Raw genomic sequence first — 219443 nt, 5'->3', positions numbered from 1 at the left:
GTAAGCGTTGTGAGGCGTTGAGCTAACCAGTACTAATTGCCCGTGTGGCTTGGCCATATAACCCAGTGATCTGGGACACGTTGACGAATGAACGTGAGATGTTGTGATGACGACAACGAACTGAAGACGATCCAGAATTTAGGTAAACCTGCGGTCACAGCGTGACATAAGACAGAGAGACCTGAACCGAATTGCTTGGCGACCATAGCGAGTTGGAACCACCTGATTCCATCCCGAACTCAGAAGTGAAACGACTCAGCGCCGATGGTAGTGTGGGGTTTCCCCATGTGAGAGTAGGTCATCGCCAAGCGCCTAATATGCTCATGTAGCTCAGTTGGTAGAGCACACCCTTGGTAAGGGTGAGGTCGGCAGTTCAAGTCTGCTCATGAGCTCCATATGAAAGCCCTTCTGTTTATACAGAAGGGCTTTTTTCATTTTCGTCTATACTGTGAGTGTGTACTTCAAGGAGGCGATATGTCTAAGTCTCGTTGGTTTGACATTATTCTCAGTGTACTAGCTGCAGCTTTTGGCGTCCAAAGCGAACGCAATAGAAGGCGTGATTTTCAGTCACACTCTTTTTGGCCATACATCATTGCAGGCGTGCTCTTCTTGATAGTGTTTTGTGCTCTCTTGCTTAGCGTGGCAATTTGGGTGATCCCATCTGAATAATTTTTGTCCGTGATTGGACAAGATTTGTTCACTGTCTATACTCGACTTAAGTCTGCACTTGATCTGTATCAATGCATTCTGGCGGACTCTGGATTGGTGTCTGTCAATAAAAATAACAAAGACAGTAGGTGAGATATGCACTATAGCATCAAGCTTGGTGTGCCTTTGCGCATACTGGTCGTACCGTTGTTTTTGCTTTTCCTTCCTTCTGCTTATGCTGACTGGGCATTAAATATGCCTGTTGGGGTGACAGAAATTAGTCGCAATGTATATGGCTTGCACATGACCATATTTTGGATCTGTGTTGCTATAGCTGTGATTGTTTTCGGGGTCATGTTCTGGTCAATTCTCCATCATCGAAAGTCTAGAGGAGCTATTCCAGCACAGTTTCACGAAAGCACATTAGTAGAGATTATCTGGACGCTTATACCACTGTTAATTTTGATCGCTATGGCAGTTCCTGCGACGGCAACTTTGATAAAGATGTATGACGCATCAGATGCTGAAGTTGACGTTCAGATTACAGGTTATCAATGGAAATGGCGTTATCAGTACCTTAATGAAGATGTGGATTTTTTCTCTAATCTGAACACCCCTCAGGAACAAATTCAGAATGAAGCACCGAAAGGTGAACACTATCTCTTAGAGGTTGATGAGCCCTTAGTGCTGCCTGTGGGTAAAAAAGTGCGCTTTTTGATTACTGCCAATGATGTTATTCACTCATGGTGGGTGCCAGATTTAGCGGTCAAAAAAGATGCGATACCTGGGTTTATTAATGAAGCTTGGGTCAAGATAGAAGAGCCAGGTATTTACCGTGGTCAGTGTGCGGAACTCTGTGGTAAGGATCATGGTTTTATGCCAGTGGTGGTTGTAGCCAAATCCGAAAAAGACTATCAGGAATGGTTGGTAGAAAAGCAGGCTGAAAAAGCAGCTTTAGCAAATTCAGCTAATCGTGAATGGTCATTAGAAGAGTTAATGGAGCGAGGAGAAAAGGTATATGCAGCAAGTTGTGCTGCATGTCATCAGCCTAATGGTATGGGTATCCCACCCGCATTCCCTGCTCTCAATGGCAACACAATTGTTACGCAAGATATAGATAAGCATATTGATGTGGTTTTGAAAGGGGTGACAGGGACCGCGATGCAAGCCTTTGCTGCCCAGCTTAATGATGTAGATCTTGCTGCTGTAATTACTTATGAACGGAATGCCTGGGATAACAAGACGGGTGATGTTGTTTCTCCACAGATGATCAAAGAAAAACGATAACGAGGAGAGCACTATGAGTGTGGCTACAAGTAATGTGACCCATGATCACCACGGCCCCTCCTCTGGAATTGGACGTTGGATGTTCACCACTAATCATAAAGATATTGGTACGCTTTATTTATGGTTTTCTCTAATCATGTTTCTGATTGGTGGAACCATGGCGCTGATTATTCGGTTGGAGCTATTTCAGCCGGGCTTGCAGGTGGTAGATCCAGGTTTTTTTAATCAAATGACCACTATGCATGGTTTAATAATGGTGTTTGGTGCCGTTATGCCTGCTTTTGTTGGTTTAGCTAACTGGCTGATTCCCATGATGATTGGTGCGCCAGATATGGCGTTGCCAAGAATGAATAATTTAAGCTTCTGGATTTTGCCGTTTTCGTTTTCGTTGTTGTTATCAACCTTATTGATGGAGGGGGGTGGTCCAAATTTTGGTTGGACTTTTTATGCTCCTTTATCGACTACCTATGCCCCACCTAGCGTGACTTTTTTTATCTTTGCGATGCATATGGCCGGTATATCATCGATCATGGGAGCGATTAATGTTATTGCAACAATTTTAAATATGCGTGCCCCAGGCATGACCTTTATGAAAATGCCGCTCTTTGTATGGACTTGGCTGATTACAGCATTTCTACTCATTGCGGTCATGCCTGTTTTAGCTGGCGTGATCACTATGATGTTAATGGACGTGCATTTTGGTACTAGCTTTTTCTCTGCTGCAGGTGGTGGGGATCCAGTCTTATTTCAGCATTTGTTTTGGTTTTTTGGACATCCTGAAGTGTATATTATGATATTGCCTGCCTTTGGGATTGTTTCTCATATTATTCCAGCTTTTAGCCGGAAAAAACTTTTTGGCTATGCATCTATGGTGTATGCCACTTCCTCTATTGCATTCTTGTCCTTTATTGTTTGGGCGCATCACATGTTTACGGTCGGGCTGCCATTGGTAGCAGAGCTGTTTTTTATGTATGCCACTATGTTGATAGCGGTACCCACTGGGGTGAAAGTGTTTAATTGGGTTAGTACGATGTATCGTGGTGCGCTGACATTTGAGACACCTATGCTCTTTTCAATTGCATTTATTGTGCTTTTCACGATCGGTGGTCTTTCAGGATTGATGCTAGCAATTTCTCCTGCTGACTTTCAGTATCATGATACCTACTTTGTAGTAGCCCACTTTCATTATGTACTGGTACCTGGTGCAATTTTCGGCATCATGGCGGCTGTGTATTTTTGGTTACCCAAGTGGTGTGGCAAGATGTACAACGAAACTTTGGGTAAAATTCATTTTTGGTGGTCATTTATCGGCTTAAACCTTACTTTCTTCCCTATGCACTTTGTTGGCTTGGCTGGTATGCCACGACGTATTCCTGACTATGCTTTGCAATTTGCTGATTTCAATATGGTATCAAGTATCGGCGGCTTTGTTTTTGGCACAGCCCAAGTCTTTTTTGCCTATGTCATTATAAAAGCTATTCGTGAGGGAGAGCCTGCGGCAGCAAATCCTTGGGAAGGGGCTGAGGGGCTAGAGTGGACGATACCTTCACCGGCACCCTATCACTCTTTTTCTACGCCACCTGAAGTAAAGTAAGGAGAAGGAGATGAGCGTCAGCGCTATTCGTCGTCAAGTGATAACGCTAGTGCTGGCTTCATTGGCAATGTTTGCGTTCGGTTTTGCACTAGTGCCATTGTATGAGGTGTTTTGTCAAATTACAGGTTTAAATGGCAAAACATCTACTCAAGCTTATAGTCAATCTCATTTGACGACAGTGGATACTTCTAGACTAGTGAAAGTACAACTATTGACCATTGCCAATGAGCAAACGCCTATTGCGTTTAAAGCTGAGTCCAGTCAGATGCAGTCCCACCCAGGACAAACTTATGAGGCTTGGTTTGTTATGGAGAATCCTACAACTCAGTCGGTTGTTATCCAGGCTGTACCAAGTGTCAGTCCAGCATTAGCAGCGCAACATTTTAAGAAAGTGCAATGTTTTTGCTTTGATCAACAGACCCTGTTGCCTGGACAAAAAATGCGTGTTCCGGTTGTGTTTATGTTGAGTCCAGAACTTGACCAAGATGTTCATACTCTGAGCTTGGCTTATACCTTGTTTGATATTACTAAATCCGTATCGACGGCGATGAAATAATAATAAGGAGAACTTTATGAGTGGGTCTTATTATGTGCCGGCAGAAAGTAAGTGGCCATTAGTTGCTTCTATAGGTTTGTTCTTTTGTGCATTAGGTGGTGGGCTGTTTATTTTGCAGGGAGTGCCCTGGCTCTTCCTGTTGGGGTTGTTGATTATTTTTTATATGTTTTATGGCTGGTTTTCTAATGTAGTGAGTGAAAGTCGGGCTGGACTATATGATGCGCAAATGGATCGATCATTTCGCTGGGGGATGAGCTGGTTTATTTTTTCTGAGGTCATGTTTTTTGCCGCATTTTTTGGTGCGCTTTTTTATGTTCGACAGTTTGCAGTACCTTGGTTAGCCGGAGAGGGCGATAAAGGGCTAGCGCACATGCTATGGCCAGAGTTTACGGCGAAATGGCCTGTTATGACACCTCCTGATGCTGAGCAGTTCCAGGGCCCAAATCGCTTAGTGGATCCATGGCATTTGCCGTTGCTTAATACTATTTTGCTTGTTTCATCAAGCTTCACCTTAACTTGGGCTCATCATGCACTGAAAAAAGCACAGCGGGGAGGAGTGTTGCTGTGGATGCTTGTCACGATCGCGTTAGGTTTGGCTTTTTTATACGTTCAGGCATATGAGTATTACGAAGCTTATACAGAATTAGGACTAACGCTACATGCTGGAATTTATGGAGCGACTTTTTTCATTCTGACTGGATTTCATGGTTTACATGTGACACTGGGGACTCTGATATTAATAGTTATCTTTGTTAGGGTTCTGAAAGGCCACTTTTCTGAAGATAAACACTTTGGCTTTGAAGCTTCTGCCTGGTACTGGCATTTTGTTGATGTGGTTTGGTTGGGATTGTTTATATTTGTGTATGTGGTCTAATTTCCTAACTGTCCATTGGCTAGGCCGTAACTGATCAAAATTAAGATGAGTATGGCTAAACTGATACGTAGTTTTAACGAAGTAAGAAGACGAATATTTTGACTGTTATCCTTGTTAAGGAAGTAAAAGCCACAAGCTAGACTCAGCAGCATGCCTACAAAGAGTATGATAATGATTGATTTGATTAACATTTTTGGTGCTCCTATCGATGATTGTTAAAGTGCTGAAGCAGTATTTATTGTTAGCTTTGGCTTGTCTAGGTTTGTTTTTAGGATTTTGGCAATGGGAACGCGCTAATGATAAACGTATTCTAGAACAGGCCTCAGGGAAACAGTTTACTTTACAGGAGTTGTCTACAATGTCGACTCCGCCATGGGGAGCTGAGTTAGAGTTAGAAGGACGGTGGTTAAACAATTGGACGGGATTCCTCGATAATCAGTTGGTAGATAATGTAGCAGGAGTTGACGTATATCGAATACTTCAGCTACCTACTTCAAGCTTGGTCTTGGTTAATCTTGGTTGGTTGCCATGGAATGATCGTAGCCTACTCCCTGAGATACGCTCTATAGCAGCGACGCTTAAAGCTCGCGTTAAAGTTTTTCCTTATGCACAGCCAGCCTTGAAGTTGGGTAGTTTTCCCACAGTTTCAGAAGATAAGCAGTTAATTCCTTGGGTTGAAAAAGGCCTTATTGAGGAAAGGTTTGCGATTAAGTTACCTGATTATGAGTTACGAGTCGTTGATAATACGACTGGATTTATATCGCATTGGCAGCTAAATACTATTTCAGCAGAGAAACACCTTGGCTATGCTGTTCAATGGTGGTTGTTAGCTTCTCTTAGTATGGGGTATTGGATATGGTTGCGCAGAGCTTAAGAGGTGGAAGCATTCGCTGGTCTCTATGGGCAGTATTGGCGATTAGTTTGGTACCCATTGTTTTGGCTCAGATACTCTATTTTAGCGGCTGGAAGCCGGAAGCCACAAAAGAGCATGGCCATTTCTTTAATCCTGTTATTGATTATAGTCAGTGGCTAGAGGGTGATACTGAGCTTAATAAAGCATGGCTAGGGCGTTGGAGCCTTTATCTCAGTGTCGCGGGTAGTTGTGATAAACGTTGTCTGACAAGAGTAGAGGAGGTGACACAGTTACATTTAGCCTTGGGAAGAGAAGCGCCTAGGGTTATGAGGGTCTGGGCAGATGCAAGTATGGCGGCTGTGGAGGGCGATCCCTTTGCCAGGATAGAGCGAGTTAACTTTATTGATCAACAAGTGCCAGAGTTGTCGCTGACGGTGATCGATCCACACGGCAACATTGTCATAAATTATCCATTGAATACAGAAGCCCGTTGGATCCTGAAAGATCTTCAACGTTTACTCAAACTTTCCAATATTGGTTAATAAACCAGCATAGATAGTGAATTACCAACACTGCTAATAACAATAAAAGGTGTGCTATGGGTGTCAGAACAGCGTATCGATTAGCCATATTAGGCTGTTTACTAGCTTTTGTTGTGGTAACTCTTGGTGCCTTAACTCGTTTACTTGATGCAGGACTTGGCTGTCCGGACTGGCCTGGCTGTTATGGCTTTTTAACGGTACCAGTGGCCGACCATCATGTCGCTATCGCGGAAGCGCGATATCCTGATTTTCCGGTTGACCACACTAAAGGTTGGGCGGAAATGATTCACCGTTATGCAGCGGGCATGCTAGGGCTATTAATACTGGCCTTAGCTTGGGGGGCTATGCGTCAATCACCTGGATATCCGAAAGGATTAAGTTACACCCTGCTTGTTGTTGTCGTAGTGCAGGCAATGTTTGGTATGTGGACGGTGACACTAAAGCTTTGGCCTCAAGTGGTAACTCTACATCTACTGGGCGGTTTTACGACGCTGCTACTACTGTGCTTATTAATTCTCAGGATAAGGGCATTATCACCGAATATTAAGCCACTGTTATCAGGCTCCCAATCTAGACAGCGGAGGCGAGGCTTGTTAGCGAGCCTGGGTTTGGGGTTAGTGATTGTGCAGATTGTGCTGGGGGGATGGACAAGCTCCAACTACGCTGCTTTTGCTTGCCCAGACTTTCCTCGTTGTCAGGCTCAGTGGGTGCCTGAACCAATGAACTTCCAGGAAGGTTTTAATATTGCGCAAGAAGTAGGACCGAATTATCTGGGAGGACAGTTAAATGGAGAGGCTAGGGTAGCCATTCACTGGACTCATCGCGTTGGTGCGGTTTTGGTGACAGTGGTGAGCTTATTGGTCGCGTTGGCGTTGTGGCGTCAGCATTTGCGCAAACAAGCTTTATTACTGCTGATTACTTTAGGTGTTCAGCTTTCCATTGGAATTGCTAATGTTCTATTGCAGTTGCCACTTTCGTTGGCGCTGGCACATAACACTGGGGCTCTGGCGTTGCTGTTGGCATACGTCTGGGCGGTGCATTCGCTGTGGCAGCCACAAGCAAAGTGGCAGGGAGGATTGCTATGAACTGGCGTACGCTGACAGTCCGTACCCTAGGGTATGAGCAAATCCAAGCTTATTACGCCCTCACTAAACCGAGGGTTGTTGCAGTCATGTTGTTAACTGCTGTGGTTGGGATGTTGCTAGCTGATGAGTCGTTACCCTGGCGAGCTTTGTTTTGGGGAACACTGGGGATTGCTTTGTCAGCAGGGTCTGCTGCAGCTATTAATCAGTTAGTCGACTCTAAGCTGGATGCATTAATGGCCCGCACTCATCGTCGTCCGTTGCCGCAGGGGCAAGTGAGCCAGCAACAGGCTCTGATATTTGCCGGTTGTATCGGCACTGCGGGAATTACGATTTTGGCTTTGCAGGTCAATCCATTGACGGCTTGGCTGACATTGGCTTCTCTGATTGGGTATGCCGTGATTTACACGGCTTTTCTCAAGCGTGCTACACCACAAAATATCACCATTGGTGGTTTAGCTGGGGCAGCGCCTCCGCTGTTAGGTTGGACTGCAGTGACTGGCGAGGTGGCAGCCGAGAGCTTATTGTTGGTCTTAATTATCTTTGCTTGGACACCGCCACATTTTTGGGCGCTGGCGCTGCATAAGAAAGAAGAATATGCCCGTGCAGGAGTGCCGATGCTGCCAGTCACCCATGGTGAAGCCTTCACCCGCTTACATATCGTCCTCTATACCTGCCTGTTGTTTGCCGTCACGATGTTTCCATTCCTGACAGGTATGAGCGGTTGGCTATACTTAGTGGGCATGTGTGGCTTGAATATTCGCTTTGCACAATGGACTTGGCGAGTATGGAAAGCAGAGGATCAGCAAGCGCCGATGGCGATGTTCTGGTTTTCGATAAAGTACATCATGGCAGTCTTTGCTGTGCTCTTGATAGATCATTACTTAACCCTATGAATACAGGAGGAGTCAGGTGTAAGCGTGGGTGTGATAACGACAATAATCGGAGGAAGCAACTATGTTCTTTCAGCATATCTGGGGACTGGTGTACCACCCAAAGCAAGAGTGGGACTCCATCCGTGAAGAGCAATACAGTATTAGCTATCTATATACGCATCACCTCTGTTGGCTAGCGGCTATACCAGCACTGTCTATGTTTATTGGAACAACACAGATGGGCTGGAGTATCTCCGGTGGCGACTACGTCAAACTCTCTGTTGAAAGTGCCTTACCTATTGCCATTGCTTTTTATTTCGCTTTGCTAGTTGGAGTAGGGGCGATGGCTTACAGCGTTTACTGGATGGAAAAGACCTACGGCTCAGATGCTAGCTTAGATCGCTGTATGGTACTGACCACCTTTACCGCAACACCTTTGTTTATGTCAGGGTTGGCGGCCCTGTTGCCTATTCTCTGGTTTGATGTTTTTGTTGGAATGGGGGCGGTCGCTTATACGGTGTACCTGCTATATGTGGGGGTGCCCATTGTGATGCGGATTCCGGAAGAGCGTGGTTTTCTCTTCTCTACTTCGGTATTAACAGTTGGACTGTGTGTGTTAGTCGGCATGTTAGCTACCACGGCTATTCTGTGGGGCTCAGGCTTGACGCCGGTTTTCATTCGTTAGCATCTTTTGTTATGCAGCACCCGGCCTTGGTCGGGTGTTTGCGTTTAAGGGGCACTTAACTGTCCTGGTGGTACTCCCAACACTCGTTTAAACGCGCGTCGAAAGGCCGCTTCGCTTTGATAGCCAAGCTCCTCAGCCAGGATAGCAATGGCTGGGGCTTCGCTCTGTAGGCGCAATTGCGCTAAACGCATGCGCCAACGAATAAGGTAATCGCCGGGAGGCATACCGACCTTGGCTTTGAACTGTTGTACAAAGGCACTTCTCGACATGCCAGCAAGCTTGCTCAGTTCAAGCAGATGCCAGGGATGGCCGGGTTGTTGGTGGATAGCAATAAGCGCTTTAGCAAGTTTGCTATCTGCCAGTGCAGCAAGAATCCCTGTCTCAATCACCTGATTTGCCAGCAAGTAGCGCAGGATGTGGATGAAGAGCACTTCACAAAGTCGATGAATAACTTGCTGATGACCACAACGTGGCTGTGTTAACTCGCTCTCGATCAGTTGCTGCAAGGCTTGAATTTCAACCTGCTCTGCGGGCGGTAAGCTCAGCATGGGCGGGAGAGCATCCAGCAATGGATTGAGCTGTGCTCGGCCAAAGTCCAGTTTGCAGGCAATGCAGCGGATGTTTGGATCAATGGAGTGCCAGCGGTGCTGGCCTTGCTCCGGTAGCCACAAGAGTACGGGAGCCTCAATATCATATTGATGGCTTTGATGGACTAACTGTGCCTGGCCCTGGTAAAGCCAGTAAAGATAACTTTGCCCTTCGATGGTTTGATTTAAGCCATCTTTATCCAACAGGGTGGCAGTCACAACATGAGGTTGAAAGAGTCTAAGTAAGTCTGTTAAACGATCCATTTGTACTATCTGCAATAATTAATGCCATATAAGGTTGCCATAAGTTCTGATGTGGCGTCTATGCTATAGACCTATCACTCGGGTAGGAGAGGAGAAATCACATGGCATTAATTCCACGTCAGCAAGTCCCATCTTTAGCCTTATCAACTTTGCAAGGTCCTTGGCAGCTAACCCCGGGACACCAGGGGCCATTTACGATGCTGGTGTTTTATCGTGGCCTGCATTGCCCAATTTGTCGTAATTATTTGCAGGAGTTGAATAAACTGGCGGCAGAGTTTGCCGAGCGAGGCATCCAGATTTTGGTCGCTAGTAGTGATAGCCAAGAGCGTGCACAGCAAGCCCAGGTAGAGTGGGGATTAGATCAGTTGGCCATTGGCTACGGAGTTACAGAACAGCAAGCACGAGCCTGGGGGCTGTATATGTCGGCAGGGCGCGGCAAAACCTCGATTGGCATTGAAGAGCCGGCACGCTTTAGTGAGCCAGGGCTGTTTTTGGTGCGCCCCGATTTAAGCCTGTATTGGGGCAATATCAGCACAATGCCTTTTGCACGTCCGCACTTTCGCGAGATTTTGGGGGCGATTGATTTTGTTGTGAAAAATGATTATCCCGCTCGCGGCGAGTTGTAATTGGCTTTGCTAGGCGGTGTTTGTTACACCGCCTAGACGTTTTTCTAAAGGTTAGGGTCAACCACCACCCGGCCTTTCACCCTGCCTGACACGATGGCTTCAGCTTTGCTCACCACCTCTTCCAGCCCAACCACTTCAATGCCTTGTTGGTACAGTTGCGGGGGGACTAGCGCTGCCAGACGTTGCCATGCCTGTTCACGCAGGGGGCGAGGGCACATGACTGAATCCACTCCCTGTAAACGCACATTACGTAAGATAAATGGCATGACGGTGGTGGGCAGTTTAAAACCTGCTGCTAAGCCACAGGCAGCCACGGTCGCGCCGTACTGGCATTGGGCCAATGCCTTTGCCAGGATTTGATCACCGACTGTATCAATTACCCCAGCCCAGCGTTGGCTCTCAAGGGGCTTAGCCGGTTGTTGTAATTCGCTACGGTCAATTATCTGTTCGGCGCCCAAGTGACGTAAGTAATCATGGGTTTCTGTCCGTCCAGTAAGGGCATGTACCTCATAGCCCAGTGCTGCCAAGAGAGCGACAGCAAAGGAGCCAACGCCACCTGCAGCCCCTGTTACTAATACGGGCGCACCGGCAGCCACTTGGCCTTGTTCGAGCGCCATGACGCAGAGCATAGCGGTGAGTCCTGCGGTACCGATAGACATGGCTTCTAGTGCGCTTAGTGATGACGGGCAGGGTACTAGCCATTCACCCTTTACCCGCATCTGCTGAGCGTAACCACCCCAGTAGCGTTCACCGACTCCCCAACCGGTTAGAATGACTTGATCGCCGGCTTGCCAGTGCGGATCAGCCGACTGCAGGATACGCCCCGCTAAATCAATCCCTGGCACCATCGGGTATTGATGCACAATCTTGCCGTTACCGGTAACCGCGAGGCCATCCTTGTAATTAAGAGAGGAGTAGGCGACTTCAACCAGAATCGGCTCATCGGGTAAATCCTTAGTGGAGAGCCGTTCTATCTGAGCACAGAGGCCTGTCTCTTGCTGCTTCAAAACGAGCGCGTTAAACATGCTGCAATCCTACTCTACGCCAACAAAGAATGGCTTAACTATAGAGCAGGGGAGCGCCCTGGAAAGTACGACGTTTGTCGTAACAGTTGCGTTTATCGCTATATGAGCAGTTATCTGAGGCCTTGTTCGCGCAGACGTTTATACAGTGTATTGCGTGAGACACCTAACTTACGGGCGACTTGAGACAGGTTGCCATCACAGTGTTGTAAAAGCTGTTCCAAGTCTTCTTCCTCTTCCACTGCGGTTAGACCGACTGAGGGCATCGTATCCTTGTGATGACTGACTCTAGGCTGTAAGTCCGTATAAAAATCATCAGGTAGATGTTCAGGGCTGATGGGCTCTTGGTCTGCCATGGCCAGGGCAATCTGCAAGACGCTGACGAGCTGACGGATATTGCCGGGCCAAGGATGAGAGAGTAATAGCGTTAGCGTATCAGCGCGAATGCCCGCCACCTGATCACTTTCGCGATAACGTTGCCAGATGCTCTGAATCAGCGCTTCTTTATCTACCCGTTCACGCAATGGTGGCAATTCCAGGTTAAGGCCACTCACCCGGTAATACAGATCCTGGCGGAAAAGTCCCTCCGCTACATCTTGTTTGAGAGGGCGGTTGGTGGCGGATACCAGGCGGATATCGACCGGATAGGACTCAGTGCTGCCCAGGGGGGTGACTCTACGCTCTTGCAAGACTCTTAGTAAACGAGCCTGAACTTTTAAGGGCATGTCACCGATCTCGTCGAGAAAGAGTGTGCCCTTATGGGCTTTGCGGATCAGGCCAATACTGCCTTTGCTACTGGCGCCGGTGAAAGCCCCTTTTTCGTATCCGAACAACTCAGACTCGACCAGCTCACTGGGAATAGCGGCACAGTTAACCGCGACCAGCGGGTAATTGGCCCGACTACTGGAGTGGTGCAGTGCCTTAACGAATACCTCTTTGCCCACGCCCGTTTCACCATGAATCAACACGGGAATATCTTTATCTTGCAAGCGCTCGGCCTGGCGTACGGCTTTATCAATACGGGGATCGCCCAGGTTAATCGATTCGAGGGTGAATTCTGCGTGATTGCTGTTTTTGCTTGGCATGGGAATGACCGGCGCTGGGCTTGTCTGACGAAAATCCCGCGCTTTGATGCGGGTGATCAGGGGGCGCTTCAGCATCCCGTAGAAGCGGTACTTACCAAAAGCGGTAAGAGGAAAGGGGGTGTTTTCCGGGTGATTGATCAGTTGACGCAGTGGAATATCAAACAGGCTTTCAATGTTCACCAAGGACAACTCCAAGCCCAGCAACATGTCTGCCCGGCGATTGGCAGAAATCACAGCGCCCTGCTCGGTAAAGATCAGCATGCCTGACCACTGGGAGTCGAGGTTGTCCAGGTTGGTGTTAAAGGTTAACGAAAAGTGTTCATCCTTGAACAGGTTAATGATCAACCTGTTCTCCACCGACTGAGTCATCATCTTGACCATGCCCAGGGTGTGGGTCTGGGGCAGATAAGCATCACTGGAAACATCCAGCACCCCGATCAGCTCTCGATTGGCGTCGTAAATCGGCGCAGCGCTGCCGGTCATAAAACGATTGGCCTTCAGGAAGTGTTCATCCCGCTGAATTTGTACCGCTTGCCCACATGCCAGGGCCGTACCAATCGCATTGGTGCCGGTGTACCGCTCAATCCAACTGGTACCGGGCTCAAAACCGCAGACTTGCATGGGTTCTAAAAAGCGTTGATCCCCCCAGGATTGCAACACCTGGCCTGTACCATCTGCTAATAAAATCAAACAGTTGGAGTTAGACAGGATGTGTTCATAGTAGGGCAGCACTTCGTGATGAGTGGTTTGCACTAAAAAGTGATTACCCTCCAGCAGGGTGTGTACTTCACCCTGGGGGGGTTTATGCAGCTCTGGGGTGGAGTGATGGCTGAGGCCAAAGCGGCGGCAGCGATCCCAAGAGTCGCGTATCACCTGCTCATGGGGGAGCAGGGAAGGAGATTTGGTTAAAGGCATGGCCCTGACCCCAGATTGTTATTGTTCACGAGTGTTCAGGTTGAACAGATTCTGTTGTCAGTCCCTGTGTAAAGTCAACAGTTTGTACTGTTCATTTTCGCTAGCGAACATTTTGGAAAGAGCAGGATTTTATTTTAAATAGTTGATTTATAAAGGATAAAGTGTTTTTTCAGGCTGTGTTGATGAAGCTGGCATGATTCTGGCTTTTCGTATTGCTACATGTGACCGCTGACCAACCCAGCGGTCGGGTGCAATAACAACAATTAAGGACACAGCATGTCTTTGACGCTAGAACATGTCACTCGCGTCGTCGATAAACAGCTTTATATCGATGATGCCAGTCTGACTTTCGAGCCAGGGTCCTTCAACGTTCTCCTCGGGAGGACACTGGCCGGAAAAACTACACTGATGCGATTGATGGCAGGGTTAGATCAACCTACCTCTGGCCGTATTCTAATGAATGGAGCCGATGTCACCGGCGTGCCGGTGCGCCAACGCAACGTCTCCATGGTGTATCAGCAATTCATTAACTATCCCAACCTGAGCGTGTTTGAAAACATCGCTTCACCTCTGCGATTAGCTGGAGAGAGTGCGGCGGTCATCGACCGTAAGGTGCGGGAAACCGCTGAGATGCTGCACATCGAGGCCTATTTGCATCGCCTGCCGCTGGAACTATCCGGTGGTCAGCAACAGCGTACTGCGATGGCGCGGGCGTTGGTGAAGGATGCCGATTTGGTGCTATTCGATGAACCCCTGGTGAACCTCGATTACAAACTGCGCGAAGAGCTGCGCCAGGAAATGCGCGAGCTGTTCAAATCCCGCAATACCATCGCGATTTATGCCACTACTGAGCCTAACGAGGCCCTGGCATTAGGTGGTACGACAACCATCATCCATGAAGGCCGCATTATTCAGTCGGGGAAAACGGCTGAGGTCTATCACCGTCCTAATTCGGTTATCGCCGCAGAGCTGTTCTCTGAACCGCCGATTAACTTGCTGGATGGCAAGGTGACCGAATCTGAGGTGACCTTCGATGACTATGTGCACTTCCCCCTTAATCAGGACCTGAGCGGCATTAAAGCGGGTAATTATCGCTTTGGTGTGCGCCCTAGCCATGTTGGTTTGGTGCCTTGCAATGATGACGACCTTGAACTGTCTGTCACCGTGGATCTGGCCGAAATCAGCGGTTCAGAAACCTTCCTGCATGTGAAAAACGATCACTTCTCCCTCGTTCTGCATCTGTCCGGTGTACACGAGTATGACGTGGATGAGCCCATTCGAGTCTATGTGCCCACCCACAAGTTGTTCGTCTTTGACCTGCATGGTGGGCTGATTCAAGCCCCCAGCCGACGTATCTAGGAGGAAGCATGGCTGAAATACGTTTACAGGGGCTGGCGCACAGTTATAGCCGCCAGCCAAGCGGCCCGCAGGATTATGCTATTCGGCAGATGGATCATGTCTGGGAGCAGGGTGGTGCCTATGCACTGCTGGGTCCATCCGGCTGCGGCAAGAGTACGCTGCTGAATATTATCTCCGGCTTATTAGTGCCCTCAGAGGGTAAGGTGCTGTTCGACCAGAAAGAGGTGAACCGCCTGGCGCCGGAGCAACGCAACATTGCCCAGGTGTTTCAGTTCCCGGTGGTGTACGACACCATGACGGTGTTTGACAACCTGGCTTTCCCCTTGCGTAACCAAGGGCTGTCAGAGTCCAAAGTGCGCTCTAAGGTGAATGAGATCGCCGAGGTGCTGGAGTTACATCCGGTGCTTAACAAGAAGGCGAAAAATCTAACCGCTGATGAAAAGCAGAAGGTCTCCATGGGGCGCGGCCTGGTGCGGGACGATGTATCGGCGATTCTGTTCGATGAGCCGCTAACGGTGATCGATCCACATTTGAAGTGGAAGCTACGGCGCAAGCTCAAGCAGATCCATGAGCAGTTCAATATCACCATGGTCTACGTCACCCATGATCAGCTGGAGGCTTCCACCTTCGCGGACAAGATTGCGGTGATGTATGGCGGCCAGATTGTGCAGTTTGGTACCCCGCGGGAACTGTTTGAGAAACCGGCTCACACCTTTGTTGGCTTCTTTATCGGCAGCCCCGGTATGAACCTGGTGGAGGTGATGCGCTGCGAGGGTGGCGTGCAGTTTGACACCATCAAGGTGCCGCTGCCGGAGCGGATCAACAAGCTGCTGGCCGAGGTGCCAAGCAACAATATCAAAATTGGTATTCGTCCAGAGTTTATCCACGTCTGGGACACTCCCTATGAGGAGGCCTATGAGTGCGATGTGTTGCACACCGAGGACTTGGGTACCTACAAGATTCTGACCCTGCGTCTGGGTAATCACCAGTTCAAGGTGCGCCTGCAGGAAGATCAGAAAGTTCCCCAGAAGCATACCCGTATCAGCTTCCCTGAGCAGTGGCTGAAAGTGTATGTGGACGAGTATCTGGTGGAGTAATAACCATGAACAAGATTGAAAATAATAAAGCCTGGTTCCTGGTCTTACCGGTGTTCTTGCTGGTGGCCTTCAGCGCCATCATTCCGATGATGACGGTGGTGAACTACTCGGTACAGGACATCTTTGATCAAAGCACCCGCTACTTTGTCGGCACCGACTGGTACCGCGATGTGCTGCAAGATCCGCGTTTGCATGACTCTTTGCTGCGTCAATTTATCTTCTCAGCCTGCGTGCTGTTGATTGAAATTCCGTTGGGGATTGCGGTGGCGTTGGCGATGCCAACCAAGGGTAAGTGGGCATCCTTGACTCTGATCGTCTTGGCAATTCCCTTGCTGATTCCCTGGAACGTGGTCGGGACGATTTGGCAGATTTTTGGCCGTGCGGATATCGGGCTGATGGGCTGGGCGCTTGCCAGTCTTGGGGTGGATTACAACTATGCCTCCAATGCAGGAGATGCCTGGGCCACGGTACTGTTGATGGATGTTTGGCACTGGACCTCACTGGTGGCGCTGCTGTGCTACTCCGGCCTGCGTGCCATCCCGGATGTGTACTATCAAGCAGCACGTATTGACCGTGCTTCGAATTGGGCAATCTTCTGGCACATCCAGTTGCCGAAAATGAAAAGTGTGCTGCTGATCGGTGTGATGCTGCGCTTCATGGACTCTTTCATGATCTACACCGAGCCCTTTGTACTGACCGGCGGCGGCCCGGGTAATTCCACCACCTTCCTCAGTCAGACCCTGACCAAGATGGCAGTGGGACAGTTTGATCTGGGGCCGGCGGCTGCCTTCTCGTTGATTTACTTCCTCATCATTCTGCTGGTGTCCTGGGTGTTCTACACCGCCATGACCCACAGCGACAAACAAGGCTGAGGAGCGCGCTATGCAAACACGTAAACTCATTGTCCTCCTGGCTTATGTGTTCTTCCTGCTGGTACCGATTTACTGGCTGCTGAACATGTCTTTTAAGAGCAATACTGAAATCCTCGGCGGCCTGACGCTGTTCCCGCAGGATTTCACCCTGGCCAACTATAAGGTGATTTTTACCGATCCGAGTTGGTATATGGGTTATCTCAACTCCCTGTACTACGTGGCGATGAATACCACCATCTCCCTACTGGTGGCGCTGCCTGCGGCCTATGCTTTTTCCCGATATAAGTTCCTGGGGGATAAGCATCTGTTCTTCTGGTTGTTGACCAACCGGATGGCACCGCCTGCGGTATTCCTGTTGCCGTTCTTCCAGCTGTATTCCTCGGTTGGGCTGTTTGATACCCATATTGCCGTTGCTTTGGCGCACTGCCTGTTCAACGTGCCTCTAGCGGTTTGGATTCTGGAAGGCTTTATGTCCGGCGTTCCCAAGGAAATCGATGAAACCGCTTATATCGATGGTTACAGCTTTCCAAAGTTCTTCGTCAAGATCTTTATCCCCATGATTCGCTCCGGCATCGGTGTGACGGCCTTCTTCTGCTTCATGTTCTCTTGGGTAGAACTACTGCTGGCGCGCACTCTGACCTCGGTGGATGCCAAACCCATCGCGGCGGTGATGACGCGTACGGTCTCGGCGTCGGGGATTGATTGGGGCGTGCTGGCCGCAGCAGGGGTACTGACAATCCTGCCTGGCATGCTGGTGATCTGGTTTGTGCGTAACCATGTGGCCAAGGGCTTTGCCCTGGGTCGAGTGTAAGGAGGGCTGAAGATGGAATGGATGGCTTGGACGGTTCCGACCGCCACCTTTTTTAGCGTGATTGCCTGCATTCTGGTGGTGATGACGGTGGCGGAAATCCGCTCCCCCTGTGTTGAGCGCAAGGGCTTCTTGCCGATCAGCACTACCCGTGGTGATCGCTTGTTTATCGGCTTACTGGGAAGCGCCTATCTCCACCTGCTGGTGGTAGGTGCCACTGACTGGAGCATCTGGGTGGCCTTCGCTATTGCCCTGGTGTGGATGTTTATCGTGATGAAATGGGGGTGACGACGACTCGAAGGGACGACTTAACAGCAGTGCCGAATAGAAATCATTCATCGACCTAAATAAGAGGTACTTATGTACAACAATAACAACAAACTGAAAAAGGCAGTGGCGCTGAGCGCGCTGCTGGCGATGTCCGGTATCAGCTGGGAAGCTCTGGCTGATCAGTACCAAGATGCGGCTAAAAAATGGGTAGATTCTGAATTTGATGTTTCTACTCTGACTAAAGAGCAGCAGTTGGAAGAGATGCAGTGGTTTATTGACGCCGCCAAAGAGTTCCGTGGAATGGAAATCAACGTCGCGTCGGAAACGATCACTACGCACGAGTACGAGTCTAAAGTACTGGCAAAAGCCTTCTATGAAATCACCGGTATCAAGATTAACCACGACCTGATTCAAGAAGGGGACGTGGTCGAAAAACTGCAGACACAAATGCAGTCTGATAAGAACATCTATGATGCTTACATCAACGACTCTGACCTGATTGGTACTCACTTCCGTTATGGCAAGGTGGTGCCCATCAGCGACATGATCGAAGGGGATGGCATGGAATACACCCTGCCCACCTTGGATCTGCAAGATTTTATCGGTCTGTCTTTCACCACAGGGCCTGATGGCAAAATCTATCAGCTGCCTGACCAGCAATTTGCCAACCTGTACTGGTTCCGTGCAGATTGGTTTGAGCGTCCTGAACTGAAGAGTAAGTTCAAGGAAATCTACGGCTATGAGCTCGGGGTTCCCAAGAACTGGTCTGCTTATGAAGATATTGCTGAGTTCTTCAGTGTGCACGTGAAAGAAATTGATGGTCAGCGTGTGTATGGCCACATGGACTACGGTAAGAAAGACCCATCCCTTGGATGGCGTTTCACCGATGCCTGGTTCTCCATGGCCGGTGCTGGCGACAAAGGTATTCCTAACGGCCTGCCGGTAGATGAGTGGGGCATCCGTGTCGATGGCTGTCGTCCAGTGGGCTCCAGTGTTGCCCGTGGTGGTGCCACCAATGGCCCAGCTGCGGTCTATGCGACTACCAAGTATGTGGACTGGCTGCGCCAGTACGCGCCGCCTGAAGCGCAAGGCATGACCTTCTCTGAGGCTGGCCCTGTACCTGCCCAGGGTAATATTGCCCAGCAGATCTTCTGGTACACCGCCTTTACTGCCGATATGACCAAGCAAGGTCTGCCGGTGGTCAATGAGGACGGTACTCCCAAATGGCGGATGGCTCCCTCTCCCAAGGGTCCTTACTGGGAAGAAGGCCAGAAACTGGGTTATCAGGACGCCGGTTCCTGGACCTTTATGGCCTCTACACCTAAAGAGCGTCGTTTAGCTGCATGGTTGTATGCTCAGTTTGTGGTGTCAAAGTCCGTCTCCCTGAAGAAGACTCTGGTGGGTCTGACTCCGATTCGTGAATCTGACATTAACTCTGAAGCCATGACTCAGGCAGCGCCCAAGCTGGGTGGTTTGGTTGAGTTCTACCGTAGCCCTGCGCGTGTGCAGTGGACTCCCACTGGTACCAACGTACCTGACTATCCCAAGCTGGCTCAGCTGTGGTGGCAGTACATTGCAGAAGCCGCTAACGGTGAAAAAACTCCCCAGGAAGCACTGGATGGTCTGGCTGCTGCCCAGGACAAAGTTCTGGAGCGTCTTGAGCGTGCCGGTGTCCAGGGTGGTTGTGGTCCCAAGCTGAACGAGCCACAGGATCCGTCCTACTGGCTGAACAAGCCTGGCTCACCTAAGGCCAAGCTGGCTAACGAGAAGCCGCAAGGGGAAACCGTTCCCTATGCGGAACTGCTGAAGTCCTGGGAAGATGCCCGTAAGTAAGCATCGGTAACAGGCAGAAAATCGGGGCCCAGCGCCCCGATTTTTTTTGCATCCCTATTTGGCTGGCATAGACTCAGGCTAGCAATCAGGAGGGATGAATGAGCTACCGCGATCTTCTGCAACAGCAGCCGCAGTTATTAGCAGTGGGGTTATTGGCTGTGTTGAGCAGTCAGCTGGGACAAAGCTTCTTCTTTGGCCTGTTTTTGCAGCCGATTCAGCAACAAGTGCAACTCGATAGTGCTGGTTTCGGTAGTTTCTATTCTGCCATTACGCTCTGTAGTGCGTTTTTGGTGATGCGTTTAGGCGGGGCCCTGGACTGGATGTCGCCTGGGCGCTTTTTATGGTTGACCTTGTTGGGCTTAAGTCTGGGAGTCGGGCTGTTAACGCTTGCGCCCTGGGCGGGGCTCGCCATGTTGGGGGTGGCGCTACTACGTTTTTGTGGGCAGGGGTTGTTAACCCATTGGGCTAGCACCCTGGTTGGGCGTCAGGCAGGCACTTATCGCGGTCGGGCTTTGGCATTAATTGGCCTGGGTTTTCCTCTGGCGGAGGCATTGCTGCCGCCTTTGGTGGTGATGGCCCTGGCCTTGATTAGTTGGCAGCAGTTTTGGTGGTTAGCTTGGGCATTGATAGCTGCCGCCTGGCTGCTAGTGTGGCCCTGTCAAACTTTGCGCCGTCCGGCAGCCTCTGTGCGGGGGAGTCAGGCGGCGGTGCGGCTTCCCTCTCCCTGGAGAGATTCACGCTTTCTTTGCCTAGTGCCGCTGTTTTGCCTGTTACCTGCCTGTCTGACCGGGATCTTTATCTACCAGGGGCGTTTCAATGCTGACTTGGGTAGCTCCAGTACCAGCTATGCCCTGGCGATGTTGCTGCTTGGCTTGGTAAAGATTCCCGGAGCATTATTTGGCGGGGCGGCGGTGGACCGGTTGGGCGCTGCCCGGGTCGCACTAGTCTTTGTGTTGCCGTTTGCGCTGGGCCTATTGCTGGGATGGCAGCTGCAGGGCGGGCTAGGCGTTGCCTTAATCCTACTAGGTGGCGGTATCTGCATGGGCATGCAGGAGGCCATGGCAGTCAGCTTGCTGGTACAGCTTTGGGGAGCAGAGGCACTGGGCTATTACCGCGCCCGCTATGGCGCCTTGGTGGTGTTTGCCTCGGGCTTATCTCCGGCGCTATTTGGTAGCTTGCTAGATTGGGGTTGGCAGTTTCAGCAATTACTGCAAATGATGCTGGTGGTGACTGTTATAGCCTGGTTGATTGCCGCGTTGCCGTTATCGCAGCTAATGCACCAGTCTGCCCAACAGCAGGGTTAATCCCGTTGATTATCAAAAGAAAAAAGCCCTCACAAGGAGGGCAACGGAAGCCACCAGGAGTGGTGTCAGGAATGATTAACGGCTTTGGGCCAAGCGGGGCGATGACCAGCTAGGTAGTCGCCTAATTGTTGCTGTTGCTCAGTGCTGAGGAACAGGCCCAGTTTGGAGCGGCGCCAGAGGATATCTTCACTATTCTGCGCCCACTCATATTGTGTCAGGTAATCCACCTCGGCCTGGTACAGGGTGTCGCCAAAGTGTTGGCCTAGCTGGCTCAGACTTTGACTGTTACCGAGAATATCGAGACTCAGGGTGCCGTAACTGCGTACTAAGCGCTTATTCAGTCGGTCCGGTAGCCAGGGGTAGCGTTGTTGCAAGTACTGCTCCAGGCTGCTGTGGTCAGCAAAACCGCCACCAGGCAGAGGACTTTGCGCAGTCCAGGGCGCACGCATATGGGGGAAGTAAGGGGCTAGTTTGTCGACTGCCGCTTCCGCCAGCTTACGATAGGTGGTGATTTTGCCGCCAAAGACAGAAATCAATGGCAGTTTGCCTTGCTGATCTTCCAGCTCCAGGGTGTAGTCACGGGTTACGGCGGAGGGGTTGTCAGCCTCGTCATCCAGAAGCGGGCGAACGCCTGCATAGGTCCACTGCACTTGGTCACGGGTGGTTTGGGTAACGAAGTGGGCATTAATGACCTGTAACAGGTAATCGATTTCCCCTTCGGTCATTGTGACTTTGGCAGGATCGCCCTGGTATTCCAGGTCGGTGGTACCCACCAGCGAGAACTCGTCCTGGTAAGGGATGACAAAGACGATGCGCTTATCGTCATTCTGCAAAATGTAGGCTTGGCGCTCATTATGCAGACGGGGCACCACCATGTGACTGCCTTGGACTAACCGAATCTGCTTAGGCGCTCGGCGCTCCAACGCGGTATCGAAGAAGGAGGCTACCCAGGGGCCGGCAGCATTGACTACGGCGCGTGCCTGCACATGGCGCTTCTCGCCACTTTCGCTGTGTTCCAGGGTTAAATGCCAGAGTTGTCCTGTTTGCCGAGTGGCATGGACGCAGCGGGTGCGCGTGACGATTTCTGCACCGAGACTACGTGCCTGCATCGCATTCAGCACCACCATTCGGGCGTCATCTACCCAGCAGTCAGAATATTCGAAGCCCTGATGAATGTGGCTTTGTAAGGCGCTACCGGCTTTAAAACGAATGCGCTCGGAAGCGGGCAGAGTTACGCGCTTGCCCAGGTGGTCATATAGAAACAAACCAGCCTGAATCATCCACGCGGGGCGCAGATGAGGGCGGTGAGGCAGACGAAAGCGTAATGGCCAGACAATATGAGGAGCCTTGCGTAGCAGCACTTCGCGCTCTTGTAAGGCCTCTTTAACCAAGCGGAATTCATAGTATTCCAGGTAGCGTAAGCCGCCATGAATCAACTTAGAGCTGGCTGAGGAGGTGGCGCTGGCTAAGTCTGCTTGCTCACACAGCAGCACGCGTAGTCCGCGGCCTGCTGCATCGTTAGCAATACCCACGCCATTGATGCCGCCACCGATGACGACCAGGTCGAAGGGAAGTTGGGCTGATTCGCTCATAAGCTACCTGCGTAAATTCGAAAATCAACATAAACGAACATTTTCGAAAGTTTAGGCGGCTCAAAAAATAAACGCAAGCGCAAATTTGCTAAAGCGAAAATGCAAAGCTGTTTCTGCTCCGGTTGTCGGCAGAAACAGCGTAGGCAGAAGCAGCGTCTAGAAAACGTCGGGGGTGAGGAGGCTCAGTGATCGGCGACGATCAGTTCGACCTGGTGCAGGGCAAGTAGCTGCTGGATGTGCTTGGGAGGGGGTTGATCAGTCACTAGGGTGTGTACTTGGCTAAGATTGCCTAGACGCACCATGGCGCTGCGACCAAACTTGGAGTGGTCGGCCGCCAGAAAGACTTGCTTGGAATTCTGGATAATGGACTGGGCAATGCGCACTTCGCGGTAGTCAAAGTCTAGCAAGGAGCCGTCTTCATCAATGCCGCTGATGCCGATGATGCCGTAATCCATGCGGAACTGGTGAATAAAGTCACGGGTGGCTTCACCGACAATGCCGCCATCACGGCTGCGCACTTCGCCGCCAGCGATGATGACGGAAAAGTCCTCCTTGGCGCTGAGTATGGAAGCGACATGAATGTTGTTGGTGACGATGCGCAGGTCACGGTGTTGTAGCAGGGCGTGGGCTACGGTTTCCGTGGTGGTGCCGATATTGATAAAGACCGAGGCGCCATCTGGAATCTGTGCCGCCAGGCATTGTGCGATGCGCTCTTTCTCGCCATGGTTGAGGATTTTTCGGGTGGCATAGGCGGTATTGACGGTGCTGGATTCGAGCGCCGCGCCCCCGTGGTGACGGCGAATTTTGTTGGCGTCAGCCAGTTGGTTCAGGTCGCGGCGGATGGTTTGAGGGGTAACGTTGAATAACTGCACCAGCTCATCAATGCTGACAAAGCCCTGCTGGCGTAACAGTTCAAGAATTTCATCTTGGCGACGGTGTTGACTCATGCGGTCCATCTCCCTGGGGTGGCGTGCCCATTGTAACTCCTTGATGCGCGGTGGAAAGTGACAATGCAGTTGATTGAATTCGAAAAATTTGTTGCAAGATTGGATGTTGGTGACAGAATACGAAAAAAATCGAAAATAAAAAGGTAAGGCGTCATGGCTAATTATTTGCTCGCCCTGGATCAGGGTACAACCAGCTCCCGCGCTATTGTTTTTGACCGTGCCGGCCATGTGATCAGTATGGTTCAGCAGGAGTTTTCCCAGCATTTTCCAAAGGATGGATGGGTGGAGCATGATCCGGAAGATATTTGGAGCTCCATTCTGACCACGGCTCAGCAGGCGCTGAAAAAGGCGGGTCTAAGTGCCACTGAGATAGCGGCCATTGGCATTACCAATCAGCGTGAAACAACGATGGTGTGGGATCGTCAGACAGGTAAGCCGGTTTACGCCGCGATTGTGTGGCAGGATCGTCGCACCAGTGAGTATTGTCGTGAGCTGAAGCAGGCTGGACTGGAGGAAAAGGTTCAGGCAAAAACCGGTTTGTTGCTTGATCCGTATTTCTCGGCGACCAAATTACGCTGGATTCTTAATGAAGTGCCGGGGGTGCGTGAGCGGGCGGAGCGGGGTGAGCTGGCATTTGGCACCGTCGATACTTTCTTATTGTGGCGTTTAACGGGGGGTAAGAGCCATGCCACCGACGCCACCAATGCCTCACGCACGCTGCTGTTTAATATTCATGAGCAATGTTGGGATAAGGAACTGTTGGAGTTGTTTGCTATCCCGGCCAGCTTATTGCCAGAAGTAAAAGACAGCTCTGCTGATTTTGGTTGTACGGATCCCGCTTTACTGGGGGGCGAAATTCAGGTGGCGGGGATTGCGGGTGATCAGCAAGCAGCTCTGTTTGGCCAAGCCTGTTTTACCCCAGGGATGGCGAAGAGCACCTATGGCACCGGCTGTTTCTTAATCCTCAACACTGGCGAGCAGGCCCTGAGTTCACAGAACCGCTTGCTGACTACGGTGGGTTATCGCTTGAACGGCAAGGTCAGCTATGCCTTGGAAGGCAGTATTTTTGTTGCCGGGGCAGCGGTGCAGTGGTTGCGTGATGGTTTGCGCCTGATTGCGCAGGCAGGTGAAACCGAAGCGCTGGCGGCTAAAACCCGGCTAGATCATGGTGTATACCTGGTACCGGCATTTACCGGTTTGGGGGCACCTTACTGGGACCCGGAGGCGCGGGGCGCTTTGTTGGGCTTGACCCGGGATACTGGAATTGCCGAGGTGGTGACGGCGGGCCTGCAGTCGGTGTGTTTTCAGACGCAGGATTTATTGCAGGCAATGGCGAAAGATGGCGTGGATATCCGCACGCTACGGGTAGATGGCGGTATGGTGGCCAATAACTGGCTGCTGCAGCATCTGGCGGACATCTTGCGGGTGGAGGTGGATCGCCCTCAGGTGACGGAAACAACGGCGCTTGGGGTGGCCTATTTGGCTGGCTTGCAGGTGGGGTTGTATGAGTCGTTAGAGGATATCGCCAAGCAGTGGCGTTGTGAGCGGCACTGTCAACCAGTGATGGCGGAAGCTCAGGCGGTTAGCCTTTATCAAGGTTGGTGCACGGCAGTGGAGCGGGTGCGTAGCCATTAATCGCTACTTGGTTAAGAGAGTCGCTACCTGAACGGAAGTGCGATATTGGCTCAACTAGGTGAACGGCATAAGCCACGATCAGGATCGTGGCTTATTGCTTAAAGGGAGAGTGAAGTAGACAGCATGCTTACTCGTTAACCGCCGGCACATTGAGAGGGCGTTCGGCGGCTTGCAATGCCTGCTCTTTGCGAATTTCAAAATAGCGAATCAGTTCTATGCCGGCTTGCACCACCTGAGACTGGGGGCGACTGCTGCAATAGCGGCCGAGATAATCCAGTAGATTGCCTCGTTGTACCATTTCGCTCAGTGACCAATTGGGCAGATCCAATGCTGCGGCGCTGATATAGCCTTCCATCCAGGTTTGATAGAGAACAACGGCTTTGGTACGGGTGTCAGGATTGGCGATGTGTTGCATAAATTCCATACAGCCATAGGTGCCGGCGCCGAGCAGCGTGCTCATATTAGACTCGCTGGTATGGCTGCTCTGCCACTCCAACAAACCATGCATCGCATCTACCAGCCATTTGTTAGGTTGGCATTGACTCTGCAGCTCTAATAGTAAAGCGGTATGCCTGGCCTCATCGACGTTATAGGCTAGTCCTTTGATAAAGGCATGCCCCGAGAGGTATCCCTGGGTCCAGGATTGTGATGCTAACACTTCTGCTGGGCTGCTAAAGGCTTGCTCACAGTTCTGGTCGCCTTGACCATAAAGCTGGTATTGCAGGAAGTCCTGCGAGGCCCAGAGGTTGTTTGCGAAACTAATGAGCCCGGTCAGTGCGAGTGTGATGAAAGTCTTCATAATCACCTCCAGAAGCTGGTCAGGGGTGCGACTCTCCGTTTAGGGCTAATCCATATATTGCTATTGGAGGGGGCGCTACAGCTTCACAAGGGCAGGCTGCAAAGGGTTACGCTTTGTCACTAAAAGGTGAGTTGCACTTGACCCTCCAGTAGGGGGAGGGTTCAGATTGGCAAAACTAGATACAGCCGAATTCGATAAGTGAGGTACAGCATGAAAAGCAAACTTACCCTGGCATTAGGTGCATGGTTGTTGGCTTCGGGAGCTTGGGCCGCTCCCGATTGGAGTGCGGATGTATCGGCACAATCCCATGAGATTAAAGTTTTTCGTAGTCCTACTTGTGGTTGCTGCAAGGCTTGGGTGAGCCACCTGCGTGAGCATAACTTTCAGGTACAGGATATTGAAACGGATAATATGGCCAGTGTGAAACAAGCATTGGGCGTGCCTGCGGCGCTGGGTTCCTGTCATACCGCGCAGGTGGATGGCAAGGTGATTGAAGGGCATGTGCCAGCTAATGCTATTAAAGCGTTTTTGGCGAAAGGAGAGATGGCGGGAGCGGGGTTGTCTGCCCCTGGTATGCCTGCTAACTCACCGGGTATGGAGCAACCTGGCAGCACGGCGATGGACTTTGAGGTATTAGAGTTCAATGGTATGGGCAAGGTTGAGGTGTTTGAGCGCTTTCAGTCGCAATAGATGAGTAAGTTGCTCATGGCTAAACCTGAGCATGTCAGATGAGGCAGGCAAAACGCCTGCCTAAATGCTTTCCACGCCAGTAGATGGCGTGGGACGGAGCGGTTAAAGCTCGTAGCAAAGGGTGTGCTAGTTTTGCTGGGAAACAGGTTGTCGGGCACGACGCGGTCGGCGTAAGGCGACAATACGGCTGCGGCAGGCTTCGGCATAGAAGCTGACAGCCCTGCAGTGTGGGCAGACGATCAGGTCATCCGCCTTTTTATTGGTCAGACTACCATAGATGCCACCATGGCATTGAGGGCAGTTAATGAACTGTTCCGGCATGGTAATCGCTCCCTGTTATGATTATGGGTGAGCTTGGAGTGCCAAGAATCACGGTTATATGTCTATAACCTAGTAGCCTAAGTGGGGATAAACAAGGGAGAATTTTTCATGCTGCGCTGCAAAGAAGCGACCCTCTCCGTTTGATGGGGAACGGAGAAGGTGCTGCCGCAGCGACTTCTAGTGGAAGTCGGTGGGGTTACTGCTGGCTAGCGTAATAGGCTGCCAAGTCGGCAATATCTTGGTCGGACAGAGCGCCAACCATCGAGTACATGACCGCCGCTTGGCCGCCTTTGCGCTCTTGGGATTTGTAGGTTTTGATCGCGGACTCTAAATAAGCAGCATTTTGACCTGCTAGTTTGGGGTAGCTATCCATAATAGGCTTTTTGCCCCCTTCGCCATGGCAGCTGGCGCATACGGCGGCTTTGGCTGCGCCGGCGGCTGCATCACCACCAGCATAAGCAGTGGTTGCCAGGAGAGTCATGGCTGTGATCGCGATGAGTTTTTTCATGGTTTTCCCTTCTCTATCTCACGGTTATAGGCCAGCAGGCTTGAACGACTGGTCTAGGGCCGATTCAAGCATGCCAGATGTCAGCACTAAGGCATTGATAGATATCAATACTGTTGTGCTGATAGTTCTTCTTGGTTGAGGTCGCGGGCTACACGAAAGCCCCAGTTGTTATCACTCGCATTGGGTTGGTGGCGATAGCGGCTGGCGGAGCGCAACAGGCGCGGAATATCGAACCAGGAGCCACCACGCAGAACTCTGAAGCCACAGTTAGGGCTATCAATGGCTGCACCATTATCGGGTGCATCCTGATAGTTAATCTGATAACAGTCTTGCACCCATTCATATACGTTGCCGTTCATGTCGTGTAGTCCCCAAGGGTTGGCGGGAAATGAGCCAACAGGGGCGGTGCGAACACCGTCCCATTCACTACCGCAACTGTCACAGACGGCACGACCCTGACCCAGAGTGCCTCCCCACCAGTAGGCTGTACTGGTGTTGGCGCGTGCAGCATATTCCCATTCGGCTTCACTAGGTAAGCGGTAAGCCTTGCCAGTTTTTTCGCTTAACCATTGGGTGTAGGCCTGGGCATCGCGCCAGCTGACGTTTACAACGGGTCGTCGCCCTCTCCCCCAGCCTTGATCGTCAGGTAAGCGGCGATTAGTGGCTTTGGCAAAGAGGTCATACTCTTCAAAGGTTACTTCATGTTTACTTAAGGCAAAGGGGGTTCGGATCACCACAAAGTGCACGGGGAGTTCGTTATCGTCCCCTTGGCCGTCTTGGTCTCCCATATAGTTGGAGCCAGCAGGGATGACGACCATATTGGGGCCGCGCCGTCCGTCTGTCATGGGGTCCGAGAAAATGTCGCCGACCTGTAAGCGAGGCGGAGGGACGGGGGGGGAGGACTGGGGTTGATAGAGTGTCACAGCGCTGGGGTCTGGTTCAGGTGGAAGGTTACGTAGCTCTGGATGCTTGAGCTTCATAAAGAAGGCAGTGATATTTTCATCCAATTTGCGGTTTTTGACTTCGGGGTGATTGACCACCAGGGTGCGCAACTCGGTGAGTTGTTCGTCTAGCTGTTGGCGCTGCGCATCGCTGGTGATGTCCTCACTCAGACTTTGTTCCAGTTGTTCAACCAAGTTGTCCACCCGCTCTTGGGGTGTAGGCTGCATCCACCAAAATAGTCCCAGATTGATGGCTGCCAGAGCGGCTAAGCCGATTGCTCCGCCCAGCATTAGCTTGCGTGATGGAATGTCACTGAGCCTGTCGAGCAAGCCTTGGGGCTGTAGGCGCTGTAGTTGCTCTTTCCAATTAAACTTTAATCCTGGGGCAGCAGCGGGGTTGATTACTGTCTCTTGGTTGGCGTCAGTGGGTGAGGGTGCCGAGCTGTTGCTGGGGGCGGGTTCTGCTTTAGGTTCAGGAGCAGGCTTGGGTGTGAAAATTTCCTCAATATAACGTTCGGTGTCCTGGTAGGGACGCTTGCGAGGGTCGGCATTTAATAGCTGCAACAGTGCTTGCCACTGATTATCTTCCAGCCAGCCCAGGCGCGTTGGGTGCCCACGTTCATTGCTTGCATAGGCTTGTTGGCCGCTAAGCATTTCGTAGGCCAGGCAGCCGAGGGCAAAAATATCTGCCGCAGGTTGAGGAGTGGGTTTGCGACTGAGTAGTTCCGGGGCGTAATAAGGCTGCGCGGGGGTCGGAATGCCCAGCTCTTCTAATGCACGGTAGAGGGGCCAGTTGTAACCGACATTCAGTACTTTGAGCTGATGCTCTTTGGTAATGAATAGACTGTGAGCGCCAAGATCAAGATGGAGCAGTTTTTGTTTGTGTAAGTTCTCTAATACGGCGAAAAGCTTTTTAAGCAGAAGTTTGGCAGTCTCCGCTTTCAGGCTGCGCTTGTTCAGGGTGGCGCTGAGACTGGCCCCCTCGAAAGCTTCCAGAATAATAAACTGCCAACCGCTGGAGGGGGTGGCTACATCCCATACCCGGGCAAGGGAAGGGTGTTGTAGCTTGCGCTGGCGTAGCGCCTGTTCACGCATGGCTGCCATTGCGCTGTCATGAACATAGAGGACAGGGTTAATAATTTTAAGGGCGACCGTCCGGCGACGGCCGCTCTCGCGCGCATGCCAAAGGGCGGAGACAGGGGAGCTGCTGACCTCCTTTAACAGGCGAAATTGATATTCGCCATGTTGAAGTAGTTGGCCTTCCTGCAGCTGAACTAACGAGAGTGCACCATCCTTCATGCCGCCTCCACCAAAACATTAGTCGGTAGCAATGTCGTTAAAGCTTTTTACCAGATTATCCAAGTCCTTGATCTGGCGGAGGAAGGGCTCAAGCTTATCCAAGCGCAGGGCTGAGGGGCCGTCGCATTTGGCTTGGTTAGGGTCTGGATGTGTTTCCAGGAAGAGGCTGGAGAGTCCCTGTGACATACCAGCCAAGGCAAGTTGGCGTACCAGTTGGCGACGACCATCGGCAGAGTCACTGCGTCCTCCCGGCATTTGCAGGGCATGGGTGACATCAAACATAACCGGGTAGCCGAAGCTTTTCAGGGTGCTAAAGCCCAGCATGTCCACCACCAGATTGTTATAACCAAACATGCTGCCACGCTCACACAGCATGAGTTGGTGGTTGCCAGCTTCTTCGCACTTACGCAGGATGTGGCCCATTTCATGGGGGGCTAGAAATTGCGCTTTCTTAATGTTGATCGGCTTACCGGTTTGGGCAATGGCGACCACCAGGTCAGTTTGCCGTGACAGGAAGGCAGGTAACTGCAGCACATCCGCCACTTCAGCCACTGGAGCGGCTTGCCAGGGTTCGTGTACATCGGTGATAACGGGGATGTTAAAGGTGTCTTTGACCTTTTGCAGCAGACGCATGCCCTCTTCCAGGCCTGGGCCGCGGAAGGAGTTAATCGAGGAGCGGTTGGCTTTATCAAAGGATGCTTTAAACACGTAGGGAATGCCCAGGCGCTCGGTGACCTGGACAAAGTGTTCGGCAGTACGCAGGGTCAGATCTTGGTTTTCCAGTACATTCAAACCACCAAACAGGGTGAAAGGACGTTGGTTGGAAAGGTCAATCTGGCCCACGCGAACGGTTTTCTCAGTCATGAATCCTGCATCCTATCAAAAAGTTTCAAGGCAAAGCGGAGGTTCCCTAGCAGTCTAGCTCAACTCCTGGGAATTGAGCGGCATGCTGATGAATCCACTCCTGGGCGGCTTGTTCGGTGCTTAAACGTAAGCCACGTCGCTGGCATTGCTGCTGATAGGCGAGAATATGGCAAACCTGCTCTAGCATCCGTATCCGTTGTGCTTGGAGAGGATCAGGAAACTGGATCAGGATTGTAAAACGGTTTCGTCCCCGTTGGCGACAGGCCTGTACCCATCCCTGTACTTGTAGTTCGGCAGCAAGGCTAGGGACATGGATGGCAACGTTCAATCCTGTGCCTAAGTGGATATTGCTATAAAAACGGACGCATAGCCCTTGCCTGGGTTGGGGGGCGGTTGGCCGGGGCAGGGGAGCAAAGTGAACAGGAATGCTGCGTGGATGGGCGATGGTGGGGGAGCTATGGGGCATGTTACATCCTCCGGAAAGAGGTGTTGTGTGTTTTTTATCCAGTTTCAAGCAAGGATGGGGCCAAGTTTTAATCTGGTTTGCATGCCAGGAAGGATGCTGGTAGAGTACGCGCACCTTCAGACGTGCACATACGTCGACTTGTCGTGGTGGTCCTGCCGGTCCCCCCGCAACAATAAACCGTGAACCCGGTCAGGCCCGGAAGGGAGCAGCCGCAGCGGTGGACTTGGGTGCCGGGGTCGGGCTGGTGGGATCACCTCCATCTCCCTCCCTTCTTATGCTAAGGTGCCCAGACAGCCTTATTACCTACGAGGGCAGCGATGAGTTATCAGGTCTTGGCGCGCAAATGGCGCCCGCGTAACTTCCATGAAATGGTCGGCCAGGAGCATGTACTGCGTGCTTTGATCAACGCATTAGACCAGGACCGCCTCCATCACGCTTATTTGTTTACTGGTACCCGAGGGGTAGGTAAAACCACCATCGCTCGTATTCTGGCTCGTTGCTTGAACTGCGAAACCGGGGTGACCTCCAACCCCTGCGGTACATGCAGTGCCTGTACGGAAATCAATGAAGGGCGCTTTGTTGACCTGATTGAGGTGGATGCTGCCTCGCGTACCAAGGTAGAGGATACGCGCGAGCTACTGGAAAACGTGCAGTATGCACCCAGCCGTGGTCGTTATAAGGTCTACCTGATCGACGAAGTGCATATGCTGTCAGGGCATAGTTTTAATGCCTTGCTGAAAACCCTGGAAGAACCTCCTCCCCATGTAAAATTTTTGTTGGCTACCACAGACCCGCAAAAGCTGCCGATTACCATCCTCTCTCGTTGCTTGCAGTTCAGTCTCAAAAATATGAGCCCTGAGCGCATTGTTGATCATCTGCAATATGTGTTGGGGGAGGAGCAGATTAGCTTTGAAGAACCAGCATTATGGCAGTTGGCTCGCGCGGCTCAGGGCAGTATGCGGGATGCGATGAGTTTGACTGATCAGGCGATTGCCTTTGGTCAGGGGAAAATCCAGGCGGCGGATGTAGGGGCCATGCTGGGCACCCTGGAGCAACACTGGGCGCTGGGGTTGATACAAGCGTTAGCGGCAGAAGATGTTGCCGCCATGCTGCAACAGGTTGCCGCTTTAGCCGAGCAATCGCCGGACTATCCTAGTTTATTGAGTGATATTTTGGAGGTGCTGCATCGCTTGGCTTTGGCCCAGGCCTGGCCGCAAGGAGTGGATAATAGCCGCGGTGATCGCGAGGATATCCTGGCCTTGGCGGCGAAGCTCAGTGCAGAACAAGTGCAGCTCTATTACCAGTTTGCGTTACAGGGCCGTAAAGATCTGGCTCTGGCGGCAGATGGTCGTCAGGGTATCGAAATGCTGTTGCTACGAATGCTGGCGTTTCGCCCGCGTGGGGTGCCTGTTGCCCCGCAGGGAGTGGAAGTCCGTGCCCAGGCAGCATTGCCTGCCGTCAACACTCAGGCAGCGCAGGACTCCGCAGTGGCGCCAGCACAGCAAACGCCATCCCCCTCTAGTGTAGCGGCGACTGCCCCTGTTAGTCCGCCGCAGGTAAGCGTAGCCTCTCCTGAGCCTGAGCCTGAGCCTGAGCCTGAGCCTGAGCCTGAGCCTGAGCCTGAGCCTGAGCCTGAGCCTGAGCCTGAGCCTGAGCCTGAGCCTGAACCCACCGAAAAGGCACCGCTGGAACCTTTGCCGCATCCCAGTACCATCCAGGTGCAGAGCGATGTACCTGTCGTAACCGCAGACGCTGCATTATCTTCTGCACCTGCACCTGCACCTGCACCTGCACCTGCACCTGCACCTGCACCTGCACCATCTGGCTTGATGGCAGGGCAGGATGAGGCGCCACCGTTAAGTGCTTATGCCGACGAAGACTATGCAGGCTATGACGAGGCCGACGAGGATGCTGGCCCGGCCACCAGTTGGCAGCAGGAGCAGGCAGAAACTCTGGTTAGTCAAATTGTCACCGAAGTAACGGTTGAGCCTGTGGTGGAAGAAGCAGCGACGCTTGAGTTGCCGCCCGAGGAGCCTGTGCTGGCTGTTGAACACCCGTGCTTGGCCTTGGATCAACTCAATACTGACACCTGGGAACAGGTAGTCGCCGGGCTGGAGGTTCACTCTATGCTACGGGCTTTGACGGAGCATCTGGAGTTTCGTCAGTATCAACAAGGAGTGCTGGAGTTTTGGTGCGAAGAACAACAGCAGGTATTCTTGCAGGATAAACAAAAGCAGGCGTTGGAAGCAGCCCTTAGTGCTTATTTTCAACAGCCACTGCGGTTACAATGCCAACCCCGTGCTGGGTTGAGCGCCAGCCCCGCTGCCTTTAAAGCAGCGCGACGTGCAGCGCGTCAGCAACAGGCGGAGCAGGCTATGCTGCAGGATGCCGGGCTGGCCCTGTTGCAGGAGGCGTTTGCCGCTATTATTCAACCCGGCTCGATTAAGCCCGTGGAATCATAAGAGGTACAGCATGTTAAAAGGTGGAATGGGTAACCTGCTCAAGCAAGCGCAGAAGATGCAGGAGCAGATGCAGAAGGCACAGGAAGAGCTGGCCAATGCAGAAACCACAGGCGAAGCAGGGGCTGGCCTAGTTAAAGTGGTTATGAATGGTCGTCATGATGTGAAGCGTGTCAGCATTGATGACAGCTTGATGTCTGAAGATAAAGAGATGCTGGAAGACTTGCTGGCGGCAGCGGTGAATGACGCTGTGCGTAAAATTGAAGCGATCAGCAAAGATCGTATGTCTGGCCTGACCTCTGGTATGGGTCTGCCTCCTGGCTTCAAAATGCCGTTCTAAACATGAAGCATTTCAGTCCGCTGATTGATAGCTTGATTGAGGCCCTGCGCTGCCTACCTGGAGTGGGGCCGAAATCTGCCCAGCGCATGGCGCTGCATCTGTTGGAGCGCGATCGACTGGGGGCTGAGCGTTTGGCTGAGCGCCTGCTGCAAGCGGTTGAGCAGGTTGGGCATTGTCGCCGCTGCCGCAACCTGAGCGAAGATGAGCTTTGCCGTCTGTGTGCCAGTGACCAGCGCGACGATGCTTTGCTCTGCATAGTAGAGATGCCTGCGGATGTCCTGGCGATTGAGCAAACAGGCAGCTATCGCGGACGTTACTTTGTGTTGATGGGGCATCTGTCCCCTATCGAAGGAATAGGTCCTGAGCAGTTGGGAATTAAACAGCTGTTAGAGCTGGTGGCTGAAGGGCAGGTGGAAGAAGTGATTCTGGCCACTAACCCTACCGTGGAAGGTGAAGCGACTGCTCATTACATCACCGAACACTTGCAGCCGCATCCCGTGAAAGTGAGCCGCATTGCCCATGGTATTCCTCTTGGTGGCGAGCTCGAATATGTGGATGGCGGTACGCTGATGCATGCGCTCAGTGGGCGCCGTGCGTTGCGTGACTGAAACGGAAAGCCCTATGAGCATGCCTTCCCCGATCTGGATCGAGCAAGATCAAGCCCTGGCGGCCTGCTGTCAGCGCTGGCTGACCTTGCCGATCCTGGCGTTGGATACCGAGTTTGAACGTACCCATACCTATTATCCTCGTCCAGGATTAATCCAGGTCTATGATGGCGAAGGAATTTACCTGCTAGACCCGCTGGCCTTAACCGATATGACCCCCTTTAACGAAGTGTTAGAGCGGGCAGATATCGTCAAGGTGCTGCACTCCGGCTCGGAAGATATTGAACTGTTTATTTTCCGTTTAGGTGCTAGTCCCCAGGGTATTTTTGATACCCAGGTGGCGGCAGCCTATGCTGGCTTGGATACCGGTATGGGTTATCAGCGCCTGCTGGAGCAGTTGCTTAATGTCAGCCCTGCCAAAGAAGAAACGCGCTCCGATTGGCTGCAACGTCCTCTGACTGAAGCGCAGTGCCATTATGCGGCGGAGGATGTGTATTGGCTCTATCAGGTCTATCAAATTCTGCAGCAACAGTTGGCCGACAAGCAGCGCCTGCACTGGGTGCTGGAGGATGGCGCTAGCCTGGTTAGTCAGATCGCCGATAGTTTTGCCCCGGATCATTATTACAGTCGGATCAAGCAAGCTTGGCAATTGAATCCCCGAGAGCTGGCGATTTTGCGTGACCTGGCGAGTTGGCGCGAGCGTGAAGCGCGCCAGCGTGATGTTGCCCGTAATCAGGTGATGTCAGACATTGTGCTGTGGCAGGTGGCGCGTACCAAGCCCCGTAGTACAGCGGCGCTGAGTCAGGTGGAGGGGATGCGTCCTCATTGGCTGAAAAAAGCCACACCCTACGTGCTGGCAATTATTGAAGCAGCCCTGGAGTTGCCGCCGGAGGCCTTGCCGGCGCGCTTGCCTAAGCCGCTTTCCCGGGCGGCGCAGGGGCGTTTGCGCCAGTTGCGCACTGTGATTAATCGTGTTGCCAGTGAGCAGCAGGTACCTGCTGAATTACTGGCACGCAAAAAAGATTTGGAATGGTTGATCCGTCATCCTCAGGCATTAGCTGATTTAGCGGCCTGGCCTGGCGGACTCCATGGCTGGCGCCAAGTCATGTTGGCGCCAGCTATCACCTCGCTTGAATTTAACTAAACAGGTAATGCTATGAAGCCTTTGCTGTGCAGCATTTTTAAAAGCAGCCGCAAGGATGAGACTTATCTCTACGTCAGTAAGCCAGAGAAGCTCAGTCGGGTACCGGAGGCTCTACTTGAGCAATTCGGTAAGCCTGTGCATGTGATGGATATGTTGCTCAAGCCGGACCGGCAACTGGCGAGAGCCAAAGGTGAGGATGTCATTAACCGCATTATGCAGCAGGGCTTTTATTTGCAACTGCCCCCACCACGTGAAGAGTACATGCTGGATCTGTACAAGGCTCCAACGGAAGGCCGTTATTAATGCTACGTGCTGATTTTTGGCACAAGCTGTCGCTTGAGGAGCTGACGCCAGCCGAGTGGGAGGCTCTTTGCGATGGCTGTGGGAAGTGCTGCCTACACAAGCTGGAAGACGAGGAAACCGGAGAGGTACATCAAACCCGTATTGCCTGTCGTGAACTGGACATCAAAAAAGGTGGCTGTTTGCATTACCAGGATCGATTTAAGCGGGTGCCGGGTTGTACCCAGCTGACGCCTGCTATTGCGCGGGAGGCGAGCTGGCTACCGCCAAGTTGTGCCTACCGGTTGCGTGCAGAAGGCAAGCCTTTGCCGTCCTGGCACCCATTAGTGGCCGGTCATGACAAGCTGGCTCGTCAAGCCAGGGCGCGAGTGCGTCAATTGGCGATTAGCGAACGGGTTGTCGAGGAGCATGATTGGGAGCTGTTTCTGGTTGATATCAGTGAGTTAGATCCTTAAGCAAAGGTTACACAGGTAAAGGTAAGATTTAGCACTTGAGTGCCAAGTCAGTTTCTAATAAAGTTTCGGCAACAATTTTGCATCAAGAGTAGGGCTGACGTCCTCGCCAACCTGCCTAACCTGGGCAAGGTGGACTCCGTTTGGAGATGCGGTCACTGGCAAGTGGCAACCAAACAGGTAATAACGTCAGCTCTCATAAACCCTATGGGAGCGTATATTCATCATGCTGACTACATCATCTATCCCTATCGACCTTCTCTCTGCTGCTGCCACTGAATTAAGCCTGGTCAGTCCTCCCAGCCTGAATGGGCAGAGTGTGCTGTGGCTGAGCCATCCTCTATCCGGCGGCATGGTGCGTGTTTGGCTAGCGCAAGGTAAGCGCAAAGATGGCGCGGGTTTGCCGCAGCTAACCTACTTCCTCTATGTCGAATATTGCACTCTCAGTGGCGAACATGCTTATCGTTGTTGCGAGTTTGCCAGCTTGGAGCAGGCGCAATCATGGTTGCGTCAAAGCCTGCCCAGCTTGCCCTTACCTAAGCTGTGTCCGAAACGTAGCCGCGACTGGTGTCAGCGTGAAGGCTTGATCGCTTAATTGATCTTTACCTTGGCTAGATGCGGCTGCTACTAGGCGCTTTGTCCCTTCTTTGCTATAAGTTAGGCCTTCTTATGCCTTGATTTATAAGGGGGGACTGTGGGAATGCGAGGACGATTGCAGGCGTGGCTAGCGGTGTTGCTGCTCAGCCTGGCTTGGGGAGTAGCTCAGGCTTCATCGGATGTGCGTCTGCTGCTCGATATTTCTGGCAGCATGAAAAATAACGATCCCAATAACCTGCGTGTTCCAGCCACCCGTCTACTCGCTCAGTTAGTGCCAGCAGGTAGCCAGGCCGGGGTGTGGGTATTTGGCAATCAACCAGGGGTGTTGGTGCCCCATCAGCCAGTAAACGATGCATGGCGGCAAACAGCCCAACAGAGCGCGGCGCGGATCAGTAGCAGTGATCAGTGGACTGATATTGGTGCCGCATTAGAGCAGGCATCCCGGGCGGCGAGCCAGGGCGAGTTACCTAAGCATCTGATTTTGCTCTCCGACGGCATGGTGGACATTGCCCAGGATGCTACTGCGAATGCCGCTGCCCGCCGTCAGGTGCTGGAGCAGACCCTGCCTAAGTTAAGTGCCGCTAATTTTAAGGTCCACACCATTGCGCTAGCGGATCAGGCTGATAAAGAGTTGTTGTCACGCCTGGCGAAGGAAACGAGTGGAGTCTATGCCCAGGCACGTAGTGCTGATGACTTGGCCCGCATTTTTGCCCAGATTTTACAAACTGCGGCTCCAGCAGAGCAGCTGCCATTAGAAGGGAATACCTTTTTAGTAGATCGAACGGTCAAAGAGTTTACGCTGTTGGTCTTCCGCTTGCCGAATTCCCCTGCGCTGGAACTCTACAGTCCTGATAAACAAACCTATAACGCCAATAACTATGGGCCACATATGCGTTGGTTCCAGGATGATAAATATGACCTGGTAACGGTACGCCGCCCTCAACCAGGTGAATGGCGGATTAAAGCAGAGGTCGATCCACAAAACCGTGTCACCATCGTCAGTGATTTCAATCTCTATGTGAAACCACTGCCGGGCTCAGCCTTCTTAGGTGAAAAGTTGGAGTTGGAGTTTGCCTTCCAGGAAAAGGGTAAAAACATCACCATTCCGGCTTTCCATGAAATTATGGAAAACTCCGCCCGGGTATTGTTTCCAGATGGCAAGCTTGAAATCTACCCAGTAGGCACTGAACAGTTGGATGCTGGCAGTGGATTGTATCGCCGTCCGCTGGATATGTTGAGCCAGGCTGGTCAGCATGAGGTGAAGGTGGTAGTGGATGGCAAAACCTTCCGTCGTCTAGCAACAATGCCGATCACCCTGCATGCCCCGGTAGAAATTAAAGGTCGGATTGCTGAACAAGATGGTCAGGCAAAGGTATTGGTGGAGGCGACTCCGGATCGCCCCGAGTTACTACCAGAGTCCAGCACCATTAAGCTCGAGTTACAGGGTAAAGATGGCAGTACCCAACAGGCTGACATGGTGTGGATGCCGGAAGAAAAGCGCTGGCAGGCATACCTGAGTCCGGCCAGTCAGGGCACTGTCATTATTAAGGGGCAGGTAGAGGCAAAACTGGAGGATGGTAAGTCAGTCAGCTTCAATACCCCGGAAGTGCAGTTAGATTTCTCCCCCGCGCCGGATGCGCCTGTACTCCAGCAGGGTGACATTTTGCAGGATGTGAATGCCGGTATGGGCTTGGGGGGAGAAGGGATTCAAGCAGAAACCGTTGATGCTTCGGGGGCTACGATTAAAGTAGTGGGAGAACCGATGGAGGAAGCGCCTGCGCCAGCCGAGCCTGCTGCTGAAGCGGCTGCAGAGGCAGAAGTCACTCCGCCGGAACCTGCTGCTGACGAGGCTGCTCCAGCGCCCGCCGCCGAGCCTGAACCGGCGCAGGAAGAGGAAAGCAACCTGTTACTCTATGCCAGTATAGTGGCGTTGAATCTGCTGATCGTTGGTGGTCTGATCTTCCTGTTCTGGCGCTATATGCGCCGTCGTAAAGTGAAAGATGAAGTGGAAGACAGTGCCGTGGGAGGAAGCCGTTAATGTGCGAATTGTTGGGCATGAGCGCTAATGTGCCCACCGACATCTGCTTTAGCTTTACCGGCTTGATGCAGCGCGGTGGGGGCACGGGCCCACACCGCGATGGCTGGGGCATTGCCTTTTACGAGGGAAGGGGCTGTCGTAGCTTCCATGATCCCAGTCCCAGTGTGGAGTCGGAAATCGCCAGACTGGTACAGCGTTATCCGATTAAGTCGCATATTGTGATCAGTCATATCCGCCAGGCCAATGTCGGCAAGGTCTGTCTGGAGAATACTCACCCCTTTAGTCGTGAGCTCTGGGGACGGATCTGGACCTATGCCCACAATGGGCAGTTGGATGGGCAGTTGAAGAGTTGGCCACTAGGAGACTATCAGCCAGTTGGGGATACCGACTCGGAATATGCCTTTTGCTGGCTATTAGGTGAAATCAGGCGGGCTTACCCGCAGCCTCCTGGTGCTGAGCAGCAGGCGGAGTTAGCAGCGTTTATTCATCAGCGTTGTGAACAGCTAAGGGCGCTGGGGGTATTTAACATGCTGCTGGCGGATGCCAGTACTCTCTATACCTATTGCACCACCAAACTGCATTGGATTACCCGGCGCGCACCCTTTGGTGAGGCACATTTGGCGGATGCGGATGTGCGAGTCGACTTCGCCAAGGAAACCACCCCTAAAGATGTAGTGACGGTGATTGCAACCTTGCCGCTGACGGATAATGAGGCCTGGACGGCATTACAGGTGGGGGAGCTGGTGGCTTTCCGTGATGGAGAAGTGGTGCAGCAGCACAGGACGCTAATGAGCAGTTAGCTGAACAGCCAGGGCAGCGACTGAGCTATTCAGTCTGAGAACAGGGCAGCATGGGGCTGCCCTGTTTTCGTTTGGCCTTATTGCACCAGTTCTTGTTCGCTGAAGATGCCTTCAAACAGAGGGGAGGAGAGGTAGCGCTCGCCAGAGTCAGGCAGTACGACTACGATTTTCTTGTCGGCAAACTCCGGCTGCTGGGCCAGGCGCACGGCAACTGCCATGGCGGCACCGCAGGAAATACCGGCCAGAATACCTTCTTCCTGCATCAGGCGGCGGGCCATGGCAATGGCTTCGTCATTGCTGACTTGCTCTACCCGATCCACGACGCTGAGATCCAGGTTCTTTGGCACAAAGCCGGCACCAATGCCCTGAATTTTATGGGGGGCGGGCTTCACTTCCTGATTGGCCAGAGTTTGGCTGATTACCGGCGAATCAACTGGTTCGACCGCAACGGTCAGCACATTTTTACGTGCTTTGAGGTAACGACCTGTACCTGAAATGGTGCCCCCTGTACCGACCCCAGCTACCAGCACATCCACTTCACCATCGGTGTCTTGCCAGATTTCCGGTCCAGTGGTTTCTTCATGGATTTTGGGGTTGGCCGGGTTTTCAAACTGCTGCAGCATCACCCGAGTGGTGGGGGCTGCTTCGACCAGCTCTTTCGCTTTTTCAATGGCGCCCTTCATGCCTTTGGCGGGCTCGGTCAGCACCAGGTTGGCTCCTAACGCTTTCAGCACTTTGCGGCGCTCCAGGCTCATGGAGGCGGGCATGGTCAGAGTCAATTTATAACCGCGGCTGGCGGCAACAAATGCCAGCGCGATGCCGGTGTTACCGCTGGTGGGTTCGACCAGCTCCATACCGGGTTTTAGAATACCGGCTTTTTCTGCTTCCCAAATCATGCTGGCACCAATGCGGCATTTGACTGAGCCCGCTGGATTGCGGCTTTCCAGCTTAGCGTAAATGGTGCCCTTATCGCTTAAGCGGTTGATTTTAACCAGAGGGGTTTGGCCGATGGTTAAAGAGTTATCCGTGTATATGCGGCCCATAGCGATTTCCTGTCTTTATATATGTCTGATTGGAATAAAAGAAGGCTATTTTTTCTAGATCTGAATATATAGACCTCTGGCGCAGAGAAAGCAATCTCTCGTGCGTGTCTTTACTTGAATTGCAGCCTAATTAAGGGTTTTCCCTAGCATGGGTAGGGGGTAAGATCAGGCGATTAAACCGGCGTAGGCCGTTACCTTTATCCGTTTGCAGGAGCCCAAGATGTCCCAGTTTCAAGGCAGTGACCGTTATATAGCTACCGAAGACTTACAGATGGCCGTTAATGCGGCTGTGTGCCTGCAGCGCCCGTTGTTGGTCAAAGGTGAACCGGGCACAGGTAAGACGCAGTTGGCTGAGGAGGTGGCCAGGGCTCTGGGTAAACCGCTGCTGACTTGGCATATCAAGTCCACCACCAAAGCTCAGCAGGGGCTCTATGAGTATGATGCGGTTTCCCGCCTGCGTGACTCTCAGCTGGGTGATCCACGGGTACAGGACATTAGTCATTACATCGTGAAGGGGAAGCTGTGGGAAGCCTTTACTGCGCCAGAGCAGGTGGTGCTGCTGATCGATGAAATCGATAAGGCTGACATCGAATTCCCCAATGATTTGCTGCAGGAACTCGATCGCATGGAGTTTTATGTTTATGAAACCCAGCAGACCATTAAAGCCCAGCAGCGACCAATCGTGATCATCACCAGTAATAATGAAAAAGAGCTACCCGATGCGTTTTTGCGGCGCTGTTTTTTCCATTACATCAGCTTTCCTTCACGGGAAACCCTGCAGCAGATCGTGCAGGTACATTATCCCCAGGTGGAGCAGCGCTTGGTGGAGCGGGCGTTGGATGTATTTTTCGAGATTCGTACACTCAATGGTCTGAAGAAAAAGCCCAGTACTTCCGAACTGATCGATTGGTTGAAACTGCTGATGGCGGATCAGCTCAGCCGCGATGCCTTGCTGCATAAACAAGGTGCGCAGGCGATTCCACCCTTGGCCGGCGCTCTGCTGAAAACCGAGCAGGATGTGCAGTTGCTGGAGCGTTTGGCGTTTATGCACCGACGTCAGCAGGGCTAGGTTATGTTGATCGACTTTTTTAGCGAAGTGCGCCGAGCGGGGGTGCCTTGCAGCCCGCGTGAATGGCTGGATCTGGTAGGAGCACTGGAGGCGAATCTGGCTGCACTCGATATTCAGGCGTTCTATTACCTGGCTCGAGCCTGCTTGGTGAAGGATGAACGGCACTATGATCGCTTTGACCGTGCTTTTGCACACTACTTTAAAGGGATAGAGGCGTTGCCCAGTGAGCTAACCGGGTTGATTCCTGCGGAGTGGTTGCAGAAGAACTGGGAGCGTCTCCTGAGTGCTGAAGAACGCGCGCAACTGCCTACTCAGTCTAGCCTGGAGGAGCTGCTGGAACTGTTGCAAAAGCGTTTGGCCGAACAGGAAAAGCGTCATGCCGGTGGTAATAAGTGGATTGGTACCGGTGGTACCTCCCCCTTTGGCGCCTATGGCGATCATCCTCAGGGAATTCGCATTGGCCAACAGGGCAACCGGCGTAACAGTGCGGTAAAGGTGTGGGATAAGCGCGAATTTCGGGATTTGGATTCCTCCATCACCCTGGGCATTCGCCAAATTCAGGTGGCGCTGCGTAAGCTGCGTACCTTTGCCCGCCAGGGGGCGGCGGATGAACTGGATCTGGATGCCACCATCAGTCACACCGCCAAGCAAGGTGGTTGGTTGGACATTCAGATGCGGCCTGAGCGGCACAATGCGGTGAAGGTCTTGCTGTTTTTGGATGTGGGCGGCTCGATGGACCCCTATATCCGCCTCTGTGAGGAGTTATTTTCCGCCTGTCGTAGTGAATTCAAGCATCTGGAGTATTTCTACTTTCATAACTGTGTATATGAAAGTGTATGGCGCAATAACCTCAGACGTAACAGCGAGCGGACTCCATTGGAGGAGGTGTGGCGCACCTATGGGCCAGAGTACAAACTGATTTTTATCGGTGACGCGGCCATGGCACCCTGGGAGATCTCCCACCCGGGTGGCAGTGTTGAACACTGGAACGAAGAGGCCGGACAGGTGTGGCTGCAACGGTTATTAAGCCATTATCCCAAGCGCATCTGGCTTAACCCCATGCAGCAGAGTCATTGGGGCTACACCCAGTCCATTCAGATGATAAGTAGCCTGCTTGAACAGCAGATGTATCCCCTGACCTTGGATGGTCTGGAGCAGGGGATTCGCACACTCAGTCGTTAGGCATTATCCCTGCGGCAGTTAAACACTGCCGCCTTTTTCGACAAAATGCACCACCACTTCCTTAACTAGAAAGGCAAATAGCCCCAGCCCTAAGGAGAGGAAGAGAATCAGGGTGCCAAACTTGCCGGCCTTCGATTTCTTGGCCAGGTCATAGATGATAAAAAAGACAAAACCAGCAAAAACGGTAATGCCGACCGTTAACATAATGCTTTCAATTTCAGCCAAACGCACAGTACATCCTCCGCAAACAGGCCGCTATTTTAGGCGGCGAAGCGGGCGGGGGCAATCAAGACTCTACTCGCCAGGCCAGGAAGTATTGCAGCACCAGACGTGCCAGGGGAGTCCACTGGTAGTTGTCCTGCTGTAATGCTTGGGCCAGTTGGCTAAGGGGCAGGGTCACCAGGCTGCCTTCGTCATCGAAGCCACTATGCGGTGGTTGATTCAGACAACGCACCTGTAAAGCATTGAGCTGTACTGCGCCGTAGTTCACCTCTTGGGTCAGCAACCAGGGGGTGCTGGGGCCAAGGTGGCCATAGAGGCCGCTTTCTTCCTGCAGCTCACGCAGCATGGCCTGTGCCGGTTGGGCGCGATCCTGCAGCGGGGAGATGCCACCACCAAATAGGGACAGATAGCCGGGATAGAGGTGATTGCGCTGGCTGCGGCGTTGCAGATAGAGCTGGGTGCAAGAGGCATCGACAGCAACACAGGTGGCGGCAACCAACCTAGGGCGCTGACCCTGTGCGCGCAGAGCCATCACACTGGCATAATCGCTGGTATAGGCGGCCAAGGGGGAGTGGAGTGACTCCAGGGTTAATAAACAGACACTTTCATTATGCTGTAGTTGTGTCAGTGCTTGTTGATAGGCCTCTTGGCTGAGGTCAAGGGAAGCTTCACCTTGGAGCAAAAGATCGGGGGTATCGGGGTACACCGCCAGCAGGCGGATATGCTCCGGATCTTGCTGATTAAGCTGCTGAATCAATTCCGGGCCGGGTAGTGCGGGGCTGTGCCATTCGGTAGGGTGCATAGCGATCTCATGCAGAAAAACAGCAGGGAGGGGCAAGCATAGCGAATTCACCACTCTGCTGTCATGGTTCCATGCTGCCTGGGGCGGATGCATCGCAATGTCATTACGGAAGTGATGACTGATGTATTGGCGTGAAATTTTTCCTCACCTTAGCCATCCGCTCACCTTGCTTGCTGCAATGTTTTCGTTGCAGGTGAAGGCTAAAAAAGCAAAGCCTCTGCAGAGGCTTTGCTGTGAGGTTATTCCACTGGCTTGGATCGTCGCCGCCGAATTTCATACACAATGGATAACACCAGGGTCACGGCAATAAAGATGACCCCCAGGGCATTAATCTCCGGAGTGAGGCCCATTTTTACCCGGCTGGCGATGTTGGTGGTCAGGGTGTAGTCCGAACCTATCGCAAACAGGGTGGTGTTGTAGTTCTCAAAGGATTGCAGGAAGGCAATCACTCCGCCACTGAGAATGGCAGGCTTGAGGAAGGGCAGGGTGATTTTGTAGAACACCTGACGGTGGCTGGCACCGAGATCCAGCGCGGCTTCCTCAAGTGCTGGATCAAAGCGTTGCAAGCGGGCTAAAAACAGCAGCATGCAATAGGCAGAGATAAAGGTGCTCTGGGCCACAACCGTGAGGAAGAGGCCGCCGGGGACGCCAAAGTTGTTCCAGAAGATCAGGGTGGAGATACCCAGAATAATCCCCGGGGTCAGCAGGGGGGAGACCAGGATGGCGTAAAACAGGGTGTTGGCACGGGAGTGCAGGCGCGACAGTAACAATGCACCTGCCAGGCCAAAGGTGAGGGACATCACCACCACCCCGGCACCGATAACCAGACTGTTTAGTACCGCCTGCCACATCCGCTCATTTTGAAATAACACCTCGAACCAGTGCAGGGTGGTACCCTGCCATTCGGTCACGCTGGGAATGCGGTTTTCGTTAAAGGCCGCTACCACCATGATCATCAGGGGGACAAACAGATAGAGCAGGAAGAAACCAAGATAGGCGTTCATGCTCCAATGCATAAAGCGGTCGGCCTGAAAGGTGCCGGGGCGAATGCGTCGGCGGCCATGGCTGGTGGCATTGGTTGAGGTCAGGGTCTGGCTACTCATTTGGCAATATCCTCCAGGCTGACTTTAAACACCCGCATCATCAGCTGAATAAAGCAGACGCAGAGTACCAGCAATACCATGGCGTAGGCGGCACCCTGGTTCCAATTACCGCCGTTAAAGAACCAGTCATAGATGATTTGGGTAAACCACAGGGAGTTAGTGCCGCCCAGCAGCTGGGGTACGGCATAGGAGCCGGCGGTCAGCATAAAGGTCATAATGCAGCCCACGGCGATACCGGGCTTGGCATGGGGGATCACAATACGCCAGTGGATGCGCCACCAGGAGGCGCCTAAGTCGCGGGCGGCTTCCAGCTGGTTTTTGTCCAGGGTCTCAATGGTGTTGTACATGGGGAATACCATGAACAGGATGTAGGCATAGGTCATCCCCAACATGACGCCGGTATTACCCTGCATAAACAGAATGGGTTCGCTGATAAGTCCTAGCCAACTCAGTACCGAGTTCGCAAAGCCTTGGTAGGAGAGAATCATCAACCAGGCCAGGGTGCGCAATAGTTCATTGACCCAGTAAGGAATCAGCAAGGCTACCATCAGCATGGCGGCGCGCTCTTTAGGGGCCAGCTGGGCCAGATAAAATGCCGTGGGGTAGCACACTAGCAGGGCGACCAGGGTCACCAGGGCGCTGGACCATAGGGTTTTGATAAAGATCGAGCGGTGCAGTTCGTTATCGGCCAGGGTCTGGTAGTTATGTAAACCATAGACCTTTTCCGGTTGTTGCAGTTTTTGTTCTAGCTCGGTGATCTGGGCGTAGAGCTGATCACGTTGCTCGACAGCCGTATCAATATCCCCCTGCAATAACTCGGTTTTGCCGGTATCCCCCTGGGTGGCATCCAATTCACGCTTGAGGCGGCGTAGGCGGCTGTCCAGCTGTTGTACATCGACATAGCGATCCTCTATCTGGCGGTCGATGACTTCGCTCTGGCTACGATCCAGATGCCAGAAGGAGTGCTCTACCATCTGTAACTGCGGCAGGATGATCAAGCCCAGCATCCAGATGGTGCAGGCACAGACCACATAGAGGCTCATAAACCAGCCATAACGGCGGATGTAGTTATTCATGGGCCAACTCCCCACTGGGCAGGATCAGGGTATGCTCGGCATGGCTGCCAAAGTCGACCTGTTGTCCCTGGCTCAGTTGCACACTGCCGTTGTTGGGAGCGGAGATGACCCAGTCACGGCCATCCTGACGTTGCACGAATAAGTTCAGATAGGCGCCTTCCAGATCGATACGCTTCAGGGTACCACTGAGGTGATTGCTGAAGCTGCCTGCCGGGCCAAACTGGAACTGCTCAGGGCGAATAAAGGCAATAGCATCGCTGCCTACTGGTAGGTCATGCTGGCAGCGGCCCTGAATCATTCCTTGGGGAGTCTGCAGGGTAACGCGACCTTGCTCATTGCTGCTGACTTTGCCAAAGATGGCGTTGTTTTCCCCCACAAAGGTAGCGGCAAAGGCGGTGGCGGGATTGTTGTAAATCGCTTGCGGGGTATCGACCTGATTGACGACACCGTGGTTCATTACCGCCACCCGATCTGACATGGTTAAGGCTTCGCCCTGGTCATGGGTAATGTAGATAAAGGTGACGCCGGTACGCTGTTGGATTTCCCGTAGTTCGGCGCGCATATGCTGACGCAGTTTTAAATCCAGTGCGGAGAGAGGCTCATCCAGGAGCAGCACGGAAGGGTTGACCGCCAGGGCGCGGGCAATGGCGACCCGTTGGCGTTGACCACCAGAAAGCTCGCTGACCAGTTTGTCTCCTTGACCATTCAAGGCAATCAGGTCGAGTAGTTCATCGGCACGCTTGCGTCGTGCGGCTTTGCTGACTCCCCGTACTTCCAGGCCAAAGGCGATATTTTCCCAGACTTTCATTAAGGGAAACAGCGCAAGGTTTTGGAAGATCAGCGCAGTAGGGCGTTTGTTAGCACCGATGCCGGTCATATCTTCATCACCGATATAGACGGCACCTGCGGTTGGGTCCATAAAGCCGGACACCATCCGCAAGATTGTGGTCTTACCGCAACCGGATGGGCCGAGAATACTGAAAAATTCGCCTGCGCGAATGTGCAGATTAGCGTTTTTAACGGCCATAAACTGACCAAACTGCATACTGACTTCGCGCAGCTCTACGGCTTTACCGTCCATTCGCTTTCCTCTTTTATTGCTATCTCAGTGGCGTGCTGGCATTGCTTAGGGCTGGCACGGGCTGAGGTGTTGTAATGACCCTGGATGTGGCTAGGTATTGTTATCGTTATTATGGTTATCGTTATTATGGTTATCGTTGTTATGGCTATATAAGGAAACGGGCCTTGCTGGCCCGTTCCTTGCGCTACGAGAGGGTGACTTAGGCCGCGACAAAGCGGTCTACGTGCTTCTGCCAAGCGGTGTTCAGCCAGGTCGGCTCGGTCATCCACCACCACAGGCCAGCGACGGCTTCGGCGGGGTAGGCGGCCTGGAGGGCGGCTTTAACATCTGGCTTGATGTATTCCTCTGCACCGATGACCGAGGCGTTATAGCCGGACTGGTTCATGTGCATGGCTGCCACTTCAGGCTTGAGCATGTGGTTGATGAAGGCATAGGCCTGTTCCACGTTGGCTGCACCTGAGGGAATACCCATGGTGTCCATCCAGGCCAGACCGCCTTCTTTGGGCATCATGTAGCGGAACTGGTTGTTGGACTCGCGTTGCAGGGTCAGGCCAGGGCCGTCCCAGGTCTGGCCGATCACGCAGCCATTTTGCTTAAAGGCAGCGGTGGTTTCGGAGGAGTTGCTCCAGAACAGACGCACCTTGGATTTGTTGGCGATGGCGAATTCTACGGCTTTATCCATTGCCGCATTGAACTGTTCTTCGCTGGCGTAAATGTCGGCCAGGCGGTTGGTGCTGATCTCGCCACGGCTTTCCATCAACAGCAACAGGGAAATCAGTGCTGACTTAGGACGCATGGTAACCATGCCGGCGTTTTCTTCGCTCCACAGATCCGCATAGGACAGCTGGCCAAACTCGTAGTTACGTTTGCTGCTATCGAAGGTAACGGCTTCGGTACCCCAGTTAAAGGGCAGCAGGAAGCGCTCACCACGACGGGTTGCGCCCAGGCTGATGGAAGACTCATAGACGGATGGGATCACCGCATCCACATTCAACTTGCTCTCATCCAAGGCTTGCAGCAGGTTGAAGGGGTAGTAGTTGTTGCCGTTGGTCACGGTGGGGAAGATAACATCGAAGCCGGTGCCGTTAGAGGCTTTGAGCTTGTTGAAGGCTTCGGCGTTGGTTCCGTAAGTGCTGAGATTGATCTTGATGCCGGTGGCTTTTTCAAAGCTTTCCATCATGTCCGGCCAAATGTAGTCGGACCAGCTGAATACGTTGACCTCACCTGAGGAAGCCAGCACACGCGAGCTGATAAAGGCAGGGGCGACCCCACCGAAGATGGCTGCTGCGGTACTGGTGGCGGCAGCGGTTTTCAGAAAGCTACGACGGCTTTGATTAATTACCGAATTTTCCTGATTGGAAAAATCCTGCTTCTTTGACATGACTGCAAACTCCCTCTGGATCGTTTTTTATTAACGGGAATGCTTATATATCAATTACTTATGACATTTTTATGGCGGTGATCAAAGATTGATCTAGGTCAGTGCTAGGTCAGAGTGCTAAACAAACTGGACTCTGTATAGCACCACTTAGCAAGATGTTATATAACCACTTTGTAAATTCTGCCCGCACTAAAGTGAGAGCAGACGCCGCCTGGGAAAGATTAACCCCAGGCTGAGGTGGCCGAACGAAGTTCAGTATAGAAGGAGTTGCGTGATGCGTCGTGCGGGTGGAGTAATGTTGTCCCAACTGGCCTTGGACCGTGAGCAGAGTACGCCTTTGTATCGTCAACTGTACTTACAGTTGCGTCAGTTGATCCTGAATGGCGTATTGCCGCCGGGTTGTCGTCTACCCTCGACCCGTACTCTGGCTAAAGAGCTGGATGTTTCCCGCATTACCGTGATTTCGGTGTTTGATCAGTTACTGGCGGAAGGCTTTCTGATCAGCCAGGCGGGCTCTGGTACCTATGTCAATGCCGAAGTGCAGCATCAGGTGCAACAGATACCGTCCAATCGTAATCCGATACCGCGAGTATCGGGCTGGAGTTTGGCGATGTCACGCCGCAGTCAGCGCTATACCAAGATTGGCAAAAAGACCTGGTATGACTACCCCAACTGCTTTGTTCCTAGCTCACCGGCATTTGACCAGTTTCCTCGACAGGTTTGGAACAAACTGCATAACCGTTATCTGCACCACCCTGGTATTGAACTGTTGAGCTATGGCGATAGCCGTGGGTATGAGCCCCTGCGTGAAGCCTTGGTGGATTACCTGCGGGATGTGCGTGGCTTAGTCTGCCGTAAAGAGAACATTGTGGTGGTGACGGGGGCGACCCAGGCGATCAACTACCTGGGCTGGTTGCTGTTGGATGCCGGGGATGTGGTGTGGATGGAGGATCCGGGTCATGTGGCGGCCCGGTTGGCCTTTTCCGGCACCGGGGCGCGGGTGTTGCCGGTGCCGATTGATTCCCAGGGTATCGATGTGGGGTATGCCGAGACGGTACTGCCCCAGGCCAAGCTGCTGTTTAGTACGCCCTCCCGCCAGCATCCGCTCTGCATCACCATGCCAATGCAGCGCCGCCTGGAATTGTTGCAGTGGGCTGCCAGGGCGGATGCCTGGGTGATTGAAGATGATTGTGAGAGTGAGCTGTATTTTCATGGTCGGCCACCCAATGCGCTCTATACCCTCGACCCTAACTCGCGGGTGATCTATGTCGGCACCCTGAGTAAGGTGATGTTTCCAGGTTTGCGCCTGGGTTATGTGGTGATGCCGGAGGAGCTGGTGGAGGCCTGGTGTGCGCTCTGCACGGTAATGGATCGACCGCCGCCCAATTTTACCCAGGCGGTGGTGGCGGACTTTATGGCGGAGGGGCACCTGATCAGCCACATTCGGCGCATGCGTGAGCTGTACGCTGGGCGTCAGCAGCGTTTGGTAGCGTTATTGCAACAGCACTGTGGTGATTTCTTTGAGTTGCAGCAGGCACAGGCTGGCTTGCAGCTGCTGGCCTGGCTGCCGCCTGGGCTGGATGATCGTCAGGTGTCTGAGGCTATTTTGCAGGAGGGGGTGGATGCTTATCCCCTTAGTCACTGGTCGGTGAATCCCAATCCGCGAGGTGCGCTGTTATTAGGTTTTGCTGGGGTGCCTGAAGCGGAAATGCAACGCGGGGTGAAAGCCATGGCCCGTGCGCTGCGCCGCCAGGGCTGGCTCAGTTAAGGATGAAAGCGGTCTTAAAGTTGTCATAAAAGTGGTTATAGGGACATGCCGCCTGAGCGAGTAGGGTCGTTGGCACCCTTACTGGCTCAGGCGATCTCTCATTGGCTTGGTTCCACTTCAAACACGCGGAAAATTTGTTGCAGCTTGGCCTGCCGTTCCTGATTGGCAAAGCGCCCCAAGCCCTCACCGTTGCCAGGGCGCCAGGCCGGGCTTTGCTCCATCAGTGCCTGCTCCAGTTGCCAACGATAGCTAAAGCGTCGTCCTGCCAGTTGACTCAGTGCCTGCCACTGGGCTTGGCTGTACCAGTTCAGGTCAAGATTGCCGACCTTGTGTGCGTTGAGATAAAACACCCCTTCGTAGCTGGCATAGAGCAATTGGCGGCGTTGTTCGTCGTTCAGGGGTTGCAGGCGCTCCACCTGTTCTACCAGGCGCTGGCTGCTATTAAAGGGTACTTCGCTCAGACGCTGCAGGGGCTCCGTCTGCCAGCCCTGTTGGCTCAGGTAGTGCAGGGTTTGGCGATTCAGTACGTAGCGTTCCTGACGGGCAATATCCTGATGAAACAGGTTTTGCAGCAGGAACAGGCCGATAATGGCCAGCAAGCAGGCGACCAGAGGGGTCAAGGCCCAGCTGCTGCCCAGGCGACCCAGCAGGCGCCAGTTCAACCCTCGTCCACCACGCAACAGACCAATGCCGACCACGGCGCCGATAATGGCCTGGGTGCTGCTGACCGGCACCAGCGGCAACGCCGGCAGATGCAGGCCGATCAGCCATTTTTGCAGGGTCTGGGAGGAAAACAGAAACAACACCAGCGAGTGGGCACACACCACCACCCAAGCCAGGGCAGGGGAGAGCTGCATCAGGCCGTTGCCAACGGTCATCATCACTTTTTTCGAGTAGGTAAAAACGCCGACACCAATGGCGATGCTACCGAGCAGAAACAGTTGCTGGGTGGCACTAAAGTGAAAGCCTTCGTAGAACTTATCCTGAAAGGGCGACACCAGGCTGAATACCCCCATCACATTGGCGATGTTATTGGCACCCAGGGCATAGGCACCAAAGGCGCCGGTAACCAGCAAGGCCAGTCGGGTATAGGCGTCCAGACGCAGCAGATGGGGCTGGCAGTAATCGAGCCAGCTTTGCGTCAGCTTATACAGAATCACTGCCAGTACGCCGGCCAGCAAGGGGCAGAGAATCCAGGTGGAGACCACCTGCAGCAACAGAGTGGTATCAATTACTCGGCCGTTGTACAGGCTCCAACCTACCACAGCACCAATAATGGCCTGGCTGGTGGAGGCGGTCAGACCCGAGCGCAGCAGGCTGAAGACCGCCAGGGCGGCAGCCAGGGCCACCATAAAAGCACCAGCAATGCGATCCACCCCCCCCAGTGCACCCAGGGTATGGGCCGCACCGGAGCCGCTAATCACCGCGCCGAGCAGAACAAAAATGGCACAGAGAATGGCTGCCGTACGAAATTGCACCATGCGGGTGGCGACTGCGGTGCCAAAGATATTAGCGGCATCATTAGCACCCAGCGACCAGCCCAAAAACAGGCCGCTGGAAACGAAAAACCAAAAACTCAAATCCATGGTGCGGGTCCGTTAGAAGCGACGTTTGATGGCGTAAATCGCCACACGATCGCTGATGCTTTCGGCGCAGTTGGCCAGTTCATCAATACGCTCGACGAAGTAGCGCAGATGGATCTTGTTGGCCAGTGGCAAGGGTTCCTGGAACAGCGCCTGCAGCAGTTCAGTGCTTTGTTTGTCCGCTTCCCCCTCCAGCCAGTGCACCTTGGTGGCGTAATCCCGCACCGCGCGCAGGTCTCGGAAAAAGGCGCGAACACTCTGAATCACTTCGGCTACGCAGGCGCAAACCGTGTCGAGCAAGCGCTCCAGAGCAGCATGCTGGTGAGGGGGGAAGTCTGGGCGCTCTATTTGAAATTTAAACAGGGTGGACTCATGGAGGTTGATCAGGCGATCGACATCTTCCATCAGTTCCAGCACATCACCACGCAGATCCGGAATCAGGGTGCGCAGGTACAGTTCGCTTTCAATAGTGCGGCGCAATGCATCGCTATCGCTTTCCAGCGCTTCTACCTGGTGCAGCAGCTGCTGAAAACCAGGACTGACCCCTTCGCGCAAATACAGGCTCATGGCTTGACGAAACAGCTGGCCAGAGTCTTCTACCTTGCGCAGGTAGTCGTCAATTTGCAGTTCAATCTGGGTGGCAGAGCCAAAAACAGCAGGCAGTTTCAGTTTCATCAATTTATATCCCCAGCGGATAGACAAGGGCGGCACCCAGGGCCGTCATCTTGGCAAAGACAGCAAGTAGGACTCAAATGAGCATTGATAAGCCGGTAACAAAAAAAATTCATGGCTGGTCTCGTCATCTGCCTCCTCTTAATGCACTCAAGGCTTTTGAAGCTGCGGCGCGTCACCTGAGTTTCACCCGTGCCGCCCTGGAGTTGAATGTGACCCAGGCGGCGATTAGTCACCAGGTGCGGATGCTGGAGGCTTATTTGGATCAGCCGTTATTTATTCGTCAGCATCAGGGCTTGGTGTTAACCGAGGCGGCTCAGCTGTGGCTGCCTAGTCTTGAGCAAGCATTTGATCTTATTGATAAAAGTAGCAGGAAAATTCGACGGCAACAGGCCCAGCGTTGGCGTGTCGCGGCGGATGTATGGAGCTTTGGGGTGTGGTTGCAGCCCTGCTTGGGGGCGCTGCTGCAAGCATTTCCGCAGTTGGATTGGGTCAGCGATCAGCAGAGAGAAGTGGATGCTTGTCTACAAACCGTGTTGTTGACGGATACTCAGGATTCTCAGTGTTGGGGAGAGCAAAGTTGTTGGCTGGTGGGAAAGGCGGGGCTGTTGCAAACGGCAGGGGAACGCATTTTGCACTGGGGGGAGGATCATGCGCTCTGGGCTGCATGGCAGCCGCAGCTTGAACCGCTGCAAGAGTGTCAGGTGCTGGACCGATTGGCGCTATGCCAAGCGCTGCAAGCGGGTATCGGAGTGGCGTTATTACCCGCCAGTGTCGCCAGCGAGCTCTTGCAACAAACATCGCTGCAGGGGCGGCCAACGGAGCTACGTGTGGCCTGGCAATGGGGTACCGAGACTGATTGGCCTTGGTTGCATGAGCTACAGCAGTGGTTGGATGGGCAGAAGCAATATGAACGGCAACAGGAGCTGGCTTTGAAGTCAGCTTGAGTGAGATAGCAAGGTGATAACAGGATCATTAATGGTGGTGGGGGGTGGATTCGAACCACCGAAGCTCGCGCGTCAGATTTACAGTCTGATCCCTTTGGCCACTCGGGAACCCCACCAGGGGCAAGTGCTGAAATAATACAGCAGCCAGATAATTGAACTTGGCGGGGTGTAAATGGTGGTGGGGGGTGGATTCGAACCACCGAAGCTCGCGCGTCAGATTTACAGTCTGATCCCTTTGGCCACTCGGGAACCCCACCGCGCCAAGTGGGTGCGTATACTATTGATCTCCTTAGTTAATGTAAAGCCCGTAAAACATTTTTTTAGCGGTTGGTTAAGTACTAGGCAGCTTAAGAAAGTGACTTTTTCGATTACACAATTTTACAAAAAGCCAAGCTGGCGTTTTATAAGGCTTTGCTGGAAATGGGGCTTGGAGTAGTCGGCTTTAACAAAAAATCAAGACTTGAAGTAGAAGGGGGGGGCTCCTATAGTTGCTGCCTAAATCACGGCTCGCTACTAGATATTGTGTTGTCTCTTGTTGGGATGCACTAAATAAGGTGAGAGTGAAATAAGGGCTGCACAAGAAAGGCTGAGGACGGAAGAGCATCTATGCAAAACATCCAGGTGACGAAGCGCGATGGGCGCACTGAGGCGATTGACCTAGAAAAGATTCATCGAGTGGTGACCTGGGCCGCTGAGGGCCTTGAGAATGTATCCGTATCCCAGGTGGAGTTAAAGGCTCATCTGCAATTTTTTGATGGCATCCGTACTCAGGATATCCACGAGACGCTGATTAAAGCTGCGGCGGATTTGATCTCTGAAGATGCGCCGGATTATCAGTATCTGGCTGCGCGTTTGGCTATTTTTCACCTACGTAAAAAAGCCTTTGGTCAGTTCGAACCGCCACGTCTCTATGATCATGTGGTGAAGCTGGTTGAGTCCAAGCGTTATGATCAGCATCTGCTGCTGGACTATAGCGAAGCAGAGTTTGATGCGTTGGATCAGCACCTGGATCACTGGCGGGATATGAACTTCAGCTATGCGGCGGTGAAGCAGCTGGAAGGTAAATACCTGGTGCAAAACCGGGTGACTGGTGCAATTTACGAAAGTCCCCAGCAGCTCTATATGCTGGTTGCGGCGTGCTTGTTTGCCAACTATCCGAAAGCGACCCGTTTGGATTATGTGAAGCGTTTCTATGATGCATGCTCATTATTTAAACTGTCGCTGCCAACGCCGATTATGTCAGGGGTGCGGACGCCTACCCGTCAGTTCAGCTCCTGTGTATTGATTGAGTGTGATGACTCCCTTGACTCTATTAATGCCACCGCCGGCGCTATTGTGAAGTATGTGAGTCAGCGTGCCGGGATCGGCGTCAATATGGGTAATATCCGTGCCCTGGGTAGTCCTATTCGCGGTGGTGAAGCCTTCCACACCGGTATGATTCCCTTTGTGAAGCACATTCAAACGGCAGTGAAGTCCTGTTCCCAGGGTGGGGTGCGCGGTGGAGCAGCCACGGTCTTCTATCCCATTTGGCACCTTGAGGTCGAGTCTTTACTGGTGCTGAAGAACAACCGTGGGGTAGAGGAAAACCGTGCCCGTCACGTGGATCATGCTTTCCAGTTTAACCGTTTGATGTACCAGCGCCTGATTAAAGGGGAAAACATTACCCTATTCAGCCCCTCGGATGTGCCTGGTCTATATACCGCCTTCTTCGCTGATCAGGAAGAGTTTGAGCGTCTTTATGTGAAGTACGAGCAGGACTCTTCAATCCGCAAGAAAACCCTGAAGGCGGTGGATTTGTTCTCTATGTTTGCTCAGGAACGTGCGCAAACAGGCCGAATTTACCTACAGAACGTTGATCACTGTAATACTCGCAGCGCCTTTAACCCGGCTAAAGCGCCGGTACGTCAGAGTAACCTCTGTATGGAGATCACTCTGCCGACTAAACCGTTACAGGATATTCGTGATGAGCAGGCGGAGATTGCACTCTGCACCCTGTCAGCCTTTAACCTGGGAGCGCTGGAAAGCCTGGATGAGCTGGAAGGTTTGGCGCAGCTGATTGTGCGTGCACTCGACAGCCTGCTGGATTATCAGGACTATCCGCTGCCAGCGGCTGAAATTGCCTCCAAGCGCCGTCGTACGTTGGGAGTTGGGGTGACTAACTTTGCTTACTATCTTGCTAAGCATGGCGTGCGCTATTCGGATGGTTCGGCCAATGGACTGACTCACCGCACCTTTGAGGCCATTCAATACTATCTGTTGAAGGCTTCGAATGAGTTGGCGCGTGAGCAGGGAGCCTGTGAGGCTTTTGCTGATACTTATTACGCCGAAGGTTTGTTGCCTATCGATACCTATAAGAAGGATATCGATGGCGTGTGTGCAGAGCCTCTGCAACTGGACTGGGACGGTCTGCGTCAGGCGATTCTGACCCACGGTCTGCGTAACAGTACTCTGACGGCTATTATGCCCTGTGAGACCTCCTCGCAGATCACCAACTCCACTAATGGTATTGAGCCGCCCCGTGGTTTTGTCAGTGTGAAGGCGAGCAAGGATGGTATTCTCAAGCAGGTCGTGCCGGAGTATGAGCGCTTAAAGCATCAGTATGAGCTGTTATGGCGAATTCCGAGTAATGATGGCTACTTACAATTAGTCGGCATCATGCAGAAGTTTGTCGATCAGTCGATCTCTGCCAACACCAACTATGATCCCGCTCGCTATGAGGGGGAGAAGGTGCCGATGAAGCTGCTGCTGAAAGACTTGCTGACGGCTTATAAACTCGGGGTCAAAACTCTGTATTACCACAACACCCGTGATGGTGCGAAGGATGATCAGGGCGAGGATATGGGGGGCTGCGAAGGCGGCGCCTGCAAGCTCTAAATCAGCGAAATGGCAGCGGGGTGATCATCACCCCGCTGCTACGAAAAGCCAAAGGGGTCTGGGTGGCCTCTCGCAGCGGTGGTTCAGGCCGCTGCATGACTGTTTGAAAGTGACAGCTTAGCGCCTGTCACTGCGTGTGGAGATGCAAAAAGCACTATGGCTTATTCAACCTTTAACCCCAATCAATACGATCACTTAAAGCAGCCGATGTTCTTTGGTGAGAACGTCAACGTGGCGCGCTACGACCAGCAGAAGCACCCGATTTTTGAGCGCTTGATTGAAAAGCAGCTGTCTTTCTTCTGGCGTCCTGAAGAAGTGGATCTGTCTTCGGATCGTTCGGATTTTGCTGAGCTGCCTGCCCATGAACAGCATATTTTTTTAAGTAATCTGAAATATCAAACTCTGCTGGACTCGGTGCAGGGGCGTTCGCCTAATGTGGCCTTTCTGCCGGTGGTTTCCCTGCCTGAGTTGGAGACCTGGTTAGAAACTTGGTCATTCAGTGAGACTATCCATAGCCGTAGTTACACCCACATCATTCGTAATATCGTCACCGACCCCGCTAAGGTGTTTGACGACATTATCGTCAATACCGAGATTACCAAGCGAGCGGTGTCGGTGACCAAGTACTACGATGACTTTATCGAATACTCCAGCCTTTACGTGCAGTTTGGTGCCGGTAGTCACGAGATAAATGGGCGTAAGGTTGAGGTCAACATGCGTGACTTGAAACGCAAGTTATACCTCACGCTGGCCTCAGTGAATGTGCTGGAGGCGATTCGCTTCTATGTCAGCTTTGCCTGCTCTTTTGCTTTTGCTGAGCGCGCTCTAATGGAGGGCAATGCCAAAATCATCAAGTTCATTGCTCGGGATGAGGCGCTACATCTGTCCGGTACTCAACAGATGCTGAATATCATGGCGTCCGGAGGGGATGATCCGGAAATGGTGGAAGTTGCCAAAGAGTGCCGCGAGGAAGTCGTGCGTATCTTTAGTGAAGCGGCAGAGCAAGAAAAACAGTGGGCCCATTATCTATTTAAAGATGGTTCCATGATTGGTTTGAATGCCACTATTTTGTGTCAGTACGTTGAGTACATCACTAATGTACGAATGCGTGCATTGGGGCTGGAGCCGTTATTCCAGGTGAGCTCCAATCCTTTGCCTTGGATGAATGCTTGGTTGGTTAGTGACAACGTACAGGTGGCACCCCAGGAGTCGGAGATCAGCTCTTATCTAGTGGGGGCGATTGACAGCAGCGTGGACTCGTCTGATTTCGATGACTTCGACCTTTGATCCGGCTGCCGCCAAGCTCAGAGTGTGGGTACAGGGGCGTCATGAGTTTCATTACAGTGGCGCCCCGACCTTATTGGATGCGCTAGAGCAGCAACAATTACCAGTACGTTATAACTGTCGTGGTGGCTACTGTGGTTGTTGTCGGGTGCGGTTGCAACAGGGGCAGGTGCGTTGGTTACAAGAAAGCCTGGTTGAGTTGGCGGAGAATGAAATTCTCAGTTGCTGTTGTGTACCCCTGGGGCCGATTAAAATCGAGTTGCCAGAGTAGCAGTCAGGCTAGAGGAGGGCGGTTCGCTCCATGCGTATGGAAATATTCTGGATTCTAGCAGCGCTAATCATTGGCTTGGGGGTATGGCATGGGCTGAATACCCGTCAGCAGGTGGCTAAGCTGGAACTAGAGGGTTTTCAGGTAGATGAGCGTTTGTTGAGCTCACCCTCTTTGGCGTTGGATGATAGCCAGCAGATGTTGGCTGTGGTTTATGCGGATCGAGCCGAACGCTATCCCTATAGCAGTATTCGGGGTTGGCGTACCCATGTTCGCGAGCGTAAGCGTAATGAAGAAACCAGCTATCGTTGGCAGTTGGATGTCTTTTGGCAAGACTCACAACGGACATTAAGCATTACCACGGATAAAGAAGTGGAGTGGCAGCGTTGGGCGGGTGTATTGCGGCAGCGTTGGCCAGAGGAGCCTGCGACACAATCACCTTGGTGATTGCTAAAGACGTTGCAGATGACGTAAAAACGGCGCTTTGAGCGCCGTTTTTGTGAGTGTTCACCAGAGGAGTGGTTAACGCCGTGCCTCTTTCAGGCTTTCCGAAATTAGGAATGCCAACTCTAAGGCCTGGTCAGCGTTAAGGCGCGGGTCGCAGAAGGTATGGTAACGATCCCCCAGTTGCTGCTCAGTGATCTGGTAGGCACCGCCAATACACTCAGTGACGTTTTTCCCTGTCATTTCAAAGTGTACGCCGCCTGCATAGGTGCCTTCCGCTTTATGAATTTGGAAGAAGGCTTTGACCTCCTGCAGAATGCGCTCTACCGCGCGGGTTTTAAAGCCGCTACTGGCTTTGACGGTGTTGCCGTGCATAGGGTCGGAAGACCAGAGCACTTTGCGCCCTTCGCGTTTGATTGCTTGCAACAGGCCAGGTAAGTGGTCGGCAACCTTGTCTGCCCCCATGCGGACGATCACATTGATGCGTCCTGCTTCGTTATCAGGGTTCAGGATGTCTAACAGGCGCAAGAGCTCGTTCGGGTCTGTGCTGGGGCCGGCCTTGATACCGATAGGGTTATGTACGCCCCGTAAAAATTCGACATGGGCGCCATCAGGCTGGCGAGTGCGGTCGCCAATCCAGAGCATATGGGCAGAGCAGTCGTACCAGTTGCCGGTCAGGCTATCCTGGCGGGTAAGAGCCTCCTCATAGGGCAGTAGTAGGGCCTCATGCGAAGTATAGAAAGCGGTTTCTTTCAGCTGGGGTACGGAGGAAACCTCCAAACCGCAGGCTGCCATAAAGGCTAGGGTTTCGTCGATACGATTAGCCAGATGCTGGTAACGCTCACCCAAAGGGCTTTGCTCAACGAAGTTGAGATTCCACTGATGGACTTTGTGCAGATCTGCTAAGCCCCCCGTGGCAAAAGCGCGCACGAGGTTAAGGGTGGCTGCAGACTGATGGTAGGCCATCAGCATCCGCTCTGGATCGGGGGTGCGTGACTCGGCGGTAAAGTCGTTACCGTTAATAATGTCTCCCCGATAGCTGGGCAGTTCAATGCCATCCAGTACTTCTGTGTCAGCTGAACGTGGCTTGGCAAATTGTCCAGCCATGCGACCAACTTTGACGACTGGGCAGCCGCCAGCAAAGGTAAGCACTACTGCCATTTGCAGGAGTACCTTAAAGGTGTCACGAATATTGTTGGCGCTAAACTCAGCAAAGCTTTCGGCGCAGTCACCTCCTTGTAAAAGGAAGGCTTTACCTTCAGTCACCAAACTAAACTGACGACGTAGTTCACGAGCTTCACCGGCAAAAACTAGCGGCGGATATTTGGCTAGCTGGGTTTCTGCCTGGTTAAGTTTTGCGCTATCGGGATAGGTTGGTACTTGACGGATTGGGCAATTACGCCAGCTGCTGGGCGTCCAAGGTTTCATGGGGGTTCCTTAACTGCGTCCCTTAATAAATAGGAGTAAGGGGGCAATATACGCACACTCGGGCGTCAGCGGCAAGGTTATTTTTAACTCTGGTCTTGCCATGGTGAGCTTTAGGCTATAGTTGTTGGCAGACGCCTAATCTTTCACTTTGTTTTGCTGCTAACGCTCTAAATTGCTTTGGTATCTTTTTGTGAATAGGGCGGCTTTGGTTATAATGGCCAACTTTGGGGCTAAGCCTCATCAGTTAGATGTTAGATATTGGAGCAGCGACCCTGAGCCGGCTTTGTCCGGTAGTGGATTTAGGCTCGCCTTACTTTCGACCGACTTGCTGGACAGCACGGATACAAATGGAAGCGCAAGATAGTCATGTATTAATCGTCGAAGACGATGAACGCTTAGCGACACTCACCAAAGAGTATCTGGAAAATAATGGGCTGCGTGTCACTCTGGAATCTAACGGGGCTAAAGCGATTGAGCTGATCAAAAAACATAGCCCTGATTTGGTGGTATTAGATTTAATGCTGCCAGGCGAAGATGGACTGAGCGTGTGTCGACAAGTTCGTCCTTTCTTCAAAAATCCGATTCTGATGTTAACGGCCCGTAATGACGACCTTGACCAGGTGTTGGGGTTGGAGATGGGGGCGGATGACTATGTCACCAAGCCTGTGCGGCCACGAGTGCTACTGGCGCGTATTAAAGCATTGTTGCGTCGAGTGCAGGTGGTGAAGGAAGTCGTGGCCCAGGCCAGTGCTCCTATTACGGTCACAGAGTCGACTCGATTCGAGTTTGGCGATTTGGCGTTGGACAGTGGTAAGCGTGAAGCCTGGTTAAATGGTGAGAGTGTTGATCTCACTAGTGCAGAGTTTGACTTACTTTGGTTGTTGGCCAGTAATGCCGGTCGCGTGTTAACCCGTGAAGAGATTTTCTCATCGTTGCGTGGCATCGCCTATGATGGCCAGGACCGTTCAATTGATGTACGCATTTCCCGTATTCGTCCCAAGATTGGTGATGATCCTATTCATCCTCGCCGGATTAAAACAGTTCGCAGCCGGGGATACCTCTTCGTCAAGGACGCGTAACAAAAGCGATGTACCTAAGGTGATGACGCTTCGACGCTTCTGGCTAGCAGTGGCGCTTACACTGCTGGCCTTGCCTGGCTGGGCGCAACAGGAAACCCGTGCAAAGGTATTTGGGGTTTACCTGGACGAAGTGGATCGCGACCAGATTTACCAAGTCATTACTCAGGCGGGTGGAGAACGGCTCTATCGTCGCACGGGTTCGGATGTATATTCATTGCAAGCGGTGTTGCCTGAGGCGGTAAATTGCCGGGTTGTGTTTGATGGAGAGGAGCAGGTGGTTGAGGTTATTTTTAACTTTAATCCCCACTCTCTGAGTAAGGAACAATTGCTGCAGCTGGTCACTGAACGCTATGGGCCAGCACAGCAGGAAGATAAGCAGCCTCATCAACATATCTTCCTATGGCAATTGGAAGGATCGGGAATTCGTCTACGTTATGACCCGATCTCGACTTCGGAATTACAATACTATCGACGCTAGCTAAACCTCTCTAGTTAAAGCTGTTGTCTATGTGAACTTTAACCTGCTTTGAGAGCGTCAGGGCTCCGAATGCCTTGCAGCGTTTGGAATGACATATCCTGCGCAGTACGAATAAAGTCCTGAATATACTCCGCATCTTTTTGCTCTTCCCGTACGGCAGCATACAGGGTTGACCATACACCTTTATTGGTGAGTGGTCGGGCCACGACATAGTCTCGTTCCAGGTACTCCGTTAATGCCCAGTTAGGAAGAGCGCAGACTCCCCTGCCACTGGCAACCAGCTGAATCATCATAATAGTGAGTTCAGCGTAACGAACTGCGGCAGGCTCTTCCCCTGCAGGGTCGAGAAAGCGGGTAAATACATCGAGTCGATCATGATCGATCGGGTAACAAATCAGGGTTTCCTGGACTAGATCACTGGCTTCAATATAGTTTTTCTTAGCCAGCGGATGACGTTTGGCCAGGGCGAGTAGAGCCTCATAGCTAAAAAGAGGGATGTAGCTCAGGGTAGGAATATCCATCGGATCAGAGGTGATCACCAGATCTAGCTCTCCGCGTGCTAGTGCCGGCAATGGGGCAAAATTAAAGCCGCTCACCAGGTCCATTTCTACTTCTGGCCAACTGTCGCGGTATTGATTGATAGTGGGCATCAACCACTGGAAGCAGCTGTGGCATTCAATCGCAATATTGAGACGGCCAGTTTCGCCACCGGCTAAACGGGCAATATCACGCTCGGCGCTACGCACCATCGGCAGGATATCATCCGCTAAGCTGAGCAAGCGCTGCCCTGCGCTGGTAAAGACAACGGGCTTTGTTTTGCGGATAAAAAGCGAACAATCAAGACGATCTTCCAGGTCTTTGATTTGGTGTGAGAGGGCGGACTGGGTGAGGTGGACGCGCTCAGCGGCTTCCACCAAACTTCCGGTTTCTCTTAGTGCAATCAGGGTGCGGAGGTGGCGCAGTTCAATCATACGTCGGATTCACACTGGCGGGCCTGAGTTTGTTATCGGTGATTTTAGCGGCGATGTCAAAAACGGCCAGAGAGTGATAAGGGGCGTTGCAGCGCCCCTTGATACTAGCGTAGCAAAAACTCTAGCAGCGCTTTTTGGGCATGAAGACGGTTTTCTGCTTCGATAAAGGCAACGCTGCGCGGGTCGTCCAACATATCCATGCTGATTTCTTCTCCTCGGTGAGCAGGGAGACAGTGCATGAAGATGGCCTCTTTGGCGGCGTGATCCATGAGTGCAGGGGAGACCTGGTAGCTGGCAAAGGCGCGCATACGTTTTTGTGCTTCTTCTTCCTGGCCCATGGAAGCCCAGACGTCAGTAGCAACCAAATGGCTGCCCTTGACGGCTTCCACTGGATCACGGATAACCTGGGCTCGCCCCTGACTTTCTTCGAGTAAGGCCGCCGGAGGCTCGTAGCCTTCTGGACAAGCGATGTGTAATTCAAAATCAAACAGTTGGGCTGCTTTGATATAAGAGTTGCACATGTTGTTACCATCACCTACCCAGCACACACGCTTGCCTTGGATATCGCCACGGACTTCAAAGAAGGTTTGCATATCAGCGAGTAGTTGGCAGGGGTGATAGTCGTCGGTCAGACCATTAATCACAGGAACACTAGAGAAGGCGGCAAAGCGCTCTACCATTTGATGATCGAAAGTACGGATCATCACCGCATCTACCATGCTGGAAAGAACCCGTGCGGTATCCTCAACCGGTTCGCCGCGGCCCAGTTGGGTATCCCGGGGGGATAAGAAAATCGCGCTACCTCCAAACTGTGCCATGCCAGCCTCAAAGGAGACACGGGTGCGGGTAGAGGATTTTTCAAAAATCATACCGAGCACGCGATTCTTCAGGGGTTCGTATACTTCACGACGTCGGTGCATAGCCTTCAGTTCCAGCGCACGCTGAATCAATTGACGTAATTCGTGAGTAGACAAATCCGTTAAGGTTAGAAAGTGGCGTGTGCTCATGATCTCTCTTCACGGTCTAGCAGCCGTCAACAATAAAAGCGCACCGCCCAAGCGGTGGGTGACGGCGAAAGGTATAAGTTGGTTACAGGCGCGACTTATTCAGGATCGTCGGCATGAAAGACTCGGATGAGTCGGGTGACACTGGTCACCATTAATTCGGCATCCTGGTCTGACAGGGTCAGGGGGGGTAACAGCCGAACCGTATTTTTCTCACGGCCTACAACATTTAGCAAGACCCCTTTTGCCTGAGCGAAGAGCATCAGAGGTTCGCAGGGTTCCTCCAACTCAATGGCGAGCATCAGGCCTTGGTGGCGAATCTGTCGCACATATTCTTGTTGACCAAGCTTGTTTTGCAGGTGAGTGGCGAGATACTGGGCTAGCGTTTTGCTCCGTTCAAGAAGGTTCTCAGCCTCAATTAAGTGCAGGGTGCACAGTGCGGCGGCACAGGCTAGCGGGTTGCCTCCAAAGGTGGAGCCGTGATCGCCACGCTGTAAAATGTCACCTGCAGTACCTCTGGCTAAGCAAAGGCCAATCGGTAAGCCACTGGCTAAGCCATTGGCGCCGGTAACGACATCAGGCTGAATGCCGCATTGCTGGTAGTAAAACAGGCTGCCGCTACGGGCAAAGCTCTGCACTTCGTCTAATACCAGTAACCATTCATGCCGGTCACAGATTCTCCGTAATCCTTGCAAGTAGCTGGCATCGGCAATCTGTACGCCGGCCTCACTTTGAATGGCTTCGCTGATGACAGCGACAATGTCCGGATGCTGTCGGGCAGCTTCTTCAATGGCATCAAGGTTGTTAAAGGGAACACGGATAAAGGTGTCGCGAAGGGGGCCAGAAAAATGCAGATCAGAAGCATTCAGAGTGCCTAGCGTACGGCCGTGAAAGGCATTGCTCATCACCAGGATGCGCGGATGGGCAATACTCCGTTGTTCTGCGTATTGCCGAATGATGCGTAGGGCAGCCTCGTTCGCTTCCACCCCAGAGTTAGTAAAGAACAGGCGCTCCATCTGTGCAGCCTGGGTGAGCTGTTGGGCGAGTTGCAGTTGTACGCTTTGATAAAAAGCATTGGGAGCAAAAATTAACTGCTCCGTCTGGGCTTGAATAGCTTCAACGATCATTGGGTGGCAGTGACCCAAAAGTGTGGCACCCTGATTGCCATGTGCATCCAGGTAGGCGTGGCCTCGGTTGTCATACAACCAAATGCCCTGTCCACGGCTAATGGCAAGGGGCAGGCGATTGTAGGTTTTCATAAACACCGAGTGGGACATGACAACTCCTTGAAGCGATGGGCAAAACTGCTGCAAGTATAGAAAGCTTGTAACTCTTTGCTAGCTGGCTCTTGTAAAACCTTGGTCGCGTCCTAATATCTGCCTCATTGTGGAGTAGGGCAGTGGTGCTGGCAAAATTGGTCATATGCCTGACTGTGATACTCGGAATTGCTATACTGGCCTCACTTTTTTGTGAGTCTGACAAAGAGAGCCGTGGTTATGGATATTGTTGAAGTCATCAAACAACAGATTGCTGAGAACACCATTCTGCTTTACATGAAGGGTACTCCTCAGTTTCCCCAGTGCGGCTTCTCCTCCCGTGCGGTTGAGGCCGTGATGTCCTGCGGACAAAAGTTTGCTTATGTGAATATTCTGGAGCATCCGGAAATTCGTGCGGAGCTACCGAAATATGCTAACTGGCCGACTTTCCCACAGTTGTGGGTGAAGGGTGAGTTGGTTGGTGGTTGCGATATCGTCACAGAGATGGCGCAAACTGGTGAGTTGAAGACTCTGTTAGATGCAGCCGCTGGCGAAGCTAACAGTTAACACAAGGTGTTCTGCCATTTGGCAGGGCCAATATTAGAGCTAAGACGGAGAAGAGTGACCCATGAGCGTACTCGTTGGCAAGCAAGCCCCTGACTTTACTGCTGCCGCTGTGCTGGCTGATGGCCAGATTGTTGACAGCTACAACCTGAAAGAAGCGATCAAAGGTAAATACGGTCTGGTGTTCTTCTATCCGCTGGACTTTACCTTTGTTTGCCCTTCTGAGCTGATTGCGCTGGATCACCGTGTTGACGCTTTCAAAGAGCGCAATGTAGAAGTGATTGGCGTATCCATCGATTCTCAGTTTACTCACAATGCCTGGCGTAATACCTCCGTTAATGCAGGGGGTATCGGTGCAGTGAAGTACACTCTGGTAGCCGACGTGAAGCACGAAATCTGCAAAGCCTATGACGTTGAGGCTGAGGGTGGTGTGGCTTTCCGTGGCGCCTTCCTGATCGATAAAGAAGGCGTAGTACGTGCTCAGATCGTTAACGACCTGCCCCTGGGCCGTAACATTGATGAGCTGGTGCGTTTGGTTGATGCGCTGCAATTCCACGAAGAGCATGGCGAAGTTTGCCCTGCTGGTTGGAAGAAAGGCGACAAAGGTATGCAGGCTAACCCCGAGGGCGTAGCTCAGTACCTGGCTGGTAATGCTGACAAGCTGTAAGTTGGAAGTGACTCACTGCTGAGTCAGTGCCAAGAAAACGCCCTCATCTGAGGGCGTTTTTGCATGATGTTAACGGTGGCTGGAAGCGGGATTATCCTGGTTAGAGGCGATACCGTTCACGGTAATAACCATCGACGGCCACAATGCGGGCGCTATCACCATCCTGTAGCTGCAGAGTTTCTGCCAGCTTGGGACTGATGATGACTCGGTCATGCTCAATCACCTGAATGGTATCGATGCCACAGCGATAGTCTTTCAGCTGACGATTAGAGATCAGGTGAGGCTCGCCTAGTTTTTCATCTACTTTGCCGACCTTAACCACTTTCAGGCGGCTATTGCGGATAGAGTTGATCTGGCTCAGCTCTGCTTCCACAGTAGGGCCACCATCGAAGATATCGATATAGCCAACATGTTTGAAGCCTTCTTTCTCCAGCAGGCGCAGAGCTGGTGCTGTTTTCGGGTGCACCTGGCTAATGGCTGCTTTAGCTTCAGGTGAAAGCAGATTCACATAGAGTGGATATTTGGGCATGAGTTCGGCGATAAAGACTTTATTGCCCATGCCAACCATGTAGTCTGCTCGGGCAAAGTCCATCTTGAAGAAGTGCTCACCCAGCCAGCTCCAGAAGGGTGAATTACCCTTCTCATCCGAGTAACCACGCATTTCTGCAATCACACGGCTGCTAAAGCGCTCCGGGAAGTCTGCCAAGAATAAAAAGCGAGATTTAGACAGCAAACGGCCATTGGTGCCTTGGCGATAGGGTTCTTTTAGATAGAGGGTGCATACTTCGGTACTACCGGTGTAATGGTTGCACAGGATCAACACTTCCATTTTGTTATGGATGCTGAGTTCTTGCGAAGCATGTACCACTACGCTGCGGTGGTAATGATAAAAAGGTGCGGAGAGGCCAACACCAGAGCTGATTGCGGTGGTGCCGACAATTTCTCCACTATCGGTATCTTCTAATACGAACAGATAGCTTTCTTCACCGGGCTCATTGATGGCCTTGGCGAAGGATTCCTGCGAGCAGTCGATTTTGTTGTGCAGGATCTCTTCATTGACGGGCAAGGAAGTAAAGCCCACGCCAGACTCCACGGCGATCTCATAGAGTGCCGGATAATCCTCCTGGGTGATGGGGCGTATTACCAGCATAGATAGCGTCCTGTTGTCCTTATAAATATGCAGGGTTGATCTGATCTTATAGGCGTTAGCGCAGGGGTTTGTCTATTGGGGTGGTCGCTTGCTCAGAAATTTACGCCTCAAGGGGGAAAGCGCAAACGCAGCTGATCCGTTGTTGTACTTGAGCTATGCCAATACCTTGGTTAGATTGTGCGGCCTTAGCCAAGGAGAATGTTGAGCGTGTGTGATCATCATCTGTTGCCAGATTTGTTCCAGAGTAACCAGCGTTGGGCTCAGCGGATCAAAGATCAGGACCCTGAGTTTTTCGCTAAGCTGGCACAACAGCAGTCTCCTGAGTATTTGTGGATTGGCTGTGCCGATAGCCGAGTGCCAGCTAATGAAATTGTTGATTTGTTGCCTGGCGAACTCTTTGTACATCGCAATGTGGCCAATGTGGTTAGCCATAATGATTTTAACTGCCACTCGGTGATCCAGTACGCGGTTGAAGTGCTCAAGGTCAAGCATATTATGGTGGTGGGGCACTATGGTTGTGGTGGGGTGCGGGCTGCGCTGGAAGACGCTAGTCATGGCCTGATCGATAATTGGCTACGTAATATTAAGGATGTTTACTTCAAGCATGAGCAGCACTTCAGGCAGCTATCTTCCCAGGATGAGCGAGTCGATTTATTGTGTGAACTGAACGTGATGGAGCAGATGATCAACGTATGCCATACCACCATTGTGCAAAACGCCTGGCGTGCAGGGCAGGAGTTGCATGTTCACGGTTGGATCTATGATATTCAGGATGGCATCTTGAAGGATCTGGGCTTGTGTGTGTCTGCTTTGGATCAAATACCTTCTTATCACGCTCCTTTGCCCGCCCAATTAGGGTGTCGCTAACCCTTGATGGCTTTGCCGATGTTCAGGTGACAGGAGAACCGAGTGCTCCAATTCCGCTACTGGATTTTCGATTTAGATGGCACCTTGATTGATGCCCCTTTGGCGTTTGCGGCTATTCGAGCCGAGCTAGGGGTTCCGCCGGGGGAGGATATTCTCAGTTACCTAGATACGCTACCTGCGGCGGAATCGAGTTTGCGCCATCATCGCTTGAGGGCAATTGAAATGGAGGCCGCCAAGGTCAGCCAGGCCTTAAAGGGGGCAAAAAGTCTGCTGGCTTGGTTGGTGGGGCAAGGTTGCCAACTGGGTATTCTGACTCGCAACCATCAGGAAGCTGCTTGGCACGGACTGCAGCGTTGTGGTTTGGCGGAGTTTTTCCGTCCCGAGGCCGTACTGTGTCGAGAACGGGCACGTCCTAAACCGGATCCCAGCGGGATTCAGCAGCTAGTGCAAAGCTGGCAGGCGCCGACGGAGCAAACTCTGATGGTGGGGGATTATCTCTATGATTTGCAGGCAGGTAGACGGGCAGGGGTGAGTACGGCGCTCATTAATCAAGAGCCGCATTGGCAACCTTGGTGGGATTACTATCAGCCAGGGCTGACTGAGCTGCATCAGCGCCTGCTCAAGCTACAGGCGCATGCTTTGAAGGCTCAGCCTAGCTGAGAGACGCCTTATCTTTAAATGCCGCCAGAACACGATTGCGGGCAAAGGTATGGTCAACCATGGGGGCGGGATAGCTAAGGTTGTGCTGAAATTGCCAGGGGGCATGCAGAGCCTTACCTTGCAGGCTACTCAGTTCAGGAATAAAACGTTTGATGAAATCGCCTTTTGCATCAAAGCGTTGGGACTGACTGACGGGATTGAAAATGCGGAAGTAGGGGGCAGCATCTGTGCCTGTTGATGCGCTCCACTGCCAACCACCATTATTAGCGGCGAGATCGCCATCAACCAGCTTGCTCATAAAGTAGGCCTCCCCTAAGCGCCAGTCCAGCAATAAATGTTTGCTTAAAAACATCGCACTCACCATGCGTAAGCGATTGTGCATCCAGCCGGTTTGATTGAGTTGGCGCATGGCGGCATCGACCAGAGGATAACCGGTCTGCCCCGTTTGCCACCGTTGTAGGTCTTGCTGATGCTGACGCCAAGGCAGGGATTCCGTTTCAACTTTAAAAGCTCTTCCTTTGCTGACGCGGGGAAAGCCAAACAGAACATGCTTGTAAAACTCACGCCAGAGCAATTCATTAATCCAGGTTTCTGCGCCTTTATTGCCATTCAGAGCGGCGGCCAGTGCTGCTTGCAGACATTGACGGGGCGAGAGGATACCGAGGGTTAAATAGGGAGAGAGCACGCTGGTTCCTGCTATGTCAGGAAAGTCCCGTTGGCGGTCATAAGTGAGCAGGGTGCGGTTGGCGAAGCGTTGTAAGCGTTGCCAGGCGGCTACTTCGCCAGCAGGCCATAGATCTGTGCGGTAGTCTGCTTCCTCCTGCCAAGGCAGGACAGGGTCACTGGTACAAGGTGATTGGGGTTGACCCAGTGGTGCGGGTAGGGGGAGTAAGCTGCTGTCTTGTAGAAGTGGCCAGGCCTTGCGTTTAAAGGGGGTAAAGACGCTGTAGTACTCACCCTGTCCCGTGAGCAGGCTGCCGGGGGCAAATAGTACTTGGCTATGATGACCCTGGCAGTGCAGTCCCTGCTCGTGCGCCTGCTGCTGCAATGCCTGTTCACACTGGTGCTCATTCCACTCATAGCTGTGGTTAAAGTGCAGCTGTTGACAGCGATATTGCTGGGCAAGCGTTAGCAGTGCCTGTGGTAGGTGCGCAAAGGATTGGCAGGGTAATAGCCGTAGTGGAATGTTTAAGGTATTCAGTTGTTTTTCCAGCTCAATCAGGCTGCGTCGATACAGATCCTGTTTGATCGGAGCATCGCCGTGTTGTTGCCATTGCTCTGGGGTAATAGCAACAGCAACGATTACCCCCTGCCGAGCGCGGCTAGCGTAATAGAGTGCCGGATTATCCAAGAGGCGCAAATCATTGCGCAGCCAGACCAAATGCATCTTAGTCCTCCTTAGTACGGGATGAAGGCACCAACAGGTTACGAATCAGGCTGAGGTGGGGCAGATAGCAAGTCTGAATAGAAGCACTGCTTAGCTCCAGGGAGGGGTGAGGCTGAATCATCAGCATGCCTAAGGGGAGTTGCGGATAGAGCTGGCGTAAGCGAGTGAAGTGACTCAGATGCTGGGTAGATGGTTGCTCAGCCACGCCAATCAGTGCCTTGGCTTGCAAGCGCTCCAGGGCAATGGGCAGCTCAGCAAAGGGTAGTTGGCCGACAAGGTGGGTGCGGAACCCTTGCTGGCTGGCTTGCCATGCTTGTAAAGTCGCCAACCACGAAGGTCTGGCTTGATCTAACTCGATAATCAGTAATAAAGGCCCTTGGGCCTGTTTGGCACTTTGATAGAGACGTTGCAGGAAAAAACTGTGCAGGCTTTGCAGCAAGAATTGCCATTCCAGTTCGGCACCTAATACCTGTTGCTGAGGATTGGGTTGTAATTGTTGCATCAGTGGGTAGAGCAATTGGTTGACGCAGGTTTCAAGAGGGTACAGCGCAGTCAGCTGCTGCAAGATGGCATCAAACTTATTGCTATTAAGGGTTTTGACCGCGGTTAATAAATGGGTGGCTTGTAGCTCCCACTCGACAGGATGTTGCTCGGGTTGGCTAGGGGGGGCATTGCCATCCAGTAAAGGCTTAACTTGACCAATGCTATAGCCGCGCTCCAGCCAGGCCAGAATCTGGTGTACTCTTGCCACCTCGTTTTCACTGTACAGCCGGTGGCCCTTGGGTGTGCGCTGGGGTTTGATCAGGCCATAGCGGCGTTCCCAGGCCCGTAGCGTAATCGAGTTGACCCCGGTTAAACGGGATACTTCGCGGATAGGAACTAAAGCAGACTCGGTTGTGCTCATAGGATGGTGAGGCCTCAGTGACCTGTGGACGGGGCTTGAACCTGAGCCTAGTCAACGTCTATACAGGTAATAATAATTTTTTATGTATAAGAATATTGGTTTTTAAAGTTGTACATGTCAATATTCTTGTACATATTGTCTGCCTTACGGCAGACTGGCATGAAGTGAGGAAGTGGGATGCCGACCTATCAAGGTATGACTCAGTTTGCCCATGAGCGGGGTGGAAAAACGGTGGTGTTGTTATTAAACCTCGGCACTCCGGATGCTCCAGATACACCCTCCGTACGGCGCTACTTAGCGGAGTTTTTAAGTGATCCTCGGATTGTGGAGATGCCCCGCTGGCTGTGGAAGATTATTCTGCATGGCGTGATTCTACGGATCCGTCCCAGTCGTTCAGCCCATGCTTATCAACAGGTGTGGACGGAGCAGGGTTCGCCATTGCTGACGATTAGCCGACAGCAGCAGCAAGCGTTACAGGCGCGTCTAGGGGAAGGGGTACAGGTAGAGCTGGCCATGCGCTATGGCCAGCCAAGTATGCAGGGCGTGATGGATAAACTGGTACAGCAAGGGGTGGAGCGATTGTTGGTATTACCTTTGTACCCTCAGTATTCAGGCACCACCACGGGATCAACTTTTGATCGGTTAGGGCAGCTTTTGCAGCGCTGGCGTTGGGTGCCGCAGCTGCACTTTATCAATAGTTACCATGACCACCCTCTTTACATAGAGGCTTTGGCAGGCTCAGTAGAAGCCCATGAGCAGGCTGAGGGAAAGCCTGATAAATGGTTGCTGTCTTTCCATGGCACGCCAAAGCGTTACCATCGCCAGGGTGATCCTTACTATTGTTTTTGCCATGTGACAGCTAAGGCTTTGGCGGCCCGAATGGGATGGCAAGAACATCAATATCAACTCTGTTTCCAATCCCGTTTTGGGCGGGAGGAATGGCTTAAACCTTATACCGATGAAACGCTCAAAACCTTGCCAGGACAGGGAGTGAAGCGGGTAGCCACGCTGAGCCCGGGCTTCTCGGCTGACTGCTTGGAAACGTTAGAAGAAATGGCAGTGGAGAACCGTGAGGTGTTCCTCCAGGCGGGAGGGGAGGAGTATCACTATGTGCCGGCACTGAATGACAGCGCTGCCCATATTGATTTGATGGAGGCGTTGCTCCAGCCTTATCTCGCTTCCTGAGCAAATAGCAACTGGCTAACAGAGTGATCTGTTAGCCAGTTTTAAAGAAGGAGGGTTAGTCGCCGCGCTTGGCGTGGAGTTCCATGGAGACGGAGTCGGCAAAACGTAGCGCATGGGGTTTGTCGATCTCTACGCTGGCCTCTTTGACAGCACCATGATTCATCACCAGTTCCAGTACGTCCTGGCAGAGTTTTTCCAGCAAGTGGAAGCGATTTTCTTCTACCAAACTGATAACCGCTTTGGTAATGGTGCGATAGTTCAGGGCGTTGGACATTTCGTCACTACTGGCGGCTTGGCTGGCATCGTAGCGAATCCAGGCATTGATGATCACATCCTGACGGTTGCGAATTTCTTCCTCTTTGATACCGATAAAGGTACGCAGGCGGAGGTTCTTGATGCGAATTGTAGCTGGCTGCAGTTCATAGCCAGGTGTAGCCATGGTTAGTTCCCTCTGATTAATTGCAAAAACTCATTACGGGCGGCTTCACTGGTGCGGAAGGTGCCCAGCATGACAGAGGTGGACATGGAGGAGTTCTGTTTTTCCACCCCGCGCATCATCATACACAGATGCTTGGCTTCAATGCTAACCGCAACCCCTCTGGCACCTGTAACTTCCTGAATGCAATCAGCGATTTGCTTAGTCAAGTTCTCCTGAATCTGTAGGCGACGGGCAAATAGATCGACGATGCGAGCGATTTTTGATAGGCCCAACACCTTGCCGTTAGGGAGGTAGGCTACATGAGCTTGACCGATAAAAGGCAGCAGATGGTGTTCGCACAGGGAGTAGAGCTCAATGTTTTTCACGATCACCATCTCATCGTTATCTGAACTAAAAATGGCTCCGTTGACCACTTCCTCCAGCGATGTCTGATAGCCGCGAGTCAGATATTGCATAGCCTTAGCGGCGCGCTTGGGGGTATCCCGCAAGCCTTCTCGCTGGGGGTCTTCACCTAGTTGCTCAAGAATGGACAAGTAGGTTTGCGTGAGGGCTTCCGCCATCTGTTAATCCTCGTTCAGTTGGGGGAGGTAGGCAGCGGCAACAGTGCTCATGCCTATCAGTACAACCTGTTACGTAAGCCTAGCTGTTGTGGATGAGGTTGCAGGTATTTTTGTTGTAGGACATAGCGTTGTTGACTGCGATGAAAATGATGCCGCAGCAGGCGCATCGGTACCGCCAAAGGGACCTGACCTTGACGATAATCTTCAATGCATTCGAGTAGATCGGCTCTTGAGTTCGCGTCAGTGTGTTTCTTCAAATAGCCAAGCAAATGCTGCATGACATTGACATGACCACTGCGCTCGGCGGGACGAGCCAGGGCATGCATCAGATCACTGAAATATTCATCGGCGTGTTGATCCCACTCAGGGCCTTTTAAGTTGGCCAGACGCTTGCCCAGTTGTTTATAAGCCTCTGGGTTATGTGCCATCAGCAGATACTTATGCCGGCTATGGAAGTCTAACCAGGCAGCTTTGCTCCAGGGGTTAGCTTCATCTCGTGCCTGACGCAGTTGCTGCCACTCGTGATAAATGAATACCCGCATCATGAAGTTGTCACACAGTTGTGGATCCTGTAGACGTCCTTCTTCTTCTACTGGCAGGAGAGGAAAGGCACGCATTAACTCGGCAGCGAAGAGGCCACGCCCGCCGTCTTGATGAGGATGGCCATTGGGTTGATACACCTTCACTCGCTCCATGCCACAGCTGGGGGAGTTTTTCATCAAGATATAACCGCTCAAGCGATTGCCCTGGCGTTGTACATAGTCATGGGAGAACTCTTGCAGCGGCGCGGTTACATCCATAGAAGCATCATTGGAACCCACTGCGCGGGGGGCTTGAGGATCTCCGATCAAGCGTATGGCCTGACGGGGGACTCCCATACCAATTGCGACTTCAGGGCAGGCAGGCAGCCAATCAAAGTGCTCGCTAAGTTGCTCAAGGCAGAAGCGAGATTGCTTATGGCCACCATTGAAGCGGACCTCCTGGCCGAGCAGGCAGGCGCTGATACCAATTAAGGGACGTGAGTTGGACATAAGCGAACCCCTTGTGCAGTGATGGTATGAAAACTGATGCAATTAAGTTGTACAAATAGGTATAGCTTGTATAAGAATTATATGCAAGGGGTTGTGTGCAGGTGAAAGGGCCTAGCTATACTCACAAAGGCGCCTTAGCGTGACAACGACAGGTGTGAGGGTAATGGCTAGCGTCCAGCAAAAAACCTGACCGAAGAAAAGGAGAGAGTGATGCGAGTCCTTATTACGGGTGCAACGGGGTTTTTAGGCTGCGCACTGGTGGCTATGTTGACCCATCAGGGGCATGAATTGGTTGTATGGGTGCGTAATTTACGTCGAGCTCGAGAGATGTTAGGGCATCATGTTCGGGCAGTGGAGCATTTGGCAGAGCTAGACAGCTGGCGCCCTGAGGCCGTGATTAATCTGGCGGGTGAGCCGATATTGGGCCGTCGTTGGAGTGACGGCTACAAACAGCGGCTGCTTAGTAGTCGGGTAGGCTTAACCAGGGAGTTGGTCGCTTGGTTGGCCCAGGGGTTAGCGCCAGCGGTGATGCTCAGTGGTTCTGCCATCGGCTACTATGGTTTACAGCCAGCGACTGTCTATCTGGATGAGTCCAGCCCCGGACGTGAGGGTTTTACCCATAAACTTTGCCAGGAGTGGGAGGAGGCCGCATTGCTCATCCAGGAGCAAGGAACCCGCGTATGTTTATTGCGTACTGGAGTAGTACTCGGCATGGGGGGAGGCGCTCTGGCGCAGATGTTGACCCCTTTTCGTCTGGGCTTAGGTGGGCCTGTGGCAAGCGGACAACAAATGATGTCGTGGATTCATTTGCAGGACTGGTTAGATGCAGTCAATTTTCTGCTCGCTCGTCCAACGTTGTCTGGGCCCTTTAACTTAGTGTCGCCTAACCCTGTAACAAATGCGGAGTTTAGCCAGGCCTTGGCACACAGCCTAAGGCGTCCGGGTTGGATGCGAATGCCTGAGTGGCTATTGCGGCTGTTATTTGCCGAGGGGGCGGAAGTATTGGTACAGGGGCAGCGCGTCTTGCCGGCGCGTTTGCAGCAAGCAGGTTTTAAATTTGCTTATCCTAAGCTGGATCGTGCACTGGGCGCTATTTTAGGGCATCGCAAGTCGGCTTGAAGCAGCGGGTGATCAGTAGGAATCGAGGAATTATGAGCAAGTCTCAGGAAGCATTTGTTGCCCGTTATATCGCAGTGGTGGGGGCAGGATTAGCGGGGGCGGTATTGGCCCATGAGCTGCATCAGGCTGGGCATCGGGTAGAGGTGTTTGAAAAAAGTCGTGGGCCGGGCGGGCGTCTTTCGAGTAAGCGTCATGAGTCAGTTGTCGCGGGCTTAGATATGGGAGCCCCTGCTTTACAGGCTGAAGAGCCCGGATGGTTAGCGCAGTTAGAGCAGTGGCAGCAACAGGGGTGGGTGCAACCTTGGCTGCCACGTCAGGGAAGCTGGCTGGCGGGAGAAGGCGTTCGACTAATTGCTGGCCAGCGTCAATGGGTTGGGGTGCCTAGTATGCATACTCCGGTCAAAGCTCTGCTGGCGGATATTCCTGTGCAGAGAGGGGTACGCATTGAGAAGTTGGAGGCCCACCGTCAGCACATTACTCCAGTGGATGCTGTACGTAGTTATGGTCAATTTGACTTTGTCGCCCTGGCGGTGCCGGCTCCCCAGGCGGAGCCGCTATTGGTACATTCCCCCAGCTTGCTGGAATTTGCCCGTCAGGTGCAGCCTGATCCCTGCTGGGTCAGTGCTATACAACTACAGCAGCCTGGACTGGATTGGCCGCTCGATTGGGTGGATTTACAAGGGCATCCTCAATTAACGCGTGTGGTGCGCCATACCGCTAAACCCGGTCGTCAGCAGGAATCAGAGGTGTGGGTGCTTTATGCCAACCGGCGCTGGAGTCTGGAGCATTTGCAGGCGGATAAAGCCTGGGTGGCCGAGCAAATGGCCCAGGCGTTAGCCGAGTTGGTAGGGCAGTCATTATCCTGGCAGGCATTGCAGAGCCATCGCTGGCTATATGCGCGTCTACAGGCTCAGGGCAGTGTGCCTGCTTTTTTTGATTATCAGCGCCGCATAGCACTCTGTGCGGATTGGTTAGGTGGTACGGGGGCACAGGGGGCTTGGCGCAGTGGTATGGCCTGTGCCCGCTCAATGTTAGCCGCGCTTGGACGCAAGGATGGGGTGTGATGATACAAGGCAATATCCTGATAACAGGCGGTGCTCAGCGAGTGGGATTGGCGTTGGCGCAGGGGTTACAGGCAGAAGGCTATCAGGTATGGATTACCTATCGGCGCCCCCGCCCCGAGTTGGAGCAGTTGCAAGCCTCGGGAATAAGACTGATCCAGGCGGACTTTAATGATATGACACAGGTGGAAGACTGTATTGCGCAGATACAGCAGCAATGCGACTCCTTGCGCGCTTTAATTCACAATGCCTCCAGTTGGGCTGCTGACCAGGGTGATCAGCAAGATATGGCTATTTTTCAGCAGCTTTTTCAGGTGCATATGCAGGCCCCCTACCGTTTGACCCAGGCCTTGGCACCGCTGTTAATGCAGCATCAAGGTTTAAGGGATGTGATTCATCTGACGGATTGGGTCATTCATAAAGGTAGTGATAAGCATGCTATGTATGCGGCAACCAAAGCTGGGTTGGAGAATTTGACCCTGTCGCTGGCAAAACGTTATGCACCAGACATTAAGGTAAATGCCATCGCGCCTGCTTTGATTTGTTTTAATGATGGGGATGATCAGGCATATCGTGTGAAGGCTTTGCAAAAGTCGGCTTTGCAGATTGAACCTGGTACCCAGGTGGTGTTGGACTCGGTACGTTATTTGCTCAATAACACCTACCTGACAGGGGCGAGTTTGCCGCTCAATGGTGGGCGTCATCTGCTTTAAGAGCGAGTAAGGTTAGGTAAAGTAAAGAGTGCAGGCCTCCGCTGCAGGGAGGCCTGGTTGCTTATATTTAGCCCTCGGCAAAGGCGATCGCCGCTACCTGGTCATAGTGACTGGCAAAGTGCACTTCCAGTTTTGCTTTTACATCCTCCGGTAACTCATCGTAGTCCCGCTGGTTAGCCTGAGGCAGGATCAGGGTGGATAATCCCACTCGTTTGGCAGCGATGACCTTTTCGCGAATCCCCCCTACTGGCAAGACTTTACCCGTGAGGGTGAGTTCGCCAGTCATTGCCAAGCCTGCTCGAGGCGCCTGCTGGCGGGCGAGAGACAGCAGTGCTGTGGCCATGGTTATGCCAGCACTGGGCCCGTCTTTGGGGGTTGCCCCTTCCGGTACATGCAGGTGGATAAAGCCTTTGTCGAAGGGCTGGGTGTCGCCGGCATAGTGCTCAATATGGCTACTGATGTAGCTATAGGCGATTTCGGCAGACTCTTTCATCACTTCGCCTAGCTTGCCGGTCAGCTTAAAGCCACGGTTGTGCTGGTGCACTTGGGTGGCTTCAACGGGTAACGTGGCGCCGCCCATCGCCGTCCAAGCCATACCGGTGACAATTCCGACACCTTGCATCACCTCTTCTTGGCGGAAGTAGGGGGCGCCAAGATAGTTAGCCAACTGTTTAGGGCTGATGCTGATTCTGTCTTGTTCGGGGTGCTCCAATAATTGGCGTACGGCTTTACGCAGTATCTTCTGCAGTAGCTTTTCCAGCTGCCGTACCCCGGCTTCTCGCGCATAGCCATCAATTAATTGGCGCAGTGCGGCATCGCTGATGCGTACTTTGCTTTTATCCACGCCGGCCTTTTGTAGCGCCTTAGGCCAGAGATGGCGTTTGGCGATACTGAGCTTTTCTGCCAAGAGGTAGCCTGATAAGCGTATGGTTTCCATGCGGTCCAGCAGCGGGCCGGGAATAGTATCAAGCTGGTTAGCCGTGCAGATAAACAACACCTTGGACAAGTCCAGACGCACATCAAGATAATGATCAAGAAACTCGGCATTTTGCTCGGGATCCAGTACTTCTAATAGTGCAGAAGCTGGATCCCCCTGGAAGGAACTGCCAAGTTTGTCGATTTCATCCAGCATGATGACTGGGTTGGCAACCTGCACTTCTTTCAGGGCCTGAACCAGTTTGCCGGGCATGGCGCCAATATAAGTGCGTCGATGCCCTTTGATTTCGGCTTCATCACGCATCCCACCTAAGCTAAAGCGATAGAAGGGTCGCCCCAGTGCATCCGCCACAGCGCGACCGATCGAGGTTTTACCCACACCTGGAGGGCCGACCAGCAGCATGATGGAGCCCGATACTTCACCTTTCCAGCTACCTAGCGCGAGAAACTCAAGGATGCGTTCCTTGACGTCATCTAACCCGTCATGATGTTGATCGAGTTTGCGTTTAGCACGCTTGAGGTCCAACTTATCTTTACCCAGCCGTCCCCAGGGAACAGCGGTAATCCAGTCAAGATAATTGCGAGTGACGCCGTACTCAGGGGAGCCAGTTTCCAGAATACTGAGTTTTTGCAGCTCCGCCTCGATTTTCTCGGCCACCTGGGGGGGAGGGGTAAGCGGCTTTAAACGTTCACGGAAGCGCTCAATATCGGCGGTGCGATCGTCTTTTTCCAACCCTAGTTCACGCTGTATAACTTTGAGTTGTTCTTTCAAGAAGAACTCACGCTGACGTTGGCTGATTTTGCTGTTGACCTCTTCCCGAATGGAAGATTGGAGCTTCACCATCTCCAACTCTTTGCGCAGCAGTACCAGCACTTTTTCCATTCGTCTAAGCAGAGGTAAAGCCTCTAGGACTTCCTGTAGCTCATCACCCTTGCCGCTGGTGATGGCGGCGGCAAAGTCGGTAAGGGGGACAGGGTCATTAGGGTTAAAGCGATTCAGGTATTGCTTGAGCTCTTCCCCGTATAGAGGGTTATGTGGAATCAACTCCTTAATGGCCTGGATGATCGCCATGGCATAGGCACGTACTTCTTCGGCTTTTTCCTGCCGGGGCTGAGGGTAGTCGACCTCCACTAGGTAAGGTGGTTTGCGGCTGAGCCAGCCGCGAATTTTGAAACGCCGCAGACCCTGGGCGATAAATTGAATATGGCCATCATGATTGTTGAGGTTGTGGACGCGGACTACGCAGCCAATCTCAGCAAAATCTTCCGGCCGTAATTGATCTGGTTCCTGTTCGCCGACAAAGCAGAGCCCCAGCATTTGATGGGGAGAACGCATCACCCGCTGTAGTGTCTCCTCCCAGGGTGACTGGCGTAATTGCAAAGCATGAATCTGGGCAGGAAAAAACGGACGGTTGCTGATGGGAATCAGATGCAGGGTGGTAGGCAGCACCTGCTCGGGCAAAACCAACGCCTGTTTGTGCTCACCTTCATGGCTAAGCACTTCGTGGGGTAGGTCGAGGGAGTCGCGGTCCTCTTGGCTCATAAGTCCATCTCCAGCAAGTCATGTGATTTGCATTAGATGGGTATGCGCAAAAAGAATTAAAGGGGGAGGGGGATGGCGCCGGCAGAAGCGCCATCGGCACTGGGGTCAGAGGACATTGACTTCAGCTGCTTGCAAGCCTTTTTGGCTCTCCGCAACGCTGAAGGAAACCTTTTGTCCCTCTACCAGAGTTTTACGGCCTTTCTGTTGGATAGCACTAAAGTGTACAAACACATCAGGACCACTGTCTTGGGCGATAAAACCGTAACCTTTGGTATCGTTGAACCACTTTACGGTGCCTTGGCGCAGATCAGACATAAGCTCTCCTGTCAGATCGTGTAAATCAACAACAAATTTCGATTGGGCAGCCAGATGTAAGCAGTGTGCAAAGAAAAGCGACAGCTATCTTGCTAGCGGCTCAATCTTAGCCATTGAGCGTAGGAGACAACCTGAAAAAGCTCAAATTACGGTAAGAAAAAAAGTGAACTGGAAAAATTTGGATGTAGTGTCTTTACTGTTATGGATCAATTTTTTAACCGATGATCTCAATATTGAGTCGTATTTATGCAACACCCTCCCGGTGAGTTTTGTTAAAATACGCTACAACTAAAGTTGCATTGTATGCTGTGGGAGAACAAGCATGGCCGAGTATAAGCATCTAGCCGAAATGGGCGTTGAAGATGTGAGTCAAATTGAAAAGTACACTCTGCGCCAGGAGGGGGATGAGGATGTACTCAAGATTTATATGCATCGTGATAAAGGCGAGTGGTTTGCCCGTTCGCGTAAATTTAAGTTCAAGCGTTTTGTGAAGACTGTTCGTATCAACGAAGGTACACAGCACTATCGTGAAGTGAGTGAGATGAACCCCTTCTTGCTGCGTGCGGTAGATGAGCTGGATAAGCTGGTTGCTCAAGAGAAGAAGACACTGACCCAGAAAGAGCAGATGCTGGAAGAGCTTGATCACTTGGAGAAAGTGGTAAGCCGTAAGATTACTGATCTGCGTCGTCAAATTGAGTCGATGTAAGCAACATCAGTCAGATTGGCAAAAAAGCCACCCGAATCACTTCGTGGTGGCTTTTTTTATGGCGCTGGCTCGCCTTAAAAGGCCTCGCGTAACCAGCGGCAAACATGGCGTGTCAGCATTGATTCATTCAGCGTGTAAATGTGGAAGAAGTCCACTCCTTCCGTATGTAGACGAGTAATCTGGTGGCTGAGTACATTCATGGCCAGCAGGCGGTGATCAATATCTTCGGCTTCGACCCCTTCAAACATTTTATGCAGGAAGTCAGGTACATTAGCCTGACAGCGTGCGGCAAACTGTGTCATACGTTTGAAGTTAAGAATGGGCAGTAACCCCGGTACCACCTGGGCATCAATTCCAGCTGCAGCTACGCGGTCGCGATAGCGTAGAAAGACTTCAGGGTCGAAGAAAAACTGTGTGATGATGCGATTAGCACCCGCCTCAACTTTCTTCTTCAGATACTCCAGCTCCTTGTCTTGAGAGGCAGAGTCAGGGTGTCCTTCCGGGTAGCCTGCTACCGAAATGTCAAAATCCGCGACTTCTTTTAAGCCAGCCACTAACTCATCAGCATAGGCAAAGCCATCAGGTCGGGGAGTGTAACGCTCCTGGCCAGGCATATCGCCACGCAGAGCAACAATATGACGGATATTGCTATTCCAGTAGTCCTTAGCCAGTTGGCGAAGCTCATCCCGGCTGCCGCTTACGCAAGTCATGTGTGCTGCGACAGGGCAGCGGGCCTGCTGAGCCATCACCAAGGCCACTTCTTTTGTGCTGTCCCCCGGCACATTACCGCCTGCGCCGCAGGTAACAGAGATAAAAGCGGGAGAGAGAGGCGCTAGTTCTTGGCTGGCTTTCCACAGTGATAAGGCTGTAGGGGCAGTCTTGGGGGGGAAAACTTCCAGGCTGAAATCAGGCTTACTCATGGTGAACTCCGCAAACAAAGGGGCACGAACTGGCTAGCAGTATCAATACAATCATCTTAGAGGAGGGTTGTAGGGGAGTAAATTTCATTATTCTCAGGGGTTCTATGAAGATGTTTCAGTTATAACTACACTGCCTGGTTAAAAAATAGACTGATAGATGCACAAACTTAGGGCTTTACGGTAGAATGCGCGCCTCCGTGAATTTGCATAGTGATAATGAGAGCAACATGAGTTCAGCCAATCCTAAGGTGGGCTTTATTAGCCTGGGTTGCCCTAAAGCCCTGGTCGATTCTGAGCGTATTCTGACCCAGCTGCGGACGGAAGGTTACGATATTGTGCCTACCTATCAGGATGCTGATTTGGTCGTGGTGAATACCTGTGGCTTTATCGACGCAGCCAAGGCGGAGTCCCTGGATGCAATTGGGGAGGCACTGAAAGAGAACGGTAAGGTGATTGTGACCGGCTGTATGGGGGGCAAGGAGTCGGATATCCGTAATGTTCACCCGTCGGTGTTGAGTGTGAGTGGCCCGCAGCAATATGAGCAAGTGGTTAATGCTGTGCATCAGTATTTGCCGCCCAAACAAGATCACAATCCTTTTATTGATTTGGTGCCGCCGCAGGGGATTAAGTTAACGCCTCGCCATTACTCCTATTTAAAGATTTCAGAAGGTTGTAATCATCGTTGTACCTTCTGCATTATTCCTTCTTTGCGTGGTGATTTGGTGAGTCGGCCAGTAGGTAATGTGCTTGATGAAGCCGAGCGCCTAGTCAACGCAGGAGTAAAAGAACTGCTGGTGGTATCCCAGGATACTAGTGCCTATGGCGTAGATTTGAAGTACCGTACCGGCTTTTGGCAGGGCCGCCCAGTTAAGACCCGTATGCGTGAGCTCTGTGAAGCGCTCGGCTCGATGGGAGTTTGGGTGCGTTTACACTATGTGTATCCTTACCCATCAGTTGATGAGTCCATTTCACTGATGGCAGAGGGAAAAATTCTGCCTTATCTGGATATCCCCTTCCAGCATGCTAATCCTCGTATTCTGAAATTGATGAAGCGCCCTGCGGCCACTGAAAAAACCTTGGAACGTATTCAACGTTGGCGAGCCATCTGTCCTGACATTACTCTACGCAGCACCTTTATTGTGGGTTTCCCGGGTGAGACTGAGCAGGAGTTCCAGGAGTTGCTCGATTTCCTGGATGAGGCGCAGCTGGATCGCGTTGGTGCCTTTACCTATTCCGCAGTAGAGGGAGCAACTGCCAATGCGTTGCCTGGAGCTGTGCCTGAAGAGGTTAAAGAGGAACGTTTGGCGCGTTTTATGGCGAAGCAAGAGGCGATCAGCGCACAGAAGTTGCAGCAGAAAATTGGCAAGAGAGTACAGGTGTTAATTGATGAAATCGCCGAAGAAGGGGCTGTCGGTCGTACACAAGCGGATGCTCCTGAAATCGACGGTTTGATTTTCTTGGATGGGGCGACACATCTGGAGCCAGGTCAATTTGTTGAAGCGATCGTAGAAGATGCCGATGCGCATGATCTATGGGGGCGCTTGGTTAACTAAGGTTGCCGATTACTCAGACATTGCACATTTGCTAAAAAGGCCAGCATTGCGCTGGCCTTTTTAGTGATGCAGCGGTTAAAACAACTCAATATCATCTTTGCCTGCATTGGGTTGGCTTAGATTGTCATGCCGCTCGATATAGTGCTGCACCACTTCTTCAATACTTTTGCCTTTGACGATCATCTCAAACATTTCCCGTTCGGCTTGCATTGAATAGCTCTGCTTGATGGCCTCCTGCAGGTCTGCCCAGGCTTGGGGGCTGTAGCGGCGCTGAGAGTCATCAATCAACAAGCCTAAGCCAGACAAGCCCTTTATCACGTGATCAAGGCGCTGATCTAAGCGATCATAAAATTGGAAGGCAATAATCGCCTGCTCAATATGGAGTTCTGCTTCTTGCATAGGGGCTGATTCAGCCAGTTGATCCGACAGCTTGGCGAAGGCTTCGGTCAGGTTATTGATCGAAACGCTACTATCGTGAATGGAGCATTTTATTTGGGCAATTGCGAGGCCCAGCATGACGAGTGTCTCCTTGACCTGGCTCCAGTCCAGGTCAGGATGTTGAGTGGAACTGCCGGGGTTATGAATCATCCTTTGCTCCTTGCCAAGCATGGCTTAAGGGGTGCGCTGAGCCAGGTTGAACTCATGCTGTTTAATAAACAGTTGAGGGCGCTGCAAATGCGCTTGGTAAATCACCGCATATGTCAGCACATTCTGTACATACTGGCGAGTTTCATTAAAAGGAATAGTCTCGATCCAGGCATCGGCATCCAAATGACCGCGTTCTGCTAACCAGCGTTTAACTCGACTGGGGCCGGCGTTATAAGCAGCGGTAGCAAGAATACGGTTGCCATTGAATGTTGTCCGTAGCTCATCCAGATAATGTGTGCCCAAGCGGATATTCACTTGTGGTATTAGCAGATCCTGAGGGTTAGGGTTCGCCAATGAATAGCGCTTAGCGGTGTGCTGCGCTGTACGCGGCATCAGCTGCATCAAGCCGCGGGCTCCTGCATGAGAGGTTGCGTCATGGCGGAAGGCGCTTTCCTGGCGTGAGATCGCAATCACCCAATCTGCATCTAGTCGTAAAGATTGTGCAGCCGGTAGAAAGACTTCACGGTAGGCGAGTGGGAAGCGTAATTGAGTATCATCCCAATGCTTGGCTTTAGCCATGGTATAGATGGAGACAAAGTGCCATCCCCACTGCATTGCTAAGCGAGCAGCGGCCACTTTTTGCTCCTGGCTCATGTTGTCTAGAGCACGATACCACTCACGACGAGAGTTAGTATCCTCGCCGAGTAGGCTCCACTCCATTGCTCGTGTCACTGCAGGAATAAAGAGAACGCTGCGTTGCTGTTCGCCACTAATGGGTAACGGTTGGTGGTTAAGTTGGTAGCGGCTTTGCAATTGTTGGGCTGCGTAGTAACCATAAAAGCTGCGCTCTTGTGCTAGCTTTTGCAGCATCTGCTTGGCTTGCTGTTGGTTTTTGTTGAGTGCAAGGCTGGCACGGCTATACCAGTAGCGCCAACGTTCTTGTTCTTGTACTTCTTTGTCTACGGCTGCGTGCAGTTGCAAGACGGTTTGCCAGTTAGGCTGTGCTAAAGCTGCTCGTAGTAAAATTTCCCCCACATCTTCACTCAACGGCTGTCCAAGCTTTTTGCTCCAGGCTAACGTTTGTTCGGGTTGTTGTCGGGCTAGGCGACTGAGTAAGTATTCTTGAGTTTGGCTGCGTTCAGCTTGATTGGGTTGCAGGCTTTTGGCCAGCGGGTGATAGAGGCTTAGTACGGCGCTGGCATCTTCTTTGGCCTGTTTCTCTAATAAATGTACATAGACTTTTGCTTGCCAGCTGTCTTTGTTTTTCCAGCTTTTTAGCGCTTGGGCTAGGTTGGTGGGCTTGCGGTACAGGTTAATTAATTGTTTTGCACTGGCTTGCTCACCCTTTGGTAGCAGGTCAACAAGGTAGTTAGCCAAGGATAAATTATCTTTTGCCAGTGCGGCCCCTAAGCGTGCTTGAATCATCTGAGTGCTTTGCAAACCACGCTTTTTCCAAGTGGCGAAGGGAGCTTCGCAAGCTTGAGGTTGGCTTTGCCCATTGAGCCATAGTTCGGTGGTGGCTTGATCGGCTAGTTTGTCTTGCTTGCTTTGATAGAGAGCCCAGGCTTGCCAACAACGTTGGGAGGCGTCTGCTTTAAGAGAAGGAAATACCTGTAAGTACTGACTCCATTGCTGTGTCTTGGCAAGCTGATTTGCCCATTGGCTCTGTAGTTGATCGTTAAAAGGAAAGTCAGGGTAACGGCTGATAAAAGCCTGAATATCTGATCCGGACTGGGGGGTAATCTGTTTGCGTAATTGCTCGTAAGCCAAGTACGGGTAGAGCGGATAGAGCTCAAGCCCTTTGCTCATAGCAACAGCCTGCTGCCATTTGCCCTGATTAAACAGCGCGTAAGCTTGGCTGAACTGGCTGCGTAGAGCAGGCAGTTCTGGGGTGACCGCGCTTGCGGAGGTGGTCATACAAGTAAGAGTGGCGGCAACCGTGACACGGGCCAAGCGGAGCAACGCAGACATAGGTCCATCAACCTCAAAAAGCAGCAACCCTTCGTGGGCATAGCCTGAACAAGCGATTAGAATACGCTTTCTCAATACTAGCACAAAGGACCTTTGCATGACGCTGGTGCGTTTGGATGGGATCAGTTTGGCCTATGGAACGGACGTTTTGCTCGACTCTGTCAGTCTGCATGTAGAGGCAGGGCAGCGAGTCTGTATTCTAGGCCGTAATGGTGCAGGCAAATCCAGCCTGTTGAAGCTGATAACCGGGCAACGGCGTGCAGATGCCGGAGAAGTATGGCTGCGGCCGGGTGTGCGTATGGGGTGGTTGGAGCAGAACCTACCTGAGTCTGCGGATGCTACTGTACTGGAAGTCGTGACTGAGGGGGCAGGTGAAGCGAGTCAGTTGCTCAAGGCTTACCATCAACAAGCATCTAAGATCGAAACGGCTGCGGATCTGCAAGAACTGGAACGCTTACAGCATCAGCTTGAGGCGATAGGAGGTTGGTCTGTAGAGCAGAGAATACAAACTCTGCTGCAACGTCTGGAACTGCCTGCGGAAAAGCGCTTAGGGGAGTTGTCGGGTGGTTGGCGACGCCGAGTGATGCTGGCCAGAGCCTTGGCGGCAGAGCCCGATGTGCTCATCCTGGATGAACCAACCAACCATTTAGACCTCTTGGCCATCGATTGGTTAGAGCAGTTGCTGCTTGATTACCGTGGTGCGTTGCTGTTTGTCACCCATGATCGTGCTTTTTTGCAGCGCATTGCCAACCGCATATGGGAGCTAGATCGTGGACAAATATACGACTGGCGTGGAGATTATCGTGGCTTCTTGGCACACCGTGAACAGCGTTTAGAAGATGAAGCTCGTCACAATGCCCTTTTTGATAAGCGCTTGGCTGAAGAGGAGGCTTGGATTCGTCAAGGTATTAAAGCAAGGCGAACCCGTAACGAAGGGCGAGTGCGTGCGTTAGAAGCCATGCGCCGTGAACATGCGGCTCGTCGCAATGTTCAGGGGCGTGCGCAGGGTGGAATTGAATCTGCTGATGCATCTGGGCAATTAGTATTTGAAGCTCAGGATTTGCATTATCAGCTACCTGATCGTTATCTGGTGAAGGGCTTGAATCTCAGGGTAATGCGTGGTGATCGGATCGGCATTATCGGCGCGAACGGGGCAGGGAAGAGTACGCTTATTAAGCTGCTGCTAGGGCAACTGTCACCCAGTGCTGGGCAGGTTAAGCAGGGTACTAAACTGGAAGTGGCGTACTTTGATCAGTTGCGAGATCAGCTTGATTTGAGCCGTACGGCAGTTGATAACCTCGCCGAAGGGCGTGAGTTTATTCAGATCCATGGTCGTAATAAGCATGTAATGGGGTATTTGGCTGAGTTTTTGTTTACTCCAGAACGTGCCCGTACTCCTGTGAGCGGATTGTCGGGAGGGGAGCGCAACCGGTTATTGCTTGCCAAGCTCTTTAGCAAACCTGCCAACTTATTGGTGATGGACGAACCAACCAATGACCTGGATATGGAAACCCTAGAGTTATTGGAAGAAATGCTGGCTGAGTACCAGGGCACATTGTTGTTGGTGAGCCATGACCGTGATTTTCTCGACAAGGTGGTCACCAGTACCTTGGTGCTGGATGGTCGAGGTGGCGTGCAGGAGTTTGTTGGTGGCTATGAAGATTGGTTGCGTCAAGGTGGCAGCTTAAAGGCGTTAGTCAACAATGAGCAGCCGGTAGTGAGGGCAGTCAAAGCGGATAACAAAGTTAAGCAAGAAGTCACCCCTGTAGTGGCGAATAAACCGCAAAAACTTAGTTATAAACTACAACGTGAGCTGGATGCCCTACCAGAACAAATAGAACAGCAAGAAGCTACAGTTGCGAGCTTAACCGAACAAACCCAGGCTCCTACATATTACCAGCAGCCATTAGAACAGGTGCAAGCAGGGCTAGCTCGTTTACAACAAGAGCAGGAGAGGCTAGAGCAGCTTATGGAGCGTTGGCTAGAGTTAGAGGCAATGAAAGAAGGGGGCTAAAGCCCCCCCCTGTACAATTTGGAGTCGCTAAGCTTTATTCGATGGCGCCAACGCGTACTGCTAAAACATCACATTTGGCGCCATGTAGAACCCCGTTAGCGGTTGAGCCCAGCAGCAAAGCGAGGCCATGGCGGCCATGGCTGCCGACTACGATCAGATCACAGCCATGTTCTTCTGCAATACGGTGAATTTCGGATTCGGTATGACCACTGGTGACTAATGTTTGTGCGGGCGGAACGGCTAGTTGTTCTACAAAAGAGGACAGGCGTTTATAGGCGTGTTCTTCTAACTGATTCTGAATGCCGGTTAAATCCATAGGCACATCGCCACCGTAGGCAAAGCTTAATGGCTCAATCACATGCAGTAGAGTGAGTTGGGCGCCACTGTTCTTAGCGATTGTGGCGGCTTTGTTAGCAACCTGAGAAGCCTCGTCACTAAGGTCGATAGCAACCAGGATTTTTTCGTAGGTACGCATGGTGAGCATCTCCTGCTTAAGTCTATATCTAATAAAGGTAGCATAGCCCGGGGTAAAGACCTTGAGGCGGATCAGAGGATAACTGAAATGATGTGGGTAGTAGTTGCGGTTGCGCTAGCGTTGTTAGGATCATTGTTTTGGATTTTGCCGTCGCCTAAACAGCGAGCACAAATGCTGTTACGAGAGCAGGCAAGGCAGTTGGGGCTGCAAGTTCGCATGCAAAAAATTCAATTTCCACGAGCGCCTGGGCAGTTGGAAGATGCGCCTGCATTGAAGATTACTTATTGTCTTCCTAGCGTACAGAAGCAAGATAAAGCTGTTGAGATAAGTCATTGGCAGTTATCGCGTGGCCAGGGCAGTTACCCTTTTAATGCAGCCTGGGTGTGGCTGGCGGCTACTGCTTATCCGGAGCATAAGCGTGCCCAGCTAGAAGAATGGTTAGCGGAGCTACCTCTTAGCTGTTTGGCTGTGTGGAAGACGCCGTTAGAGTATGGTGTGCTTTGGCAGGAAAAGGATGAGCAGGAATTGCGACACTTGCAGCAGTCTTTGCAGGCCGCACTTAAGTTGCATCTGTAGTTTTTTGCATAATCTGCATCTTGCACTCGAGCGGGACGCATATTATCCTGCTGCAAATTTTTGACGCCGACCTATATTTCTCGGTGTGTGAAGAAGCTTAAACAAGCTCTGTACTATACTGATCAAATAGCTTTATAAAGGTAGGCGTTTAAGTTTGGTCCTTCTTAGTTATCTTCTTTTGAGGACATTAAAAGGAAAGGTAAGAAGGGTTGAATGTGCCATTTTCGAGATCGAATACTTTAATGCATAACTACTTTATTGGTGGTTTTTTGGTCATTGAATTTTCGATATTGAAAAAGGTTTGATTTAGCTGGCGTTATGCACTATCTTGTGCGAGGGCGTGTGTAACGCGACTACTAAATTAACAAAGCACGTTAATACTGAAGGGGAAATTGAATGAAAAAGTCAATCATCGCTCTGGCAGTAGCTGGCGCAGTAGCTGTTCCCGCTGTTGCAATGGCTGATGCTACTCTGTACGGCCGTCTGCACTTCCAACTGCAGTTCGACAAGGACAAAGATTTCAACGTTGCTAACGCCGGCCACCGTCTGGGCGTTAAAGGCGACTCTCAGATGGACAGCGGCCTGACCGCTTTCTATCAGCTGGAAACTCAGTACAACAATGACAAGGGCTCTGCCCGTAAGTCTAACAGCTCTACCGATGCTGCTGACATCACTGTTCGTCACGCTAACGCTGGCGTAAAAGGTGACTTCGGTACTGCTACTGTTGGTCGTTTCACCAACCCCATGACTTCTACCTACGTTGCTGACGTATTCGAGCGTAACTCTGGTGTTTATGAGCAGGCTCCTTACCGTGTAGGTAACGCCCTGGCTTACACTACTCCTAACATGAGCGGTTTCGACGGCTATGTTGGTATCATCGGTGAAGGCGAAGGTTCTGACACTCAGTACAAAGATGTAGACGGTTACATCGTTGGTGGTAACTACTCTGTAGACGGTCTGTATGTTGGCCTGGGTTACATGACTGCTGACTACACCAAAGCTGCTGATGGCAAAACCAAGGATCTGACCTTCGGTGTTTCTTACACTGTTGACAACCTGTACGTAGCTTATAACTACGAAAAAGCCACCACTGGCGTAGCTAAAGTTGACACCAAGGTTCATGACTTTGCTGTAACTTACGCAATCGACAAGACCACTCTGGGTCTGGGTTATGCTCGTGCTAAGACCGACAACCAAGACACCAAGAAGCGCACTCTGGTAGGTGTTTACCACAACCTGGGTGGCAACGCTGACGTATATGCTGAATATGCTGACTACAACAAAGCTGACGGCTCTGCTGATAACCTGACTCTGGGTTACCGCGTTAAGTTCTAATCGAACTTAATCAACAAAGCCCCGCATATTGCGGGGCTTTTTGTTATCTGCTCTAATGTGCTCATGCGTTAGCAAAGCAAGGACTGTTGCCCGTGAATTTTTTCAAGCAGATATCTGTAGCACTCGTGTTGGGAGGGGCTGTATGTATCCCCGTAACGAATGCTGACCAGACTACAGAAAATGAAGTTATTCTATTACCGTTGTCTGAAAAGGATCCTTTTGAGTCGTTTAATAGGGCTATGTTTAGTTTTAACGAAGGGCTCGACACGGTAGTACTAAAGCCTTTAGCAAAAAGCTATCGCTATGTTACGCCTGATTTAGTTGAGTCTGGTGTGACGAATTTCTTTGATAACTTAACGGAAGTGCGCAATATCGCTAACAATCTACTGCAGTTCAAGTTTGATGGGGCTGCACTAAGTTTTTCCCGTTTTGTTTTTAATTCTACCTTTGGCTTGGCTGGCTTTATTGATGTGGCCACGCCTATGGGTATTGCTAAACATCCAGAAGACTTTGGTCAAACTTTGGGTTACTGGGGAGTGAGCTCTGGGCCCTACCTAGTGCTGCCTTTATTTGGTCCCTCTAGCCTACGTGATGCTACACGCTTTGTGGTGGATGCGCCGTTGGATCCGATTAATCACTTGGATGACGATAGTGCTCGATTGGCTGTGCAGGGGGTGAGAGTCATTGATACTCGTGCTCAGTTACTTTCACAAGAGCGTTTGATTGAAGGCGATAAGTATTTGTTTGTGCGTAATGCATATTTGCAGCGTCGCGAGTATCAGGTACAAGATGGGCAGGTGCCTGATCAGTTTGATGTAGACTTTTAACTTCTACCCTGGCTTGTTGACGCATGAACAAAGAAAGCTGTCGGGTGCTAATGGTGGCTGGCCATTATCAGGCTACCGAGCAGATTGTGCGTTATTTAGAGCGTCATGGACTCGAGGTTATTTGGACGGAGTCTCCTCAGGATGCGCTTGCTATGCTAGAAGCGCATTCTTTTAATGTTATTCTATCTAGCCTGCATTTACGCCAGGGGTCGGGCTTGGATGTGCTGGCCTATGTGGCTGAGCATGAGCTATTAGTGCCAGTATTAATGATGGCGCAGTCTGCTGTCTTGCAGGATGTGTTAAATGCGCTGCGTAGTGGCGCTTGTGACTTTTTCATCCAGCCTCAGTATGACCTGCATGCACTGTTAAAGTCAGTACGTAAACATGTGCATAAGTATGCGGCGGTCATGGAAAATGAAGCTTACCGCGAAGCACTGGAGAAAAATAACCATCAGCTGCAATTAAGTTTAGGTGAGTTAGAGGCCGATCAGAAAGCAGGGCGGCAGATCCAGCAAAAGATGCTGCCTTCCTCGCCCGTTGAAATCAATGGCTATCGCTTTGACCACCAATTGATACCATCGCTGTATTTAAGCGGCGATTTTATTGATTATTTTTCCTTGAATAATGACCTAACGGTTTTTTATTTAGCGGACATCTCTGGACATGGCGCTTCCTCTGCCTTTGTTACCGTACTACTAAAGAACCTGACAAATCGACTCATTCGAAACTACCGGCGACAGTCCAGTTTTGATATCCTTTCACCTGTGTCAATGTTGCGTCGCATCAATCAGGAGCTGTTGGATACCCAGCTTGGTAAGCATCTGACTATTGTAGTGGGCTTGATCGAACATCGGGCTCAACGTCTACATTATGCCATTGGTGGACACTTCCCTAAGCCAGTTTTGACCGATGAGCAGGGAACGCGATTTTTACCAGGAGAGGGGATGCCGGTTGGACTTTTCCCTTTTCCTCACTATGAAGAACATAGTATGAGCATTGGCTCACATTGGGCGCTTACGGTGTTTACCGATGGGGTGCTAGAGGTGATGCCGGGCTCGTTAGCAGAAAAAGAAGCCAGATTGTTGCAGCTGGTGGAAAGCAGCCTACATCAACCTGAGCTAATTATTGAACAGCTGAATCTAAAGGTAATGGAGTTACCTGATGATGTGGCCTTGCTAAGTGTGAATAAGCTATAGCCATGCAGTCTGGCAAAATTTTAGTCGCTAAGCAGGAAGGTACTTATGTACTCAAGTTCTGTGGCGACGTGCGACTCACGCTCTGTTCTGCGCTTGATCAGTTTCTGGAAACTATGCTGACTGATCCAGACTTCACGACGGTTCTTATAGATCTGACAGAGACAGATGGCATTGATAGTACCTCACTGGGGTTGCTAGCCAAGATTTCGGTCAGAATGCAGCAGAAGCACCGGTTGTTACCGACCATTCTCTCCGTTAAAGACGACATCACACGTATTCTGATGAGTATGGGCTTCGATAAGGTTTTCTTGTTGATTCGTGAGGCTAACACTGAAACGGCGGGTATGCATGAGCTACCACTGTCTCAGTGTTCTGAAGACGAAATGCGTACCACGGTACTGGATGCGCATAAAATTTTGATGAATCTAAATGATCAGAATAAATTAGTTTTTAAAGACTTGGTGGCTTCGTTAGAAGGATGTGCACCAGAGGCGCGTAAGCATTAACCAATATGCTTCCAATAGTTAAAGCGTTTATTGGTTGTTCGGTTAGTTAGATGTTTAAGCTAAATAAAAAACGGGCTCTTTAGGCCCGTTTTTTGTTGGATTCTTTATTGGTAAGTAAAGTCACTTAAGCTTGTGCAATAAGTTGCTCAAGCTTGTTTTGGTCAGCCGCGAATAGGCGAATGCCTTCGGCTAGCTTTTCGGTAGCCATTGCATCTTCGTTATGCAGCCAGCGGAATTCGCTTTCTGTCAGGATGCGTTTTTCATCCGTGCTACCCTGTCCCGGTTTTAGTTGGGTTGTCAGTTCATCCTGACGGCTTTGTAGCTCATCAAGTAAAGCCGGGCTGATGGTGAGCCTGTCACAGCCAGCCAGTGCAATAATTTGCTCGGCATTGCGGAAGCTGGCACCCATGACCACAGTTTGATAACCATGGGCTTTATAGTAGTTATAAATGCGGGTAACGGACTGTACGCCCGGATCTTCATGGGGGAGATATGAGGCCTGGCCGCTGTGTTTTTTATGCCAGTCCATAATGCGACCGACAAATGGTGAGATCAGGAAGACACCTGCATCGGCACAGGCCATGGCCTGGGCAAAGCTAAACAATAATGTCAGGTTGCATTGAATGCCTTCTTGTTCCAATTGGCGAGCAGCCTGAATACCTTCCCAAGTCGCTGCAATTTTAATTAATACTCGATCACGGCTTACCCCCAAGTCAGCATACAGCTGAATCAGTTGGCGGGCCTTTTGCAGCGTTTTCTCGGTTGAAAAGGAGAGACGTGCATCGACCTCAGTGGAGATACGGCCAGGAATGCTGTGCAGAATCTGCTCACCCAGGCGCACGGCTAAATAGTCAGCTGCCAGGGCCAGCTGTTCAGCGCTATCCTGACTTAGCTCGCCTGCCCAGCGTTTGGCTTCTTGCATCAGGCTCTGATATTGAGGTTGCTGACAGGCTTTAAGTACCAGAGAGGGGTTGGTTGTGGCGTCTACTGGTTGCAGGCGCTGAATGGCATCCAGTTCACCTGTATCTGCAACGACAACAGTCATTTGACGAAGTTGATCAAGTATTGTGTGCATAGCTATCCCCTAAATTGGATACATATCATAACGCTGAGTTTCTAGCTCCGCCAACTGTAGCGATTATTTTGTTTCGGTAGGTTGTTGGGGCAAGCGCACGTGCTCCATGGCATCTACGAGTGTATGGAGGCCTGCTCCGGGGCGATGGGCTTGTTCGCTTAAGTGACGGCGGTATAGCCTCCCTCCTGGTAATCCTTGGAAAATGCTGAGCAAGTGACGCGTGATATGTCCTAATGGAACGCCTTCTTGCAAGCACTCTTGTAGAAAAGGCAGGTAAGCTTGTACAGCCTGTTTAGGGCATTGGAAGGGGGAGGGTTGAGCAAAGAGTACTGGATCGACTTCCATTAGCAGGCGAGGATTGTAATAGGCTTCACGCCCGAGCATGACGCCATCCACTTGCTGTAAATGGGTTTGGCACTCGTCTAGTGTTTTAATGCCGCCATTGAGGATAATTTCTAGTTCAGGGAAGCTCTGTTTAAGTTGATAAACATACTCGTAGCGGAGCGGTGGAATTTCCCGATTCTCTTTGGGGCTAAGGCCTTGCAGGATAGCTTTACGTGCGTGCACGATAAAAGTCTTACAGCCGCTTTGCCGAACTTGTTCAACAAAGTGGTGCAGCACTTCATATCCTTCTTGTTCATCAATGCCAATGCGATGCTTCACCGTGACAGGGATATCCACCTCTGCCTGCATGGCAGCTAAACATTCAGCCACCAGTTGTGGATGTGCCATCAGGCAGGCGCCAATCATATTGTTTTGTACGCGGTCGCTGGGGCAGCCCACATTGAGGTTAATCTCATCAAAGCCAGCATCTTCACACATGCGGGCGCACAGTGCTAAGTCTTTGGGATTACTACCACCGAGTTGGATGGCGAGCGGATGCTCGCTGGGGTCATAGCGCAGGAAGCGTTGGCGATCACCATGTATCAATGCCCCGGTTGTGATCATCTCGGTATACAACAGAGTGTGTTGGCTGAGGCTGCGGGCAAAGCGGCGATAAAAGCGATCGGTCAGCTCCATCATGGGAGCAATGGAAAAGCGTCTATTTACGGTGGTATTCACTATCGATTTGGTCGTTAGAGGGGCTGGGAGGGGGGATTATAACGTTCCGCCTAAGAGCTGAAAACGTTATCTGTGCAAGGTGTCTGGTACTGGTTACTCTGACAGCGTTCGGGCCATAAATAGAGCGTCTTGACCATAACTATTACATACGGCTTGTGGTAAAGCGGTAAATCCTTGTTTTTGCCAAAACCGGCTGGAGTTTTGTACAGAGACGAGCCGGATCTCTTGATAGCCTGAATGACCGGCGAGTGCAATTAAGTGGTGAAGCATGATTGAACCTATGCCTTGGCCAGAGGATGAGGGGGATATGGCTAAGTCGTGGAGAAATAAAACCTTACCGTCTGTGCCTAAGGGAAGGCGCTGAAAGAGTTTGGGTGGATGATCATCATGCCAAGGGTGAGATAATAAATAGCCTTTTAAGTGGTCATCCTCTCGATAGATAAAGCAGCTTTGGGGCGATCTTATCCACTTATCTTGTAAAATCTCGACCTCTTCAGGCTCAACATCGCGATAGACTTCGCCTTGCAACTGCAATATTTCGGGCCAGGTTGCTGCGGTAATGAGTTCGATCGCCATCTGCTGTCCTAAAGCACAGTGCTCTATCGTGACAGAGCTGGAAAGTAGATGACCGGCTTGAGCCGGTCATCCAGGGAAGGTTGCACTAACTTACTGCCGGGGTCTTTCGGCTAATACTGTGTTAGAGAGACTGACGAAGTCCGCCAGAATGCGTCCAGACTCAGCGAGGATAGGATCTTCTTCATTGTTCTCGGTAGTGCTGCTTTCTTCAAAGCTGGCAAAGTCCGGATACAAGGGGAGTCCTTTGGCTTGTCGACGCTTATTCTCCTCATCCAGCAGACGCTGTTCAGTACGTTGACGGCGTTCACGAATGCCCTCTTCGTAAAGAGGTAATATCTTTTCATCACTTAGTTCTTTTTGTAAGCCCATCTGGCGCACCATGTAGACAAAGTCAGGATCTGCACTGACCCGCGTTTGATGGCGTTGCCGCAGGATATCGAGAACAAAAGCATAATCACCATAACTGGGGTAGCGTAGCGGCCGTACTTTATCCCAGGCCAGTGCATTGGGGAGGGCGCTTTCGCCAATCTGTTCATTATCAACCGAGGACGGGAAGCTGATATCAGGGATTACCCCTTTGTGTTGAGTGCTCTCACCAGAGATGCGGTAGAACTTGGCTTGGGTGAGCTTTAATTGACCCACATCCAGTGGCAGCAGTGTTTGCACAGTGCCTTTACCAAAGGTTTGGCTACCGAGTACCAGGCCGCGACCGTAGTCCTGAATAGCACCCGCAAAGATTTCTGAAGCAGAGGCACTCAGGCGGTTGACCAGCACAACTAGAGGACCCTCATACACCACTTTGGGATCGGGGTCACCCATGATGTTGACATTGCCCTGGGAGTCACGCACCTGCACAGTTGGCCCCTGACGAATAAAGAGACCAATTAGCTCATTGGCTTCACGCAGAGAACCGCCACCATTGTTGCGCAGGTCAACGATTAGGCCTTCAATGTTTTCGTGCTTGAGTTCCTGAATCAGTTGTTCCACATCACGAGTGGTGCTTTTGTAGTTAGGATCCCCTGCCTGGGCTGCTTGAAAATCAAGATAGAAAGTCGGCAGGGTCACAACACCTATTTTGTGGGTTTTACCTTCTCGGGGCAGTTCGAGTACTTTTTTCTGGGCGGCTTGATCTTCCAGTTTGACCTTGGAGCGAACCAAGCTGATGATTTTTTGCTTCTTGTCATCGCCCCCGGCTGGCTGGATTTGTAGGCGAACAGTGGTGTCTTTGGGGCCACGAATCAGGTCGACAACCTCATCCAGGCGCCAGCCTACTACATCTTGCATTTCGCCATCTTCGCCCTGAGCAACGCCAGTGATCAGGTCGGCAGGTTTGAGTTGGCCGGATTTGTCAGCAGGACCTCCCGGCACAAGTCGAACGACTTTAGTTTGTTCATCTTCGCTTTGCAGGACGGCACCAATTCCTTCCAGCGAGAGGCTCATATTGATGTTGAAGTTTTCAGATGAGCGTGGCGAAAAATACTGGGTATGAGGATCGTATAGCTCGGCATAGGCATTCATAAATACCTGATAGGCATCTTCGCTCTTGGTTTGGCGTTGGCGCTGAATCTGATTACCTAGCCGGCGCTCTAAGATGGGTTTGGCTTCTTCCAGTGTCTTATCAGCCATTATCAGGGCGAGTACTGAGTTCTTCAGTTGCTTGCGCCAGAGATCTTCTAGTTCGGCTTGAGTCCGGGGCCAGGGTGCTTCTTTGCGATCGGCTTCAATACTCTCTTGCAGGGGGAGCTGATAAGCATCGGGACCCTTGGCTAGCAGATCAAGCTGATAATTTAAGCGTTCCAGCCGACGTTGTTGAACCAAGTTGAAGATAGCAAAGGCATCGTCTAGCTGGCCTGCCCGCAATTGGTCATCAATTTCTTTACGCATCGGCGCAAGCTTATCCAGATCGCTTTGTAATAGCAGAGTGCGACTGGGGTCCAGGGCAGTGAGATACCGGTCAAAAACTTTGGAGGCAAGCTCATCATTCAACGCGGTGCTGCGATAATGATTATTTTCCAACATGCTGACGATACTTTGGGTCAGCTGGGCGTGATAGGGGGCTTGTTGAACCTGATCCAGGTTTGCCTGGTAGTTCAGTTCTGGCCTAGCTGTGCTGCTATGGGCAAGCGGGCTTAACAGCAGTGTCAAACCTGTGGCAAAGATAATGGTAGACAGACGCATTGCGCGTTTCCTTTGTCTAGGGCTTTGATTGTCAGACCGGCAGGAAGTAAATGGGTTCCCAGGGTGATGGTGGCAGGCTTAAAGCTGATTTACAACACAAGCTGCCACTATCCTCGCTATAATGGGCGCAGATTCACGTTATACAAGGTGGTATCAGTAAAAATGCAACCTACTGAGCAGTTTAATCAAGGACTTTTGCAGTATTTGAGTACATCTCCCACACCTTTTCATGCGGTAGCCAATATGCAACGTGAGCTGGCTGCGCAAGGCTTCAGCCTCTTAAATGAGGCGGAGTCTTGGTCTTTACAGGCGGGGGGGAAATATATGGTGACCCGTAATGGGTCGGCATTGATTGCCTTTGTCATGCCTAGCCAAGAGCAGGCACTACAGCAGGGGTTGCGTTTAGTGGGCGCACATACGGATAGCCCTTGCTTGAAAGTGAAGCCGCAACCAGAAATGTGTCGCCAAGGCTACTTTCAGTTAGGCGTTGAAGTGTATGGCGGTGTTTTGCTTAACCCCTGGTTTGATCGTGATCTTTCCTTGGCTGGGCGGGTTAGTTACCGGACAACGACAGGGCAGTTGAAGTCTTGTTTGCTAGATTTGCGCAAGCCGGTTGCAGTGATTCCCAGCCTGGCCATTCACTTAGATCGCGAGGTGAATCAGAATCGCTCCATCAACCCTCAGCGTGATATCCCACCGATTTTATGGCAGCAGGCCAAGTTGAATGCGCAGGATTGGCGTGCCCAGCTGTTGACCTTGGTACAGCAGCAAGATGGGGATGCTGAGCGTGTGTTGGATTATGAGCTGAGCTTCTATGATACCCAGGCTGCAGCCTTAGTCGGGTGGAATCAGGAGTTCATTGCCAGTGCCCGTTTAGATAACTTGCTGAGCTGCTACGTGGGATTACAGGCTTTATTGCAGGCTCCAGCGCCAGGGGCGATATTGGTGTGTACGGATCATGAAGAGGTGGGGAGTGCTTCTTGCTGTGGTGCAGAAGGCCCGTTCCTGCAGGATGTGCTGGCGCGGATGTGGCCGGAACAAGAATTGCGTCTACGTATTATCCAGGGTTCTTTGCTGATCTCGGCGGATAATGCTCATGGTATCCATCCGAACTATGCTGATAAGCATGATGCTAACCACGGCCCCTTACTGAATCAGGGACCGGTGATCAAGATTAATGCCAATCAACGTTATGCCACTAACAGTGAAACCAGTGCAGTGCTGCGTCGTTTGGCTGAACTTGAACAGGTGCCAGTACAGGCGTTTGTGGTACGTACAGATATGGCTTGCGGTTCGACTATTGGCCCTATTACGGCCACCAAGCTGGGAGTGCCGACGGTGGATGTCGGGGTGCCAACCTTCGCAATGCACTCAATTCGTGAGTTGGCAGGTAGTGATGATGCTTGGTATTTGTACCGCATGCTGAGCCGTTTTATGCAAGAGTGCCCACGCTTTATTTAATGGTCCAACCAAGCACTGGGCAGGTGCGCAACAGGTTACGTACCTGCCCATTACCTTAGTGCTTAGCTGCCCAGCATAGCGCGCAGCATCCATGCGGTTTTCTCATGCAATGCCATGCGATCGGCCAATAACCCTGCACTTGACTCGTCCGCTGCCTCTTGAGCGAGGGGTAAGACTTCACGACAAGTGCGCACTAGGGTTTCGTGGCTTTGCACCAATACTTGCAGCATGGCGGTAGCATCGCTCACATCGGGTTGTTCTTTAATCTTGGATAGTTTGCTGAACTCAAGGTAACTGCCAGGAGCACGGGCCCCGAGTGCACGAATCCGTTCAGCAATATCATCGACTGCGACAGCCATTTCCGTGTACTGCTGCTCAAACATGGCATGCAGAGCATGGAACATCGGCCCGGTTACGTTCCAGTGAAAGTTATGGGTTTGTAAATATAGGGTGTAGGTGTCTGCCAACAGCTGGGATAAACCCTGAGCGATGCGGGCACGGTCCTGTTCGTTGATACCAATATTCATGGCTTCCATGGTGTTGCTCCTTGGCAGGTTGAACTTGGGTACAAGCTTAGCCATTGGCTTTAGCACTGCAAAGTTGATACTTCCGATGGGGATGATAGGCAAATTTTATCAACCTTAGCAGTAAAGACGGTTCTTGCTTGTTGCAAAGCAGCATAAGACAGGCTTAAGTAGAGTCACTAAGGGTTTTTCCTAGGAGGCGTGATGATGGACTTAGGCTTGGAACAGCAGCAGCGTCAGCTGGCGGGGTTAATTCTCCAAGGTTTCGATGACTATCGCGCCCGCTTCCGCAAAATCACCATGGGCGCCCGGGCACGTTTTGAGAATGCGGCTTGGGCAGAAGCGCAAGCGGCGGCGGCAGAGCGTATTAACCTGTATGAAAAGGCGGTAAGTCGAGTCGTCGCATTTCTACATGAGAGTGGTTATCTGCAAGGGGTGGGCGTCGCAGGGTGGCCGCAAGTGAAGGGTTTTTATACCAATTTGCTTGATGGTCGCACTGATTATGAGTTGGCGGAAACCTTCTTTAACTCGATTTACTGTCGGCTGTTTAAGCACCTGGGATTAAGCAATGAGGGGATGTTTATTCACTCTTCTCGTCACCTGGACTCCGTTCGTACCGGTATTCCTATTATTAATACCTATTACCTGGAAGATGGGTTAGTCCGCCTGATTGATGAGATTTTGGATGATCAGGCTTTCAGTTTGCCGTGGGAAAATAAAAGACGCGATATCCGCAATATTGTGAAGCACTTGGAGGCGCACGCTCCTGAGAGTATCTGGCGTAGCATCCAGGCAAAGGTTGAGGTGTTGAACTCGGTATTCTATCGCAATAAAGCGGCATATCTGGTTGGTCGGGTTCTGGCAAGTGGGCAAAGTTTGCCCTTTGTATTGGCGATTCTGAATAACGAGCAGGGCGCTATTTATATCGATACCCTGATGCTGGATCGCGATGATGTCAGTATTTTGTTCAGCTTCACCCGCTCTTATTTTATGGTGGATGTGCCTGTTCCTTCCGAATATGTACGATTTTTAAATGCGCTTTTGCCTGGTAAGAACTTGGCTGAGCTGTATTCCTGTATTGGCTTCTTTAAACACGGTAAGACAGAGTTTTATCGAGAGTACCTGCGTCATTTACAACGCTCGGATGATCAGTTTGTGATTGCTCCAGGTGTAAAAGGGATGGTGATGTCGGTATTCACCCTGCCGTCTTATCCGGTGGTGTTTAAGATCATCAAGGATAAATTCGCGCCCCCTAAGGAAGTCAGTAAGGCGATCGTTAAAGAAAAATATGAGTTGGTTAAGCGCCATGATCGGGTAGGGCGAATGGCGGACACTCAGGAGTTTTCCAATTTTATTCTGCCTAGAGAGCGAGTTTCCCAGGAGTTACTGGATGAGCTGCTGGAGGTTGCGCCGAGCTGCCTGACGCTGACCGAGTCTGAAGTGGTTATTCATCATCTTTATACCGAGCGTCGTATGACTCCGCTTAACCTCTATTTGCAAGATTGCAGTGAAAGCCAATTGCTTGAGGTGCTGGATGAATATGGTAATGCTCTGAAGCAACTGGCAGCAGCCAATATCTTTGCTGGTGATATGTTGCTGAAGAACTTTGGCGTTACCCGTCATGGTCGAGTGGTGTTCTATGACTATGATGAGATCAGCTACCTGACGGAGGTAAACTTCCGCTATATACCTGAGCCGACGTATCCAGAGCAGGAGCTATCCGGTGAGCCCTGGTATTCGGTGGGGCCAATGGATGTGTTTCCGGAGGAGTTTCCCCGGTTTTTATTTGTCGATAGCAGGGTACGGCAGCTCTTTACCAAGATGCATGGTGAACTCTTCGACGCTGGCTATTGGCAAAGTATTCAGCAGGCGATTAAACAGGGACAGGTAGTGGATGTGTTTCCCTATCGCAAACGCAAGCGCTTTAGTCGGACGGAGGCAGAAGCAGAAAGCGTAACAGTATCCTGAACAAGGGTAGCGACAGGTAATAAAGAGGGGGCGGCTAGCCCCCTTTTTAATGGAGTGTCACAGGAGCTTAGTTATGCCCAGGTGGCCATTGGCGCTCATTGTCTTCGCTTTGATTGATATCAGAACGGGGATCAAGTTCAGCCGCCACAGGTGTATTGGGGGGCACGGGGGTAAAGGCCTGGTGTTCTTCCAAGGGCACTGGAGCGCGAACCCGACGGCGCCATAGCAGGAATAAACTCAGTCCCGCACCGCAAATCCCGAAGTAGGCAAAGAGCCCCTGCGGGCCAATCAGGCTGATAGCCAAGGGGGCCAATAAGGGGCCCGCCATCGCCCCTAGGCTGTAGGACAGTAAGAGGCCTTGGTTGGCGCTGATGACCTGTTCCGGAGTGAGCTCATCGCAGGAATGACTGAGGGCCAGCGGATAAATTGAGAAGGCTAAACCGCCAAATAGAAAGATCAGGCTGGCGAGTACCCAGGAAGGTTGTGGAGTAGGTAAGAGTACCAGTGCCATGGCGATGGCCACGAGGCCAACGCAGAGCAGGCTGAGCACCTGACGACGGTCCATGCGATCAGATAACCGACCCAATGGATATTGCAGACACATCCCCCCCAAGATGACGATGGCCATCATATTGGCGACTTGCTCCAGGCTGTAATGGCTATCCGTGAAGTACAGAGGCAGTAAACCATAGAGGGCGCCTAATACCAGGCCGGAGGTAAAGCAACCCCACATACCGGCAGGGGTCAACTTGAGTAAGGCAAAGAAACTGATCCCCTGTGGGGCTTCCAGTGAAGGCATAGCAACACGGGTCAGGGACAGCGGCACAACAGAGAGTGACGCGGCCATGGCTGTTAAGGCAAAAGGCACTAGCACCATGGGGTCAATATATTTCAACAGCAACTGACCGCAGGCGAGGGCGCCATAGAGCAGGATCATATAAATTGCCATCAACCTGCCACGGTTGGCAGGGGTGCTGGAAACCAGCATCCAGGACTCAATCACTACAAACAGGCCACCCGTTGCAAAGCCTCCAATTAGGCGTAAAAAGGCCCAGGTTAAGGGTTCGACTATCAGACCATGGATGATGGCAACACAGGCAAGGATAGAGGCGTAGGCGGCATAGGCACGAATATGCCCTACCCGGGTGATTAAACGGGCGTTCATAAACGAGCCAAAGACTAGGCCGGCAAAATACGCAGTAGAGACCAAGCCGATCCATTGGGGAGAGACCTGCTCTGCAGAAAGACGAATCGTCAACAGGGTGGTGAGCAGTCCGTGCCCAAGAATAAAGATAACCAAACTGAAGAGTGGGGGAGCGACCCCAAGATGTGCGAAGCCTGCCATAGCTACAACCTGCATAACCAAGTGCTAAAACGACCCCATGAAGGGGAACGCGGAATATAGTGCATTTTTTCGACAATGCAAGTTATTAATCCAGCAAGCTATCTGCTGCAAGCATAAGCATGGCGAACGAGAATGGCAGTGCAAGAGGGGTGTCGCAAAGAGGGATCTGGGAGGCGTAATGTACGCCTCCGAGGAGTAGGTTTGTTAGTGCTGGTGATGGGCCGCAGGTATTATCTGTAGGCCCAGAGCGGGGCGTTTAAGGCTATGTGGATCTTGACCTTCTGCGGGAATCTCATCCCAGCTCACCTCGCCATTCGCACAAATTTGTTTCACGTTGAGCCAAAGCGTACCTTCGGCATTAGCAGCGATTTTGCTGCGAAAAACGAATTCATCGTACCAGTCATCCGGTAGAGAGCCTCCTTGCCAGCTAAGGCTGATGACGTCTTCACTGATGGTTTTACCGTGGCTCTCATAAGCTGGCACGGGGCCACGTTGACTGCTGAGCTGCCAGCCTGCTTTGGGCATGGGTTTGGTGCCTTGAAAGCTGGTGGGCAGGGTGACGATAACCTGTTCGGTAGCTTGTCCTTCGCAGCCGTGGGGAATACGTACCACGGCTTTGTAGTAGTTGCCAGCCTCTGCCTCGGTTTGCTCCAGAGTGGCGTGGGCAAAGCTCTGTCCTGCGGTTAACGTCAGACCGGCAAAGAGTAAGGAACGACTCAGAATGTTGGTAAACATAGGGCATCCTTGTATTGAGTACCCGTGCATTATCTTCAGTCTGAGCAATGGTGGGGATGTGGCAGATTGCCGCAGGATTACAAGCAGTTGGTCGGTTTTGGCAAGCCAGCTAGTTTGCTAGCAGTTTTGGCGGGGGTGCCAGGGAAGAGTTGCATCAGATAGAGGCTGGTACCCTTTTCCGCTCCCAGGGCTCGGCCAACAGCTTTTACTAACGGGCGAGTGGCTGGAGCAAAACCATATTCGGCGTAGAAATCACGCAGCAGGTGCAGGACTTCCCAATGGCGCTGATCCAGTACAATGCCTTCCTGAGCTGCATAGGCTTCCGCTACGGCGGGGTTCCATTGGTGGAGGTCGAGTAGATACCCTTCCGGATCGGTGGCAAGTAAATGGCCATCAACCGCTAACTGCATATTCAATACCAGGTTAAGGATTGTGAGTGGGCGGCAGTTAAATCCACCAATCCATCATAGTCAAGTGCCTGAAATGGAGGCTGCACGTTGAGTCCACGTGCTTGAGCGTCTTCGCTAAGTACATACAGGCTTATCCCTGTGGCGTCAGTTGGCAGAGGATGTTGTTGGAGTACGTAGCTGCCATCTTGCAGGAACACCAGTGCATCGCCTGCCTGACAACGGTGTAGGATGGCTTGCAGATCCTGCTGCCAGGGAGAAAGAGGGATCAGGTGAAGCATGTTCAAAAGCTCAATACATGGGTGGCTTGCCGGAGTTGCTGTTGCCAATGACTGGACTCCACCACCTGCAGTTCTGTGTGAATGTCGCTTAGACTTAGGCCGCGCCGCTGCAGGCTGTCCAGATCCACGTAGGCATGCTCAATATCATATAGCGATAAGGCGCCCAGCATTTTACCAAGGTCTTTACGGTTATTTAGTTGGCCTTGTTGTTGTGCTAAGGCAGCCCATACCCCTTCGTCGAGGAAATACAGCCTGACATCCTGACCAAAGGCGGCGCAGGCCAGCGCGGCTTCTAATCCTTCGCGAGCCAGTTGGCTGCTATAGGGGGAATGACGGATGACTATGGCGAACATTTAGCCTCCAAATGTCAGCAGGCGATCGGTTTCCAGTGCTGCATCCACCAATTGACCCAGTCCGGCCAGCTCAAAACCAGTGGCAATATTGTGTTGCTGGTGGCCAAAGCGCTGACTTTCTGCACTGTCGAGGACGCCTCGGCGCTGGGCTGCGGCGATACAAAGGATTAACTCGGTACCTGCCTGCTGCTGCAATTGTTGCCAGCCTTGTAGTAGAGAGGCTTCATCTTGAGGCAGGCTTTGCAAACTATTGCCGGTATGGATGGCGGCGCCGTAAAAGAACACCCGTTTAAGTTGGTGCCCTTTAGCCAACAACGCCCGGGCAAAAGCCAGGGCGCTGTGGTTGGCCTGGTTGTCGCCGGGGGCGGCTGTGACAACCAGGGTGTAACTGAGGCTGTTATCAGTCATCACTGCTGAAGAAACCGACTAACTGCAGCAGAGCTGTGAACAGGTTCAGGATGCTCAGATACAGGCTGATGGTCGCCATGATGTAATTGGTTTCACCGCCATGCACCATGGAACTGGTGTCATAGAGGATGAAGCCAGAGAAGATCAGTACCGCAGCACCTGCCATGGCTAACTGTAGGCCGGAAATATCAACGAATAGACCAATCAGGCTGACACCAATCAGGACCAGCAGGCCGGCAAACAGGAAGCCGCGCATAAAACTGAAGTCTTTACGGGTTGTGAGCGCATAGAATGACAGCCCCATAAAGATTAGTCCTGTTAGGCCAAGAGAGGTGCCGACAATTTCAGCGCCATTACTCAGGCTCAGGTAGTAGTTGATCACCGGCCCCAGGGCATAGCCACTGAAGCCAGTAAAGGCGAAGGTTAGAGGTAGAGCTACGGCGGAGTTACGTTTCCATTGAATGGCGAACAGCAGGCCAATCATCACTGCAATGTAAAGGAGCGGATGAATGGGGGCTGCGGCAGAAGAGACCGAAACCAGCGCGCAGACCGCACTGAACACCAATGTCATGGACAATAGTGCATAGGTATTGCGAATGACCTTATTGGTTAAGGCCGCGCTCTGCGGTTGTGCAGAGACAGTCTGGCGAATAGGCATACTTAGCTCCTTATTGATCGTCCAGTATCTTGGTTGTCTAGCCTCGCTTGGGCCAGAGTTTTTAGCTTGCCTTGGTTTGAAATGCAAGGTGGGGGCGTTGACAGCCATTTTCAAACTCTACACCATGCGCCGCGAAATCCTAGCCGGGGGGCTGTATCCGTATGTTACCTATTCTTTATCAGGATAAGCATCTAGTCGTGGTTTATAAGCCCGCTGGAATGTTGGTGCACCGTTCTTTTCGCGCCCCGCAGGAAACCGAGTTTTTGCTACAGCGTCTGCGGGATCAGTTAGGGCAGCGAGTTTACCCGGTGCATCGGCTGGATCGCCCAACCGCAGGGTTATTAGTCTTCGCCTTGGATGCAGACAGCGCACGCCGTTTAACCGAGAGTTTTACTGAACGGGGCGTGCAAAAAAGTTACCTAGCCATTGTGCGGGGGCATGTGCAGGCAGCAGGGGAAATTGACTATCCGCTGCAGGAACAACTGGATGATTATGATGATCCCCGTACCCAGTTAGACAAAGACCCACAACCTGCTCGAACCAGCTATGTCCCGCTGGCGCATGTTACGCTGCCAATTGCAATAGGGCGTTATCCCGAGGCGCGCTATAGCCTGTTGCGACTGCATCCGCACACTGGACGCCAGCATCAGTTGCGCCGTCATCTTAAGCATATTTTTCATCCTATCGTGGGTGATACCAGTTATGGAGAGGGGCGCCATAACCGCTTATTTCGGGAGCACTTCGCTTGGCAACGTCTAGCGTTAGCCTCGCTAGGGCTGGGGTTTTATCACCCCTATAGTGGAGAGTGGATCGATGTACAAAGTGCGCCAGATGCCGAGCTTCTAATGCTTTTGGATAAATTGGGCTGGAGTTTTGCCGTAACTGACCTGACTAATGAAAGTAAGCGTATAGAAGATAGTGTTCGCTAAGCAGTCAGCTGCATCTATCGCCATTTTCAGCATTGGGAGGCTTATGATGAGATACCGTCAGGCAAAATATGCGATCGGGCAGATAGTTGAGCACCGTCACCTTGGCTACCACGGTGTGGTGATAGATGTGGACTATGCATATGCCCTGGATCCTCAAACTTTTGTGGAGGTCAATGCTTCTCTGCTTGAGCAGGGGCTGCCAGCGCTTGATCCGGATCAGCCCTTTTATATGTTGTTGACCAGTGAAACAGAAGATCAGCTTTATGTCTCCGAGGCCAACCTTGAAGAGGTGATGGACGATGAGGCAATCCAGCACGAAGATTTGGATTTGTACTTTATGGGCAGGCAGTCAGGGCACTATTTGCCAAAGCATGCCTTTCATTAATAACTTTGATCAGTATTGGATTAAGTGATTGCACAAACGGGGCCTGGGGCCCCGTTGTTGTTTATATCTCAGGGGCAGGAAAAGGGATTAGACTTGGCAAAGTGGTTGGGATTGATTAAGTTGACGTTCGCGTAAACGTAATTGGAGGCCGCTATGGACTTTTCCCTGTCTGAAGAGCAACAACTGATTCAGGAAATGGCAGCACGTTTTGCTGCTACGGAGCTTGCACCCATCGCGGCAGCGTTGGATCGGGATGCGCAGGGACAGCGGCCTGCTATGCTGGCCAATGTCGCTAAATTGGCTGAGTTGGGCTTTCTGGGTCTTAACATTCGCTCTGAATATGGTGGTGCAGAAGCTGGAACCCTGGCGTTTAGCCTGGTGATTACCGAGTTGGCTAAAGCCTGTGCTGCCACGGCAGTGACCGTATCGGTCACTAATATGGTGGCCGAGGTGATTCAGGCGGTGGGAACGGAGCAACAGAAGCAGTATTACCTGCCGAAGCTTTGCAGTGGTGAAATGCTGGCGGGGAGTTTTTGTTTAACGGAAGCGGGGGCAGGTTCTGACCCCGCTGGAATGCGTACTCAGGCCAAAGCCGTTGAAGGTGGTTGGGTGTTGAATGGCACCAAACAGTGGATTACTAACGCCGAGTTTGCTGGCGTGTTTGTGGTCTGGGCGGTTACCGATACCAGTCAGGCCAAGGGTAAGGGGATTTCTTGTTTCCTGGTGGAAGCAGGTACCCCCGGCATGCAGATTGGTCCAGCGGAGCATAAAATGGGGCAGCATGGTTCGGCGACCAATGAAGTGGCCTTTGTTGATTGCCAGGTGCCAGCCAATGCTTTGATGGGCGAGCTTAATCAAGGTTTTAAAGTAGCGGTAGGGGAGTTGGCAGGGGGGCGTATTGGTATTGGCTCCCTGGCTTTGGGTGTGGCTCAGGCTGCGATGGACTATGGGCGTCAGTATTTGACTGAACGCCAGCAATTTGGCCGGCCGTTAAGTGATTTTCAGGCGTTACAGTGGATGTTGGCTGATCGTTATACCGAGCTGGAGGCTGCGCGTTTGTTGTTATGGCAGGCAGCTTGGTTGAAAGAGCAGGGGTTACCCTTCGCTAAACAGGCCTCTATGGCCAAACTTTATGCGTCCGAGTCGGCCAATCGTGCCTGCTATGATGCGCTGCAAATGCTGGGTGGTTATGGTTACATGCAGGAGTACCCGTTGGAACGCATGACAAGAGATGTACGCATTACCACTATTTATGAAGGGACCAGTGAAATACAGCGGTTGGTTATCGCGCGGGAGTTACTGAGGGAGCTGCAATAAAAAAGGCAAGCCGAGGCTTGCCGTCAACAACCTGATCTCTCTAGAGGGAGATCATCTGGGCCACTGTTTTGGCAGTGGCTCAGCCCTGTTAGCCAGGGGCTTGCGAAAGGGATCGTGGTATTGGCGATGCTCTATTTCTCAACAAACGCCCGTTCGATTACATAATCACCCGCCTCTCCCATGCGAGGGGAGATACGCAGACCAAACTCATTCAGTATTTCACTGGTTTCTTTCAGCATGCTGGGGCTGCCGCAGATCATGGCGCGATCATGCTCCGGATTCAGTGGTGGTAAGCCAATATCAGCAAAAAGTTTGCCGCTACGCATCAAGTCAGTCAGGCGTCCTTGATTGCGAAAGGGTTCACGGGTGACGGTGGGGTAATAAATCAACTTTTCCCGAATCTGCTCACCGAAGTATTCATGCTCAGGCAGGGTGTGATTAATGAAATCGCTGTAAGCTAGTTCACTTTGCCAGCGTACGCCATGCACCAGAATGATTTTGTCGAAGCGCTCATACACCTCTGGATCTTGAATCAGGCTCATAAAGGGGGCTAAGCCGGTGCCGGTGCTGAGTAAATACAGGTGCTTGCCGGGTAATAGATCGCTCAGTAACAGGGTGCCAGTGGGCTTGCGGCTCACCATGATTTCATCACCGGGCTTAAGATGCTGTAATCGAGACGTTAGGGGGCCATCAGGCACTTTGATGCTGAAAAACTCTAAGTGATCCTCGTAGTTTGGTCCGGCAATGCTATAAGCGCGGAGTAAAGGGCGTCCCTCTACTTCCAGACCGATCATGACAAACTGGCCATTTTCGTAGCGTAGCCCTGGATAGCGGCTGGTTTTAAAGCTAAACAGGCTGTCATTCCAATGATGTACGCTAAGTACTGTTTCGGTTACCAGGTTGCTCATATAGGCCTCCTCTAAACTAATGCGCTAAGCATAGACTCCTTAGTTTGTTCTGTTAAATTGATTGTTTTAATTTTTAATATTTGTTTTGTTGATTGTTAGAGTGGCTTGCGCTTTGTTGAGTAAAGCTGATAATGGCCGCCCAATGTGGGTAATGGCTCCTGGGAGGGCAGATGCGGTTAGATAAATTTATAACAGAGTGCACCGAATTGACGCGCTCCCAGGCTAAGCGTGCTCTTATATTGGGCGAGGTGCAGGTAAATGGTAGTTTGCAGCGGGATGCCAGCTATAAGGTACAGCCCGCTGATGAGGTTTTTTGGCAGGAGCAGCGTCTGAGTTTGCGAGGGCAGCGTTATATCATGCTGCACAAACCGGAAGGGTATATTTGCTCAACGGTAGGTGAGGTACATGAGTCAGTGCTGGCTTTACTACAGGTGGATAAGCGTCAGAGTTTACATATCGCCGGGCGTTTGGATGTGGATACAACGGGGTTGGTGTTGATTACAGATGATGGCCAGTGGTCGCACCGTGTGACCTCTCCCAAGCGCCTGTGTGAAAAGCGTTATCAGGTGCAGCTAGCAGACCCTTTAAGCGGTGATGAGGTCGCGCACTTTGCTGCAGGAATTCAGCTCCACAATGAAGATAAACCCTGTTTGCCTGCGCGTTTAGAGGTGCTGGGTACTCACCAAGCGCAATTATGGTTACAGGAAGGTAAGTACCATCAGGTTAAGCGCATGTTTGCTGCCTTAGGGAATAGGGTTGTGGCTTTACACCGCGATCAAATCGGTGCAATTCGGCTTGATCCTGCCCTGGCGCCAGGGCAGTGGCGTTATCTCACTGTAGAGGAAGTCGCTGCAGTATAGGAATGCTTTTTGCAGGCGCGTGCTAAGCCCTAATCAGGCATACTGGCGCGCCTTTCTGCCCGGTCGTCACGGGTGTTTGTGCTGGCTGTCCCTATCCGGGGTGGCGAGCAGGCTCCACAAGAGCTGCGTGAATATTTGACGCCACAAGCGTTAATAGGAGTAAAGCATGTATCTTACCCATCGTTGGCTTTCCATTCTGGAGGGCTGTCTGTTGGTCGCCTTGGGCATTCATATTTTAAATGCGGCAGGACTATTAATCAGTGGCACGGCAGGCCTGGGATTAACCCTGCAGCGTCTTACCTCGCTCAGTTTTGGTCAGTTGTTTTTTATTCTTAACTTGCCCTTCTACATACTGGCACTGAAGTATTTGGGTAAGGGGTTCACCCTGCGTACCTTTATCAGTATTTCTTTACTTTCTATCCTGACGGAGTTGCTTGATCGCTATATGCATTTGCAAATACAGGAGCCTTTTTTTGCTGCTGCTTTAGGTGGCATGTTAATCGGTTTTGGGTTGATTCTGTTGTTTCGTCATCAGTCCTCATTGGGTGGGCTTAATATTTTGGCCATGTATCTTGAGCGTCGCTATGGTATCCATGCCGGTAAAACCACATTGGCGGGGGATGTGCTGATCGTCATTCTGGCTTTGTGGGTGTTTGCGGCGGAACAGGTGCTCTACTCACTTGTAGCCTTCTTGATGATGAGTTCTGTGGTAGGGCGTTATCACCGTCCTCCCGAGTGGGCGAAAGTGCCTCAGGCGGCTTAATGCGTTGACGTTGGGCTCATGGTAGATTAGGGCACTCTTTTGCCTAATTAGAGCAGTGACCCTACCATGAGCCAATATTGGAGCCCCATCGTTCAGTCCTTAACCCCTTATGTGCCGGGCGAGCAGCCCAAGCATCAGCGTTTGGTTAAGTTGAATACCAATGAAAACCCCTATCCTCCTTCCCCTAAAGCCATTGCAGCCATGCAGGCGGCCTGTGCGGATAGCTTGCGTTTGTATCCGGACCCTAACTCTGACCAATTAAGGCAGGTGATTAGCCAGTACTATGGCCTGAGCAGCGATCAGGTTTTTGTGGGAAATGGTTCGGATGAGGTGTTGGCGCATATATTTTGTGGCCTGCTCAAGCATGATAAACCGCTGCTGTTTCCTGATATTTCCTATAGTTTTTATCCTGTCTACTGCGGTCTCTATGAAGTTGAGTACGTTCAGGTGCCTTTGGCTGAGGATTTCAGTGTTCGCCTAGCCGATTATCAGCAGGATAATGGTGCAATCATTCTTCCTAATCCTAATGCACCGACTGGTATTGCGTTGGGGTTGACGGAAATTGAGGTGCTACTGCAACAGCATCCCCATTCTGTGGTGGTGATTGATGAAGCCTATGTGGACTTTGGTGCGCAGTCGGCGGTAACGCTGATTGATCGTTATCCTAATCTGTTGGTAGTGCAGACGTTGTCCAAGTCGCGCTCGTTGGCTGGTTTGCGGGTTGGATTGGCAATGGGGCAGGCTCACCTGATGGAGGCGCTCGAGCGGGTTAAAAACAGCTTTAACTCGTATCCGCTGGATCGTGTTGCACAGGCGGGGGCTCAGGCTGCGTTTGAGGATCAGGAATATTTCGTTGAATGTTGCAATAAGGTCATCGCAACCCGTGAGAGCTTGATAAAAGCACTGCAGCAATGTGGATTTGAAGTGTTGCCTTCAGCGGCTAACTTCGTATTTGCGCGTCATCCACAGCGCGATGCCGCGACTCTCGCAGCGGGATTGCGTGAACAGGGGGTGATTGTGCGTCATTTTAAACAAAAGCGTATTGATCAATTTTTGCGTATTTCGATTGGTACGGACGCGGAGTGTCAGGCGCTGCTAACGGCGTTGCAGCCATTGCTCAAATAGCTAGGAGTCTAGGCAGTAATGATAGAGGGGTGGCGCAAGCTGCCCTTTTTATTGGGGTCTGCGTTAATTTTTTGAGTAAAAAGAAGAAATACCAATTAACGCTTGAGGTGCGATGTAGCTAGTCAATATGGCGTAATTAAGTTCGCTAGAATAAGGCTTAATGCATTGCTGGGGGGGATAAAATAAGAAGGGCAAGTGAATTGCAATAGTGGTCGGGGAGGAGGGATTCGAACCCCCGACATCCTGCTCCCAAAGCAGGCGCGCTACCAGACTGCGCTACACCCCGAATGGCTCCTCGAGCTGGACTCGAACCAGCGACCAACGGATTAACAGTCCGCTGCTCTACCGACTGAGCTATCGAGGAACACTATTGCATCACTGCGGGGCGGCATATTAATGATCGCGTGGGGTGTCGTCAAGTGCTTGATAGAAAAAATATTTAATTGTGTGTGCAATTATTTTTTAAGGTCAAAAGCTTGCCATTGTCATCTTTATGCGCTAATGCCTTGACCAGGCTTGAGGAAGCGCATACAATCCCGGCTCTCCTTCAGCACGCATAGATAGCGTCACAAAAAGCGCCAGTGTCCCATTCGTCTAGTGGCCTAGGACACCGCCCTTTCACGGCGGTAACAGGGGTTCGAACCCCCTATGGGACGCCACCTTTTTGGATTTAGGTAGATTTCGTCGCCTGTGAGAAGTGATCGTGCGGCTCACAGTGTGCTTACTGAAGTAGTATTACCCCCCTTCTTCAGGGTGACTGAGATCAGTCACCCTGTTTTTTTATCTAGCGTTTGCCTTTGAGCATCTGCTCATAGACGAAACCGGTAACAGTCACCTTGGTTTCTTCATCAAGCTCGCCATCAAACTCAGTGCCATGGTGGTAAATGACCTGGCCACCTTCATCCTCTTCCAGGGTGCGGTTGCGAATCAGCAGAGGGACGCGCACAACTTGCTCTACCCCTGCGATGCTGAGACGTGCAGTCATGTAAAGACTTTGGCCAATCTCGGCGAGAGGCTCATTGCTGCTGATACGTGCTCCCGTTGTGCTGATATCGGTACAAATTGCTGGGCGAGGCCAGCGACCTGGCATGCTGTGCTCGACAATTTCGTCTAGGGAAACGATTAGACGTAGGTTAATCCGAGTGGCTTTGCGATATTCCAGCACATCAAGCTCTTTAGGAAAGGCGAGGTGCAGGTAATTAAAAGGTGTTAGGCAGGGCTTTAACACTTGAGTGCTAAAGCCACAGACTTTGTTGTCGGCCAAAAGTTTGACCTTGAGTGGCTTGCCCTCTTTGAGCATGATGGCACGTCCCTGCGAAAGTGGGGCGGTAACCAGCATGCTTTGCCCGGAAATATAGCCAATTAAGCGAACCACGTAACGGGTGACAGGGCTGAGTGTCTCGATATAGAGCGGATCGCCTATGTGTAATCCCAGCTCTTCAAGACGCACTTGTCCTGGTTGTTCTTGTTCCTTTTTCATTGATTCCTGCTTTTAGATCACAGAAAAGCCCATAGCTTTCAGGCAGTTATAGGTATCTGCTGAAGCCTTGTCCAGCTTCACGGTTAAATTATGTAGCTCGCGAGCTAATGGATAGGTTTTGCGCAGCCAGTCAAACTGGCTGGGATCATTGTCAGAGTTTTGTATTTTGTTTTTGAAGCGCTGAGTTTCGCTTTCTAAATCAATTAGTAAGCTTGGTAGGCGGAGAAGGGTTGGCCAATCTGCCTCGGTGAGGGAGAGTTGCGTGATTGGACAGGCGGGGAGAAAGTTGCGCCAGTCTAGTGAGGCTTCCTGCTGTAACCAATGGCACAGTGCTTGATAAATCATGGCACTACCGCGAAAGCGTCCATCCAGGCTATAACCTGCAATATGCGGAGTGGCGATTTGGCAGTAGGCAAGTAATGGCTGTAGAGGCGTGGGCTCGTTTTCCCACACATCCAGTACCAGATGTAGGTCCGCATTGTGCTGCATGCGTTGCAGTAAGGCTTGGTTGTCAATCACATCCCCACGGCCCGCGTTAAGCAAGACGCTTCCTGCGCGAATTTGAGTGATCTCCTTGGGGCCGAGTAAGTGATAGGTAGGGTGGGGGCCATGGCGGGTAAGGGGGGTGTGCAGGCAAATAATATCAGCCTGTAGTGCCTCCGTTAGGCTGCCCCAGGGGGCGCTACAAGATAATCCAGCTGCCTGGCGGGGTGGGTCGCAGGCTAATACTTGCATTCCTAAGCCTTGTAGGCGACTAATCACGCGACCGCCCACATTTCCGGCACCGATGACCGCGGCACGCTTGCCCTGCAGCCAGTTATGACTTTGGTGGCGCGATAATAACGCTAGGCTGGCAATGACATAATCGGCTACGGAGTCAGCATTGCATCCCGGGGCATTGCAAACATGAATGCCTTGTTCAGTTAGCCAGTCAAGGTCGAGATGGTCCGTCCCGATGGTAGCGCTGCCAACAAACTTTACTGTGGAGTGTTGGAGCAGGTGGCGATCGACTTGGGTAACCGAGCGCACTAACAGGATGTCGGCATCTGCTACATCTTGGGGCTGAAGAGAGCGTCCGGGTAAGGCATGCAGCTGTCCAAAGTGAGCAAAAAGCTGATCAAGCCCAGGCATATTTTCGTCGGCGACTAGCTTGAGAGAACGATGGGGTAGGCTAGGTTGCATCATGGTGTTGTAGTCTTTACATTCTGCTGGGTTTAGGGCTCAATGCGCGGCTTTTTTGCAGCGGTGTTATAAGGATACCAAGCTTGAGATGTAAGTGGTGTAAGGCTGACGCCGAGGTTGAGCTGGATTTGCATCAAGACCTGTTGGGGGATTGGTGGGTTCAAGTCAGCTGGCGTTGGCTAGGCAGAAAAAAACCACGTGTAGAGCAGCACTTCTTTGCCAGCCAGGAGTCGGCTTGGGATCATATTGCCTTATGGGGACGCCAGCTTAAAGCAGAAGGCTTTAAACGGGCACAGAGTGCGGAGTGGCAAATAGAATTACCGCTATCTTCGACTAATTGCTTGTCAGATATCAACTAAAGTCTAGGTGTAGGGGTGTGGTAACTGGCGCTTAACCTTATAAGCTGGGAAGAACAAAAAGTAGAACAATAAACATCAGGTTGTGACTTATGCCCAGATCACGCTTATCCCGTGCGCTTTCTTTGGCGATTATCGCCAGTCTCCTATTAATTCCCCTGTTATATTGGCTGCAAACCACACCCTTGCAGATTGGCATTGTGCTTGTGGTGCTTTGGCTTTGCCTGTTGCTGACAGCTTGGGACGGCAACAGTGACGATTCCATGAAGGCTGAGGCCTCAGAGAAAAAAGAGTCGTCTTTTAAGGAAGTGGCCAGACGCTTGTCCCGTTTGACGAGCCGTAATGCGATTTCGGCTGCCCAGGTCGCTTTCTCAGTGCAGCATATGGAACAAAAGCTGGAATCCCAGCTGAACTCAGTGGTGGAGGTCGCCACCACATCTGAAGCTATTACTCATACCGTACAGGATGCCGCAGTCAGGGCGGAGCAGGCAGCAGCATCTGCAATGCAAGCCAGATCGGTATCCGAGCAGGGGAGTCGTCGTTTGCAGCAAGCGTTACAGGCAATGCGCGCGATCAATGAGCAAACGGAGACATCGCTTAAGCTGATTGATAGCTTGAGCGAGAAGTCTGGAAAAATTCAGGAAGTCACTAAAGTGATTGAGGGGATTGCCAGTCAAACCAACCTATTAGCTTTAAACGCGGCGATAGAAGCGGCGCGAGCGGGTGAGCATGGGAGGGGGTTTGCGGTGGTCGCGGATGAAGTGCGGCAGTTGGCTGCACGTACTGCAACCTCGACCAGTGAAGTGGGTAGTATTGTTGAAGAGATACATAGCCAAACTAGCCAGGTGGTGGAGCAAATTCAGCGCCTCTCTGAAGAAATTCGGCTGGGTATGGAAGAGGTGCGTGATGTCGGTGAACAATTAAGTGGTATCGCTGGCCAGGCCGTGCAAGTGGAAGAGCAGGTGCAGGAGATCGCCCGGGGAGCAGCCGATAATCGTAGCAAGTTAGAGCACATATTTGCGGCGATCCAGCAAGTTCGCGCTGGCGTTGAGGCTGACGAAGTTGATATGCATGCTTTGGCAACGGAAGCGAACCAGTTGACTGAGTTGGCTGAGCAGGCCAGTGAGTTTTTGGCAGAGGTAACACTGGATCCCTATCATCAACAAGCCTACGAAGTGGCGAAGCAGGCTAGTCAAAGGATCAGCCAGCAAATGGAGCAGGATATTGCTGCTGGGCGGATCAGTGAGCAGGATTTGTTTGATCGTCAGTACCAACCCATCCCCAATACCTTCCCGCAGAAATACCACACTCGCTTTGATCAGTATGCGGATAAGGTATTGCCGAGTATCCAAGAACCGTTATTAGAAGCGAATAAGCAGCTGATATATGCCATTGTGACGGATAACAAAGGTTATGTGCCGACTCATAATAATGCTTTTGCCCATGCGCCCTGTGGTGACCCTGAGGTAGATATGGTGAAGAGTCGCAGCAAACGGATTTTCAATGATCGCACTGGATTACGTTGTGGCAGTCATCAAAAGACTTTATTACTGCAGACCTATAAGCGTGACACAGGGGAGGTGATGCACGACTTGTCGGTGCCAATCTACCTTAATGGGCGCCATTGGGGCGGATTTCGGGTCGGCTACCGACCTGCTGAGGGCTAATCGCAATAAGGGTAGCAGCCGCTACCCTTATTTATTTGCACGTGAAAATACTGTTCAGAGCATTCCTACAGGTGTGGGTTTACTGATCGGCGTGTAGAGACCGCGCATCAGGGCGCCTAATACACTTTTAAGGGCGCTGTAATGTGATCCCATAGGGGTGCAAAAGAACGAGCGGCACCAAGCCCTCAGAGCCCTGCTCCCTTGGTTTTGGCTGGCGTACCAATAGCTCCAGGCGAGCGAAATTTTAGCCTGGGCTCGGGCGCGTTGAAATGGGCTTAATCGGGCGAATCCGGCTTGGTGATGCTCGTAAATGGCTTGGCAGGTATCGATATAGGCTAGAAGGGCATCTGGTTGCCATTCCCCCTCCCAAACTACCCAGGGGTAGGGAGTAATGAGGATGCTGCCTTGCAGACTTAGTTTGAGTGCACTTTCCCAAGCTTGTGCGGTTTCTGGCAGGGATGCCTGAAAACCGCCAGAGCGACGAAGGGCTTTCACTTGCATCACCATGCTAGAAAGCGTGCAGACAGGCTCGGCAAGTAGGTGGCTGTAACCGCTACCTGAAAGAGGCTCTGCCTTCCAGCTTGCGTGATGATAGAGTTGGCGAAAGCCAGGGCTCAGTTCAAATAGGGTCGTTTGAGGGCCTTTAAGCATGCAATTGGTCAATAACAAACTGGGCTGTTCGCTTAGTGCAGGGCTTAAGGCTTCTAGAAAATGTGGCTGCCACTGATAGCTGTTTTGCCAAAATAACAGGTAGTCCGCCTGGGTATGCAACAAGATATGGTGGCGACTCTGGCTAAGGTGTTCCCCCTCTGCCGGGATGAGTAAGACAGGCCAGGGCCAGCGTTGTTTCTTTAGTAAGACCTGATATTGGCTTTGCTTACTTGAGTCACACAGGAGCCAGCACTCCTTGATGGATTGTCCTTGGGGGACAAGACTGCTAAGACGATGAACAAGCTGCTCTGCGCTTTCATCAAAGCTTTCCAGGACGATGGCTAAAGTAGGTGTGGGCTTGGTCATCTGCTGCTTCCAGAGTCTGTGCTGCTATCTGGTTTAAGGGGGAGATTTCTCCCTTGCTGATAACTTATGGGGGAACGGGCTTTTTTCCAATTGGTGAGGGGTAACAAAGCGTAACCTCTGGCGTGGCAGGGTGTATAAAAAGCGTCTAATGTAGAAGTTGTGCAGACAAGCTAAGGAGCAGGGAATGAGTAATACCAATGCTGAGGTAGTGTTGCTGGTGGAAGACAGCCCTACCTTAGCGGCGTTATACCGAGCTTATTTGCGTGATATGCAGGTTGAGGTAGTGCATTGCAAATTAGGGCAGGAAGCGCTGGATTGGCTAGAGCTGCATACGCCTTCGGCAATGCTATTGGATCTAATTTTGCCTGATATGCATGGTATGGATATCTTGCAGCATTTACAGGCACAGCACGTTAACTATCCCATTATTGTGATTACCGCCCACGGTAGCGTAGATGTGGTTGTCAGTGCGATGCGCGCAGGTGCGCATGATTTTATTGAGAAGCCCTTCGATGAGAAACGTTTGCGCTTAACGCTGTCCAACAGCTTGAAGTATTTCGCGCTTAATCAGCGGGTCAAGGTGTTATCCAGTGAGCTAAATCGTGAGTCGTTCCATGGCTTTATTGGTCGTTCATTAGTGATGCAAGGTATTTACCGCATTATTGAGAGTGCGGCACCTTCGAAAGCCACGGTGTTTATTAAAGGGGAGAGCGGCACCGGTAAAGAGGTGTGCGCGGAGGCCATTCATCGTGAAAGCCCCCGAGCAACTAAGCCTTTTGTCGCGATCAACTGTGCAGCGATTCCGCACGATTTAATGGAGTCAGAGATCTTTGGACATGTAAAAGGGGCCTTTACTGGAGCGGTGGCGGAGCGCAGCGGAGCAGCGGAGCGTGCCAATGGCGGGACGTTATTCTTAGATGAAATTTGTGAAATGGATTTGGATCTGCAGTCCAAGCTGCTGCGTTTTATCCAAACCGGGACTTTTCAGAAAGTAGGTGGTAGCAGTGTGCAGAAGGTGGATGTGCGTTTTATCTGCGCCACCAATAAAGACCCCATGGAAGAGGTGCAGGCAGGGCGTTTCCGTGAAGATCTGTATTACCGTTTACACGTCATTCCTATTCGCTTGCCCCCGCTGCGTGAGCGGGGGGAAGATTTGTTGTTAATCGCCCGGGCGTTATTGGCTGAATTTGCTCAAGAGGAAGGCAAAAGTTATCAAGGTTTCAATGCCGCAGTGGAAGCAGTGTTTATGGATTACCCCTGGCCGGGCAATGTACGCCAATTACAGAACGTAGTGCGCAATATTGTCGTGTTAAATAGTGGCGGATTGGTCACGGAGTCTATGCTGCCAGAACCCTTCGACCAGCATCATGAAGGGCATAATTATATTAGCCCGGTGAAACGTGTTGTTAGCCAGGTTGAAGAGAGTCAGGAGCCGATTCTGCCGCTGGCAAAAGTGGAGCGGGTGGCGATAGAGCGTGCGTTAAAAGTGTGTGATGGTAATGTTTCCCGAGCGGCAGAGTTGCTTGAGGTAAGCCCATCAACGCTATACCGTAAGCTTCAGAGTTGGCAGAACGAGTAGAAATAGATAGGAACCGTTCGAGTTCCAACGCATTGAGGATGGATGCATGACGCAAACGGCTTTGTTTGATCCCAAGCCATTGTTAGAACTTGAAGAGGATACCTCCACTCAAACCATGCGGACCTTTGCTAAAGGTTATCTGCAAGATGCACCGCACAAAGTGCAAGAGCTGGAAGCTGCTTTGAATCAGGCAGATCAGGCCCAGGTAGTAAAGAATGCCCACGATTTAAAAAGCAGTTCGGCTGGGGTGGGGTTGGTAGAGTTAGCCAGGGTAGCTAAGCAAATGGAGGCAAGCGCCAGAATTGGCCAGCTAAAACCAGTAGAAATTTTGCTAAAGCGTAATCAGCATTTGCTGGAACAAAGTTGGCATGTGCTGGCCAATTGGTTGGAGTAGTTGCCGGCTTGAGCCGTAAAAACAAAGCCCTGCTTATGCAGGGCTTATCATTTCTGCTGAAATCAGCTTAATGATGTTCCTGCAGGAACTCATCGCTTAGATACAGCTCATCATTGGAGTTCAGGCTGATACCTCGTTCCAGAATATTCTTAGCGATTTGTTTGGCTTCATCCAAAGAGTGCATTTGGTAGGTGCCGCACTGGTATTCGTTCAGCTCAGGGATGTCATTTTCTGCCTGAACGTGCAGCACATCCTGCATGGCTTGTTGCCAAGCGGTGGCGACCTGCTGTTCGCTGGGGGTACCAATCAGGCTCATATAGAAACCGGTACGGCATCCCATGGGGGAAATGTCGATAATCTCAACGTTGTCGCTATTTAGGTGATCACGCATAAAGCCTGCAAACAGGTGTTCCAGGGTGTGAATGCCACGCTCGGACAGAATTTCTTTATTCGGCAGGCAGAAGCGCAGATCAAACACGGTGATGTCATCCCCTTTAGGGGTGCGCATGTTCTTGGCAATGCGAACCGCAGGGGCCTGCATGCGGGTATGATCAACCCGGAAGCTATCGAGTAGGGGCATGGTGACTCCATCCATTGCTGCAATCAAAGGTGGCTAGTATACCAGCCCTGAGGCAATTGGGCTCCAGGTTAGCTTTTGCTAAGATGCGGGCTTTGTTAGAGCGCTAGAGGAGTGCGGATGATGTCAGTGAAGGTAGCCATTATTGGGGCAATGGAGCAGGAAGTAGAGTTGCTGCGCTCTCAACTCAGCGAGCGAGAAACCACCACTCTGGCTGGCTATGAGTTTTCCCGTGGCAAGTTGCATGGGGTGGAGGTAGTGCTGCTTAAATCTGGCATAGGTAAGGTAAATGCTGCTCTTTCGACTACGCTGCTGTTAGAGCGTTTTGCCCCAGAAGTGGTGATCAACACAGGTTCAGCCGGCGGTTTTGATGCAGGGTTAAACGTTGGTGATGTCGTGATCTCCACTGAGGTATATCACCACGATGTGGATGTGACGGTGTTTGGTTATGCGCCTGGACAGGTGCCGGGGCTGCCAGCTCGCTTTGCTGCTGATGTAGCACTGGCCAGCCAAGCTAAACAGGCTATTGCACAGGTACAGCTACCTGGGCAGCAGATTGTGAGTGGTGAGATTGCTTCAGGTGATGCATTCATGCATGAGCCTGAACGGGTTGAGGCAGTGCGTATACTGTTTCCGCAGATGAAAGCCGTCGAGATGGAAGCGGCAGCGATTGCCCAGGTTTGCTATCAGTTTCAGGTGCCTTTTCTGATCATCCGTTCACTGTCAGATATCGCCGGTAAAGAGTCCAATCTCAGCTTTGAGCAGTTTTTACCCAAGGCGGCCAAGCACTCAGCAGAAATGGTGATAGCCTTGGTTGCAGCCCTTGGGGTAGGCTCTGCCTAAACGTCGGAATCCGCTCAGAAAGGAGGTCTCATGATAGGTTCATTTTATCCCCCCCAGCGTACGTTGTTAGGGCCAGGCCCATCTGATGTAAGTCCGCGGGTGTTAGCCGCCATGGCGCGTCCGACTATTGGCCATCTGGACCCTGAATTTATTCGCATGATGGATGAGATGCGTACGCTATTACAGTATGCCTTTCAGACCCAAAATGCGTTGACGATGGCGGTGTCTGCACCGGGTTCAGCGGGGATGGAAACTTGCTTTGTTAACTTGGTAGAGCCGGGCGATAAAGTGATCGTTTGCCAAAATGGGGTGTTTGGTGGGCGGATGCTGGAAAATGTACGCCGCTTTGGTGGCGAGGCGGTCTTGGTAGAAGATGCATGGGGCGAGCCTGTTTCCGTAAGTAAGGTAGAGGCCGCGATTGCAGCTAATCCGGATGCGAAAATCCTGGCTTTTGTGCATGCCGAGACTTCAACCGGGGTGCGTTCAGATGCCCAGGCATTGTGCCAGCTGGCGGCTCGTCATGGGCTGTTGACCATTATGGATGCAGTGACCTCGTTGGGCGGCATTGAACTTGCTCTTGATGCCTGGGGAGTGGATGCCGTTTATTCCGGTTCCCAGAAGTGTCTGTCGGCGGTGCCGGGTATCTCCCCAATCAGTATGAGTGATAGAGCTCTTGCGAAGGTGAAGGCACGCACTACGCCGGTACCCAGTTGGTTTCTAGACTTAAACCTGGTGATGGGGTATTGGGGCCAAGGGACGCGCCGGGCATACCACCATACGGCACCGGTTAACACCCTTTATGCACTGCATGAGTCCCTGGTAATGCTGCAAGAGGAGGGGCTGGAGGCCGCATGGCAACGCCACGCTCTGCATCATCAGGCCCTTAAGGCAGGCTTGGAAGCAATGGGGCTGTTGTTGCTGGTGGATGAGGCCTATCGTTTGCCGCAGCTGAATACGGTTGAAGTTCCTGCTGGAGTGGATGAAGCCAAGGTACGGGCCTTTTTGCTAGATACGTTCGATCTGGAGATTGGGGCAGGGTTAGGTGCCTTGGCGGGTAAAGTGTGGCGTATCGGTTTGATGGGACATGGCTGTAATGAGCGTAATGTCAGCTTCTGCTTGAGTGCCTTGGAAGCTGCGTTATTGCAGCAAGGCCACCCGTTGAGTGCCGGCGCTGCGCTAAAAGCAGCGCAAGGTGTCTATCGGGGTTAATGCTTGCTTAGGGAGCGGGGCCCATCAGTTGCTGTAGTGCTGTTTGGGTCTCGTGATCAGCCCAGGGCTTAGCCCCTAAGATGGTTTCCACCCGTTGTCCCTGGGGATTAAGTATCCAGGTAAGTGGTAAACCTTTGGTGGCTACCTGACTGAAGAGACTATTGTGTGGGTCCAGTAGTAATGGCATGTGCAGGCTTAATTGATGTTCCTGCAAGAATGCGCTCAGAGCTTCTGGCGATTCGCCCAAATTAACCGCGAGTACACTAAAAGGATAGTGAGGTTGCAGGGACTGATGCAGAGCATCAAGCTCTGGCAGCTCTTTCACGCAGGGAGCGCACCAACTGGCCCAGAAATTGACAACCAGCCATTTCCCCTGCCAAGGGGTTAAGTCGATAGGTTGGCCTTCAGTATCCCGTAAAGGTGCCTGTAGTAGCTGCTGCCAGTCGGCATAAGCCTGAGGGGGAAGGCCAAGGTGTAGAGTTAGGGTTAGCAAGCATAAAATGATAAGACGCATACTCACCTTCGTTTCGTGGGTGGGCCACCATCAGGCTGGCTAAAGCCAGTAAGCATAAAGAGGGAAGGGTTGCTATGAAAGTGGCATTTATCGGTTTAGGGGTGATGGGCTATCCGATGGCCGGACACCTGCAACAAGCCGGTCACCAGGTTACGGTATTCAATCGTACCTCAGCCAAGGCCGAGAAATGGGTGGCGGCTTATGGTGGGCAGATGGCACTGACTCCTGCGGAAGCAGCGCGTGAAGCCGAACTCGTGTTTGCCTGTGTTGGTAATGATGATGATTTGCGCGAGGTCACCTTAGGACCACAAGGGGCATTTCAGACTCTGATGGTCGGGGCGGTCTTTATTGATCACACCACGGCTTCTGCCGATGTGGCACGTGAGCTTTATGAGGCCGTTGGCGAGCGAGGCGCACATTTCCTTGATGCGCCGGTATCCGGGGGACAGGCAGGGGCAGAAAATGGCCAGCTGACGATTATGGTGGGAGGGGATCAAGAGGCCTATGACTTAGCTCAGCCGGTCATGCAGGTTTATGCTCGACAAATGCGTTTGCTGGGCCCCGCTGGTAGTGGCCAGTTGGCGAAGATGGTGAACCAGATTTGTATTGCAGGTTTGGTACAAGGGTTGGCTGAAGGGCTGCATTTTGCCCAGGGAGTGGGTCTGGATGCGGAAGCTGTAGTGGATGTGATCTCTAAGGGGGCGGCGCAATCCTGGCAGATGGAGAATCGTGCGCTAACCATGTTGGCTGGCAAGTTTGATTTTGGTTTTGCGGTTGACTGGATGCGTAAAGACCTCGGCATTGCCTTGAACGAAGCTCGGCGTCAGGGGGTGCAGTTGCCTGTGACAGCGCTGGTGGATCAGTTTTATGCTGAGGTACAGCGTATGGAAGGTGGGCGTTGGGATACATCCAGCTTGATCGCCAGACTGCGCAAATAGTGTACAAAGGTTGGCTTGTCATTGATTTAGCTCAATGGCACCATGTGCGCTCCCATTTTTTTGTATGAGAGCGCCCTGAAATGTTCGGAATTGATTTGTGGAGTCTGAAATCCTTCCTGCCTAGCATTGCCATTGTGATCACCATGCTGGTCTTGGTGGGGGTGGGGATTCGCACCCTAAAGCGTTTTATTCGTGAGGACGCGATCAAGGCAGGCGAGCAGGGCTAAACTCCCAGACCTGACTATTAACAGTGGTGTTGTGATGACATCATTGAGATAGAACCCTGGTTACTCCAGGGTTTTGTTTTTTGGGGCTGAAAAAGGCCAGTGTTGATTGACGATAAAGCCCCAACTCAGCTCATCTTGATCGAATAAGCACACTTGCTGCGGTAGTCGGCAAACCTGCAATTGTTGTTGCAACTCTGCCAGAGTAAGAGGGGGAGTAGCAGGGGCAACTTCGCTTAGCCACTGGGCTTTACTCAGCAACCAATAGTGACCTTGCTCCGGTAGTAGTGGGGTATCTCCATGGGTGAGCCACCAGCCGCGTCGAACAGCGGGGTTGAGTGGCGGAGGCAAGGGATGCTGGCGCCAGTTGTGTTGCCAGGGAAGGTGTAGGCGTCCCGGTATTCGCAGGCTTACCTTGTTCGGATTGAGCTCCCAGCTGGCTAGAAAAGCAGCGACATAGGGATGTTGCGTCAGTGCTAATTGATGTTGAAGGAGGCGTCGCCATTTTCGCCCCAGGCTGTCATGGGGATTGGGGCCGATCCAGGCATCAAGATCTTCAATACTTTGTTGGGGATACCAAAGATACCACTTCGCTGCCAGTTCAAGATGGAGCACCTGGCCATTAGGATCACCTAGCAATAGGTCGAGTTCCCCCAGGGTATGTCCTTCTGCGCGAATGCAGAGGTTATGTAGCTGTAATGGGTAGTGTTGAGGAGCAAAGTTATGAAGCTGCTCAACCATTCGTCCCAAGGGGAGAGGATAGGTTAAGGGCACAAGCGGCGACTCGGGGGCTGTCAGAGAAGGGAGTGCCTGCTGTGTGTAGGGCGGAGCGAGCAGAATGTCGGGAGTGTTGCTAAGCCAGGTCAGTACCTGGCTCTGCCAAAGGGAATCAAGCATTCAGCATGGCGCGTAACATGCGCTTGACCTCATTCACCTCAAAAGGTTTATCACAGATGGCATCTACCCCAGCCTGACGGACAGCGCTGAGACGAGCCTCACTGTGTTCTGAGGTGACCATCATAATGGGGATATGGGCATGCAGAGGGTGTTGGCGAATGCCGCTGATCAGCTCTTCCCCGTCCATAACGGGCATGTTGTAGTCCGTGACTACCAGATCAACGCTTTGCTCTTCGAGTAAGGCAAGGGCTTCTGCGCCATTCTCTGCTTCGATAATACTGGTGACGCCCATTTTGTTCAGAATGCGGCAGATATGTTTACGGGCCGTGTGGCTATCATCGACTACCAGTAGGCGCAGGTCAGCGATATCGTAATGGTCGAGTTCAAGTTCATCATTCTGGTAGTAGTCCAGAGTTGCTAATAGTGCACGGCGCAAGTCTTCAATTTTAAAGGGTTTAGGTAGGATAGCGACGGCACCCGCTTGACGCACAGGATCGAGATGTTCGAGCTTTTGTTCGCTGGAGATCAGCATAAAGGCGACCCCTGCCAGTTCATCATGGCCACGTAGTTCGTAGATTAGCTCGGTTCCTGTGCCGCTGGGCAGATAGAGGGCACTGATAATAAGATCGGGGTGGTAGCGTTCGATCGAAACAATCGCCTCGGGCAGGTCAGCCACGCTTTCAACCTGAGTGCAGCCAGCGCTGATCAGGGCGTCTTCTATCAGGCGTCGCTGCATGGCGGAAGGTTCCACCAGCAGGATAGCCAAGTGACTGATATCCTGGGGATGGGCATGAGTCATCAAATTTATCCGGTGTTATCTGCAAGTGTGTTAGAGTAGGCGACTTGCATCCATGATAGCCACAGCCAGCTTAATTTAGCCAGTACCATGGCCGAAACCGATATCAATAAGATTCTTGTCAATGGTGCCCAGATTGCTCTGGAGCAGCTCAAACGTGCCCGTAGCCACGATAGTTTGATGTTTCATTACGCGGAAATTAGCGTGTACTTGGAAGTGTCGCTGTCACAGGGAGCGGGTATTTCCCACTGGTCACAAGAGGCGCTGCAGGACATGTTTGCCGAAGCGGCTCAGGTGTTGATGGAGCGTTCTCGCCAGTTGCGTGTACAGCCTCATGTCGGCGCTTGATATTGCTTCTTTGTTGGCTAATTTGCCGCGTAAGCCTGGGGTCTATCAGATGCTGGGCGATCAGGAGCAGGTGCTCTATGTTGGTAAAGCGGCGGACTTAAAGGCTCGCGTCAGCAGCTATTTTCGCAGTACTGGGTTGACGATTAAGACCCAGGCATTGGTAAAGCGGATTCAGCGGGTACAGATTACTGTCACCCATAGTGAAACCGAAGCCTTACTACTGGAGCAGAGCCTGATTAAGGAGCTGCGTCCTCCCTATAACATCCTGCTGCGGGATGATAAGTCTTACCCCTATATCTTCATCTCTTCGCTGGATACCTATCCGGCGATTCGTTTTCATCGTGGGCCAAAACGTAAAAAGGGGCGCTATTTTGGCCCCTATCCCAGTAGCAGTGCGGTGAAAGACAGCCTGCATTTGTTGCAGAAGATTTTTAAGTTACGCCCCTGTGAAGATGCGGTGTTTAACAACCGCTCCCGTCCCTGTTTGCAGTATCAAATTAAGCGCTGTAACGCGCCCTGCGTGGAGTTTATCCAACCAGAGGAATATCAGAAAGATCTTGAGCATGCGCTGATGTTTCTACAGGGTAAAAATGCCAGTTTGTTGCAGGATATTCAGCAGCAAATGGAGCAGGCGTCGATGGAGTTGGCGTTTGAGCGGGCGGCAGAGTTGCGCGATCAGTTGATTAGTCTGCAAAAAGTGCAGGAGCAGCAGTTTGTTATCGGTGCAGGTGGTGAGGCCGATGTATTAGCCGCGCAGGTGCGTCCTGGTGGTGGCTGTGTGCATGTGTTGTATGTGCGTCAAGGACGGATTCAGGGCTCACGTACGTATTACCCGAAGCTGGCGGTAGAAGCAGATGAGGCCCAATTGTTATCGGCTTTTATTCCGCAGTTTTATTTGGGCAGTCAGGAGCGGGAACTGCCGCCAGAGCTATTGCTGAGCCATGAGCCGCAGGATAAAGCCGTGTTGGCGGAGGCGTTGTCGGCAGCGCGAGAGCGTAAAGTGAGCCTGAATGTGCCCCAGCGTGGAGAAAAGTCGCAGTGGCTCAAGCTGGCAGAGACTAATGCGCAGGATAATCTGGCAGCCTATCTGGCCAGTCAGAATAACCTACTGGAGCGCTTTGTGACGCTGCAGGAAGTGTTGGGGTTGGATGAGCTACCTCATCGCATCGAATGTTTTGATATTAGTCATAGCCAGGGCGAAGCAACGGTTGCTTCATGCGTGGTGTTTAATGCGCAGGGGGCGGTGAAGCAGGACTATCGTCGTTTCAATATTGAAGGCATTACTCCTGGTGATGACTATGCAGCGATGCACCAGGCTTTGACGCGCCGCTATGCTCGTTTGAGCGAAGAAGGCGCCAGCATGCCCAGTATTTTGCTGGTCGATGGCGGTAAGGGACAACTCGCTCAGGCACGTCAGGTGCTGGCAGAGTTGGGAATCGAAGAGATTCAGTTAGTCGGGGTAGCCAAAGGCGTTACCCGTAAACCAGGGCTGGAAACCCTGTGGCTGGAAGAGGACAATACGCCTCTGATTTTGGAGCGGACTTCGCCAGCCTTACATCTGATTCAGCAAGTGCGTGATGAGGCGCACCGTTTTGCTATTAGCGGCCATCGTGCCCGTCGTGGTAAAGCGAGGCGGGTATCCTCACTTGAGGGGATAGCTGGAGTAGGGCCGAAAAAACGCCAGGCTTTGTTGCGCCACTTTGGTGGTATCCAGGGGGTACAACGAGCCAGCATGAGTGAAATCGCAAAAGTTCCCGGTATTAGCCAAGCACTGGCTCAGGACATTTATGACCATTTACACCCCGGAGGGGCAGAAAACAACGATGTGGACTAACCTGCCCAATCTTCTCACCCTGTTACGGGTCGTGCTCATTCCCGTTATTGTGGTGGTTTATTATTTGCCCTATCACTGGACGCTGATGGCCAGTGCGGTGATTTTTTTGTTGGCGGGTATTACCGATTGGTTTGATGGTTACTTGGCTCGACGCTTGAATCAGAGCACGCCTTTTGGCGCTTTCTTGGATCCCGTGGCGGATAAGCTGATGGTGGCAGTGGTGTTAGTCATGTTGGTAGAAACCTATGCCAGTATTTGGGTCACCTTGCCGGCGGCGGTGATCGTGGGACGGGAGATACTCATCTCAGCCCTGCGGGAGTGGATGGCTGAGCTAGGTAAGCGTGCTAGCGTGGCTGTGTCGTACATTGGTAAGGTCAAGACCGCTCTGCAGATGGGGGCGCTTTGTATTTTACTGGCGGCGGCGCCGGGCTCTATGTTGAGCTGGATAGGCTTGGTTGCGCTCTATTTAGCTACCTTATTGACGCTTTGGTCGATGCTAATTTACCTGAAAGCGGCTTGGCCAGTGCTGACGGATGCGCGATAAGTCATTCTGATACAAGTAATTTTTGTGTTAGGTTGTTGACAGCAAAAGCGGAGTCCCTATAATACGCCTCCGAAGCAACAAGCCAGAGTCACCCACTCGGGTTTGTGTTTAGAGCGGGAATAGCTCAGTTGGTAGAGCACAACCTTGCCAAGGTTGGGGTCGCGAGTTCGAGTCTCGTTTCCCGCTCCAAAATGGCTGGATGGCAGAGTGGTCATGCAGCGGACTGCAACTCCGTGTACGCCGGTTCGATTCCGACTCCAGCCTCCATGTTTGCCTGGGTGGTGAAATAGGTAGACACAAGGGACTTAAAATCCCTCGGCTGAATAAGCCGTGCGGGTTCGATTCCCGCCCCAGGCACCACATGATAATTTGTAAAGCGGGAATAGCTCAGTTGGTAGAGCACAACCTTGCCAAGGTTGGGGTCGCGAGTTCGAGTCTCGTTTCCCGCTCCAAATTATCAATCCTATAACAGGCCTAGCCTGTTCTATTTCGAAGTGCCATCCTCGGTCTTTTTCCAACGATAAATTACTCCTGCTTTATATTTTTCCCTTACTCAGCATTAGTTTGCTCCCTTCGCCGATCCTTGTTTAGTCCGATTGTTTTACTTCTGGGCCTGTTTACTGTCTCTGTTATGGCTAATGTTTTGCTAGGTTTGACCAGCGCGACTGTGACAGTAGTTGTTGACGTGTCTTACTCTTCCCTGTTCTTGCTTTGGTTAGCCGATCAGCTTACCTGATAAGTGGACACTGCCTTTGGCTGTGATGGTGCAGGTTTTTAGCTGCTCGTCATATCTCATAGCTGTGCGAGAGCTATGAGGGCCAAGAGTGGAGCTGATTTGCTTGAGAGGAGTGTAAGCGCCCTCAGGACAGAGGGCACTTAGGATAGGAGATTCGGGTCAATTTACTTTAGGTGACGTTCTAATCCAGCCTGCGCCAAAATACGGGTTGAAATCTCTTCCACCGACAGGCGTGTGGTGTCGATATAGGCGATGCGTTCCCGCTGGAACAGTGCCAGGGCTTCTTTGGTTTCGTGTTCGCAGAGCTCGTATGAGGCATAGGGGCTATTAGGACGGCGCTCCTGACGAATAGCGCAGAGTTGTTCAGCTTCAATGCTTAGGCCAAAAAGCTTATGGCGATAATTTTTGAGAGCAGTGGGCATTTTTAAGCGCATACAGTCATCCATATCCTCTTCCGTCAATGGATAGTTGGCGGCGCGAATACCGAACTGCATGGCCATGTACAGACAGGTGGGGGTTTTGCCGCAGCGGGATACGCCAATCAGGATAATGTCCGCTTCATCGTAGTGTTTGATTTTGGCGCCATCATCGTTATCCATGGCAAAGTTAACTGCTTCTATTCGCTGTTTGTAGCGCCGCTCTTCCGAGATAGCGTGGGTTTTGCCGACGGTATAGCTGGAACGGGCCGCTAGCTCATCTTCGAGTGGTGCTAAAAAGGTACCAAAAATATCCACCATAAACGCATCGGCTTCGGCAATGATGGCCCGGACTTCGTTATTGACGATGGTATCGAAAATAATTGGCCGCCCATCATCATAAGCGGCGGTTTTATTGATTTGGATAAGGGCGTTGCGGGCTTTTTCCGGGGTATCGATATAGGGCAGGGTAATCTGATCGAAACGGATGTTTTCGAATTGAGTGAGCAGGCTGTGGCCAAGGGCTTCAGCGGTGATCCCGGTTCCGTCGGAGATAAAGAAGGCAGTGCGTCGCATGGTGCAGACTCCCTGGATGAAAACTGCATTCATTATAACGATCAGATATGTAGTTTCTCCTTTTGAATTTTTCAGGTTATTAGAGTGCTTGGGGAAACAAAAAGTTTTTTTACTGGTTTTTTAACCATATTTTCATATGTAACTTATTGATTTTAATTAAAAAATGTCATTGGTCATACCTGTAGCAAAATTACATTTTAGTGAGGTTGGGTATTTACAAAAAAAATTCAGTATGATTAGCCCCGCCAAATGAGTGGTTGATCTGATTTGGCCAAGCATCACACGTGAACACAAAGGGGTTTAAGCCTTGGAAAACTACATTCTGTTTTTCGACAAGGTAGGAATGGGGGATGTTGAGCGAGTTGGCGGTAAAAACGCATCGCTCGGAGAAATGATCAGCAACCTGGCTTCGGCTGGTGTGCAGGTACCCAACGGTTTTGCTACCACTGCCCAGGCATATTGGGACTTTATTGAGTATGGCGGTTTGGCTCAGCGTATTGCGGATGAGCTGAAAAGCCTGGATGTAGACGATGTTAAAGCCCTGGCGGTGACAGGCAATCGTATTCGCTCCTGGGTGCTTGAAGCCCCTTTCCAACCCGCACTGGAACAGGCCATTGACCAAGCCTGGCAACAGCTTGCAGGTGACCATGCAGAGTTGGCCGTGGCGGTCCGTTCTTCTGCAACGGCGGAAGATTTGCCAGATGCTTCTTTTGCTGGCCAGCAAGAAACCTTCCTTAATATCCGTGGCTTAGACAACGTTAAGCATGCCATCAAAGAGGTGTTTGCTTCGTTGTTTAACGATCGTGCAATTTCTTATCGGGTTCATCATGGTTTTGACCACGGTGAAGTCGCTTTGTCTGCCGGTGTGCAACGCATGGTGCGCAGTGAAACCGGCGCCAGCGGGGTGATGTTTACCCTGGACACCGAGTCAGGCTTTGATCAGGTCGTGTTTGTGACCTCCAGCTATGGTTTGGGTGAAACGGTAGTGCAGGGTGCAGTTAACCCTGACGAGTTCTATGTGTTCAAACCTAATTTGGTGGCTGAGCGTCCGGCGGTACTGCGTCGTACCCTGGGCTCAAAAGCGATCAAGATGATTTATGCGCAAGAGTCGAGTGCAGGTCGATCTGTGTTGACCGTGGATGTCGATAAGGCAGAGCGTGCACGTTTCTCCATCAGTGATGCTGAGGTTGAAGCGCTGGCGCGTCAGGCCCTGATCATTGAGAAGCATTATGGACGGCCGATGGACATCGAGTGGGCCAAGGATGGTGACGATGGCCAGCTGTATATCGTGCAGGCGCGTCCTGAGACGGTGAAAAGCCGGGCGAATCAGAATGTGATGGAGCGTTACCTGTTGAAAGAAAAGGGTACCGTGCTGGTGGAAGGTCGCAGTATCGGCCAGCGTATTGGTGCCGGTCCAGTCAAGGTTGTGGCCAGCATTGCGGATATGGATAAAGTTAAGGCTGGTGATGTGTTGGTGACGGATATGACCGATCCCGATTGGGAGCCGATCATGAAGCGTGCCGCAGCCATTGTCACTAATCGTGGTGGACGTACCTGCCATGCGGCCATCATTGCCCGAGAGCTAGGCATTCCTGCGATTGTCGGCTGTGGTGATGCTACAGATAAGCTGCAAGATGGCCAGGAAGTCACCGTATCCTGTGCAGAAGGGGATACAGGTCGTGTTTACCAAGGCCTATTAAACTTTGAGCTACGCACTAACAGCATCGACTCCATGCCATCACTGCCTTTTAAGGTGATGATGAACGTTGGTAACCCAGATCGTGCCTTTGACTTTAGTTCGCTGCCTAATGAAGGCGTCGGCTTAGCTCGTTTAGAGTTCATCATTAATCGCATGATTGGTGTGCACCCCAAGGCGCTGCTGAATCTTGATGAGCAGCCTAAAGAAGTGCGCCAGGCGATCGAAAAACGCATGGCAGGCTATAGCTCACCAGTCGATTTTTACGTCGATAAACTGGTTGAGGGCATTGCCACCCTGGGTGCAGCCTTTGCACCGAAAAAGGTGATTGTGCGTTTGTCTGACTTTAAGTCGAACGAATATGAAAACCTGATTGGTGGTAGTCGCTATGAGCCAGGTGAAGAGAACCCCATGCTGGGCTTCCGTGGTGCGTCACGCTACATCTCTGATAACTTCCGTGATTGCTTTGCACTAGAGTGCCGTGCCCTGAAAAAGGTACGTAATGAACTGGGCCTGAAGAATGTCGAGATCATGGTGCCTTTCGTGCGGACACTGGGTGAAGCGCGTCAGGTTGTGGAGCTGTTGGCTGAGCATGGCCTGCGTCGTGGAGAAGATGGTTTGCGTGTCATTATGATGTGCGAATTACCGGCGAATGCCCTGCTGGCGGATGAGTTCCTCGAGTATTTTGATGGTTTTTCTATCGGCTCGAACGACTTAACCCAGCTGACCCTGGGCCTGGATCGTGATTCTGGCATTGTGGCTCACTTGTTTGATGAGCGTAATGAAGCGGTGAAGAAACTGCTGGGAATGGCGATCAGCGCCTGTAAGCGGGCGGATAAATATGTGGGAATCTGTGGCCAGGGGCCATCTGATCACCCCGATCTGGCTAAATGGCTGATGCAGCAAGGTATTGATTCTGTTTCCCTAAACCCGGATTCAGTATTGGATACCTGGTTCTATTTGGCTGATGAACATAGCGCCAGTTAATCAACAAAATGGCCTCCAATTGGGGGCCATTGTTTTTATGCATTTTTTTTGGATAAGTCGGGAAATTCTTGCCATTTTTTTTCCGATGGAGACTAGGCAAAAGGGAATTAGCTGCCATACTGTATCAGTGATTGAGGTCAGCATGCTGCCTCAGGACGTGACCGGGTAATTTGTGTGGTTGGTTGCCTGATTGCGCTATTACGATCAACCGCTCGTTTTGAATTTGGTGTTTGTGCATGAATATCTACGTTGGCAACCTTGCTTATAGCGTAACCAATGATGACCTGAAAGAAGCCTTTTCTGCTTTCGGTGAAGTGCAGCGTGCAGCTGTAATCATGGATAAAGAAACTGGCCAGTCCAAAGGTTTTGGTTTCGTTGAAATGGCTGATGATGGCCAGGCAGAAGCCGCTATCGCTGCTCTGAATGGTGCTCCTCTCAAAGGCCGTAACGTGAAGGTTAACCAGGCGCAGCCTCGTCCTGAGCGTCCTGCTCGTGGCCCCCGTCCTCAGGGTGGTCGCCGCTTCTGATTCATCAGAAACGATAGGAGTGCTAAGGCACTTCTGAGCATAAAAAACCCGGTCTTGTACCGGGTTTTTTATGCTTGTGATCCCCCGCAGCTGACGGGAGAGCAGGGGTAGTGAGCTACCCCTGCTGGTCAGGTATTAACCAGCAAGCTTGGCTTTTAGTTGCAAGCGGCGGCGGTGCAGGACAGGTTCGGTATAGCCGTTAGGTTGGGCACAGCCTTCAAAGACCAATTCACAGGCGGCCTGGAAGGCAACGCTGTCGGCAAAGTGAGGGGCCATCGGGCGATACTCAGGGTCCTCGGCATTCTGACGGTCGACCACGGCTGCCATACGTTTCATCGTCTCCATCACCTGCTCCTGGCTGCACACACCGTGCAGTAACCAGTTAGCGATATGCTGGCTGGAAATGCGCAGGGTGGCGCGGTCTTCCATTAAGCCGACATCATTGATATCCGGTACTTTGGAGCAACCTACGCCCTGATCGATCCAACGTACCACATAGCCCAGAATGCCCTGAGCATTGTTATCCAGCTCTTGCTGAATCTCTGCCGCGCTCCAATTAGGGTTGCTTGCTACCGGTACGGTGAGGATGTCATCCAAAGAGGCGCGAGGACGTTGGGCTAACTCCGCCTGGCGAGCAAAAACATCGACCTGATGATAATGCAGGGCATGCAGCGTGGCTGCGGTGGGGGAGGGAACCCAGGCTGTATTGGCACCGGATAGTGGATGCGCTACCTTGGCTTGTAGCATGTTCGCCATCTGATCAGGGATGGGCCACATGCCTTTACCAATTTGCGCACGACCGCTAAGGCCGCACTCCAAGCCAATGTCGACGTTCCAATTTTCATAGGCGCTGATCCAGGCTGCTTGTTTCATCTCGCCCTTACGAATCATCGGACCCATCAGCATGGAGGTGTGAATTTCATCGCCGGTACGGTCAAGGAAGCCGGTGTTGATAAACACTACGCGCTCTTTGGCGGCGCGGATGCATTCTTTGAGGTTGACTGTGGTGCGGCGTTCTTCATCCATGATGCCCATTTTTAGGGTGAAGGGTGGCAATCCGAGCACCTCTTCCACTCGCCCGAACAGTTCATTGGCGAAGGCAACTTCTTCGGGGCCATGCATCTTCGGTTTAACGATATACATTGAGCCAGTTGTGGTGTTGCGGAAGGCGCCTTTACCCTGAATATCGTGTAGGGCAATAGCGGTGGTCACCAGGGCATCCATGATACCTTCCGGAATTTCGTGCCCATCTTGGTCGATAATAGCCTCGTTGGTCATCAGATGCCCAACGTTACGCACAAACATCAGGCTACGGCCTTTTAACAGCAGCGGCTTGCCGTCCAAACCTTGGTATTCACGATCAGGATTAATCCGTCGAGTGAAGCTTTTACCACCTTTGCTGACTTCTTCAGTCAGATCGCCCTTCATCAGGCCTAGCCAATTGCGGTAAACGACGATTTTATCGGCGGAATCAACGGCCGCTACTGAGTCTTCGCAGTCCATAATGGTGGTCAGCGCAGACTCAAGCAGAATATCTGCCACGCCAGCGGCATCACTTTGGCCAATTTGGCTACTAGGATCGATCTGGATCTCAAAGTGCAGACCATTGTTCTTTAATAGGACAGCTTGCGGTGCTTCGGCTGGACCGCGATAACCGATCAGTTTGCTGGGCTCAGCCAGGGCAGTCTCTCCCCCTTGTGACAGGCTGACGCTAAGTTGTCCTTGTACAATCCGATAAGCGCTGGCGTCTTGATGTGAACCCTGCGCTAGAGGGGCTGCTTGGTCGAGGAATTGACGCGCAAACGCGATCACTTTGGCTCCTCGAACTGGGTTATACCCCTGACCTTTTTCGGCGCCTTCTGTCTCAGCAATAGCATCGGTGCCATAGAGAGCATCATAGAGGCTGCCCCAGCGTGCATTGGCAGCATTCAGGGCAAAACGTGCATTCATCACCGGTACCACCAGCTGAGGTCCAGCCATGGTTGCCATTTCGGGATCGACATTGCTGGTGCTGACCTGGAAAGCTTCACCTTCAGGGAGGAGGTAGCCAATCTCTTGGAGGAAAGCTTTGTATTCGGCAAAATTAAATGCGCTGCCTTGATGAGCGCGGTGCCAGTCATCAATTTTGGCTTGCATTTCATCGCGTTTCGCCAGGAGCGCACGGTTACGGGGTGCTAGATCTCGGACGATGGCTGCCATGCCATCCCAGAATTGTTGCTCACTGACGCCGGTGCCGGGTAGCACTTCGGTGTTAACGAATTGGTACAGGGGGGCGGAAATTTGCAAACCGCCATGAGCGATGCGTTGACCCATCGAAAATGCCTTCTTTGCTTGTCTGGCTCGCCGGCTGCAGACGAGGGCTCCTAGGCTCTTGGAGTGGCAAGGGCGTCGACTTACGCGCAGCGAGTCCAGTTATGTTTATAGTTAATGCAGGGTTTACTTTTATAGCTGAACCCAAGCAGAACCTATCCCCGCAAAACAGACACTTACCTTATCACCGCTGACAGCGGCAGGGTAACCACTCCAGGTGCCTGTCGTCACCCAGCTGCCAGCTTCCAGGTGATAACCCAGGTGGCTGCAGAGGTTAACAAATTCCGGCAGTAACTGAACCGGATTCTGTTGAGGATGGCCTCCCTCATTTTGCACGATTAAGTGGTCATTGATATATAGTTCGAAGGGTTGAGAGGAGAAATTAATCGAGTTTTGCCAAGTATGAGCCTCTCCAATAACCAACGCACCGTTCATCTGGTTATCAGCAAGGTGTAGCTGTGTTGGAGCCTGGGGCCAGCCTGCTAAACGACTATCTAGAACTTCAATAGAAACCGCTACATGACTGATAGCAGACAGTATTTCCACCTCAGTGTATTGTTGCTTTGGCTGAAAACTACGGTTGAAACAGAAGGCTAGTTCAGCCTCTACATGCAAGGCCGTAAAGTGCTGAGTATCAATCTTGGCTTCGCTTGCATAGCATTCGCTGGCGGCAATAGGAGCAGCAAAGATTTGGCCATTGCCCATTAATCCTGTTTTCCACCATTTTGCAGGCTGCTGGCGTAACTCCAGTACCCGTTGTTGGACCGCATAAGCAGTTTCTTCATCTAATGAATTCAATAGCGCCTCGGGCAATGCCAGTGGTTGATGTTGCTGGCGTGCTTGCAGTAGTGCGCGACTAATGGGTTCAATGACATCCTGGCAGTGCATCATCAGTTAGCTGGCCTTTAACGTGGATGTGTGTCCTGTTTCCTGACGATCCTGTAGTTGACGGGTTAACCAGTCAGGATCCATTTCAGGGACGGAAGATAACAGTTGGGCACTGTATTCTGGATGGGGAGGGCTGAAGATCTCCACACAGCTACCCTGCTCGATGACTTTACCATAACGCATGATAACGACTTGATCGGCAATCGCTTTTACCGTGGCTAAATCATGGGTGATAAACAAATAGGTGAGTTGCAATTCTTGTTGTAGGCGCAGTAGGAGCTTAAGAATGCCTTCCGCCACTACTTGATCCAGTGCTGAGGTGACCTCATCACAGATAATCACCTCAGGTTCGGCAGCCAGCGCCCTAGCAATACAGATACGTTGTTTTTGCCCACCTGATAACTCATGCGGATAGCGGTCTAAGTAAGTATCAGGGTCTAGATCAATCTGCTTGAGGAGTTCATGGATGCGTTTAGTTTTAGCCTGGCCAGATAAGCCAAGGTAAAACTCCAAGGGACGACCAATAATGTCCTTAACCCGTTGGCGGGGATTCAGGGCAGTGTCCGCCATTTGGTAAATCATTTGGATGTGACGCAGTGTGTGCTGGTCACGTTGTCGATAGCTGGCAGGCAATACCTGGCCCTGATACACCACTTTACCTGCTGTAGGCTCAAGCAGACCAGTAATCACCCGTGCTGTGGTGGACTTTCCTGAGCCGGATTCACCAACGATAGCCAGGGTTTGCCCTCGCGGTACATCAATATTGACATTGCTCAGTACCTTCAGAGTGTTGTTGCCATAGGCAGCATCGACTCCCTGTAAGGAAAGCACTGTTTCTGTGGCTGTTTGCGCAGGGGCTGGCTTTTGCAGGTTACGTACTGCCCACAGGGTTTTGGTGTACTCAGCCTGGGGTTGATGCAGCATGTGGCGGGTCTCTGCTACTTCAATGGTCTGGCCGTGCTTCAACACCTGAATTCGATCAGCCATTTGCGCCACGACGGCCAAGTCATGGGTAACGTAAATGGCTGCGGTGTTATAGCTTTTGACCACATCACGAATGGCGGCCAGCACTTCAATTTGGGTCGTTACATCCAAGGCCGTAGTGGGTTCGTCAAAAATAATCAGATCGGGCTGGCAGGCCATCGCCATGGCTGTCATTGCCCGTTGTAGCTGTCCGCCGGACAATTGATGGGGATAGCGATAGCCAATCCGCTCTGGGTTGGGTAGCTGCATCTTGCGATAAAGGGCAATCGCTTCACGCTTGGCATGCTCAGGGTCCATCCCCAGATGCTGAACGGGGCCCTCAATATACTGATCAAGTAAGCGTTGGGCTGGGTTAAAGGACGCCGCGGCTGATTGGGCAACGTAAGCGATGCGCTTGCCCCGCAGCTGTTGCTTGGTGGCTTCGCTAGCCTGAGTCAGATCAATGGAATCGAAAAGAATGGAGCCACCGCTGATGCGACAACCCCCGCGGGTATAGCCCATGGCGGCCAGCCCCAGGGTGGATTTGCCTGCTCCGGACTCACCGATTAACCCCAGCACTTCACCTGGGTAAAGATCAAGATCAATGCCCTTGATGATTTCCTGCCAGCCTTGATCCAATTTGGCCTCAATCCGCAGGTCACGCATTTGCAGTAAGGGTTTGCTGTGCATGGCTGTCTCCTGAATTATTCCTTGAGGCCACTGGCTTGGTGGAGTAACCAATCCACCACAAAGTTGACGGCCACGGTCAGCAACGCAATGGCGGCTGCCGGCAGCAGGGGGGTGATATCACCGAAAGTAATGAGGGTGGCGTTTTCGCGGACCATGGCGCCCCAGTCCGCTGCGGGGGGCGGATTACCTAAGCCAAGGAACGACAAGGCCGAGATAAACAGAAACACGAAACAAAAGCGCAGCCCAAACTCGGCAATCAAGGGGGGCATGGCATTGGGCAGAATTTCATGGCGGATCAGCCACCAGAGCCCCTCACCCCGCAGGCGAGCCGCTTCGACGTAATCCATTACGACAATGGACTGGGCGACGGCGCGGGCGAGGCGAAATACCCGCGTCGCATCCAAAATGGCGATGACTAAAATCAGCGAAAGAGTGGAGGTACCGACGATGGTTAGCATCAGCAATGCAAAGATCAGCGCCGGGATAGCCATCAAGACATCGACCACTCGGGAGAGTAGTTGATCCAGCCAGCCGCCAACAACCGCAGCGAGGATACCGGCCAAGCCACCCAGGGCGAATGCCAGTAACGTCGTTGCCAAGGCAATGCCAAGCGTATTCTGTGCGCCATAGAGTAGGCGGCTGAGCATATCGCGGCCCAGATTATCGGTGCCGAGTAAAAACTCTGCCCCCCAGGGTGCATAGACGTCACCGACAATCTCGGTTTCACCATAGGGCGCTAACCAATGCGCCAGCAGGGTGACCAAGGCATAGAGCGCAATAATCAACAAACCAAGTTGGGCGCTGAGCGGAGCCTGTTTCAGGGACTGATACCAAGGCATAAGCGTGACTCCTAGCGAGGGTTCAGTAAGCGTGGATTAGTAACAATGGCGGCAATGTCCGCCAGCAGGTTCAGCACGATAAAGGCTGCTGCAAAGACCAGGCTGGCCGCTTGGACCACGGTGATATCGCGCTTGGTCACCGAGTCCACCAGCAATTGCCCCAAGCCGGGATAGACAAACACCACCTCGACCACCACCACACCGACAACCAAGTAGGCCAGATTAAGGGCAACGACGTTGATGATCGGTGCTAGGGCATTGGGTAGTGCATGGCGAGTAATGACCCGCCAGGGAGATAGCCCTTTAAGGTGGGCCATTTCAATGTAGGGACTGGCCAGCAGGTTAACGATGGCGGCGCGGGTCATCCGCATCATATGGGCCATCACCACCAGTGTCAGGGTGAGGGCAGGCAGCAAACAAATCAGTAAGTAGTCAGACAGGGAGGTCTGCTCAGAGACGTTGGCCAGGGATGGGAAAAAATTACTTTTTACCGCCAGTAACAAAATCAGAATGTAGGCGACAAAGAATTCCGGAAATGAGATTGATCCCAAGCTGAAAATATTGGTCAGTCGATCAAACCAGGAGTGGCGATACAGGGCGGCAAGAATGCCCAGTAGTAACGACAGGGGAACGGCGATAATGGCGGCGTAACAGGCTAATGCCAGGGTGTTGGCAAGACGGCCACCAATCAACTCGCTGATCTCACGGCCATTTGCCAACGAGCGGCCAAAATCACCTTGCAGTAATTGGCCTAGCCAGTTTAGATAGCGGGTCAGTGCGGGTTGATCCAGTCCTAGTTCCTGGCGAAATGCAGCCAGGGTTTCGGTGGTGGCGGATTGGCCAAGAATGGCCTGGGCCAGATCCCCCGGTAGCAACTCAACCGCATAAAAAATGATGATGGAGACTACCAGCAGCGTCACGAGCCCTAAGCCCAGACGCTTTAGCGTCATCTGAATAATGGTATGCATGGTGTTGGCTTATGGTTAGGGGCAGCGCCCAAAGTGGAGAATTTCCCGGCATGGCCGGGAAATCGTGACAGTAGGGGTTAGGCTACCCACCAGCGCTCCATAAAACGCTGGCCATCCAAATCCCAATTGGCGGCAACCTGTTCGTCATGCTGTACCCGGTCGCGCATGGCGACCACATAGTTACCGAACATAGGGATAATGGTGCTGCCTTCGTCTCTGACCAGTTGCTGCATTTCCCCATACATAGCGCGACGTTTGTCATCATCTAACTCTGAGCGCGCTGCGACCAGCAGTTGGTTGAAACGTGCATGCTCCCAGTTGGACTCATTCCAGGATACGCCCTTGGCATAGACGGTTGAGAACATCCAATCCTCTGTCGGGCGGCCACCCCAATAACTGGCGCTAAAAGGCTTTTTCAACCAGACATTCGACCAGTAGCCATCGTTAGGCTCCCGCAGGATTTCAATCGTAATCCCCGCTTTTTTGGCGCTTTCGGCAAAGAGGGCGCCGGCGTCCAGGGCACCATCAAAGGCGGTTTCGGCCAGGCTCAGTTGAACTTTTAACTCGCTCATACCGGCTTGTTTCAGGTAAAAGGCGGCCTTGTCCGGATCATAGCTGCGAATCGCCAGGTCATGATTAAAGAAGCGGTTGGATGGGCCTATAGGGTGGTCGTTGCCCACGACCCCATAGCCTTTGAGTACCTTCTGCACCATCTCTTCACGGTTAATGGCGTGCTTGAGCGCTAAGCGCACATTATTGTCCTGGAAGGGGGCTACATTGGCATGCATCGGCAGGGTGTAGTGCAGGGTGCCAGTGCGTTGTTCTACCTTCACGCCTGGGGCGCGTTCCAGCATCTTGATGGTTTTCAGGTCGGGACGGTCGATCAAATCAACCTGACCGGTCATTAATGCATTCAAGCGGGCAGCGGCATCGGCAATGACGAGAATTTCAATCTCGTTGATATGGGCGCGGCCGCTTTTCCAGTATTGCGGGTTGCGCAGGTAGGTGGCGCGTACCCCTGGCTCAAAGCTTTGCAGAATATAAGCCCCCGTGCCGATGGCGCTCTGGGCATCAATGCCTTCACCCTTGGCTTGGCGAATGCCCAGGTGGTAGTCACTAAGGATAAAGGGGAAGTCCGCATTGGCGTCTTTTAGCTCGATCACCAAGGTGTGGGCATCCGCTGCGCGCATGTCAGCAATGCCCTCTACCAAGGGCTTAGCGCCGGACTTGGAGCCATCTTTGCGGTGATGATTCAGGGAAGCAATCACATCCTCAACACTTAAGGATTTGCCATCGTGGAAGGTCACATCCTTGCGTAGGCGAAAGGCCCAGACTTTGGCGTCGGCACTGGCTTGCCAGGACTCAGCCAGCTCGGGGATCAGTTTGCCGTCTGTGTCGATTTCGGTCAGGTTGTTAAATACGCCATAGGCCAGCGCATAGAGGAAGTCATTGTTATAGGTCGCAGGATCAAGGGAATCCGTAGTGGAGCCCTGGCCGCCGCCTACGGTGAGCTTACCGCCTTTTACCGGGGCCAGGCTGCCTGCATAGGCTTGGCTCAGGCTGAGCCCGCCTAGTCCCAATGCTGCCCCAGCGGCTAAGCTGCCGGCTAAAAAACGGCGACGGCTAATGCCTTCTACCGGCTGCTGGAGATCACATTTTTTCGATTTATTATTCATGTTTTCTTCCTGTCGCTGATCAATGGATATCGTGCTGACGCCAAGGCCAGCCAATTGGGTTACACCTTGAAGGTGATGGCTTTGGTCCTACAGTAGTTACGCAAGGCTTCGAGTCCTTTCTCTCGCCCAAAACCGGACAGGCGGTTGCCCCCAAAAGGGACTTCCATACCGCCGGCCCAATAATCGTTAACCGTGATCTGACCAGCGTCGGTGCGTTGGGCAAAGTGCAGGGCAGCCTGAACATCGCGGGTGTAAATGCCGGCGGCCAGGGCAAACTGGGTGCAGTTGGCGGCATTAATGGCCGTTTCCAGGTCATCAACTATTTGCACGCTGAGGACGGGGCCGAAGATTTCCTCTTGAATCAGCTCGTCATCCGCAGGCACGTCATCAATGATGGTGGGCGCATAAAACCAGCCTTGTCCCTGCCATTGCAGACGTTGTCCGCCACAGAGTATCTGACGGCCCCGTGCGCGGGCGCGTTCCACAAAGGCTGCTATTTTGTCCAATTGAGCCGCTGAGCTGATGGCGCCAAAGCTAGGGTTGTCGAGGCTATGGCCAATCTGCAGTTGCTTAACCTTGCGCAGCACGATATCGAGTAATTCGGCATGAACGCGGCGCTCCACGATCAGGCGGGAACCCGCCGAACAAATCTGCCCAGCGTTATAAAAAATGGCGGAGAGGATGCCGTCGGCCGCGGCTTCCAAGTCAGCATCGGCGAGTACGACCAAGGGGGACTTGCCCCCAAGCTCCAGAGTCAGGCTGCTGATATTTTGTGCTGCGGAGCGCATGACATGGCGACCAGTCTGCACTGAGCCGGTAAAGGTCACATGGTTAATGCCGCGATGGGCGACCAGGGGCGCGCCGGTATCCACCCCCAGCCCACTGACCACGTTGTAAACCCCATCGGGCAAGCCTGCTTTGCTAAACAATGGGCCTAGCATCAGGCTGGTGAGAGAGGTGTTCTCCGCAGGTTTGACGACTGCCGTGCAGCCGACTGCCAGCGCAGGTGCTACGCCGCGCAAGGTGGTATTAAGGGGGAAGTTCCAGGGCACAATGTGGGCAGTCACCCCAACAGCTTCCATGATGGAAAAGGACAGGGCTTGCTGGCCAAGGGGATAGCTATCGCCCTGTACCTTATCAGCGGCACCGGCGTAATAGCGCAGGGTGCGCAGGCAAGACTGGATATCCGCGATAGCTTCGCTAATGGGCTTGCCCACCTCTAATGCTTCCACCGTGGCAAACAGATCTTGTTGCTGCTCCAAAAGATCTGCCGTGCGTGCTAGAACCTGCCCCCGTTGGTGGGCGGGCAAGGCCTGCCACTGAGGCAGAGCGGCTTGCGCCGCATTAACCGCAAGATCAATATCCTTGGCGCTGCCTGCCGGGATACGGGCAAAGGCTTGCCCCGTGCACGGGTCGAGGCTATCCAGCCACTTTTGTGCGCTGGGTTCGCGCCACTGGCCATTAATAAAGAGTTGCTGGGGCAGACCCTTGAGGGTGCCCTGGGTGAGGTATTCTTCACGCAACTGGGCGAGAGTCGGGTACATGGGCTATCTCCCCTGAGTTAAAAACGCGAGCCGTTAAAGCTGACTTGGTACTGGGCATGGCGCAGCCAGTCTGGGTTGACCTCTGCTCCCCAGCCGGGGGCGGAGGAGACTTCCAGGTAGCCTTGGCGAATATCGAAACCGGGGCTAAACAGCTGTGCTTGCCAGGGGTAGTAGTCCAGCCCTTCGATGGAAAATTCCAGGTACTTACCGGGGTTGCGAATGCCGAGCATGAAGTGGGCCGAGAACAGGGTGACCCAGGACAGGTTGGCGGCATGCAGGGTGCAGGGCAGATCGGCCTCGGCAGCCATGTTGGCCACTTCCAGGGTGCGGCTGATGCCGCCCATGTAGCAGATATCAGGTTGAACGATATCGACCACACGCTGTTGTATGATCTGGCGCCAGACATTGAGGTTGTTATCCTGCTCTCCACCACTGACATCAATCTGCAGGCTGGCGGTGACTTCACGGGTGGCATCCAGTTCCCAATAAGGACAGGGTTCTTCGTAATGGCTGATGCCGTAGTCCTGTAACAGATGGCCGACTTCAATGGCACGTTTGGCACTGAAAGCACTGTTGGCATCGACCAGCAGGGTAACCTCATCACCGAGGGTACGGCGCATATGCTTGATAATCTGTTCGGTGCGCCCTGGCCATTGGTCTTCATCACGCCCACATTCACGGCCAATGCGGAATTTGAAAGCATCAAAACCGTGGCTTTCTTGGAGCGCCAGCATCCGCTCGGCTTCCTGCTCTGGGGTAATGTCGCGACGCATACTGGAGGCATAGGCGCGAATACGGTTGTGTTGGCCGCCGAGCATTTGCCAAACACTTTGCCCCCGGCGTTTGCCTTGGATATCCCAAAGTGCTGTCTCAACCCCGCAAAGGGCGCGATAGAGATAGGTGCCGGGAAACTTATGTTCACGTTCCAGTACCCATTGCACCCAGGCATGAATGTCGCTGGCATCCCGACCCAGGCTGTGTGGAGCGATATGGCGATGCACCACCTGACAGCTGATATCGGCGTTGTAGGGGGAAACCTGGCCCCAGCCTTCGTCTCCGTCGGTGGTTCGAACCCGCACAAAGCCGACATATTCATTGGTAAAGGTTTCGATGCTGGCAATTTTCACGCTGGCTAATCCCTGAATGGCTAGTGCGGCCATTATGCTCAGGGCTGTTAAATAAAAACAAACGAAGTATTATTCCGCTAAGGCTAAAAAATATTTGTTCATTTGAGGGCGTTATGAGTTATCACCTTCCCCCTTTAACTTGGCTGCGGGCATTTGAAGCGGCTGCCCGTGCCGGTAGTTTTACCACTGCGGCTGAAGAGTTGAGTTTGACGTCGGCAGCGGTCAGCCATCAGATCCGCTCGTTGGAGTCTTATCTGGGTTATCCGTTGTTTGAGCGTTTACCCCGGAGCGTCAAATTAACCAGCATGGGGCGGGCCTATTTGCCCGCAGTACGGCGTGCCTTTGATGAGCTGTCCCGCACCACTTTTGGGCTTTTCGGGGGGCAAGGGGAGCGGACCATTACAATACGCTCGACGGCATCCTACTCGGTACTCTGGCTGGCGCCTCATCTGAAATCTTTCCTGCAGGCGCATCCGGAAATTGATGTGCGTTTGCATACCGCGATTTGGGTGGAGGCCTTGAACCCGGATGAAACGGACATTGATATTCGTTTTGGCGATGGCCGCTGGCCCGGTTATCAGGTGGAGTTAATCAGTAATGACAACTCGGTCGTGGTGTGCAGCCCGCAGGTGGCGGCGCAGATTGCGGCCTTGACTAGCCTGGAGCAGCTGCAGGATTTTAAGTGTATTCATATCATGGGGCGGGAAGGGCGCTGGGAGGAGTATGTAAGCAAGCTTGGAGTGGAGATCCCATTGGATTTGGGCATTAAAGTCGACACCTCCCTTAATGCGTTGGAGCTGGCCGCTTCCGGTATTGGTTTGGCGTTGGTGCAAAAGAGCTTTGCCGCCGCCTATCTTAAAGATGGACGCTTGGTTCGCCCCTTTGATCTGGAGCTGCCTTCTGATGAGTCTCACTATTTGCTATTGCCGAAAGGGGCGAAAAGCTCCAAGCCAGAAGCATTGTTATTCCGCGACTGGCTATTGGCAGAGGCGAATCCAGAGCGGAATTAGTGACGGTGATCCGCCAGAATCAGATCGGCGCCCCGTTCAGCCAACATAATGGTGGGGGCGTTGGTATTACCTGATACCAAGCTTGGGAAAGCGGAGGCATCGCAGACGCGTAATCCTTGAATGCCGTGTACCCGTAACCTGGCATCGACCACGCTATCCTCTGCGCTGGGGCCCATGCGGCAGGTGCTGCAGGGATGGAACACCGTCCAGGCATAAGCGTGGATATCCTCAATCAATTGTTCATCACTGACACATGCTGGGCCGGGGCGGATTTCTTCAATAATGACGCCGGACATGGCTTGGGTTTGTGCCAGCTTACGCAGGTATTTCACCCCTGCCAGCAGGGTTTGCACATCTTCCTCATTGCTAAGGTAATTAGGTTGAATCAAGGGGGGCTGGCGTGGGTCGCTACTCTTGATCTGGATATAACCCTCGGATTTGACCCGACAGTTTGATAATCCCAGCAAAAAGCCGGAGAAGGGGTCGGGATTCATCAGGGGACGTTTGCCCGCTGGTGCGCGGGTATAGCTGACAGGGGAGAAATACAACTGGATATCCGGTTGAGTCAGTTCCGGGCGGGTTTTGATAAAGCCGCCGGCTTGATTGACGCTCAAACTCAAGGGGCCACGGCGCTTAAAAACGTATTTGATCCCAGCCCAGAGCTTGCCCCACCAGGGGTGTAGTTCATCGTTGAGAGTGGGCTGGCGGCTGGTGTAGAGATAATCCATGCCTAGGTGATCCTGCAAGTGGCGGCCTACCGCAGGTAAATTGGCGACCTGGGCTATTCCCAGTGGTTTTAATACTTCTTCAGCGCCCACCCCGGAAAGCTGCAGCAGCTGTGGGCTATTGACTGCCCCTCCACTCAGAATGACTTCGCGTTTGGCAAATACCTGCTGACGTTGGCCATGGCGCTCATATTCCACCCCCAGGGCGCGGGTGCCGGCAAAGATCACCTTGGTTACCAGTGCATGATCAATCAACCTCAGGTTGGACCGTTTCAATGCTGGATGGAGGTAAGCTTTGGCGGCGGACATGCGCATGCCATTGTGGGTGTTGAGCTGGAATAGACCGACTCCTTCTTGACTGGCGCCATTCATATCGGGGTTACGTACCTCCCCCAGCTCAACGCCGGCACGGATAAAATCCTGACACAGAGGGTGCACATCCTGCGCGGGAACCTGGACCTGAATGGGTCCACTATGGCCACGATACTGCGGGTCACCCTGGATAAAGGTTTCACAGCGCTTGAAGTAGGGCAGGACATCGGCATAACTCCAGCCGGAGTTGCCCGCTGCAGCCCAGTCATCGTAGTCCTTGGCATTGCCACGTACCCAGACCATGGCATTGATGGAGCTGGAGCCTCCTAATACCTTACCGCGGGGCCAATAGCTTTGGCGTTGGTTGAGGCCAGGGACAGGCTCCGTCAAATACATCCAGTTCACCGCCTTTTGGTAATAGGTTTTGCCATAACCAATCGGGATTTGAATCCAGAAGCGCTTATCGCTGCCACCAGCTTCTAACAGTAAGACACTGTACTTACCGTTTTCACTAAGGCGATTTGCCAGTACGCAGCCTGCTGAGCCTGCGCCAACGATGATGAAATCGTATTTATCCATGCCAGTGACCCTGAGTAAGAAAGGAGGCTGCTACCTTTTGGTAGCAGCAGAATGGGGCCACTATAAGGGCAGAAAAAACATGCTTCAAATATTTATTAATCAAGTTGATTTAAGGCTAAGTTTTGTTTTTCTTTAGGGGTGATTTCCTTTGTTGATGGCGCTGTAAACGGTACTGAGTTGCTCTCCTGATCGATGGCTCAGAGGTGTCAAAGCAGGTTGTGACTGATAGCGGTGCTGTACTGAATATTGTCGTGTACTGGGCAGCGGGCACAGACCTGATCGAAAAAGGCAGCTTGTTCCACCGGGCTTAGGTCACAATCCAGTTGAGCTTGGATGAACAGTTGTTGAAAGCCCATACGCTGATCCGTTGCTTTGCCTAACAAGCCAGCCGGATCGTAGTCGCCACTCACCTCAATGCTCATGCCACGTAGGTTAAGGCGTTGTTGCATAGCCATGATCCGCGCAATGCTGCCGATGCAACCCGCAAGGGTGAAGAGAAACATTTCTAAGGGGGATACGCCTTCATCCTGGCCACCCGCACTTTGGGGTTGATCGATACTCAGGTGATGGCCGCGAATATCAGTCTGAATCAGAAAGTGTTCATTGAGCTTGGCGTGAATACTGAGGGTTTTGTTCATCTGGATACATCCTTCTAAATTAGATTTGTCTAATTTATTGCGCTTGAGGATGAAAGGAGATGATGTGGATCAAGAAGAGGGACAATCCATCCCTGGATTGAGAAAAGGTTATTTCAGCCCGTTACGTTGTAGGATTTCATCAAACACGCCATTGGCTTTGATGGTTTCCAGGCCCTTGTTGACCGCTTCAATAATGGTCTCGCGTTTGTCATTGAGCAGGCCGGTGGTGACATGCAATGACTGGCTGGATAGAGAGCCATTGGTAAACTCAATTTGCTCTAACAGTTCAGGCTGATGACGGGAGATGGTTGAGCGGGCGACCAGTTCGTCCTCAAGGGTGAGGTCAATTTCGCCGGCAATCAGGGCTTTGACGTTAGTCATCAGATCCGAGGCTTCAGGACGTTCAAAGGTCAGGTCGTTTACGAAGGAGTCGCTGTAGCCATAACCACTGATAATCCCCACTTTTTTACCTTCCAGGGTATTCAGGCCGCTGAACTCAAAGGCATCCCCTTTGCGCTTAATAAACTTTATCTCGTTCTTCAAATAGGGCTCGCTATACACCAGGAACATAGTGCGCTCTTCGGTAAACCAGGTGCCGACTAACAGGTCGTAGTTGGCGTTGGTAACCCCATCAATCGCTTCTGCCCAGGTCATAAACTTGAACTCCAACTGATGTCCCTGGGACTCCAGTGCAGCACGGACAATTTCTATTGCTACCCCTTGGGTATCTTGCTCAGGATCGAGAAAGGGCGGCCAAGGATCCCCGGCCCCTACGAATTTATCGGCGCTGGCAAAGGGAGCCAGAGCAGCCAATAAGCAGGCGGTTATTATTTTTCTCATGTTGTGCTTCCTTCAGTAGATTTAGGTTAGCTACCCTCAACTACGGGTATAGATGCTTCTGCTACTGGCAGGGTTCTCTTTCAATGGATGGGACAAAAAGTGAACACTCTGGCAGTAAAAAGCAGGCACAGCATAGGTGGGTTAGCGTGGATAAAGAGGGGTGAAAACGACGCTTCTAAGAGGAGAGGCGGCTAGGCTGGCGTCCCTGCCTGTAGTTTGACTAGCCTAGCTTGTGCATTTACCGAAGATCGTAGTTTTGCAGGATCTGTTCGTAGGTGCCGTTGTCCTTAATGGCCTTCAGGCCGGCGTTGAAGGCGCTGATAATTTTGTCTTTATCAGCATGCAGATTACCCACGGCAACATGCAGATTTTGTGTAGAGAGCGCTCCAGAGGTGAATTCAATCTGTTCCAGTAGGCTGGCATCGGCCTCGGCAATGATGGAGCGGGCAACCAGTTCATCTTCCAGGCTGAGATCAATTTCGCCGGCGACCAGCGCGTGGATATGTTGCATCAGCTCATCAGCTTCTACCCGGGTAAAGGTGAGGTCGTTATTAAACTCATCGCCATAGCCATAGTCTTTAATCACGCCAACTTTTTTGCCTTCCAGGCTATTGAGACCTTTGTAGTCGAAGCTATTGCCTTTGCGTTTAATAAATTTGATGTTGTTTTGCAGGTAGGGCTCGCTGAAGCTGAGAATCATGGTGCGCTCTTCCATAAACCAGGCACCGGAGTGGATATCGTATTCCCCTTGGGCGGTGCCCTCGATGACCTCGCTCCAATTAAGTACTTTGATGTCCAGCTCCATACCTTGGGAGGCAAAGGCGGCACGAACAATTTCCATTGCTGCACCAGGGCGGGCGGGATCAGTGGTAAAGAAGGGAGGCCAGTCGCCGTAAACGGCAGTCATTTTTTCAGCACTGGCAAAGGGCGCCAAGAGAGCGAGCGCAGCTGCAAAGATCAGTGATTTCATTTGCCTATCCTCATCATCATGATGCGTCTAAGGTCCCGTATGGGGTTAGGCTGCTACTGCTATTCAGGCGATGAGCTTGCAAATGGAGAGAAACAAAAGTGAGGGAAAGTGAGTAAAAATGGCGGGAAGAGGGAGTTGTTGCGATGCTTAAAAAAGGGGAATGCATCAGGCCCGCCCCGGAGGACGGGCCTGCGTCTGCTTAGCGGTAGCTATCTACGCTAGGGCAGGAGCACACCAGATTACGGTCGCCGTAAACGTTGTCGATACGGTTAACCGTGGGCCAGTATTTGCTGGTGGGCTGTACCCCTTTGGGGAAGACCGCCTGCTGTTGGCTGTAAGGACGCTGCCAGCCTTCGGTCAGATCGTCCAGGGTGTGAGGCGCTTTCACCAGGGGGTTGTTGTCCGCTGGCAGTTCGCCGTTTTGAACCTGGGCGATTTCTTCACGAATGGCGATCATGGCATCACAGAAGCGATCCAGCTCCGCCTTGGACTCGGACTCGGTCGGCTCGATCATCAGGGTGCCGGCTACCGGGAAGGACATGGTGGGGGCATGGAAGCCATAGTCCATCAGGCGCTTGGCGATGTCTTCCTCGCTGATACCAGAGGCCGCTTTGAGCGGACGAATATCAATGATGCACTCGTGCGCTACCCGACCGTTACGGCCACGATAGAGCACAGGGTAGTGCGGAGCCAGACGGTTCATGATGTAGTTAGCATTCAGAATGGCCATCTGGGTGGCTTCACGCAGGCCCTGAGCGCCCATCATTTTGATGTATACCCAAGAGATCGGCAGAATCGCTGCGCTGCCGAAGGGGGCTGCGGAAACCGCGCTATTACCTTCGGGGACGCCCTCTACTGGGTTAACCGCATGGCTGGGCAGGAAGGGGGCTAGGTGGCTCTTCACACCGATCGGACCCATGCCGGGGCCACCGCCGCCGTGGGGGATGCAGAAGGTTTTGTGCAGGTTCAGGTGAGAGACGTCAGAGCCGAATTTGCCTGGCTTGGACAGACCGACCTGGGCGTTCATGTTGGCGCCGTCCATGTAGACCTGACCACCATGCTGGTGGATGATTGCGCAGATCTCGACGATCTCTTCTTCAAACACACCATGGGTAGAGGGATAGGTCACCATCAGGCAAGACAGGTTGGCTGAGTGCTGTTCTGCCTTGGCGCGCAGATCATTGATATCGACGTTGCCGTTGTCGTCACACTCAACGATCACCACCTTCATGTTGGCCATGGCCGCTGAGGCGGGGTTGGTGCCGTGGGCAGAGCTGGGGATCAAGCAGATATCGCGGTTATCCTGACCGAGGCTGGCATGGTAGCGACGAATCGCGACCAGACCAGCATATTCGCCCTGAGCACCGGAGTTGGGCTGCATGGAAATAGCATCATAACCGGTGATTTCAGCCAGGTCGGCGGCCAGCTCATCAATCATGCGCTGGTAACCACGGGTTTGCTCTTTCGGGGCAAAGGGGTGGATATCGGCAAACTCAGGCCAGGTCACCGGAATCATTTCGCTGGTGGCGTTGAGCTTCATCGTACAGGAGCCCAGCGGAATCATGGCGTGAGTCAGGGACAGGTCTTTGTTCTCCAGACGCTTCAGGTAGCGCAGCATCTCGGTTTCTGAGTGGTAGCTATTGAAGGTCGGGTGAGTGAGGAAGTCGCTGCTACGCTGGTAGCTGGCAGGAATGCCGCTAAAGCTTTGCGCCACGATGTCAGCATCCAGGCTAGCGACATCCAGGCCATGGTTAGTGCCCAACAGCACATCAAAGAGTTCCGCCACATCAGCGGCGCCCTTACGCTCATCCAGGCTGATGCCGAGCTTGTCACTACCAACTTTGCGCAGGTTCAGGCCGGCATCCAGCGCACGCTGGTACAGGGCAGACTGTTCGTTGCCCACCACCAGGGTCAGGGTGTCAAACCAGGTATCATTTTCCAGCTTGATGCCTTTTTGTTGCAGACCTTTGGCCAGGATGCTGGTCAGGCGGTGAATGCGTCCGGCGATTTGACGCAGGCCTTTCGCACCGTGATAGACCGCATAGAAGCCCGCCATGTTGGCCAGCAGTGCCTGGGCAGTACAGATGTTGGAGGTGGCTTTTTCGCGGCGGATGTGTTGCTCGCGTGTTTGCATGGCCATACGCAGGGCAGGCTTCTGGTGGCTGTCGATGGAGACGCCAATAATCCGGCCAGGCATGGTGCGCTTATGGGCATCCTTAGTGGCGAAGAAGGCGGCGTGAGGGCCACCGAAGCCCATGGGGACACCAAAGCGCTGGGAGGAACCGAATACCACATCCGCACCCAGTTCACCTGGGGTTTTCAGTAACACCAGGCTCATCAGGTCTGCGGCAACGCATACCAGGGCTTTTTGGCTCTGGGCCTGTTTGATCAGGGCTTCCAGGTCATGGATTTGACCGTTGCCGCCTGGGTACTGCAGCAGCAAACCAAAGACTTCATGGTTGGCCAGATCGCTGTAAGGATTGCCAATCACCAGCTCGAAGCCAAAGTATTCTGCACGGGTCTTGAGCACATCCAGGGTTTGGGGGAAGACGTCTTCGGCAACAAAGAACTTATTAGTCTTCAGCTTGGAGGAGCGTTTGCACAGGGCCATGGCTTCAGCGGCAGCGGTGGCCTCGTCGAGCAGGGAGGCGTTGGCCAGTTCCATGCCGGTCAGGTCCATGACCATCTGCTGATAGTTGAGTAGACCTTCCAGGCGACCCTGAGAAATCTCAGGTTGATAAGGGGTGTAAGCGGTATACCAACCGGGGTTTTCCAGTACGTTGCGCAGGATGACCGCCGGCACGATGGTGTCGTAGTAGCCCATACCGATGTAGGACTTGTTGACCTGGTTCTGCTTGGCCAGTGAGCGCAGATAATTCAGGGCGTCGCTTTCCGTCATGGGCTCCGCCAGGGCCAGGGGCGCCTGCAGGCGGATACTGGCAGGAACGGTGCTGTTTACCAGCTCCTCCAGGGAGTTCAGGCCCAGGCTGCTCAGCATCTCTTGAGTGTCAGCGTCGCTGGGGCCGATATGACGGTCGATAAAGTCGTGGCGCTGCTCAAGAGCCTGCAGCGGTAGGTTGTGGGGAGTGCTCATGGGTCTACCTTTACCATCAATGCCGGAATAGGGTGGCGCAAGCTGATAACTGTAGCAGTCGTGGCTCAACTTGCGCGCAAACAAAGATCGGCGCAGGGCAGCGCCGATCTGGACTTAGGACTCTTCGGCAACCTTTTCTTCGTAGGCTGCAGCGTCCAGCAGGCTGGTTAGATCATCCTGGTTGGCCAGTTTCAGCTTGAAGATCCAGCCTTCGCCATAGGGATCCGCATTCACCTGCTCAGGGGTGTCATTCAGGCTCTCGTTCACTGCTACCACGGTGCCTGCCAGAGGGGCATAGAGGTCGGAAGCCGCTTTCACGGACTCAATCACGCCGAACTCTTCGTCCGCACCCAGCTCACGCTCAACTTCAGGCAGTTCAACAAATACCACGTCGCCCAGCAGTTCTTGGGCGTGGTCAGTTACCCCAACGGTTACGGTGCCATCACCATTGTCCAGGACCCACTCATGGGTGGCGGTGTAACGCAGGTTGGCTGGAATCTGGCTCATTTTGTTTTCCTATATTGTTCAATGTTGCCTAACAGAAAAAAGTTTCCGCAATTATCCCCTAATCAGGAGTAAATGGGGAAGTGTTCACACAGAATTTGTACCTGACGACGCACTTGGCGTTCACAGGCGGCGTCGCCTTGTGGTTGCTGGCGTAGCGCATCCAGTACGTCACTGATCAGGTGACCAATCTGACTAAATTCTTTAGTCGTAAAGCCGCGGCTGGTACCTGCTGGAGTGCCGAGACGAATTCCCGAGGTAACGGTGGGTTTTTCCGGATCAAAGGGAATGCCGTTCTTGTTGCAGGTAATGCCTGCGCGTTCCAGCGCCTGCTCGACGATATTGCCAGTCAGGCCCTTGGGGCGCAGGTCTACCAACAGCAGGTGGTTGTCGGTGCCGCCGGATACCAGATCGCAACCCCGTTCCAGCATGACGGCCGCCAAGGCTTGAGCGTTGTCGACCACTTGTTGGATGTAGTCTTTAAAGCTGGGCTGCAGTGCTTCGCCAAAGGCAACCGCTTTAGCGGCGATGACATGCATTAAAGGGCCACCCTGTAGGCCCGGGAAAACCGCTGAGTTAATTTTCTTGGCAATGGCTTCATCATTGCTGAGGATGATGCCACCGCGGGGGCCGCGGAGGGTTTTGTGGGTGGTGCTGGTGACGACGTGGGCGTGGGGCACTGGGCTGGGATGATGGCCGGTGGCAACCAAGCCAGCAATATGGGCCATATCGACCATCAGATAAGCGCCGACTTCATCGGCAATGGCTCGCATACGGGCAAAATCAATCACCCGAGGGTAGGCTGAAGCGCCGGCGATAATCATTTTGGGGCGATGTTCTTTGGCCAGGCTTGCCAGTTGATCGTAGTCAATCTGCTGGTTGTCCTGGCGCACACCGTACTGCACGGCATTAAACCACTTACCAGATAGTGCAGGGCGGGCACCGTGGGTCAGGTGGCCGCCGGCATCGAGTGACATGCCCAGGATAGTGTCGCCAGGCTGCAGCAATGCCAGCATTACCGCACCATTGGCCTGGGCTCCGGAGTGGGGCTGGACATTGGCAAACTGACAGCCAAATAGTTTCTTAATCCGTTCAACCGCCAGGGTTTCGGCGACGTCGACAAATTCACAGCCACCATAGTAACGCTTGCCGGCATAGCCTTCGGCATACTTGTTGGTGAGTACGCTGCCTTGGGCTTCCAGCACGGCGCGGGAGACGATGTTCTCGGAGGCAATCAGCTCAATCTGTTGCTGCTGACGACCGAGCTCGTCAGTAATGGCCTGGGCCAGCAGGGGGTCGCGCTGACTCAGGGAGGCGGAGAAGAAATCAGACGTCATGGGGCTTCCTTCAGGCTTGTTATCAGTATGGGTTAGCAGTTAACGACGTTGACGGCGAGGCCGCCGGTGGCGGTTTCTTTATATTTATCCTGCATGTCGACACCGGTTTGGCGCATGGTTTCGATCACGGAGTCGAGGGAGACGTGATGTTCGCCAGTGCCACGCAGGGCTAAGCGGGCGGCGTTGATCGCCTTGATCGCTCCCATGGTATTGCGCTCGATGCAGGGCACCTGTACCAGACCCTTAATCGGATCGCAGGTCAGGCCGAGGTTATGCTCCATGCCAATTTCGGCAGCATTTTCAATCTGTTCATTGCTGCCGCCCATGGCAGCACAGAGGGCACCAGCGGCCATGGAACAGGCCACACCAATTTCCCCTTGGCAACCCACTTCGGCAGCGGAGATAGAGGCATTGCGTTTGTAGAGCATGCCAATGGCGGCGGCAACGGTCAGGAAGGTAATGATGCCCTGCTCATTGGAATGAGGGACGAAACGATCGTAATAGGCCAGTACCGCTGGAATCACCCCAGCTGCACCGTTGGTGGGGGCAGTCACTACCCGACCACCGGCAGCGTTTTCTTCATTGACGGCCATGGCATACAGGTTGACCCAGTCCATGACGGTAAGCTGATCTTTAAAGCCGGCTTCCGGACGTTCGGTTAGTTCCGTGTAGAGTTTGGCGGCTCGGCGTTTAAGGTTTAACCCTCCTGGCAGCACACCGGTTTCACGACAGCCGCGGCGGATACAGGCATCCATTACCTGCCAGATCTGTAATACCTCGGTGCGATATTGTTCGGGGCTACGCCAGGTTTTCTCATTCTCCATGACCAGGGCGGCAATGCTCAGGCCGTGGGTTTTGCATTGCTGCAATAATTCGGCGGCGTTACGGAAAGGATAGGGAACGTCGTCATCGCGGCGCAGGCGATCATCCCCGGCGTTCTCAGTCTCTGGCTCTGACAGTACAAAGCCACCCCCGACGGAATAGTAAGTTTGCTGATACAGCTGAATGCCCGCTTCATCAAAGGCGCGCAGTTGCATGGCATTGGGGTGCTTGGGCAGAGACTGGCCGAACATAAACTGCAGGTGGCTAGCTTCGTCAAAGGGAATGCTGTGCTCGCCGCCGAGTTGCAGGGTCTGGCTTTGCCGCAACTGCTCAATGCGTTGCTGAATTTGATCAGGGTCAGTCAGGTCTGGACGCTCACCCATCAGGCCTAAAAGTACGGCGGTGTCGGTGGCATGGCCCTGGCCGGTCATGGCGAGGGAACCAAACAAAGCGGCTTTTACTTCTTTAGTTTGCGCAAAGACACCCGCTTGACGCAGTTCATCCAGGAAGCGATAGGCCGCCCACATGGGGCCAACGGTATGGGAGCTGGAGGGGCCAACGCCAATTTTAAACAGATCAAAAACGCTCAGTGACATAGGGTTCTCCACCGACCAGTTGTGTTGTTATTGGAGGCTGTGCGGCCAGGAGGCGGTGACAGCGGTTAGTCGGTTAAAAAGTTTCCAATAGGAAACATGGTTAAACTTAGGTGCCAGCGCTTGGACTGTCAAGCCTCTCTAATTTATGTAGGGTTGCCAGGGGCGCCTCGCAATAGCTGCTAAGTATAGATAAGCCGTGGGGCGCTGACCCTGCATCTTGATTAATCCTTTAATTAGTTGCGGTAATGGATGGTTATGAAAAACCGAAAAATGCTGCCAGTTGAGGGGGCAAAGGTTGCCTGAGGTGACACTTTGCAGTAGTGTAAGTTTCAAATTGGAAACAAGGTTGCGGTTTTCCCCGGTTGTTTAATGATGGCCGGGAAGAAGCTCAGGCTTCGTGGAACCCTAACGAGTAAAAAATAACGCCAATAGGTAAGACCATGTCAGAACAGACTCCCTTGCTACGTACACCTTTATTCGATCTTCATGTGGAGCTGGGGGCCAAGATGGTGCCCTTCGCTGGTTATGAGATGCCGGTGCAGTATCCCCTGGGAGTCAAGAAAGAGCATGAACACACTCGTGAACAAGCGGGTCTGTTTGATGTGTCTCACATGGGGCAGTTAAAGCTCAAAGGAGCGGAAGCCGCTGCGGCGCTGGAAACATTGGTGCCGGTGGATATCCAGGACTTGCCAGTAGGAAAGCAGCGCTATGCGCTCTTTACTAATGATCAGGGAGGTATTCTGGATGACCTGATGGTGGCTAACCTGGGTGAGTACCTATTTGTCGTGGTGAACGCTGCTTGTAAGGAGCAGGATATTGCCCATCTGCGTCAGCATATTGGCTCGCGTTGTGAAATCGAAGTGCTGGAAGATCGTGCTTTGCTGGCCTTGCAGGGGCCTAAAGCGGTTGAGGTGTTGGCGCGCCTGAATGCGGATGTTAGCAAGATGATCTTCATGGATGCTGGCCGCTTTACTCTGTTGGGTGAAGAGTGTCTGGTGAGCCGCTCGGGTTATACCGGCGAAGATGGTTTTGAAATTTCGGTACCGGCGCATAAAGCTGAGGCACTGGCGCGTGAGCTGCTGGCGCAGGCGGAGGTTGAGTTCATTGGTCTGGGGGCGCGTGATTCTCTGCGTCTGGAAGCGGGGTTGTGTCTGTATGGCCATGATATTGACACTACTACTACGCCCTTTGAGGCCAGCCTGCTATGGGCTATCTCCAAACCCCGTCGTGCCGACGGTGAGCGGGCAGGAGGGTTCCCTGGAGCGGAGGTGATTCTTGCTCAGATCGCCAGTAAAGAAGCTTCCCGCAAGCGGGTGGGGTTGATTGCTGAGGGCCGCGCTCCTGTTCGTGAAGGAACAGAGTTGGTGGATGCCGACGGCAAGGTCATTGGTCAGGTGACATCCGGTACTTTTGGTCCGACCAAGAATGCGCCAGTGGCGATGGGCTATGTGCATACAGCTCATGCTGCGTTGGGTTCAGAGGTGTTCGCTATGGTGCGCGGTAAGCCACAGAAAATGGTGGTGAGCGCGATGCCCTTTGTGCCGCAGCGTTACTATCGAGGTTAAATAAACGAGGTTAAACAAGCGAGGTTAAACAAGCGAGGTTAACTGCATCAAGGCTAACAGCATTGAGGTTAACCTATCGCAATCGTTTCTAGCGGCATCATCGTTGGGTGGTACCGCTAGTCACGGCGGCTAAGCGTTGGCTTGCCGCTGTGGTTAAGGCAGTCAGATGGTCGAATGCTGTCTGCTGCCGCCAATCTGGGTAGGGCTGATCTAGGCGGTGCTTGGATTGCTGGCAGGGTTGCCTGCTAACACTGGTTTGAGTTGTCCTCTTCGGCTTCCCTGAAGCCACCTTTTTGAGAACCTTGCCACCCTCGCTTGTCTTCCCGCTGCTGTGCAGCAGGCAAGGTTCTCACTTTTCTCTTTCTGCCCTGATGGGCTTCCGGTTGATTGTCTTGCTGCTTATTTATTCAGCGCGTTGCGTAATCGTTCGGCGAGTTCAAAGCGCAGCTGCTGGGCATTGGCCTGTGGCAGCATTAAGGCAAAAGCCAGCCATTGTCCTTTGACCTCCAAGTAGCCAGCCAGGGTGCTGGTGTCCGATAGGGTGCCGGTTTTGGCTTGTACACCAGGGCGCTCCAGATTAAGCAGGTTTTGATAAGGGCGCATCTTATCCAGTAGTTGACCTAATTGGGCGGGGCTGAGCTGGTTTTGTCGGGAGAGCCCTGCCGCCTCGGCGATTTGGACGTTACGCCAGTCAAACTCACTGACAATAAAACTCTGTATGGCAAGTTGAGCTTTGGTGAGAGTGGCTGGCGCGCCGAGCTGCTCTGCTCCCAACACCAGAAAGAGCTGATTGGCGATGAGGTTATTGGAGTACTTCAGCATGCCTTCTAATAACTGGCTTAGGGGCTGCGGGTTGATAAAGGTCAGGTAGGGTTTGGCGCTGGCAGGTAGGGTGCCGGTTTTGAGGCTGTTGCCGACACTGATACCTTCCAGACGCAGGAAAATAGCCAGCAGTTCGGCCAGGTGCAGCTGTTGAGTACGGCTATCTGGGCCAAGGTTGATCCGACCTTCTAGTCCCGGCAGGCGAGGAGCCTGTTGATAGGCTGCCTTGGTCATGGGCGTCTGCCATTCGGGGGAAATAATCGAACCGCCATCGCGTTTGAGTGCCACGGTGTTGTAGTTAGCAATGGCTGCGCCGGGGTGAGCATCGTAAGGGTTATGGCTGTTGCCGATTCCGTCAGGAACTTGGTTGCTGGCGAAATAACTACCATCTATTCCAACCCCCTTAATTTTTTTCAAACCTTTTGAGCGCAAGGCTTTCGCTAGTTTTTGCAGTACTTCAGAGGTGAGGCCTGGATCGCCTTTGCCCTGTAGCCAAAGGATGCCGTCAGCATCAAGCCAGAGAGGAGTCTTGAATTGATAACTAGGCCCCAAGCGTTGCAGGGCGTAATAGGCGGTCAGTAGTTTCAGGGTGGAGGCGGGCACCTGAGGCTGTTCGGCCTGTTGGTTGAATTCAGGGTGTTGTTCTACCCAGAGTCCGGCGGAATGGGGTAAGCCGTTTAACGGGCTGGCATGGCTATTTAGGCTGAGGTTGCCAATAACCAGCAGGAAGGTCAGGAGCGACTTGAGGAAAGGCTGAATCGGCAATTGCATGGCTGGGTCCGTTGATGCTCATCGCAATAAGGAGGCCTAGTCTAGGGGCTAGTGCTGGTCAGGGACAAGTATCGCGGCACTTTGCTGGGGCTGGGCTAAGGTAGTAGAGGGCAGGCTTGCATCCCCTGGGGGATGGGTGTACTTTGTCCACACTAAATAACATTTTCTGCAAAATATAAAAATGTCGACATTTTATGGAGTCCACTATGGCTAAGCCCCAATTTAACTGGCAAGACCCTTTTCTGTTGGAAGAGATGCTGAGTGAAGAAGAGCGGATGGTGATGCAGGCGGCGCGTGAATACGCTCAAGGTAGCCTGATGCCACGTATTCTGGAAGCCAACCGGCACGAGCATTTTGACCGCGAAATTATGTCTGAGCTGGGTGCGTTGGGACTACTGGGCTCTACCTTGCCGGAAGAATACGGCTGTGCCGGTGTAAACCATGTCTGCTATGGCTTGACCGCACGAGAAGTGGAGCGGGTCGATAGCGGTTATCGTTCGGCGATGAGTGTGCAATCTTCCCTGGTGATGCATCCTATTTATGCATACGGCAGTGAAGCGCAACGGCGTAAATACCTGCCCAAGCTGGCCACCGGTGAGTGGGTAGGCTGTTTTGGTCTGACCGAGCCCGATGCCGGTTCTGATCCAGGTAGCATGAAAACCCGCGCCACCAAGGTGGCGGATGGTTATTTGCTCAGTGGCAGCAAAATGTGGATCACCAACTCCCCGATCGCCGATGTCTTTGTGGTGTGGGCCAAGCTTGAGGGTGAAATCCGTGGCTTTGTGCTGGAAAAAGGCATGAAGGGCCTGAGTGCACCCAAAATTGAGGGCAAATTCTCCCTGCGTGCTTCTATTACCGGCGAAATCGTAATGGATGAAGTGCTGGTGCCTGAAGACAACCTGCTGCCCAATGTCAGTGGTTTGAAAGGCCCCTTCGGCTGCTTGAACAAGGCCCGCTACGGCATTGCATGGGGGGCGCTGGGGGCAGCGGAATTCTGCTGGATGCAGGCGCGCCAGTACTGTCTGGATCGCAGCCAGTTTGGCCGTCCGTTGGCAGCGACGCAGTTAATTCAGAAAAAACTGGCGGACATGCAAACCGAAATCAGCCTTGGCCTGCAGGGTTGCCTACGGGTAGGGCGTTTGCTCGACGAGGGACGTTGTGCACCGGAGAATATCTCCCTGATTAAGCGCAATTCCTGTGGTAAGGCACTGGATATTGCCCGTATCGCCCGGGATATGCACGGTGGTAACGGTATTGCCGATGAGTTCCACGTCATTCGTCATGTGATGAATCTGGAGGCGGTCAATACCTATGAAGGCACCCATGATGTTCATGCGTTGATTCTTGGTCGTGCTCAGACCGGTTTGCAGGCGTTCAAGTAATGGCTGGCGCACTGGCAGGCATCAAGGTGCTGGATTTGTCACGAGTATTGGCTGGCCCTTGGGCCAGCCAGACCCTGGCGGATCTGGGGGCGGATGTGGTGAAGGTCGAGCGGCCAGGGGCGGGGGATGATACCCGCCATTGGGGACCACCCAATCTCAGCACAGCTGCAGGTGAGCCCACAGCGGAGTCGGCCTATTTCCAGAGTGCTAACCGTGGCAAGCGTTCTCTGACGTTGGATTTTACCCAGCCAGAAGGTCAGGCCCTGGTGCTTAAGCTGGCAGCGCAGGCGGATATTCTGCTGGAAAACTATAAGGTTGGCGGCCTGGCTAAATATGGGCTGGATTACGCCAGTCTACGCAAGTTGAATCCCGGTTTGATTTACTGCTCCATCACCGGCTTTGGTCAGCAGGGGCCCTATAAGCAGCGTCCTGGCTATGATGCGATGATTCAGGCGATGGGAGGGTTGATGAGCCTGACCGGTGAGCCGGAGGGGATGCCGGTTAAGGTGGGAGTGGCGTTGGCAGATATTATGACCGGGCTCTATGCCAGCACCGGCATTCTGGCGGCATTACATCACCGTAATCGCACTGGCGAAGGTCAGCACCTGGATCTGGCCTTGCTGGATGTGCAGGTAGCGACCCTGGCTAATCAGGCGATGAACTACCTGGTGAGTGGCGAAACACCTAAGCGCTATGGCAATGCCCACCCGAATATCGTGCCCTATCAGGCATTTGCAGTGGCGGATGGCCACCTGATGTTGGCGGTGGGGAATGACGGCCAATTTCGTCGCTTCTGTGAGGTGGCGGGGGCGGCGGAGTTGGCGGATGATCCGCGCTTTGCCACTAACGATGAACGGGTACGTCATCGTCAGCAGCTCTTGCCGCTACTGGAGCCGTTATTACTGCAAAAGGACTTGGATACCTGGTTGGCTCAGTTGGAAGCGGCCAATGTGCCCTGCGGTCCGATCAATACCCTGGATCGGGTGTTTCGTGATCCCCAGGTGCAGGCACGGCAAATGCTGGTGGAGTTAGAGCATGCCAGTGCCGGGCTGCGGCCTTATGTGGGCAGTCCGTTGAAGTTTTCTGCCACCCCCGTGGACTATCATCGAGCCCCACCCCTGTTAGGTCAGCACACGGCAGAGGTATTGGCAGACTGGCTGAGCCTGTCCGCCGAGCGGGTAGCCGAGCTGCATGAGCAGGGTGTGGTGTAAGTGAGTCGCGCTTAGCGTGATATTGCCTGAGCTGTCCGTCCTGCCAGCAGTTTAGAGTGGCAGGGCTGGACGGCTGATACCGCCGCCGGCCCGTTCTGGGATTGGCAACTGTGCCTGCTGTTGGCTCAACGCAAATAAGGCTTGTTCTATCTCGCGTGGCCAGGGTGCGGAACGGCGCTGCTGCATGTCCACCCCGATCAGCAGCGTTTCCATCTCCACCAGGGTCTCCCCTGACTCGCTATTAAGCAGTTGATGATAAATACGTAGACGTTTTTCGTCATAAGCGAGCAGTTGGCTGCTGGCTTGCAATCGCTGCCCTAAACGGCCTTCCTGGCGATAGTGCAGTATGTTTTGCAGGGTAAAGGCGCTGAATTGGCGCTGTTCGCGGCTGATGGCATCCAGGCCAATGGCATCCAGCAGGGTGTCGGTGGCGCGGGACAGCAACACCAGGGCATAACCCTCATTCAAATGGCCATTGTAATCGCAGGCCCAGTCTTCAATGTTGCCCAGTTCAGTGAGGAGATAGGGGGGAGTGAGTAACGGTGGGGTCATGGTGCCTCCTGGCAATCTCTGGCTTGACTGAATGTCGTGCTAAAGGCGCTCGGGCAAGCGCTGTCACTCAGGGTGGTTAATCTTGCTAAATAGAGCAAGCCAGACCAAGGTCGTGGCGGGGGGAGTTGGCAGCAAAAGCAGAGGATAAAAAGCCCCGGCAAGCCGGGGCGAGAGAGCAAACTTAAGGCTTAGGCTGGCTCGACATCCAGATCTTCACGATCCTTGCCGGCGTTAGCCTGTTGGCGATAGTTTTTGATCGCGCCGCTCTTGATGCGGGCCATGTAATCCGCCAGATCACGCTTGACCACCGGGGCCAACAAGTACAGGCCAGCAATGTTGGCCAGTGCCATAGCGAAGATCATGGAGTCGGAGAAATCGATAACCGGGCCCAGATTCATGGCTGCACCAATAACAACGAAGACGCAGAAGATGAACTTGAACGTTAGGTCAGAGGCTTTGCTTTCCCCAAACAGGTAAGTCCATGCCTTGGTGCCGTAGTAAGACCAGGAGATCATGGTGGAGTAAGCGAACAGCACCACCGCTACTGCCAGAACGTAGGGGAACCAGGAGATGGCGCTACCAAAGGCAGCGGAGGTCAGTTCAACGCCACTCATGCCACCGGTGGTATACATGCCAGTAATGACGATAACCAAGGCGGTCATGGTGCAGATCACGACGGTGTCAATGAAGGGTTCCAGCAGGGAAACGAAGCCTTCTGACAGGGGCTCGTTAGTGCGCACCGCAGAGTGAGCGATGGCAGCAGAGCCAATACCCGCTTCGTTGGAGAAGGATGCACGCTTGAAGCCCTGAATCATAACGCCGATGACGCCACCGGCCACACCTTCAGCGCTGAAGGCACCTTCGATAATCAGATTGATAGCAGTGGGGATCATGTCGGCATTCATCGCCAGAATCACCGCACCGGCAGCCAGGTAGATGCCCGCCATAAAGGGAATGATCTTCTCAGTCACCTTGGCGATGGACTTGATCCCGCCGATGATGACTACGCCAACCATGATCGCCAGCAGCAAGCCGATCAACCAGGCTTTGTCAGCAAAGAAAGATTCACTGCCGCCGGTCACATTAATGATTTGCTGGGCAGTTTGGTTGGCCTGGAACATGTTGCCGCCACCGAAGGCGCCACCGATACAGCAGATGGCGAAAAAGACCGCCAGGAAGCGACCCAAGCCGGCTTTGCCTTGTTCCGCCAAGCCTTTGCTCAGGTAATACATCGGGCCGCCGGAGACGCTGCCATCAGCATTAATGTTGCGGTACTTCACCCCCAGGGTACATTCCACAAACTTGGAGGACATCCCCAGGATGCCGCCCATGATCATCCAGAAGGTGGCACCGGGGCCGCCGATGGAAACTGCCACGGCCACACCAGCAATGTTACCCAGGCCAACGGTTCCGGATAGGGCAGCTGTTAATGCCTGAAAGTGAGACACCTCACCCTTATCTTTCGGGTCGGTGTAATCGCCGCGTACCACGCGAATAGCGTGCTTGAAGCCACGAACGTTGATAAAACCAAAGTACAGGGTGAAGAACAGCGCCGCGACAACCAGCCAGACAACGATCAAAGGCAGGTTGGCGTCTCCAACAGGAACAGAGTAGAAAATGATGCCAGCAACCAAGTTAGCAATAGGGGCTACAGCTTCGTTGATAGCAGCGTCGAGGCCCTCTGCGTGAGCAGCAGGCAGAACACCCAGAAGGGCGAAGAGTCCGAGCAAAAGTTTTTTCATAGCATGTACTCTTGTTTAGTTGTTGTTAAACCGGCAGGCATGCTTCCCGCTGGTTTTCGCTGATACCACCCGGTGGAGGTGGCTAAACATTTGCGTAGGACGCTGACGCAAGGGAGGCCAGGTAACCCTGGAGGCTGGGTAGGAACAAAACGAGGCTTTGCACACCACTGACTCCGGCAAATGTTTATTATTTTCACCGCTGTTTAAGGGTTGAGCGTTTTGGAGTTCCTTCAAGCTCAAGCACCACGGTGCCGGTCCGTCTTGGGTCGAGCATTCTACTGGAATGGCAGTGGTGAATTTTTTTGAAATAATTGCGTTGGTGAGGAAATTTTCTGTTTGCTCTGTCTTAAACAGGGAAAAATCCTGTCTTTTTCTTGTGTTACTTGTTTGCAAGGGTATTTGTGAAGATAAGTAGCAAATTTAACTAATGAAATTGATTAGGGCGAGATAAGTTGCTGCTGTCACAGTGCTGTGAGTTGTAGGCCTGTGCCATACAGATTGGCTAATCTAGCTGCTTGTCTTCTTTTGTCAGTCGGCAAACTTAAATAGGAGAGTATCTGATGGGGTTTTCTGTTCACGAAAAGGAAAAGATGATTGCTCTCAAAGGCGTAGGTGCAACGGTGGTTGCACGTTTAGAGCAAATTGGTTTTTCGTCTTTATCACAGTTGGCGGAGGAAGATCCGGCTGATGTGACCAAGCAAATTTCCCAAATGATGGGTTCAACCTGTTGGCATAACAGTCCGCAGGCGAGGGGAGCCATTCAGGCGATCATCACGCTAGCGCAGGAAAGTGTGGAATGAGTGTGGTGTGTTGCCTTGGTTATGTGTTTATAGATCACTAGTCCAGGGGTACATCCGTACCGACCGATGAGGGGATAGGTCGGCCAAGGGCGCCGTGGTAGAGTACGCACCCACAATCCTCATCGATGAAGAGACATTCCCGTGATCAAACTCGGCAGACTCAACAGGCTTAAAGTAGTGCGCGAAGTCCCGTTCGGGGTCTATCTCGATGATGGCGACAGCGACGGTATTCTGCTGCCCAAGCGTGAAGTGCCGGAGGGTTGCCGTCTTGGCGACCAGTTGCAGGTGTTTGTTTACCTTGACTCGAAGGATATTCCTATCGCTTCCACACGTAAGCCCAGGGTGATGGTGGGGGAGTTTGCCAGTCTGAAGGTTACCGACGTTAACAGAGTAGGGGCATTTCTGGATTGGGGCATGCCCAAAGAGTTGTTCTTGCCCTATAGCGAGCAACTGAAGCCGCTGAAAGTGGGTGACTGGTGCACCGTTTATATCTATATCGACAATAGCAAGCGCATTGCTGCCTCAGCCAAGACGGATCGCTTTATTGAACCGGCTCCCACTGATCTTGCGATAGGGCAGGCGGTGGAACTGCTGATCCTACGGCGTACCGATCTTGGTTATCCGGTGATAATTGATAATCGCTACGAAGGCTTGCTGCATCATCAAGACTTGTTTCGTGAGGTGCGCCCCGGTATGCGTTTGAGTGGCTTTATTAAGCAGTGCCTGGCGGATGGCAAGGTGGATGTGATGCTTGATAAGCCAGGCTATGCAAGGGTTGATCCGTTAGCGCAGAAGATACTCGATTATTTAGAGGCCCATGATGGCTTCTGCCCTCTGGGGGACAAAAGTGATCCTAATGCCATCAGTGACACCTTTGGGGTGAGTAAGAAGGCTTACAAGATGGCGCTCGGTGCGCTGATGAAGGCGGGTCGCATTCGTCAGGATGAGCAGGGTGTGCACTTAAAATCTACTAGTAACTGGTAGTTGCGTAGTCATAACACCTCTGTGACATGTTTTTGTTAACGGGGGGATGCGCCTAACCAACGATAAGGCAACATATAGGAAGCAATGACTACTCCAGCGCATTTTGGTGTGGTGATCTACGCTGCTAATCTTCCCGCCCTGGCGCAGTTTTATCAGCAGATGTTTGGCTTGACGGTGCTTCATCAAACGGCAGAGCTGATCAGTTTGGCTGGTGATGGCGTCAATCTTGTTCTGCATGTGCCGCCAGTGGCGCTGCTGGAGCCACACTTTAATCGCACGAAGATGTTTGTTGCGGTGGCTGATCTGTCGGAGGCTCGGCAGCAGGCGGTTGCCTTAGGTGGTCAGGCGCTGGAGGGGGAGTGGGCTAACCCTATCTTCAGGGTGGCTAATATCCTAGATCCGGAGGGAAATCATATTCAATTGCGGCAGTTTCACCGTTAGTTAAGCTGGGTGAAATCCAGGGTGGCTGGTCTGCATATCCCGCCCTTGTTCTTCTTAATCACTCTGGTTAGGCTGCCTGCTGGTTAGCCTTGACGACTGGAATGCTTATGTCTGCTTTTAATCTCCATCCGCAGTTGGCGGCGGATACTCTGGTAGTGGGTGATTTGCCGCTGTGCCGGGTATTATTAATGAATGATTGCCAATATCCCTGGCTGATTTTAGTGCCGCGCCGGGGGCAGTTGCGTGAGCTGTATGAGTTGGATGAGACGGATTTAGCCCAGTTTTATCAGGAGTCTTGTCAGGTGGGGCGCCGGTTAATGGTGCACTTTGCCGGCGATAAATTAAATGTGGCAGCGTTGGGCAATATGGTGCCTCAGCTGCATGTGCATCATATTGTGCGTTTTCAGCAAGATCCGGCCTGGCCTGCTCCTGTTTGGGGAAAATTGCCTGCGCGCCCCTATGAGTCGGCGCAACTGGCGGAACTCAAACTAGCGTTGCAGCAACTCTTGGCGCCTGTCGGCTTAAGCCCGTTATGATGCGGAGTGTTGAGTGCTATTTCCTTTTTTGAGCAGGGTCGGCGCTGGTTTAGTCAGGTGGCGTCGGCGGTAGGCAAGGCGATTATTTGGGGTATATAATGTCGCGCTTTGCAAAGGGGTTCCCTTTGTGCTCTGTTCCAGTCATTGGTGATTTGCAAGGGCGTAAGCGATGCCTATTTATGAATACCTCTGTAGCGCTTGTGGCCATGAACTTGAAGCGATTCAAAAGTTCAGTGATGACCCTCTAACCGAGTGTCCCAGTTGTGCTGAGCCACAATTGGTTAAACAGCTCTCTCTGCCGGGTTTTCGCCTGAGTGGCAGTGGCTGGTATGAGACCGACTTCAAGACAGGTTCGAAAAAGAATCTGGCGGACAACAAGGGTGAGTCCTGTTCCGCAAACCCGGCTAACTGCGGTGCCTGCAGTGCCGGAGCGGATTGAGACTCCCCTCCAGAAGATTAATCAGGAAGCTATATATGCGCAGCCATTATTGCGGCGAACTTCGTGAACAACAGATTGGCCAGGAAGTCACTTTGTGTGGATGGGTACACCGTCGCCGTGACCACGGTGGGGTAATCTTCCTGGATTTACGTGATCGGGATGGCATCGCTCAGGTGGTGTTTGATCCTGATGCCGAAGAAAGCTTTAAGCGTGCTGACCGGGTTCGTAACGAGTATGTGGTTAAGGTGCGCGGTAAGGTGCGTGCTCGCCCTGCCGGAACTGAAAACCCTGATATGGCGACCGGTAAAATTGAGGTGCTGGGTCTGGATCTTGAGATTCTGAACCAGTCTGAAACCCCACCCTTCCAGTTGGATGATTACCAGCAGGTGGGTGAGGATGTGCGCCTGAAATACCGCTACGTTGACCTGCGTCGCCCGGAGATGGCGGCTAAGCTGCGTTTCCGCTCTAAGGTGACCCACGGTATTCGTAATTATTTGGAGGAGCAGGGCTTCCTCGATATTGAAACCCCTATCCTGACCCGTGCTACCCCTGAGGGTGCGCGTGATTACCTGGTGCCTAGTCGTACACACGAAGGTAACTTCTTTGCGCTGCCGCAATCGCCGCAGCTGTTTAAGCAGTTGCTGATGGTGGCGGGATTCGATCGTTACTATCAGATTGCCAAGTGCTTCCGTGACGAAGACTTGCGTGCTGACCGCCAGCCTGAATTTACCCAGATCGATATGGAAACTTCCTTTATGGATGAGGAAGGGGTCATGCAGATTGCTGAGGGTATGGTGCGGACGCTGTTTAAGGACCTGCTCAATATCGAGTTTGGGCAGTTCCCCCGTATGCCTTATAGCGAGGCAATGCGTCGTTTTGGTTCCGATAAGCCTGATCTGCGTATTCCGCTGGAGTTGGTGGATGTAGCTGATCTGGTGGCGGGTGTGGACTTTAAGGTGTTTTCTGGCCCGGCTCAGGATGCCAAAGGTCGTGTGGCTGCACTGCGTGTACCCAAGGGTAATGAGCTGACCCGTAAGCAGATCGATGATTACACCAAGTACGTGGGCATTTATGGTGCTAAGGGGCTGGCCTATATCAAGGTGAACGACAAGGCGGATGCAGAAAATGGTCTGCAATCGCCGATCGTGAAGTTCCTCGGGGTGGAAGTCTGCCAGGCGATTCTTGAGCGTGTGGGCGCTGAGAATGGCGATCTGGTGTTCTTCGGTGCGGATAAGGCCAAGATCGTTAATGAGGCCTTGGGTGCGCTCCGGATCAAGCTGGGTGAAGACATGAACCTGATTGAGCGTCCCTGGGCGCCGCTATGGGTGGTGGACTTCCCCATGTTTGAGGAAGATGACAAGGGTGGTCTCAGTGCCGTGCATCATCCCTTTACTTCACCTAAAGGCAGCGTAGAAGAGCTGCAGGCTGACCCCGCCAATGCGCTGTCCCGCGCCTATGATATGGTGCTGAACGGGGTGGAACTGGGTGGTGGTTCTATCCGTATCCACGATCAGAAAATGCAGCAGGCTATCTTTGCGATTCTGAATATCAGCGAAGAAGAACAGCAGGAGAAATTTGGCTTCCTGCTGGATGCACTGAAATTGGGTGCGCCTCCCCATGGTGGTCTGGCTTTTGGTCTGGATCGGATGATTATGCTGATGACCGGTGCGAAGTCGATCCGTGAAGTGATTGCCTTCCCGAAAACCCAGAGTGCGGCTTGCCCGATGACGGAAGCTCCTGGTGAAGTCAGTGCTAAGCAATTGCGTGAGCTGCATATTCGGGTGCGGACATCTGCAAGCGAAACCTAATAACTCGGCTCCTCGGAGCGAGGTGAAGGTTGATAGACGGGCACTCAGGTGCCCGTCTGCTTTCTAGTGAAACGGATCTAGTCAAAGCTGAGATGCTAATTAAAGTCTGGAGACGATAATGGCAGGTCATAGTAAATGGGCCAACATCAAACACCGTAAAGCGGCCCAGGATGCCAAGCGTGGCAAAATTTTCACCAAACTGATTCGTGAATTAACGGTAGCGGCTAAAACCGGCAGCCCGGTTGCGGAAGATAATCCCCGGTTGCGTGCAGCAATAGAGAAGGCGCGCCTGGCTAACATGAGTCGGGAGACGGTAGAGCGGGCGATTGCCCGGGGTGCAGGGGCGGGTAATGATGACAACTATGATGAGCTGACCTATGAAGGTTACGGCCCGGGTGGGGTGGCGATCATGGTTGAATGCATGACCGACAATATCAACCGTACCGTGGCCAATGTGCGGGCGGCCTTTACTAAGGCTGGCGGTAATCTGGGAACCAATGGTTCGGTGGCTTATCTGTTCGATAAAAAAGGCCTGATTACCTTTGCTGAGCTAAGTGAAGACCAGGTCATGGAAGTGGCGTTAGAAGCTGGGGCTGAGGATATTCAGGTAAATGATGATGGCTCCATTGATGTTTATACCGATCCACTGGAGTTCGTACAGGTGAAAGAAGCGATGCAGGCAGCGGGACTGGAGCCTGTGCATGCAGAGGTAGCGATGATTGCCGCGACCCGTGCTCCCTTGGATATCGAAGGCGCACAGAAGATTCTCAAGTTAATCGACGTGCTGGAAGATCTTGACGATGTACAGGCGGTATTCCACAACGCCGATATTCCAGAAGAGGCGATGCTATAAGTCATTGGCTTACTGATAGGGCCCGGCCGGCTGGTCGGGCTTTTTATTGTATATATATACAGTTTGAATGAAATCTCCTAAGATGCGCACAGAATGAAGGTAGAGACCTGTAACAGGGTAATGGGGGAGAGCAGGCGGACAGATGGCAGTCATTTTAGGAATTGATCCCGGCTCGCGTATTACTGGTTATGGCGTGATCCGCCAGCGCGGCATGCAACTGGAATATGTAGCCAGTGGCTGTCTGCGTTTGCAGGGCGATAACTTGGCAGAACGTTTACAGCAGATTTATGCGGGATTGGGACAGATCATCGAATGGCATCAACCCCAGGAGTCAGCGATTGAGCGGGTATTTATGGCGCGTAACCCGGACTCGGCATTAAAGCTTGGCCAAGCACGGGGGGTGGCGATTTTGGCGCTTGCCCAGGCCAAACTACCTGTTGCGGAATATGCCGCCAGGGAAGTCAAACTAGCGGTTGTGGGGAAGGGTAGTGCGGAAAAACAGCAAATTCAGCATATGGTGAAGGCACTACTGAAACTGCCAGGTTTACCCCAGGTAGATGCTGCTGATGCTCTTGCAATCGCCATCTGCCATGCTTACCAGAGATTAGCGCAGGTGCGTTTGGCTGGGGCCTAATGCCTTGATCTGCACTTTCTGTGTGGTAGTGCATTGGATTGCGAAAGTTTTGTTGTGAAAGTTTTTGAAGAGAGTTGAGTGCGTTATGACTGCTGCAGCAGTAATCAGTTTTTTGGATCATTTTGGCATTATCGTTTTTGCGGTTGCCGGAGCACTACGCGGCTGTCAGAAAGGCTTGGATATTTTTGGCGTGCTCGTGTTTGCCATTGTGACGGCCACTGGCGGTGGTACCCTGCGCGATATATTGATGGGGGATTTGCCGGTTAACTGGATGCGCGATAACACCTATCTGTGGCTGGCGATTATCAGTGGTGCCTTTACTTTCTTTTATGCAGGCCGCGGGCCGATTCCTTTGCGGGCATTAACCGTGGCGGACGCGGTAGGGTTAGCGGTGTTTACCGTCTTGGGTGCGGATAAAGCCCTGGAGGCCGGAATGGCACCGGTTATCGTAGTGGTGATGGCGGTGATGACTGGCTGTGTGGGGGGAATTATCCGCGATGTGCTGGCGGGTGAAATTCCATTGATTTTTCATAAGGAAATTTATGCCACTGCTGCTATTGCTGGGGCCCTGGTTTATGTGGGATTAACCCATGCAGGAATTAGTGGCTGGTGGGTGCCGTGGCTGGCAATGGCGGTAGTGTTGGGGTTGCGCTTGGCTGCAATTTTGTTTGATTTGCGTTTGCCGCGCTTTTTGTCCATGCCGGCCTATCAAGAGGAGACGAAATGATCGGACGGTTAGAAGGCATCATTCTGGAAAAACAGCCGCCTCAGTTGTTAGTCGATGTGGCAGGGGTAGGCTATGAAGTGGAGGCCAGTATGCAGACCCACTTCCGTTTGCCGGAACGGGGCAAGAAGGTGGTGCTGTATACCCATCATCTGGTTCGTGAAGATGCGCAGCTGCTGTACGGTTTTGTTGAGCGGCAGGAGCGGGATCTGTTTCGAGTGCTGATTAAAGTCAACGGCGTTGGGCCTAAGCTAGCCTTGGCTATTCTCTCTACCCTTAATATCAAAGAGCTGGTAACGGTAGTGCACCACCAGGATGTGCAGCGCTTGGTGAAGGTTCCTGGCGTGGGTAAGAAGACTGCCGAGCGCCTGCTGGTAGAGCTGCGTGATCGGCTGGATGGTTGGTTGGAGTTGCAGGAGCCAGAACACTTCTCCTTGCAAGCTCAGGGAGTAGAGGTGCAGTTGAAAGAACCGGATATGCGGATGGAGGCGGAGCAGGCGCTGTTGGCATTGGGCTATAAACCGGCGGAAGCGAGTCGGCTGTTAATGCAGGCGGAAAAGCAATTGCCGGCGGAGCAGCGTACGCTAGAGGCATTGATTAAGCAGGCCCTGAAAATGATGGCGGCGGGTTAATACATGATAGAGGCGGATCGTTTTATTACCCCTAAGGCTCAACAAGGGGAGGAGTCGCTGGATCGAGCGATTCGACCTAAGCGTTTGGCGGATTATGTGGGGCAGCCGGTGGTGCGCGAGCAGCTTGAAGTGTTTATTCAAGCGGCTAAACAGCGCAGTGAAGCTCTCGACCACACCTTGGTATTTGGGCCGCCCGGGCTAGGGAAAACCACTTTGGCGAATATTGTCGCTAATGAAATGGGGGTAAATATCCGCGCTACCTCTGGGCCTGTCCTGGAAAAGGCGGGAGATTTGGCGGCAATGCTGACCAACCTTGAGCCGATGGATGTGCTCTTTATTGATGAAATTCACCGCTTGAGTCCGGCGGTGGAGGAAGTGCTCTATCCCGCGATGGAAGACTATCAGCTCGACATCATGATTGGTGAGGGGCCAGCAGCTCGTTCGATTAAACTGGATTTACCACCTTTTACTCTGATTGGTGCCACCACTCGTGCGGGCTTATTGACCTCCCCCCTGCGCGATCGTTTTGGCATCGTGCAGCGCCTGGAGTTTTATTCCGTCGAAGACTTGAGTCAAATCGTTACCCGTTCAGCTATCCTGTCTGGGGTGCAAATAGAAGCAGAGGGTGCCTGGGAAATTGCCCGCCGGGCACGGGGTACACCGCGAATTGCCAATCGTCTATTGCGTCGGGCACGGGATTTCGCTGAGGTTAAGCATCAAGGGGTGATTACCAAGCTGGTAGCGGATCAAGCGCTGAATATGCTCAATGTTGATGCCCAAGGCTTTGATCATTTGGATCGGCGCTTATTGCTGGCGTTGCTAGAGCATTTTAATGGTGGTCCTGTGGGGGTAGAAAGCTTAGCGGCAGCCATTAGCGAGGAGCGTGACACGATTGAGGATGTGTTGGAGCCCTATCTGATTCAGCAGGGCTACCTGATGCGGACGCCGCGAGGGCGCATGGCAACCGATAAGGCCTACCTGCACTTTGGTTTGACATCGCCGAGGGCTCCATCGGCATCCGACTGACCTGCATCATAGTTTTTCTTGCGGGGCGCACTAGACTGGCCGAAACGATGGGGGGCAGTCTATGTTGACGACGCTGCAGGTACTGCGCATTAAGCGCCAATTAGAAGATTATGAGCATCAGCTGCTGAATGATCTGCAGCAAGAAGAAGTCATGTTTGGTGGTCATCATGGACGTCAGGCTGGTAATCCGATGGTGGTACGACGCACCAGTCAACGCTTGCTGGAAACCCAAGCTGCACTATCGCGTATTGATGAAGGTGACTACGGTATCTGCTGTGATTGTGGTCGGGATATTCAGTTACAAAAGCTACAAGAAAACCCGTTAGCGACCCGTTGTCACCGTTGTCAGTTCGATAACGAAAAAAATTGATCTTCACGCGCAAAAAATATCAGACAACTCCCCCCTTTTATTTCTGCTGTCTCGTCACTATCCTGTGCCCCGCCCTGGTTCTGTGTGGAATGAGGGTGAGATACATTTTGTAATTTTTTTTGTTGTAGTCTGTTAGGGGTTTGGTGTTCAGTCTGAGCAAAATCCTTTAGGCTAGCCGTTTCTGTTTGAATGAAGTGTGCAGGAGAGAGTGAGTGGCAGCGGATCATATGTCCATATGGAGCCTAGTGGCCAATGCGAGCGTATTGGTGCAGCTGGTAATGCTAATACTGCTGATGGCTTCGGTATTGTCTTGGATTGTGATCTTTCAGCGTCGCACTATTTTGTCTCGTGCTGGTAATGCACTGGAAGAATTTGAGGATCGCTTTTGGTCTGGCATGGATTTAAGCCGCCTCTATCGTGAAGTCTCGGCTAACCCTGATCCTGATAGTGGTATCGAGAGCGTTTTTGTGGCGGGGATTAAAGAGTTTTCCCGCCTGCGTCAGCAACCTGCGACTGATCCTGAAGTGGTCATGCAGGGCGTGCAACGCGCGTTGAAAGTGGCGGTATCCAAAGAGCAGGACAAGTTAGAGATCCATTTGCCGTTTTTGGCAACGGTGGGTTCAGTAAGTCCTTATATCGGCCTATTCGGAACTGTGTGGGGGATTATGAACTCCTTCCGCGGCTTGGCTAACGTACAGCAAGCAACCTTGGCAACGGTAGCGCCGGGTATTGCTGAAGCCCTCATTGCCACGGCCATTGGCTTGTTTGCAGCTATCCCTGCGGTGGTGGCCTATAACCGCTACAGTGCTCAGGTTGATCGCTTGCTTAATCGATATGAAACCTTTGCGGAAGAATTTACTGCCATACTGCACCGTAAACTTCATACGGTAGATGGCTGAGGTTGTTATGGCTCGTCGTGAACGCCGCTTAAATGCGGAGATGAACGTAGTACCTTACATCGATGTGATGATGGTGTTGTTGGTGATCTTCATGGTGACTGCGCCGATGCTAACCCAAGGGGTGTCGGTTGAGCTGCCTAAGGCCCCAGCAGAGCCAGTTGAAGTTGAGCAAAATCAGGAACCCATTGTGGTCACGGTGAATGCGGAAGGCTTGTACTTTTTGAGTCACGGCGGCAAAGACACAGACCCGGTTGAGCTCACTCTGATTCAGGAACAGGTTAGTAAAATCCTGGAGCAGCAACCCAAGACAAAAGTACTGGTTCGTGGAGACAAAAAGGTCGAGTACCAAATGGTGATTGGCCTGATGGTGGCCCTGCAAGAAGCTGGGGCTGGTACGGTAGGTTTGGTGACTGAGCCCTAATAGCTGTGTGGAAACTGGATCGCAGCTACCTGCTGCCAACAATTCTTGCTGTTGCCATGCATATTCTGTTGCTGGCAGCCTTTGTGGTGAACTGGGCATTTAAGTTTCAGGCGACTCCACAGCAAGTGGTGCCTCACTATGTTGAGGCAGAGATGATTGACCTAAAAGCCCTGACCAAAAACTCGCAGAATACGAGTCAGCAGGTGCAACGCCCGGATGAGAAAGAAAAACGGGTAGAGAAAGAAAAACGTAAGGCTGAAGAAGCCGCCAAAATTCAAGAAGCTACCCGCGTTGAAGAAGAACAAAAACGGGTAGAGGAAGCTAAACAGCAAGCTGCAGCAGAACAGCAGCGCTTGGCAGAAGAAAAGCGCCAGGCAAAAGAACAGGCGAAAAAAGAAGCTGAAGCCAAGAAAGAGGCAGAAGAAAAGCGCAAGGCCGAAGAGCAAAAGCTAGCGGAAGAAAAAGCCAAGGCTGAAGAGCAAAAGAAAGCTGCTGAAGCCAAGCTAAAAGAAGAGCAAAAGCGCAAAGAAGAAGAGAAGAAAAAAGCCGAAGCAGAAGCCAAGCAGAAGGCTGAGGCGGAGGCGAAGAAGAAAGCTGAGGCGGAAGCGAAGAAGAAGGCTGAAGAAGAAGCCAAGAAGAAAGCCGAAGCAGAGGCGAAGAAGAAGGCAGAAGCCGAAGCGAAGAAGAAAGCTGAGGCAGAGGCGAAGAAAAAGGCCGAAGCAGAAGCTAAAAAGAAAGCGGATGCAGAAGCTAAGCGCAAAGCCGAACAGGCAAGGCAGCAGCAAGAGCTGGAGCGAGCGCTGCAGGATGAATTGAATACTCAGCAGGCGATGGCCGGCGAGCAAAATGTGGCGGATGCGACAGGATATATCCGTGACATGATTAGCCGGGCCTGGTCGCGCCCACCCTCTGCCCGCAATGGCATGGTGGCTGTGGTGAGGGTGAGTCTGATCGACTCTGGCAAGGTTGTAGATGTGCAGATTGTGAAGCGAAGCGGTGATGCTGCCTTTGACTTAAGTGTCGAGCAAGCAGTGTGGCGAGTAGGCCAGTTTGAAGAGCTACAGAAACTAGATCGTAGCTTGTTTGATTCGCGCTTCCGTAAATTTGATTTGGCGTTTAAGCCTGAGGATCTACGTCTGTGAGGATGGCAATGAAAACTTGGTTTAAAGCTTGGTGGTTTCTGGCAGTGCTGTGGATGGGACAGGCCCAGGCAGAGCTCACCATTGAAATTACCAAGGGTATGGATAACCCCACTCCAATCGCTATTGTGCCTTTTAAGTGGGATGGAGCTCCTTTACCTGAAGATGTCAGTGCTATCGTTTCTGCCGATTTGCAGCGCTCTGGTCAGTTTATGCCGCTAGAGCGTGGACGGATGCTGAGCTGGCCCCATGAAGAAAGTCAGGTCTTCTACCGTGACTGGCGCATTATTAAGCAGGACTACCTGGTTATTGGGCGTATGACTCAAGTAGGTGGCCAGTATCAAGCCGAGTATGAGCTTTATGATATTTTGCGTGAGCAGCGTTTGCTGAGTGGTCGTGTAAATGGTGGTCCGGATAATCTGCGTGATATCGCTCACTTTATCAGTGATCAGGTATACGAGAAGCTGACCGGTATTCGTGGTGCATTCTCCACTCGGATCAGTTATGTCTCGGCCCAACGTGGTGGTGCCTTCCGTCTGATTGTGGCCGATGCTGATGGTGCTCGTGCACGGACAATTTTGGAGTCTCGCGAGCCGATTCTGTCACCTAGCTGGTCAAAAGATGGTAAGCGGTTGGCTTATGTATCTTTCGAAACGAGCCGTCCGGCGGTGTATATCCAGGATCTGTCAACCGGTCAGCGTCAGCGCTTGAAGTCTTTCCCAGGGCTGAACGGTGCGCCGAGTTGGTCGCCCGATGGTCGTAAGCTGGCGATGGTGTTGTCCAAAGATGGCAACCCTGAAATCTATACCTTTGACATGCAGACCTTGCAGTTGGAGCGAATCACTGAGCACTTTGCCATTGATACCGAACCCAGCTGGGCACCTGATGGTCAGCACATTATTTTTACCTCTGATCGTGGCGGTCAACCACAGATCTACAAGGTCAATATTTATAGCCGCAGCGTGCAGCGCCTGACATTTGAAGGCAACTACAATAGCCGCGGTAAGCTGAGTGCGGATGGTCGCTTCTTAGTGACAGTACACCGTAATCAGCGTGGTGGAATTTTCCACGTCGCCGTCCATGACCTCCAAAACGGACGCGTTTACATCCTGACCGATACCACTTTGGATGAGTCACCCAGTATTGCCCCCAATGGCACCATGGTGATTTACGCAACCAAAGAAGGCGGTCGCGGGGTGCTGGGCGTTGTCTCCATGGATGGTCGGGTGAAGTATCGTTTACCTGATGCTTTCGGTGATGTGCGAGAACCTGACTGGTCGCCCTATCTTAATTAAGCGACTGGTCCCTGAAAAAGTGCAGTTATTAACCACTGTGTATTGGAGTGAATCCAAATGAAACTGTCCGCTGTTAGCAAAGCAATCGCTCTGGGTGTATCCATGGCCTGGTTGGCAGGTTGTAGCTCAACTGGTAAAACCACCGACGCCGGTGCAGGTCAGGGTGCTGACTCTGCTTACGGTTCTGGTGTAGGCAGCCAGGGCGCTATCGACGCTTCCGCTGTTGCCAACGTACCCTCAGTGTTCTATTTTGACTTCGACAAGTCTGACCTGAAGGCTGAGTACCGTGATGCCCTGGCTGTTCACGCCCAGTACATCAATGCTAATCCTTCTGTCCAGGTACGTCTGGAAGGTCACACTGACGAATGGGGTACTCGTGAGTACAACATGGCTCTGGGTGAGCGTCGTGCCAAGACCGTTGAAGCTTTCCTGCGTGGTCAGGGTGTTGACCTCATGCGTATCGAATCCATCAGCTACGGCGAAGAAAAGCCTGCAAATGCTGCAAGCAACAAAGACGCATGGTCTGAAAACCGCCGTGTAGAGCTGAAGTACCAATAAGTTGAACTATGCGTAACAAACCGCTGATTACTTGCTTTTCCCTCTTCGCTGCACTGGGAGCTCCGTTAGCCCAGGCTAATTCGGTTCCGGTTATTGAGGTGCAGCCGGTGGATTCCAACACCCAGGTGTTGGCACCTGCTTATGGCGGGAATGTGCAAGTAATAGGTCAAGGCGGTGGTCGTGCGGACCCTGGGCTTTATGAACAGCTGCAAGCATTGCAGCGTGAGGTTCAGGTTCTGCGTGGGATGGTTGAGCAGCAATCTTATCAGATTGAACAGCTTAAAACCGACCAGCGCGATCGCTACATGGATCTTGATCGGCGGTTATCGCAAGTCAGTTCTGGTGCTAATAGCTCGGCAGCAAGTGCAGATACTGGAAGCGCACCTAGTGCGGCTTCCAGTGCTGCACCTGCCGCGAGTGGCTCAGAACAGGAAGCCTATATGGCTGCGTTTGAATTAGTGCGCCAGCGCTCATTTGACCAAGCAGCACAGGCATATGAAGCCTTTTTGCAAACCTACCCTAACGGTGCTTTAGCTGGTAATGCCTATTACTGGTTAGGTGAAATCTATTTAGCCGTTAGTCCTCCCAAAGCAGATCGTTCTCGTGATGCTTTCAAACAAGTCGTAGAGCGCTTTTCTGATCACCGCAAGGTGCCGGATGCCCTCTATAAGCTGGGTCAACTCAGTGATCGTCAGGGTGATAAAGCTGCTGCTCGCAAGTATTTAGAGCAAGTTGTTAAGCAGCACCCCGATAGCGCTGCAGCGAAGCTGGCTAGCGATTACCTGAAAACTCTGCGCTAAACTGGCCCTGCTAGGCTTTGGGCATATATAATCGCCCGCTTGTGGCCATGGCCTGAGAAGGTGGGCGTGACGCCTTAGTGGAATGGATGTAGTGGGTGAATACTCTATCCAAAGTTCCCTCTGGTAGATTCGCACTTTCTCCATATTAGCTGGATGAGAGAACAATGCTGAGCGAACACGATATCGCGGACAAAATTCTGGTGCGCGAACACTTCGCCCGTATGCATGAGCCGAAGGCGCTGACAGCGGATGAAGTAGAAGGGTATAAGCAGCAGATTAAAGCTTTGTTAAAAGCGCAAAATGCGTGCCTGGTTGCCCATTATTACACTGACCCGGTGCTGCAAGCCTTAGCTGAGGAAACTGGCGGCTGTGTTGCCGACTCCCTGGAAATGGCTCGCTTTGGTAACCAGCATCCTGCTTCCACGTTGGTGGTGGCGGGTGTGCGCTTTATGGGTGAAACGGCGAAAATTCTTAATCCGGAAAAGCGTGTATTAATGCCGACGTTGGAGGCGACCTGCTCGCTGGACGTGGGTTGCCCGATTGAAGAGTTTTCCGCATTTTGTGACGCTCATCCCGAGCGAAAAGTAGTGGTTTACGCCAACACCTCTGCGGCGGTAAAAGCTCGTGCAGATTGGGTGGTGACCTCAAGTTGTGCGCTCGAAATTGTTGAGCATTTAATGGATCAAGGTGAGAAGATCATCTGGGCTCCTGATCAGCATCTGGGGCGCTATATTGAGCGTGAAACCGGGGCAGATATGCTGATGTGGAATGGTGCCTGCATCGTTCACGAAGAGTTTAAAGCCAAAGGTATTCTTGATCTTAAACAGGTTTACCCTGATGCGGCTGTGCTAGTGCACCCTGAGTCTCCTGAGGCCATGTTAGAGGTGGCAGATGTGGTGGGTTCCACCAGTCAGCTGATCAAAGCGGCCTGTAACCTGCCCAATGACACCTTTATTGTGGCAACGGACAAGGGCATCTTCTATAAGATGCAGCAGTTAGCTCCAGGGAAGCGTTTTCTAGAGGCGCCGACTGGTGGACGTGGCGCTACCTGTCGCAGCTGTGCACACTGTCCTTGGATGGCGATGAATGGCCTGGAGAATCTGTTGCAGGTATTGCAGCGGGGTGATCAGGAAATTTTTGTCGATCCTGACTTGCGGGAACGGGCGTTACTGCCTCTGCGCCGCATGCTGGATTTTTCTGTGCAGAAACAGTCTTAAGTCTGTACGGGACAGCTTAGCGCTGTCCCTTTTCCCACTCTTCCCACTCTTTTGCTTCTTGTTCTCTGGCATCCAGAATGCTGGCCTGGGTCGGGGTAATCTTGCGACTATTGCGGGCGTAGTGTACTTGCTTGCGTGCCTGCTCCCAGCTGGCGGTACGCAGGAAGTACTGGATTCGTGCTAGATGAGTGCCTTCTATATCTTTGGCTTTGCCGCGAATTTCGGATAAGTCATACCAGACGTTGGCTTGGTCGCTATGACTGATGCTGAGTTGTTCTAACACTTGCTGTGCGGCTTTTAGATTGCCTTGCTTTTCGTAGGCTTCAGCCAATAGGCGACTTAAACCGAGGTGACCAGGGCTTAAAGCCAGGGCGTCAGACAATGCTTGGCTGGCCTGACTAAAGCGGTCGCTGGCGAGCAGCCATTCTCCTTGTAAGTACTGCACACTGAGTTCAAGTGGGTGGTGCTTGAGCAGCCATTGCATACTGGCAGCAGCTGTCGCCGGTTGTTTGGCATGGATTGCCGCAAGTGTCAGTCCATAATGCTGGGCAGCTTGGGCCGTAGGCTTAAGTTTTTCTTGGAACTGCAGCAACAGAGCGCGTGGGTTTTTGTGTAAGAGCACTTTGGCTCGTACTTGCGCAATCTGGAATGCCAGGGGTTGCTGCTCATTTTGACGAGGGTACTGGCTGGCTCGATTAAGAGTATCTGCTACCCGGTTTTCACTTAATGGGTGAGTGAGCAACATCTCCGGTGGTTTACGACCATGGCCAAAATCCTGGTTGAGTTTGCCTAGCATGCCGGGCATAGCGTAGGGGCTAAAGCCAGCACTGGCTAAGACTTGCATGCCAAGGCGGTCAGCTTCTTGCTCATGGAGACGGCTAAAGGCCAGACTGCGTTGTTGAGCTGCTGCTACGGTAGTGGTGATGGCTGCTCCCCCCACTTGACCATTGTCGGAAGCTGCTGCTGCTAGAATGCTGGCCACGGTGGCGGCGATCCAGAGAGGGCGTTCGTTACGTTCCTGTTGCTTGCGCAATGCATAGTGGCGTTGACTGAGGTGAGCAAGTTCGTGCGCAATGACCGAGGCAAACTGATCCTCGGAGTCGGTATACAGTAGTAGTCCGGCATTGAGGCCAACTAAGCCGCCGGGCACGGCAAAAGCGTTAAGGCCCGCGGAGTTCATTACCAGTAGGCGTAAGTTGCTATTAGGTTGATCGCTGTAAGGGGCTAAGCGGAACAGAATATCGCTGGCGTACTCCAGCAAAATAGGGTCGTCCATTACCTGGCGACTGCCACTTAGCGAACGGTACATGTAATCGCCGATCCTTCCTTCATCATCTAGACTGACCGTGGCTGAGGTTTGGTCGCCCAGGGTAGGGAGGTTGAGATTGAGCGCATGGCTGACAGGGCTGGCGAGAGCGAATGTCAGGGGTAAGGCTAGGGTAATGAGTCGCATAAGCATGAAGGTTCCTCCGCTGCAGCAGTTTAAATCTTGCCTTTGCTTGGGGGCAATGATGCGGGGGTGACAGTTTTTTGCTAATCTGCGGCCCTTGCCCCTGCAGATAAGCAGCGTTGATGGCTGCTTTACCGGACTAAAATCAAGGCGTTAGCAGATGAAGCATGACGTAGAACTGGATGCGAGAGGGCTGGCCTGTCCTCTGCCATTGTTAAAAACTAAGCAGTCCCTGCGCCATATGACTACTGGTCAGGTGCTCTGGGTACGAGCAACGGATGCTGGATCCTGGCGTGATATTCCGGTGTTCGTAAAACATAGTGCCCATCAGTTGGTTGGGCAGCAGGAAGTGGATGGGGCTTTCGAGTATTGGATCAGCAAGGGGGCTGACTAAATGTTAAAGGTGCTTAGCCAGTGGATTGAACGGCACTTTTCTAACGAAGAAGCCTTGGTGTTGTTCTTTCAGTTGTTGTTGGCCTTTATAGTGGTGATCACTATGGGAGGCATGCTGGCGCCGGTTTTTGCCAGTGTGATCTTGGCGTTTCTGCTGCAAGGAGCGGTCAGTCGTGTAAAGCGTTATGGAGTACGCCATTGGCTGGCGGTATCCCTGGTGTTTGTCTTGGCTATCGGGCTTTTCTTTGGTTTTGTGTTGTTTTTCCTGCCAATTATATGGACGCAGTTTAATAATCTGTTGAAAGAGTTGCCGCGGATGTTGGCTGAGGGGCAGGCGTTACTGAATCTGTTACCACAAAAATATCCCACTTTAGTGTCGCCGGAACAGGTGCGGCTGTGGACGGAACAGGCAGCAGGTGAGCTGGGTAAGCTGGGGCAGGTGGTGTTGACCTTTTCCTTATCTTCGATTGCCAATCTGATGACGTTGCTGGTTTATATGGTGCTGATTCCGATCATGATGTTTTTCTTTATGAAGGATGGTAGCCAAATTGTGCATTGGTGGGCGCAACACTTTTTGCCAAAAAAACGTAAGCTATTGCACCAGGTATGGGTGGAGATGGATGCGCAGATTGCGAATTACATTCGTGGCAAGGTCATTGAGATTATTATTGTTGGCGTTGCAACCTATGTCGTCTTTGCCTTTTTGGACTTGCGTTATGCCGCCTTGTTAGCGTTGTTTGTTGGCTTGTCGGTGTTGATCCCCTATATAGGTGCAGCGGTGGTGACTGTACCGGTGGCGATGATTGGCTATTTTCAGTGGGGCTGGTCGAACGAGTTTATCTACCTGATGGTGGGCTACGGTATTATCCAGGCGTTAGATGGAAATGTGCTCGTCCCCTTGTTGTTTTCGGAGGCGGTTAATCTTCATCCGGTAGCGATCATTTTGGCGGTGCTGGTCTTTGGAGGGCTGTGGGGTTTTTGGGGGGTGTTTTTCTCGATCCCGTTGGCAACCCTCTGTAAGGCGGTGCTCTATGCCTGGCCACGCCAGCCGGAGTTAGAAGAGCAAACGTAAGCTGCTGTCAGATTAAGGAAGCCGGGAGGGGCGGCGTGCCACATCCCGGCTTTTTATTATTGATTAGCCCGCTAGTTGTTGTGCGGCAGATAACACTTCAGCGGCGTGTTCTTTAACTTTTACTTTGCGCCATTCTTGACGTAGTACTCCCTGGGCATCAATTAAGAAGGTACTGCGTTCAATCCCCATATGCTCTTTGCCATAAAGCTTTTTTAGCTTAATCACATCAAATAGTTTGCAGAGATTTTCTTCTGGATCGCTGATCAGGGCGAAAGGAAAGTCATGCTTATTACTGAAGTTTTCATGGCTACGCAGACTGTCCCGAGAAACACCGAAAATAACAGTGTTAGCAGCGCTGAACGCAGCGTGTAAATCGCGGAAATCTTGGCTCTCGCTGGTACAGCCGGGGGTGTTGTCTTTGGGGTAGAAATAAATAACGACTTGTTTGCCTTTGAGCTGTTCACTGTGAACGCTGCCTTGTGTGCTCTCGGCGCTAAAGGGTGGGATGGGTTGATTAAGGCTTACTTGGCTCATGAGACCTCCTGCTAAAGCTACAACTATGTAGGGGTAAGTGCTGAAATATCAACTCTATAAGGCATTTAGGCCTGTTGCTTGCCTTTGCTCTGGGGTGCTTTAGAATGGGGCAGCACAAAAATGTCTGACACGGAGACTTTCATGATTACTGGTAGCCTTGTCGCCATGGTAACTCCCATGACGCGTACTGGAGCAATTGATTGGGCTGCCCTGGACAAGTTGGTCGATTTCCACTTGGACGGCGGAACGAATGCCATCGTTGCGGTAGGCACCACGGGGGAATCGGCTACTCTGGACCCCAAAGAGCATACAGAAGTGATTGCTCATGTAGTCAAACGTGTCGATAAACGTATTGCGGTAATCGCTGGCACTGGTGCTAATGCGACTCAGGAAGCGATTGAGCTCTCTAAGGCAGCAAAGGCGGTCGGGGCCGATAGTTGCTTATCTGTCACTCCCTACTACAACAAGCCGACTCAGGAGGGACTCTATCGTCATTACTGTGCCATTGCAGAGGCGGTAGAGATTGATCAGATTCTGTATAACGTTCCCAGTCGCACTGCTTGTGACCTGTTGCCAGAAACTGCTCTGCGCTTAGCGCGTGATGTACCTAATATTATTGGCCTGAAAGAGGCTACTGGTAATCTTGATCGGGCACGTTGGTTAGTTGAGCATGCCCCTCAAGGCTTTGCCCTTTACTCAGGTGATGATGCGACGGCGGTTGAGTTTATTCTGGCAGGGGGACATGGCGATATCTCCGTGACGGCCAATATCGCACCTCAGGTCATGGCTCAGGTCTGTGCTTTGGCGCTGGCAGGTAAAGCAGATGAGGCCCGGGCATTAAATGAGCGGTTAATGCCGTTGCATCAAAAGCTTTTTGTGGAAGCAAATCCCATCCCGGTAAAGTGGGCGTTAGAGCAAATGGGTTTGATTGAGTCAGGCATTCGCCTGCCTTTGACTGAATTGTCTGAACATCATCACGCGACAGTGTTAGATGCACTTAAACATGCTGGATTGGTATAAGGAGAGCGCTGTGCGTGTACGTCAAGGTTTGACACTTTCTTTGGTTGCGGCTCTTGTTTTATCCGGCTGCGGTTCATTGGGTGGAGATGAAAAAGCGCCAGCTAAAAAGCAGGGTGGCTTTTTCGACGATAAGCTAACCAAATACCAAAATGCTAAGACGCTGCCCCCATTACAAGTACCCGATCAGTTACAAGGGCAAACGGCAGAGTTTGTTTCTTTGTATCCAGTTGGTCAGGTTGATGAGGTAGGCTCTAAGAGTGAGCAGTACGCTAAAGCCCCGCGGCCCATGTTCTTCTATGCTGAAGTTGGTAATGAACACGTTTACATGGATCGTAATGCTGGAGAAAAGTTTATTTCCGTAGGAGAGCCTGCGGAGGTGGTTTGGCCGAAATTAATCCAGTTCTTTGATTATTCCGGTACCCGTTTAGTAGAGACCAATGCACAAATGGGAGTGTTGGAGACGGACTGGCTGGAAATGAATCGGGACGAGCCTGGTATTATTGACACCTTCCTGTCATATCTCTACCTGACTCAAGACAAGCGAACAGTTGATAAGTTGCGTATTAGCCTCATACCGGTTGAACAAAACCGGACTGAAGTGCGAGTGCAGCATACTGCTATCAACAAGGCGGACTTTGATAAGGGTAATTATCAGCTGGATTGGGCAGATCCCAATACTCAGGTCAGCTATAAAAACCGCATGATGTATGAGCTATTGAGTTATTTGAGCGAGGCTAAGGATGAGCAGTCAGCAGTAACATACTTGGCTCAGCAAAAGCGGAAAAACTATCAACGTGCCTTGATTGGTCAGAATGAGCGAGGATTCCCTGTTCTGCGTGTGCAAGGAGGGATGAACTCTGTTTGGCAGCAGGTAGAAAAGGCCTTGCAGGATGGCAAGTTTGATGTCGGTAGTAGTGATCCTGAATTGGGCCACTTCTATATGACGTATTCAACTCAATTGAAGTTTAAGAAGCCGAAGATGGGCTTTTTTGAGTGGTTGCACTCTGATCGCGGTCCGTTAAAGCTGGACACTGGTTTTATTTCGGAAGCTTTAGGCATTACTGAGACAGAGAAGAAAACAATCAAGTATTCCGGCTTGAGTGAGCCTATTGAGGATGTGAAAAACCCCTTGGCTTATAAAGAAGGCTTTAAGGTCTGGTTAGGCAATCGGGTTATCTTTGTTTTTGAGGATGATGGTGGTTTTACGGGTTTCTGGGATAAAGAAACAGGTGCTTATAAGCACACCGGCAAATATCAGCTACGCTTGTCGCGTACTCGTCAGGGAGTGTTGGTGACAGTGTTTACCGATGAGGATGTGTTGGCCGCACCTGAGGTAGCTGAAGAGTTATTGTGGAAGCTGCGACAGTTTATGGTCGAAGCTTGATTGCTAACAAAACCGCTCGTTTGAGCGGTTTTGTTTTCCAGTTGGTTTATTTTTTAGTGGTGATGTAAATGGAAAAACGTGAGCAGCTTTACGCGGGTAAGGCCAAGTCAGTCTTTACAACCGATGATCCTGATCACTTAATTTTGCTGTTCCGCAATGATACTTCTGCATTTGATGGTAAGAAGCTAGATCAGCTTGACCGCAAGGGTATGGTGAACAACAAGTTCAACGCTTTTATTATGGAAAAGCTACAAGCTGCCGGTATTCCGACCCATTTTGTGAAGCGCCTGTCGGATAATGAGAGCTTGGTCAAGCGTATGGAGATGATGCCGATTGAGTGCGTGGTGCGTAATCTAGCTGCGGGTGGATTATGTCGTCGCCTGGGCGTGGAAGAGGGGATTGAGCTGAATCCTCCTACCTTTGAGCTATTCCTGAAGAATGATGCTCTAGGTGATCCTATGATCAATGAGTCCTATGTAGAAACTTTTGGTTGGGCAAAGCCGGAGCAGCTAGCCAAGGCCAAAGAGTTGACCTTTGCCGTCAACACCGTTCTGAAGCAGTTGTTTGCTGATGCGGGGATTTTGTTGGTGGACTATAAGCTTGAGTTTGGCGTGTTCAAGGATGAAGTGATTCTGGGTGACGAGTTTAGTCCTGATGGTTGCCGTCTGTGGGATGCTGCTACTCGTAAGAAACTGGACAAGGATCGTTTCCGCCAGGGACTAGGGGATGTAGTAGAGGCATACGAGGAAGTGGGTAAGCGTTTAGGCATCAACTTTGATGCTTAATATTTATATCTGAATTGAGGGCAGGGCGAATCGTTCCCAGTTAGTTCATGTCAGATATCAGAAAATAAAACACCGGGCCTTGGCCCGGTGTTTTATTTTGCTCCGCTTGGAAGCTTAGAGAAATAGCTTAACTGCGGTAAAGCCAACCAGGCTCATAGTGATGGTATAAGGCAGTGCCATCACCACCATTTTGCCATAGGACAGGCGCACCAGAGGGGCAATGGCAGAGGTAAGCAGGAATAGGAAGGCTGCTTGACCATTCGGGGTAGCCACACTGGGGATGTTGGTGCCGGTATTAATAGCAATGGCGAGCTTATCGAAGTGCTCACGGCTGATCTCGCCGTTTTTGAGAGCTTCAGAGACTTCATTGATATAAACGGTAGCGACAAAGACATTGTCACTAATAGCAGATAACAAACCGTTAGCGACAAAGAAAATGGCGGGCTGGTTTTCACTCGGCTGTGCTAATACCCAGTGAATAATAGGTTGGAAAAGATGCTGGTCATGAATGATAGACACGATGGAAAAGAACACGACCAATAGGGCAGTAAAAGGTAAGGCTTCTTCAAAGGCTTTACCAATCTGGTGTTCTTCGGTGATGCCATTCATGGCAGTCAGTAGAATGATCACCATTAAACCGATTAAGCCAACGGCTGCCAGGTGGAAGGCAAGGCCGATAACTAGCAGGATGGCTACAACCACTTGCACTAAAAGGGTGACCTGATCGCGTTGGGAGCGCTTAGAGTCCTCAATGCGGGAAAACTCTTTCAAGATGGTGCGGACAGACTCAGGTAGCTTGGCGCCATAGCCAAAAGTGCCGGTCATTTCTAAAAGGATGCATGTGATTAGGCCAATGGCTAGAACAGGCATCGAAATAGGAGCCATCAGCACAAAAAATTGAATAAAGTCCCAACCGGCTTTATCGGCAATCAATAGGTTTTGCGGCTCACCAACCAAAGTACAGACACCGCCTAAAGCGGTGCCTACAGCACCGTGCATGAGCAGACTGCGTAAAAAGCTACGGAATTCCTCAAGGTCTTGGTGATGGGTATTGCCTACAGAAAGGTCATCCGAGTGGTCGTGGCTGTCGCTTACTTGTTTGCCTGAGGCGACTTTATGGTAAACCGCATAAAAGCCTACGCAGACACTGATCAGTACTGCGGTGACGGTTAAGGCATCCAAAAAGGCTGATAACAATGCAGAGGCGAGCGAAAACAGCAGTGAAAGCTGCAGTTTAGAGCGTACATTAAGCAGTATTTTGGTAAATACCGTCAGCAGCATCGACTTCATAAAGTAGATGCCAGCCACCATGAACATTAGTAACAAAATGACTTCAAGGTTGTTTGATACTTCATGGTAAACACTCTCGGGACTAGTCATGCCCAGGATAATGGCTTCAATCGCGAGAAGCCCTCCTGGCTGTAACGGGTAGCACTTCAATGCGAGTGCAAGGGTGAAAATAAACTCGAAAATCAGCACCCAGCCAGTCACCGCTGGACCAGCCAAAATCAACATGATGGGATTAAGAATTAAAAAGCCCAGAATCGCCTGTTTATACCAGACGGGAGAGTTGCCCAAGAAATTGCGGAAGAAGGCTTGGGAGAGAGTACCTGCCATTCAGTACCATTCCTATGCTTAGGAGAGGGACGGATCGGCCGTAAAGACCATAAAGCGATATGCTGCGCTATGGGTGCTTAGGTTGTCCCATGGGGGTTGCCAAAGAAGCGAAAGGCCGAATTGTCCACGTCTCCTCTGGTTAATTGTGTTTAGATGTTTCAGAGGGTAGCCAAGCCTAACAGGGTTGCCAGCTAATAGGAAGCACAGTGAAACAGCATTTTCTTGATCTACATAAAGATCACGGTGGCACCGTTTAACTAGGCTGGCAGTTCTAGCTAAACCATGCCTGCCACACTAGGCGAGCGCTGATAATCAGTACAACGCTAATAAATAGTGGGCGGATAAAAGGGGAACCAAAATGGATAGCCAGACGCGCGCCGAGATAAGAGCCGGTCATGATGGCGACACCGAGGCTGAAGCCCAAAAAGAGATGAACGTGACCTAGTAATAAGAACACCGCCAAAGAGACGATATTGCTAATGAAATTCATGCTCCTGGCAACGCCGGAGGCGTAAAGCATGGATAGTTTATATAGCCCCATACTGGAAACTACCCAAAACGAACCGGTTCCAGGCCCTGCAACACCATCATAAAAGCCGATACTTAAGCCTTGTAGGCGCTGATAGAGGGGGCGGCCAGGCGTCAATGGTGGCAGTTCTTGTTGTTTGGGTTGTTTCTTTTGCAGCAGGACGTACAGAGCGGTCAGGCAAACAATGATGGGTAACAGACGATCCAGCCAGGTAGCGTCTAGCCAATCTGCCATGAGCGTGCCGAGGATAGCGCCGATGAAGGTAAATAAGGCGGCTTGCCACCAAAATATCGGATTAAAAAAACCTCGGCGATAAAAGGTTAGACTGGCAGTGGCAGAGCCAAAACTGGCGGCTAGTTTATTGGTGCCTAGCGCCAGGTGAGGTGGTAATCCTGCGGTTAAAAGAGCGGGAATAGTCAGTAAGCCGCCGCCGCCGGCGATGGCATCGATGAAGCCAGCTGTAGCGGCAACAGCAAGGAGGACGGCAAAAGTTAGGGTGTCAATGGAGGGGGGGAGCAGTTCGACTAACATAGGTTCCTGGCTTGCTGGGGTAGGGGCGTGCGCATTAGTATGAGCCCCTCTAATTAAAGCTGTGTATTGAAGGGGAAATGGAGTGGAAGCACTAGTGGAGTACGGACTCTTTGTGGCAAAACTGGCCACCGTGCTGGTATTAGTGGCCCTTACGTTAGTGAGTATTATTCTAGGAGTAAAGGGGCAGCGCGGTGGACGCAAGGGGCAGCTAGAAATTCAGCATTTAAATCAACATTTTGAAGAGATCGCCACAGCGATAAAAGAACATATTCTGTCTCCTGAACAGCTAAAACTTGAGCGTAAAGAGCAGAAAAAGCGTGTAAAGAGTAAAGAAGAGCAGGCGAAACGTGCTGAGTCTAAGCGTATCTATGTTCTGGATTTTGTGGGGGATATGCGAGCTCATGCAGTAGATAAATTACGCGAAGAAATTACCGCAGTATTGAGTGTGGCGCGTGCGGGTGAAGATGAAGTGCTGTTGCGTTTAGAAAGTCCGGGTGGAGTGGTGCATGGTTATGGTTTGGCAGCAGCCCAGTTAATGCGTCTACGAGAGGCTGGTATCGCCGTGACTGTGGCGGTCGATAAAGTGGCAGCTAGTGGTGGTTATCTTATGGCTTGCGTGGCTGACCGTATTTTGGCAGCACCTTTTGCGATTATTGGTTCGATTGGCGTTGTGGCGCAGATCCCGAATATTCACCGTCTACTGAAAAAGAATGATATTGATGTTGAATTGCTTACTGCCGGTGAATACAAGCGAACGTTAACGGTCTTGGGTGAAAATACCGAAAAGGGTCGGGAGAAGTTCTTACAGGATTTAGAAGAAACTCATCGCCTGTTCAAGGAGCAGGTGCAGCAGTGTCGACCACAGTTGGAAATTGAGAAAGTGGCAACTGGTGAGGTGTGGTATGGCAGCCAAGCCTTGTCGCTAAATTTGGTGGACCAGCTGATGACCAGTGACCAGTGGGTACAGCAATCTTGCCAACACGCTCAGGTTTACTGGGTACGTTATCAGCAGCCGCGCAATTGGCAGGATAAGTTGGGAGTGGCTGCCACCGCGGTATTAGATGCAGTAGAGCGTAAATGGGGACAGTGGACGCGGATTGGGCGTGTATCTCATTAATACGCTTGTGTGCAGTGTGGGTAGTCTCTATTAGTTAGCCAGGGTGGGCGCAGGGCTGCGGCCTCGTCATACCAAGATACAAGGGTGCGGGTGTTATGCCGAAGTGGCGGTTAACCCTGGTAGAGAAGTGGTTGGTTGGCAGCTGGTTGCTGACCCTGCTGTTGCTTAGTGCACAGTTGGGCTGGCATATGACTGCGATGGTGCAATCTCGTCAGCTGGTGGTAGAGCGCCAGCTGCATATGCTTGAACAAACGCTACCGGGTTTGGTGAGGCCGTATCTGGCCCCTTTGCAGTTGGAACCTTTGCGCTTATCCCTTGAGCCTTACCTGAGTAGTCATGGTGGACTCATTCACTCGCTATCGATTATTAACCCTTTTGGGCGTGAGTTACTGAGTATTGGCGCGCAAAAAGAAACGCCTTATTTAAGTGCTGATCAGCATTTGCGTACTAGTGCTGATGGTCGTGTGATGTGGGCCATCTTAACTATGCCTGCTTTACCACCGGGACAAGGGCAAATCTTGCTCAATCTAGGGATTGAGCTGCAACCTTTTCTGTTCCAAGAGAGCATGATGTTATCGGCTGTTGTGCTGATCATTGTGTTAGGCGTGGTCTGCATTCCCTGGTTGTTACACAGTTGGCGAGCGCTGCAGCGACGTTTGCATCGCAAAACCCTTGGACTCTATCGTTATTGGAAACGTGGTGAGATTCATAGCTGGCGGCCAGATGCTACCTATACCTTTTCAGGTTTTGAACTTGAACGCTTTTTGCGCAATTACCATCGCTACTATGTGCGGGTGCGGGAGTTCTTTGATGCTTCACGAGAAGGCTTAATTATCATTGATGCGCAGGGTAGCTTTCGGCGTTGTAATGATATTGCTTTGGAGTTGATCGGAGTAGAAGATCGCCAACTGCTCAAAGGTCAGGGAGTGGTGCAGTGGTTTATTAACTTTGATAAGCCTTTTTATGATGTCGGCCTCTTTCAGCGTCAGATGCTGCAAGATATTCAGCAGCATCGATCATTCAGTTATGCCTGTCTTAGCCTCCATGTGGGAGCGGGTAGGCGTCGTTTAGTCGAGTTGCACTATACCCCCTTCTCCCATCCTTCTGAGTTTGAAGCAGGCATGTTTTCCTGTCGTGATATCACGGAGGAGCATGATATTCGCCAACGCCTGTTGTTAACGGCGAAGGTGTTCGAGAACACTCAGGAAGGCATCATGATTACCGATGCGCAAAATAAAATCCTGGCGGTAAACCGAGCCTTCACCACCATTACTGGTTATAGCGCTGAGGAAATTGAAGGGCAGTATCCTGGCAAGTTAAGTTCGGGGGTACACGGTCCACTGTTTTATCAGCGGATGTGGGATGAGCTGCATAGTAGTGGTCGTTGGCAGGGGCAGATTTGGAACAAGCGTAAAGACGGACGGGTATTCCCGGAGTGGTTATCCATCTGTGAAGTTCGCAATGACCAGAATGACGTTCAGCACTATGTGGCTGTTTTTAATGATATTTCTTTATTAGTGCGGCAAGAATCTGAAATTACCAATCACAACCGTTTGCTGCGTAACATCATGGATAACCTCAATGATGGGGTGTTGGTGTTAGATCTGTCGCGCACTATTTTGCAGGCCAATATGCACGTGTACCGCTTGCTAGGGATTGAGCCTGATGCAGAGCATTTACGTGATTGGCCATTGGGGCGCTTTCAGCCAATGGGGATCACCAGTCAGGAAACCCGTGAGCCGCTGAATATTGCGCTGGAAGAGAAGGTGCTCTGGGATCAGGAGTATCTGTTTGAGCGGGATGACCAAACCTACTACCTGACGATTAACGCCAAGCCTCTGTATGACAACGAAGGGGTACACATGGGGGCGCTTATCGTTTTGAAAGATATTAGTCAAACTAAGCTGGCGCAGAATAAGTTATTGCAAGCAGTTGAGGAGGCAGAGCAGGCAACGCAGGCCAAGTCAGAGTTTTTGGCCAGTATGAGTCATGAAATCCGTACGCCGATGAATGGCATTATTGGTGTTGCTGATATTCTAACTGAGTCCCCTGAACTGAGTGAGGATGATCGCCAGTTAGTGCAGATTATTCAGTCATCCGGTGAATTGCTGCTTGCCATCGTCAATGATGTTTTAGATTTCAGTAAGCTAGAGGCTGGTAAGCTCAGGCTGGTACATGAACCCTTTGGTCTGGGTGAGTTGGTGCAGGCATCTGTACAGGTAGTGAGTAAGCAGGTACAGGATAAAGGGCTGCAGTTGGTATTGGACTATGAGGAGACTGCCCAGGACTGGGTTATAGGCGATCTACAACGCTGTCGGCAGATATTGGTTAATTTGCTGGGTAATGCGGTCAAATTTACCGACCGAGGGCATATTTATTTGTATGTCGAACGGGTGCGCAAGCTCGGCCAGGTAGCCTGGTATCGTTTTACTGTAGAGGATACCGGACAGGGTATTGAAGCGAACTTTCTGCCGCAGTTATTTGAGCGGTTTAGCCAGGCCGATAGCTCCTCCACACGTCGCTATGGTGGGACAGGTTTGGGGCTAGCTATTTGTCGCAAGCTAGTAGAGCGCATGGGGGGCTATATCGATGTGGAAAGCGCTCTTGGGCGTGGCAGCACATTTTGGTTTGAATTACCTCTCCCCTTACAGCTAGAGCATAGTGAACAGCCCTTGATGCCTCAGGTGGATGCCTTTAGTCGGGCATACCGTATCTTGGTGGCGGAAGATAATGGGGTTAATCAAACCGTGATAGCCCATATGTTGGAGAGGATGGGGCTGGAAGTACAGATAGCAGCCAATGGCGAGGAAGTAATTGACATGTGGTTGCAAGGGCAGTTTGACTTGATTCTGATGGACTGGCGTATGCCGGTTATGGATGGGCTGGAAGCAACCAGACGAATTCGCCAGTTGGAGCGGGAGCGTCATAAACCATCGATACGTATTATCGCTTTGACGGCCAACACCTCACATGAGGATAAGGTGATGTGCTTAGAGCAAGGTATGGACGATTTCTTGGCCAAGCCTGTTAAGTTTGAGCAGCTAAAACAGATGCTTTATCAACACCTAGAGGCAGAGCATGTCTAGCCTGCGTATAGAAGTCAGTATTGCATCACAGCAGTTATCGCTATTGGGATTAGCGCAACCTTGGGTTGTGCCTTGTTCAACTGCAGTTAAGGGGGCGGGGGAGTGTTATGGCAGTGGCTGTACCCCGCGGGGGCGGCACTGGATTCGGGCTAAAATTGGTGCAGGTTTGGCAGAAAATGCCGTCTTGGTGGGGCGACGCCCAACAGGGGAAATCTATTCCCCGCAATTAGCCGCTGCACAGCCGCAGCGGGACTGGATACTAACCCGCATCCTTTGGTTGTGTGGTGCAGAACCCGGTATTAACCGGCTTGGACAAGTGGATACCATGCGCCGCTATATATACATTCATGGAACGCCGGATACAGAACCCATGGGTGTCCCTCTGTCCCATGGCTGTATCCGTTTGCGGAATGCCGATGTTATGCGCCTTTTTGAGCTGGTTGAAGTAGGCACGCCAGTACTGATTCGGGAGTAGCGTTAGTCCACTAGGGCATGTAAGCGCCGGTAAGCATGGGCTTCGTAGCAGCCCAGAATTCGCATGTCTTTGGCAAAGAAACCGAGTTCTTGTAGGGCAAGCTGCATGTTGTGTTCTTCGGTGTGGGCGGCGATATCAATATGGAATTGGCTCACATTGAGTGTGCCGCCAGTCATGTAGCTTTCTAATTTGATCAGGTTAACCCCATTAGTAGCAAAGCCGCCTAATGCCTTGTAGAGCGCTGCAGGGATATTGCGTACGGTAAATAAAATGGAGGTGATATACGCTTTGCTAGGGTCGAAGGTGGGAGTGTGATTATCTTTGGAAAGAATCAAAAAGCGTGTGGTATTGCCCTGCATATCCTGAAAATTTTCCTGCAGGATCTCGAGTCCATAGAGCTCGGCTGCCAGACGTGAAGCAATTGCCGCATGCTGATGATCAGTGCGTTGGCTGACCTCCAATGCCGCACCAGCAGTATCCAGCTTAGCAATGCTCGCCAACCCTAAGGCTTTAATATGCTGGTCACATTGGGCGAGTGCTTGTGGGTGAGAGCAGACAAATTTGAGGTCAGTCAGCTGCGTACCTGGTCGTACTAATAAACAGTGATTAACCGGCTCAAAATGTTCACCGACAATATGTAAAGAGGTACGGGGCATTTGTCGGTAAATCTCTTCCACGCGACCAGCTGTAGAGTTTTCCAGCGGAATCATGGCTAATGCCGCTTCACTGTTTTCGACTTTTTCCATGGCTGCGACAAAAGAGGAGCAGGCTAGTGCAGGCATATCGGGAAACACTTGGCGGCAAGCTAAGTGGGAATAAGCACCTTCATGGCCCTGATAAGCAATGACAGAGGGAGTCGACATAACACGCACCAAACCTTGGCAAAAAGACTTTTTACGCAGCAAGGCACGACAGGCTGTGGCATACTGCCCGCCGCCAAAGGCTGCTCGGGTTTTGCATCATAGCAGAGACTGGACGGAAAGGCGTATTGGGGTAGGTTATTCAGTTGTAAGGATCTATGCGGCTAACTGCAGGACACTAAATTAGTGAATACACGTCTTTCGTCATGGTCGTTGCTAGCTTTGCTGGTGGCAATGATTCTTTGGGCCAGCTCCTTCATTGCTTTGAAATATGCTTTTCAACGTTTTGATCCCTATTGGGTGATTTGGGGCAGGATGTTAGTGGCTGCACTCTGTATTTTGCCATTTCTGCCTTGGTTAGTACGACAAGTACAGTACCAATCCGGTGACTGGCTTTATCTATTGGGTATGAGTGCCTGTGAGCCCTGCTTTTATTTTTTGTTTGAGGCGACTGCCCTTAAAAATACGACGGCTGCGCAAGCGGGTATGATTACGGCATTGCTACCTTTGTTAGTGGCGGTAGGGGCTGCATTCGTCTTGCGTGAGCAGATAAGGAGACAAGCCTATGTTGGCTTTGCTGTGGCGATGTTGGGTGTGGTTTGGCTTAGTTTGATATCGGGGCAAGGCGACGAGTATGCTCCCCATCCTGCTTGGGGTAATTTTTTGGAATTGATGGCCATGGTGTGCGCGGCGACGTATACGCTGCTGTTAAAATACCTCACCCAGCGTTACTCGCCCTGGAGTTTAACTGCCTTGCAGGTACTGGTAGGGAGTCTATTTTTTATGCCTTTAGCGCTTTGGCAAGCGACCCCTTTACCGACCAACTTACCACTTTTGCCCAGTATGGCAGTGGTGTATCTAGGCATCGCAGTCACTTTAGGTGCGTATGGCTTGTATAATTTTGCCGTAAGTCAGGTGCCTGCATCTCAAGCCAGTGCTTTTATTAATTTGATTCCAGTATTAACTCTGGTAATGGCTTGGGTGTTATTGGGAGAGCGTTTGAGCTTGGTTCAGATACTCGCCTGTGTAGTGGTTTTGACTGGATTATTTATTAGTCAGATGCCAAGGCTAAAATGGCATCAAATATTGATAAAGGTATAGCTTTTCTATGACTCCTGAACGTATGGCCAAAATAAAGACTGTATTGGCCAGGCGCCAGCCAGACTTAACGTTACTCACTGATCAGGTACATAAACCACGTAATATAGCGGCATTGGTTAGGACCTGCGATGCAGTAGGAATAGGCCGTATGCATGCAGTACAGCCTCAGAAAAGTTATCGACCCTTTAATGGTACGGCCAAGGGCAGCCAGCAATGGGTAGAGGTGCAGATGCATGAATCGGTGGAGCATGGCGTGCAACATCTCAAAGAACAAGGGTTTGCTGTCGTGGCGGCGCATTGGTCAGAGCGCGCTCAGGATTACCGGGAGTGGGATTTTTGTCAGCCAACGGCTCTGCTGTTGGGAGCAGAAAGAATGGGAGTAAGTGACTGGGCTGCAGAGCAGGCCGATGCGCATTTGGTTGTACCCATGATGGGAATGGTTTCTTCCCTTAATGTGTCTGTAGCGGCAGGAATTATTTTGCAGGAAGCGCAAACCCAGCGTTGGCGTAATGGTTTATATGAACAAATGCGCTTATCTGATTCTGAGTTTGAGCGGTTGTTTTTTGAATGGGCGCATCCTAGAGTGGCCGCTTCTTATAAAAAAATGGGTTTGCCCTATCCAGAATTAGATGCAGAGGGCGATATAGTCCCTCATCCTTTACCTGCTAATGGATAAAAACTTGCGCCATTATGCGCATTTATAGGGTTAAAGCTCTGCTTTTTCCGTTTGTAATTTGAACGCTTTGCACTACACTGCATGCAGACAGCATTGTGGGGTGCGAGCTTAAGCTGCTATCATTATGCCACCTTAATAATGATGGTTTTGGAGGCCTCCACGCCCCAGGTCCTGACAATGTCAGGTTGTGGTGCGCTGCGACGGTAAATATTTTAAGGAACTAAAAACGAGGTTAGCCATGAAAAAAACCGTGACTGTACTTGCGCTGGCTATGGCTGCAAGCGGTTTTGCTTTCGCGACTCCGGATACGCACTCTTACTGGGTTGATTCCAAGGGCGTGGTAGTTAAGGACGGCTCCGGTGCCTGTCTGCGTACTAGTCAGTGGAAAGCTGAAGATATCTCCGTATGTACCGGTGAAAAGCCTGCAGAGCCTGCTCCTGTAGTTGCTGAGCCTGTATATCAGAACGTAGAACAGTCTCTGACTGTATACTTCCCGCACAACGTAGCGACTCTGTCTGAAGCCAATCAGGCTCGTCTGGCTGAGTTCGTTGGTAACGTGAACAGCACTTTCAACAGCGTTGAGGGTGTTGCGGTAGCTGGTCACGCTAGCTCCCCCGGTTCTGACGGCTATAACCTGCGTCTGTCTCAGAAGCGTGCTAACAACGTTGTTAGCTCTCTGAACAGCCTGGGTGTATCTAACGCCGCTGTTAACGCTTACGGTGAAACCGATCTGGTATTCGATGCGAATGGCAAAGAAGACCAAGAGCGTAGCCGCCGCGTAGTAGTTGACGTGGTAGGTAAGAAGAAAGTTAACTAATACAGGTTAACTGTGGAGGGGTAAGCTGATTGCCTCTCCTTTCTAACTAATAAAAAAGGAGCTTTTCAGCTCCTTTTTTATTGCGTGTAAATTGGCTTTTTAGTGGCCGCGTACAGCATAGATTGCATTTAGATTGCGGAAGTAGCCTTGGTAATCCATGCCACAGCCGTACAGGAATCTATCTTCCACTTCGACACCGATAAAGTCTGGTTGGAAATCAACTTTTCGGTTGTGTAGCTTGTTAATTAGGGTGGCAGTATAAACTTTTGCGGCGCCGCCGTTGGACAGGGTGTTGTAAATAGCCTGCAGGGTATGCCCTTCATCAAAGATATCATCAATGATCAGTACATGGCGTCCGGCAATTTCACTGGCTGGTCGTACCCGCCATTCAATTTCTCCCCCCTTTAGTGCCATGCCATAACGGGTGGCGTGGATGTAATCAATTTCCAGCGGAAAATCCATCCGGTTTAAAAGTTGTCCGGTAGGGACTAAGCCTCCACGCATAACGCAGAGTACCAGAGGGGTTTTGTCGGCAAGCACTTCGCTGATGGCTTCTGCCATGTTGTCATAGGCTTGGCTGATTTCTTCGGAGGAAACGAGGCAGTCGGCCTGGGCGTGAATGGCCATCGCCTCCGCGGCGGAAATGCTCATAGGTAAGCCCTTTGTGTGTCCTAATAAAATAAAGGCTGCCAGGCAGCCTTCATAATTAAGCGAGCGATTATAACTAAAATGATCTGATCGGACTAGATGTGGATATATACACGTACTCCCTCGCCAGAAAAGCGTCTATACTGCGCGGTTAATTTTATGCCGTTAAAAGTTGGGAGTGCTTATGGCTATTCACGAAATTACTCATCCTCTGGTTCGTCACAAGATTGGTTTGATGCGTAAGGAGGGAATCAGTACCAAGCATTTCCGCGAGCTTTGCAGTGAGATTGGCACGCTGCTGACTTATGAAGCGACTCGTAACCTGGACACTGAACGGGTTGAAATTGAGGCCTGGAACGGGGTGAAGTTACAGGTCGAGAATATTAAAGGGAAGAAGATCACCATTGTGCCCATTTTGCGTGCAGGTTTGGGTATGTTGGATGGTGTATTACAGCTTATTCCTAATGCCAAGGTCAGTGTGGTGGGTTTGTATCGCGATGAGGAAACTCTGGAGCCCGTACCTTACTTTGACAAGGTGGTCAGTGACATTGACGAGCGTACGGCGCTGATTGTTGACCCTATGCTGGCAACGGGTGGCACCTTGGTAGCGACCATTGATCTGCTTAAGGCCAAGGGTTGTACCCACATCATGGGGCTATTTTTGGTTGCCTGCCCAGAAGGGGTGGCCAAGTTGCAGGCTCACCATCCGGATGTTGATATCTATGTTGCTTCTATGGATGAGCGCTTAAATGAAAAGGGCTACATCTTACCGGGTCTGGGGGATGCCGGTGACAAAATTTTTGGCACCAAGTAAGGGCGGATTAATGAACGAGATGTCTGTGTTGAAAACCGCCGTTGTAGGTGCCCAGATGCTTTTTGTGGCCTTTGGTGCGCTGGTGTTGGTGCCTTTGTTGACTGGTTTGGATCCAAACGTGGCCTTGTTTACCGCCGGAGCGGGAACCTTGGCGTTTCAATGGATCACTGGCCGTCAGGTTCCTATATTTCTCGCCTCTTCTTTTGCCTTTATTCCAGCCATTATTCATGGTGTAGGAACTTGGGGGATTGCCCAAACGCTATCCGGATTAGTGGCGGCGGGCCTGTTTTATATGTTGCTGAGTGCGCTGGTGGCCTGGCGTGGCGCAGGTTTTATTCAGCGCTTATTGCCGCCGGTAGTGGTGGGGCCGGTCATTATTGTGATCGGTTTGAGTCTGGCTCCTGTGGCAGTCAATATGGCGCAGGGCAAAAGTGGTGATGGCGCCTTGCAGCTGGTGCCACTGGCGGATGCGCTCTTTATCTCAATGACCGCGTTGATGGCGACCGTGGTGGTGTCGGTTTGGGCGCGAGGTCTGCTGCGTTTGTTGCCGATCTTGGCTGGTCTACTGGTAGGGGTTGTCATGTCCCTGCTGTTAGGGCACATGAGCTTTGATAAGGTAGGGGAGGCCGCTTGGTTGGCAATGCCTGCTTTTGTGGCGCCTGAGTTTAGTTGGGCGGCGATACTCTTTATCGTGCCAATCGCCATTGCCCCAGCGGTGGAGCATATCGGTGATATGGTGGCGATTTCTCAGGTGGCGGGGAAAGACTTTGTACAAAAGCCGGGCCTGAAGCGTACCTTGCTTGGGGATGGCGTGGCTACGGCGTTGGCTGGCTTTTTGGGTGGCCCGCCCAATACCACTTATTCTGAAGTAACGGGGGCGGTTGCCCTGACCAAGGCGTTTAACCCTGCCATCATGACCTGGGCTGCTGTATTTGCCATTGTGTTGTCCTTTTGCGGTAAGTCAGGCGCGCTTTTGGCTTCTATTCCGGTGCCGGTGATGGGGGGCATTATGACCCTGTTGTTTGGTGCTATTGCTGCGGTGGGGATGAATACGTTGGTCAAAGCCGGTCATGATTTGGCCCAGCCCCGTAATTTGGTGATTGTGGCATTGACGCTGGTGTTCGGTATTGGTGGTATGCAGTTTAACCTGGGGGAGTTTGCCCTGCAGGGGATAGCGCTCTGTGCATTGTTGGCAATCTTGCTGAATCTGCTCTTGCCTAAAACTGAAAGTTGATTGTTTTTTGATCTTTTTTGCAGGGGAGCTTAGCTCCCCTTTTTTATTGTCAACAATTTACCTTGTGGGGGTTAGACATAGGTCGCAAATTCGGCTTTGGTCTTAGTGGTTGTATGGCCTTAATCCAGTATGGTGACAAGGATGAATGGTCAACTGTCAACAATCCTATAAATGACCATCGATGCGAGGAGGATGACCTATGGGTTACCAGGCAGACTATCAAGAATCTATTCAGGCCCCTGGTCAGTTTTGGGCCAAGCAGGCAGCGAAACTGGCATGGCATAAAGCGCCAACCCAGATTCTGGGCAAAGACGAAAATGGCATTGATCGTTGGTTTGTTGATGGTGAGCTGAACACTTGTTACTTGGCACTGGATTACCATGTAGAGCAAGGGCGAGGTGAGCAAATTGCCCTCTACTATGATTCTCCAGTGACGGGGGTAAAGCAGGCGATTAGCTACCGTGAACTGCTCGATAGGGTAGGTCGCTTTGCTGGTGTGTTACAGAGCAAGGGGGTCAATAAAGGGGATCGGGTGGTGATTTATATGCCGATGATTCCTGAAGCGGCCATTGCGATGTTGGCTTGTGCCCGTTTGGGGGCTATTCACTCGGTGGTGTTTGGTGGCTTTGCCCCAAGTGAGTTGGCGGTACGGATAGAAGATGCGCGTCCTAAGGTGGTGCTAACGGCCTCCTGTGGCATCGAAGTGAATAAGCAGATTGCCTATAAGCCTCTGCTGGATAAGGCGCTGCAGCTTTCTTTTCATCAGCCTGAGGCGGTGATTCTGTATCAGCGCCCACAACTGGAGGCTGATTTACAACCTGGGCGTGATTTTGACTGGCAGGCAGAGGAAGACAATGCGCAGGCGGTGTCCTGGGTGCCGGTTGCGGCGACGGATCCACTGTACATTCTGTATACCTCCGGCACCACCGGCAAACCCAAGGGCGTAGTGCGGGATAACGGTGGTCATGCAGTAGCGATGAAATACAGCATGGAGTCAGTCTACAACCAGCGCCCTGGTGATGTATTTTGGGCGGCCTCAGATGTGGGGTGGGTGGTGGGTCACTCCTATATTGTGTACGCCCCTTTGATTCAGGGTTGCAGCAGTGTGTTTTATGAAGGCAAGCCGGTAAAAACGCCGGATGCGGGGGCTTTTTGGCGGGTGTGCGCCGAGTACGGGGTGCGGGCATTATTTGCGGCGCCAACGGCTTTTCGAGCCATCCGTAAAGAGGATCCACAGGCGGCACTGCTACAGCACTATGATTTAACTAAGCTGGAATACGTGTTTATGGCCGGTGAGCGCTTGGACCCCCCTACCTACGAGTGGACTACGGAAAAGTTACAGCGCCCGGTAATTGATCATTGGTGGCAAACCGAGACGGGATGGGCAATTGCTGCCAACCTGATGGGGGTTGAGCCTATGCCCGTGAAGCCTGGTTCGGCGACGGTGCCGGTACCGGGGTTTGATGTACAGATTCTTGATTCTCGCGGCCAACCTGTGGCCCCAAATGAGCAGGGCAGTGTAGCTATTCGCTTGCCCTTGCCACCAGGCTGCTTACCCACTGTGTGGGGGGATTTTGAGCGTTATCGTAGTGGCTATCTCAATGTTTACCCAGGCTATTATGTGACTGGTGATGGTGGCTACCGGGATGAAGAGGGCTATGTATTCATCATGGGGCGTACCGATGATGTGATCAATGTGGCTGGTCATCGTTTGTCTACCGGGGAGATGGAGGAGGTAGTGGCCAGCCATCCGGCGGTGGCGGAATGCGCGGTAATTGGTATTCAAGAAAGTCTGAAGGGGCAGGAGCCGGTTGGGTTAGTTCTATTAAAAGACGGGGTTGAAGTGGAGGAAGCGGCTTTAGAGCAAGAATTGGTCGCCATGGTACGGGAGCGCATTGGCGCCATTGCCTGCTTCAAGCGTGTGCTGGTGGTGAAACGCTTGCCTAAGACCCGTTCGGGTAAAATTTTGCGCCGTATCCTACGTCAGATGGCGGACGGGGAGAGCTATACTGTGCCTTCCACTATTGATGATCCTGCAAGCTTGCCTGAGATTGAGGAGCTAATGCGTCAGCGAGGCTTTTCAATCTAAGAATGCAACCTAAGAACTCAGTATCGCGAGCGAAGCCAGGGCAGGAGTGCCCTGGCTTGCTGCGTTAATGTGGGCCCACAGTTAAGCCTGACTTTGCAGGCTCTCCACTAAGCCTTCCACCGCATCGAAACGGCGGGCGGCGGTATCCATCGGTAGCTCAAAGCGTAGCTTTTGTGGCCCTTGCAGTTTGTAACGTTGAGGTTGGCGTTGCACCAAGGTCACCAATTTGAAGGGGTCAACCTGAGTGCTGGCGCCAAACTCCAGTATTCCCTGCTGTGGGCCGGCCTCGATTTTGTCGATACCCAGCTGTTCGGCTTTCAGTTTTAGACTTGTGAGACGGAACAGATGCTTAGTCGGCTCCGGTAGCAGGCCAAAGCGGTCGATCATTTCCACTTGCAGCTCGCGCAGGGCCTCATCATCGGCGGCGCTGGCAATGCGCTTATACAGAATCAAGCGGGTATTGACGTCGGGCAAATAGTCTTCGGGGATGAGTGCGGCTACTCGTAAATTGACGTCACTACTGGGGGCCAGTGGGCGTTCCAGATCAAAGCTCTTGCCTTGTTTGATGGCTTTGATCGCACGTTCCAGCATTTCCATATAAAGGCTGAAGCCTATGGTATGGATTTGCCCACTTTGCTCCTCGCCGAGCAGTTCGCCAGCGCCACGGATTTCCAGGTCATGGGTCGCCAGAGTAAAGCCTGCCCCCAAGTGATCGGCAGAGCTGATGGCTTCCAGGCGCTTCTGCGCATCCGGAGTCAGGCTGCGCCAGGGGGGGGTGAGCAGATAGGCATAGGCCTGATGATGAGAGCGTCCGACCCGGCCCCGTAGCTGATGGAGCTGAGCGAGGCCAAACTTGTCGGCTCGATCAATAATGATAGTGTTGGCGTTGGGAACATCAATGCCGGTTTCGATAATGGTGGTGCACACCAGTACATTGAAGCGGCGGTGATAGAAGTCCGACATCACCTGTTCCAGTTCACGTTCGCGCATTTGGCCATGCCCCACGGCGACCCGTGCCTCCGGTACCCATTCGCGGATTTTGGCGGCGACCTGCTCAATGTCTTTGACTTCGTTATGCAGGTAGTAGACCTGGCCACCCCTTAGCAATTCACGTAGCAAGGCCTCTTTGATCATGCGCTCGTCCTGCTCACGGACAAAGGTTTTGATCGACAGACGCTTGGCTGGCGGTGTCGCAATAATGGAGAGGTCGCGCAGGCCGGACATCGCCATATTCAGGGTGCGGGGAATCGGTGTCGCAGTCAGGTTGAGGATATCGACATTGGTTTTCAGGCTCTTTAGCCGCTCTTTCTGCTGCACGCCAAAGCGGTGTTCCTCATCGATGATGACCAGTCCTAGGTCTTTGAAGCGCACATCTTGCTGGAGCACTTTATGGGTGCCGACCAGGATATCGACCTTGCCTTCGGTGACGGCCTGCAGGGTAGCTTCACTCTGCTTGCCGGTACGGAAACGGGACAGCACCTCAATTCTTACCGGCCAGTCGGCAAAGCGGTCGCGAAAGCTTTCGTAGTGCTGTTGCGCCAACAGGGTGGTGGGAACCAATACCGCAACCTGCTTACCATTTTGGACGGCGATAAAGGCGGCACGCATGGCGACTTCGGTTTTACCAAAGCCCACATCACCGCACACCAAGCGGTCCATGGGGGTGCTGGCGGCCATGTCCTGGCGAACGGCCTCAATGGCTGTCTGCTGGTCGGCGGTTTCTTCAAAGGGGAAGGCGGCAGCAAATTGGGCGTAGTCTTCATCCTTACTGGTAAAAGCAAAACCTTTGCGGGCGGCGCGACGAGCATATACATCCAAGAGTTCGGCTGCGGTATCCCGTACTTTTTCGGCGGCCTTGCGTTTGGCTTTTTGCCAGCTGTCACTGCCGAGTTTATGCAGGGGCGCCAGCTCCTCGCTGGCACCGGTGTAGCGACTGATTAGTTGCAGCGCCGCCACCGGGACGTAGAGCTTGGCTTCATCGGCGTATTCCAGCATCAGAAACTCGGCCTGTTGCCCTTCCACTTCCAGGGTAACCAGGCCCTGATAGCGGCCAACACCGTGATCGAGGTGCACCACTGGTGCGCCAGGGCTGAGCTCGGTCAGGCTGCGGATGACCTGTTCATTGCTGTCATCACGCTGACGTTGGCGCCGCCGGCTCTGGCGCACCTGTAAACCAAAGAGCTGGTTTTCACTCAGAATGGCCAGTTGCTGTTGCGGTAACAGGCAGCCTTGCTGCAAGGGGGCGATGCTGAGATACAGGCCTGGCGGTTGCTGGGCCAGGGCGTGCCAGTTGTCGAGCAGAGTAAAACTCAGTTTGGCTTTTTGCAGATGCTCTAGCAGGGCTTCGCGCCGACCATTGCTCTCAGCGCAGAGCAGGATGTGCCAACCTGAATGCTGTTGGACAAACTGTTGCAAGGCACGGTAGGGCTGCTCCTGGCGGGCGTCAATGGTTAAGGCCGGTGGCAGGCTGCTGGCGAGATTGATGCGACCGGCTTTTTCCGGTTGGGGATCGCTATCCAGCAGTAATCCCGGTAATTGATTGAGCGCCTGGTTCAGCTCATTAGGACGTAAAAAAAGCTCCTCAGGACTGAGAATGGGGTGACGAATATCGTGTCCCAATTCCTGGTGACGGTTTTGAATGTCCTGCCATAGCTGGTTCAGGCGGGGCTGCAAGCCGGCAAAGTGGGCGAGGAGAACCTGCTTAGGTAAAAAGTCGAACAGGGTGCTGGTGGCTTTAAAAAACAGCGGCAAGTAGTACTCGATACCAGCGGGGGCAATGCCATGACTGACATCCTCATAGATGCTGCACTGGCGTGGATCGACGTCGAAACGTTCACGAAAACGCTGGCGGAAGAAGCTGATACTGGCTTCATCCAGTGGGCATTCCCGTGCGGGTAACAGCTTGACCTGAGGCAGGGTGTTGAGGGTGCGCTGGCTCTGCGGGTCAAAGGTGCGCAGGGTTTCGACCTCATCATCAAAGAGTTCAATTCGCAGTGGCAAGGGGCTGCCCATCGGGAAAATATCCATGATGGCACCACGCACCGCGTATTCACCATGTTCATAGACGGTGTCAACGGCACGGTATCCCGCTTGCTCCAGGCGTTGGCGATAACGGTGGGGGTCAAAGCGTTGACCGACTTTCACCTCCAGGCTGAAAGCATCCAGGTAACTCAGTGGGGGGAGTCGCTGCAACAGGGTGCTAAGGGGCAGAATCAGGTAGCCCCATTGGGTGTGCGGCAGCTGATGCAGGGTATGTAAACGCTGGGAGGTGATGTCCTGGTGAGGGGAGAAACGGTCATAGGGCAGGGTTTCCCAATCGGGAAAGCTCAACGGACGTAAGCCCTGTTCAATTTCGCTGGCCAGCAGGTAGTGGAGTTCCTCTTCTAGCTCCTGAGCCTGAGAGGATGTCAGCGTCAGAACGATCAATAACCCCTGATATTGACGCAGGGTTTGCGCCAGCAGCCAGGCCGAGGCGCTTCCTTGGAGTTGGCCAAAAAAACGGATATCGCCAGGGTGTTTGGGCAGGTTTAGCGCGATGGTTGAGCTACTCACAGCGTGCCTATGTCCTTGTCACTTGAACGGGATGAGGGGCAGTCTAGCCCGCCGTGCGCCATCTTACCCTATGTTGAGAGCGGCTGCAGTCAGCGGCTTAGCCAAAATGCTAACAAAGCAGGTATCGCTAGCGTTTGCCCGGCTCGGCATAAACAGGGATAATTGGCGCGCCCGAAACCCTCTCCTCGACATTGAAGGAAACACCCGTGAGTCAAGAAAAAGTGTTTGCCGAGTGGAAAGAACGTGAATCCGTTGCCGAGTCGATGATTCCCCTGGTGGGTCATCTGTACCGTGAGCGCAACGTTGAGATCTCTGTCTACGGCAAGGTCATTGTCAATCGTTCTGTGATCGACATCATCAAGGCCCACCGTTTCGCTCGCCAGATCACTGGCACTGAGTTGTCAGTTTTTGACACTTACCCCATTTTGCAAGCATTGAGCGAGCTCAATGTGTATGCCGCCCATGTGGACATTGGCAAGCTGGCTGAGCGTTATGCTGAGCAGGGCCAAGATCAGGATCTGTTGGCTTTCCTGCGTGCTGAACTGGCGGATGCCCCGCAAAACAGCCGTGAAGGTCAGGGAACTGATGTTGTGCTCTACGGCTTTGGTCGCATCGGTCGTTTGCTGGCGCGTATCCTGATCAGCAAAACCGGTGGTGGTCAAACCATGCGCCTGCGTGCCATCGTGGTACGTAAAGGCAGTGCTGATGATTTGGTTAAGCGTGCCAGCCTACTGCGTCGCGACTCTGTGCATGGCTCTTTCCGCGGTACGATCACCGTGGATGAAGAGAACAATGCCATCATCGCTAATGGTAACGTGATCAAGGTGATCTATGCTGATGCCCCTGACACCATTGATTACACCAGCTATGGCATTAGCAATGCGCTGGTAGTGGATAACACCGGTAAGTGGCGTGATGCTGATGGTTTGTCTTTGCACCTGCGCGCTACGGGTGTGGCCCGCGTACTGTTAACGGCTCCTGGCAAGGGTGAGCTGAAGAATATCGTGATGGGGGTTAACCATGGCGATATTACGGCGGAAGACAAGATTCTGTCGGCGGCGTCCTGTACCACTAACGCTATCGTGCCGGTACTAAAAGCAGTTAACGACAAGTTTGGTCTGGAGTACGGCCACGTTGAAACCGTGCACTCTTATACCAATGACCAGAACCTGATCGATAACTACCATAAGGCAGATCGTCGTGGTCGTGCGGCGCCCCTGAACATGGTTATTACTGAGACAGGTGCAGCAAAAGCGGTGGCTAAGGCGCTGCCTGAGCTGACTGGTAAGCTGACCGGTAATGCGATTCGTGTTCCCACGCCTAACGTGTCTATGGCAATCCTTAACCTGACGCTGAAGCAGGATGTCACCAAGGAAGAGCTGAACGACTACCTGAGCTGGATGGCGCTGCACTCTGAGATGCAGAAGCAGATCGACTTCTCCACTTCTCCCGAAGCGGTCTCTTCTGACTTTGTTGGCTCCCGTGCCGCTGGTGTGGTTGATGGCTTGGCAACGATCGTCAGCGGTAACCGTTGTGTGCTTTACGTATGGTACGACAACGAGTTTGGCTACTCTTGCCAGGTGGTGCGCATCATGCAGCATCTGACTGGTTCAACTCTGCCGGTTTTCCCGAAAGAGTAAGAGAGTGGTATTAGCTGAAAAGGGCCTCTATGGCCCTTTTCTTGTTTATGGGGGAAGTCGATGCAGGTAGTAATGCTAGCGAGTTAGTGGTCAAACAGCGGCGGCAGTGAGATGGCCTCTTCTTCGCCGCTGCGCTCGCTGAACACCACCTGATTGCGGCCATTGCGTTTGGCCTGGTATAGCGCGTTATCAGCTTCTAGCAGAATTTGGGTGGCAAGTGAAGGAGCGGGACGCTGGCCGCCATGGGGGGTGTAGGTGGTAAGGCCGAGTGATAGGGTCAGCGTGAAAGACTGCCCTTGGCTGTTCTTGAGTACTTTTTTGCCGGTTTGTTGGCGCATGCTTTCCGCAATGCGCAAGGCTTGCTCGTGATCACAGCCGGGGAGCAGAACGGCAAATTCCTCGCCGCCATAGCGGGCAATAATGTCGGTTTGGCGCACCTGTGAACGTAGTACCTCCGCCACCTGGGTTAAGGCTTTATCGCCTGCAGGGTGGCCGTAGGTATCATTGATGCGCTTGAAGTGATCGATGTCGACCAATAAGCAAGAGAGCGGATAACTCCCTTGGCAGGCTCGCTCCAGTCCTTCTTTTAAGGCTTTGTCAAAGTAGCGGCGGTTCCATAGCTGGGTCAGGGCATCGCGCAAGCTGAGTTGGCGTAAACTCTCTTGGTTGATGGTGTTTTCAATGCAGACCGCGGTAATGGAGGCAAAGTGATGGAGCATGTCTTGCCCCTGGCTTTGGTGATAGCGCTGGGGATGTTGACTCCCCAGTACCAGGGCGCCAATCAAATGCTCCTGACGGCACAGAGGCAAAATGGCATGGCTCTTAATTTGGCTTGGCCAACCTAGCTCATGGTACTGCAGTGGTGAAACGGCGCCTAAACGGGGTTCGCTTTGATTAAAACGTTGGCGCAGTAGGTCGTACGAGGATTCCAGGCGTAGGCCGAGCTGGCTTAATTGACTGAAGGACTCACCTAATAGCTCTTCAATTTTTTGCTCTGGGTCGAGTAGCCAGAGTCGTACCCCATCCAGCTTAAAGCTTTGTAATAGCCCTTCCAGAAGAGTATCAAGCAATTTGCTCAGGGTGTTGGCTTTGAGCAGTTCCAGCTCCAGTGCGCGAAAAGTATTGAGCGCCAACTGGTGTTGCTGGGCATCTTGCAGCAGCTCATTGAAGGCTTGCTCAAGCTGAGCATAGCGCTCTTCAAGGCTGGGCTGTTGAGGCGCGCTGGCGTCTGACATGGAAAGCGGAATCTGCCAAAAAAGGGGCTAAAAGTGTGCCGGATCGCGGATTATATCGGCTTTGTCGCCGGCGAGTGTAGTTGAAATGTCTGCTTTTGTAACCCAAGGAGCAAAGCAGGCACTGTACTGAAGGAGTCACCTTATGGAGTCTCACCGAGTCAAGATGCAAATTGCTGTCCCGAAAGCTTTTGTCGAGCGTTGCCAGCAAAGGCAGGCTGATCCAGCTGAAGTATTAACGGCGCTGTTGGAGGAATTGGTGAATTTAAATCCGAACTTCCACAAAGAAGCTGAAGCGTTGTTTATGGAGGCGATAGAAGACGCTACCCGTTTGCATACTTACAGCCAAGATCGTGATGACTGGAGTTAACGCTGGGGCTTGAGCCCATGTACAATGCGCCTCTGCTTAGGAGGTGCCTGTGCAAGCGGAATTTGAAACTCCCTGGTGTCGATTGATGTTAAGTCGTTACCCCGATGAGGGTGACCGTGAATTGCGTGCGTTTGATGCCGCCGATCATTATGCGTTAGAGCAGCTCTCTGCCATTTTTACTGGCCCTGGTCAGCCGGCGCGGGATAAGCGCATTTTGATCCTCAATGATAGCTTTGGTGCCTTGGCCTTAGCACTGCGTGAGTCAGATCCTGTTAGCGTGGGTGATTCCTGGCTGGCGCAGGAGGCTGCACGGCGTAATGCAGCCAGTAATCAGCTCACTCCTCCCCAGCTTTATTCCGACCTTGAGGCGCCTCAGCAGCCAGTGGATGTTGTGCTGTGGCGTTTGCCGAAAACCCTGGCTTATATGCAAGATCAGTTGGGGTTGATCCGGGCCTGTGCTGGCCCCGATACCCTGGTGCTGGCGATTGGAATGGTGAAGCACTGGAGTAACGGCCACTTTAAGGTATTGCAGCAACTGGGAGAGGTGCAGCTTGGTTTGGCCAAACGCAAGGCCAGGGTGGTGCAGGTGAAGCTGACACAGCCTGCCAGTGGTGCCTACCAATTTGGATTGAGTCATTACGAGGTTGCTGAGTACGGCTGGCGCTTGGGGGAACACTCCAATGTATTCAGCCGCGGCAGCCTGGATATTGGCAGCCGGGTGTTGTTACAGCATCTTCAACTTGAGGAGGGGCTGCGAGTTGCCGACCTGGGGTGTGGTAATGGGGTGCTAGGCTTACGTGCGCTTGGCTTACAGCCAAGCTCTGCACTGAGTTTTCATGATGAGTCCTTTATGGCTTTGGCCTCTGCAAAGCATAACCTGATGCATAACCTTGGTCCGCAGTGTGAGGCGCAGTTCAGTATTGGTGATGGTTTGCAGGGGGTGGAAGCGGGGAGTTTTGATCTTATTCTCAATAACCCGCCGTTCCATCAGCAACAGGTGGTAGGGGACTTTATTGCACGGCGCATGTTTCGCCAGGCTGCTAAAGCGCTGGCGCCCGGTGGGCGTCTGTGGGTGATTGGTAACCGACATCTGGGTTATCACCAAAGTTTAAAGCAGCAGTTTCGCCAAGTGCGTCAGCTGGCGGCAACCCCCAAGTTTGTTCTGCTGGAAGCGGAAAAATAATCACTAGGGAGTTTCGTCCAGCAGACTAAAGGAAATAAAAGTCAGCAATAGGGCAAGGCCCACGATCAACGCAGGATGGCCGAGGCTGAGCATGGTAATGCCACCGAAGGTCCAGAGGGTGCGCACTTTTTTGACTTTGCGTGAATGCTTACTGGTAAAGGCGCGACCGTAGAAGTGTTGGGGGTCGCGTCTTCTACCTGTCATCCAGGGCATTTCCCAGGGGGCTTGTAAACGCTTAAGCAGGTTTCTCCAGGCCTTTCGCATGTCGACCTCCAGCGTCAGCTTGGTGTCGCTGATCGTTTGACTCAGCATAAAGATCAGTAAAGGGTTGGGAGTCGGTGGAGGCGACGTTCACTTCTGCCATCCGCGACATTAATGCCAGTTCATCTTCCAGTTCTTGCTGGCGATGCTGCAGGAGTTCAATCTCTGCCACCATACGTTTGCTGTCTTGGGCAAAGCGCGCCACCAGGGTTTTGGCCTGATTGAGTTCCATTTCCAGCTGGGTAATACAGTTTTCTGCCTCTTTCAGCATCCGTTGCTGATTTTGTAGTGCGTTGTTTTGCTCATCAAGATAGCGTTGCTTGGTGGTTTCGTCGTGGGCTTGGGCTAGCTGGTCTTTTAAGTCGTGGATGAGTTGTTGTTGCTCTTTTACCAATAAACGCAATTTGTGCAGTTCATCTTCATGATCTAGTTGAGCAACGGCTTGTTGTAATACCTGCAGGCGGTTCTCTTCTACCATGACATAGCCGGGGGGGAGTTCAGGTTTACGCTCACGTGCTTGCAATAAGGCGCGACGGGTTTTGTCCGCCTGTTGCACGAGCTGGCTATGTTTATGCAGCAAGTCTTTGTTGAGGCCATGCATCTTGAGCTTGTATTGCTCAAATTGGCTTTGTAGTTTGAGTTGGCGTCGGTGGTAAACCGCCAGCAGTAGACAGAGTAGCGCGATTATTTGCACGGATAGCCAACCCCAAAGCTCCATGATGTCCATTGCTTTGCTCCTGCAGGGTAGTGGTCAGCATGTTAATAGGGGTAATCAAGAGTAAAAAAAGTATGAGTACACAACATTGGCGTAGTGTGTCGCCTGACACGTCCTCCTGGCAGTTGGGATTAGGTTTGGAGTCCCTGCTGTTACAGCAAGGCAAACGTGGGATGGAGCAGGTGGCCGCTAGTCTGGAGCCGGGCTATTTAGCCCGCAGCCTCAACCATCTGGTCCATGCGCAGGGAGAGGTATGGCTGCTGTCCGGATTTCCGGTGGGGGATACTTTTGAAAATGATGGCCCCCTGGGTGCGTTGGCGCTGGCTCGTGCTTTGCAGGCTGCTAAACGCCCCTGTCGTTTACTTTGCTCACGGCCATTGTTTGCCTATATGCAGGAGCTGTTGCCCTGTACCGAGTTCCCGATTATGGGGCGGGAAGCGAGTCAGTCATTGGCAATGCAACTTTTAACGACCCATTCACCTGCCCTGTTGCTGGCTATTGAGCGAGTCGGGATGGCGGCGGATGGTCACTATTACAGTATGCGCGGGCAGTGTCTAAGTGGTCGGGTAGCAGAGCTTGATTGGTTAGTGCGTGAGGCGGAGTGTCCGGTGATTGCCATTGGTGATGGCGGTAATGAAATTGGTATGGGTAAGGTGAACCAGGCCTTAGCTTCTTTGCCCATTACCCCCTGCGTGACGGGTTGTACGGAGTTGATTCCAGCAACGGTGTCGAATTGGGCGGGTTATGTACTGGCAGCCTGGTTGATGGCTCTGCAAGGCCGCTTCTTACATGAGGTATTTGACTTACAGCACGAAGCGCAGCGGATGCAGCAGGCGGGAGCAGTCGATGGTCTGACCGGCCAGGCCGAGCTGAGTGAGGATGGTTTTGCTTTGCAGCAGGGGGTGGCTCTAGTGGAGCAGGTCGAACAGCTGCTAGGTCAGTATTATGTGCTGTCCTAAGTGAAGGGGAGAGCAGCGCGGCAGCGTGCCGCGCTGTAGTGATTAGTCTTGACGCAGGCTAATGTCCACCATTAAGTCATTAGCGATAGCTTCAAGGTTGGATTTGAGCACATCCAGATCCAGCTCATCCGGTACACTGAGGCGGGCCAGGGCGCGGAACATTAACTCGCCAGACATACTGCCGCTTTCCACCTGGGTATCCAGCTTTTCAATATTGACTTCCAGGGCGGCGAGAATCGTGGTGATTTCCTTAACGATACCTGGTTGGTCCTGACCTAACAGATCGAGAAACACTTTACGGCGGTTAGGTAGGGGCTGGCTGCTACCGGGTTGAATTTGCACCTGCAATCCATACTCGACCAAATCGAGCAGAGCATGGCGGAGGGCATCCCCCTGACTTTCCGGTAAGGTGATGCGGATAATGCCAGCAAAACGACCTGCCAGGCGGGCGAGGCTGCTCTCTTCCCAGTTCCCTTGATGATTTTGCACGCAGCGGGCGATACGCTCGAGTAGGCCGGGACGGTCTTCGGCCATGACACTGAGAATCCACTCCATAAGACAACTCCTTTCTGAACAGGGGGAGGGCGTATATAATGCTCGGCCCCTGAGGCAGCTGGGTTAACCTTGTTAACTCTAGACCGCTGGGGTGGGGCTGTCAGCTTAGAATGGGCTTGATGTCGCTTTTAAGCTAAATGCTGGCACTTTGGTCAAAGGCTTGGTCAGTGGCCAGGCGGTGGCTGAATTGCAGATAAGAGAGGTGAGTGTGAGTATTCAATGGTTTCCCGGCCACATGCATAAGGCGCGCAAGGAAATTGCCAAGGCGATGCCGGAAATTGATGTGGTAATTGAGGTGTTGGATGCCCGCTTACCCTATTCCAGTGCTAACCCCATGGTGGCCAAGCTGTGCCAGGGCAAGCCGGTGATCAAGTTGCTGAATAAGAGCGACCTGGCCGACCCTGCCCATACAGAGCAGTGGGTTAACTGGTTTCGCCAACAGGATAATGTCACGGCATTGGATGTGTGTATGGAGCAGCCCAAGGCGTTGAAGCGCCTACCGGAGCTCTGTAAGAGCCTGTTCCCGATTCGGGCAGAGTCTGGCCGCAATGTGCGGGCGATGATCATGGGGATTCCCAACGTGGGTAAGTCCACCATCATCAATACTCTGTTTGGTCGTAAAATCGCTAAGGTAGGCAATGAGCCTGCTGTTACCCGGGCGCAGCAACGGGTGTTGCTGAAGGAAGGTATGGCGCTGTCGGATACCCCCGGTATGCTGTGGCCGAAGATTGAAGATGTTGATGCCTCTTATCGTTTGGCGGCCAGCGGTGCGGTACGGGATACCGCGATGGCTTACGAGGAAGTGGCATTGTATTTGGCTGGTTTACTACGCCGCCGCTACCCGGATGCCTTGTTACAGCGTTATAAGTTAAAGACGTTAGCTGAGGATGATCTGACCCTGGTGGAAGACATCGGTCGTAAGCGTGGATGTCTGCGTGCAGGTGGGGTGGTGGAGTTACACCAGGCCTCTGAACTATTAATTCAAGAATTACGCGCCGGTCACTTGGGTCGCATTACTCTGGACACAGTTGCAGAGTGGGAGACCAAGCTGGCGGAAGAAGCGGCCCAGGCGGCTGCACTGCAAGAGCAGGAGTCTGATAATGAGTCGTGATAAGAAGAAACGTACCGGTGGGGCAGAGCGCCTGTCCCCTGGTAAAGCGAAGAAAGAAGCCAAGGCACTCAAACCGGTACGTCGGGATGCTAATCCCGAGCTGAAGAAGCTGTACCGGGATCGTTGGCTGGCGCGCAATAAAAAAGTGAAATCGGTGTATCAGCGTTTTGTTGACGAGCAGGATGGGGAAGAAGATCAGGTGCAATTATCTGGCCGCTCGGCTCCTGCTGCCTCGTCCAATACACCGCGCAGCAGTCGGGTTTTGCAGAACCTGCAGCGTCTGCAGGCGGGTAAAGAGATGCTTAAACCTCAGGCCAATGTGGCGGAGGTGGAGGCTAAGCCGCAAACAAAAGCGCAGCCTGCACAACCTGAGCTGGTGGTGGAGCCACCCTTCCCCGGTGCAGAGAAAGACCAGCGTTTAATGTCGATCCTCAAGCGTATGCAGCAAGGCCGCAAAGTGGATGAGGCGGAGCTGGAGTACTTCGATCAGGTCATGGCCAAGCATGAAGACGAGATCGATTGGCTCGAAGATGAGGGTGAGGACGATCTGTGGGATGCGTTTGAGCGTAGTGGCCGGGGGCCAAAGGCCTAAGTGTCCACTGCTAGGCTCCCCCATTATTAGGCTCAGGGTACGCTGAGCTGAGCCGTGTTGGAGTAGATATGCAAAAGGCCCTTAACGGGCCTTTTGCATTAGGTCATAGCGCGAGATTAGTTCACTCGCGGACCTGGGCGACCATTTTTGCCCCCTTTGTTTTCCGCTGGTGCGCGGAACAACAGATACAGGTCGGTGAGCAGGTCGGGGATTTCGTCACAGAACTGCTGAGTCATCTTGGCATTCTTGCGGATGGCGCGCAGATCGGGGTCTTCAAACAGATCGGATGCCAGCATGATCGGCAGCATCAGTTCAGCGACTTCACTTTCGTGTTCGTCAAACCAGGCGGCTTCGTCCAGATAAACCCCTTCCATAAAGGCCTGGGCCCAGCTGGTCAGCAAGCCTTCTTCATCATCCAGGGTCAGGTCGCAGGGTAGTTCCAGCGGTTCTTCACCTTCCAGTTCGGCCTTGAGGGTTGTCAGCTCACGCTCTAGCAGGCTGATGATCAGGCTTTTCTGTTCTTCACTTTCCCAGCCCGGCTCTTCGGTAAAGATCGCCTCTAGCCAGGTTTCACGGCTGATTGGCTTGGGGCAGATGGCAACGGCAGTCAGTAAACCGTGGATGCCAATGTAGTCCAGCGCTTCCTCGGAGACCGCAGGAGAAAACAGAAAATCTTCGAGTTGCTCGAACTCTTCATCGCTCAGGGGATGGGCTAGGGGCTGGTTCATCTGTCAATCCTCTACAAGGGGGCTGCATTGTAACTCAGCTGCCAGCCGATGACACCTGTATGGCTTTCGCGGATAATGCGCCCCCATGATTGAACAGGCACGCACATTACTCAAGCAGCTGTACGGCTATGACCATTTTATTGGTCAGCAGGAGGCGGCTATCCGCGCGTTACTGGCGGGGCAGTCCAGCCTGGTGCTGATGCCCACCGGCGGTGGCAAGTCACTGTGTTACCAGCTGCCGGCACTGATTTTGCCCGGAGTGGCAGTGGTGGTTTCCCCCTTGATTGCTTTAATGCAGGATCAGGTGGCTAATTTACAGCGCTTGGGAGTGCGGGCGGCCTGTGTGCACCAGGGGCTGGAAGCAGAGGCCCACAGCCAGATTCTGCAGCAGGTACGCCAGGGGCTGTTGGATTTGCTCTATATCTCGCCGGAACGCTTATTGCTTGGCTCGATGCTGGAGCTGCTAGAGCGTTCCCCTTTGGCGCTGTTCGCCATCGATGAGGCGCACTGCCTGTCTCAATGGGGGCATGACTTCCGTCCGGAGTATCGACAGTTGTGCCAGCTGGTGCAGCGCTTTCCGCAGGTGCCGCGCCTGGCATTGACGGCCACCGCAGACCCGCAAACTCAGCAGGAAATAATCAGCCAACTGCAGTTGCAGCATTGTCTGGTGTCCAGCTTTGATCGGCCCAATATTCGTTACCGGGTGCATGCCAAACAAGGGGGAAAGCAGCAGCTATTGCAGTTTATTCGCCGTGAGCATCCCCATCATCCCGGCATTATTTATTGTGGCTCACGTAAAAAAGTCGAAGAGTTGCAGGGTTTTTTGCAAGCACAAGGCTATGCGGCCTGGGCGTACCATGCGGGCATGCCGCACCCTCAGCGGGAGGCTAATCAGGCCGCCTTTTTAGCAGCGGGTGAAGGGTTGATGGTGGCGACTCTGGCGTTTGGCATGGGGATCGATAAACCCGATGTGCGCTTTGTTGCCCACATGGATATGCCGCGTAGTTTGGAGGCCTATTATCAGGAGAGTGGGCGTGCAGGACGGGATGGCCGTCCGGCGGATGCCTGGATGCTGTATGGCTTGCAGGATGTGCTCTTGGCGCGCAAGCGCTTGGCGGAATCCAACTTGAGTCCGGAGCGGCGTCAGTTGGAGCTGCGTCGGCTGGAGGCCATGCTGCAGTTCTGCGAGGAGGCCAGCTGCCGTCGTCAGCAGCTGTTGCACTATTTTGGCGAGCAGATTGAGCCCTGTGGCAATTGCGATAACTGTCTCCACCCTCCTGCTCGCTGGGATGCGACCGAGGCAGCACGCAAGGCGTTGTCGACGGTATACCACACCCGGGGACAGGGAGGCGTCGCCACTCAGGTGGAGGTGCTGCTTGGCAAGAGCAGCCTGAGTGTACGGGCACATGGGTTCACCCAATTGAGCACCTTTGCCCAAGGGCGGGAGTTAACCGCCAGTCAATGGAAGCGACTCTATCGCCAGTTGATGGCGAAGGGATTGTTAGACTGGCAGGGGGATGACTACCAGCTGCTCAGTTTGACGGAGGCCTGTCGCCCGTTGTTACGGGCCGAGCAGACACTGTGGCTGCGGGAAGAGGGGCAGGACGAAGGCTATCAGGCCAATCGCTTACGTTTGCGGGTCAGTGGCCAGCAGCGTGTACTTTGGGAAGCGCTGCAGCGGCAACGGCGTGAACTGGCGGAGCGGCAAAATCTGCCGCCTTATCAAATCTGTACCGATGCCACTCTGATGGCCATGTTGGAGCACCGCCCACAAAATGAGACACAGCTGGCGCGTCTGCCCGGTATGAATCAGGAACGCTTGCGCTTGTATGCAGGCAGCTGGTTAGCATTGTTGCGTTTGTATCAGCAGCAGGATGGGCAGGACTCCAGGCTGACGGCTGATACCCATGAAACCCTGGCGCTGTTCCGCGTTGGGATGGAGCCTGGGCAGATTGCCAAGCAGCGAGTCTTACCCGAAAACCGTATCTATGCTGATTTGGCAGCGGCTATTAAGGCCGGGGCCTTGCGTATTACCGAGGTGTTGGAGTGGCCCAGTTGGCAGTTGCGTGAGGTGCGTGAGGTGTTGCAGCAGCTGGAGCAAGATGGCCAGGGCGCAGTGTTGCAGCGGGCGTTTCAACACTTTGATGGACGTTTTCCCTTCGGTGAACTGCGTTGTCTGCGGGCAGTGCCTGAGGATGGGCTGTGAGCCTGGGTTTATTAGGGCTGTTTGTGACGGCGATGTTAGCCGCGACTCTGTTGCCCGGCGGCTCAGAAATTGCCTTGGTGGCGTGGTTGCAGCAAGCGCCGGAGCAGTGGTGGCAGGGTTGGTTGGCCGCTACCCTGGGCAACAGTCTGGGTAGCCTGATTACCCTGGCAATGGGGCGTGGTTTGGCTTGGGGGGTGATGCGTCAGCGTCAACAACCTGCCCAGCTGTCGCGGTGGCAGCAGCAGGCAGTCAACTGGCTGCAGCGTTATGGACATTACGCCTTGTTCTGGTCGTGGTTACCCTTAGTGGGGGATGCCTTGCCGCTGGCGGCGGGTTGGTTAGGTTTGCCTTGGGGGCGTTGCGCATTCTGGATCCTGTTGGGCAAGGGGGTGCGCTACGCAGTGTTGCTGCTGGGCTTGGGGTATTTCCTTAGTTAGGGACAGGTTACAATGCCGCGGCGGGAGCTGCCGGGGATATCCTGGGGGTGCCCCTGGCTTGATGGGACTGCTGGGATAGAGCGATGAGTGCAAAGCAAGGCAACAGCATCGATAAACACGCGGAGGCCAGTCTGGCCAACCTGGAGCGTATTTTCACCCTGCCTGAAGGGGCTGATTCGACCCTGATGCGTTTGGACCGGGAGATTTCTGAAAATCTCGCCGGTTTTTTGCGTGAACGTATTGTGGCTGTGGAGAAAGACCTGGCTGAGGTGGAGCAGGACTTTGCTGAGAGTCGTTTGCCGGAGCAGCCGCGTTTTGTGGCGGAGCAGGTCGAGTTCTTATTAGAGAAGCTGGTGGCCCACTCGGTGCACACCGCTGCTCCCAGTTTTATTGGTCACATGACCTCGGCACTGCCGTATTTCATGTTGCCCCTGTCCAAAATTATGATTGCCCTCAACCAGAACCTGGTTAAGACCGAAACCTCCAAGGCTTTTACCCCGCTGGAGCGTCAGGTATTAGGGATGCTACATGGCCTGATCTATGAGCAGGATGATGCATTCTATGAGCAATGGATGCATAACCCGGACGGCCATCTGGGGGCATTTTGCTCGGGTGGCACCGTTGCCAATATCACTGCGCTCTGGGTCGCGCGTAATCGTGTTTATGGGCCGCGTCCGGGCTTTCGTGGTATTGCCCGTGAGGGTTGGTTGCGGGCGCTGCGTCACTATGGCGATGAAGGGGCGGTGGTGCTGGTATCAGAGCGCGGCCATTACTCCCTGAGTAAGGCGGTGGATGTGCTGGGGATGGGGCGTGATGATCTGATTGCTATCCCCACTGATGGGGCAAATCGAATTGATATTGCTGCTTTGCGTCAACGCTGCCAGCAGCTGAAACAGCAAAACATGCGGATTATGGCGATTGTCGGAGTAGCAGGTGCAACCGAGACGGGTAGCGTCGATGATCTGCAGGCCTTGGCAGCAGTCGCCAAGGAGTACGCTGCTTATCTGCATGTTGATGCTGCCTGGGGTGGCCCGACGCTGTTCTCAAATCGCTATCGTCATCTGTTGGCAGGGATTGAGCAGGCTGACTCGGTGACCATCGATGCCCATAAGCAAATGTATGTGCCTATGGGGGCGGGTATGGTGTTGTTTAAAGACCCCCAGGCGCAGCAAGCCATTGTGCACCATGCCCAGTACATTATTCGCAAGGGGTCCCGTGATTTAGGCAGCAGCACCTTGGAGGGCTCTCGTCCTGGGATGGCTCTGCTGGTGCATTCAGGTCTACATATTCTGGGGCGACAAGGTTACGAACTGTTGGTCAATAGTGGCATCGAACGAGCCAAGGCCTTCGCCAATCTGATCAAGGCGGATAGCCACTTTGAATTGATCAGTGAGCCGGTACTGAATATTTTGACGTATCGCTTATGCCCGCAGGCATTGCAGCATTGGTTGCAAGGGGCCGATCCAGAGGCGCGGCGGCAGGCCAACCTCTTGCTGAATCGGTTGACCCGTCAGTTACAAAAGACCCAGCGGGAGCGGGGACGGGCATTTGTATCCCGTACCCAGCTTAATCCAGAGCGTTATCAGCGCCTGGATACCCTGGTATTCCGGGTCGTGCTCGCTAACCCGCTCACCACGGATGCAATTTTGCAGCAAATTCTGCAGGAGCAATGGCAGCTGGCGCAGGAGCCGCAGTTTGCCGAAATGTGGCAACAGTTAACGGCGCTCAGTGCTTTGCCGTTGCCTGGGCCTTAACCGCCGGACTTTCCAACTTGGCAGGCCCTTGCGGGGTCTGCCCATTGGGTTTGTAGCGGCCGATAATCGATCCCATCAGAATGATTACCAGCAGGGCGTTGCTGGCTTGTTCAAAGCCAAATAAAAACAGCGCTGTGCCGACGGTCATGCCATCAATGACCAACAGGGTCAGGCCGCGGTTTAAGCCAATGCGTTTTTCCAACCAGAGTACCAGGATGGTAAAGCCGCCGGAGGAGGCATTGTGCTGGAACAGGGTAATGATACCGAAGGCCAGCAGCGCACCACTGGCGAGGGCCCCCCAGAGCGGGTACTGCAACTGCAGTTGCACGTTATGGCTGAGCAGATCGGTAAAGACCGATAGCAGGGTGACGGCAATCAGGGTGCGCAGGGTGAACTGCCAACCTTTTTCCCACACAGCCAACAGATAAAAAGGCAGATTAAGCAGAAAATACAGGGTGCCAAAGCTGATCCCTGGTAACAGGCGATCAAGGATCAGGGTCACCCCGGTAATCCCCCCCGTCGGGACGCTGGTCGCCTGCAAAAAAAGCACGCCCAATGCCATTAGGAAAGAGCCTTCAACCAGCCCCATC

At 52.3% G+C, this 219443-nt stretch carries 212 protein-coding genes, 10 tRNA genes, 1 rRNA gene, 1 other RNA gene and 1 riboswitch (1 of these 225 only partly in view); of the genes, 130 read left to right on the top strand and 94 right to left on the bottom strand.

Translation table 11 applies throughout. The annotated features are described in order from the left end of the window. The first annotated feature begins 194 nt into the window (after positions 1 to 194). From rrf to Q334_RS0112735, 7 genes are all read left to right on the top strand, one after another. A 5S ribosomal RNA gene (rrf, locus tag Q334_RS0112765) occupies positions 195 to 310 on the top strand. Between the two features lie 9 nt (positions 311 to 319). After that, a tRNA-Thr gene (locus tag Q334_RS0112760) sits at positions 320 to 395 on the top strand. Between the two features lie 79 nt (positions 396 to 474). Beyond that, positions 475 to 669, top strand: a complete 195-nt coding sequence (locus Q334_RS0112755) for a DUF2970 domain-containing protein (RefSeq protein ID WP_027313552.1) — start codon at positions 475 to 477, stop codon at positions 667 to 669. A gap of 135 nt (positions 670 to 804) precedes the next feature. Next, entirely contained in the window at positions 805 to 1935 is a 1131-nt protein-coding gene (gene coxB / locus Q334_RS0112750; RefSeq protein WP_211249537.1) for a cytochrome c oxidase subunit II, read from the top strand. Positions 1936 to 1948: 13 nt separating this feature from the next. After that, positions 1949 to 3529, top strand: coding sequence for a cytochrome c oxidase subunit I (ctaD, locus tag Q334_RS0112745; protein ID WP_027313550.1), 1581 nt, complete (start codon positions 1949 to 1951; stop codon positions 3527 to 3529). 10 nt (positions 3530 to 3539) lie between these two features. After that, positions 3540 to 4085, top strand: coding sequence for a cytochrome c oxidase assembly protein (locus Q334_RS0112740; RefSeq protein ID WP_027313549.1), 546 nt, complete (start codon positions 3540 to 3542; stop codon positions 4083 to 4085). Positions 4086 to 4101: 16 nt separating this feature from the next. Continuing rightward, positions 4102 to 4959 (top strand): cytochrome c oxidase subunit 3, encoded by an 858-nt coding sequence (locus tag Q334_RS0112735; protein ID WP_027313548.1) that lies wholly within the window; start codon positions 4102 to 4104, stop codon positions 4957 to 4959. On the opposite strand, the gene Q334_RS20680 is transcribed toward Q334_RS0112735, so the two are convergent. After that, positions 4956 to 5150 (bottom strand): DUF2909 family protein, encoded by a 195-nt coding sequence (locus Q334_RS20680; protein ID WP_035461412.1) that lies wholly within the window; start codon positions 5148 to 5150, stop codon positions 4956 to 4958. The genes Q334_RS0112735 and Q334_RS20680 overlap by 4 nt on opposite strands. Positions 5151 to 5167: 17 nt before the next feature. Between Q334_RS20680 and Q334_RS0112725 the strand changes: the two genes are divergently transcribed. From Q334_RS0112725 to Q334_RS0112705, 5 genes are all read left to right on the top strand, one after another. Continuing rightward, positions 5168 to 5833: an SURF1 family protein gene (locus Q334_RS0112725; RefSeq protein ID WP_027313546.1), complete on the top strand. Its 666-nt coding sequence runs from the start codon at positions 5168 to 5170 to the stop codon at positions 5831 to 5833. Next, the gene (locus Q334_RS0112720; RefSeq protein WP_027313545.1) at positions 5815 to 6354 is read left to right on the top strand and encodes a hypothetical protein; all 540 of its coding nucleotides are present in this window, start codon (positions 5815 to 5817) and stop codon (positions 6352 to 6354) included. Before Q334_RS0112725 ends, Q334_RS0112720 begins: the two co-directional genes overlap by 19 nt. A gap of 56 nt (positions 6355 to 6410) precedes the next feature. Next, on the top strand, positions 6411 to 7439 hold the full coding sequence (locus Q334_RS19080; protein ID WP_051527774.1) for a COX15/CtaA family protein: 1029 nt from the start codon (positions 6411 to 6413) through the stop codon (positions 7437 to 7439). Further along, positions 7436 to 8332, top strand: a complete 897-nt coding sequence (cyoE, locus tag Q334_RS0112710) for a heme o synthase (RefSeq protein ID WP_051527773.1) — start codon at positions 7436 to 7438, stop codon at positions 8330 to 8332. Before Q334_RS19080 ends, cyoE begins: the two co-directional genes overlap by 4 nt. Before the next feature lie 61 nt (positions 8333 to 8393). Continuing rightward, positions 8394 to 8996, top strand: coding sequence for a Yip1 family protein (locus Q334_RS0112705; RefSeq protein ID WP_027313543.1), 603 nt, complete (start codon positions 8394 to 8396; stop codon positions 8994 to 8996). Positions 8997 to 9040: 44 nt separating this feature from the next. On the opposite strand, the gene Q334_RS0112700 is transcribed toward Q334_RS0112705, so the two are convergent. After that, the gene (locus Q334_RS0112700) at positions 9041 to 9847 is read right to left on the bottom strand and encodes a helix-turn-helix transcriptional regulator (RefSeq protein WP_027313542.1); all 807 of its coding nucleotides are present in this window, start codon (positions 9845 to 9847) and stop codon (positions 9041 to 9043) included. 101 nt (positions 9848 to 9948) lie between these two features. Here Q334_RS0112700 and Q334_RS0112695 point away from each other — a divergent pair, with 101 nt between their 5' ends. Continuing rightward, the gene (locus Q334_RS0112695) at positions 9949 to 10473 is read left to right on the top strand and encodes a peroxiredoxin-like family protein (protein WP_027313541.1); all 525 of its coding nucleotides are present in this window, start codon (positions 9949 to 9951) and stop codon (positions 10471 to 10473) included. Between the two features lie 44 nt (positions 10474 to 10517). Here the strand turns inward: Q334_RS0112695 and Q334_RS0112690 are convergent, their stop codons facing one another. Then, positions 10518 to 11498 (bottom strand): MDR family oxidoreductase, encoded by a 981-nt coding sequence (locus tag Q334_RS0112690; protein WP_027313540.1) that lies wholly within the window; start codon positions 11496 to 11498, stop codon positions 10518 to 10520. 110 nt (positions 11499 to 11608) lie between these two features. Continuing rightward, the gene (locus Q334_RS0112685) at positions 11609 to 13495 is read right to left on the bottom strand and encodes a sigma-54-dependent Fis family transcriptional regulator (protein WP_027313539.1); all 1887 of its coding nucleotides are present in this window, start codon (positions 13493 to 13495) and stop codon (positions 11609 to 11611) included. Between the two features lie 276 nt (positions 13496 to 13771). Between Q334_RS0112685 and Q334_RS0112680 the strand changes: the two genes are divergently transcribed. The 7 genes from Q334_RS0112680 (at position 13772) to Q334_RS0112650 (ending at position 21038) form a co-directional block, all read left to right on the top strand. Next, a complete protein-coding gene (locus Q334_RS0112680; RefSeq protein ID WP_027313538.1) occupies positions 13772 to 14854 on the top strand; it encodes an ABC transporter ATP-binding protein in 1083 nt (360 codons plus the stop codon). Positions 14855 to 14862: 8 nt separating this feature from the next. Continuing rightward, complete coding sequence (locus Q334_RS0112675; protein WP_027313537.1) at positions 14863 to 15951, top strand: ABC transporter ATP-binding protein; 1089 nt, start codon at positions 14863 to 14865, stop codon at positions 15949 to 15951. A gap of 5 nt (positions 15952 to 15956) precedes the next feature. Next, complete coding sequence (locus tag Q334_RS0112670) at positions 15957 to 16823, top strand: carbohydrate ABC transporter permease (protein ID WP_027313536.1); 867 nt, start codon at positions 15957 to 15959, stop codon at positions 16821 to 16823. Between the two features lie 10 nt (positions 16824 to 16833). Next, positions 16834 to 17634, top strand: coding sequence for a carbohydrate ABC transporter permease (locus tag Q334_RS0112665; RefSeq protein ID WP_027313535.1), 801 nt, complete (start codon positions 16834 to 16836; stop codon positions 17632 to 17634). Positions 17635 to 17646: 12 nt separating this feature from the next. Then, on the top strand, positions 17647 to 17919 hold the full coding sequence (locus tag Q334_RS0112660) for a DUF2160 domain-containing protein (protein ID WP_027313534.1): 273 nt from the start codon (positions 17647 to 17649) through the stop codon (positions 17917 to 17919). Between the two features lie 72 nt (positions 17920 to 17991). Beyond that, positions 17992 to 19734 (top strand): ABC transporter substrate-binding protein, encoded by a 1743-nt coding sequence (locus Q334_RS0112655; RefSeq protein WP_027313533.1) that lies wholly within the window; start codon positions 17992 to 17994, stop codon positions 19732 to 19734. A gap of 98 nt (positions 19735 to 19832) precedes the next feature. Then, positions 19833 to 21038, top strand: coding sequence for an MFS transporter (locus Q334_RS0112650; RefSeq protein ID WP_027313532.1), 1206 nt, complete (start codon positions 19833 to 19835; stop codon positions 21036 to 21038). A 65-nt stretch (positions 21039 to 21103) separates the two neighbouring features. Here the strand turns inward: Q334_RS0112650 and glpD are convergent, their stop codons facing one another. Continuing rightward, entirely contained in the window at positions 21104 to 22630 is a 1527-nt protein-coding gene (gene glpD, locus Q334_RS0112645) for a glycerol-3-phosphate dehydrogenase (protein WP_027313531.1), read from the bottom strand. A 182-nt stretch (positions 22631 to 22812) separates the two neighbouring features. Further along, the gene (locus Q334_RS0112640) at positions 22813 to 23577 is read right to left on the bottom strand and encodes a DeoR/GlpR family transcriptional regulator (protein WP_027313530.1); all 765 of its coding nucleotides are present in this window, start codon (positions 23575 to 23577) and stop codon (positions 22813 to 22815) included. Between the two features lie 153 nt (positions 23578 to 23730). On the opposite strand from Q334_RS0112640, the gene glpK reads away from it, so the two are divergent. Then, positions 23731 to 25212 (top strand): glycerol kinase GlpK, encoded by a 1482-nt coding sequence (gene glpK, locus Q334_RS0112635; RefSeq protein WP_027313529.1) that lies wholly within the window; start codon positions 23731 to 23733, stop codon positions 25210 to 25212. Positions 25213 to 25339: 127 nt separating this feature from the next. Here the strand turns inward: glpK and Q334_RS0112630 are convergent, their stop codons facing one another. Then, on the bottom strand, positions 25340 to 26011 hold the full coding sequence (locus Q334_RS0112630; RefSeq protein ID WP_027313528.1) for a hypothetical protein: 672 nt from the start codon (positions 26009 to 26011) through the stop codon (positions 25340 to 25342). Positions 26012 to 26221: 210 nt separating this feature from the next. On the opposite strand from Q334_RS0112630, the gene Q334_RS0112625 reads away from it, so the two are divergent. Next, positions 26222 to 26701 carry a DUF411 domain-containing protein gene (locus Q334_RS0112625; RefSeq protein ID WP_027313527.1) on the top strand — a complete coding sequence of 160 codons (480 nt, stop codon included), beginning with the start codon at positions 26222 to 26224 and terminating at the stop codon, positions 26699 to 26701. 126 nt (positions 26702 to 26827) lie between these two features. Here the strand turns inward: Q334_RS0112625 and Q334_RS0112620 are convergent, their stop codons facing one another. The 5 genes from Q334_RS0112620 to Q334_RS20440 form a co-directional block, all read right to left on the bottom strand. Further along, on the bottom strand, positions 26828 to 27022 hold the full coding sequence (locus tag Q334_RS0112620) for a hypothetical protein (RefSeq protein ID WP_027313526.1): 195 nt from the start codon (positions 27020 to 27022) through the stop codon (positions 26828 to 26830). Positions 27023 to 27218: 196 nt separating this feature from the next. Next, a complete protein-coding gene (locus tag Q334_RS0112615; RefSeq protein WP_027313525.1) occupies positions 27219 to 27530 on the bottom strand; it encodes a c-type cytochrome in 312 nt (103 codons plus the stop codon). A 104-nt stretch (positions 27531 to 27634) separates the two neighbouring features. After that, a complete protein-coding gene (locus tag Q334_RS20335; protein ID WP_081414444.1) occupies positions 27635 to 29770 on the bottom strand; it encodes an SUMF1/EgtB/PvdO family nonheme iron enzyme in 2136 nt (711 codons plus the stop codon). 18 nt (positions 29771 to 29788) lie between these two features. Continuing rightward, positions 29789 to 30634, bottom strand: a complete 846-nt coding sequence (gene kdsA / locus Q334_RS0112605) for a 3-deoxy-8-phosphooctulonate synthase (RefSeq protein ID WP_027313524.1) — start codon at positions 30632 to 30634, stop codon at positions 29789 to 29791. Positions 30635 to 30680: 46 nt separating this feature from the next. Further along, complete coding sequence (locus tag Q334_RS20440) at positions 30681 to 31100, bottom strand: hypothetical protein (protein ID WP_035461409.1); 420 nt, start codon at positions 31098 to 31100, stop codon at positions 30681 to 30683. A 153-nt stretch (positions 31101 to 31253) separates the two neighbouring features. Between Q334_RS20440 and ffs the strand changes: the two genes are divergently transcribed. The 10 genes from ffs (at position 31254) to Q334_RS0112555 (ending at position 39835) form a co-directional block, all read left to right on the top strand. After that, positions 31254 to 31350: signal recognition particle sRNA small type (ffs, locus tag Q334_RS20330), an RNA gene on the top strand. 67 nt (positions 31351 to 31417) lie between these two features. Then, positions 31418 to 33562: a DNA polymerase III subunit gamma/tau gene (gene dnaX / locus Q334_RS0112595; protein WP_027313523.1), complete on the top strand. Its 2145-nt coding sequence runs from the start codon at positions 31418 to 31420 to the stop codon at positions 33560 to 33562. A 10-nt stretch (positions 33563 to 33572) separates the two neighbouring features. Then, complete coding sequence (locus Q334_RS0112590; protein WP_027313522.1) at positions 33573 to 33899, top strand: YbaB/EbfC family nucleoid-associated protein; 327 nt, start codon at positions 33573 to 33575, stop codon at positions 33897 to 33899. 2 nt (positions 33900 to 33901) lie between these two features. Beyond that, positions 33902 to 34507, top strand: coding sequence for a recombination mediator RecR (gene recR / locus Q334_RS0112585; protein ID WP_027313521.1), 606 nt, complete (start codon positions 33902 to 33904; stop codon positions 34505 to 34507). Between the two features lie 13 nt (positions 34508 to 34520). Then, positions 34521 to 35648: a ribonuclease D gene (rnd, locus tag Q334_RS0112580; protein ID WP_051527772.1), complete on the top strand. Its 1128-nt coding sequence runs from the start codon at positions 34521 to 34523 to the stop codon at positions 35646 to 35648. A gap of 12 nt (positions 35649 to 35660) precedes the next feature. Then, complete coding sequence (locus tag Q334_RS0112575; protein ID WP_027313519.1) at positions 35661 to 35951, top strand: YcgL domain-containing protein; 291 nt, start codon at positions 35661 to 35663, stop codon at positions 35949 to 35951. Then, the gene (locus Q334_RS0112570) at positions 35951 to 36403 is read left to right on the top strand and encodes a YcgN family cysteine cluster protein (protein ID WP_027313518.1); all 453 of its coding nucleotides are present in this window, start codon (positions 35951 to 35953) and stop codon (positions 36401 to 36403) included. Before Q334_RS0112575 ends, Q334_RS0112570 begins: the two co-directional genes overlap by 1 nt. Positions 36404 to 36477: 74 nt before the next feature. After that, positions 36478 to 36586: riboswitch (SAM-I-IV-variant riboswitch) on the top strand. Between the two features lie 40 nt (positions 36587 to 36626). After that, entirely contained in the window at positions 36627 to 36995 is a 369-nt protein-coding gene (locus tag Q334_RS0112565; RefSeq protein WP_027313517.1) for a hypothetical protein, read from the top strand. Between the two features lie 105 nt (positions 36996 to 37100). Continuing rightward, complete coding sequence (locus Q334_RS20100; RefSeq protein WP_051527771.1) at positions 37101 to 39035, top strand: VWA domain-containing protein; 1935 nt, start codon at positions 37101 to 37103, stop codon at positions 39033 to 39035. Next, on the top strand, positions 39035 to 39835 hold the full coding sequence (locus Q334_RS0112555) for a class II glutamine amidotransferase (RefSeq protein ID WP_027313516.1): 801 nt from the start codon (positions 39035 to 39037) through the stop codon (positions 39833 to 39835). The genes Q334_RS20100 and Q334_RS0112555 overlap by 1 nt, the downstream gene beginning before the upstream one ends. Before the next feature lie 77 nt (positions 39836 to 39912). Here the strand turns inward: Q334_RS0112555 and cysK are convergent, their stop codons facing one another. After that, the gene (gene cysK / locus Q334_RS0112550) at positions 39913 to 40878 is read right to left on the bottom strand and encodes a cysteine synthase A (protein WP_027313515.1); all 966 of its coding nucleotides are present in this window, start codon (positions 40876 to 40878) and stop codon (positions 39913 to 39915) included. 220 nt (positions 40879 to 41098) lie between these two features. Between cysK and Q334_RS0112545 the strand changes: the two genes are divergently transcribed. After that, a complete protein-coding gene (locus Q334_RS0112545; protein WP_027313514.1) occupies positions 41099 to 41947 on the top strand; it encodes an AAA family ATPase in 849 nt (282 codons plus the stop codon). Positions 41948 to 41950: 3 nt separating this feature from the next. After that, the gene (locus Q334_RS0112540) at positions 41951 to 43129 is read left to right on the top strand and encodes a vWA domain-containing protein (RefSeq protein WP_027313513.1); all 1179 of its coding nucleotides are present in this window, start codon (positions 41951 to 41953) and stop codon (positions 43127 to 43129) included. A gap of 18 nt (positions 43130 to 43147) precedes the next feature. Here the strand turns inward: Q334_RS0112540 and Q334_RS0112535 are convergent, their stop codons facing one another. The 6 genes from Q334_RS0112535 to Q334_RS0112510 all read right to left on the bottom strand — a co-directional run bounded on the left by Q334_RS0112535 (position 43148) and on the right by Q334_RS0112510 (position 48794). Further along, complete coding sequence (locus tag Q334_RS0112535) at positions 43148 to 43360, bottom strand: DUF2788 domain-containing protein (RefSeq protein WP_027313512.1); 213 nt, start codon at positions 43358 to 43360, stop codon at positions 43148 to 43150. A 55-nt stretch (positions 43361 to 43415) separates the two neighbouring features. Next, complete coding sequence (locus tag Q334_RS0112530; RefSeq protein ID WP_027313511.1) at positions 43416 to 44153, bottom strand: NUDIX hydrolase; 738 nt, start codon at positions 44151 to 44153, stop codon at positions 43416 to 43418. Between the two features lie 239 nt (positions 44154 to 44392). Then, complete coding sequence (locus tag Q334_RS0112525; RefSeq protein ID WP_211249536.1) at positions 44393 to 45256, bottom strand: ABC transporter permease; 864 nt, start codon at positions 45254 to 45256, stop codon at positions 44393 to 44395. Further along, positions 45253 to 46332 (bottom strand): ABC transporter permease subunit, encoded by a 1080-nt coding sequence (locus Q334_RS19060; RefSeq protein WP_027313509.1) that lies wholly within the window; start codon positions 46330 to 46332, stop codon positions 45253 to 45255. Before Q334_RS19060 ends, Q334_RS0112525 begins: the two co-directional genes overlap by 4 nt. Then, positions 46325 to 47413, bottom strand: a complete 1089-nt coding sequence (locus Q334_RS0112515) for an ABC transporter ATP-binding protein (protein ID WP_027313508.1) — start codon at positions 47411 to 47413, stop codon at positions 46325 to 46327. Before Q334_RS0112515 ends, Q334_RS19060 begins: the two co-directional genes overlap by 8 nt. A gap of 199 nt (positions 47414 to 47612) precedes the next feature. Then, entirely contained in the window at positions 47613 to 48794 is a 1182-nt protein-coding gene (locus Q334_RS0112510) for an extracellular solute-binding protein (protein WP_155888993.1), read from the bottom strand. Between the two features lie 274 nt (positions 48795 to 49068). On the opposite strand from Q334_RS0112510, the gene pdxR reads away from it, so the two are divergent. Further along, on the top strand, positions 49069 to 50562 hold the full coding sequence (gene pdxR / locus Q334_RS0112505; protein ID WP_027313506.1) for a MocR-like pyridoxine biosynthesis transcription factor PdxR: 1494 nt from the start codon (positions 49069 to 49071) through the stop codon (positions 50560 to 50562). A 98-nt stretch (positions 50563 to 50660) separates the two neighbouring features. Here pdxR and Q334_RS0112500 read toward each other — a convergent pair whose 3' ends face one another. Then, positions 50661 to 52148 carry an inorganic phosphate transporter gene (locus Q334_RS0112500; RefSeq protein WP_027313505.1) on the bottom strand — a complete coding sequence of 496 codons (1488 nt, stop codon included), beginning with the start codon at positions 52146 to 52148 and terminating at the stop codon, positions 50661 to 50663. Positions 52149 to 52160: 12 nt separating this feature from the next. Further along, on the bottom strand, positions 52161 to 52820 hold the full coding sequence (locus Q334_RS19055; protein ID WP_051527770.1) for a DUF47 domain-containing protein: 660 nt from the start codon (positions 52818 to 52820) through the stop codon (positions 52161 to 52163). Between the two features lie 77 nt (positions 52821 to 52897). Here Q334_RS19055 and Q334_RS20625 point away from each other — a divergent pair, with 77 nt between their 5' ends. Continuing rightward, positions 52898 to 53764, top strand: a complete 867-nt coding sequence (locus Q334_RS20625) for a LysR family transcriptional regulator (protein ID WP_051527769.1) — start codon at positions 52898 to 52900, stop codon at positions 53762 to 53764. 32 nt (positions 53765 to 53796) lie between these two features. On the opposite strand, the gene Q334_RS0112485 is transcribed toward Q334_RS20625, so the two are convergent. Together Q334_RS0112485 and Q334_RS0112480 are read right to left on the bottom strand one after the other, a co-directional pair. Further along, positions 53797 to 53880: transfer RNA gene (locus tag Q334_RS0112485), tRNA-Tyr, on the bottom strand. Between the two features lie 57 nt (positions 53881 to 53937). Next, a tRNA-Tyr gene (locus tag Q334_RS0112480) sits at positions 53938 to 54021 on the bottom strand. A 349-nt stretch (positions 54022 to 54370) separates the two neighbouring features. On the opposite strand from Q334_RS0112480, the gene nrdA reads away from it, so the two are divergent. The 4 genes from nrdA to Q334_RS0112460 all read left to right on the top strand — a co-directional run bounded on the left by nrdA (position 54371) and on the right by Q334_RS0112460 (position 58637). Next, entirely contained in the window at positions 54371 to 56638 is a 2268-nt protein-coding gene (gene nrdA / locus Q334_RS0112475) for a class 1a ribonucleoside-diphosphate reductase subunit alpha (RefSeq protein WP_027313504.1), read from the top strand. A 156-nt stretch (positions 56639 to 56794) separates the two neighbouring features. Beyond that, positions 56795 to 57925, top strand: a complete 1131-nt coding sequence (gene nrdB / locus Q334_RS0112470; RefSeq protein ID WP_027313503.1) for a class Ia ribonucleoside-diphosphate reductase subunit beta — start codon at positions 56795 to 56797, stop codon at positions 57923 to 57925. Further along, positions 57909 to 58193 (top strand): class I ribonucleotide reductase maintenance protein YfaE, encoded by a 285-nt coding sequence (gene yfaE, locus Q334_RS0112465; protein ID WP_081414442.1) that lies wholly within the window; start codon positions 57909 to 57911, stop codon positions 58191 to 58193. Before nrdB ends, yfaE begins: the two co-directional genes overlap by 17 nt. Positions 58194 to 58223: 30 nt before the next feature. After that, a complete protein-coding gene (locus Q334_RS0112460) occupies positions 58224 to 58637 on the top strand; it encodes a hypothetical protein (RefSeq protein WP_027313501.1) in 414 nt (137 codons plus the stop codon). A gap of 75 nt (positions 58638 to 58712) precedes the next feature. On the opposite strand, the gene Q334_RS0112455 is transcribed toward Q334_RS0112460, so the two are convergent. After that, complete coding sequence (locus tag Q334_RS0112455; RefSeq protein WP_027313500.1) at positions 58713 to 60062, bottom strand: class II 3-deoxy-7-phosphoheptulonate synthase; 1350 nt, start codon at positions 60060 to 60062, stop codon at positions 58713 to 58715. Positions 60063 to 60409: 347 nt separating this feature from the next. Here Q334_RS0112455 and Q334_RS0112450 point away from each other — a divergent pair, with 347 nt between their 5' ends. Then, the gene (locus tag Q334_RS0112450; protein WP_027313499.1) at positions 60410 to 61141 is read left to right on the top strand and encodes a response regulator; all 732 of its coding nucleotides are present in this window, start codon (positions 60410 to 60412) and stop codon (positions 61139 to 61141) included. A 19-nt stretch (positions 61142 to 61160) separates the two neighbouring features. Then, positions 61161 to 61619 carry a hypothetical protein gene (locus Q334_RS0112445; RefSeq protein WP_155888992.1) on the top strand — a complete coding sequence of 153 codons (459 nt, stop codon included), beginning with the start codon at positions 61161 to 61163 and terminating at the stop codon, positions 61617 to 61619. A 38-nt stretch (positions 61620 to 61657) separates the two neighbouring features. Here Q334_RS0112445 and Q334_RS0112440 read toward each other — a convergent pair whose 3' ends face one another. From Q334_RS0112440 to Q334_RS0112430, 3 genes are all read right to left on the bottom strand, one after another. Further along, positions 61658 to 62590, bottom strand: coding sequence for a LysR family transcriptional regulator (locus Q334_RS0112440; RefSeq protein WP_027313497.1), 933 nt, complete (start codon positions 62588 to 62590; stop codon positions 61658 to 61660). A gap of 104 nt (positions 62591 to 62694) precedes the next feature. Continuing rightward, positions 62695 to 63597, bottom strand: coding sequence for an ornithine carbamoyltransferase (gene argF, locus Q334_RS0112435; RefSeq protein ID WP_027313496.1), 903 nt, complete (start codon positions 63595 to 63597; stop codon positions 62695 to 62697). A 95-nt stretch (positions 63598 to 63692) separates the two neighbouring features. Further along, positions 63693 to 64871, bottom strand: a complete 1179-nt coding sequence (locus Q334_RS0112430; protein WP_027313495.1) for an aminotransferase class III-fold pyridoxal phosphate-dependent enzyme — start codon at positions 64869 to 64871, stop codon at positions 63693 to 63695. A 219-nt stretch (positions 64872 to 65090) separates the two neighbouring features. Between Q334_RS0112430 and grxD the strand changes: the two genes are divergently transcribed. Beyond that, positions 65091 to 65417, top strand: a complete 327-nt coding sequence (gene grxD / locus Q334_RS0112425; protein WP_027313494.1) for a Grx4 family monothiol glutaredoxin — start codon at positions 65091 to 65093, stop codon at positions 65415 to 65417. A gap of 61 nt (positions 65418 to 65478) precedes the next feature. Further along, positions 65479 to 66081, top strand: coding sequence for a peroxiredoxin (locus tag Q334_RS0112420; RefSeq protein ID WP_027313493.1), 603 nt, complete (start codon positions 65479 to 65481; stop codon positions 66079 to 66081). 100 nt (positions 66082 to 66181) lie between these two features. Here the strand turns inward: Q334_RS0112420 and astA are convergent, their stop codons facing one another. Further along, positions 66182 to 67231 (bottom strand): arginine N-succinyltransferase, encoded by a 1050-nt coding sequence (astA, locus tag Q334_RS0112415; RefSeq protein WP_027313492.1) that lies wholly within the window; start codon positions 67229 to 67231, stop codon positions 66182 to 66184. Positions 67232 to 67438: 207 nt separating this feature from the next. Here astA and can point away from each other — a divergent pair, with 207 nt between their 5' ends. After that, positions 67439 to 68098 (top strand): carbonate dehydratase, encoded by a 660-nt coding sequence (gene can / locus Q334_RS0112410; protein ID WP_245593684.1) that lies wholly within the window; start codon positions 67439 to 67441, stop codon positions 68096 to 68098. A 42-nt stretch (positions 68099 to 68140) separates the two neighbouring features. Then, on the top strand, positions 68141 to 68758 hold the full coding sequence (locus Q334_RS19045; RefSeq protein WP_051527768.1) for an HAD family hydrolase: 618 nt from the start codon (positions 68141 to 68143) through the stop codon (positions 68756 to 68758). On the opposite strand, the gene phrB is transcribed toward Q334_RS19045, so the two are convergent. Further along, on the bottom strand, positions 68751 to 70145 hold the full coding sequence (gene phrB / locus Q334_RS0112400) for a deoxyribodipyrimidine photo-lyase (protein WP_027313490.1): 1395 nt from the start codon (positions 70143 to 70145) through the stop codon (positions 68751 to 68753). The two genes, Q334_RS19045 and phrB, sit on opposite strands and share 8 nt — an antisense overlap. Before the next feature lies 1 nt (position 70146). After that, positions 70147 to 71049 (bottom strand): MerR family transcriptional regulator, encoded by a 903-nt coding sequence (locus Q334_RS19040; RefSeq protein WP_035461403.1) that lies wholly within the window; start codon positions 71047 to 71049, stop codon positions 70147 to 70149. A gap of 177 nt (positions 71050 to 71226) precedes the next feature. On the opposite strand from Q334_RS19040, the gene hemH reads away from it, so the two are divergent. After that, positions 71227 to 72234 (top strand): ferrochelatase, encoded by a 1008-nt coding sequence (gene hemH / locus Q334_RS0112390; protein ID WP_027313489.1) that lies wholly within the window; start codon positions 71227 to 71229, stop codon positions 72232 to 72234. A 55-nt stretch (positions 72235 to 72289) separates the two neighbouring features. Here the strand turns inward: hemH and folX are convergent, their stop codons facing one another. The 3 genes from folX to Q334_RS0112375 are packed head-to-tail and all read right to left on the bottom strand — an operon-like array spanning position 72290 to position 74264. Then, positions 72290 to 72673 carry a dihydroneopterin triphosphate 2'-epimerase gene (gene folX / locus Q334_RS0112385; RefSeq protein WP_027313488.1) on the bottom strand — a complete coding sequence of 128 codons (384 nt, stop codon included), beginning with the start codon at positions 72671 to 72673 and terminating at the stop codon, positions 72290 to 72292. A 2-nt stretch (positions 72674 to 72675) separates the two neighbouring features. Beyond that, positions 72676 to 73233 carry a GTP cyclohydrolase I FolE gene (folE, locus tag Q334_RS0112380; RefSeq protein ID WP_027313487.1) on the bottom strand — a complete coding sequence of 186 codons (558 nt, stop codon included), beginning with the start codon at positions 73231 to 73233 and terminating at the stop codon, positions 72676 to 72678. Between the two features lie 56 nt (positions 73234 to 73289). After that, a complete protein-coding gene (locus tag Q334_RS0112375; protein WP_027313486.1) occupies positions 73290 to 74264 on the bottom strand; it encodes a YbgA family protein in 975 nt (324 codons plus the stop codon). A 210-nt stretch (positions 74265 to 74474) separates the two neighbouring features. On the opposite strand from Q334_RS0112375, the gene Q334_RS0112370 reads away from it, so the two are divergent. The 3 genes from Q334_RS0112370 to folM are packed head-to-tail and all read left to right on the top strand — an operon-like array spanning position 74475 to position 77157. Beyond that, positions 74475 to 75383 (top strand): TIGR01777 family oxidoreductase, encoded by a 909-nt coding sequence (locus Q334_RS0112370; RefSeq protein ID WP_027313485.1) that lies wholly within the window; start codon positions 74475 to 74477, stop codon positions 75381 to 75383. A 32-nt stretch (positions 75384 to 75415) separates the two neighbouring features. Further along, positions 75416 to 76447 (top strand): NAD(P)/FAD-dependent oxidoreductase, encoded by a 1032-nt coding sequence (locus Q334_RS19035; protein ID WP_051527767.1) that lies wholly within the window; start codon positions 75416 to 75418, stop codon positions 76445 to 76447. Then, positions 76447 to 77157, top strand: a complete 711-nt coding sequence (gene folM, locus Q334_RS0112360) for a dihydromonapterin reductase (RefSeq protein WP_027313484.1) — start codon at positions 76447 to 76449, stop codon at positions 77155 to 77157. Before Q334_RS19035 ends, folM begins: the two co-directional genes overlap by 1 nt. A gap of 67 nt (positions 77158 to 77224) precedes the next feature. Here the strand turns inward: folM and lon are convergent, their stop codons facing one another. Beyond that, positions 77225 to 79636, bottom strand: coding sequence for an endopeptidase La (gene lon / locus Q334_RS0112355; protein ID WP_035461400.1), 2412 nt, complete (start codon positions 79634 to 79636; stop codon positions 77225 to 77227). A 105-nt stretch (positions 79637 to 79741) separates the two neighbouring features. Further along, positions 79742 to 79951, bottom strand: a complete 210-nt coding sequence (locus Q334_RS0112350; protein WP_027313482.1) for a cold-shock protein — start codon at positions 79949 to 79951, stop codon at positions 79742 to 79744. Positions 79952 to 80273: 322 nt separating this feature from the next. Here Q334_RS0112350 and Q334_RS0112345 point away from each other — a divergent pair, with 322 nt between their 5' ends. Continuing rightward, positions 80274 to 80657 carry a DUF3461 family protein gene (locus Q334_RS0112345; RefSeq protein ID WP_027313481.1) on the top strand — a complete coding sequence of 128 codons (384 nt, stop codon included), beginning with the start codon at positions 80274 to 80276 and terminating at the stop codon, positions 80655 to 80657. Between the two features lie 74 nt (positions 80658 to 80731). On the opposite strand, the gene Q334_RS0112340 is transcribed toward Q334_RS0112345, so the two are convergent. Beyond that, positions 80732 to 81577: a methylenetetrahydrofolate reductase gene (locus Q334_RS0112340; protein WP_035461398.1), complete on the bottom strand. Its 846-nt coding sequence runs from the start codon at positions 81575 to 81577 to the stop codon at positions 80732 to 80734. A 227-nt stretch (positions 81578 to 81804) separates the two neighbouring features. On the opposite strand from Q334_RS0112340, the gene rimO reads away from it, so the two are divergent. Continuing rightward, positions 81805 to 83130: a 30S ribosomal protein S12 methylthiotransferase RimO gene (gene rimO, locus Q334_RS0112335; protein ID WP_155888991.1), complete on the top strand. Its 1326-nt coding sequence runs from the start codon at positions 81805 to 81807 to the stop codon at positions 83128 to 83130. 75 nt (positions 83131 to 83205) lie between these two features. Here rimO and Q334_RS0112330 read toward each other — a convergent pair whose 3' ends face one another. Further along, entirely contained in the window at positions 83206 to 83718 is a 513-nt protein-coding gene (locus tag Q334_RS0112330) for a hypothetical protein (protein ID WP_027313478.1), read from the bottom strand. A gap of 24 nt (positions 83719 to 83742) precedes the next feature. Then, positions 83743 to 85689 (bottom strand): transglycosylase SLT domain-containing protein, encoded by a 1947-nt coding sequence (locus tag Q334_RS0112325; RefSeq protein ID WP_027313477.1) that lies wholly within the window; start codon positions 85687 to 85689, stop codon positions 83743 to 83745. A gap of 97 nt (positions 85690 to 85786) precedes the next feature. Here Q334_RS0112325 and Q334_RS0112320 point away from each other — a divergent pair, with 97 nt between their 5' ends. Then, positions 85787 to 87703 carry an ATP-binding cassette domain-containing protein gene (locus tag Q334_RS0112320; protein ID WP_027313476.1) on the top strand — a complete coding sequence of 639 codons (1917 nt, stop codon included), beginning with the start codon at positions 85787 to 85789 and terminating at the stop codon, positions 87701 to 87703. A 34-nt stretch (positions 87704 to 87737) separates the two neighbouring features. Here Q334_RS0112320 and Q334_RS0112315 read toward each other — a convergent pair whose 3' ends face one another. Continuing rightward, a complete protein-coding gene (locus Q334_RS0112315) occupies positions 87738 to 88178 on the bottom strand; it encodes a universal stress protein (RefSeq protein ID WP_027313475.1) in 441 nt (146 codons plus the stop codon). 87 nt (positions 88179 to 88265) lie between these two features. On the opposite strand from Q334_RS0112315, the gene Q334_RS0112310 reads away from it, so the two are divergent. The 5 genes from Q334_RS0112310 (at position 88266) to Q334_RS0112290 (ending at position 92618) form a co-directional block, all read left to right on the top strand. Continuing rightward, entirely contained in the window at positions 88266 to 88754 is a 489-nt protein-coding gene (locus Q334_RS0112310; RefSeq protein WP_155888989.1) for a hypothetical protein, read from the top strand. A 396-nt stretch (positions 88755 to 89150) separates the two neighbouring features. Continuing rightward, entirely contained in the window at positions 89151 to 90089 is a 939-nt protein-coding gene (locus Q334_RS0112305; protein WP_027313473.1) for a porin, read from the top strand. A gap of 92 nt (positions 90090 to 90181) precedes the next feature. Further along, positions 90182 to 90916, top strand: a complete 735-nt coding sequence (locus Q334_RS0112300; RefSeq protein ID WP_027313472.1) for an MlaA family lipoprotein — start codon at positions 90182 to 90184, stop codon at positions 90914 to 90916. A gap of 23 nt (positions 90917 to 90939) precedes the next feature. Next, the gene (locus Q334_RS0112295; protein WP_027313471.1) at positions 90940 to 92112 is read left to right on the top strand and encodes a SpoIIE family protein phosphatase; all 1173 of its coding nucleotides are present in this window, start codon (positions 90940 to 90942) and stop codon (positions 92110 to 92112) included. Between the two features lie 2 nt (positions 92113 to 92114). Further along, positions 92115 to 92618 carry an STAS domain-containing protein gene (locus Q334_RS0112290; RefSeq protein WP_027313470.1) on the top strand — a complete coding sequence of 168 codons (504 nt, stop codon included), beginning with the start codon at positions 92115 to 92117 and terminating at the stop codon, positions 92616 to 92618. Between the two features lie 124 nt (positions 92619 to 92742). On the opposite strand, the gene tal is transcribed toward Q334_RS0112290, so the two are convergent. The 4 genes from tal to Q334_RS19020 all read right to left on the bottom strand — a co-directional run bounded on the left by tal (position 92743) and on the right by Q334_RS19020 (position 97509). Beyond that, on the bottom strand, positions 92743 to 93693 hold the full coding sequence (tal, locus tag Q334_RS19030) for a transaldolase (protein WP_035461394.1): 951 nt from the start codon (positions 93691 to 93693) through the stop codon (positions 92743 to 92745). A 63-nt stretch (positions 93694 to 93756) separates the two neighbouring features. Then, complete coding sequence (gene dusA / locus Q334_RS19025; protein ID WP_035461392.1) at positions 93757 to 94716, bottom strand: tRNA dihydrouridine(20/20a) synthase DusA; 960 nt, start codon at positions 94714 to 94716, stop codon at positions 93757 to 93759. A gap of 132 nt (positions 94717 to 94848) precedes the next feature. Next, entirely contained in the window at positions 94849 to 95331 is a 483-nt protein-coding gene (locus Q334_RS0112275; protein WP_027313469.1) for a GNAT family N-acetyltransferase, read from the bottom strand. 90 nt (positions 95332 to 95421) lie between these two features. Then, positions 95422 to 97509, bottom strand: coding sequence for a carboxy terminal-processing peptidase (locus Q334_RS19020; protein ID WP_051527765.1), 2088 nt, complete (start codon positions 97507 to 97509; stop codon positions 95422 to 95424). Positions 97510 to 97671: 162 nt separating this feature from the next. Here Q334_RS19020 and Q334_RS0112265 point away from each other — a divergent pair, with 162 nt between their 5' ends. Then, complete coding sequence (locus Q334_RS0112265; protein ID WP_035461556.1) at positions 97672 to 98970, top strand: M18 family aminopeptidase; 1299 nt, start codon at positions 97672 to 97674, stop codon at positions 98968 to 98970. Between the two features lie 62 nt (positions 98971 to 99032). Here Q334_RS0112265 and Q334_RS0112260 read toward each other — a convergent pair whose 3' ends face one another. Beyond that, positions 99033 to 99506 carry a Dps family protein gene (locus Q334_RS0112260; protein WP_027313467.1) on the bottom strand — a complete coding sequence of 158 codons (474 nt, stop codon included), beginning with the start codon at positions 99504 to 99506 and terminating at the stop codon, positions 99033 to 99035. A gap of 192 nt (positions 99507 to 99698) precedes the next feature. Here Q334_RS0112260 and aceK point away from each other — a divergent pair, with 192 nt between their 5' ends. Next, entirely contained in the window at positions 99699 to 101462 is a 1764-nt protein-coding gene (aceK, locus tag Q334_RS0112255; protein ID WP_027313466.1) for a bifunctional isocitrate dehydrogenase kinase/phosphatase, read from the top strand. 67 nt (positions 101463 to 101529) lie between these two features. Here aceK and Q334_RS19015 read toward each other — a convergent pair whose 3' ends face one another. The 7 genes from Q334_RS19015 to Q334_RS0112220 form a co-directional block, all read right to left on the bottom strand. Then, positions 101530 to 102807 carry an MFS transporter gene (locus tag Q334_RS19015; RefSeq protein WP_035461390.1) on the bottom strand — a complete coding sequence of 426 codons (1278 nt, stop codon included), beginning with the start codon at positions 102805 to 102807 and terminating at the stop codon, positions 101530 to 101532. Between the two features lie 204 nt (positions 102808 to 103011). Beyond that, positions 103012 to 103542, bottom strand: coding sequence for a YcnI family copper-binding membrane protein (locus Q334_RS0112245; protein WP_027313465.1), 531 nt, complete (start codon positions 103540 to 103542; stop codon positions 103012 to 103014). A gap of 77 nt (positions 103543 to 103619) precedes the next feature. Further along, the gene (locus tag Q334_RS0112240) at positions 103620 to 103952 is read right to left on the bottom strand and encodes a TusE/DsrC/DsvC family sulfur relay protein (RefSeq protein WP_027313464.1); all 333 of its coding nucleotides are present in this window, start codon (positions 103950 to 103952) and stop codon (positions 103620 to 103622) included. Between the two features lie 2 nt (positions 103953 to 103954). Continuing rightward, positions 103955 to 104230, bottom strand: coding sequence for a sulfurtransferase complex subunit TusB (gene tusB / locus Q334_RS0112235; protein ID WP_027313463.1), 276 nt, complete (start codon positions 104228 to 104230; stop codon positions 103955 to 103957). Between the two features lie 2 nt (positions 104231 to 104232). Beyond that, on the bottom strand, positions 104233 to 104583 hold the full coding sequence (gene tusC, locus Q334_RS0112230; protein ID WP_027313462.1) for a sulfurtransferase complex subunit TusC: 351 nt from the start codon (positions 104581 to 104583) through the stop codon (positions 104233 to 104235). Beyond that, a complete protein-coding gene (tusD, locus tag Q334_RS0112225; RefSeq protein ID WP_035461388.1) occupies positions 104584 to 104991 on the bottom strand; it encodes a sulfurtransferase complex subunit TusD in 408 nt (135 codons plus the stop codon). Beyond that, positions 104984 to 105649: a Bax inhibitor-1/YccA family protein gene (locus Q334_RS0112220; RefSeq protein ID WP_027313460.1), complete on the bottom strand. Its 666-nt coding sequence runs from the start codon at positions 105647 to 105649 to the stop codon at positions 104984 to 104986. Before Q334_RS0112220 ends, tusD begins: the two co-directional genes overlap by 8 nt. 161 nt (positions 105650 to 105810) lie before the next feature. Between Q334_RS0112220 and Q334_RS0112215 the strand changes: the two genes are divergently transcribed. From Q334_RS0112215 to Q334_RS0112205, 3 genes are all read left to right on the top strand, one after another. Further along, positions 105811 to 106578 carry a pseudouridine synthase gene (locus Q334_RS0112215; RefSeq protein WP_027313459.1) on the top strand — a complete coding sequence of 256 codons (768 nt, stop codon included), beginning with the start codon at positions 105811 to 105813 and terminating at the stop codon, positions 106576 to 106578. A gap of 43 nt (positions 106579 to 106621) precedes the next feature. Then, positions 106622 to 106963 carry a heat shock protein HspQ gene (gene hspQ, locus Q334_RS0112210; protein WP_081414440.1) on the top strand — a complete coding sequence of 114 codons (342 nt, stop codon included), beginning with the start codon at positions 106622 to 106624 and terminating at the stop codon, positions 106961 to 106963. 153 nt (positions 106964 to 107116) lie between these two features. Continuing rightward, positions 107117 to 108280 carry an acyl-CoA dehydrogenase family protein gene (locus tag Q334_RS0112205; protein WP_027313457.1) on the top strand — a complete coding sequence of 388 codons (1164 nt, stop codon included), beginning with the start codon at positions 107117 to 107119 and terminating at the stop codon, positions 108278 to 108280. 131 nt (positions 108281 to 108411) lie between these two features. Here Q334_RS0112205 and fpr read toward each other — a convergent pair whose 3' ends face one another. Beyond that, positions 108412 to 109188 carry a ferredoxin-NADP reductase gene (fpr, locus tag Q334_RS0112200; protein WP_027313456.1) on the bottom strand — a complete coding sequence of 259 codons (777 nt, stop codon included), beginning with the start codon at positions 109186 to 109188 and terminating at the stop codon, positions 108412 to 108414. A gap of 170 nt (positions 109189 to 109358) precedes the next feature. Between fpr and rsuA the strand changes: the two genes are divergently transcribed. From rsuA to hisC, 3 genes are all read left to right on the top strand, one after another. Then, entirely contained in the window at positions 109359 to 110048 is a 690-nt protein-coding gene (gene rsuA / locus Q334_RS0112195) for a 16S rRNA pseudouridine(516) synthase RsuA (protein WP_027313455.1), read from the top strand. Between the two features lie 166 nt (positions 110049 to 110214). Further along, positions 110215 to 110811, top strand: a complete 597-nt coding sequence (locus tag Q334_RS0112190; RefSeq protein WP_027313454.1) for a YitT family protein — start codon at positions 110215 to 110217, stop codon at positions 110809 to 110811. A 66-nt stretch (positions 110812 to 110877) separates the two neighbouring features. Continuing rightward, positions 110878 to 111936 (top strand): histidinol-phosphate transaminase, encoded by a 1059-nt coding sequence (gene hisC / locus Q334_RS0112185; RefSeq protein ID WP_027313453.1) that lies wholly within the window; start codon positions 110878 to 110880, stop codon positions 111934 to 111936. 209 nt (positions 111937 to 112145) lie between these two features. On the opposite strand, the gene Q334_RS0112180 is transcribed toward hisC, so the two are convergent. Next, a tRNA-Pro gene (locus Q334_RS0112180) sits at positions 112146 to 112222 on the bottom strand. A gap of 2 nt (positions 112223 to 112224) precedes the next feature. Continuing rightward, positions 112225 to 112300: transfer RNA gene (locus tag Q334_RS0112175), tRNA-Asn, on the bottom strand. A gap of 219 nt (positions 112301 to 112519) precedes the next feature. Here Q334_RS0112175 and Q334_RS0112170 point away from each other — a divergent pair. Continuing rightward, a tRNA-Glu gene (locus Q334_RS0112170) sits at positions 112520 to 112595 on the top strand. Positions 112596 to 112720: 125 nt separating this feature from the next. Here the strand turns inward: Q334_RS0112170 and Q334_RS0112165 are convergent. Together Q334_RS0112165 and Q334_RS0112160 are read right to left on the bottom strand one after the other, a co-directional pair. Then, complete coding sequence (locus Q334_RS0112165; RefSeq protein ID WP_027313452.1) at positions 112721 to 113416, bottom strand: flagellar brake protein; 696 nt, start codon at positions 113414 to 113416, stop codon at positions 112721 to 112723. Positions 113417 to 113428: 12 nt separating this feature from the next. After that, entirely contained in the window at positions 113429 to 114601 is a 1173-nt protein-coding gene (locus tag Q334_RS0112160; RefSeq protein ID WP_027313451.1) for a 4-phosphoerythronate dehydrogenase, read from the bottom strand. Between the two features lie 80 nt (positions 114602 to 114681). Between Q334_RS0112160 and Q334_RS0112155 the strand changes: the two genes are divergently transcribed. Both Q334_RS0112155 and Q334_RS0112150 read left to right on the top strand, forming a co-directional pair. Further along, positions 114682 to 114957: a hypothetical protein gene (locus Q334_RS0112155; protein WP_027313450.1), complete on the top strand. Its 276-nt coding sequence runs from the start codon at positions 114682 to 114684 to the stop codon at positions 114955 to 114957. 89 nt (positions 114958 to 115046) lie between these two features. After that, positions 115047 to 116621: a methyl-accepting chemotaxis protein gene (locus tag Q334_RS0112150; RefSeq protein ID WP_027313449.1), complete on the top strand. Its 1575-nt coding sequence runs from the start codon at positions 115047 to 115049 to the stop codon at positions 116619 to 116621. Between the two features lie 54 nt (positions 116622 to 116675). On the opposite strand, the gene Q334_RS0112145 is transcribed toward Q334_RS0112150, so the two are convergent. Next, positions 116676 to 117638 carry a glycosyltransferase gene (locus tag Q334_RS0112145; protein ID WP_027313448.1) on the bottom strand — a complete coding sequence of 321 codons (963 nt, stop codon included), beginning with the start codon at positions 117636 to 117638 and terminating at the stop codon, positions 116676 to 116678. 184 nt (positions 117639 to 117822) lie between these two features. On the opposite strand from Q334_RS0112145, the gene Q334_RS0112140 reads away from it, so the two are divergent. Continuing rightward, positions 117823 to 119217, top strand: coding sequence for a sigma-54-dependent transcriptional regulator (locus tag Q334_RS0112140; protein ID WP_027313447.1), 1395 nt, complete (start codon positions 117823 to 117825; stop codon positions 119215 to 119217). Positions 119218 to 119263: 46 nt separating this feature from the next. Then, positions 119264 to 119611, top strand: a complete 348-nt coding sequence (locus Q334_RS0112135; RefSeq protein WP_027313446.1) for an Hpt domain-containing protein — start codon at positions 119264 to 119266, stop codon at positions 119609 to 119611. Positions 119612 to 119678: 67 nt separating this feature from the next. Here the strand turns inward: Q334_RS0112135 and luxS are convergent, their stop codons facing one another. After that, positions 119679 to 120191, bottom strand: coding sequence for an S-ribosylhomocysteine lyase (gene luxS, locus Q334_RS0112130; protein ID WP_027313445.1), 513 nt, complete (start codon positions 120189 to 120191; stop codon positions 119679 to 119681). Between the two features lie 120 nt (positions 120192 to 120311). Here luxS and mtnN point away from each other — a divergent pair, with 120 nt between their 5' ends. Both mtnN and Q334_RS0112120 read left to right on the top strand, forming a co-directional pair. Continuing rightward, positions 120312 to 121031: a 5'-methylthioadenosine/S-adenosylhomocysteine nucleosidase gene (gene mtnN / locus Q334_RS0112125; protein ID WP_211249543.1), complete on the top strand. Its 720-nt coding sequence runs from the start codon at positions 120312 to 120314 to the stop codon at positions 121029 to 121031. A 30-nt stretch (positions 121032 to 121061) separates the two neighbouring features. Further along, a complete protein-coding gene (locus Q334_RS0112120; protein WP_051527764.1) occupies positions 121062 to 122240 on the top strand; it encodes a pyridoxal-phosphate-dependent aminotransferase family protein in 1179 nt (392 codons plus the stop codon). Between the two features lie 7 nt (positions 122241 to 122247). Here Q334_RS0112120 and Q334_RS19010 read toward each other — a convergent pair whose 3' ends face one another. Then, positions 122248 to 122754: a TlpA family protein disulfide reductase gene (locus Q334_RS19010; RefSeq protein ID WP_051527763.1), complete on the bottom strand. Its 507-nt coding sequence runs from the start codon at positions 122752 to 122754 to the stop codon at positions 122248 to 122250. Positions 122755 to 122828: 74 nt separating this feature from the next. Here Q334_RS19010 and Q334_RS0112110 point away from each other — a divergent pair, with 74 nt between their 5' ends. Together Q334_RS0112110 and Q334_RS20430 are read left to right on the top strand one after the other, a co-directional pair. Continuing rightward, entirely contained in the window at positions 122829 to 123692 is an 864-nt protein-coding gene (locus Q334_RS0112110; protein ID WP_027313442.1) for an NAD(P)-dependent oxidoreductase, read from the top strand. 80 nt (positions 123693 to 123772) lie between these two features. Next, positions 123773 to 123919 carry a hypothetical protein gene (locus Q334_RS20430; protein WP_155888988.1) on the top strand — a complete coding sequence of 49 codons (147 nt, stop codon included), beginning with the start codon at positions 123773 to 123775 and terminating at the stop codon, positions 123917 to 123919. A gap of 60 nt (positions 123920 to 123979) precedes the next feature. Here the strand turns inward: Q334_RS20430 and Q334_RS20090 are convergent, their stop codons facing one another. Next, complete coding sequence (locus Q334_RS20090; protein ID WP_027313441.1) at positions 123980 to 124813, bottom strand: DUF1853 family protein; 834 nt, start codon at positions 124811 to 124813, stop codon at positions 123980 to 123982. Then, positions 124806 to 125612, bottom strand: coding sequence for a response regulator transcription factor (locus Q334_RS0112095; RefSeq protein WP_027313440.1), 807 nt, complete (start codon positions 125610 to 125612; stop codon positions 124806 to 124808). Before Q334_RS0112095 ends, Q334_RS20090 begins: the two co-directional genes overlap by 8 nt. A gap of 87 nt (positions 125613 to 125699) precedes the next feature. On the opposite strand from Q334_RS0112095, the gene Q334_RS19000 reads away from it, so the two are divergent. From Q334_RS19000 to Q334_RS0112060, 7 genes are all read left to right on the top strand, one after another. After that, positions 125700 to 125957 carry a hypothetical protein gene (locus Q334_RS19000; RefSeq protein WP_051527762.1) on the top strand — a complete coding sequence of 86 codons (258 nt, stop codon included), beginning with the start codon at positions 125700 to 125702 and terminating at the stop codon, positions 125955 to 125957. Continuing rightward, the gene (uvrC, locus tag Q334_RS0112085) at positions 125944 to 127791 is read left to right on the top strand and encodes an excinuclease ABC subunit UvrC (RefSeq protein ID WP_027313439.1); all 1848 of its coding nucleotides are present in this window, start codon (positions 125944 to 125946) and stop codon (positions 127789 to 127791) included. Before Q334_RS19000 ends, uvrC begins: the two co-directional genes overlap by 14 nt. Then, positions 127781 to 128335: a CDP-diacylglycerol--glycerol-3-phosphate 3-phosphatidyltransferase gene (pgsA, locus tag Q334_RS0112080; RefSeq protein ID WP_027313438.1), complete on the top strand. Its 555-nt coding sequence runs from the start codon at positions 127781 to 127783 to the stop codon at positions 128333 to 128335. Before uvrC ends, pgsA begins: the two co-directional genes overlap by 11 nt. A 113-nt stretch (positions 128336 to 128448) precedes the next feature. After that, positions 128449 to 128524, top strand: a tRNA-Gly gene (locus Q334_RS0112075). A gap of 4 nt (positions 128525 to 128528) precedes the next feature. Then, positions 128529 to 128602, top strand: a tRNA-Cys gene (locus Q334_RS0112070). A 5-nt stretch (positions 128603 to 128607) separates the two neighbouring features. Further along, a tRNA-Leu gene (locus Q334_RS0112065) sits at positions 128608 to 128695 on the top strand. Positions 128696 to 128711: 16 nt separating this feature from the next. Beyond that, positions 128712 to 128787: transfer RNA gene (locus Q334_RS0112060), tRNA-Gly, on the top strand. A 448-nt stretch (positions 128788 to 129235) separates the two neighbouring features. Here Q334_RS0112060 and ppsR read toward each other — a convergent pair. After that, a complete protein-coding gene (gene ppsR / locus Q334_RS0112055) occupies positions 129236 to 130063 on the bottom strand; it encodes a posphoenolpyruvate synthetase regulatory kinase/phosphorylase PpsR (protein WP_027313437.1) in 828 nt (275 codons plus the stop codon). A gap of 343 nt (positions 130064 to 130406) precedes the next feature. On the opposite strand from ppsR, the gene ppsA reads away from it, so the two are divergent. After that, complete coding sequence (ppsA, locus tag Q334_RS0112050; RefSeq protein ID WP_051527761.1) at positions 130407 to 132746, top strand: phosphoenolpyruvate synthase; 2340 nt, start codon at positions 130407 to 130409, stop codon at positions 132744 to 132746. 236 nt (positions 132747 to 132982) lie between these two features. After that, positions 132983 to 133273 carry an RNA recognition motif domain-containing protein gene (locus Q334_RS0112040; protein WP_027313434.1) on the top strand — a complete coding sequence of 97 codons (291 nt, stop codon included), beginning with the start codon at positions 132983 to 132985 and terminating at the stop codon, positions 133271 to 133273. A gap of 135 nt (positions 133274 to 133408) precedes the next feature. Here Q334_RS0112040 and Q334_RS0112035 read toward each other — a convergent pair whose 3' ends face one another. From Q334_RS0112035 to Q334_RS0112000, 8 genes are all read right to left on the bottom strand, one after another. Next, complete coding sequence (locus Q334_RS0112035) at positions 133409 to 135586, bottom strand: malate synthase G (protein ID WP_027313433.1); 2178 nt, start codon at positions 135584 to 135586, stop codon at positions 133409 to 133411. 129 nt (positions 135587 to 135715) lie between these two features. Beyond that, positions 135716 to 136474: a 2-keto-4-pentenoate hydratase gene (locus Q334_RS0112030; protein ID WP_027313432.1), complete on the bottom strand. Its 759-nt coding sequence runs from the start codon at positions 136472 to 136474 to the stop codon at positions 135716 to 135718. A gap of 3 nt (positions 136475 to 136477) precedes the next feature. Further along, positions 136478 to 138124: an ABC transporter ATP-binding protein gene (locus tag Q334_RS0112025; protein ID WP_027313431.1), complete on the bottom strand. Its 1647-nt coding sequence runs from the start codon at positions 138122 to 138124 to the stop codon at positions 136478 to 136480. A 14-nt stretch (positions 138125 to 138138) separates the two neighbouring features. Further along, complete coding sequence (locus tag Q334_RS0112020; RefSeq protein WP_027313430.1) at positions 138139 to 138963, bottom strand: ABC transporter permease; 825 nt, start codon at positions 138961 to 138963, stop codon at positions 138139 to 138141. 11 nt (positions 138964 to 138974) lie between these two features. Continuing rightward, positions 138975 to 139931: an ABC transporter permease gene (locus Q334_RS0112015; RefSeq protein ID WP_027313429.1), complete on the bottom strand. Its 957-nt coding sequence runs from the start codon at positions 139929 to 139931 to the stop codon at positions 138975 to 138977. Between the two features lie 77 nt (positions 139932 to 140008). Next, positions 140009 to 141607, bottom strand: a complete 1599-nt coding sequence (locus Q334_RS0112010) for an ABC transporter substrate-binding protein (RefSeq protein ID WP_027313428.1) — start codon at positions 141605 to 141607, stop codon at positions 140009 to 140011. Between the two features lie 59 nt (positions 141608 to 141666). After that, the gene (locus tag Q334_RS0112005) at positions 141667 to 143151 is read right to left on the bottom strand and encodes an aldehyde dehydrogenase family protein (RefSeq protein ID WP_027313427.1); all 1485 of its coding nucleotides are present in this window, start codon (positions 143149 to 143151) and stop codon (positions 141667 to 141669) included. A gap of 17 nt (positions 143152 to 143168) precedes the next feature. Then, positions 143169 to 144311, bottom strand: coding sequence for a mandelate racemase/muconate lactonizing enzyme family protein (locus tag Q334_RS0112000; protein ID WP_211249534.1), 1143 nt, complete (start codon positions 144309 to 144311; stop codon positions 143169 to 143171). An 80-nt stretch (positions 144312 to 144391) separates the two neighbouring features. Here Q334_RS0112000 and Q334_RS0111995 point away from each other — a divergent pair, with 80 nt between their 5' ends. Continuing rightward, positions 144392 to 145288, top strand: a complete 897-nt coding sequence (locus Q334_RS0111995) for a LysR substrate-binding domain-containing protein (protein ID WP_027313425.1) — start codon at positions 144392 to 144394, stop codon at positions 145286 to 145288. Here Q334_RS0111995 and Q334_RS0111990 read toward each other — a convergent pair. The 8 genes from Q334_RS0111990 to Q334_RS0111955 form a co-directional block, all read right to left on the bottom strand. Continuing rightward, complete coding sequence (locus tag Q334_RS0111990) at positions 145285 to 146904, bottom strand: GMC family oxidoreductase (RefSeq protein WP_027313424.1); 1620 nt, start codon at positions 146902 to 146904, stop codon at positions 145285 to 145287. The two genes, Q334_RS0111995 and Q334_RS0111990, sit on opposite strands and share 4 nt — an antisense overlap. A gap of 206 nt (positions 146905 to 147110) precedes the next feature. After that, positions 147111 to 147542 carry an OsmC family protein gene (locus Q334_RS0111985; protein ID WP_027313423.1) on the bottom strand — a complete coding sequence of 144 codons (432 nt, stop codon included), beginning with the start codon at positions 147540 to 147542 and terminating at the stop codon, positions 147111 to 147113. Positions 147543 to 147650: 108 nt separating this feature from the next. Further along, entirely contained in the window at positions 147651 to 148382 is a 732-nt protein-coding gene (locus Q334_RS0111980; RefSeq protein ID WP_027313422.1) for a substrate-binding periplasmic protein, read from the bottom strand. 238 nt (positions 148383 to 148620) lie between these two features. Beyond that, positions 148621 to 149352, bottom strand: coding sequence for a transporter substrate-binding domain-containing protein (locus Q334_RS0111975; RefSeq protein WP_027313421.1), 732 nt, complete (start codon positions 149350 to 149352; stop codon positions 148621 to 148623). 199 nt (positions 149353 to 149551) lie between these two features. Continuing rightward, positions 149552 to 152446: an aminomethyl-transferring glycine dehydrogenase gene (gene gcvP, locus Q334_RS0111970; RefSeq protein WP_035461382.1), complete on the bottom strand. Its 2895-nt coding sequence runs from the start codon at positions 152444 to 152446 to the stop codon at positions 149552 to 149554. Positions 152447 to 152560: 114 nt separating this feature from the next. Then, positions 152561 to 152953 carry a glycine cleavage system protein GcvH gene (gene gcvH, locus Q334_RS0111965; RefSeq protein ID WP_027313419.1) on the bottom strand — a complete coding sequence of 131 codons (393 nt, stop codon included), beginning with the start codon at positions 152951 to 152953 and terminating at the stop codon, positions 152561 to 152563. A 62-nt stretch (positions 152954 to 153015) separates the two neighbouring features. Further along, positions 153016 to 154287 carry a serine hydroxymethyltransferase gene (gene glyA, locus Q334_RS0111960; RefSeq protein ID WP_027313418.1) on the bottom strand — a complete coding sequence of 424 codons (1272 nt, stop codon included), beginning with the start codon at positions 154285 to 154287 and terminating at the stop codon, positions 153016 to 153018. A 32-nt stretch (positions 154288 to 154319) separates the two neighbouring features. Beyond that, the gene (locus Q334_RS0111955) at positions 154320 to 155705 is read right to left on the bottom strand and encodes an L-serine ammonia-lyase (RefSeq protein WP_027313417.1); all 1386 of its coding nucleotides are present in this window, start codon (positions 155703 to 155705) and stop codon (positions 154320 to 154322) included. A gap of 440 nt (positions 155706 to 156145) precedes the next feature. Between Q334_RS0111955 and gcvT the strand changes: the two genes are divergently transcribed. Then, on the top strand, positions 156146 to 157270 hold the full coding sequence (gene gcvT, locus Q334_RS0111950; RefSeq protein WP_027313416.1) for a glycine cleavage system aminomethyltransferase GcvT: 1125 nt from the start codon (positions 156146 to 156148) through the stop codon (positions 157268 to 157270). Positions 157271 to 157669: 399 nt separating this feature from the next. Here the strand turns inward: gcvT and Q334_RS18995 are convergent, their stop codons facing one another. Next, positions 157670 to 158863 carry a D-alanyl-D-alanine carboxypeptidase/D-alanyl-D-alanine-endopeptidase gene (locus Q334_RS18995; RefSeq protein ID WP_051527760.1) on the bottom strand — a complete coding sequence of 398 codons (1194 nt, stop codon included), beginning with the start codon at positions 158861 to 158863 and terminating at the stop codon, positions 157670 to 157672. A gap of 206 nt (positions 158864 to 159069) precedes the next feature. Between Q334_RS18995 and Q334_RS0111940 the strand changes: the two genes are divergently transcribed. Continuing rightward, positions 159070 to 160245, top strand: a complete 1176-nt coding sequence (locus Q334_RS0111940) for an acyl-CoA dehydrogenase (RefSeq protein ID WP_027313415.1) — start codon at positions 159070 to 159072, stop codon at positions 160243 to 160245. Next, complete coding sequence (locus Q334_RS0111935) at positions 160245 to 161456, top strand: CaiB/BaiF CoA transferase family protein (protein WP_027313414.1); 1212 nt, start codon at positions 160245 to 160247, stop codon at positions 161454 to 161456. The genes Q334_RS0111940 and Q334_RS0111935 overlap by 1 nt, the downstream gene beginning before the upstream one ends. Positions 161457 to 161507: 51 nt before the next feature. On the opposite strand, the gene Q334_RS0111930 is transcribed toward Q334_RS0111935, so the two are convergent. Further along, positions 161508 to 162008 carry a thioesterase family protein gene (locus Q334_RS0111930; protein WP_051527759.1) on the bottom strand — a complete coding sequence of 167 codons (501 nt, stop codon included), beginning with the start codon at positions 162006 to 162008 and terminating at the stop codon, positions 161508 to 161510. Between the two features lie 188 nt (positions 162009 to 162196). Further along, positions 162197 to 163750: an alanine/glycine:cation symporter family protein gene (locus Q334_RS18990; protein WP_051527758.1), complete on the bottom strand. Its 1554-nt coding sequence runs from the start codon at positions 163748 to 163750 to the stop codon at positions 162197 to 162199. Positions 163751 to 164310: 560 nt separating this feature from the next. Here Q334_RS18990 and Q334_RS0111920 point away from each other — a divergent pair. From Q334_RS0111920 to nadA, 19 genes are all read left to right on the top strand, one after another. Continuing rightward, complete coding sequence (locus Q334_RS0111920) at positions 164311 to 164550, top strand: hypothetical protein (RefSeq protein WP_027313412.1); 240 nt, start codon at positions 164311 to 164313, stop codon at positions 164548 to 164550. Positions 164551 to 164691: 141 nt separating this feature from the next. Next, positions 164692 to 165534, top strand: a complete 843-nt coding sequence (locus tag Q334_RS0111915; protein WP_027313411.1) for a CvfB family protein — start codon at positions 164692 to 164694, stop codon at positions 165532 to 165534. Between the two features lie 84 nt (positions 165535 to 165618). Beyond that, a complete protein-coding gene (locus Q334_RS0111910; RefSeq protein ID WP_027313410.1) occupies positions 165619 to 165975 on the top strand; it encodes a VOC family protein in 357 nt (118 codons plus the stop codon). Positions 165976 to 166082: 107 nt separating this feature from the next. After that, positions 166083 to 166511, top strand: a complete 429-nt coding sequence (locus Q334_RS0111905) for an HIT domain-containing protein (protein ID WP_035461379.1) — start codon at positions 166083 to 166085, stop codon at positions 166509 to 166511. Between the two features lie 169 nt (positions 166512 to 166680). Continuing rightward, positions 166681 to 166950, top strand: a complete 270-nt coding sequence (locus tag Q334_RS0111900) for an FmdB family zinc ribbon protein (RefSeq protein WP_027313408.1) — start codon at positions 166681 to 166683, stop codon at positions 166948 to 166950. 35 nt (positions 166951 to 166985) lie between these two features. After that, positions 166986 to 168758: an aspartate--tRNA ligase gene (gene aspS, locus Q334_RS0111895; RefSeq protein WP_027313407.1), complete on the top strand. Its 1773-nt coding sequence runs from the start codon at positions 166986 to 166988 to the stop codon at positions 168756 to 168758. Between the two features lie 118 nt (positions 168759 to 168876). Then, positions 168877 to 169611, top strand: coding sequence for a YebC/PmpR family DNA-binding transcriptional regulator (locus tag Q334_RS0111890; RefSeq protein ID WP_027313406.1), 735 nt, complete (start codon positions 168877 to 168879; stop codon positions 169609 to 169611). A 142-nt stretch (positions 169612 to 169753) separates the two neighbouring features. Further along, positions 169754 to 170245: a crossover junction endodeoxyribonuclease RuvC gene (gene ruvC, locus Q334_RS0111885; protein ID WP_027313405.1), complete on the top strand. Its 492-nt coding sequence runs from the start codon at positions 169754 to 169756 to the stop codon at positions 170243 to 170245. A gap of 85 nt (positions 170246 to 170330) precedes the next feature. Next, positions 170331 to 170972 (top strand): trimeric intracellular cation channel family protein, encoded by a 642-nt coding sequence (locus tag Q334_RS0111880; RefSeq protein ID WP_027313404.1) that lies wholly within the window; start codon positions 170331 to 170333, stop codon positions 170970 to 170972. Continuing rightward, the gene (ruvA, locus tag Q334_RS0111875; RefSeq protein WP_027313403.1) at positions 170969 to 171601 is read left to right on the top strand and encodes a Holliday junction branch migration protein RuvA; all 633 of its coding nucleotides are present in this window, start codon (positions 170969 to 170971) and stop codon (positions 171599 to 171601) included. The genes Q334_RS0111880 and ruvA overlap by 4 nt, the downstream gene beginning before the upstream one ends. 3 nt (positions 171602 to 171604) lie before the next feature. After that, positions 171605 to 172627, top strand: a complete 1023-nt coding sequence (gene ruvB, locus Q334_RS0111870) for a Holliday junction branch migration DNA helicase RuvB (RefSeq protein WP_027313402.1) — start codon at positions 171605 to 171607, stop codon at positions 172625 to 172627. Positions 172628 to 172688: 61 nt separating this feature from the next. Beyond that, entirely contained in the window at positions 172689 to 172997 is a 309-nt protein-coding gene (locus tag Q334_RS20085; RefSeq protein ID WP_051527757.1) for a TraR/DksA family transcriptional regulator, read from the top strand. 227 nt (positions 172998 to 173224) lie between these two features. Then, positions 173225 to 173896 (top strand): protein TolQ, encoded by a 672-nt coding sequence (gene tolQ, locus Q334_RS0111860; protein ID WP_035461540.1) that lies wholly within the window; start codon positions 173225 to 173227, stop codon positions 173894 to 173896. Between the two features lie 7 nt (positions 173897 to 173903). Further along, positions 173904 to 174317 (top strand): protein TolR, encoded by a 414-nt coding sequence (gene tolR, locus Q334_RS0111855; RefSeq protein WP_155888987.1) that lies wholly within the window; start codon positions 173904 to 173906, stop codon positions 174315 to 174317. Positions 174318 to 174322: 5 nt separating this feature from the next. After that, complete coding sequence (gene tolA, locus Q334_RS0111850) at positions 174323 to 175459, top strand: cell envelope integrity protein TolA (protein WP_027313399.1); 1137 nt, start codon at positions 174323 to 174325, stop codon at positions 175457 to 175459. A gap of 8 nt (positions 175460 to 175467) precedes the next feature. Continuing rightward, a complete protein-coding gene (tolB, locus tag Q334_RS0111845; protein ID WP_035461377.1) occupies positions 175468 to 176751 on the top strand; it encodes a Tol-Pal system beta propeller repeat protein TolB in 1284 nt (427 codons plus the stop codon). Positions 176752 to 176808: 57 nt separating this feature from the next. Next, positions 176809 to 177309, top strand: coding sequence for a peptidoglycan-associated lipoprotein Pal (pal, locus tag Q334_RS0111840; RefSeq protein ID WP_027313397.1), 501 nt, complete (start codon positions 176809 to 176811; stop codon positions 177307 to 177309). Positions 177310 to 177317: 8 nt separating this feature from the next. Then, entirely contained in the window at positions 177318 to 178109 is a 792-nt protein-coding gene (gene ybgF, locus Q334_RS18980; protein ID WP_035461375.1) for a tol-pal system protein YbgF, read from the top strand. Positions 178110 to 178273: 164 nt separating this feature from the next. Beyond that, complete coding sequence (gene nadA / locus Q334_RS0111830; RefSeq protein ID WP_027313396.1) at positions 178274 to 179326, top strand: quinolinate synthase NadA; 1053 nt, start codon at positions 178274 to 178276, stop codon at positions 179324 to 179326. 16 nt (positions 179327 to 179342) lie between these two features. Here nadA and Q334_RS0111825 read toward each other — a convergent pair whose 3' ends face one another. Beyond that, a complete protein-coding gene (locus Q334_RS0111825) occupies positions 179343 to 180785 on the bottom strand; it encodes a M48 family metalloprotease (protein ID WP_027313395.1) in 1443 nt (480 codons plus the stop codon). A gap of 151 nt (positions 180786 to 180936) precedes the next feature. Between Q334_RS0111825 and Q334_RS0111820 the strand changes: the two genes are divergently transcribed. Both Q334_RS0111820 and Q334_RS0111815 read left to right on the top strand, forming a co-directional pair. Then, a complete protein-coding gene (locus Q334_RS0111820; RefSeq protein WP_027313394.1) occupies positions 180937 to 181170 on the top strand; it encodes a sulfurtransferase TusA family protein in 234 nt (77 codons plus the stop codon). Next, entirely contained in the window at positions 181171 to 182241 is a 1071-nt protein-coding gene (locus Q334_RS0111815; protein WP_027313393.1) for an AI-2E family transporter, read from the top strand. A gap of 63 nt (positions 182242 to 182304) precedes the next feature. Here Q334_RS0111815 and Q334_RS0111810 read toward each other — a convergent pair whose 3' ends face one another. Continuing rightward, the gene (locus Q334_RS0111810; RefSeq protein WP_027313392.1) at positions 182305 to 182775 is read right to left on the bottom strand and encodes a peroxiredoxin; all 471 of its coding nucleotides are present in this window, start codon (positions 182773 to 182775) and stop codon (positions 182305 to 182307) included. Between the two features lie 141 nt (positions 182776 to 182916). Between Q334_RS0111810 and dapA the strand changes: the two genes are divergently transcribed. The 3 genes from dapA (at position 182917) to purC (ending at position 185964) form a co-directional block, all read left to right on the top strand. After that, positions 182917 to 183795, top strand: a complete 879-nt coding sequence (dapA, locus tag Q334_RS0111805) for a 4-hydroxy-tetrahydrodipicolinate synthase (protein WP_027313391.1) — start codon at positions 182917 to 182919, stop codon at positions 183793 to 183795. A gap of 10 nt (positions 183796 to 183805) precedes the next feature. Continuing rightward, positions 183806 to 185179, top strand: coding sequence for an outer membrane protein assembly factor BamC (gene bamC / locus Q334_RS0111800; protein ID WP_027313390.1), 1374 nt, complete (start codon positions 183806 to 183808; stop codon positions 185177 to 185179). Between the two features lie 68 nt (positions 185180 to 185247). Next, positions 185248 to 185964: a phosphoribosylaminoimidazolesuccinocarboxamide synthase gene (gene purC, locus Q334_RS0111795; protein WP_027313389.1), complete on the top strand. Its 717-nt coding sequence runs from the start codon at positions 185248 to 185250 to the stop codon at positions 185962 to 185964. Positions 185965 to 186078: 114 nt separating this feature from the next. Here purC and nhaB read toward each other — a convergent pair whose 3' ends face one another. Together nhaB and Q334_RS0111785 are read right to left on the bottom strand one after the other, a co-directional pair. Then, positions 186079 to 187581, bottom strand: a complete 1503-nt coding sequence (nhaB, locus tag Q334_RS0111790) for a sodium/proton antiporter NhaB (RefSeq protein ID WP_027313388.1) — start codon at positions 187579 to 187581, stop codon at positions 186079 to 186081. Positions 187582 to 187852: 271 nt separating this feature from the next. Further along, positions 187853 to 188641, bottom strand: coding sequence for a TSUP family transporter (locus tag Q334_RS0111785; RefSeq protein WP_035461372.1), 789 nt, complete (start codon positions 188639 to 188641; stop codon positions 187853 to 187855). Between the two features lie 82 nt (positions 188642 to 188723). Here Q334_RS0111785 and sohB point away from each other — a divergent pair, with 82 nt between their 5' ends. From sohB to Q334_RS0111770, 3 genes are all read left to right on the top strand, one after another. Beyond that, positions 188724 to 189758 (top strand): protease SohB, encoded by a 1035-nt coding sequence (sohB, locus tag Q334_RS0111780; protein ID WP_027313386.1) that lies wholly within the window; start codon positions 188724 to 188726, stop codon positions 189756 to 189758. Between the two features lie 95 nt (positions 189759 to 189853). Then, positions 189854 to 192844 carry a PAS domain S-box protein gene (locus Q334_RS20080; RefSeq protein ID WP_027313385.1) on the top strand — a complete coding sequence of 997 codons (2991 nt, stop codon included), beginning with the start codon at positions 189854 to 189856 and terminating at the stop codon, positions 192842 to 192844. Further along, complete coding sequence (locus Q334_RS0111770; protein ID WP_027313384.1) at positions 192837 to 193319, top strand: L,D-transpeptidase; 483 nt, start codon at positions 192837 to 192839, stop codon at positions 193317 to 193319. The genes Q334_RS20080 and Q334_RS0111770 overlap by 8 nt, the downstream gene beginning before the upstream one ends. A gap of 2 nt (positions 193320 to 193321) precedes the next feature. Here the strand turns inward: Q334_RS0111770 and Q334_RS0111765 are convergent, their stop codons facing one another. Then, a complete protein-coding gene (locus Q334_RS0111765) occupies positions 193322 to 194182 on the bottom strand; it encodes a prephenate dehydratase (RefSeq protein ID WP_035461370.1) in 861 nt (286 codons plus the stop codon). A 183-nt stretch (positions 194183 to 194365) separates the two neighbouring features. Between Q334_RS0111765 and Q334_RS0111760 the strand changes: the two genes are divergently transcribed. From Q334_RS0111760 to Q334_RS20075, 3 genes are all read left to right on the top strand, one after another. Next, positions 194366 to 195280, top strand: a complete 915-nt coding sequence (locus tag Q334_RS0111760; protein ID WP_027313382.1) for a DMT family transporter — start codon at positions 194366 to 194368, stop codon at positions 195278 to 195280. Between the two features lie 7 nt (positions 195281 to 195287). Beyond that, positions 195288 to 195956 carry a tRNA (guanosine(18)-2'-O)-methyltransferase TrmH gene (trmH, locus tag Q334_RS0111755; RefSeq protein WP_027313381.1) on the top strand — a complete coding sequence of 223 codons (669 nt, stop codon included), beginning with the start codon at positions 195288 to 195290 and terminating at the stop codon, positions 195954 to 195956. 250 nt (positions 195957 to 196206) lie between these two features. Further along, entirely contained in the window at positions 196207 to 196773 is a 567-nt protein-coding gene (locus Q334_RS20075) for an OmpA family protein (protein WP_162157431.1), read from the top strand. A gap of 99 nt (positions 196774 to 196872) precedes the next feature. Here Q334_RS20075 and Q334_RS0111745 read toward each other — a convergent pair whose 3' ends face one another. After that, entirely contained in the window at positions 196873 to 197424 is a 552-nt protein-coding gene (locus Q334_RS0111745) for a hypoxanthine-guanine phosphoribosyltransferase (RefSeq protein ID WP_027313380.1), read from the bottom strand. Positions 197425 to 197605: 181 nt separating this feature from the next. Between Q334_RS0111745 and upp the strand changes: the two genes are divergently transcribed. The 3 genes from upp to Q334_RS0111730 all read left to right on the top strand — a co-directional run bounded on the left by upp (position 197606) and on the right by Q334_RS0111730 (position 201558). Beyond that, on the top strand, positions 197606 to 198235 hold the full coding sequence (upp, locus tag Q334_RS0111740; RefSeq protein WP_027313379.1) for a uracil phosphoribosyltransferase: 630 nt from the start codon (positions 197606 to 197608) through the stop codon (positions 198233 to 198235). A gap of 10 nt (positions 198236 to 198245) precedes the next feature. Then, the gene (locus Q334_RS0111735; protein ID WP_211249533.1) at positions 198246 to 199469 is read left to right on the top strand and encodes a uracil-xanthine permease family protein; all 1224 of its coding nucleotides are present in this window, start codon (positions 198246 to 198248) and stop codon (positions 199467 to 199469) included. A 199-nt stretch (positions 199470 to 199668) separates the two neighbouring features. Beyond that, positions 199669 to 201558 carry a propionyl-CoA synthetase gene (locus Q334_RS0111730; protein ID WP_027313377.1) on the top strand — a complete coding sequence of 630 codons (1890 nt, stop codon included), beginning with the start codon at positions 199669 to 199671 and terminating at the stop codon, positions 201556 to 201558. Between the two features lie 81 nt (positions 201559 to 201639). Here Q334_RS0111730 and mfd read toward each other — a convergent pair whose 3' ends face one another. Next, positions 201640 to 205110 (bottom strand): transcription-repair coupling factor, encoded by a 3471-nt coding sequence (gene mfd, locus Q334_RS0111725; RefSeq protein ID WP_211249532.1) that lies wholly within the window; start codon positions 205108 to 205110, stop codon positions 201640 to 201642. A gap of 206 nt (positions 205111 to 205316) precedes the next feature. Here mfd and Q334_RS0111720 point away from each other — a divergent pair, with 206 nt between their 5' ends. Further along, on the top strand, positions 205317 to 206750 hold the full coding sequence (locus Q334_RS0111720; RefSeq protein WP_211249531.1) for a glyceraldehyde-3-phosphate dehydrogenase: 1434 nt from the start codon (positions 205317 to 205319) through the stop codon (positions 206748 to 206750). An 83-nt stretch (positions 206751 to 206833) separates the two neighbouring features. Here the strand turns inward: Q334_RS0111720 and Q334_RS18965 are convergent, their stop codons facing one another. Then, positions 206834 to 207985 carry a DUF484 family protein gene (locus Q334_RS18965; RefSeq protein WP_051527753.1) on the bottom strand — a complete coding sequence of 384 codons (1152 nt, stop codon included), beginning with the start codon at positions 207983 to 207985 and terminating at the stop codon, positions 206834 to 206836. A 142-nt stretch (positions 207986 to 208127) separates the two neighbouring features. Between Q334_RS18965 and Q334_RS0111710 the strand changes: the two genes are divergently transcribed. Further along, positions 208128 to 208352, top strand: a complete 225-nt coding sequence (locus Q334_RS0111710) for a hypothetical protein (RefSeq protein ID WP_027313374.1) — start codon at positions 208128 to 208130, stop codon at positions 208350 to 208352. A gap of 49 nt (positions 208353 to 208401) precedes the next feature. Further along, on the top strand, positions 208402 to 209535 hold the full coding sequence (locus Q334_RS0111705) for a methyltransferase (protein WP_051527752.1): 1134 nt from the start codon (positions 208402 to 208404) through the stop codon (positions 209533 to 209535). A gap of 3 nt (positions 209536 to 209538) precedes the next feature. Here Q334_RS0111705 and Q334_RS0111700 read toward each other — a convergent pair whose 3' ends face one another. Both Q334_RS0111700 and Q334_RS0111695 read right to left on the bottom strand, forming a co-directional pair. Further along, positions 209539 to 209799: a hypothetical protein gene (locus tag Q334_RS0111700; RefSeq protein ID WP_027313372.1), complete on the bottom strand. Its 261-nt coding sequence runs from the start codon at positions 209797 to 209799 to the stop codon at positions 209539 to 209541. Next, positions 209771 to 210523 carry a coiled-coil domain-containing protein gene (locus Q334_RS0111695; RefSeq protein ID WP_027313371.1) on the bottom strand — a complete coding sequence of 251 codons (753 nt, stop codon included), beginning with the start codon at positions 210521 to 210523 and terminating at the stop codon, positions 209771 to 209773. The genes Q334_RS0111700 and Q334_RS0111695 overlap by 29 nt, the downstream gene beginning before the upstream one ends. A 62-nt stretch (positions 210524 to 210585) precedes the next feature. Here Q334_RS0111695 and Q334_RS18960 point away from each other — a divergent pair, with 62 nt between their 5' ends. After that, complete coding sequence (locus tag Q334_RS18960; protein ID WP_051527751.1) at positions 210586 to 211470, top strand: glutamate cyclase domain-containing protein; 885 nt, start codon at positions 210586 to 210588, stop codon at positions 211468 to 211470. A gap of 42 nt (positions 211471 to 211512) precedes the next feature. On the opposite strand, the gene Q334_RS0111685 is transcribed toward Q334_RS18960, so the two are convergent. Beyond that, entirely contained in the window at positions 211513 to 212025 is a 513-nt protein-coding gene (locus tag Q334_RS0111685; RefSeq protein WP_027313370.1) for a glycine cleavage system protein R, read from the bottom strand. A 208-nt stretch (positions 212026 to 212233) separates the two neighbouring features. Here Q334_RS0111685 and ylqF point away from each other — a divergent pair, with 208 nt between their 5' ends. Together ylqF and Q334_RS0111675 are read left to right on the top strand one after the other, a co-directional pair. Beyond that, positions 212234 to 213136, top strand: a complete 903-nt coding sequence (gene ylqF / locus Q334_RS0111680) for a ribosome biogenesis GTPase YlqF (RefSeq protein ID WP_027313369.1) — start codon at positions 212234 to 212236, stop codon at positions 213134 to 213136. Further along, the gene (locus Q334_RS0111675) at positions 213126 to 213728 is read left to right on the top strand and encodes a hypothetical protein (RefSeq protein WP_027313368.1); all 603 of its coding nucleotides are present in this window, start codon (positions 213126 to 213128) and stop codon (positions 213726 to 213728) included. Before ylqF ends, Q334_RS0111675 begins: the two co-directional genes overlap by 11 nt. Positions 213729 to 213844: 116 nt before the next feature. On the opposite strand, the gene Q334_RS18955 is transcribed toward Q334_RS0111675, so the two are convergent. Beyond that, the gene (locus Q334_RS18955) at positions 213845 to 214456 is read right to left on the bottom strand and encodes a YecA/YgfB family protein (protein WP_051527750.1); all 612 of its coding nucleotides are present in this window, start codon (positions 214454 to 214456) and stop codon (positions 213845 to 213847) included. Between the two features lie 85 nt (positions 214457 to 214541). Here Q334_RS18955 and recQ point away from each other — a divergent pair, with 85 nt between their 5' ends. From recQ to panP, 3 genes are all read left to right on the top strand, one after another. Beyond that, entirely contained in the window at positions 214542 to 216662 is a 2121-nt protein-coding gene (recQ, locus tag Q334_RS0111665; protein ID WP_027313367.1) for a DNA helicase RecQ, read from the top strand. Next, positions 216659 to 217099 carry a YqaA family protein gene (locus tag Q334_RS0111660; protein WP_027313366.1) on the top strand — a complete coding sequence of 147 codons (441 nt, stop codon included), beginning with the start codon at positions 216659 to 216661 and terminating at the stop codon, positions 217097 to 217099. The genes recQ and Q334_RS0111660 overlap by 4 nt, the downstream gene beginning before the upstream one ends. A gap of 83 nt (positions 217100 to 217182) precedes the next feature. After that, positions 217183 to 218853 carry a pyridoxal-dependent aspartate 1-decarboxylase PanP gene (panP, locus tag Q334_RS0111655; protein WP_027313365.1) on the top strand — a complete coding sequence of 557 codons (1671 nt, stop codon included), beginning with the start codon at positions 217183 to 217185 and terminating at the stop codon, positions 218851 to 218853. Here the strand turns inward: panP and Q334_RS18950 are convergent. After that, a protein-coding gene (locus Q334_RS18950) for a YitT family protein (protein WP_051527749.1) crosses the window boundary here: on the bottom strand, positions 218825 to 219443 show its 3' portion. 23 nt of this gene lie beyond the right edge of the window; 619 of the gene's 642 nt are visible here — the last part of the coding sequence; the start codon falls outside the window, past its right edge; it ends in the stop codon at positions 218825 to 218827. The two genes, panP and Q334_RS18950, sit on opposite strands and share 29 nt — an antisense overlap.

The sequence above is a fragment of the Balneatrix alpica DSM 16621 genome, from assembly GCF_000619885.1.
Classification (GTDB): domain Bacteria; phylum Pseudomonadota; class Gammaproteobacteria; order Pseudomonadales; family Balneatricaceae; genus Balneatrix; species Balneatrix alpica.
Note: the sequence above shows the minus strand (reverse complement) of the source record. Positions and strands in the feature narration are given on the sequence as shown.

Coding starts and splice junctions, on each gene's coding strand:
- Q334_RS20680 (WP_035461412.1), bottom strand. CDS start 5,150: ATGTTAATCAAATCAATCATTATCATACTCTTTGTAGGCATGCTGCTG.
- coxB (WP_211249537.1), top strand. CDS start 805: ATGCACTATAGCATCAAGCTTGGTGTGCCTTTGCGCATACTGGTCGTA.
- Q334_RS18995 (WP_051527760.1), bottom strand. CDS start 158,863: ATGCAATTGCCGATTCAGCCTTTCCTCAAGTCGCTCCTGACCTTCCTG.
- Q334_RS0112545 (WP_027313514.1), top strand. CDS start 41,099: ATGTCCCAGTTTCAAGGCAGTGACCGTTATATAGCTACCGAAGACTTA.
- glyA (WP_027313418.1), bottom strand. CDS start 154,287: ATGACGTCTGATTTCTTCTCCGCCTCCCTGAGTCAGCGCGACCCCCTG.
- Q334_RS0112260 (WP_027313467.1), bottom strand. CDS start 99,506: ATGGAAGCCATGAATATTGGTATCAACGAACAGGACCGTGCCCGCATC.
- Q334_RS0112660 (WP_027313534.1), top strand. CDS start 17,647: ATGGAATGGATGGCTTGGACGGTTCCGACCGCCACCTTTTTTAGCGTG.
- Q334_RS0111820 (WP_027313394.1), top strand. CDS start 180,937: ATGAAGCATGACGTAGAACTGGATGCGAGAGGGCTGGCCTGTCCTCTG.
- Q334_RS0112370 (WP_027313485.1), top strand. CDS start 74,475: ATGCGAGTCCTTATTACGGGTGCAACGGGGTTTTTAGGCTGCGCACTG.
- Q334_RS0111935 (WP_027313414.1), top strand. CDS start 160,245: ATGGCTGGCGCACTGGCAGGCATCAAGGTGCTGGATTTGTCACGAGTA.
- Q334_RS0112530 (WP_027313511.1), bottom strand. CDS start 44,153: ATGCACCCTACCGAATGGCACAGCCCCGCACTACCCGGCCCGGAATTG.
- hisC (WP_027313453.1), top strand. CDS start 110,878: ATGAGCCAATATTGGAGCCCCATCGTTCAGTCCTTAACCCCTTATGTG.
- yfaE (WP_081414442.1), top strand. CDS start 57,909: ATGACTTCGACCTTTGATCCGGCTGCCGCCAAGCTCAGAGTGTGGGTA.
- Q334_RS0112340 (WP_035461398.1), bottom strand. CDS start 81,577: ATGAGTAAGCCTGATTTCAGCCTGGAAGTTTTCCCCCCCAAGACTGCC.
- Q334_RS0112625 (WP_027313527.1), top strand. CDS start 26,222: ATGAAAAGCAAACTTACCCTGGCATTAGGTGCATGGTTGTTGGCTTCG.
- Q334_RS0112525 (WP_211249536.1), bottom strand. CDS start 45,256: ATGAGTAGCCAGACCCTGACCTCAACCAATGCCACCAGCCATGGCCGC.
- Q334_RS0112565 (WP_027313517.1), top strand. CDS start 36,627: ATGCTGACTACATCATCTATCCCTATCGACCTTCTCTCTGCTGCTGCC.
- Q334_RS0112325 (WP_027313477.1), bottom strand. CDS start 85,689: ATGTCTGCGTTGCTCCGCTTGGCCCGTGTCACGGTTGCCGCCACTCTT.
- Q334_RS0112680 (WP_027313538.1), top strand. CDS start 13,772: ATGTCTTTGACGCTAGAACATGTCACTCGCGTCGTCGATAAACAGCTT.
- Q334_RS0112345 (WP_027313481.1), top strand. CDS start 80,274: ATGGCCGAGTATAAGCATCTAGCCGAAATGGGCGTTGAAGATGTGAGT.
- Q334_RS0112720 (WP_027313545.1), top strand. CDS start 5,815: ATGGTTGCGCAGAGCTTAAGAGGTGGAAGCATTCGCTGGTCTCTATGG.
- Q334_RS0111745 (WP_027313380.1), bottom strand. CDS start 197,424: ATGAGCATTTCCGCCGCGGAGGCGATGGCCATTCACGCCCAGGCCGAC.
- purC (WP_027313389.1), top strand. CDS start 185,248: ATGGAAAAACGTGAGCAGCTTTACGCGGGTAAGGCCAAGTCAGTCTTT.
- Q334_RS0111890 (WP_027313406.1), top strand. CDS start 168,877: ATGGCAGGTCATAGTAAATGGGCCAACATCAAACACCGTAAAGCGGCC.
- astA (WP_027313492.1), bottom strand. CDS start 67,231: ATGCTGGTAATACGCCCCATCACCCAGGAGGATTATCCGGCACTCTAT.
- pgsA (WP_027313438.1), top strand. CDS start 127,781: ATGTGGACTAACCTGCCCAATCTTCTCACCCTGTTACGGGTCGTGCTC.
- Q334_RS0112275 (WP_027313469.1), bottom strand. CDS start 95,331: ATGGCGATCGAACTCATTACCGCAGCAACCTGGCCCGAAATATTGCAG.
- ruvA (WP_027313403.1), top strand. CDS start 170,969: ATGATCGGACGGTTAGAAGGCATCATTCTGGAAAAACAGCCGCCTCAG.
- Q334_RS0112110 (WP_027313442.1), top strand. CDS start 122,829: ATGAAAGTGGCATTTATCGGTTTAGGGGTGATGGGCTATCCGATGGCC.
- Q334_RS0112570 (WP_027313518.1), top strand. CDS start 35,951: ATGCTACGTGCTGATTTTTGGCACAAGCTGTCGCTTGAGGAGCTGACG.
- Q334_RS0111910 (WP_027313410.1), top strand. CDS start 165,619: ATGACTACTCCAGCGCATTTTGGTGTGGTGATCTACGCTGCTAATCTT.
- Q334_RS0112165 (WP_027313452.1), bottom strand. CDS start 113,416: ATGAAAAAGGAACAAGAACAACCAGGACAAGTGCGTCTTGAAGAGCTG.
- glpK (WP_027313529.1), top strand. CDS start 23,731: ATGGCTAATTATTTGCTCGCCCTGGATCAGGGTACAACCAGCTCCCGC.
- Q334_RS0112145 (WP_027313448.1), bottom strand. CDS start 117,638: ATGACCAAGCCCACACCTACTTTAGCCATCGTCCTGGAAAGCTTTGAT.
- Q334_RS0112305 (WP_027313473.1), top strand. CDS start 89,151: ATGAAAAAGTCAATCATCGCTCTGGCAGTAGCTGGCGCAGTAGCTGTT.
- kdsA (WP_027313524.1), bottom strand. CDS start 30,634: ATGACTGAGAAAACCGTTCGCGTGGGCCAGATTGACCTTTCCAACCAA.
- Q334_RS0111770 (WP_027313384.1), top strand. CDS start 192,837: ATGTCTAGCCTGCGTATAGAAGTCAGTATTGCATCACAGCAGTTATCG.
- Q334_RS19015 (WP_035461390.1), bottom strand. CDS start 102,807: ATGGCAGGCTTCGCACATCTTGGGGTCGCTCCCCCACTCTTCAGTTTG.
- Q334_RS0112095 (WP_027313440.1), bottom strand. CDS start 125,612: ATGACTCATGCCCATCCCCAGGATATCAGTCACTTGGCTATCCTGCTG.
- folX (WP_027313488.1), bottom strand. CDS start 72,673: ATGGCTACACCTGGCTATGAACTGCAGCCAGCTACAATTCGCATCAAG.
- aceK (WP_027313466.1), top strand. CDS start 99,699: ATGATGGACTTAGGCTTGGAACAGCAGCAGCGTCAGCTGGCGGGGTTA.
- Q334_RS0111695 (WP_027313371.1), bottom strand. CDS start 210,523: ATGGACATCATGGAGCTTTGGGGTTGGCTATCCGTGCAAATAATCGCG.
- Q334_RS0111675 (WP_027313368.1), top strand. CDS start 213,126: ATGAGTCGTGATAAGAAGAAACGTACCGGTGGGGCAGAGCGCCTGTCC.
- Q334_RS20100 (WP_051527771.1), top strand. CDS start 37,101: ATGCGAGGACGATTGCAGGCGTGGCTAGCGGTGTTGCTGCTCAGCCTG.
- Q334_RS0112420 (WP_027313493.1), top strand. CDS start 65,479: ATGAGCGTACTCGTTGGCAAGCAAGCCCCTGACTTTACTGCTGCCGCT.
- ppsR (WP_027313437.1), bottom strand. CDS start 130,063: ATGCGACGCACTGCCTTCTTTATCTCCGACGGAACCGGGATCACCGCT.
- Q334_RS0112215 (WP_027313459.1), top strand. CDS start 105,811: ATGTTACCTATTCTTTATCAGGATAAGCATCTAGTCGTGGTTTATAAG.
- gcvP (WP_035461382.1), bottom strand. CDS start 152,446: ATGAGCACTCCCCACAACCTACCGCTGCAGGCTCTTGAGCAGCGCCAC.
- Q334_RS0112315 (WP_027313475.1), bottom strand. CDS start 88,178: ATGCGTACCTACGAAAAAATCCTGGTTGCTATCGACCTTAGTGACGAG.
- trmH (WP_027313381.1), top strand. CDS start 195,288: ATGACTCCTGAACGTATGGCCAAAATAAAGACTGTATTGGCCAGGCGC.
- Q334_RS0112650 (WP_027313532.1), top strand. CDS start 19,833: ATGAGCTACCGCGATCTTCTGCAACAGCAGCCGCAGTTATTAGCAGTG.
- Q334_RS0112515 (WP_027313508.1), bottom strand. CDS start 47,413: ATGGACGGTAAAGCCGTAGAGCTGCGCGAAGTCAGTATGCAGTTTGGT.
- Q334_RS0111765 (WP_035461370.1), bottom strand. CDS start 194,182: ATGTCGACTCCCTCTGTCATTGCTTATCAGGGCCATGAAGGTGCTTAT.
- Q334_RS19010 (WP_051527763.1), bottom strand. CDS start 122,754: ATGCGTCTTATCATTTTATGCTTGCTAACCCTAACTCTACACCTTGGC.
- tolB (WP_035461377.1), top strand. CDS start 175,468: ATGAAAACTTGGTTTAAAGCTTGGTGGTTTCTGGCAGTGCTGTGGATG.
- mtnN (WP_211249543.1), top strand. CDS start 120,312: ATGTCAGTGAAGGTAGCCATTATTGGGGCAATGGAGCAGGAAGTAGAG.
- Q334_RS18955 (WP_051527750.1), bottom strand. CDS start 214,456: ATGAACCAGCCCCTAGCCCATCCCCTGAGCGATGAAGAGTTCGAGCAA.
- Q334_RS0112735 (WP_027313548.1), top strand. CDS start 4,102: ATGAGTGGGTCTTATTATGTGCCGGCAGAAAGTAAGTGGCCATTAGTT.
- Q334_RS0112295 (WP_027313471.1), top strand. CDS start 90,940: ATGAACAAAGAAAGCTGTCGGGTGCTAATGGTGGCTGGCCATTATCAG.
- Q334_RS0112205 (WP_027313457.1), top strand. CDS start 107,117: ATGGACTTTTCCCTGTCTGAAGAGCAACAACTGATTCAGGAAATGGCA.
- Q334_RS0111905 (WP_035461379.1), top strand. CDS start 166,083: ATGTCTGCTTTTAATCTCCATCCGCAGTTGGCGGCGGATACTCTGGTA.
- Q334_RS0112685 (WP_027313539.1), bottom strand. CDS start 13,495: ATGCCTTTAACCAAATCTCCTTCCCTGCTCCCCCATGAGCAGGTGATA.
- Q334_RS20335 (WP_081414444.1), bottom strand. CDS start 29,770: ATGAAGGATGGTGCACTCTCGTTAGTTCAGCTGCAGGAAGGCCAACTA.
- Q334_RS0112665 (WP_027313535.1), top strand. CDS start 16,834: ATGCAAACACGTAAACTCATTGTCCTCCTGGCTTATGTGTTCTTCCTG.
- nrdA (WP_027313504.1), top strand. CDS start 54,371: ATGCAAAACATCCAGGTGACGAAGCGCGATGGGCGCACTGAGGCGATT.
- nhaB (WP_027313388.1), bottom strand. CDS start 187,581: ATGGCAGGTACTCTCTCCCAAGCCTTCTTCCGCAATTTCTTGGGCAAC.
- Q334_RS0111930 (WP_051527759.1), bottom strand. CDS start 162,008: ATGACCCCACCGTTACTCACTCCCCCCTATCTCCTCACTGAACTGGGC.
- argF (WP_027313496.1), bottom strand. CDS start 63,597: ATGAGCACACGCCACTTTCTAACCTTAACGGATTTGTCTACTCACGAA.
- folM (WP_027313484.1), top strand. CDS start 76,447: ATGATACAAGGCAATATCCTGATAACAGGCGGTGCTCAGCGAGTGGGA.
- ruvC (WP_027313405.1), top strand. CDS start 169,754: ATGGCAGTCATTTTAGGAATTGATCCCGGCTCGCGTATTACTGGTTAT.
- rimO (WP_155888991.1), top strand. CDS start 81,805: ATGAGTTCAGCCAATCCTAAGGTGGGCTTTATTAGCCTGGGTTGCCCT.
- Q334_RS0111730 (WP_027313377.1), top strand. CDS start 199,669: ATGGGTTACCAGGCAGACTATCAAGAATCTATTCAGGCCCCTGGTCAG.
- Q334_RS0112725 (WP_027313546.1), top strand. CDS start 5,168: ATGATTGTTAAAGTGCTGAAGCAGTATTTATTGTTAGCTTTGGCTTGT.
- Q334_RS0112450 (WP_027313499.1), top strand. CDS start 60,410: ATGGAAGCGCAAGATAGTCATGTATTAATCGTCGAAGACGATGAACGC.
- Q334_RS0111995 (WP_027313425.1), top strand. CDS start 144,392: ATGAGTTATCACCTTCCCCCTTTAACTTGGCTGCGGGCATTTGAAGCG.
- fpr (WP_027313456.1), bottom strand. CDS start 109,188: ATGAGCAACCTGGTAACCGAAACAGTACTTAGCGTACATCATTGGAAT.
- Q334_RS19080 (WP_051527774.1), top strand. CDS start 6,411: ATGGGTGTCAGAACAGCGTATCGATTAGCCATATTAGGCTGTTTACTA.
- glpD (WP_027313531.1), bottom strand. CDS start 22,630: ATGAGCGAATCAGCCCAACTTCCCTTCGACCTGGTCGTCATCGGTGGC.
- Q334_RS0111810 (WP_027313392.1), bottom strand. CDS start 182,775: ATGAGCCAAGTAAGCCTTAATCAACCCATCCCACCCTTTAGCGCCGAG.
- luxS (WP_027313445.1), bottom strand. CDS start 120,191: ATGCCCCTACTCGATAGCTTCCGGGTTGATCATACCCGCATGCAGGCC.
- grxD (WP_027313494.1), top strand. CDS start 65,091: ATGGATATTGTTGAAGTCATCAAACAACAGATTGCTGAGAACACCATT.
- Q334_RS0112640 (WP_027313530.1), bottom strand. CDS start 23,577: ATGAGTCAACACCGTCGCCAAGATGAAATTCTTGAACTGTTACGCCAG.
- Q334_RS0112005 (WP_027313427.1), bottom strand. CDS start 143,151: ATGTACCCGACTCTCGCCCAGTTGCGTGAAGAATACCTCACCCAGGGC.
- Q334_RS0112440 (WP_027313497.1), bottom strand. CDS start 62,590: ATGATTGAACTGCGCCACCTCCGCACCCTGATTGCACTAAGAGAAACC.
- pal (WP_027313397.1), top strand. CDS start 176,809: ATGAAACTGTCCGCTGTTAGCAAAGCAATCGCTCTGGGTGTATCCATG.
- ybgF (WP_035461375.1), top strand. CDS start 177,318: ATGCGTAACAAACCGCTGATTACTTGCTTTTCCCTCTTCGCTGCACTG.
- Q334_RS0112630 (WP_027313528.1), bottom strand. CDS start 26,011: ATGAAGACTTTCATCACACTCGCACTGACCGGGCTCATTAGTTTCGCA.
- Q334_RS19000 (WP_051527762.1), top strand. CDS start 125,700: ATGGCCGAAACCGATATCAATAAGATTCTTGTCAATGGTGCCCAGATT.
- Q334_RS0112035 (WP_027313433.1), bottom strand. CDS start 135,586: ATGGGTCAACGCATCGCTCATGGCGGTTTGCAAATTTCCGCCCCCCTG.
- Q334_RS0112015 (WP_027313429.1), bottom strand. CDS start 139,931: ATGCATACCATTATTCAGATGACGCTAAAGCGTCTGGGCTTAGGGCTC.
- Q334_RS20080 (WP_027313385.1), top strand. CDS start 189,854: ATGCCGAAGTGGCGGTTAACCCTGGTAGAGAAGTGGTTGGTTGGCAGC.
- Q334_RS0112310 (WP_155888989.1), top strand. CDS start 88,266: ATGATGTGGGTAGTAGTTGCGGTTGCGCTAGCGTTGTTAGGATCATTG.
- Q334_RS0112705 (WP_027313543.1), top strand. CDS start 8,394: ATGTTCTTTCAGCATATCTGGGGACTGGTGTACCACCCAAAGCAAGAG.
- Q334_RS0111700 (WP_027313372.1), bottom strand. CDS start 209,799: ATGCGAAAGGCCTGGAGAAACCTGCTTAAGCGTTTACAAGCCCCCTGG.
- phrB (WP_027313490.1), bottom strand. CDS start 70,145: ATGCATTTGGTCTGGCTGCGCAATGATTTGCGCCTCTTGGATAATCCG.
- Q334_RS0111990 (WP_027313424.1), bottom strand. CDS start 146,904: ATGGATAAATACGATTTCATCATCGTTGGCGCAGGCTCAGCAGGCTGC.
- ppsA (WP_051527761.1), top strand. CDS start 130,407: ATGGGGGATGTTGAGCGAGTTGGCGGTAAAAACGCATCGCTCGGAGAA.
- tolQ (WP_035461540.1), top strand. CDS start 173,225: ATGTCCATATGGAGCCTAGTGGCCAATGCGAGCGTATTGGTGCAGCTG.
- Q334_RS0112690 (WP_027313540.1), bottom strand. CDS start 11,498: ATGTTTAACGCGCTCGTTTTGAAGCAGCAAGAGACAGGCCTCTGTGCT.
- Q334_RS0112020 (WP_027313430.1), bottom strand. CDS start 138,963: ATGCCTTGGTATCAGTCCCTGAAACAGGCTCCGCTCAGCGCCCAACTT.
- Q334_RS19055 (WP_051527770.1), bottom strand. CDS start 52,820: ATGAAACTGAAACTGCCTGCTGTTTTTGGCTCTGCCACCCAGATTGAA.
- Q334_RS0112140 (WP_027313447.1), top strand. CDS start 117,823: ATGAGTAATACCAATGCTGAGGTAGTGTTGCTGGTGGAAGACAGCCCT.
- hspQ (WP_081414440.1), top strand. CDS start 106,622: ATGATGAGATACCGTCAGGCAAAATATGCGATCGGGCAGATAGTTGAG.
- Q334_RS0112135 (WP_027313446.1), top strand. CDS start 119,264: ATGACGCAAACGGCTTTGTTTGATCCCAAGCCATTGTTAGAACTTGAA.
- Q334_RS0111985 (WP_027313423.1), bottom strand. CDS start 147,542: ATGAACAAAACCCTCAGTATTCACGCCAAGCTCAATGAACACTTTCTG.
- Q334_RS0112220 (WP_027313460.1), bottom strand. CDS start 105,649: ATGCCTATTCGCCAGACTGTCTCTGCACAACCGCAGAGCGCGGCCTTA.
- Q334_RS0112245 (WP_027313465.1), bottom strand. CDS start 103,542: ATGTTTACCAACATTCTGAGTCGTTCCTTACTCTTTGCCGGTCTGACG.
- Q334_RS0111785 (WP_035461372.1), bottom strand. CDS start 188,641: ATGTTAGTCGAACTGCTCCCCCCCTCCATTGACACCCTAACTTTTGCC.
- uvrC (WP_027313439.1), top strand. CDS start 125,944: ATGTCGGCGCTTGATATTGCTTCTTTGTTGGCTAATTTGCCGCGTAAG.
- Q334_RS20440 (WP_035461409.1), bottom strand. CDS start 31,100: ATGCCCCATAGCTCCCCCACCATCGCCCATCCACGCAGCATTCCTGTT.
- Q334_RS18990 (WP_051527758.1), bottom strand. CDS start 163,750: ATGAAAAAACTTTTGCTCGGACTCTTCGCCCTTCTGGGTGTTCTGCCT.
- Q334_RS19020 (WP_051527765.1), bottom strand. CDS start 97,509: ATGCGTCTGTCTACCATTATCTTTGCCACAGGTTTGACACTGCTGTTA.
- Q334_RS0112755 (WP_027313552.1), top strand. CDS start 475: ATGTCTAAGTCTCGTTGGTTTGACATTATTCTCAGTGTACTAGCTGCA.
- Q334_RS0112030 (WP_027313432.1), bottom strand. CDS start 136,474: ATGATGCACTGCCAGGATGTCATTGAACCCATTAGTCGCGCACTACTG.
- Q334_RS0112590 (WP_027313522.1), top strand. CDS start 33,573: ATGTTAAAAGGTGGAATGGGTAACCTGCTCAAGCAAGCGCAGAAGATG.
- Q334_RS0111710 (WP_027313374.1), top strand. CDS start 208,128: ATGGAGTCTCACCGAGTCAAGATGCAAATTGCTGTCCCGAAAGCTTTT.
- Q334_RS0112265 (WP_035461556.1), top strand. CDS start 97,672: ATGCAACCTACTGAGCAGTTTAATCAAGGACTTTTGCAGTATTTGAGT.
- Q334_RS0112615 (WP_027313525.1), bottom strand. CDS start 27,530: ATGAAAAAACTCATCGCGATCACAGCCATGACTCTCCTGGCAACCACT.
- Q334_RS0112460 (WP_027313501.1), top strand. CDS start 58,224: ATGCGTATGGAAATATTCTGGATTCTAGCAGCGCTAATCATTGGCTTG.
- Q334_RS19035 (WP_051527767.1), top strand. CDS start 75,416: ATGAGCAAGTCTCAGGAAGCATTTGTTGCCCGTTATATCGCAGTGGTG.
- Q334_RS0112700 (WP_027313542.1), bottom strand. CDS start 9,847: ATGGATCGTTTAACAGACTTACTTAGACTCTTTCAACCTCATGTTGTG.
- Q334_RS0112120 (WP_051527764.1), top strand. CDS start 121,062: ATGATAGGTTCATTTTATCCCCCCCAGCGTACGTTGTTAGGGCCAGGC.
- Q334_RS0112290 (WP_027313470.1), top strand. CDS start 92,115: ATGCAGTCTGGCAAAATTTTAGTCGCTAAGCAGGAAGGTACTTATGTA.
- Q334_RS0111920 (WP_027313412.1), top strand. CDS start 164,311: ATGGGGTTTTCTGTTCACGAAAAGGAAAAGATGATTGCTCTCAAAGGC.
- Q334_RS0112350 (WP_027313482.1), bottom strand. CDS start 79,951: ATGTCTGATCTGCGCCAAGGCACCGTAAAGTGGTTCAACGATACCAAA.
- Q334_RS0112540 (WP_027313513.1), top strand. CDS start 41,951: ATGTTGATCGACTTTTTTAGCGAAGTGCGCCGAGCGGGGGTGCCTTGC.
- Q334_RS20085 (WP_051527757.1), top strand. CDS start 172,689: ATGTTGACGACGCTGCAGGTACTGCGCATTAAGCGCCAATTAGAAGAT.
- dapA (WP_027313391.1), top strand. CDS start 182,917: ATGATTACTGGTAGCCTTGTCGCCATGGTAACTCCCATGACGCGTACT.
- Q334_RS0112670 (WP_027313536.1), top strand. CDS start 15,957: ATGAACAAGATTGAAAATAATAAAGCCTGGTTCCTGGTCTTACCGGTG.
- cysK (WP_027313515.1), bottom strand. CDS start 40,878: ATGGGCCGCATATACACGGATAACTCTTTAACCATCGGCCAAACCCCT.
- Q334_RS0111980 (WP_027313422.1), bottom strand. CDS start 148,382: ATGAGAAAAATAATAACCGCCTGCTTATTGGCTGCTCTGGCTCCCTTT.
- Q334_RS0111735 (WP_211249533.1), top strand. CDS start 198,246: ATGAACGAGATGTCTGTGTTGAAAACCGCCGTTGTAGGTGCCCAGATG.
- Q334_RS0112675 (WP_027313537.1), top strand. CDS start 14,863: ATGGCTGAAATACGTTTACAGGGGCTGGCGCACAGTTATAGCCGCCAG.
- Q334_RS0112040 (WP_027313434.1), top strand. CDS start 132,983: ATGAATATCTACGTTGGCAACCTTGCTTATAGCGTAACCAATGATGAC.
- Q334_RS0112455 (WP_027313500.1), bottom strand. CDS start 60,062: ATGAAACCTTGGACGCCCAGCAGCTGGCGTAATTGCCCAATCCGTCAA.
- Q334_RS0111900 (WP_027313408.1), top strand. CDS start 166,681: ATGCCTATTTATGAATACCTCTGTAGCGCTTGTGGCCATGAACTTGAA.
- gcvH (WP_027313419.1), bottom strand. CDS start 152,953: ATGAGCCAGATTCCAGCCAACCTGCGTTACACCGCCACCCATGAGTGG.
- Q334_RS0112575 (WP_027313519.1), top strand. CDS start 35,661: ATGAAGCCTTTGCTGTGCAGCATTTTTAAAAGCAGCCGCAAGGATGAG.
- Q334_RS0111940 (WP_027313415.1), top strand. CDS start 159,070: ATGGCTAAGCCCCAATTTAACTGGCAAGACCCTTTTCTGTTGGAAGAG.
- Q334_RS0112740 (WP_027313549.1), top strand. CDS start 3,540: ATGAGCGTCAGCGCTATTCGTCGTCAAGTGATAACGCTAGTGCTGGCT.
- Q334_RS18965 (WP_051527753.1), bottom strand. CDS start 207,985: ATGTCAGACGCCAGCGCGCCTCAACAGCCCAGCCTTGAAGAGCGCTAT.
- tusB (WP_027313463.1), bottom strand. CDS start 104,230: ATGCTTCACCTGATCCCTCTTTCTCCCTGGCAGCAGGATCTGCAAGCC.
- folE (WP_027313487.1), bottom strand. CDS start 73,233: ATGGCGGAAGCCCTCACGCAAACCTACTTGTCCATTCTTGAGCAACTA.
- Q334_RS0112190 (WP_027313454.1), top strand. CDS start 110,215: ATGTATCTTACCCATCGTTGGCTTTCCATTCTGGAGGGCTGTCTGTTG.
- Q334_RS0112160 (WP_027313451.1), bottom strand. CDS start 114,601: ATGATGCAACCTAGCCTACCCCATCGTTCTCTCAAGCTAGTCGCCGAC.
- hemH (WP_027313489.1), top strand. CDS start 71,227: ATGCCGACCTATCAAGGTATGACTCAGTTTGCCCATGAGCGGGGTGGA.
- Q334_RS0112010 (WP_027313428.1), bottom strand. CDS start 141,607: ATGAATAATAAATCGAAAAAATGTGATCTCCAGCAGCCGGTAGAAGGC.
- Q334_RS0112330 (WP_027313478.1), bottom strand. CDS start 83,718: ATGATTCATAACCCCGGCAGTTCCACTCAACATCCTGACCTGGACTGG.
- Q334_RS0112620 (WP_027313526.1), bottom strand. CDS start 27,022: ATGCCGGAACAGTTCATTAACTGCCCTCAATGCCATGGTGGCATCTAT.
- Q334_RS0112500 (WP_027313505.1), bottom strand. CDS start 52,148: ATGGATTTGAGTTTTTGGTTTTTCGTTTCCAGCGGCCTGTTTTTGGGC.
- gcvT (WP_027313416.1), top strand. CDS start 156,146: ATGTCAGAACAGACTCCCTTGCTACGTACACCTTTATTCGATCTTCAT.
- Q334_RS0112025 (WP_027313431.1), bottom strand. CDS start 138,124: ATGCACAGCAAACCCTTACTGCAAATGCGTGACCTGCGGATTGAGGCC.
- ruvB (WP_027313402.1), top strand. CDS start 171,605: ATGATAGAGGCGGATCGTTTTATTACCCCTAAGGCTCAACAAGGGGAG.
- pdxR (WP_027313506.1), top strand. CDS start 49,069: ATGCGTCGTGCGGGTGGAGTAATGTTGTCCCAACTGGCCTTGGACCGT.
- dusA (WP_035461392.1), bottom strand. CDS start 94,716: ATGATGGAGCTGACCGATCGCTTTTATCGCCGCTTTGCCCGCAGCCTC.
- Q334_RS0112375 (WP_027313486.1), bottom strand. CDS start 74,264: ATGTCCAACTCACGTCCCTTAATTGGTATCAGCGCCTGCCTGCTCGGC.
- tusD (WP_035461388.1), bottom strand. CDS start 104,991: ATGACTGATAACAGCCTCAGTTACACCCTGGTTGTCACAGCCGCCCCC.
- Q334_RS0111685 (WP_027313370.1), bottom strand. CDS start 212,025: ATGGAGTGGATTCTCAGTGTCATGGCCGAAGACCGTCCCGGCCTACTC.
- Q334_RS20430 (WP_155888988.1), top strand. CDS start 123,773: ATGTTCGGAATTGATTTGTGGAGTCTGAAATCCTTCCTGCCTAGCATT.
- Q334_RS0112430 (WP_027313495.1), bottom strand. CDS start 64,871: ATGTCCCACTCGGTGTTTATGAAAACCTACAATCGCCTGCCCCTTGCC.
- ctaD (WP_027313550.1), top strand. CDS start 1,949: ATGAGTGTGGCTACAAGTAATGTGACCCATGATCACCACGGCCCCTCC.
- Q334_RS0112555 (WP_027313516.1), top strand. CDS start 39,035: ATGTGCGAATTGTTGGGCATGAGCGCTAATGTGCCCACCGACATCTGC.
- Q334_RS0112695 (WP_027313541.1), top strand. CDS start 9,949: ATGGCATTAATTCCACGTCAGCAAGTCCCATCTTTAGCCTTATCAACT.
- Q334_RS0111815 (WP_027313393.1), top strand. CDS start 181,171: ATGTTAAAGGTGCTTAGCCAGTGGATTGAACGGCACTTTTCTAACGAA.
- Q334_RS20090 (WP_027313441.1), bottom strand. CDS start 124,813: ATGCTTGATTCCCTTTGGCAGAGCCAGGTACTGACCTGGCTTAGCAAC.
- Q334_RS0112240 (WP_027313464.1), bottom strand. CDS start 103,952: ATGCAGTTAGCGGTTGATGGCCATTTACTTGCCACCGATCCGGAAGGG.
- Q334_RS0112000 (WP_211249534.1), bottom strand. CDS start 144,311: ATGGCCGCACTAGCCATTCAGGGATTAGCCAGCGTGAAAATTGCCAGC.
- tolR (WP_155888987.1), top strand. CDS start 173,904: ATGGCTCGTCGTGAACGCCGCTTAAATGCGGAGATGAACGTAGTACCT.
- upp (WP_027313379.1), top strand. CDS start 197,606: ATGGCTATTCACGAAATTACTCATCCTCTGGTTCGTCACAAGATTGGT.
- Q334_RS19060 (WP_027313509.1), bottom strand. CDS start 46,332: ATGAATAACTACATCCGCCGTTATGGCTGGTTTATGAGCCTCTATGTG.
- rsuA (WP_027313455.1), top strand. CDS start 109,359: ATGCGGTTAGATAAATTTATAACAGAGTGCACCGAATTGACGCGCTCC.
- nadA (WP_027313396.1), top strand. CDS start 178,274: ATGCTGAGCGAACACGATATCGCGGACAAAATTCTGGTGCGCGAACAC.
- recQ (WP_027313367.1), top strand. CDS start 214,542: ATGATTGAACAGGCACGCACATTACTCAAGCAGCTGTACGGCTATGAC.
- aspS (WP_027313407.1), top strand. CDS start 166,986: ATGCGCAGCCATTATTGCGGCGAACTTCGTGAACAACAGATTGGCCAG.
- nrdB (WP_027313503.1), top strand. CDS start 56,795: ATGGCTTATTCAACCTTTAACCCCAATCAATACGATCACTTAAAGCAG.
- Q334_RS0111825 (WP_027313395.1), bottom strand. CDS start 180,785: ATGCTTATGCGACTCATTACCCTAGCCTTACCCCTGACATTCGCTCTC.
- lon (WP_035461400.1), bottom strand. CDS start 79,636: ATGAGCCAAGAGGACCGCGACTCCCTCGACCTACCCCACGAAGTGCTT.
- recR (WP_027313521.1), top strand. CDS start 33,902: ATGAAGCATTTCAGTCCGCTGATTGATAGCTTGATTGAGGCCCTGCGC.
- dnaX (WP_027313523.1), top strand. CDS start 31,418: ATGAGTTATCAGGTCTTGGCGCGCAAATGGCGCCCGCGTAACTTCCAT.
- tusC (WP_027313462.1), bottom strand. CDS start 104,583: ATGTTCGCCATAGTCATCCGTCATTCCCCCTATAGCAGCCAACTGGCT.
- Q334_RS19040 (WP_035461403.1), bottom strand. CDS start 71,049: ATGAGCACAACCGAGTCTGCTTTAGTTCCTATCCGCGAAGTATCCCGT.
- Q334_RS20625 (WP_051527769.1), top strand. CDS start 52,898: ATGAGCATTGATAAGCCGGTAACAAAAAAAATTCATGGCTGGTCTCGT.
- Q334_RS18960 (WP_051527751.1), top strand. CDS start 210,586: ATGAGTACACAACATTGGCGTAGTGTGTCGCCTGACACGTCCTCCTGG.
- Q334_RS0111955 (WP_027313417.1), bottom strand. CDS start 155,705: ATGTCACTGAGCGTTTTTGATCTGTTTAAAATTGGCGTTGGCCCCTCC.
- Q334_RS0112655 (WP_027313533.1), top strand. CDS start 17,992: ATGTACAACAATAACAACAAACTGAAAAAGGCAGTGGCGCTGAGCGCG.
- panP (WP_027313365.1), top strand. CDS start 217,183: ATGAGTGCAAAGCAAGGCAACAGCATCGATAAACACGCGGAGGCCAGT.
- Q334_RS0112320 (WP_027313476.1), top strand. CDS start 85,787: ATGACGCTGGTGCGTTTGGATGGGATCAGTTTGGCCTATGGAACGGAC.
- tal (WP_035461394.1), bottom strand. CDS start 93,693: ATGCACACAATACTTGATCAACTTCGTCAAATGACTGTTGTCGTTGCA.
- rnd (WP_051527772.1), top strand. CDS start 34,521: ATGAGCATGCCTTCCCCGATCTGGATCGAGCAAGATCAAGCCCTGGCG.
- Q334_RS0111880 (WP_027313404.1), top strand. CDS start 170,331: ATGACTGCTGCAGCAGTAATCAGTTTTTTGGATCATTTTGGCATTATC.
- cyoE (WP_051527773.1), top strand. CDS start 7,436: ATGAACTGGCGTACGCTGACAGTCCGTACCCTAGGGTATGAGCAAATC.
- Q334_RS0112150 (WP_027313449.1), top strand. CDS start 115,047: ATGCCCAGATCACGCTTATCCCGTGCGCTTTCTTTGGCGATTATCGCC.
- Q334_RS0111975 (WP_027313421.1), bottom strand. CDS start 149,352: ATGAAATCACTGATCTTTGCAGCTGCGCTCGCTCTCTTGGCGCCCTTT.
- Q334_RS0112510 (WP_155888993.1), bottom strand. CDS start 48,794: ATGTCAAAGAAGCAGGATTTTTCCAATCAGGAAAATTCGGTAATTAAT.